208 protein-coding genes, 1 tRNA gene and 5 pseudogenes (2 of these 214 only partly in view) are annotated in these 230686 nt (G+C 65.0%); 99 read left to right on the forward strand and 115 right to left on the reverse strand.

Annotated elements, in window-relative coordinates; translation table 11 throughout:
* A protein-coding gene (locus AC3IT0_RS11005; protein WP_489319850.1) for a hypothetical protein crosses the window boundary here: on the reverse strand, positions 1–5 show its start. It extends 172 nt beyond the left edge of the window; 5 of the gene's 177 nt are visible here — the first part of the coding sequence; the start codon lies at positions 3–5; the stop codon falls past the left edge of the window.
* A gap of 195 nt (positions 6–200) precedes the next feature.
* On the opposite strand from AC3IT0_RS11005, the gene AC3IT0_RS11010 reads away from it, so the two are divergent.
* Both AC3IT0_RS11010 and AC3IT0_RS11015 read left to right on the forward strand, forming a co-directional pair.
* The gene (locus AC3IT0_RS11010) at positions 201–1046 is read left to right on the forward strand and encodes an alpha/beta fold hydrolase (protein ID WP_489319851.1); all 846 of its coding nucleotides are present in this window, start codon (positions 201–203) and stop codon (positions 1044–1046) included.
* Between the two features lie 230 nt (positions 1047–1276).
* Positions 1277–2029, forward strand: coding sequence for an SDR family oxidoreductase (locus AC3IT0_RS11015; protein WP_489319852.1), 753 nt, complete (start codon positions 1277–1279; stop codon positions 2027–2029).
* Positions 2030–2358: 329 nt separating this feature from the next.
* Here the strand turns inward: AC3IT0_RS11015 and AC3IT0_RS11020 are convergent, their stop codons facing one another.
* Positions 2359–3933 (reverse strand): IS1182 family transposase, encoded by a 1575-nt coding sequence (locus tag AC3IT0_RS11020; protein ID WP_489319853.1) that lies wholly within the window; start codon positions 3931–3933, stop codon positions 2359–2361.
* An 88-nt stretch (positions 3934–4021) separates the two neighbouring features.
* Here AC3IT0_RS11020 and AC3IT0_RS11025 point away from each other — a divergent pair, with 88 nt between their 5' ends.
* Positions 4022–4867 carry a VOC family protein gene (locus AC3IT0_RS11025; RefSeq protein ID WP_489319854.1) on the forward strand — a complete coding sequence of 282 codons (846 nt, stop codon included), beginning with the start codon at positions 4022–4024 and terminating at the stop codon, positions 4865–4867.
* A gap of 49 nt (positions 4868–4916) precedes the next feature.
* On the opposite strand, the gene serB is transcribed toward AC3IT0_RS11025, so the two are convergent.
* Positions 4917–5810, reverse strand: coding sequence for a phosphoserine phosphatase SerB (serB, locus tag AC3IT0_RS11030; RefSeq protein WP_489319855.1), 894 nt, complete (start codon positions 5808–5810; stop codon positions 4917–4919).
* A 164-nt stretch (positions 5811–5974) separates the two neighbouring features.
* Here serB and AC3IT0_RS11035 point away from each other — a divergent pair, with 164 nt between their 5' ends.
* The 9 genes and pseudogenes from AC3IT0_RS11035 to lplAB all read left to right on the forward strand — a co-directional run bounded on the left by AC3IT0_RS11035 (position 5975) and on the right by lplAB (position 16103).
* Complete coding sequence (locus AC3IT0_RS11035) at positions 5975–6760, forward strand: ABC transporter ATP-binding protein (protein WP_489319856.1); 786 nt, start codon at positions 5975–5977, stop codon at positions 6758–6760.
* Positions 6761–6775: 15 nt separating this feature from the next.
* The gene (locus AC3IT0_RS11040) at positions 6776–7561 is read left to right on the forward strand and encodes a sulfite exporter TauE/SafE family protein (RefSeq protein WP_489319857.1); all 786 of its coding nucleotides are present in this window, start codon (positions 6776–6778) and stop codon (positions 7559–7561) included.
* Between the two features lie 7 nt (positions 7562–7568).
* Positions 7569–8468, forward strand: coding sequence for a TrmH family RNA methyltransferase (locus tag AC3IT0_RS11045; protein WP_489319858.1), 900 nt, complete (start codon positions 7569–7571; stop codon positions 8466–8468).
* A gap of 258 nt (positions 8469–8726) precedes the next feature.
* Positions 8727–9062 carry a hypothetical protein gene (locus AC3IT0_RS11050; protein ID WP_489319859.1) on the forward strand — a complete coding sequence of 112 codons (336 nt, stop codon included), beginning with the start codon at positions 8727–8729 and terminating at the stop codon, positions 9060–9062.
* A 330-nt stretch (positions 9063–9392) separates the two neighbouring features.
* A complete protein-coding gene (locus tag AC3IT0_RS11055) occupies positions 9393–9872 on the forward strand; it encodes a hypothetical protein (protein WP_489319860.1) in 480 nt (159 codons plus the stop codon).
* Between the two features lie 342 nt (positions 9873–10214).
* Complete coding sequence (locus AC3IT0_RS11060; RefSeq protein WP_489319861.1) at positions 10215–13865, forward strand: DEAD/DEAH box helicase; 3651 nt, start codon at positions 10215–10217, stop codon at positions 13863–13865.
* 341 nt (positions 13866–14206) lie between these two features.
* Positions 14207–14524 (forward strand): annotated as a pseudogene (locus tag AC3IT0_RS11065) (TrmH family RNA methyltransferase); the annotation flags it as partial.
* A gap of 120 nt (positions 14525–14644) precedes the next feature.
* Complete coding sequence (locus AC3IT0_RS11070) at positions 14645–14902, forward strand: type B 50S ribosomal protein L31 (protein WP_489319862.1); 258 nt, start codon at positions 14645–14647, stop codon at positions 14900–14902.
* Positions 14903–15011: 109 nt separating this feature from the next.
* Positions 15012–16103, forward strand: a complete 1092-nt coding sequence (gene lplAB, locus AC3IT0_RS11075; RefSeq protein ID WP_489319863.1) for a lipoate-protein ligase LplAB — start codon at positions 15012–15014, stop codon at positions 16101–16103.
* A gap of 64 nt (positions 16104–16167) precedes the next feature.
* On the opposite strand, the gene pepN is transcribed toward lplAB, so the two are convergent.
* A complete protein-coding gene (gene pepN / locus AC3IT0_RS11080) occupies positions 16168–18774 on the reverse strand; it encodes an aminopeptidase N (protein WP_489319864.1) in 2607 nt (868 codons plus the stop codon).
* Between the two features lie 64 nt (positions 18775–18838).
* Positions 18839–19828: a YeiH family protein gene (locus AC3IT0_RS11085; RefSeq protein ID WP_489323774.1), complete on the reverse strand. Its 990-nt coding sequence runs from the start codon at positions 19826–19828 to the stop codon at positions 18839–18841.
* A 204-nt stretch (positions 19829–20032) separates the two neighbouring features.
* Between AC3IT0_RS11085 and AC3IT0_RS11090 the strand changes: the two genes are divergently transcribed.
* From AC3IT0_RS11090 to AC3IT0_RS11100, 3 genes are all read left to right on the forward strand, one after another.
* Positions 20033–21589: a circularly permuted type 2 ATP-grasp protein gene (locus tag AC3IT0_RS11090; RefSeq protein WP_489319865.1), complete on the forward strand. Its 1557-nt coding sequence runs from the start codon at positions 20033–20035 to the stop codon at positions 21587–21589.
* Between the two features lie 75 nt (positions 21590–21664).
* Positions 21665–22591: an alpha-E domain-containing protein gene (locus tag AC3IT0_RS11095; RefSeq protein ID WP_489319866.1), complete on the forward strand. Its 927-nt coding sequence runs from the start codon at positions 21665–21667 to the stop codon at positions 22589–22591.
* A complete protein-coding gene (locus AC3IT0_RS11100) occupies positions 22588–23439 on the forward strand; it encodes a transglutaminase family protein (protein WP_489319867.1) in 852 nt (283 codons plus the stop codon). Before AC3IT0_RS11095 ends, AC3IT0_RS11100 begins: the two co-directional genes overlap by 4 nt.
* Positions 23440–23475: 36 nt before the next feature.
* On the opposite strand, the gene AC3IT0_RS11105 is transcribed toward AC3IT0_RS11100, so the two are convergent.
* From AC3IT0_RS11105 to glgC, 3 genes are all read right to left on the reverse strand, one after another.
* Entirely contained in the window at positions 23476–23988 is a 513-nt protein-coding gene (locus tag AC3IT0_RS11105; protein ID WP_489319868.1) for a pyridoxamine 5'-phosphate oxidase family protein, read from the reverse strand.
* Positions 23989–24033: 45 nt separating this feature from the next.
* Positions 24034–25485, reverse strand: a complete 1452-nt coding sequence (locus tag AC3IT0_RS11110) for an SDR family NAD(P)-dependent oxidoreductase (RefSeq protein WP_489319869.1) — start codon at positions 25483–25485, stop codon at positions 24034–24036.
* A gap of 80 nt (positions 25486–25565) precedes the next feature.
* Positions 25566–26975 (reverse strand): glucose-1-phosphate adenylyltransferase, encoded by a 1410-nt coding sequence (gene glgC / locus AC3IT0_RS11115; RefSeq protein WP_489319870.1) that lies wholly within the window; start codon positions 26973–26975, stop codon positions 25566–25568.
* Positions 26976–27077: 102 nt separating this feature from the next.
* Between glgC and glgA the strand changes: the two genes are divergently transcribed.
* On the forward strand, positions 27078–28274 hold the full coding sequence (glgA, locus tag AC3IT0_RS11120) for a glycogen synthase (RefSeq protein ID WP_489319871.1): 1197 nt from the start codon (positions 27078–27080) through the stop codon (positions 28272–28274).
* Positions 28275–28388: 114 nt separating this feature from the next.
* Here the strand turns inward: glgA and AC3IT0_RS11125 are convergent, their stop codons facing one another.
* Both AC3IT0_RS11125 and AC3IT0_RS11130 read right to left on the reverse strand, forming a co-directional pair.
* Positions 28389–30485 carry an acyl-CoA dehydrogenase family protein gene (locus AC3IT0_RS11125; RefSeq protein WP_489319872.1) on the reverse strand — a complete coding sequence of 699 codons (2097 nt, stop codon included), beginning with the start codon at positions 30483–30485 and terminating at the stop codon, positions 28389–28391.
* A 53-nt stretch (positions 30486–30538) separates the two neighbouring features.
* The gene (locus tag AC3IT0_RS11130) at positions 30539–31231 is read right to left on the reverse strand and encodes a TetR/AcrR family transcriptional regulator (protein WP_489319873.1); all 693 of its coding nucleotides are present in this window, start codon (positions 31229–31231) and stop codon (positions 30539–30541) included.
* A gap of 61 nt (positions 31232–31292) precedes the next feature.
* Between AC3IT0_RS11130 and AC3IT0_RS11135 the strand changes: the two genes are divergently transcribed.
* From AC3IT0_RS11135 to AC3IT0_RS11145, 3 genes are read left to right on the forward strand one after another with little or no spacing between them, the layout of a single operon-like run.
* Positions 31293–32660, forward strand: coding sequence for an acetyl-CoA C-acetyltransferase (locus tag AC3IT0_RS11135; RefSeq protein WP_489319874.1), 1368 nt, complete (start codon positions 31293–31295; stop codon positions 32658–32660).
* Positions 32661–32669: 9 nt separating this feature from the next.
* Positions 32670–34010 (forward strand): 3-oxoacyl-ACP reductase, encoded by a 1341-nt coding sequence (locus AC3IT0_RS11140; RefSeq protein WP_489319875.1) that lies wholly within the window; start codon positions 32670–32672, stop codon positions 34008–34010.
* Positions 34007–34918 (forward strand): MaoC/PaaZ C-terminal domain-containing protein, encoded by a 912-nt coding sequence (locus AC3IT0_RS11145; RefSeq protein WP_489319876.1) that lies wholly within the window; start codon positions 34007–34009, stop codon positions 34916–34918. Before AC3IT0_RS11140 ends, AC3IT0_RS11145 begins: the two co-directional genes overlap by 4 nt.
* 395 nt (positions 34919–35313) lie before the next feature.
* Here the strand turns inward: AC3IT0_RS11145 and AC3IT0_RS11150 are convergent, their stop codons facing one another.
* From AC3IT0_RS11150 to AC3IT0_RS11165, 4 genes are all read right to left on the reverse strand, one after another.
* Positions 35314–36888: an IS1182 family transposase gene (locus AC3IT0_RS11150; protein ID WP_489319877.1), complete on the reverse strand. Its 1575-nt coding sequence runs from the start codon at positions 36886–36888 to the stop codon at positions 35314–35316.
* A gap of 91 nt (positions 36889–36979) precedes the next feature.
* Positions 36980–38089, reverse strand: coding sequence for a serine hydrolase domain-containing protein (locus AC3IT0_RS11155; protein ID WP_489319878.1), 1110 nt, complete (start codon positions 38087–38089; stop codon positions 36980–36982).
* A 60-nt stretch (positions 38090–38149) separates the two neighbouring features.
* Positions 38150–38893: a M50 family metallopeptidase gene (locus AC3IT0_RS11160; protein ID WP_489319879.1), complete on the reverse strand. Its 744-nt coding sequence runs from the start codon at positions 38891–38893 to the stop codon at positions 38150–38152.
* 94 nt (positions 38894–38987) lie between these two features.
* Entirely contained in the window at positions 38988–40730 is a 1743-nt protein-coding gene (locus AC3IT0_RS11165; RefSeq protein ID WP_489319880.1) for a hypothetical protein, read from the reverse strand.
* Between the two features lie 49 nt (positions 40731–40779).
* Here AC3IT0_RS11165 and AC3IT0_RS11170 point away from each other — a divergent pair, with 49 nt between their 5' ends.
* Positions 40780–41244 (forward strand): GatB/YqeY domain-containing protein, encoded by a 465-nt coding sequence (locus AC3IT0_RS11170; protein ID WP_489319881.1) that lies wholly within the window; start codon positions 40780–40782, stop codon positions 41242–41244.
* Between the two features lie 110 nt (positions 41245–41354).
* On the opposite strand, the gene AC3IT0_RS11175 is transcribed toward AC3IT0_RS11170, so the two are convergent.
* The 3 genes from AC3IT0_RS11175 to AC3IT0_RS11185 all read right to left on the reverse strand — a co-directional run bounded on the left by AC3IT0_RS11175 (position 41355) and on the right by AC3IT0_RS11185 (position 43152).
* Positions 41355–41657 carry a DUF4193 domain-containing protein gene (locus tag AC3IT0_RS11175; RefSeq protein WP_489319882.1) on the reverse strand — a complete coding sequence of 101 codons (303 nt, stop codon included), beginning with the start codon at positions 41655–41657 and terminating at the stop codon, positions 41355–41357.
* Positions 41658–42048: 391 nt separating this feature from the next.
* Positions 42049–42969 (reverse strand): Rid family hydrolase, encoded by a 921-nt coding sequence (locus AC3IT0_RS11180; protein ID WP_489319883.1) that lies wholly within the window; start codon positions 42967–42969, stop codon positions 42049–42051.
* Positions 42970–43069: 100 nt separating this feature from the next.
* A tRNA-Leu gene (locus AC3IT0_RS11185) sits at positions 43070–43152 on the reverse strand.
* A 173-nt stretch (positions 43153–43325) separates the two neighbouring features.
* Here AC3IT0_RS11185 and AC3IT0_RS11190 point away from each other — a divergent pair.
* Both AC3IT0_RS11190 and AC3IT0_RS11195 read left to right on the forward strand, forming a co-directional pair.
* Entirely contained in the window at positions 43326–44630 is a 1305-nt protein-coding gene (locus AC3IT0_RS11190; RefSeq protein ID WP_489319884.1) for a M20/M25/M40 family metallo-hydrolase, read from the forward strand.
* Positions 44631–44642: 12 nt separating this feature from the next.
* Complete coding sequence (locus AC3IT0_RS11195; protein WP_489319885.1) at positions 44643–45803, forward strand: acyl-CoA dehydrogenase family protein; 1161 nt, start codon at positions 44643–44645, stop codon at positions 45801–45803.
* Between the two features lie 23 nt (positions 45804–45826).
* On the opposite strand, the gene AC3IT0_RS11200 is transcribed toward AC3IT0_RS11195, so the two are convergent.
* Positions 45827–46060, reverse strand: a complete 234-nt coding sequence (locus AC3IT0_RS11200; RefSeq protein WP_056339951.1) for a DUF5703 family protein — start codon at positions 46058–46060, stop codon at positions 45827–45829.
* 39 nt (positions 46061–46099) lie between these two features.
* Between AC3IT0_RS11200 and AC3IT0_RS11205 the strand changes: the two genes are divergently transcribed.
* The gene (locus tag AC3IT0_RS11205) at positions 46100–46366 is read left to right on the forward strand and encodes a hypothetical protein (RefSeq protein ID WP_489319886.1); all 267 of its coding nucleotides are present in this window, start codon (positions 46100–46102) and stop codon (positions 46364–46366) included.
* A 57-nt stretch (positions 46367–46423) separates the two neighbouring features.
* Here AC3IT0_RS11205 and AC3IT0_RS11210 read toward each other — a convergent pair whose 3' ends face one another.
* Complete coding sequence (locus AC3IT0_RS11210; protein WP_489319887.1) at positions 46424–47359, reverse strand: aldo/keto reductase; 936 nt, start codon at positions 47357–47359, stop codon at positions 46424–46426.
* A 50-nt stretch (positions 47360–47409) separates the two neighbouring features.
* Between AC3IT0_RS11210 and AC3IT0_RS11215 the strand changes: the two genes are divergently transcribed.
* Both AC3IT0_RS11215 and mshC read left to right on the forward strand, forming a co-directional pair.
* A complete protein-coding gene (locus tag AC3IT0_RS11215) occupies positions 47410–48243 on the forward strand; it encodes an undecaprenyl-diphosphate phosphatase (RefSeq protein WP_489319888.1) in 834 nt (277 codons plus the stop codon).
* A 15-nt stretch (positions 48244–48258) separates the two neighbouring features.
* On the forward strand, positions 48259–49551 hold the full coding sequence (mshC, locus tag AC3IT0_RS11220; RefSeq protein ID WP_489319889.1) for a cysteine--1-D-myo-inosityl 2-amino-2-deoxy-alpha-D-glucopyranoside ligase: 1293 nt from the start codon (positions 48259–48261) through the stop codon (positions 49549–49551).
* Here mshC and AC3IT0_RS11225 read toward each other — a convergent pair.
* Positions 49548–50453 carry a PAC2 family protein gene (locus AC3IT0_RS11225; protein ID WP_160670956.1) on the reverse strand — a complete coding sequence of 302 codons (906 nt, stop codon included), beginning with the start codon at positions 50451–50453 and terminating at the stop codon, positions 49548–49550. The two genes, mshC and AC3IT0_RS11225, sit on opposite strands and share 4 nt — an antisense overlap.
* Positions 50454–50651: 198 nt before the next feature.
* On the opposite strand from AC3IT0_RS11225, the gene AC3IT0_RS11230 reads away from it, so the two are divergent.
* From AC3IT0_RS11230 to AC3IT0_RS11315, 18 genes are all read left to right on the forward strand, one after another.
* Complete coding sequence (locus AC3IT0_RS11230; RefSeq protein ID WP_489323775.1) at positions 50652–51341, forward strand: HAD family hydrolase; 690 nt, start codon at positions 50652–50654, stop codon at positions 51339–51341.
* A complete protein-coding gene (locus AC3IT0_RS11235) occupies positions 51338–52504 on the forward strand; it encodes a site-2 protease family protein (protein WP_489319890.1) in 1167 nt (388 codons plus the stop codon). The genes AC3IT0_RS11230 and AC3IT0_RS11235 overlap by 4 nt, the downstream gene beginning before the upstream one ends.
* A 113-nt stretch (positions 52505–52617) precedes the next feature.
* Positions 52618–53679 carry a tRNA (adenine-N1)-methyltransferase gene (locus tag AC3IT0_RS11240; protein ID WP_489319891.1) on the forward strand — a complete coding sequence of 354 codons (1062 nt, stop codon included), beginning with the start codon at positions 52618–52620 and terminating at the stop codon, positions 53677–53679.
* An 83-nt stretch (positions 53680–53762) separates the two neighbouring features.
* Positions 53763–55514 carry a proteasome ATPase gene (arc, locus tag AC3IT0_RS11245; RefSeq protein WP_489319892.1) on the forward strand — a complete coding sequence of 584 codons (1752 nt, stop codon included), beginning with the start codon at positions 53763–53765 and terminating at the stop codon, positions 55512–55514.
* Between the two features lie 50 nt (positions 55515–55564).
* The gene (dop, locus tag AC3IT0_RS11250) at positions 55565–57184 is read left to right on the forward strand and encodes a depupylase/deamidase Dop (RefSeq protein WP_489323776.1); all 1620 of its coding nucleotides are present in this window, start codon (positions 55565–55567) and stop codon (positions 57182–57184) included.
* Positions 57185–57266: 82 nt separating this feature from the next.
* Positions 57267–57470, forward strand: coding sequence for a ubiquitin-like protein Pup (locus AC3IT0_RS11255; protein ID WP_056339984.1), 204 nt, complete (start codon positions 57267–57269; stop codon positions 57468–57470).
* A gap of 83 nt (positions 57471–57553) precedes the next feature.
* Positions 57554–58372 (forward strand): proteasome subunit beta, encoded by an 819-nt coding sequence (gene prcB / locus AC3IT0_RS11260; RefSeq protein ID WP_489319893.1) that lies wholly within the window; start codon positions 57554–57556, stop codon positions 58370–58372.
* A gap of 1 nt (position 58373) precedes the next feature.
* The gene (prcA, locus tag AC3IT0_RS11265; protein WP_489319894.1) at positions 58374–59105 is read left to right on the forward strand and encodes a proteasome subunit alpha; all 732 of its coding nucleotides are present in this window, start codon (positions 58374–58376) and stop codon (positions 59103–59105) included.
* 1 nt (position 59106) lies between these two features.
* On the forward strand, positions 59107–60471 hold the full coding sequence (pafA, locus tag AC3IT0_RS11270; protein WP_489319895.1) for a Pup--protein ligase: 1365 nt from the start codon (positions 59107–59109) through the stop codon (positions 60469–60471).
* A gap of 110 nt (positions 60472–60581) precedes the next feature.
* Positions 60582–61514: an FKBP-type peptidyl-prolyl cis-trans isomerase gene (locus AC3IT0_RS11275; protein ID WP_489319896.1), complete on the forward strand. Its 933-nt coding sequence runs from the start codon at positions 60582–60584 to the stop codon at positions 61512–61514.
* A 41-nt stretch (positions 61515–61555) separates the two neighbouring features.
* Entirely contained in the window at positions 61556–61951 is a 396-nt protein-coding gene (locus AC3IT0_RS11280; protein ID WP_056340002.1) for an FKBP-type peptidyl-prolyl cis-trans isomerase, read from the forward strand.
* Positions 61952–62057: 106 nt separating this feature from the next.
* A complete protein-coding gene (locus AC3IT0_RS11285; protein WP_489319897.1) occupies positions 62058–64043 on the forward strand; it encodes a helix-turn-helix transcriptional regulator in 1986 nt (661 codons plus the stop codon).
* A 10-nt stretch (positions 64044–64053) separates the two neighbouring features.
* Positions 64054–64407: a hypothetical protein gene (locus AC3IT0_RS11290; RefSeq protein ID WP_489319898.1), complete on the forward strand. Its 354-nt coding sequence runs from the start codon at positions 64054–64056 to the stop codon at positions 64405–64407.
* Positions 64408–64439: 32 nt separating this feature from the next.
* Positions 64440–64715 (forward strand): Sec-independent protein translocase subunit TatA, encoded by a 276-nt coding sequence (gene tatA / locus AC3IT0_RS11295; protein ID WP_489319899.1) that lies wholly within the window; start codon positions 64440–64442, stop codon positions 64713–64715.
* A gap of 48 nt (positions 64716–64763) precedes the next feature.
* A complete protein-coding gene (gene tatC, locus AC3IT0_RS11300) occupies positions 64764–65558 on the forward strand; it encodes a twin-arginine translocase subunit TatC (protein WP_489319900.1) in 795 nt (264 codons plus the stop codon).
* 24 nt (positions 65559–65582) lie between these two features.
* Entirely contained in the window at positions 65583–68492 is a 2910-nt protein-coding gene (locus tag AC3IT0_RS11305; RefSeq protein ID WP_489319901.1) for a DEAD/DEAH box helicase, read from the forward strand.
* 63 nt (positions 68493–68555) lie between these two features.
* Entirely contained in the window at positions 68556–70223 is a 1668-nt protein-coding gene (locus tag AC3IT0_RS11310) for an amidohydrolase (protein WP_489319902.1), read from the forward strand.
* A gap of 117 nt (positions 70224–70340) precedes the next feature.
* Entirely contained in the window at positions 70341–71084 is a 744-nt protein-coding gene (locus tag AC3IT0_RS11315) for a polyprenol monophosphomannose synthase (protein ID WP_489319903.1), read from the forward strand.
* 142 nt (positions 71085–71226) lie between these two features.
* On the opposite strand, the gene AC3IT0_RS11320 is transcribed toward AC3IT0_RS11315, so the two are convergent.
* From AC3IT0_RS11320 to AC3IT0_RS11335, 4 genes are all read right to left on the reverse strand, one after another.
* On the reverse strand, positions 71227–71574 hold the full coding sequence (locus AC3IT0_RS11320) for an RNA polymerase-binding protein RbpA (protein WP_056627246.1): 348 nt from the start codon (positions 71572–71574) through the stop codon (positions 71227–71229).
* A gap of 248 nt (positions 71575–71822) precedes the next feature.
* Positions 71823–72773, reverse strand: a complete 951-nt coding sequence (locus AC3IT0_RS11325) for an SPFH domain-containing protein (RefSeq protein ID WP_489319904.1) — start codon at positions 72771–72773, stop codon at positions 71823–71825.
* A gap of 32 nt (positions 72774–72805) precedes the next feature.
* Positions 72806–73270: an NfeD family protein gene (locus AC3IT0_RS11330; protein ID WP_489319905.1), complete on the reverse strand. Its 465-nt coding sequence runs from the start codon at positions 73268–73270 to the stop codon at positions 72806–72808.
* Positions 73271–73372: 102 nt separating this feature from the next.
* Positions 73373–74260: a putative RNA methyltransferase gene (locus AC3IT0_RS11335; RefSeq protein WP_489319906.1), complete on the reverse strand. Its 888-nt coding sequence runs from the start codon at positions 74258–74260 to the stop codon at positions 73373–73375.
* 100 nt (positions 74261–74360) lie between these two features.
* On the opposite strand from AC3IT0_RS11335, the gene AC3IT0_RS11340 reads away from it, so the two are divergent.
* Entirely contained in the window at positions 74361–76358 is a 1998-nt protein-coding gene (locus AC3IT0_RS11340) for a S9 family peptidase (RefSeq protein WP_489319907.1), read from the forward strand.
* Between the two features lie 11 nt (positions 76359–76369).
* Here AC3IT0_RS11340 and AC3IT0_RS11345 read toward each other — a convergent pair whose 3' ends face one another.
* Positions 76370–77035 carry a peptide deformylase gene (locus AC3IT0_RS11345; protein WP_489319908.1) on the reverse strand — a complete coding sequence of 222 codons (666 nt, stop codon included), beginning with the start codon at positions 77033–77035 and terminating at the stop codon, positions 76370–76372.
* Positions 77036–77094: 59 nt separating this feature from the next.
* Here AC3IT0_RS11345 and AC3IT0_RS11350 point away from each other — a divergent pair, with 59 nt between their 5' ends.
* The gene (locus AC3IT0_RS11350; RefSeq protein WP_489319909.1) at positions 77095–77514 is read left to right on the forward strand and encodes a nuclear transport factor 2 family protein; all 420 of its coding nucleotides are present in this window, start codon (positions 77095–77097) and stop codon (positions 77512–77514) included.
* Between the two features lie 22 nt (positions 77515–77536).
* Here AC3IT0_RS11350 and AC3IT0_RS11355 read toward each other — a convergent pair whose 3' ends face one another.
* Genes AC3IT0_RS11355 through AC3IT0_RS11365 form a run of 3 tightly spaced genes read right to left on the reverse strand, consistent with a single transcriptional unit; the run spans position 77537 to position 80558 of the window.
* Complete coding sequence (locus AC3IT0_RS11355; RefSeq protein ID WP_489319910.1) at positions 77537–78679, reverse strand: FAD-dependent oxidoreductase; 1143 nt, start codon at positions 78677–78679, stop codon at positions 77537–77539.
* A complete protein-coding gene (locus AC3IT0_RS11360; RefSeq protein WP_489319911.1) occupies positions 78672–79349 on the reverse strand; it encodes a class I SAM-dependent methyltransferase in 678 nt (225 codons plus the stop codon). The genes AC3IT0_RS11355 and AC3IT0_RS11360 overlap by 8 nt, the downstream gene beginning before the upstream one ends.
* 27 nt (positions 79350–79376) lie before the next feature.
* A complete protein-coding gene (locus AC3IT0_RS11365; protein WP_489319912.1) occupies positions 79377–80558 on the reverse strand; it encodes a type III polyketide synthase in 1182 nt (393 codons plus the stop codon).
* Between the two features lie 806 nt (positions 80559–81364).
* On the opposite strand from AC3IT0_RS11365, the gene AC3IT0_RS11370 reads away from it, so the two are divergent.
* From AC3IT0_RS11370 to AC3IT0_RS11390, 5 genes are all read left to right on the forward strand, one after another.
* Positions 81365–82462, forward strand: coding sequence for a tyrosine-type recombinase/integrase (locus AC3IT0_RS11370; protein ID WP_489319913.1), 1098 nt, complete (start codon positions 81365–81367; stop codon positions 82460–82462).
* Between the two features lie 5 nt (positions 82463–82467).
* Positions 82468–82800 carry a helix-turn-helix domain-containing protein gene (locus AC3IT0_RS11375; RefSeq protein ID WP_489319914.1) on the forward strand — a complete coding sequence of 111 codons (333 nt, stop codon included), beginning with the start codon at positions 82468–82470 and terminating at the stop codon, positions 82798–82800.
* A 181-nt stretch (positions 82801–82981) separates the two neighbouring features.
* A complete protein-coding gene (locus AC3IT0_RS11380) occupies positions 82982–84325 on the forward strand; it encodes a hypothetical protein (RefSeq protein WP_489319915.1) in 1344 nt (447 codons plus the stop codon).
* A 570-nt stretch (positions 84326–84895) separates the two neighbouring features.
* A complete protein-coding gene (locus AC3IT0_RS11385) occupies positions 84896–85666 on the forward strand; it encodes a TnsA-like heteromeric transposase endonuclease subunit (protein WP_489319916.1) in 771 nt (256 codons plus the stop codon).
* Positions 85663–86949 (forward strand): transposase family protein, encoded by a 1287-nt coding sequence (locus tag AC3IT0_RS11390; protein WP_489319917.1) that lies wholly within the window; start codon positions 85663–85665, stop codon positions 86947–86949. The genes AC3IT0_RS11385 and AC3IT0_RS11390 overlap by 4 nt, the downstream gene beginning before the upstream one ends.
* On the opposite strand, the gene AC3IT0_RS11395 is transcribed toward AC3IT0_RS11390, so the two are convergent.
* Genes AC3IT0_RS11395 through AC3IT0_RS11405 form a run of 3 tightly spaced genes read right to left on the reverse strand, consistent with a single transcriptional unit; the run spans position 86950 to position 90171 of the window.
* Positions 86950–87969 carry a tyrosine-type recombinase/integrase gene (locus AC3IT0_RS11395; RefSeq protein WP_489319918.1) on the reverse strand — a complete coding sequence of 340 codons (1020 nt, stop codon included), beginning with the start codon at positions 87967–87969 and terminating at the stop codon, positions 86950–86952.
* Positions 87959–88930 carry a tyrosine-type recombinase/integrase gene (locus tag AC3IT0_RS11400; protein WP_489319919.1) on the reverse strand — a complete coding sequence of 324 codons (972 nt, stop codon included), beginning with the start codon at positions 88928–88930 and terminating at the stop codon, positions 87959–87961. The genes AC3IT0_RS11395 and AC3IT0_RS11400 overlap by 11 nt, the downstream gene beginning before the upstream one ends.
* The gene (locus AC3IT0_RS11405; protein ID WP_489319920.1) at positions 88927–90171 is read right to left on the reverse strand and encodes a tyrosine-type recombinase/integrase; all 1245 of its coding nucleotides are present in this window, start codon (positions 90169–90171) and stop codon (positions 88927–88929) included. Before AC3IT0_RS11405 ends, AC3IT0_RS11400 begins: the two co-directional genes overlap by 4 nt.
* Before the next feature lie 332 nt (positions 90172–90503).
* Here AC3IT0_RS11405 and AC3IT0_RS11410 point away from each other — a divergent pair, with 332 nt between their 5' ends.
* The 9 genes and pseudogenes from AC3IT0_RS11410 to AC3IT0_RS11450 all read left to right on the forward strand — a co-directional run bounded on the left by AC3IT0_RS11410 (position 90504) and on the right by AC3IT0_RS11450 (position 100827).
* Complete coding sequence (locus AC3IT0_RS11410; protein ID WP_489319921.1) at positions 90504–91235, forward strand: Mu transposase C-terminal domain-containing protein; 732 nt, start codon at positions 90504–90506, stop codon at positions 91233–91235.
* Entirely contained in the window at positions 91226–92257 is a 1032-nt protein-coding gene (locus AC3IT0_RS11415) for a TniB family NTP-binding protein (RefSeq protein WP_489319922.1), read from the forward strand. Before AC3IT0_RS11410 ends, AC3IT0_RS11415 begins: the two co-directional genes overlap by 10 nt.
* Positions 92258–92316: 59 nt before the next feature.
* The gene (locus AC3IT0_RS11420; protein ID WP_489319923.1) at positions 92317–93159 is read left to right on the forward strand and encodes a hypothetical protein; all 843 of its coding nucleotides are present in this window, start codon (positions 92317–92319) and stop codon (positions 93157–93159) included.
* Between the two features lie 86 nt (positions 93160–93245).
* Positions 93246–95000 (forward strand): IS30 family transposase, encoded by a 1755-nt coding sequence (locus AC3IT0_RS11425; protein ID WP_489319924.1) that lies wholly within the window; start codon positions 93246–93248, stop codon positions 94998–95000.
* Between the two features lie 957 nt (positions 95001–95957).
* Complete coding sequence (locus AC3IT0_RS11430) at positions 95958–96614, forward strand: GNAT family N-acetyltransferase (RefSeq protein ID WP_489319925.1); 657 nt, start codon at positions 95958–95960, stop codon at positions 96612–96614.
* Positions 96615–97379: 765 nt separating this feature from the next.
* Positions 97380–97724 (forward strand): annotated as a pseudogene (locus AC3IT0_RS11435) (universal stress protein); the annotation flags it as partial.
* A 123-nt stretch (positions 97725–97847) separates the two neighbouring features.
* On the forward strand, positions 97848–98219 hold the full coding sequence (locus AC3IT0_RS11440; protein WP_489323777.1) for a universal stress protein: 372 nt from the start codon (positions 97848–97850) through the stop codon (positions 98217–98219).
* Positions 98220–98432: 213 nt separating this feature from the next.
* Positions 98433–99794 (forward strand): hemolysin family protein, encoded by a 1362-nt coding sequence (locus AC3IT0_RS11445; protein WP_489319926.1) that lies wholly within the window; start codon positions 98433–98435, stop codon positions 99792–99794.
* Positions 99787–100827: a hemolysin family protein gene (locus AC3IT0_RS11450; protein WP_489319927.1), complete on the forward strand. Its 1041-nt coding sequence runs from the start codon at positions 99787–99789 to the stop codon at positions 100825–100827. Before AC3IT0_RS11445 ends, AC3IT0_RS11450 begins: the two co-directional genes overlap by 8 nt.
* Positions 100828–100916: 89 nt before the next feature.
* Here AC3IT0_RS11450 and AC3IT0_RS11455 read toward each other — a convergent pair whose 3' ends face one another.
* Positions 100917–101096 carry a CsbD family protein gene (locus AC3IT0_RS11455; protein WP_489323778.1) on the reverse strand — a complete coding sequence of 60 codons (180 nt, stop codon included), beginning with the start codon at positions 101094–101096 and terminating at the stop codon, positions 100917–100919.
* 137 nt (positions 101097–101233) lie between these two features.
* Here AC3IT0_RS11455 and AC3IT0_RS11460 point away from each other — a divergent pair, with 137 nt between their 5' ends.
* Positions 101234–101629 carry a hypothetical protein gene (locus tag AC3IT0_RS11460; protein WP_489319928.1) on the forward strand — a complete coding sequence of 132 codons (396 nt, stop codon included), beginning with the start codon at positions 101234–101236 and terminating at the stop codon, positions 101627–101629.
* A gap of 43 nt (positions 101630–101672) precedes the next feature.
* Here the strand turns inward: AC3IT0_RS11460 and AC3IT0_RS11465 are convergent, their stop codons facing one another.
* Positions 101673–102965, reverse strand: coding sequence for a hemolysin family protein (locus tag AC3IT0_RS11465; RefSeq protein WP_489319929.1), 1293 nt, complete (start codon positions 102963–102965; stop codon positions 101673–101675).
* A 352-nt stretch (positions 102966–103317) separates the two neighbouring features.
* Between AC3IT0_RS11465 and AC3IT0_RS11470 the strand changes: the two genes are divergently transcribed.
* The 3 genes from AC3IT0_RS11470 (at position 103318) to AC3IT0_RS11480 (ending at position 106025) form a co-directional block, all read left to right on the forward strand.
* The gene (locus tag AC3IT0_RS11470; RefSeq protein ID WP_489319930.1) at positions 103318–103473 is read left to right on the forward strand and encodes a pentapeptide repeat-containing protein; all 156 of its coding nucleotides are present in this window, start codon (positions 103318–103320) and stop codon (positions 103471–103473) included.
* A 30-nt stretch (positions 103474–103503) separates the two neighbouring features.
* A complete protein-coding gene (locus tag AC3IT0_RS11475; protein WP_489319931.1) occupies positions 103504–104658 on the forward strand; it encodes an epoxide hydrolase family protein in 1155 nt (384 codons plus the stop codon).
* A gap of 122 nt (positions 104659–104780) precedes the next feature.
* On the forward strand, positions 104781–106025 hold the full coding sequence (locus AC3IT0_RS11480) for a styrene monooxygenase/indole monooxygenase family protein (protein WP_489319932.1): 1245 nt from the start codon (positions 104781–104783) through the stop codon (positions 106023–106025).
* 345 nt (positions 106026–106370) lie between these two features.
* Here AC3IT0_RS11480 and AC3IT0_RS11485 read toward each other — a convergent pair whose 3' ends face one another.
* Entirely contained in the window at positions 106371–107015 is a 645-nt protein-coding gene (locus AC3IT0_RS11485) for a GNAT family N-acetyltransferase (RefSeq protein WP_489323779.1), read from the reverse strand.
* A gap of 135 nt (positions 107016–107150) precedes the next feature.
* Here AC3IT0_RS11485 and AC3IT0_RS11490 point away from each other — a divergent pair, with 135 nt between their 5' ends.
* Entirely contained in the window at positions 107151–107972 is an 822-nt protein-coding gene (locus AC3IT0_RS11490) for an MBL fold metallo-hydrolase (RefSeq protein WP_489319933.1), read from the forward strand.
* 77 nt (positions 107973–108049) lie between these two features.
* Here the strand turns inward: AC3IT0_RS11490 and AC3IT0_RS11495 are convergent, their stop codons facing one another.
* Positions 108050–108520 (reverse strand): VOC family protein, encoded by a 471-nt coding sequence (locus AC3IT0_RS11495; RefSeq protein WP_489319934.1) that lies wholly within the window; start codon positions 108518–108520, stop codon positions 108050–108052.
* Between the two features lie 23 nt (positions 108521–108543).
* Positions 108544–108756, reverse strand: a complete 213-nt coding sequence (locus AC3IT0_RS11500) for a hypothetical protein (RefSeq protein WP_489319935.1) — start codon at positions 108754–108756, stop codon at positions 108544–108546.
* 98 nt (positions 108757–108854) lie between these two features.
* Between AC3IT0_RS11500 and AC3IT0_RS11505 the strand changes: the two genes are divergently transcribed.
* The gene (locus AC3IT0_RS11505) at positions 108855–109250 is read left to right on the forward strand and encodes a DUF3054 domain-containing protein (protein ID WP_489319936.1); all 396 of its coding nucleotides are present in this window, start codon (positions 108855–108857) and stop codon (positions 109248–109250) included.
* A 122-nt stretch (positions 109251–109372) separates the two neighbouring features.
* A complete protein-coding gene (locus AC3IT0_RS11510; RefSeq protein ID WP_056340053.1) occupies positions 109373–109654 on the forward strand; it encodes an Lrp/AsnC family transcriptional regulator in 282 nt (93 codons plus the stop codon).
* 65 nt (positions 109655–109719) lie between these two features.
* Here AC3IT0_RS11510 and trpD read toward each other — a convergent pair whose 3' ends face one another.
* Complete coding sequence (trpD, locus tag AC3IT0_RS11515) at positions 109720–110778, reverse strand: anthranilate phosphoribosyltransferase (RefSeq protein ID WP_489319937.1); 1059 nt, start codon at positions 110776–110778, stop codon at positions 109720–109722.
* A gap of 111 nt (positions 110779–110889) precedes the next feature.
* Between trpD and ctaE the strand changes: the two genes are divergently transcribed.
* The 4 genes from ctaE (at position 110890) to qcrB (ending at position 115257) form a co-directional block, all read left to right on the forward strand.
* Positions 110890–111564: an aa3-type cytochrome oxidase subunit III gene (ctaE, locus tag AC3IT0_RS11520; RefSeq protein ID WP_489319938.1), complete on the forward strand. Its 675-nt coding sequence runs from the start codon at positions 110890–110892 to the stop codon at positions 111562–111564.
* Between the two features lie 87 nt (positions 111565–111651).
* Positions 111652–112440 (forward strand): cytochrome bc1 complex diheme cytochrome c subunit, encoded by a 789-nt coding sequence (gene qcrC, locus AC3IT0_RS11525; RefSeq protein WP_489319939.1) that lies wholly within the window; start codon positions 111652–111654, stop codon positions 112438–112440.
* 98 nt (positions 112441–112538) lie between these two features.
* Positions 112539–113609 carry a cytochrome bc1 complex Rieske iron-sulfur subunit gene (gene qcrA / locus AC3IT0_RS11530; protein WP_489319940.1) on the forward strand — a complete coding sequence of 357 codons (1071 nt, stop codon included), beginning with the start codon at positions 112539–112541 and terminating at the stop codon, positions 113607–113609.
* Positions 113587–115257: a cytochrome bc1 complex cytochrome b subunit gene (qcrB, locus tag AC3IT0_RS11535; protein WP_489319941.1), complete on the forward strand. Its 1671-nt coding sequence runs from the start codon at positions 113587–113589 to the stop codon at positions 115255–115257. Before qcrA ends, qcrB begins: the two co-directional genes overlap by 23 nt.
* 100 nt (positions 115258–115357) lie before the next feature.
* Here qcrB and AC3IT0_RS11540 read toward each other — a convergent pair whose 3' ends face one another.
* Positions 115358–116149 (reverse strand): GntR family transcriptional regulator, encoded by a 792-nt coding sequence (locus AC3IT0_RS11540; protein WP_489319942.1) that lies wholly within the window; start codon positions 116147–116149, stop codon positions 115358–115360.
* A gap of 188 nt (positions 116150–116337) precedes the next feature.
* Here AC3IT0_RS11540 and AC3IT0_RS11545 point away from each other — a divergent pair, with 188 nt between their 5' ends.
* Positions 116338–116631 (forward strand): HPr family phosphocarrier protein, encoded by a 294-nt coding sequence (locus tag AC3IT0_RS11545; RefSeq protein WP_489319943.1) that lies wholly within the window; start codon positions 116338–116340, stop codon positions 116629–116631.
* Positions 116632–116771: 140 nt separating this feature from the next.
* Here AC3IT0_RS11545 and AC3IT0_RS11550 read toward each other — a convergent pair whose 3' ends face one another.
* The 5 genes from AC3IT0_RS11550 to AC3IT0_RS11570 form a co-directional block, all read right to left on the reverse strand.
* On the reverse strand, positions 116772–117173 hold the full coding sequence (locus AC3IT0_RS11550; RefSeq protein ID WP_489319944.1) for a cytochrome c oxidase subunit 4: 402 nt from the start codon (positions 117171–117173) through the stop codon (positions 116772–116774).
* Positions 117170–118897 (reverse strand): aa3-type cytochrome oxidase subunit I, encoded by a 1728-nt coding sequence (gene ctaD, locus AC3IT0_RS11555; protein WP_489319945.1) that lies wholly within the window; start codon positions 118895–118897, stop codon positions 117170–117172. The genes AC3IT0_RS11550 and ctaD overlap by 4 nt, the downstream gene beginning before the upstream one ends.
* 10 nt (positions 118898–118907) lie before the next feature.
* Positions 118908–119780 (reverse strand): aa3-type cytochrome oxidase subunit II, encoded by an 873-nt coding sequence (gene ctaC, locus AC3IT0_RS11560; protein WP_489319946.1) that lies wholly within the window; start codon positions 119778–119780, stop codon positions 118908–118910.
* Positions 119781–119967: 187 nt separating this feature from the next.
* A complete protein-coding gene (locus AC3IT0_RS11565; protein WP_489319947.1) occupies positions 119968–120357 on the reverse strand; it encodes a HesB/IscA family protein in 390 nt (129 codons plus the stop codon).
* A gap of 184 nt (positions 120358–120541) precedes the next feature.
* The gene (locus AC3IT0_RS11570; protein WP_489319948.1) at positions 120542–121987 is read right to left on the reverse strand and encodes a dipeptidase; all 1446 of its coding nucleotides are present in this window, start codon (positions 121985–121987) and stop codon (positions 120542–120544) included.
* A gap of 55 nt (positions 121988–122042) precedes the next feature.
* Between AC3IT0_RS11570 and AC3IT0_RS11575 the strand changes: the two genes are divergently transcribed.
* Positions 122043–122645, forward strand: coding sequence for a DUF3043 domain-containing protein (locus AC3IT0_RS11575; protein ID WP_489319949.1), 603 nt, complete (start codon positions 122043–122045; stop codon positions 122643–122645).
* An 86-nt stretch (positions 122646–122731) separates the two neighbouring features.
* On the opposite strand, the gene AC3IT0_RS11580 is transcribed toward AC3IT0_RS11575, so the two are convergent.
* Complete coding sequence (locus tag AC3IT0_RS11580) at positions 122732–123805, reverse strand: quinone-dependent dihydroorotate dehydrogenase (RefSeq protein ID WP_489319950.1); 1074 nt, start codon at positions 123803–123805, stop codon at positions 122732–122734.
* 75 nt (positions 123806–123880) lie between these two features.
* On the opposite strand from AC3IT0_RS11580, the gene AC3IT0_RS11585 reads away from it, so the two are divergent.
* Entirely contained in the window at positions 123881–124891 is a 1011-nt protein-coding gene (locus AC3IT0_RS11585) for an alpha/beta hydrolase (protein ID WP_489319951.1), read from the forward strand.
* On the opposite strand, the gene AC3IT0_RS11590 is transcribed toward AC3IT0_RS11585, so the two are convergent.
* From AC3IT0_RS11590 to leuA, 3 genes are all read right to left on the reverse strand, one after another.
* Positions 124846–125676: an isoprenyl transferase gene (locus tag AC3IT0_RS11590; protein WP_489319952.1), complete on the reverse strand. Its 831-nt coding sequence runs from the start codon at positions 125674–125676 to the stop codon at positions 124846–124848. The genes AC3IT0_RS11585 and AC3IT0_RS11590 overlap by 46 nt on opposite strands.
* Before the next feature lie 2 nt (positions 125677–125678).
* Positions 125679–126431 carry a DNA repair protein RecO gene (gene recO / locus AC3IT0_RS11595; RefSeq protein ID WP_489319953.1) on the reverse strand — a complete coding sequence of 251 codons (753 nt, stop codon included), beginning with the start codon at positions 126429–126431 and terminating at the stop codon, positions 125679–125681.
* A gap of 85 nt (positions 126432–126516) precedes the next feature.
* Complete coding sequence (gene leuA / locus AC3IT0_RS11600) at positions 126517–128256, reverse strand: 2-isopropylmalate synthase (RefSeq protein ID WP_489319954.1); 1740 nt, start codon at positions 128254–128256, stop codon at positions 126517–126519.
* 252 nt (positions 128257–128508) lie between these two features.
* Between leuA and AC3IT0_RS11605 the strand changes: the two genes are divergently transcribed.
* Entirely contained in the window at positions 128509–130461 is a 1953-nt protein-coding gene (locus AC3IT0_RS11605) for a M13 family metallopeptidase (RefSeq protein ID WP_489319955.1), read from the forward strand.
* Between the two features lie 71 nt (positions 130462–130532).
* On the opposite strand, the gene AC3IT0_RS11610 is transcribed toward AC3IT0_RS11605, so the two are convergent.
* The 5 genes from AC3IT0_RS11610 to AC3IT0_RS11630 form a co-directional block, all read right to left on the reverse strand.
* Complete coding sequence (locus AC3IT0_RS11610; RefSeq protein ID WP_489319956.1) at positions 130533–132116, reverse strand: LCP family protein; 1584 nt, start codon at positions 132114–132116, stop codon at positions 130533–130535.
* Between the two features lie 101 nt (positions 132117–132217).
* The gene (gene era / locus AC3IT0_RS11615) at positions 132218–133192 is read right to left on the reverse strand and encodes a GTPase Era (RefSeq protein WP_489319957.1); all 975 of its coding nucleotides are present in this window, start codon (positions 133190–133192) and stop codon (positions 132218–132220) included.
* Positions 133176–134507 carry a hemolysin family protein gene (locus AC3IT0_RS11620; protein WP_489319958.1) on the reverse strand — a complete coding sequence of 444 codons (1332 nt, stop codon included), beginning with the start codon at positions 134505–134507 and terminating at the stop codon, positions 133176–133178. Before AC3IT0_RS11620 ends, era begins: the two co-directional genes overlap by 17 nt.
* Entirely contained in the window at positions 134504–134977 is a 474-nt protein-coding gene (gene ybeY / locus AC3IT0_RS11625; RefSeq protein ID WP_056340121.1) for an rRNA maturation RNase YbeY, read from the reverse strand. Before ybeY ends, AC3IT0_RS11620 begins: the two co-directional genes overlap by 4 nt.
* Positions 134974–136059 carry a PhoH family protein gene (locus tag AC3IT0_RS11630; protein WP_489319959.1) on the reverse strand — a complete coding sequence of 362 codons (1086 nt, stop codon included), beginning with the start codon at positions 136057–136059 and terminating at the stop codon, positions 134974–134976. Before AC3IT0_RS11630 ends, ybeY begins: the two co-directional genes overlap by 4 nt.
* Positions 136060–136605: 546 nt before the next feature.
* Between AC3IT0_RS11630 and AC3IT0_RS11635 the strand changes: the two genes are divergently transcribed.
* Positions 136606–137391 (forward strand): GerMN domain-containing protein, encoded by a 786-nt coding sequence (locus tag AC3IT0_RS11635; RefSeq protein ID WP_489319960.1) that lies wholly within the window; start codon positions 136606–136608, stop codon positions 137389–137391.
* A gap of 21 nt (positions 137392–137412) precedes the next feature.
* On the opposite strand, the gene AC3IT0_RS11640 is transcribed toward AC3IT0_RS11635, so the two are convergent.
* The 3 genes from AC3IT0_RS11640 to hrcA form a co-directional block, all read right to left on the reverse strand.
* Positions 137413–138195 (reverse strand): 16S rRNA (uracil(1498)-N(3))-methyltransferase, encoded by a 783-nt coding sequence (locus AC3IT0_RS11640; RefSeq protein WP_489319961.1) that lies wholly within the window; start codon positions 138193–138195, stop codon positions 137413–137415.
* Positions 138196–138197: 2 nt separating this feature from the next.
* A complete protein-coding gene (gene dnaJ / locus AC3IT0_RS11645) occupies positions 138198–139325 on the reverse strand; it encodes a molecular chaperone DnaJ (RefSeq protein WP_489319962.1) in 1128 nt (375 codons plus the stop codon).
* A 78-nt stretch (positions 139326–139403) separates the two neighbouring features.
* Positions 139404–140417: a heat-inducible transcriptional repressor HrcA gene (gene hrcA / locus AC3IT0_RS11650; protein WP_489319963.1), complete on the reverse strand. Its 1014-nt coding sequence runs from the start codon at positions 140415–140417 to the stop codon at positions 139404–139406.
* Positions 140418–140564: 147 nt separating this feature from the next.
* Here hrcA and AC3IT0_RS11655 point away from each other — a divergent pair, with 147 nt between their 5' ends.
* Both AC3IT0_RS11655 and AC3IT0_RS11660 read left to right on the forward strand, forming a co-directional pair.
* A complete protein-coding gene (locus AC3IT0_RS11655; protein WP_489319964.1) occupies positions 140565–141413 on the forward strand; it encodes a DUF3097 domain-containing protein in 849 nt (282 codons plus the stop codon).
* A gap of 127 nt (positions 141414–141540) precedes the next feature.
* Positions 141541–141960, forward strand: coding sequence for a DUF4870 domain-containing protein (locus tag AC3IT0_RS11660; protein ID WP_252575353.1), 420 nt, complete (start codon positions 141541–141543; stop codon positions 141958–141960).
* 14 nt (positions 141961–141974) lie between these two features.
* Here AC3IT0_RS11660 and hemW read toward each other — a convergent pair whose 3' ends face one another.
* Both hemW and lepA read right to left on the reverse strand, forming a co-directional pair.
* A complete protein-coding gene (gene hemW, locus AC3IT0_RS11665; RefSeq protein ID WP_489319965.1) occupies positions 141975–143204 on the reverse strand; it encodes a radical SAM family heme chaperone HemW in 1230 nt (409 codons plus the stop codon).
* Positions 143205–143240: 36 nt separating this feature from the next.
* A complete protein-coding gene (gene lepA / locus AC3IT0_RS11670) occupies positions 143241–145094 on the reverse strand; it encodes a translation elongation factor 4 (protein WP_489319966.1) in 1854 nt (617 codons plus the stop codon).
* A gap of 161 nt (positions 145095–145255) precedes the next feature.
* Between lepA and AC3IT0_RS11675 the strand changes: the two genes are divergently transcribed.
* Together AC3IT0_RS11675 and rpsT are read left to right on the forward strand one after the other, a co-directional pair.
* Positions 145256–145804, forward strand: coding sequence for a type II toxin-antitoxin system PemK/MazF family toxin (locus tag AC3IT0_RS11675; protein WP_489319967.1), 549 nt, complete (start codon positions 145256–145258; stop codon positions 145802–145804).
* Between the two features lie 169 nt (positions 145805–145973).
* Positions 145974–146234 (forward strand): 30S ribosomal protein S20, encoded by a 261-nt coding sequence (gene rpsT / locus AC3IT0_RS11680; RefSeq protein WP_489319968.1) that lies wholly within the window; start codon positions 145974–145976, stop codon positions 146232–146234.
* Between the two features lie 121 nt (positions 146235–146355).
* Here rpsT and holA read toward each other — a convergent pair whose 3' ends face one another.
* Complete coding sequence (gene holA, locus AC3IT0_RS11685) at positions 146356–147372, reverse strand: DNA polymerase III subunit delta (RefSeq protein WP_489319969.1); 1017 nt, start codon at positions 147370–147372, stop codon at positions 146356–146358.
* Between the two features lie 298 nt (positions 147373–147670).
* Here holA and AC3IT0_RS11690 point away from each other — a divergent pair, with 298 nt between their 5' ends.
* The gene (locus tag AC3IT0_RS11690) at positions 147671–147889 is read left to right on the forward strand and encodes a hypothetical protein (protein WP_489319970.1); all 219 of its coding nucleotides are present in this window, start codon (positions 147671–147673) and stop codon (positions 147887–147889) included.
* A gap of 159 nt (positions 147890–148048) precedes the next feature.
* Positions 148049–150157, forward strand: a complete 2109-nt coding sequence (locus AC3IT0_RS11695; protein ID WP_489319971.1) for an exonuclease domain-containing protein — start codon at positions 148049–148051, stop codon at positions 150155–150157.
* A 683-nt stretch (positions 150158–150840) separates the two neighbouring features.
* Here AC3IT0_RS11695 and AC3IT0_RS11700 read toward each other — a convergent pair.
* The 7 genes and pseudogenes from AC3IT0_RS11700 to AC3IT0_RS11730 all read right to left on the reverse strand — a co-directional run bounded on the left by AC3IT0_RS11700 (position 150841) and on the right by AC3IT0_RS11730 (position 157443).
* Entirely contained in the window at positions 150841–151071 is a 231-nt protein-coding gene (locus AC3IT0_RS11700) for a DUF4113 domain-containing protein (RefSeq protein WP_489319972.1), read from the reverse strand.
* A 68-nt stretch (positions 151072–151139) separates the two neighbouring features.
* Positions 151140–151457 carry a hypothetical protein gene (locus AC3IT0_RS11705; protein WP_489319973.1) on the reverse strand — a complete coding sequence of 106 codons (318 nt, stop codon included), beginning with the start codon at positions 151455–151457 and terminating at the stop codon, positions 151140–151142.
* Entirely contained in the window at positions 151444–153276 is a 1833-nt protein-coding gene (locus AC3IT0_RS11710; RefSeq protein ID WP_489319974.1) for a S8 family peptidase, read from the reverse strand. Before AC3IT0_RS11710 ends, AC3IT0_RS11705 begins: the two co-directional genes overlap by 14 nt.
* Positions 153277–153740: 464 nt before the next feature.
* On the reverse strand, positions 153741–154784 hold the full coding sequence (locus tag AC3IT0_RS11715; protein ID WP_489319975.1) for a spherulation-specific family 4 protein: 1044 nt from the start codon (positions 154782–154784) through the stop codon (positions 153741–153743).
* Between the two features lie 121 nt (positions 154785–154905).
* Positions 154906–156015 (reverse strand): glycosyltransferase, encoded by a 1110-nt coding sequence (locus AC3IT0_RS11720; protein ID WP_489319976.1) that lies wholly within the window; start codon positions 156013–156015, stop codon positions 154906–154908.
* Positions 156016–156634: 619 nt separating this feature from the next.
* Positions 156635–156769: pseudogene (locus AC3IT0_RS11725) on the reverse strand (Y-family DNA polymerase); the annotation flags it as partial.
* 332 nt (positions 156770–157101) lie between these two features.
* The gene (locus AC3IT0_RS11730) at positions 157102–157443 is read right to left on the reverse strand and encodes a hypothetical protein (RefSeq protein ID WP_489319977.1); all 342 of its coding nucleotides are present in this window, start codon (positions 157441–157443) and stop codon (positions 157102–157104) included.
* Positions 157444–157542: 99 nt separating this feature from the next.
* Between AC3IT0_RS11730 and AC3IT0_RS11735 the strand changes: the two genes are divergently transcribed.
* The 4 genes and pseudogenes from AC3IT0_RS11735 to AC3IT0_RS11750 form a co-directional block, all read left to right on the forward strand.
* The gene (locus tag AC3IT0_RS11735) at positions 157543–157776 is read left to right on the forward strand and encodes a hypothetical protein (protein WP_489319978.1); all 234 of its coding nucleotides are present in this window, start codon (positions 157543–157545) and stop codon (positions 157774–157776) included.
* Between the two features lies 1 nt (position 157777).
* Positions 157778–158679 (forward strand): annotated as a pseudogene (locus AC3IT0_RS11740) (amidohydrolase family protein).
* A gap of 43 nt (positions 158680–158722) precedes the next feature.
* Entirely contained in the window at positions 158723–159178 is a 456-nt protein-coding gene (locus tag AC3IT0_RS11745) for a MaoC family dehydratase (protein ID WP_489319979.1), read from the forward strand.
* Between the two features lie 33 nt (positions 159179–159211).
* Positions 159212–159526: pseudogene (locus tag AC3IT0_RS11750) on the forward strand (AMP-binding protein); the annotation flags it as partial.
* Here AC3IT0_RS11750 and AC3IT0_RS11755 read toward each other — a convergent pair.
* Both AC3IT0_RS11755 and AC3IT0_RS11760 read right to left on the reverse strand, forming a co-directional pair.
* The gene (locus tag AC3IT0_RS11755) at positions 159462–161381 is read right to left on the reverse strand and encodes a ComEC/Rec2 family competence protein (RefSeq protein ID WP_489319980.1); all 1920 of its coding nucleotides are present in this window, start codon (positions 161379–161381) and stop codon (positions 159462–159464) included. The pseudogene AC3IT0_RS11750 and the gene AC3IT0_RS11755 overlap by 65 nt on opposite strands.
* Before the next feature lies 1 nt (position 161382).
* Entirely contained in the window at positions 161383–162273 is an 891-nt protein-coding gene (locus AC3IT0_RS11760) for a ComEA family DNA-binding protein (RefSeq protein WP_489319981.1), read from the reverse strand.
* Positions 162274–162436: 163 nt separating this feature from the next.
* Between AC3IT0_RS11760 and AC3IT0_RS11765 the strand changes: the two genes are divergently transcribed.
* Positions 162437–162859 carry a YybH family protein gene (locus tag AC3IT0_RS11765; protein ID WP_489319982.1) on the forward strand — a complete coding sequence of 141 codons (423 nt, stop codon included), beginning with the start codon at positions 162437–162439 and terminating at the stop codon, positions 162857–162859.
* A 16-nt stretch (positions 162860–162875) separates the two neighbouring features.
* Here AC3IT0_RS11765 and AC3IT0_RS11770 read toward each other — a convergent pair whose 3' ends face one another.
* Both AC3IT0_RS11770 and leuS read right to left on the reverse strand, forming a co-directional pair.
* Positions 162876–163889 (reverse strand): DegV family protein, encoded by a 1014-nt coding sequence (locus tag AC3IT0_RS11770; RefSeq protein ID WP_489319983.1) that lies wholly within the window; start codon positions 163887–163889, stop codon positions 162876–162878.
* Positions 163890–163946: 57 nt separating this feature from the next.
* Positions 163947–166472: a leucine--tRNA ligase gene (gene leuS, locus AC3IT0_RS11775; protein ID WP_489319984.1), complete on the reverse strand. Its 2526-nt coding sequence runs from the start codon at positions 166470–166472 to the stop codon at positions 163947–163949.
* Between the two features lie 530 nt (positions 166473–167002).
* Here leuS and AC3IT0_RS11780 point away from each other — a divergent pair.
* From AC3IT0_RS11780 to AC3IT0_RS11790, 3 genes are read left to right on the forward strand one after another with little or no spacing between them, the layout of a single operon-like run.
* Positions 167003–170152: an efflux RND transporter permease subunit gene (locus AC3IT0_RS11780; RefSeq protein WP_489319985.1), complete on the forward strand. Its 3150-nt coding sequence runs from the start codon at positions 167003–167005 to the stop codon at positions 170150–170152.
* Positions 170149–170604, forward strand: coding sequence for a hypothetical protein (locus tag AC3IT0_RS11785; protein ID WP_489319986.1), 456 nt, complete (start codon positions 170149–170151; stop codon positions 170602–170604). The genes AC3IT0_RS11780 and AC3IT0_RS11785 overlap by 4 nt, the downstream gene beginning before the upstream one ends.
* Before the next feature lie 52 nt (positions 170605–170656).
* Entirely contained in the window at positions 170657–173746 is a 3090-nt protein-coding gene (locus AC3IT0_RS11790) for an efflux RND transporter permease subunit (RefSeq protein WP_489319987.1), read from the forward strand.
* A 117-nt stretch (positions 173747–173863) separates the two neighbouring features.
* Here the strand turns inward: AC3IT0_RS11790 and glpK are convergent, their stop codons facing one another.
* From glpK to AC3IT0_RS11805, 3 genes are all read right to left on the reverse strand, one after another.
* Positions 173864–175378, reverse strand: coding sequence for a glycerol kinase GlpK (gene glpK, locus AC3IT0_RS11795; RefSeq protein ID WP_489319988.1), 1515 nt, complete (start codon positions 175376–175378; stop codon positions 173864–173866).
* 45 nt (positions 175379–175423) lie between these two features.
* A complete protein-coding gene (locus AC3IT0_RS11800) occupies positions 175424–176176 on the reverse strand; it encodes an MIP/aquaporin family protein (RefSeq protein ID WP_489319989.1) in 753 nt (250 codons plus the stop codon).
* A gap of 94 nt (positions 176177–176270) precedes the next feature.
* The gene (locus AC3IT0_RS11805) at positions 176271–178082 is read right to left on the reverse strand and encodes a glycerol-3-phosphate dehydrogenase/oxidase (RefSeq protein ID WP_489319990.1); all 1812 of its coding nucleotides are present in this window, start codon (positions 178080–178082) and stop codon (positions 176271–176273) included.
* 123 nt (positions 178083–178205) lie between these two features.
* Here AC3IT0_RS11805 and AC3IT0_RS11810 point away from each other — a divergent pair, with 123 nt between their 5' ends.
* From AC3IT0_RS11810 to AC3IT0_RS11825, 4 genes are read left to right on the forward strand one after another with little or no spacing between them, the layout of a single operon-like run.
* Positions 178206–179180, forward strand: a complete 975-nt coding sequence (locus AC3IT0_RS11810) for a sugar-binding transcriptional regulator (RefSeq protein ID WP_489319991.1) — start codon at positions 178206–178208, stop codon at positions 179178–179180.
* Positions 179181–179190: 10 nt separating this feature from the next.
* On the forward strand, positions 179191–180060 hold the full coding sequence (locus AC3IT0_RS11815; protein ID WP_489319992.1) for an aldo/keto reductase: 870 nt from the start codon (positions 179191–179193) through the stop codon (positions 180058–180060).
* 11 nt (positions 180061–180071) lie between these two features.
* On the forward strand, positions 180072–181001 hold the full coding sequence (locus AC3IT0_RS11820; RefSeq protein WP_489319993.1) for an alpha/beta fold hydrolase: 930 nt from the start codon (positions 180072–180074) through the stop codon (positions 180999–181001).
* Positions 180998–182074 carry a glycosyltransferase family 4 protein gene (locus tag AC3IT0_RS11825; RefSeq protein WP_489319994.1) on the forward strand — a complete coding sequence of 359 codons (1077 nt, stop codon included), beginning with the start codon at positions 180998–181000 and terminating at the stop codon, positions 182072–182074. Before AC3IT0_RS11820 ends, AC3IT0_RS11825 begins: the two co-directional genes overlap by 4 nt.
* Before the next feature lie 22 nt (positions 182075–182096).
* Here the strand turns inward: AC3IT0_RS11825 and AC3IT0_RS11830 are convergent, their stop codons facing one another.
* The 13 genes from AC3IT0_RS11830 to pyrR all read right to left on the reverse strand — a co-directional run bounded on the left by AC3IT0_RS11830 (position 182097) and on the right by pyrR (position 197122).
* A complete protein-coding gene (locus tag AC3IT0_RS11830) occupies positions 182097–184232 on the reverse strand; it encodes a primosomal protein N' (RefSeq protein WP_489319995.1) in 2136 nt (711 codons plus the stop codon).
* Between the two features lie 11 nt (positions 184233–184243).
* Positions 184244–185479, reverse strand: a complete 1236-nt coding sequence (gene metK, locus AC3IT0_RS11835; RefSeq protein WP_489319996.1) for a methionine adenosyltransferase — start codon at positions 185477–185479, stop codon at positions 184244–184246.
* Positions 185480–185557: 78 nt separating this feature from the next.
* Positions 185558–186808 carry a bifunctional phosphopantothenoylcysteine decarboxylase/phosphopantothenate--cysteine ligase CoaBC gene (gene coaBC, locus AC3IT0_RS11840; protein WP_489319997.1) on the reverse strand — a complete coding sequence of 417 codons (1251 nt, stop codon included), beginning with the start codon at positions 186806–186808 and terminating at the stop codon, positions 185558–185560.
* 29 nt (positions 186809–186837) lie between these two features.
* Positions 186838–187098 carry a DNA-directed RNA polymerase subunit omega gene (gene rpoZ / locus AC3IT0_RS11845; protein WP_489319998.1) on the reverse strand — a complete coding sequence of 87 codons (261 nt, stop codon included), beginning with the start codon at positions 187096–187098 and terminating at the stop codon, positions 186838–186840.
* A gap of 36 nt (positions 187099–187134) precedes the next feature.
* On the reverse strand, positions 187135–187710 hold the full coding sequence (gene gmk, locus AC3IT0_RS11850) for a guanylate kinase (protein ID WP_489319999.1): 576 nt from the start codon (positions 187708–187710) through the stop codon (positions 187135–187137).
* Positions 187711–187757: 47 nt separating this feature from the next.
* Positions 187758–188075 carry an integration host factor, actinobacterial type gene (gene mihF, locus AC3IT0_RS11855; protein WP_489320000.1) on the reverse strand — a complete coding sequence of 106 codons (318 nt, stop codon included), beginning with the start codon at positions 188073–188075 and terminating at the stop codon, positions 187758–187760.
* 109 nt (positions 188076–188184) lie between these two features.
* Complete coding sequence (pyrF, locus tag AC3IT0_RS11860; protein ID WP_489320001.1) at positions 188185–189054, reverse strand: orotidine-5'-phosphate decarboxylase; 870 nt, start codon at positions 189052–189054, stop codon at positions 188185–188187.
* Positions 189047–192391, reverse strand: coding sequence for a carbamoyl-phosphate synthase large subunit (carB, locus tag AC3IT0_RS11865; RefSeq protein ID WP_489320002.1), 3345 nt, complete (start codon positions 192389–192391; stop codon positions 189047–189049). The genes pyrF and carB overlap by 8 nt, the downstream gene beginning before the upstream one ends.
* Entirely contained in the window at positions 192391–193662 is a 1272-nt protein-coding gene (gene carA, locus AC3IT0_RS11870) for a glutamine-hydrolyzing carbamoyl-phosphate synthase small subunit (protein ID WP_489323780.1), read from the reverse strand. Before carA ends, carB begins: the two co-directional genes overlap by 1 nt.
* Positions 193643–194173, reverse strand: coding sequence for a PH-like domain-containing protein (locus AC3IT0_RS11875; RefSeq protein WP_489320003.1), 531 nt, complete (start codon positions 194171–194173; stop codon positions 193643–193645). Before AC3IT0_RS11875 ends, carA begins: the two co-directional genes overlap by 20 nt.
* The gene (locus AC3IT0_RS11880; RefSeq protein ID WP_489320004.1) at positions 194173–195519 is read right to left on the reverse strand and encodes a dihydroorotase; all 1347 of its coding nucleotides are present in this window, start codon (positions 195517–195519) and stop codon (positions 194173–194175) included. The genes AC3IT0_RS11875 and AC3IT0_RS11880 overlap by 1 nt, the downstream gene beginning before the upstream one ends.
* Positions 195519–196538: an aspartate carbamoyltransferase catalytic subunit gene (locus tag AC3IT0_RS11885; RefSeq protein WP_489320005.1), complete on the reverse strand. Its 1020-nt coding sequence runs from the start codon at positions 196536–196538 to the stop codon at positions 195519–195521. The genes AC3IT0_RS11880 and AC3IT0_RS11885 overlap by 1 nt, the downstream gene beginning before the upstream one ends.
* Positions 196535–197122 (reverse strand): bifunctional pyr operon transcriptional regulator/uracil phosphoribosyltransferase PyrR, encoded by a 588-nt coding sequence (pyrR, locus tag AC3IT0_RS11890; RefSeq protein ID WP_489320006.1) that lies wholly within the window; start codon positions 197120–197122, stop codon positions 196535–196537. The genes AC3IT0_RS11885 and pyrR overlap by 4 nt, the downstream gene beginning before the upstream one ends.
* A 100-nt stretch (positions 197123–197222) precedes the next feature.
* Between pyrR and AC3IT0_RS11895 the strand changes: the two genes are divergently transcribed.
* Positions 197223–198485 carry a PrsW family intramembrane metalloprotease gene (locus AC3IT0_RS11895; protein ID WP_489320007.1) on the forward strand — a complete coding sequence of 421 codons (1263 nt, stop codon included), beginning with the start codon at positions 197223–197225 and terminating at the stop codon, positions 198483–198485.
* A gap of 26 nt (positions 198486–198511) precedes the next feature.
* Here the strand turns inward: AC3IT0_RS11895 and AC3IT0_RS11900 are convergent, their stop codons facing one another.
* The 22 genes from AC3IT0_RS11900 to AC3IT0_RS12005 form a co-directional block, all read right to left on the reverse strand.
* Entirely contained in the window at positions 198512–199357 is an 846-nt protein-coding gene (locus AC3IT0_RS11900; RefSeq protein ID WP_489320008.1) for a triose-phosphate isomerase family protein, read from the reverse strand.
* Positions 199358–199366: 9 nt separating this feature from the next.
* A complete protein-coding gene (locus tag AC3IT0_RS11905; protein ID WP_489320009.1) occupies positions 199367–200725 on the reverse strand; it encodes an MFS transporter in 1359 nt (452 codons plus the stop codon).
* Between the two features lie 159 nt (positions 200726–200884).
* Positions 200885–201652, reverse strand: coding sequence for an SDR family NAD(P)-dependent oxidoreductase (locus AC3IT0_RS11910; protein ID WP_489320010.1), 768 nt, complete (start codon positions 201650–201652; stop codon positions 200885–200887).
* An 11-nt stretch (positions 201653–201663) separates the two neighbouring features.
* Positions 201664–202632, reverse strand: a complete 969-nt coding sequence (locus tag AC3IT0_RS11915) for a 3-hydroxyacyl-CoA dehydrogenase family protein (RefSeq protein ID WP_489320011.1) — start codon at positions 202630–202632, stop codon at positions 201664–201666.
* A 2-nt stretch (positions 202633–202634) separates the two neighbouring features.
* Entirely contained in the window at positions 202635–203117 is a 483-nt protein-coding gene (locus AC3IT0_RS11920) for a ribose-5-phosphate isomerase (RefSeq protein WP_489320012.1), read from the reverse strand.
* Positions 203114–204868 carry a dihydroxyacetone kinase subunit DhaL gene (dhaL, locus tag AC3IT0_RS11925; protein ID WP_489320013.1) on the reverse strand — a complete coding sequence of 585 codons (1755 nt, stop codon included), beginning with the start codon at positions 204866–204868 and terminating at the stop codon, positions 203114–203116. The genes AC3IT0_RS11920 and dhaL overlap by 4 nt, the downstream gene beginning before the upstream one ends.
* Positions 204869–204877: 9 nt before the next feature.
* A complete protein-coding gene (locus AC3IT0_RS11930) occupies positions 204878–205879 on the reverse strand; it encodes a sugar phosphate isomerase/epimerase family protein (RefSeq protein WP_489320014.1) in 1002 nt (333 codons plus the stop codon).
* Between the two features lie 158 nt (positions 205880–206037).
* Positions 206038–206772 (reverse strand): GntR family transcriptional regulator, encoded by a 735-nt coding sequence (locus AC3IT0_RS11935; RefSeq protein ID WP_489320015.1) that lies wholly within the window; start codon positions 206770–206772, stop codon positions 206038–206040.
* A 126-nt stretch (positions 206773–206898) separates the two neighbouring features.
* A complete protein-coding gene (gene nusB, locus AC3IT0_RS11940; protein ID WP_489320016.1) occupies positions 206899–207309 on the reverse strand; it encodes a transcription antitermination factor NusB in 411 nt (136 codons plus the stop codon).
* Complete coding sequence (efp, locus tag AC3IT0_RS11945) at positions 207309–207872, reverse strand: elongation factor P (RefSeq protein WP_056340266.1); 564 nt, start codon at positions 207870–207872, stop codon at positions 207309–207311. The genes nusB and efp overlap by 1 nt, the downstream gene beginning before the upstream one ends.
* 176 nt (positions 207873–208048) lie before the next feature.
* A complete protein-coding gene (locus AC3IT0_RS11950) occupies positions 208049–208567 on the reverse strand; it encodes a tetratricopeptide repeat protein (RefSeq protein WP_489320017.1) in 519 nt (172 codons plus the stop codon).
* A complete protein-coding gene (gene aroB, locus AC3IT0_RS11955) occupies positions 208567–209658 on the reverse strand; it encodes a 3-dehydroquinate synthase (RefSeq protein ID WP_489320018.1) in 1092 nt (363 codons plus the stop codon). Before aroB ends, AC3IT0_RS11950 begins: the two co-directional genes overlap by 1 nt.
* Positions 209655–210164 carry a shikimate kinase gene (locus tag AC3IT0_RS11960; RefSeq protein WP_489323781.1) on the reverse strand — a complete coding sequence of 170 codons (510 nt, stop codon included), beginning with the start codon at positions 210162–210164 and terminating at the stop codon, positions 209655–209657. Before AC3IT0_RS11960 ends, aroB begins: the two co-directional genes overlap by 4 nt.
* A gap of 59 nt (positions 210165–210223) precedes the next feature.
* Complete coding sequence (gene aroC / locus AC3IT0_RS11965) at positions 210224–211423, reverse strand: chorismate synthase (protein WP_489320019.1); 1200 nt, start codon at positions 211421–211423, stop codon at positions 210224–210226.
* Between the two features lie 26 nt (positions 211424–211449).
* Entirely contained in the window at positions 211450–212310 is an 861-nt protein-coding gene (locus tag AC3IT0_RS11970) for a shikimate dehydrogenase (protein ID WP_489320020.1), read from the reverse strand.
* Positions 212307–213995: an endolytic transglycosylase MltG gene (mltG, locus tag AC3IT0_RS11975; protein ID WP_489320021.1), complete on the reverse strand. Its 1689-nt coding sequence runs from the start codon at positions 213993–213995 to the stop codon at positions 212307–212309. The genes AC3IT0_RS11970 and mltG overlap by 4 nt, the downstream gene beginning before the upstream one ends.
* Complete coding sequence (gene ruvX, locus AC3IT0_RS11980) at positions 213979–214590, reverse strand: Holliday junction resolvase RuvX (protein ID WP_489320022.1); 612 nt, start codon at positions 214588–214590, stop codon at positions 213979–213981. Before ruvX ends, mltG begins: the two co-directional genes overlap by 17 nt.
* A gap of 7 nt (positions 214591–214597) precedes the next feature.
* A complete protein-coding gene (alaS, locus tag AC3IT0_RS11985) occupies positions 214598–217276 on the reverse strand; it encodes an alanine--tRNA ligase (RefSeq protein ID WP_489320023.1) in 2679 nt (892 codons plus the stop codon).
* Positions 217277–217393: 117 nt separating this feature from the next.
* Positions 217394–217624, reverse strand: coding sequence for a DUF6167 family protein (locus AC3IT0_RS11990; RefSeq protein ID WP_489320024.1), 231 nt, complete (start codon positions 217622–217624; stop codon positions 217394–217396).
* Between the two features lie 17 nt (positions 217625–217641).
* Entirely contained in the window at positions 217642–218016 is a 375-nt protein-coding gene (locus AC3IT0_RS11995) for a DUF948 domain-containing protein (RefSeq protein WP_489320025.1), read from the reverse strand.
* Positions 218017–218161: 145 nt separating this feature from the next.
* On the reverse strand, positions 218162–218788 hold the full coding sequence (gene rpsD, locus AC3IT0_RS12000) for a 30S ribosomal protein S4 (RefSeq protein ID WP_056340296.1): 627 nt from the start codon (positions 218786–218788) through the stop codon (positions 218162–218164).
* A gap of 203 nt (positions 218789–218991) precedes the next feature.
* On the reverse strand, positions 218992–220404 hold the full coding sequence (locus tag AC3IT0_RS12005; protein ID WP_489320026.1) for a replication-associated recombination protein A: 1413 nt from the start codon (positions 220402–220404) through the stop codon (positions 218992–218994).
* Between the two features lie 60 nt (positions 220405–220464).
* Here AC3IT0_RS12005 and AC3IT0_RS12010 point away from each other — a divergent pair, with 60 nt between their 5' ends.
* Both AC3IT0_RS12010 and AC3IT0_RS12015 read left to right on the forward strand, forming a co-directional pair.
* A complete protein-coding gene (locus AC3IT0_RS12010; RefSeq protein WP_489320027.1) occupies positions 220465–221175 on the forward strand; it encodes an acVLRF1 family peptidyl-tRNA hydrolase in 711 nt (236 codons plus the stop codon).
* A gap of 199 nt (positions 221176–221374) precedes the next feature.
* Entirely contained in the window at positions 221375–221506 is a 132-nt protein-coding gene (locus AC3IT0_RS12015; RefSeq protein ID WP_489320028.1) for a hypothetical protein, read from the forward strand.
* A 55-nt stretch (positions 221507–221561) separates the two neighbouring features.
* Here AC3IT0_RS12015 and AC3IT0_RS12020 read toward each other — a convergent pair whose 3' ends face one another.
* The 8 genes from AC3IT0_RS12020 to fadE16 form a co-directional block, all read right to left on the reverse strand.
* Positions 221562–222266, reverse strand: a complete 705-nt coding sequence (locus tag AC3IT0_RS12020; protein WP_489320029.1) for a TIGR04282 family arsenosugar biosynthesis glycosyltransferase — start codon at positions 222264–222266, stop codon at positions 221562–221564.
* The gene (locus AC3IT0_RS12025) at positions 222263–222979 is read right to left on the reverse strand and encodes a glycosyltransferase family 2 protein (RefSeq protein ID WP_489320030.1); all 717 of its coding nucleotides are present in this window, start codon (positions 222977–222979) and stop codon (positions 222263–222265) included. The genes AC3IT0_RS12020 and AC3IT0_RS12025 overlap by 4 nt, the downstream gene beginning before the upstream one ends.
* Before the next feature lie 115 nt (positions 222980–223094).
* Positions 223095–223508 (reverse strand): Rv1678 family membrane protein, encoded by a 414-nt coding sequence (locus AC3IT0_RS12030; protein WP_489320031.1) that lies wholly within the window; start codon positions 223506–223508, stop codon positions 223095–223097.
* Entirely contained in the window at positions 223505–224062 is a 558-nt protein-coding gene (locus AC3IT0_RS12035) for a TQO small subunit DoxD (RefSeq protein ID WP_489320032.1), read from the reverse strand. Before AC3IT0_RS12035 ends, AC3IT0_RS12030 begins: the two co-directional genes overlap by 4 nt.
* Positions 224055–224180 (reverse strand): hypothetical protein, encoded by a 126-nt coding sequence (locus tag AC3IT0_RS12040; protein ID WP_489320033.1) that lies wholly within the window; start codon positions 224178–224180, stop codon positions 224055–224057. Before AC3IT0_RS12040 ends, AC3IT0_RS12035 begins: the two co-directional genes overlap by 8 nt.
* Positions 224181–224322: 142 nt before the next feature.
* Positions 224323–225324, reverse strand: coding sequence for an Rv1681 family radical SAM protein (locus tag AC3IT0_RS12045; protein ID WP_489320034.1), 1002 nt, complete (start codon positions 225322–225324; stop codon positions 224323–224325).
* Positions 225315–226127, reverse strand: a complete 813-nt coding sequence (locus tag AC3IT0_RS12050; protein WP_489320035.1) for an Rv1680 family SBP-like protein — start codon at positions 226125–226127, stop codon at positions 225315–225317. The genes AC3IT0_RS12045 and AC3IT0_RS12050 overlap by 10 nt, the downstream gene beginning before the upstream one ends.
* Positions 226128–226139: 12 nt before the next feature.
* On the reverse strand, positions 226140–227270 hold the full coding sequence (gene fadE16 / locus AC3IT0_RS12055) for an Rv1679 family acyl-CoA dehydrogenase (RefSeq protein WP_489320036.1): 1131 nt from the start codon (positions 227268–227270) through the stop codon (positions 226140–226142).
* Between the two features lie 328 nt (positions 227271–227598).
* Between fadE16 and AC3IT0_RS12060 the strand changes: the two genes are divergently transcribed.
* From AC3IT0_RS12060 to AC3IT0_RS12070, 3 genes are all read left to right on the forward strand, one after another.
* The gene (locus AC3IT0_RS12060; RefSeq protein ID WP_489323782.1) at positions 227599–228087 is read left to right on the forward strand and encodes a thioredoxin domain-containing protein; all 489 of its coding nucleotides are present in this window, start codon (positions 227599–227601) and stop codon (positions 228085–228087) included.
* A 17-nt stretch (positions 228088–228104) separates the two neighbouring features.
* Positions 228105–229748, forward strand: coding sequence for a DUF3179 domain-containing (seleno)protein (locus tag AC3IT0_RS12065; protein WP_489320037.1), 1644 nt, complete (start codon positions 228105–228107; stop codon positions 229746–229748).
* 137 nt (positions 229749–229885) lie between these two features.
* Positions 229886–230686 carry the 5' portion of an MTAP family purine nucleoside phosphorylase gene (locus tag AC3IT0_RS12070; RefSeq protein ID WP_489320038.1) on the forward strand. It continues 120 nt past the right edge of the window, so the window shows 801 of its 921 coding nt (coding positions 1–801); it begins with the start codon at positions 229886–229888; its stop codon lies beyond the right edge, outside the window.

The raw sequence follows: 230686 nt of genomic DNA on the forward strand, positions 1-230686 counted from the left end.
GGCACAGGTCCAGCCCTTCAGGTGAATTACGGAAAACGTCCTGCGGTGTGGATGGCGTGCCTCCTGTCATGGTGTGAGCCTATGCCCTCCCCAAGCTGAAGGACTCAAGATATCGATAGCTTCCAAGCACTGGCCGGCGCACCGTGTGCAGTGTCAGGATTGAGGACTCGACACAAGCGAAGGCAAGAGGAGGCTCGTGGATGACCGATGAGACGACAGCCGCACCCGAAACCGGATACGCGTCGGTCAACGGACTCCAGATGTACTACGAGCTTCACGGCGACGACGGCGGCGGTGGCACTCCGCTGTTGCTCCTGCACGGCGGGCTCTTCGACATCGAGCAGCAGTTCGGCGCGCTGATCCCGGGCCTGTCGTCCGGGCGCCGGGTGATCGCCACGGACTTCCAAGGGCACGGACGCACCAACGACACCGATCGGCCGCTGGGCACTTCCGACCTGGCGTCCGATGTCATCGGGCTTCTTGAGTACCTCGGTGTCGACAACGTCGACGTGTTCGGGTTCAGCGTCGGCGGTGCGGTCGCGCTGGACCTCGCGATCCACCACCCAGAACTCGTGCGCAAGCTCATCGTTTCGTCGGTGTCGTTCCGTCCAGAGGGCGACCGTGGCGGCAACGTCGAAGCGGTCGCGGAGATGACGGTGGACATGATCGCGGGTACCCCGATGGAGGAACGCTACCTCGCCGTGTCGCCGCATCCCGATCGCGAGCACCTGCAGGGACTACTCGACAAGCTTGCACGCTACGGCACGGGCGAGATCGGATGGAGCGACGACGAGATCCGCGGAATCGCCGCCCCGACGCTCTTGACGGTCGGTGACTGCGACATGGTCAGGCTCGACCACGCGGTGAAGTTCCTCCAACTGCGCGGAGGAGACGTGAACGGCGACTTCGAGGGTGTGCCCGCGTCGCAGCTCGCGGTGTTCCCCGGCACGACGCATTTCTTCGGGCTCGCCCGGACCGACCTCGTGCGCGACGTTGTGATCACGTTCCTCGATACACCCGAGCCCAAGGGCTGGGCCGATCGTTGAGAGGTGCACCGACGTCGAATCGCAGTGTCACCCCAGCACGCCTGATTGTCTGACGCGAGGCGCCATGGTCCAATGACCCCCGAGGACCCGACGGAGACACCAGAAGGCCTGTGCGAAACTAGCGCGACCGGGCTTCTTTGTGGGGGTCGTACAAGCGAATGTGCGGCTGGCGCTGGCATGATGGACTCCAGACCTCAAGCGATTTAGACGTTTCAAACAAAGGAGCCCATATGGGACTGCTGGACAACAAGACCGCCATCGTGACCGGATCCTCACGGGGAATCGGCGCTGAAGTGGCCAAGAACCTCGCTGCCGAGGGCGCCGCCGTCGTGGTTAACTACCGCCAGAAGGCGCCGCGCGCCAACAAAGTCGTCGCAGGAATTGAAGCTGCCGGCGGCCGTGCCACGGCTGTGGGCGCGGACCTCACCACCCAGGAAGGTGTGCAGGCACTGGCCAGCGCGGCGATGGAGAACTTCGGTTCGCTGGACGTCCTGGTGCTCAACGCTTCCGGTGGCATGGAGTCCGGTATGGAGGACGACTACGCCCTGAAGCTGAACCGTGATGCCCAGGTCAACATGCTCAACGCCGCCGTGCCCCTGATGAAGGAAGGCTCACGCGTGGTCTTCGTGACCAGCCACCAGGCCCACTTCATCAACTCGGTGCCCACCATGCCCGAATACGAGCCCGTGGCCCGCAGCAAGCGTGCCGGCGAGGACGCCCTGCGTGAGCTCCTCCCGAACCTGGCGGAAAAGGGCATCTCGCTCGTGGTTGTGTCCGGCGACATGATCGAAGGCACCGTCACGGCGACGCTGCTGGACCGCTCGAATCCGGGCGCCATCGAAGCCCGCCGCGCCGAGGCCGGAAAGCTCTACTCCGTCGAGGAGTTCGCTGAAGTTGTGGCCAGCATGGCTACGGCCGACGTCGAATCCGGCCACACGGAGTACGCCGGCGGGTCCGACTACTTCGGCAAGGGCGCGGAATAGCGGAACCAGACGCACCCTAAAGTCCCGGTTGTCCACGCGACGACCCATCACCATGACGAGCCCCGGGCAGTACTCCTGCCCGGGGCTCGTGTCTGTGGAGGGCGTTGTCTCCGGCGGCAAGGCGGCCTAGGACGGCGCTGAACAAGGGACAATTCGGAGCGGCAGGTTTCGCTTTTGGACTCGTTCCGGGGCCTTGGGCGGCTCGTTGGGGGCATCGATTCCGGGCGCCGGAATTCCGGTCATGAATTTTGCGGGCCTTGCCGGGCCGTCCATAGCTCCCGTCGGCGCGGATCGGGGCCGGGGGCCGGGGCGGCCCCCCATTTTGGGTGCTATCCCAGGGCCCAGGCCCCGTTTTCGCCGGTGAGGCCTAGTTTCAGCAGTCGCCGAAGGTTCAGTGCGGCTGTGCGGACCTGCAGCCAGGCGTTGTTCTTTTCCACGCCCCGGTATCGCAGGCGCCGGTTGCCTCCGGCGACCAGCCAGCCGATGGATCTTTCCACCAGGGGCCGGTAGGCCCGGTAGTCGTGCCTGAATGCTTCCTGGCGGGCGGCGGCGCGGTGGGCGCGCTGGCGGGCGTGGTGGACGGTGATAACGACTTTCCGCCCGCCCTTGGCCTTCGTGCATTGATCCCGCAGCGGGCACGCCTTGCAGGCGGTGCCGAAGTTCACGTTGCCCCGGGGGCTGATCGTGCGGACCTCCCCGGCCGGGCAGCTGAGCGTGTTCTTTGCTTCGTCGTGGGTGAAGTCGTCCAGGTCGTACCCGCCTGGCACGGCCGGGCGCAACGGCTTGGGCTTGACCAGGCCCTGGTGCCCGGCCGTATCGAGGGTCTCGAGCATGGGACCGGAACCGTAGGCCGAGTCCCCGAGCACCTGGTAGTCCACGGCGTCGTCTTTCATGGTCGGGTCCGTGCCGAGCAGGACGATTCCGGCGTCCGCGTCACTGGAGCCGGGCCCGGCGGCCCGGGTCATCACCGCGGAGGTGTACAGCCCGGTCTCCGGCTCCGCGACGATGTGGCCCTTGAAGCCGTCCATCATCACCGAGCGGGACTTGTGCGCGTGCCGGGCCTCGGTGTCCACCGTGGAAACGATCCGGTCCGGGGCGACCTTCCGGGCGATCCGCCACCTCCCGTCGGTGCCGTCGGAGCCCTCGGCCGGCTCCACGTCCTGCCCCGCCACCAGCGCCAGCAGCACGTACGCCTGATACTCCGGGGACCTGTCATCCAGGGTGGCGGGGTCCACCGCGGCCAGCAGCGCCAGCGCGTCAGTGACCAGCCCGGAAATCAGTTCGTCTTTTGCTTCCTTGTCATCCCAGGCGATATCCGGCTTCCCCACCCGCGTGTAGTCATAGGAGGTCGCGTGGACGGCCATGAGTGTCGCGCCGTGCTCCATGGCCTTGCCGAAGCGCCGGATCACGGCAATGAGCTGGGTGATGGTGTCCTGGCGGGCCACCGCGTCCTGGAAGACCGTCGAGTCCACCGCCCGGCGGTGCCGCCCGGCCAGGACCCCGGTGGCGGTAATGACCTGGGCGACAGCCTCCATGATCCGGTGCGGGTTCTCGCTGGTCCGCAGCCGGTTGCGCCAATGGACCAGGGCGGTGGGGTGGAACGCGGCCTCCGTCAGCCCGTACCCGCAGGCGGCCTTCCAGCGCAGGTCATACGTCAACGCCTCCGCGGCCGCCCGGTCCGACAAGCCTTCCAGGGCCTGCAGGACCAGGACCGTGCCGATCACCGAGGCCGGGATCGAGGGCCGGCCCCGCCGGGAGGGAAACAGGTCCTCCATCATCGAATCCGGAAACAGCCGGCCCCGATGCTCCGCCAAAAAAGCGTAGGCACCGCCCGGAGCCAACAACTCCCCGGCCAGTGCCTCCACATCCAAATACCCGCGCTGGGCCGCCTCAATACCTTGCATGTACCCAGTCTTAACGACCACGACCCGAAGTCCAGCAGGCGCGCCTCAACCCACCCACATTGTTCAGCGCCGTCCTAGGGTTTTAGGCATGGCACAGCAGCGAGAGGTGACGGGCCGTAGCTATCCGGCAGGTGTTCCCTGTTGGGTGGACACCCAGCAGCCCGACGTGGAGGCCGCCATGCAGTTCTACGGCGGAATTTTCGGGTGGGAGTTCGAGGACACCAACCCGCCCGGCAGCACTGGCAGGTACGTAATAGCCACGCTTGGCGGCCAGGAGGCAGCAGCGATCACGGGCCCCGGAACCGGCGCCGCCGTGTGGAACACGTACGTCTCCGTCGACGATGCGGCGGCTGCCACGAGCCACCTGGTCTCGGTCGGCGCAACACTGAAATCGGCTCCTGCCCGTGCGGGTTCAGGCGGCGTGCAGGCGGTGCTGGCGGACCCCGAAGGCGCCGAATTCCGTATCTGGCAGGCCCGCGAGCGACTCGGTGCCCAGGCGGTCAACCTTCCCGGCGGATGGAACTTCAGTGACCTGCACACACCAGACACCGAGGCAGCAGTCGCTTTCTACACGAAGGCCTTCGGCTGGCAGTTCGACAACCTCGGCTTCGGCACGATGATCCGCCGCCCCGGATACGGTGATCACCTCGAGGCCACTGTCGACCCCAACATCAGGGCTCGCCAGTCGGGCGACCTCGTTCCCAGCGGCTTCGAGGACGCTGTCGCCTGGCTTGCCTCCGCGGCGCCGGGTGAACGTCCGCAGTGGCACGTGACGTTTACTGTCGCCGACCGGGACGGTACGGCCGAGGATGCGGAACGCCTCGGCGCCGTCATCCTGGGACAGGATGATAACGAGTGGACGCGCACCGTCCTGATCCGGGATCCCGGCGGCGCCGTTTTCACCGCGAGCCAGTACACGCCGCCGGCGGGCTGAGCGGGCCCTGTTGAGTCGCGCCCGCGGGCGGGAGTGAGCCTTCGGAGATTCAGACCCCGGCGATGTGGCGCACCGCGTCCAGGTACGGCATGTTGATCGCGGAATCCGCAACGGCCCGGACCGCAGGCTTGGCGTTGAACGCCACTCCGATCCCGGCGGCCCCGAGCATGTCCAGGTCGTTGGCGCCATCGCCCACGGCAATCGTGTGTTCCATGGCGATGCCTTCAGCGGCCGCCCACTCGCGCAGGTACTTTTCCTTCGCCGCACGGTCGATGACGGCACCGAGCACCTTGCCGGTCAGGGCGCCGTCCACAATCTCAAGTTCGTTCGCCAGCCAGTAGTCCAGGCCCAGATCCTCCGCGATGGGTCGCAGGATCTGGTTGAACCCGCCGGACACCACGGCCACCACGTGGCCGGCGGCTTTGAACGCCGCAACCAGCTCAGCGGCACCTTCGCTCAGCTTCACTTCCGCCCGGACGGATTCGACGACGGCGGCGGGCAGCCCTGCGAGTACGGCCACCCGTGCGTGGAGGCTCTGCGCAAAGTCCAGCTCACCGCGCATGGCGGCCTCGGTGACAGCCGTCACCTCTTCCCGTTTGCCCGCATACGCCGCCAGGAGTTCAATAACTTCCTGCTGGATCAGCGTCGAATCAACGTCCATGATGAGCAGCTTCCGCGGAGCCGCACGCAAACCTGCGGGAACGATCGCCGTGTCCAGGCCGTCCTGCGCCGTCGCGGCCACCGCCGTGCGGAGGGCGGAAATACCCGCGTCCGTTCCATCAGCGATGGCGAGCTCGGCCGTGTGGACCTCAAACCGGCTGTCCCCGCCCGTTGATTCGGATTGGAATGTGGCGCCGCTGCCCGTCAGGGCGGAGCGCAGCGTGTCGAGCCCGGAGGCAGTCAGTTTTGGGCCATAGCTGACCGCAGTCACGTTCGGAGTCATGGCTGCAATCTTAGCCAGCGGGGGAGAGCCACCCGAATTGATTGCGCCAGGTTGTTGCGATCCCCGTGGGCCAGCAGGCGGGGCGTTGACCGTGACTGTGACGAGTGTCGCTGTCCAGGTACCAGTTATCAGTCCGCCCCTGTTTTGTCCTAGTGTCTATTCCTATGAGTGATGTTCTTGAATTGGCCGCCGTCAGCGTTGTCCGTGGGGCTAAAACGCTTCTGAACAAGGTGGACTGGCAGGTCAAGGAGGGCGAGCGCTGGGTCATCCTCGGACCCAACGGCGCGGGCAAGACCACGCTCCTGCAGATTGCTGCAGCCCGTCTTCACCCCACCAGCGGCATGGCCGGCATCCTCGAGGAAATCCTTGGCTCCGTGGACGTGTTTGAACTCCGTCCGCGCATCGGGCTGTCCTCCGCCGCCTTGGCCAACCAGATCCCCGAGGATGAGACCGTCCTGAACGTTGTGGTCACGGCCGCCTACGGCGTAACGGGCCGCTGGCGTGAAGGCTACGAGAGGGCCGACGAACGCCGCGCCTTCAGGCTGCTCAATGACTGGGGCATGGGGCCTCTGCTCAATCGTAAGTTCGCATCACTGTCCGAAGGGGAGCGCAAACGGGCCCAGATCGCCCGCGCCCTCATGACGGATCCCGAACTCCTCCTCCTGGACGAGCCGGGCGCCGGCCTGGACCTGGGTGGACGCGAGGACCTGGTGCACCGCCTCAGCGAGCTGGCCCGCGACGAATCGGCGCCGGCCATCGTCCTGGTCACCCACCACCTTGAAGAAGTCCCGCCGGGATTCACCCACGCCATGCTGCTCCGGGACGCAAACGTGGTTGCGGCCGGTCCCATTACCGAGGTGCTGACGGCTGAGAACCTGAGCCGGACGTTCGGACTTGAGCTTGACGTGAATGCCAGCGCGGGCAGGTACACCGCCGCCGCACGCCGCTAGCGCGGTCCTGTCCCGGTGGAGCTTCTCAGCAGCATCCTTGTGTTTTTTGCCGGCCTGTGGGCCGGCACCATCAACGCCGTTGTAGGTTCCGGCACCCTGGTCACATTTCCTGTCCTGATCGCCCTCGGCATCACGCCGGTAACAGCTTCCATCAGTAATGCCATGGGGCTGGTGGCAGGCAATGCCGCCGGCGCGTGGGGATATCGGAAGGAACTCAAAGGCCGGGGCCGGCAGTTGCTCAGGTTGCTTCCGGCCTCCCTGCTGGGGGGCATCAGCGGCGCGTGGCTGCTGCTGCACCTTCCGGAAAGGGTGTTCCACTACGCGGCTCCGGCCCTGATTGTCCTCGCCCTGCTGATGGTGGTCTTCCAGCCCCGGCTTCAGCAGTGGGTGCGGACCAGGGAGGAAAACCCCGAGCACGCCCTCAAAGACAAAAACCACGGCCTGCTGTTGATCGTGCTGGTGTATCTGGCCGGCGTCTACGGGGGCTACTTCGTGGCCGCCCAGGGCATCCTGCTGGTGGGCATCCTTGGCGTGTTCATGACCGGAACCATCCAGAACGCCAACGCCATGAAGAACATCCTGGTCCTGGGTGTCAACATCGTGGCGGCGGCCTCCTACCTGTTGTTCGCCTTCGGCCGCATCAACTGGGCAGTGGTGGCCCTTATCGCGGTCAGTTCCCTCATCGGCGGCGTCATCGGTTCCAAGGTGGGGCGCCGGCTTTCCCCGCCGGTCCTTCGCGGCGTGATCTTCGCCCTCGGCCTGGTGGCCCTGGGCTTTATGGTCGCCAACCTGCTGAAATAATCAGCCGGTGACAATCCACTATCTTGAATCCGCCGGGGACCCCCGCGTCTCCGACTACACGCAGCTGACGGATGTACACCTGCGGAAGCTCCGTGAACCGGCTGAAGGAATGTACATCGCCGAATCCTCCCGGGTCCTCCGCCGGGCGCTGGCGGCCGGCCACCGGCCAAGGTCATTTTTCCTGGCGGAGAAATGGCTGACTGACCTGGAGGACGTCCTCAGCGCCCACCCGGACGTACCCGCCTTCATCGGCAGCGCCGCGCTGCTGGAGGAGATCACAGGGTTCCACCTCCACCGCGGCGCCATGGCAGCCATGCAGCGGCCCGAACCGGTACCTCTCCACGAACTGCTGGCCGGCGCGCGCCGCGTCGCCGTCCTGGAGGACATCGTGGACCACACCAATGTGCGGTGTTCCAAAATGCGCGACGAATCTACGTCGCTGGAGAGTGCTCCACATCGGTCGAGAATCGCTGTCCTGGAGGACTTGACCGATCATACAAATGTCGGAGCCGTGTTTAGATCGGCAGCGGCGATCGGTGTCGATGCTGTGTTGGTGACGCCGCAATGTGCCGATCCGTTGTACCGTCGCTCGATCAGGGTCAGTATGGGCACCGTTTTCCAGGTTCCGTGGACGAGGATCGACCCGTGGCCGGCCAGTATCGAACAGCTGAAAGAGGCGGGCTACTTCGTGGCAGGCATGTCTCTGGGGGAGGGGACTATCACTCTTGATGAGCTCGTGGCCCAGGATCATCAAAACCTGGTGCTGGTATTCGGAACCGAAGGCGATGGGCTGAAGCCGGAGACCGATCAATTGCTCGACGCGCGCGTAACGATTCCGATGATGAACGGCGTGGATTCGCTGAATGTCGCTGCGTCGTCGGCTGTGGCGTTCTATGCGACTAGGTAACGAATGGCAGGAAGTCGAATGATTCGATTCGGGTCGGAACGTCTCGACGAGAGGACTCGTCACCCGGCTAGGCCCTCCGATATGACGAGCAGCGGGTTTGGCATCTTTCTCAGCGGCTCCTATGGCGTGGGGAAATCTTAGACACTTGCCCATCTAGCGAACTGCTTCGAGGCGGCCGCGCTTCCATTCAGCCTTTTCGATGTGGATTGGTTCCATCGTTCCTGGCCCCATGCCTCGAGCGACCCTCGAAATGTCTTGATGGAAGCCGAGAACATCCGTGCGGTATGGCGCAACTACTCCAAGCTCGGCCCGCGGACGCCGATCATTGCCGGTGTCATCAGCAACGAAGAGGACCAGGTTCGTTATGAAGATTGCTTTGGGCTACCTCTACGGATTGTGCACCTGACAGCCACGCCGGCGGTGGCTGAAGAACGATTACAGGGACGTTACACGGCGGGTCAAGAGGCTGCCTTGGCGTGGCATCTCAGCGACTGCCGTTGTCTTGCGCATGAGCTTAGCGAGTTTTCGCAATATGACCTCGTCATAGACACTGATTACAGCACCCCGGCTGCGATTGCCAAAGGGCACGAGTGACGCGGGTGTCACTGTCGTCGGGGCCGAGGATCCACAATGCCGTGGTTGCAGCCTCAATAAGAGCGCGGATTATGACGTACTCCGCAGTTAGGTGGAGCGTAATTCGCATAAACAGGAGGGTTGACTTGCTGGTCACAGGCGATGACTTACAGGTAGCCTCCAAAGATGAACTGCACTGCTCCGATCAGAGGACACAGGAGTCGCCGCGCCTTTTCGCGCTGCCCGGAACATCGAGATGGCGTATGGGTTTCGGCTTCAGCAAAAGGCGGACGAGGGGGAGTGGCCCGAGCCTCGCGAGCTACCCGTTTCCCCGGTGCCGGTAGCTCGAGTGTGTCTTCGATTGGCCAACAACGCCCCCGCAGGAGTCGGGTCGCCGAGACGGAGCGCGCGCTGATCAGCGCGGGCCTTGATGCCGCCACGTCTCACGACTTCACGGCAGCACTGACCGACGTCGCTACGGCTCTGGAAGAGGAGGCCTCGAAGCGTTTCAACGGCTCGCATTTCCTGTGCACTCTGTTGGCCGCCGCGGCCGATGCCGTTGACCCCGCGGTGATTGCGGCGGCGACGGGTGACGCGTTCGCTGACGCGCTGGTTGAAACCGGCGTACCCAAATGGGCGTCCTGGGTCATAGGATGGGGAGTGGCGAAAGCAGCCGAGAGCGCGCTCTCCTCGTTGCTGCCTGGAACGCAGCTGTGCCTCGGGCTGCGTGTCCTCTGTCTGCTGGTGTGTCGGTCGCCGTCGGGATGCCCGGCGCAATCTAGGCTCTCGGTTCCGTTGCTCAAAGCCGGCCTCGCGGGTTCGCCGTCTTAGGCCGCGCCTCTCAACATCGCGCGGCCATCGCATCGCGTCCTTCCGAATGCGCATCCAAGACGCCATCTATGTCCCTTTCCCCAACGCTGGCGACGCGGTAACTGTACCGGGTGGTGTTAGCGCGCGGCCGCAACCTCGCGGGAGTTGGTATCCCGCGCGGCTATTGCTGCCCCGGTGCGGCTCCGTGTCGTTGGTATTGACAGGACGCATCAGGCCAACAGGGTAAGTTCGTGCCATTGGCGTTCCGTGACGCCCTGCGCGTGCCCGCCACGACTGTCCAGACGGCAGGGCATCACGGAACGTCGCGTCAGTCGTCAGTAGGCAAGGAAGGAAAAATGATTCATGGGGGTTGCAGGAAAAGAACTGTCCGACATCGGGGGAGCTCCGGAGGGTAAGGGCACTCCGTTGGACTTCTGGCTGGGAGTGGAGGCCTTCTCCCCTCAGAACGTCCCGAAGCCGTCAAGGTCGCGGGGTGCAGATCCATACGTCGCGGACTATCCGCAGGGAGCCCGGCTTCCCTGGGAGGACCCTGGTTGGCGTCCGAGCAGCCCAGGGAAGATCTGGCGGCACACTGTGTTCCTGGGTGTCTACGACCTGGAGTCAGCGTGGGCTGTCCTGAGAGCAGAAACGGCGGAGGAGTACGCCGGCGGCACTGCAGGACAGAGTGCAGCCGTGATGGTCACGGTCGGGGAAGACGGGCTGCTGGACCTTGACAGCGCTGCCCTGTCCCAGTGCGTTTGGGCTGCCGGGCGCTTTCGTACACGGACGCGGTTGGACGATGTCATGGCAAGCTTCACCGCTGACGAGGCGAGGTGGAGCCAGCGCCTTGGCGACCTTGTCGTGGCCCGGGGGATCAAGGTCGGCGACGAGTCGCCGTCCGGGTTCCAGACCCGTCGTTTGGCCTACGCCGACCTGCAATCGATCCTTGCTCTGGCCCTGCAGGAAACCGGCGCTGGCGGGCTGCTGACCTACCGGGGCGGGGACCTGGCCGCCGTGAGGATTGAGAGCCGGGAGATCCGGACCCGACGCGACGGGGAGGAGCCCGAAGCGCACTTCTTCAACAGCGCTTTCTTCCCCGATCTCCTCTCGATTTCCCGGAAACCCGGACGCGGTGGGGCTGTGAGCCAGTATCTGGGCCCTCACACGGCAGGGCGCAGAATCGATGTCCGACAGGACCTCGTGGCAATGTACGATTCGGTCGCCCCGGACATGCTGCCGGACGGCCGCTGGCCGAGTGATGTCAAGCATCCGCTGGCCCTGTCGCAGCAGTTCGCTGTCAACCGGGCCTTGTCCGATCTGGAAGACTCAGAAGGGCTTTTCGCCGTCAACGGCCCGCCAGGTACCGGGAAGACGACCATGCTCCGGGACATGATCGCTGCCTTGGTGACCAAGCGCGCCACCGCACTTGCCTCGTTCGCTCGAGCGTCGGACGCATTCGTCGGAACCCGGCAGATGAGCACCAAATCCGGATATCGTCGCAGCGTGCACCGGCTGCATGAGAGCCTTTGCGGATTCGAGATGGTGATCGCGTCTTCCAATAACGGTGCGGTTGAGAATATCAGCCTGGAGATCCCGGAGTTGTCAAACGAAGTCATCGCCCCCGCTTTCGGCGACGCCGCCAGGTACTTCCCCGAGATCGCAACCCGCCTGCTGAACGACAACAACAGCGGCAGCAGCACTGACCAGGAGCCTGGAAAGCAGGCCTGGGGTCTGGTGTCGGCCAAGCTCGGCAACTCCTCCAACGTCGGTTCGTTCATCAGCGCGGCGTTCTTCGGAGACAAAGGGTGGCCCGAGGCCGAGGATGCCGTGCCGGGACTGTTCCAGTTGCTGGGCCAACCACCTGGCACCGATGTCCCTTCATGGCGGGAAGCGCGGCAATCCTTCCTGAAGGCAAAAGCGGACGTGGACCGGCTCAGGGCAGACCGGCAGCGTCTCCACAAGGCATTTCAAGACCTGCCACGCCTTCTCCTGGAGACCGGGGAGCTCGAACGCGTCCTTGAATCCGACACCGCGCGCCTGGGAGAACAAGAACAAATCGTGGCCGGACAGGAAACAGCTCTGGCCGGGCTGGTCCAGGCCGGGACGCAGCACCGCGCCGACTTGGCCGCCCATCTCGCGGCAAAACCCGGGGCGCTGGAACAGATCTTCACCTTCGGGCGGGTCATGGCAACCTGGAGGGAACGTCAGGTCAGTCTCGCCGAGCGGATGGAAGGTGCCCGGGCCGAAGCCGAAAGCCTGGGGGCGGTCATCCACCGGTCCCGGGAAACGGCGTCCTCTCTTCGCAACCGCCGGGACCATTCAGGTGCCCGCCTGCGGCACTGCAAGCAAGAGTGCTGGGCGCTGGAGTCCGCGCTGACTGCCTACACCCACGACAGGCCCTCATCGGACTGGTTCATGCCAGGAAGCGTCGAGCGGGAGAATGCCGCGCCCTGGTTGGACACCGTGTTCAACGAAGCCCGATCCCGACTGTTCCTCGCAGCCCTCTGGCTGCATCGGGCATTCGTGTTCGACCAGCGCGAGAAGATGCGCGAAAACCTCTCCGCAGTTTGCGATGTGCTGAAGAAGTCCATCGCGGCCGACGCGGAGCCCGGCACCGTGAGGGAGGCTTGGGAGTCCCTGTTCGTGGTCGTGCCGACTGTCACCACCACGTTCGCCTCCATGCCACGGCTCTTCGCCTCCCTCAAGGACGAGCAGCTTGGATGGTTGTTCATCGACGAGGCGGGCCAGGCAACTCCGCAGGCAGCTCTCTGCGGGATCTGGCGGGCGCGCCGTGCCGTGCTCGTCGGGGACCCGCTCCAGCTCACACCGGTGGTGACCCTCCCTGCCGAATTCCAGAACCGGCTCCTGGAGATCACAGGCGCTGACCCTCGATGGCTGCCGGAGGCGAATCCTGCCCAGGTCTTGGCCGACCGGACCTCCCGGTACGGCACGCACATCCAGCCTCCCGGACGGGACAAGGCCTGGGTCGGGGCCCCGCTGCGTGTCCACCGCCGGTGCGACAATCCGATGTTCGACGCCGTCAACAACGCGGTCTACGACGGCCTCATGGTCCATGGCGGAAAGACCTTGTCCAGAAGATTCCCGCAAGCCGGGGTCCGGCCGGAGTCCCCGGGATCATCGTGGCTCGACGTCGCCACCACGGAGTGGAACGGCCATGCCTCCTCGCAGGAACTCTCCCGTTTCGACGAGCTACTGGGTGCACTGGACGAGGCCGGACACGACATGTCTAAAATCCTGGCCATCGCCCCGTTCCGGCAAACTGCATACGAGATCGAACGCCTGGCAAAATGCCACCTGCCCGACCCGAAGGCCCAGTCCGGGACCGTCCACCGCGCCCAGGGCAAGGAAGCAGACATTGTGGTCCTTGTCCTTGGAGGCAGGACTACAGGGGCGAGGAACTGGGCCGTGGACACCCCGAACCTCTTCAACGTCGCCGTCAGCCGGGCGAAACACCGTCTTTACATCATCGGCGACCGCAGCCATTGGGCCGGGCTCCCGTACTTCAGCGCCATAGCCCCAAAGCTGGAAGTCCGCGGATCAGGGGTATCGCTCCGCGAGCTGTTTGCACCAGCATCATCGCCTGTCTCAGAAGCGCACTCCACAGGTCTGGCCCAGGACCCCGCGCTGCCTGAACCGGGAACGTGGCCACAAGACGGTACGGGGAAGGATGGCGAGCGGGCAGAGAAGCAGCTGCCGCAGATCTTCGACGACGACGGGACACCAGTCAGCCGCGCCGACTACTGGGGGCAAAGGGAACTCGGCGTGGAACTCGGAACAACCGCACCCCGCATAGGCGACCTCCTCAGGGCGGAAGGCCTGCTGCTTCCGGGGCCGGACAAGGAGCCCTCTCCCGAGGCGCTGCGCGAAGGCCTGGCTCTCTGGGTGACTGTGATGACCGCCGACGGTCCGCGACGATATGCGCGGTGGCATCGTGCAAGGACCGTAGGAATCCTGGGACCAGCAGTCGATCCGGAGCAGCCCGCGGACCTGTAACCCCTTCCCCATGCTTCGCCGCTCTTGCTGCCGTGCGCCGCTAAGTTGGGCGTCCCCGAGGATTCCTTCCGAATCGTCTCCCTCAGACCCTGACACGCTTAGGGATCTGGACATGATGGCACACCAAGCAGCCGCGGTTGTCCTCGTCCCGGGACACACGGATTTCGCGGCAGTCCAGCTCGTAGAAGCACTCATGGTGCACGGAGCGTGCCTACGAGGAGGTCGCATGCGTCCAGCCCTGAGTTCGTGAGCTCGACGGGGTGCCCGAACGGGCTACCACATGACTCAGGTTGAAAGTTATTGCCGAGATGCTCCTCTCGATCCATCGGAATTGGGTGCAGCTGTTCCATGCTCCTTGGGCGCGGCTGGAGTCCTGGCCGCACGACCTCTCGGTTCTCAAACAGAATGGCTTCACGGTGGCCGCGCTGGAACTGACGGAGGACGCCGTCGACGTCGACCACCTCGCCGCCCGCAATCCGGAGCGGCTGGCCCTGGTGCTTGGCACCGAAGGTGCCGGCATGAGCGCGGAGACGCTGGCCGCCGTCGACCTCGCCGTCAAGATCCCCATGCGCCGCGGCGTGGACTCCCTCAACGTGGCGGCGGCGTCCGCGGTGGCGTTCTGGGAACTCCGGCCGCGCGGTTCGCAGGGTCCGCGTTGATCCGCTATTATTAACAGCTGGCTGTACTGCGTTTTCTGCCGCGGCAGCGAACCAAGCACCAGCCATCCCATTCATACCTGGCAGCTGGCAAAATCCAGTTGTGCGAACAAAGGCCCCATTATGAAGTCTGATATCCACCCGAAGTACGAAGCTGTTGTTTTCAACGACCTGGCTTCCGGCGTCAGTTTCCTGACCAAGTCCACCGTGTCTTCCAAGAAGACCATCGAGTGGGAAGACGGAAACACCTACCCGGTCATCGACGTCGAAATCTCCTCCGAGTCCCACCCGTTCTACACGGGCAAGCAGCGCATCATGGACTCTGCAGGCCGCGTCGAGCGCTTCAACGCTCGCTTCAAGGGCTTCGGCGGCAAGAAGTAATTCACCCCCCAAGGTTCTTTGGAAAGCCCGCACCGGCAACGGTGCGGGCTTTTTGCGTCCGGGGTTGTGTCGTTTCGGGGAGCCCTGCTCGTGGGGCAGGATGGATGGCATGACTGCCGCACCATTTGCCGCCGAAGACCGCCCCCGCAGCCACCACGGTGAGTACAAAGTCCCGGGCGGCAAACTTGTGGTGGTGGACTTCGACGTCGTCGACGGTGTCCTCGCCGACGTCTCCCTCAGCGGCGACTTCTTCCTCGAACCCGATGAGGCGCTGCCGGCCATCAACCGGGCGCTCACCGGCTTCCCGGAAACCACGACGGCGGCGGAGCTTTCCGCGGCCGTCACCGGTTCGCTGCCGCCCGGCGCTGTCCTGTTCGGCTTTTCTGCCGACGCCGTGGCCGTCACCGTCCGCCGCGCGTTGGCAAAGGCAACGTCCTGGACTGATCACCACTGGAACATCATCGCTCCCACCGTGCTGCCCACGCACATCAACGTCGCCCTGGACGAAGTGCTCGCCGAGGAAGTGGGCGCAGGCCGGCGCAACCCCACCCTGCGGTTCTGGGACTGGGAGGAGCCGTCCGTGGTGATCGGCAGCTTCCAGTCCTTCCGGAACGAGCTGGATCCCGACGGCGTGGCCCGGCACGGCATCACCGTGGTCCGCCGGATCAGCGGCGGCGGAGCCATGTTCATGGAGGCCGGCAACTGCATCACGTACTCCCTGTACCTGCCGCAGACGCTCGTGGACGGAATCAGTTTCGCGGACTCCTACGCGTTCCTCGACGCCTGGGTGCTGGCCGCACTCGAGAAAATCGGGGTAACGGCGTTTTACGTGCCCCTGAACGACATCGCCACCGACCAGGGAAAGATCGGCGGTGCTGCCCAGAAGCGCCTGGCCAACGGCGGCATGCTGCACCACGTCACCATGAGCTACGACATCGACGCCGACAAGATGGTGGACGTGCTGCGCATCGGCAAGGAGAAACTCTCGGACAAGGGAACGCGCAGCGCCAAGAAGCGCGTTGACCCGCTGCGCCGGCAGACCGGGCTGGCCCGCACGGAGATCATCGCGGCCATGATGGACGTGTTCAGCGAGCGGTATGCGGCCTCCCCGTCCGAACTCACGGACGCCGAACTCAGCGCCGCCCGCGAACGGGTGGCCACCAAGTTCGGCACGGAGGAGTGGCTGCACCGCGTCCCCTAGATCGACTGCTCCGTAGGGGCCCTTATGAGCGCTCTAAAGGGCGGTTACGGAGCAATCGATGGGTTTAAGACGTGGCCTGGGCGGTGAGCGCCCGGAGCAGGTGGCTTCGCTGCTCCACAATGATCCTGCGCAGCGCCCGGGGCGCGTCAGTGTTGGCCGTCAGCCAGGCATCCGTGCGGAGCACCACCGGGTGTTCGGCAGGCAGGGTCCCCGTCGGCAGATCCTGCGCCAGGGGGTACAGTCCCCGGACGATCCGGCTCGCGATTTCAATGCTCCGGTTGTCCCAGACACCGCGGAGGCACTCGAAGTACGGCTCCACATAAGGTTCCAGGAGGGCCGCGGGAGCGGTAGTAAATCCAAGGATCGTGGCGCTGAGGAGTTGGTTGGACAGCTCTGTTCCCTCCACTGCGTCCTGCCAGGCGGCGGCCTTCACCTCAGGATCCGGACGGGCGGCGAGTGCGGTCGCGTGGCCGGCCCGGCCCGAGGCAGTAGTGTCTCGTTCGAGTTCTGCGTCGAGCTCTCCGGGGGTGGCCTGCCCGTTGGCCGCCAGGGCGTGCCAGAGACTCCAGCGCAGCTCGGCGTCCACGGCCAGGCCGTCCACCACCACCGTGCCGTCCAGGAGGCCCCTGAGCCGGGGGAGGAGGGCGGCGTCGTGACGGCTGACGGCAGCGAGCGTCCGCGCCCACGCCAGCTGGTGGTCCGAGCCCGGCGCTGCCTTGTCCAGCTGGGCGTCGGCCGCCGCCAGGAAAGTGCCGCGTACCGCGTCGCGTCGGTCCAGTGGTGTATAGCGTTCGACGGCGGTGGAAGCGTTCTCGAGGACGTTCAGCAGCACGCCGACCCCCGTTTCGGACGGCCCGAACGACGTCACGGCCTCCACATAGCGGGAAGCCGGGCTTTCCCCGTCGCGGGCGGAGTTCCACAGCGCGGTCCAGCAGAGGGCGCGGGCCATGGGATCGGCGATCCGGTCCAGCGATGCCAAAACTGTCGCCTCGGACACCGCATCCAGCCGTACTTTGGCGTAGGTGAGGTCGTCGTCGTTCACCAGCAGGAGGGCGGGCTGTGGCTGGCCGGTGAGTTCGGGAACGAAGGTCCGTTCCCCGACAACGTCCGTTTCGACGCTCCCGGTACGGACCAGGGCGCCGTCGGCATCGAAGTTGTACGAGCCCACGCGCAGCCGGTGCGGCCGCAGTTCCTCCCGTCCGGTGACGGGGTCCATAGCTGCCTGGACGATCCTTACGGCGCCGAAGACGCCGTCGTGCGTGTCCGTCTCCACCGACAGCGTGGAGATGCCCGAGGTCTGCAGCCACGCGGCAGCCCAGCCGGCCAGGTCGCGGCCGGAAGCAGCGCTGAGGGCCTTCAGGAGGTCCGCCAAGGTGGTGTTTCCGTAGGCGTGGTCGCGGAAGTACTGCCGTGAGCCGGCGATGAACGCGTCAAAGCCCACGTACGCCACCAGCTGCTTGAGTACGGACGCACCCTTGGCGTAGGTGATGCCGTCAAAGTTCTGCTTGGCCGCCTCAAGGTCCGGGATGTCGGCAACGATCGGGTGGGTTGTGGGCAGCTGGTCCTGGACGTAGGCCCACGCCTTGCGCTTGTTGGCGAAATTCACCCAGGCTGTCTCCCAGTCGGTGGCGCGGTCCACGCCGAGGGTGCCCATGTAGTCCGCAAAGGACTCCTTCAGCCACAGGTCGTCCCACCACAGCATCGTGACCAGGTCGCCGAACCACATGTGCGCCATCTCGTGCATCAGCGTGTTCGCGCGGGCCTGGTACTGCGCGTCGGTGGCGCGGGAGGTGAACACGTAGCTTTCGGTGAATGTGACCAGCCCCGGGTTTTCCATCGCGCCCAAGTTGTATTCGGGCACGAAGGCCTGGTCGTATTTTCCCCAGGGGTAGGGAAAATCGAAAAGCCGGTTGAAGAAATCCAGCCCGTTTTTGGTCAGGCGGAACAGCTCCGCGGCATCGAACGATTCCGCCATGGACGCCCGGCAGTACAGGGCCAGCGGCACCTCTAGCGTCGTGCCGTCGTCGAGCGTGGCGCTCCAGTGGTCCTGGGCTTTGAAGTACGGCCCGGCGAGCACTGTGGTGATGTACGTGGACATGGGGCGGGTGGCGGCGAAGTCCCAGCGGCTGGTGGCCGGATCGCTGGTCAGCTGCGTGCGGGCCGCCTCAGCGCCGTTGGAGGCGACCTCCCAGCCGGACGGTGCCATCACATGGAACGTGTACTCGGCCTTCAGGTCAGGCTGTTCAAAGTTAGCGAAAACGCGCCGGGCGTCGGCGGGTTCGTACTGCGTATACAGGTAGCACTGGCCGTCGGCCGGATCCACAAAGCGGTGCATGCCCTCACCGGAACGGCTGTACAGGGCGGTGCCGGTGACGGTGACCTGGTTCTCTGCCTGCAGGTTGTCCAGGCGGATCCGGGAACCGTCCACAACGTCGGCCACGGGCAGTCCCTTGCCGTTGAGGAACACACTGTGGACCTCACCGGCGATGAAATCCAGAAACGTAGACTGGCCCGGTTCAGTGGCGGAGAAGTTGATAACGCTGCGGCTGGCGTAGCTCGCCACGTCCGGGTCCGCTGCCTGCCGCACATCCAGGGAGACGTCATAGCTGTGGGTGGTGATCAGGGCTGACCGTTGAGCGGCTTCATTGCGCTGCAGATTCTCATGTGACACTCAGCTATCTAATCACGGGATCCGCGCGTGCAGGTCACCATCCGGCCGTACCGCCCACGCATGCCTAGGCGGTCATCAGCAGCGCCGCTGCCAGTCCCAGCAGCGCGATCAGCAGCCAGGCCGCCAGCGCCGCGAACAGTGCCCTCGCTCCGGTGTGCAGGAGCGTGCGGATCCGCACGGCCGAGCCGAGCCCGAACAACGCCGCCCCCAGGAGAATGTCCTGCAGCCCCGCACCGGCGTCGAGCCAACCGTCGGAGAGCCAGCCCGTGGACCGGAGCGCCACCATGGCCACAAACCCCACCACGAACAGGGGCACCAGCGGCGGCAGTGCGTGTTGTCCTGACGTGCTTATGCGGTGGTGCACGCCCGCCACGGCCACCACCGGTGCCAGGAGCAGCACACGGGTGAGCTTGACGACGACGGCGATGCCCAGTGCCGCCGTGCCGGCAGTTTGCGCCGTGGCCACCACCTGGCCGACGTCGTGCACCGACGCGCCTGTCCAGGCGCCGAAAGCGAGGGGGCTCAGCTGCAGGGGATGCATCAGCAGCGGCAGGATGCCGATCGCCAGCGTGCCGCACAGTGTCACCAGGGCCACCGGCAGGACGGTGTCCGCATGCCGGATCCGGCGCACGGCCGCCATCGCACCGATGGCCGACGCCCCGCAGATCGAAAAGCCGGTTGCCACCAGCAATGCGGTCTCACGCGGCAGCCGGAACAGCCGCACCAGCAGGTAGGTGCCGCCGAAACTCAGCAGCACCACGCCAGCGATCAGGACCATGGCCAGCCAGCCGAGGCCCAGGATGTCCATGATGCTCACTTTGAGGCCCAGCAGGACGATGCCGGCCCGCATCAGGTGCTTGCCCGCGAAGTCCAGGCCGGGCCTTGCCCGTCCTGCGATCCACACGGCCGTACCGGGCAGGTTCGCGGCGAGCAGGCCCAGCGCCACCGCGATGGTCATGGCCGGCAGGGCCGGCACCGCGGCGTGGACAGCGAAGGCAACGGCCAGCGCGGGGGTGGCCGTCAGCAGGCCGGGCAGGAGCCGGCGGGAACGCATCGTCACGTCGCGAACGCGGGCCCTCAGACCGCTGCGGCGGACGCTGTCCCCGCCGTCTTCGAAGCTCTCGCGATTACTTGTCTCTGGCACCCACTAACCTTGCCGGATAAGACACGGATCCAACGAACCGGCGCTGCCCCCGGCAACACGCCACAATGGATGGCAGTAATGATTTCGAAACAAAAAGATGGTTGGCTAAAGGACATGTCAGACCTATTCCAGGATTACTCCGAGGCTGCCGGGCGCACCGGCGCCTACGACGAGATGTTCGCCCCCGGCCAGGAGGCCCGCGACTCGTACGCGGAGGTGGCGGATGCGCTCCGCAAGCTCTCCCTCGCCGACGTCAGTGCCCGGGCCGACTCCATGGCAAGGACGTTCCTGGACCGCGGCGTGACCTTTGACTTCGCGGGGGAGGAGCGGCCGTTTCCGCTCGACATCGTCCCCCGCGTTATCCCCGCTGATGAGTGGACCGTGCTGGAAAAGGGTGTGGCGCAGCGCGTCCGCGCCCTGGAAGCCTTCCTCAACGATGTCTACGACAAAATGAACGTCGTGGCCGACGGCGTCATCCCGCGCCAGCTCGTCACCACCAGCGCCCACTTCCACCGCCAGGTGCACGGCTTCGAACCCGCCGGCGGAGTCCGCGTCCACATCTCCGGTATCGATGTGGTGCGCGATGCAGCGGGCACTTTCCGTGTCCTGGAAGACAATGTGCGGGTGCCGTCCGGCGTCAGCTACGTCCTGGAAAACCGGCGGGCCATGGCCAAGGGCCTGCCCGAAGCATTTGGCCAGCAGCTCATCCGGCCCGTGGAAGAGTACCCCCGCCGGCTGCTGTCCGCCCTGCGCAAAACGGCGCCCGCCGGCGTCGACGATCCCACGGTAGTGGTGCTGACCCCCGGCGTCTTCAATAGCGCCTACTTTGAGCACACCCTGCTGGCCGGCCTGATGGGCGTGGAACTTGTGGAAGGCCGCGACCTCATCTGCCGCGGCAACCGTGTCTACATGCGCACTACCGCCGGTGAGCAGCGCGTGGACGTGATCTACAAACGCATCGACGACGAGTTCCTGGACCCGCTGCAGTTCCGTTCCGATTCCATGCTCGGCTGCCCCGGGCTGGTCAACGCGGCCAGGGCCGGCGGCGTGACCATCGCGAACGCCGTGGGCAACGGCGTGGCCGACGACAAACTTGTCTACAGTTACGTTCCTGACCTCATCCGCTACTACCTCAGCGAGGAACCCGTCATCGCGAACGTAGACACGTTCCGGCTGGAGGAGAAGGAAGCCCGGGCGTATGTCCTGGACAACCTGGCTGAGCTCGTGGTGAAGCCCGTGGACGGTTCCGGCGGCAAGGGCCTGGTCATCGGGCCGGACGCCTCCAACGATGAACTCGAGGCCCTGCGCAAGCGGGTCGTCGCTGACCCGCGCGGCTGGATCGCCCAGCCGGTCCTGCAGCTTTCCACGGTGCCCACCCTCGGCGGGGACAAATTCGGCCCGCGGCACGTGGACCTGCGCCCCTTTGCTGTCAACGACGGCGACGACGTGTGGGTACTCCCCGGCGGGCTCACCCGGGTGGCGCTCAAGGAAGGTTCCCTCATTGTGAACTCCAGCCAGGGCGGCGGCTCGAAGGACACGTGGGTGCTGGCAGATTCACCGCAGGTGCCGGTGGAAACCGCTCCGCGGCCTACTATTTCCATCCGCGAGCGGGTGTCCGTCTGGCCAGTGGAGAGCAACTGGCGCGACCGCCAGTCGGAGCAGCAGCAGTGAGCCGGGCCATCGCACCGGCACAAATGTTCACGGGTTCATCCCCACAGATTTCGCACGCGCAGGAGGTCACCGCGAATGCTTAGCCGTATTGCTGAGTCCCTATTTTGGATCGGACGCTACGTGGAGCGGGCCGACGGCACCGCCCGCATCCTGGACGTCCACCTGGAACGCCTGAACCACCTTCCCATGGACGAGCGCCGCAGGGTGGCCCAGGAACTGCTCGCGGTGATGGGAGCCCGGCCGCAGAGCGAAGACTTCGGCCTGCCCGAACTCCTCCACGCCCTGGCGTACGACAAAACCAGCGCAACCTCCATTGCGGGATCGCTGGGCGCCGCCCGCGAAAACGCACGGCGTGCCCGCGAGACCGTGTCCTCCGGGCTGTGGGAAAGCCTCAACACCACGTACTACGGGCTGAGCCAGCACCGCAAGGACGTGGTGGGGACGTACCGCTTCTGCAACTGGACGCTGGAACGGACCGCCATGGTCAGTGGCCTGGCCGACACCACCGTGAGCCATGACGAAAGCTGGCTGTTCCTGGTATTGGGCCGGTCCCTGGAGCGTGCCGACATGACCGCGCGGATGCTCTCCACCCGGGATGTCCTCTCTGCTGGCATGTCCTGGGTCAATATGCTGCGCTGCGCGGGGGCTTATGAGTCGTTCCTGCGGACCCGTCGCGCCGCGTTCGGGGACCAGCACGCCGCCGAGTTCCTCCTGCTCGACCGATTGTTCCCGCGGTCCATCGTCTACGCCCTGCGGGACGCCGATGAGTGCCTCTCCAAGCTGGACCCTTCGGCACAGCGCGTGGGCTTCATCAACGATGCCCGCAGGATCGTGGGCCAAGCACGCACATTCCTCGAGTTCCACCGGACGGACGATCTGATGTCCGAACTGCCCGAGCACATGGAACGCGTGCAGAAGGCCGTCTCGCAGGCCTCGGACGCCATTTCCCGTAAATACTTCAATCAGGCAGACGAACTGGCCTGGGTGGGAGAAGTTTCATGACCCGGCTGAGTATCCTCCACACGACGGCCTACAAGTACAACAAGCGCGTCACGCTGTCCTACAACGAGGCCCGCATGACGCCCCTGACCGATCCGCAGCAGGTGGTCCTTGAATCCGTGCTCAAGGTCTCGCCATCGCAGGCCGCTGTCAGCAACTACCGGGACTACTGGGGCACGCGGGTCACAGCCTTTGACATGCAGATGCCGCACGACCACCTTGAGGTCGTTTCCAACATCACCGTCGAAGTGCACCGGGCCGAAAAGATCCCGGCGGACGCTGACATCGCCGGCTGGGATGTGCTTGCTTCTGCGGAGACACTGAACACGTTCAGCGACTGGCTCCCGCAGTCCCAGCTGAGCGGTCCCGGCGCCGAGGTACTGGGCATCATTCCAGGCGTGGTCGACGGCAAAAACCCGCACGAAGCCGCCATGGCCATCTTCGAATGGATGCGCGGCGAGATGACGTACATGTCCGGTTCCACCGCGGTCACCACCAACGCCGAGGAAGCCTGGGGCCAGCGGCAGGGCGTCTGCCAGGACCTCGCGCACCTCGCCATCGGCGCGCTGCGCAGCTGCGGCATTCCCGCCCGCTACGTGTCCGGTTACCTGCACCCGCGGTCGACGGCGGCCATCGGCGAGACAGTCGCCGGCCAGTCTCATGCGTGGCTGGAGTTCTGGGACGGCGAGTGGCGCAGCTGGGACCCGACGAACCACAAGCCGGCGGGGGATTACCACGTCACGGTCGCCAGGGGACGGGACTACCGGGATGTTCCGCCGCTGAAGGGCATCCTGTCCGGCGGTGGCGGATCGGCGCTGAGCGTAAGCGTGGAAATCACCCGCCTCGCCTGAGGCGGGAGGGGACGGTTCCTTTGGCCTGCCCAGGGGCTACTCCGGGGCTGTCCTGGCCACCCCGCTGAGCTGGGTCCACCAGGTCATGGGCGCGGTGACTTTGAACCGGCGCCCGGTCACAGTGCCCGGGCTCACCCGGACAAACGTGTCCTTCTTCCCGGCCTGCCATGGAAAGAGGTACAGGGCCGCGGAGTCCAGGATGCCCTCGGTTCCTGTAATGGCCTTTGCGGGTCCCTTGACCACAACACTCCAGGCAAGCCCGGTGGTGGCATCCACGCCGTCGGCCTCCAACGCCACCGGTGCACCTCCCGAGGCGCCGGCCAGCTTGGTTCCTTCGCCGGTGCGGAACACCAATGTCCCGCCGTCCACCGTGTAGTTGATGGGGAAGATGTCCGGGTGGCCGTCCGTCAGGACCGCCAGCCTGCCTACGGAGACCGTCCGCAACAGTGCCCAGCATTCGTGGTGTTCCAGGTTCTGAACCTGGGCCGTTGACTCGCTGGAGTTGGACTCGGTGGATATTTGGTCGCTGGACGTTTGCTCGCTGCTCATGCCGCCGAGCCTACGCCCAACACCCCGGCCACGACAGTGGCGGACTTACCAGGGGCTGGGCTTGTAGTCCTTCAGGAAGACGCCGTACTGGTCCTCGCCCTGTTCGCCCATCACGATCGGATCGTAGACCCGGGCGGCCCCGTCCACCAGGTCCAGGGGCGCGTGGAAGCCCTCCTCCATGAGGCGGACCTTAGTGAAGTGCGGGCGTTCGTCGGTGATCCAGCCGGTGTCCACCGCGGTCATCAGGATCCCGTCAGCGTCGAGCATTTCCTGGGCACTGGTCCGGGTCATCATGTTGAGGGCGGCCTTGGCCATGTTGGTGTGCGGGTGCCCGGGGCCCTTGTAGGCGCGGGAGAACTGGCCTTCCATGGCGGAGACGTTCACAATGTACTTCCGGTGCGCCGTGGAGCGCTTCATGGCGTCCCGGAGCCTGCTGACCAGCAGGAAGGGAGCCGTGACGTTGCAGAGCTGGACTTCCAGCATTTCCAGGGGGTCCACCTCGTCCACCACCTGGGTCCAGCTGTTGATGGCGGCCAGGTCCGGGACCAGTCCGCCGGCGTCAATCGCCGTGCCGGAGGCGATACGCTCCAGCGAGGCTGAACCCGTGGACAGCGCCAGCGAGGTGATCGCGTCGCCGGCCAGGACGGGGTGCTCGGTGACACTGCTCGCCAGTGCGAGGGGGTGCTTGTCGTGGGCATGGCCGAACGTTACCAGCTCCGGACCGCCGTTGGCCGGCTCCAGCGCGGCCGGCAACGGTTCATCCTCGGAGTCCACCAGCGGTTTGTAGGCGTTGCCGGAACGTCGCACGGTCTGGGCGGCATTGTTGATGATGATGTCCAGCGGCCCGGCTGCGTTCAGGGAATCCGTCAGGGCCATCACCTGTGACGGGTCGCGGAGGTCGATGCCCACAATCCGGAGCCGGTGCAGCCACTCGCCGCTGTCCTCCATGGCTGCGAAACGGCGCGCCGCGTCCTTCGGAAACCTGGTGGTGATGGTGGTGTGGGCGCCGTCCCGGAGGAGGCGCAAGGCGATGTACATGCCGATTTTAGCGCGCCCGCCGGTGAGCAGCGCACGCCGGCCTGTGAGGTCGGTGCGGGCATCCCGCTTGCTGTGGCTGAAGGCGGCGCACTCGGGGCAGAGCTGATGGTAGAAGGCGTCCACCTGTGTGTAGTGCTTCTTGCAGATATAGCAGGGGCGGGAACGGATCAGGTGCCCGGCCACCTTGCCCGTCGCCGAGGTCTCCAGCTTGTTGCCGCGGGTCTCGTCGTCGATCCGGTCCGGTGCAGCCGTGGCTGTCTGCGCGATGACCGCACGGTCGGCTTCGGAGATCAGATCCCGTTTGGTCACGCGGCGGTGACGCTTCACGGCCTTGAACATCTTCCCGGTGGCACGGCGGACCGAGACATAGTCCGGGTGTTCCTCGTCGTAGACGTGGATGGTGTTCAAAACCTTGAGGCAGGCCTGGATTTCGTCAGGCGTCAGATCGGGGGAGCTCATTGTACCGATTTTACAGCCTGGCGATGATCCGGCCTGACCGGGCCGCGGATGCCCGCTGCCCGGCCAGGCCTGCGCCTCGCTTACGCGCGGCGGCCGCCCAGAACGGCCTGTGCTGCCGCATCCGCGTGGACCGCGGCGGCCTGCTCCACAGATTCACGGATTTCGGGGTAGTTGGCCGTGGCCGCCTTCACGGCATCGGGCACCAGGTGCAGGTTCCTGGCGGCGAGTGCCCGTTCCTCGTTCCCGGGCTCTGGCACGTGCTGGCCTTTTGCCAGCACAGTGATGCCCGACTCGGTCACCTTGAACCCGCGGGCGCGGTCCAGGTCATGGTCCAGGCCGATCGCGGCGCCGGCGGGGACCTTCACGTTCTTGTCGAGAATGGCCCGTTTCACCACAGCACCTTCGCCGATGTTCACCTTGTCCATCAGTACCGAGTCGATGACCCTGCTGGCGGTGCCCACGAAGACGTCGTTGGACAGGACGGAACCCTCCACCACGCCCCCGGAGATGACCACACCGCTGGACACAATGGAGTCCAGGGCGGTTCCGACGGTGCCGTTTTCTCCGCGGACGAACTTGGCTGGCGGCGAAATGCTCTGGCGTGTGTAGATGGGCCACTCGGAGTTGTAGAGGTTGAAGACAGGCAGCGGGGAAATGAGGTCTATGTGCGCGTCATAGAACGAATCGATGGTGCCGACGTCGCGCCAGTAGGTCCTGTCGCGTTCGGTGGAGCCGGGGATGTCATTGAGGGTGAAGTCATAGACTCCGGCCTCACCCTGGTTGACGAAGTAGGGGATGATATCCCCGCCCATGTCGTGCTTGGTATCAAGCCGTTCGGCGTCGACGTGCAGGGCATCCACCAAGGCGTCGGCGTCGAAGACGTAGTTGCCCATGGAGGCCAGGAACTGGGTGGGGTCCGCTGCGAGGCCGGGAGTGGTGGCGGGCTTCTCCACAAACGCGGCGATCTTCTGGGGGTTCTTCTGGTCCACTTCGATCACACCGAACTGGTTGGCCATGTTCAACGGTTGGCGCACGGCGGCCACAGTGGCCTTGGCGCCGCTCTGCACATGCTGCTCCACCATCTGGGCGAAGTCCATGCGATACACGTGGTCCGCCCCGACCACCACCACGATGTCCGGGTTGGCGTCACGGATCAGGTTCAGGGACTGGTAGATCGCGTTGGCGCTGCCGAGGAACCAACTCTTGCCGACGCGCTGCTGTGCCGGCACGGACGCCACGTAATTGCCCAGCTGGGTGGACATTCGCCAGGTCTCGGAGATGTGGCGGTCAAGGCTGTGGGACTTGTATTGCGTCAGGACCACGATCTGCAGGTAGCGCGAGTTCACGAGGTTGGACAGCGCAAAGTCGATGAGCCGGTAGCTGCCGGCAAAAGGCACGGCAGGTTTCGCCCGGTCTGCCGTCAGCGGCATCAGTCGGTTTCCCTCACCGCCTGCGAGGACGATAGCCAGGACTCTCTTGTTCAACGGCATGGTGGTCGCTCCTGTACGCCTTCGTAACTCCCCAAAACAGTCCGGCACGCCCGGACTCCTTCACACTAGAACAGATAGTGCGGAACGACTACCTTGGGTAACGTGCGAATAGACATTGTGACTAAAGAGTTCCCGCCGGAGATTTACGGAGGCGCCGGTGTCCACGTGGCCGAATTGAGCAGGGTGCTCAGTAAGCACGTTGACCTGCAGGTTCGTGCCTTCGGCGCTCCCCGCGACGCCCACTATCACGGTGCCGGGGTGACCTCCTACTCCGTGCCCGAAGACCTGGGATCAGCCAACGCCGCCGTCCAGACGCTCGGCGTGGACTTGCGGATCGTGCCTGACGTCGCTGGCGCCGATCTGGTCCATTCGCACACCTGGTACGCGAACATGGCAGGGCACCTGGCGTCCCTGCTCCACGGCATCCCGCACGTGTTGAGCGCCCACAGCCTGGAGCCCCTGAGGCCGTGGAAGGCCGAGCAGCTCGGCGGCGGGTACGCCCTGTCCTCCTGGGTTGAGAAAACCGCCTACGAGGCGGCGGCAGCGATCATCGCCGTTTCGGAAGGCATGCGCCAGGACATCCTGCGCAGCTACCCGGACGTTGACCCGGCCAAGGTCAGAGTGGTCCACAACGGCATCGACGTCGAACTGTGGCAGCGCGATGAAAACCAGGACGCCGTCCGCGCCCTGGGCATCGACCCGGGCAAGCCCAGCGTGGTTTTCGTGGGACGCAACACGCGCCAGAAGGGTGTGCCGTACCTGCTGCGTGCCGCCGCGAAGCTTCCGGCCGATGTGCAGCTGGTGCTGTGCCTCGGGGCGGCGGATACCCCCGAGCTCGCAGCAGAAACTGCACGCCTGATCGAGGAGCTGCAGACCCAGCGGACCGGCGTTGTCCTGATCGAACGGATGCTGCCGCGCAACGAACTCATCCAGGTCCTCAGCCACGCCACAGCGTTCGCCTGCCCGTCCATCTATGAACCGCTGGGCATCGTAAACCTCGAGGCGATGGCCTGCGGTGCTGCCGTGGTGGCCAGCGCTACCGGAGGCATTCCTGAGGTAGTCCAGCACGGCGAGACGGGCCTCCTGGTGGATCTTGAGCAGGTCACCGACGGTACTGGCACACCGCTTGATCCGGAGAAGTTCGTGACGGAATTTGCCGCCGCCCTGACGGAAGTGGTGTCCGATCCCGAACGGGCGCGTGCCATGGGCCAGGCCGGCCGCCGCCGCGCGGAGGAGCACTTCTCCTGGGAATCCATCACCGAGACCACCCTTGAGGTCTACCGCTCAGTACTTTCCTGACGGACGGCAGGAACGGCAGCACAACTGACCAAACAACGCACGACGGCGCCCCTCCCCACCGAGGGGAGCGGCGCCGTCGTGCGTTGGTCCGCCAGTTGAACGCGGGGCGGGCGGTCAGTTCCGCTGGGTGCGGCTGCCACCGGAGGTGCGCGCCAGCAGCACCTTTTCGTCGACGGGTGCGTTGCCACTGGCCCGCTGTGCCCTGACGTACGCGCGGGCCTCGTCCTGGCGGGCCTTCTCGGCACCGGTGGCGATCGCCGCCCGCACGTGCTCATCCCCGTACCCGAAGGCTTCCACAAGGTCCAGGGCGTGTGGCCTGATCTTGACCAGGAGCCGGTTGATGTACTCGCCCACGGTGCGGGCCCGCTGCATGGAGAGCCTGCCGTTCATCAGGTACCAGGACAGGTTCTTTTCGATCAGCGACAGGCCGAAGAGGTCGCGCAGCCAGGTCAGGACCCGTTTGGTGCCGGGGTCCGTGACGTCGTCCAGGGCTTCCGTGAACGCCTCCCATTGCAGAAGCTCGGCGTGGGCCTGGGCGGCATCGATCAGCTCGTTCTGGTGCTGGTTGAAGAGGGCTGCTCCCTTTTCGACGGGCAGCTTGTTGGCGCCCTTGAGGGCAGCCCCGACGTCGGCCACCATGGTCTGGACGCGGTCCGTCAGGAGGGCGCGCTGGCCTTCCTCGTCCCGGAGCGCAATGGCAGCTTTCTGGACAGATCCCGTGTCTGCAACAAACTGCGCCACCTGCCGCAGGCCGGTGCGATGGATCGCCACACCCGTTGCCTGGGCCACCACGTAGCGGGCCAGGACGCCGAAATCGACGTTCCTGAACTCCTTCGCGTAGTCGGCCAGGAGGCGCTTGGCCACAAGCTGGAGCAGGACCGTGTTGTCGCCCTCGAACGTGACGTAGACGTCAAGGTCCGCCCGCAGCGAAGCGAAGCGGTTTTCGATCAGGAAGCCGGCCCCGCCGCATGCCTCGCGGCATTCCTGCAGGGTGTCCAATGCGTGCCAGGTGCTCAGCGGCTTCAGGGCTGCGGCGAGGGTCTCCAGGTCCTGCCGGTCCTCGTCGGTGTCGTGGGCACCGGAAAAGACGTCGTCGAACTTCTGGAGGAGCTGCTCGTGCGCAAAGCCCGCGGCATAGGTCGTGGCCAGCCGGGTGAACAGGCGCCGCTGGTGGCGCTGGTAGTCCAGGAGCACCTCCTCGTCCGTATGCGAGGACGCGTTGAACTGGCGGCGTTCGGTGGCATACCGGATGGCTGCTGTCAGGGCGATCTTCGACGCCGCCACCGCCGCGCCGTCCAGTGACACGCGGCCCTGGACGAGGGTTCCCAGCATGGTGAAAAAGCGGCGGCCGGGGCTGGCGATGGACGACGTGTAGGTTCCGTCGGGCGCCACGTCGCCGTAGCGGTTCAGGAGGTTCGTGCGGGGGATGCGGACGTTGTCGAAATGCAGCCGGCCGTTGTCGATCCCGTTGAGGCCGCCCTTGACGCCGTCGTCCTCGCCGCCGATCCCGGGCATGAACTCCTTGGTCAGGGGGTCCCTGAGGTCAACGTAGAACGCGTGCACGCCGTGGTTGACGCCTTTGGTCACGAGTTGGGCGAAGACGACGGCGCCGAGGCCGTCGATGGCTGCGTTGCCGATGTAGTCCTTCCACGCGGCGCGGAACGGTGTGTGGACCACAAATTCCTGGGATTGGACGTCGTAGGTCGCGGTGGTGGCGATGCTGGCCACATCGGAGCCGTGGCCGGTCTCCGTCATAGCGAAGCATCCGGGGATCTTCAGGCTCATGATGCCTGGCAGCCACTTGGTGTGGTGCTCCTGCGTGCCCAGGTGCATCACGGCCGAGCCGAACAGGCCCCACTGGACACCGGCCTTGATCTGCAGGGACGGATCGGCCGTGACCAGTTCCTCGAACGCCGCGATGTTACCGCCGTGATCATCGGACCCGCCCAGTGCCGCCGGGAAGGCCCGGTGCACGGCTCTGTTGTCCACAAGGTACTTCAACTGGCCGAAGGTCCGCGTCCGGTGTTCGGTGTGTGTGAGTCCTTCGATCTTGTGCACCGCAGGGTCGCTGGCCAGCGCGCGGGATTGGCGACGGGAGTCCGCCCATTTGCCCAGGAGTTGCTGGCCGAGGGCGGCAACGTCGACGGCGGGCTCCGCTGCCAGCCGCTGGTTGGCGTCCTGGCCGGTGGGGCGGTCCACTACTTCGGTCATGTCAATGTCCTTCGTTGGTTCTGACAGGAGGGTTGGGTGGTGTTTCGGCAGATTCATGGAGTGTTGGAAGGGTTAAGCTCGGAGGCTATTCCCACGCATAACCAGGCCGTGATCTGGCGGGCCATCGCTTCCTGGTCCGGCTTCGAGGCTGATGCCGGCGTGCCGAGCCATTGCTCGCCGGCATTCCGGACCAGGCCGATGGCCGCTGTGGGCCAGTAGCCGATCACCGCTTCCTTGCCATCGCCGAGGTGGGTCCGCATTGGCGCGGCGATCATCTCTGCGATGGAATCGAAGAAATGGCCCAGCGCTCCGGAGATGGCCGCCGATCCCTGCGGGCCGTCCGCATCCACTGGCGCGTAACGGGTGACAAAGCTGTAGACGTTGGGGCTGGTTTCCGCCATCTGGAGATACGCCGAGATCATGGCCAGCAGCCCCTCCCGGGGCGTCTGGGCACTCTGCGCCGCTTCGCGGATCTTGCGCTGCATCTGGCTCAGGACAACTTCTCCGACGGCGTGCTGCAGCCCCGCCTTATCGCCGAAATAACGGTAGAAGACCGACTTTGAGGTGCCGGCGGCCGTTGCAATTTCCTCCATGGAGGCATCGCTTCCCAGGGCGTGGACGGCCCGGCGTGCGGACTTGATGAGCTCCCGGCGTCGTTCCTCCCGGTGGGTCTGCCAGCGGGCCGAACGGCCGTCGGCATTTGCGCCGGCAGCCGGCGTCGGGACTTCTGAGGGGAGGTTATTCACGATACTCAGCGTATCAGGTACGCTGGGTATCGGTAACCGTCGTAGATCAGAGGAGTCACCCATGTCCGCCAATGGACAGTCCGGCACCGGACCCCACGAATTCGCCAGCTCCACGATTTCCGGCACGGCGCGTCCAGTCCGCCGGGCCGTGATTGTGGGTGGTAACCGGATCCCCTTTGCCCGCTCCGGCGGCGCGTACACGAAGTCTTCCAACCAGGACATGCTCACCGCAGCACTGGACGGTCTTATCGCCAGGTTTGGCCTCCAGGATGAACGGATCGGCGAGGTTGCGGCGGGAGCTGTGCTCAAGCACTCCCGTGACTTCAACCTCACCCGCGAGGCAGTCCTGGGTTCAGCGTTGTCGGCGGAGACCCCCGCCTACGACCTGCAGCAGGCGTGCGCCACCGGCCTGGAGACCGTTTTGGGCCTGGCCAACAAGATCAAGCTGGGCCAGATCGATTCCGCCATCGCGGGTGGCGTGGACTCGGCGTCGGATGCCCCCATTGCCGTAAGTGAAGGCCTCCGCGAGGTACTCCTGGATCTCAACCGCGCCAAGACCCTGCCCCAGCGCCTGCAAGTGCTCAGCCGGCTGCGGCCCAAGGACCTGGCCCCCGACGCTCCGAGCACGGGGGAGCCACGTACGGGCCTGTCCATGGGCGAGCACCAGGCGTTGACCACCGCGCAGTGGAACATTTCCCGCGAGGCACAGGATGAGCTCGCCTTCAACAGCCACCGCAACCTTTCCGCCGCGTATGACACAGGATTCTTCGATGACCTCCTGACCCCCTACCGCGGCCTCGCCAAGGACTCCAATCTGAGGGCGGACACCACCCTGGAGAAGCTGGCTACACTCAAACCCGTCTTCGGGAAGAGCCTGGGCGCCGCGGCCACCATGACGGCGGGAAACTCCACGCCGCTGACCGACGGGGCATCCACGGTCCTGCTCGCATCCGAAGACTGGGCCGATGCCCATGACCTGCCGAAGCTCGCCACCGTCGTTGATGGCGAAGCTGGCGCCGTGGACTTCGTCCACGGCAAGGACGGCCTGCTCATGGCCCCCGCGTTCGCGGTCCCCAGGCTGCTGGCCCGCAACGGACTGACGCTGGATGACTTCGACTTTTTTGAGATCCACGAAGCCTTCGCCGGGACTGTCCTGAGCACCCTGGCCGCCTGGGAAGATGAGGAGTTCGGCCGCACCCGGCTCGGACTCGAGGGTGCCTTCGGCAGCATCGACCGCACCAAGCTGAACGTCAACGGCTCCTCCCTGGCCGCGGGCCACCCGTTCGCAGCCACCGGCGGACGTATCGTGGCCTCGCTGGCCAAGATGCTGCAGGCCAAAGGCGCCGTCGACGGAAGGCCTGCGCGCGGACTTATTTCCATCTGCGCCGCCGGCGGCCAGGGCGTCGTCGCAATTCTCGAAGCACTCTAGGGGCACCGGATGACGGACAAATACACCACCCTGGTCAACCAGGGCCTGGGCAAGAACATCGCCAAGCGGCTGGGTCTGCCCCAGCCAGCGCTGCTGCGCCGCTACAAGCCGGGCCAGCCGCTGGCCACCGGTCCTGTCCTGGTCCAGGGCAGCACCGCCGGAGCCGACGAACTGGCCGCCAAGCTGCTTTCCTGGGACCTGGACGTCCGGCGCCACGCGGTGCCCCGCGAAAAGCTTGGCGCGATCATTCTGGTCCTGGATGAGCTGACAAGGCCCGAGGACCTTGAAAAGCCTGTGCTCTCAGCGGCGGCCTCACTGCGTGATCTGGGCCCCAGTGCCCGCGTCATCACCGTCTCCCGGCCAGCCACCGAAACCGCGTCCCCGGCACAGTCGGCAGCTCGGCAAGGCGTGGATGGCTTCCTGCGGTCCCTGGCCAAGGAACTCCGGGCCGGCGCAACGGCGAACGGCATCGTCCTGGCCGAGGGCGTCCGGAGCACTAGCCCCAGCGCTCTTGCCGCCCTGCGGTTCTTTCTGTCCGGCCGGTCGGCATTTGTGGACGGTCAGTTCCTGACTGTCGCAACCGAGCAGGGCCACCTGCCTGCTGACTTCGAGCAGCCGCTCGCCGGCAAGGTTGCCGTAGTCACCGGCGCCGCCCGCGGCATCGGTGCGGCTATCGCCCGGACCCTCCACCGGGACGGGGCCACCCTGGTCCTCGTTGACATCCCGGCAGCCGGCGACCATCTGGCTGCCGTTGCCAACGAAGTCCGCGGTACGGCGCTTCAACTGGACATCAGCGGCGCAGATGCCGGCCAGCGGATCATCGACCACGCCGTTCAGCGTCACGGCCGCCTGGACATCGTCATCCACAACGCCGGGATCACGCGGGACAAGCTGCTGGCCAATATGGACCACGGCCGCTGGAGCTCCGTCCTGAACATCAACATCGCCGCCCAGCTCAGAATCAACGAAGCGCTCCTCGCTTCGGAACACTTCCGAGATTCACCACGGATTGTCGCAGTGGCATCCACCAGCGGCATCGCGGGCAACCGCGGCCAGACCAACTACGCGGCGTCCAAGGGCGGCGTGATGGGTATGGTGCGTTCGTCTGCGCCCCTTTTGGCGGCGAACGGCGGGACCATCAACGCGGTGGCGCCCGGCTTCATCGAAACCGACATGACAGCCCGGATCCCGTTTGCCGTCCGCGAAGTGGGACGGCGGTTGAACTCCCTGCAGCAGGGCGGCCAACCGTCGGACGTCGCGGAGGCCATTGCCTTCCTGGCGAGCGACGCCGCGGGGGGCATCAATGGTGACGTGCTGCGGATCTGCGGACAGAACCTGGTGGGTGCATGAGTTCGGTCCAGCCGGTCATCCTGGGGGAGATGCCGCCCCTGTCCAAGCTGTACGTCAACGCCGCCGCACAGGCGGCGCGGCGCCGCGTGCTGGGCACGCACAACAGTGCCAGCCTGCCGGCCACGGGCCACGAAGTGCGTGGGGTGACGGCCGACGTCGGCAACCTCACCGCGTACCAGCACCTCATCGGGCTGACTGCGAGGGACACCCTGCCGGCCGGCTACCTCCACGCACTGGCATTCCCGCTGGCAATGAGTGTGATGAACCGCGACGATTTCCCGCTGCCGCTTCTGGGCATGGTCCACCTCAGCAACCACGTGGAGCAGCGGTCGCCGGTGCACTTCACCGAAGCCCTGGATATCCAGGCTGGGGTTGAAAACCTCCGCGGCCACCGGGCCGGCACACAACTTGACGTGGTCGCCGAGATCCGTGGCGCCGGTACGCCGGACATCAAGTGGACCGGTCGCTCCACGTACCTGGCCAAGGGTGTCTTCCTCCCCGGCATCGACAAGCCGACGCCCCACAACGGCCAGCCCGACTTCACGCCTCCGGACCCCACCGCGATTTGGCAATTGGGGGTCGATACGGGAAGGGCGTATGCCGCCGTTTCAGGCGACTTCAACCCGATCCACCTGAGCGTTCTTTCGGCCAAGGCACTGGGCATGCGACGCTCCATCGCGCACGGGATGTACCTGGCTGCGAGGGCCCTCGCGGACGTCGGGCCGGCCAAGGGCGAAACGTTCACGTGGGATGTCACGTTCGAGGCGCCGGTGTTCCTGCCGGCCCGCGTTGCCTTGGATATCACCACCGTGCAGACACCTGGCGAAGGCTGGCAGCGGGCCGAATTTGTGGCCTGGAACCCCCGCTCCAGCCGCCGCCACTTCAGCGGCTCCGTGGCACCGCTCTAGGCCGCAGCGGATCCCGGCATCAGGGGAGCAACGGCAAAAGCGAGGCCGGCCGCCAACGCTGCCTTCGCCGCCAGCTGCAAGAGCTGTACCGTGAAAGCCGACGAGAGACCGGACACCGAATTCCTCAGGAGGCGGGATCCAGCGGCAGGCCGACGCTGCGGCTGCACTTGATTGTCACCCATCCGCCCCGCCCTAGGACGGCGCTGAACAAGGGACAATTCGGAGCGGCAGGTTTCGCTTTTGGACTCGTTCCGGGGCCTTGGGCGGCTCGCTGGGGGCATCGATTCCGGGCGCCGGAATTCCGGTCATGAATTTTGCGGGCCTTGCCGGGCCGTCCATAGCTCCCGTCGGCGCGGATCGGGGCCGGGGGCCGGGGCGGCCCCCCATTTTGGGTGCTATCCCAGGGCCCAGACCCCGTTTTCGCCGGTGAGGCCTAGTTTCAGCAGTCGCCGAAGGTTCAGTGCGGCCGTGCGGACCTGCAGCCAGGCGTTGTTCTTTTCCACGCCCCGGTATCGCAGGCGCCGGTTGCCTCCGGCGACCAGCCAGCCGATGGATCTTTCCACCAGGGGCCGGTAGGCCCGGTAGTCGTGCCTGAATGCTTCCTGGCGGGCGGCGGCGCGGTGGGCGCGCTGGCGGGCGTGGTGGACGGTGATAACGACTTTCCGCCCGCCCTTGGCCTTCGTGCATTGATCCCGCAGCGGGCACGCCTTGCAGGCGGTGCCGAAGTTCACGTTGCCCCGGGGGCTGATCGTGCGGACCTCCCCGGCCGGGCAGCTGAGCGTGTTCTTTGCTTCGTCGTGGGTGAAGTCGTCCAGGTCGTACCCGCCTGGCACGGCCGGGCGCAACGGCTTGGGCTTGACCAGGCCCTGGTGCCCGGCCGTATCGAGGGTCTCGAGCATGGGACCGGAACCGTAGGCCGAGTCCCCGAGCACCTGGTAGTCCACGGCGTCGTCTTTCATGGTCGGGTCCGTGCCGAGCAGGACGATTCCGGCGTCCGCGTCACTGGAGCCGGGCCCGGCGGCCCGGGTCATCACCGCGGAGGTGTACAGCCCGGTCTCCGGCTCCGCGACGATGTGGCCCTTGAAGCCGTCCATCATCACCGAGCGGGACTTGTGCGCGTGCCGGGCCTCGGTGTCCACCGTGGAAACGATCCGGTCCGGGGCGACCTTCCGGGCGATCCGCCACCTCCCGTCGGTGCCGTCGGAGCCCTCGGCCGGCTCCACGTCCTGCCCCGCCACCAGCGCCAGCAGCACGTACGCCTGATACTCCGGGGACCTGTCATCCAGGGTGGCGGGGTCCACCGCGGCCAGCAGCGCCAGCGCGTCAGTGACCAGCCCGGAAATCAGTTCGTCTTTTGCTTCCTTGTCATCCCAGGCGATATCCGGCTTCCCCACCCGCGTGTAGTCATAGGAGGTCGCGTGGACGGCCATGAGTGTCGCGCCGTGCTCCATGGCCTTGCCGAAGCGCCGGATCACGGCAATGAGCTGGGTGATGGTGTCCTGGCGGGCCACCGCGTCCTGGAAGACCGTCGAGTCCACCGCCCGGCGGTGCCGCCCGGCCAGGACCCCGGTGGCGGTAATGACCTGGGCGACAGCCTCCATGATCCGGTGCGGGTTCTCGCTGGTCCGCAGCCGGTTGCGCCAATGGACCAGGGCGGTGGGGTGGAACGCGGCCTCCGTCAGCCCGTACCCGCAGGCGGCCTTCCAGCGCAGGTCATACGTCAACGCCTCCGCGGCCGCCCGGTCCGACAAGCCTTCCAGGGCCTGCAGGACCAGGACCGTGCCGATCACCGAGGCCGGGATCGAGGGCCGGCCCCGCCGGGAGGGAAACAGGTCCTCCATCATCGAATCCGGAAACAGCCGGCCCCGATGCTCCGCCAAAAAAGCGTAGGCACCGCCCGGAGCCAACAACTCCCCGGCCAGTGCCTCCACATCCAAATACCCGCGCTGGGCCGCCTCAATACCTTGCATGTACCCAGTCTTAACGACCACGACCCGAAGTCCAGCAGGCGCGCCTCAACCCACCCACATTGTTCAGCGCCGTCCTAGGTGCAGCCGCTTGCTACGACAAGGCAGACGCAGCCCGCCGGACTTCCGCAGCGAGCCGATGCGCTTTGCCCTGCGTGCGTCCCTCCTCCGCGCGCTGCGGGATATATCCGAAACCGAGACCGTAGGCGGGATCGGCGAATCCTAGCGCAGCGTTGGCTCCTTCGTGGCCGAAGGCGCGATGGCTGCCGAAGCTCCGCGCCGGGTGCGGCTTCATAAAGACAACGGCAAAGGCGTTGTCCAGACCGGACATGCGGTCCAGGCCCCACACCTGCTCCTGGGACATCACGCGGACAGTCTCAGGGGACAACAAGGCGGCCCCGCCGTCCACACCCGTTATTGCCGCGGCGTACAACCTGGCCAGGCCCGCCGCCGTACCCACACCGCCGGCGGCACTCATCCCCGCGGCGCGCACAGCCCGCTGATTGGGAAGTTCCATGATGGAACTGACTGCCGCGTTGCTATTAAGCCCGTCCAGGCTCAGTGGATCCAGCCATGGTTGAAGGGGATCGACGTCGTAGAGGACGTCACGGTAGCGCGGTTCCAGCTCTTCGGGCAGTCCCAGGAAGAAGTCGATGCCGTAGGCCGTGCGGATGCGCTGGTCATAGAGGCTCTGCAGGCTGGTTCCCGTGACCCGCCGGCAGAGTTCCTCCATGATGATTCCGATAGTGAGGGCGTGGTAACCAAAGCAACTGCCGGGACGCCAGGCCGGGTTCACCGCTGCCAACCTTGCCGCGGCGTTGGATGTGGTGAATTCGTCCAAGGCGAATCCTCCCGCGACACCCACCAGGCCGGCCTGATGGGACAGGGCTTCACGCACCAGCAGCCGGTCCTTGCCGTGGCAACCGAACTCGGGCCAGTAGTGCGCCACCGTCCGGTCAAGATCCAGCAGCCCGTCCTGGACAAGCAGCGAAATCACCAGGGCCGCCACGCCCTTGGAGACTGAATACGCCCCGGTGATGGAATCGGCTGTGATGTGGGGCCCGCCATACAGATCCACCACTTTCACACCGTCCCGGTAGGCGGCCAGTTGGGCGCTGTACTGCGGATCCGCGGCGAGAAGGGCCCCAAACAGATCCACAACGCCTTCATAACCGGGCGCTGCAAAGCCGAAAGTTTTCTGCATAGGCCTAGCCTAGCCGGTTAGAAAGCGCTTTCCTGGGATTCCTGGCTCATTCTGACCAGCCTAGGCTCCGACGGTCAGGATTGCCGAGATGGGCTGCCAGGCGACGAACCAGGAGCCGGCAATAACGGCGACAAAGAGCGCGATCCAGATGCCGGAGGGTATGGACGTTGCCCGGTACAGCAGGTAGGCGTCGGAACTGGCCAGCTTGTCACGGCGCCTCAGGTGCACATTAGTGAGCTTCGCGAGGTCCCGGACGGCGGCCACGAGCAGCGCCACGCCAAGCACGATTGCGACGTGGCCGGTGAAGCTGCTCGGCACAACGAGGACCAGCACCCCGCCCCCTGCGACGGCAAGGCCTGTGATCAGCAGCCCCGCGAAGTTCCTGATGAATACCAGCGAAGCCAGGAGGATAAGGCTGCCCGTGGCCAAGGCCGCCGGACCCCAGCCGGCAAAGCCGGAGGTGACCAGGGCAGCGCCAGTCAGGGCGGGAACGGGATAGCCCCAGAATCCAGACCAGACGGCGGCGGCCCGGCCACGGCTGTAGCTCGTGGTGGTGCCTGAATGGTCCAACCGGAGCCGGATCCCGCTCAGTCTCTGGCCGCTCATGACGGCGGCGAAAGCATGACCGAGTTCGTGCGTGGCTGTGGCCAGCAGTCCAAAGTACTTCCAGGTGGCACGGGGGATGGATAGTGCGGTTGCCAGCGCCAGCACGACAGCCAGTTCGGCCACCGTGACCTGGGGGATGGGGGCACGGCCGAAGGCTTCAATGATCCGTTGCCACAATTGCTCGGGAATCAACGTCATTCCCCGCCGGGCCGGGAGTAGTGATTGTCAGCCATAGCCCTATACGGTACTAGCGTTCCTTGGGTGTCAGAATTTTGAGGTTTGTCTCGAGTTTTTAGGCAGCGTTTTTCATCCGGGCGTCGTCGATGTAGCCGTTGTCGTGGCGGTCGATGGTGGCCAGGGCCTGACGTAGTGGTGCTGGTGCCGGTGGTTTGTCGGCTGCCAGCAGTGGTCGCAGGAGCCGGTTGTGGACCTTGGTGTAGAACAAGGCGACGCGAAGCCCCTCGGCGGTGAGAATGTAGGTGTTGCTGTGTGGCCGGCGTTCGATGAGTCCGTTGCGGCGGAGCCGGGCGAGGTCGTAGCTCATTTGGTTGGCGCTGTAGCCGCTGCCCAGCAGATGGTTCACCCGGGCACGCAGGCTCCGATGGGTGAATCCGAGGGCGGTGAGGCTGATACATAAGGCGCCGAGCAGGGCCATGACCCGTGGATCGCCGAACCGCAAGGCCGCGGCCCTCCTGCCATCCTCGGTGAGGGTGGACTGTGCGACCCGCTCAAAGGCTGGGCTCGCAAGGACACAGCCCTGCCCGACACGTTCAGTATCGAGCAGGCGGGCGTTGATGTCACGGGCTTTTGTCTGCAGCTCGTCCAGATGTTCCAGGCGGCGGTGGCAGCGTAGGTCATCGGGCGAATTCACGACGGTTTCGATCCGAAGCGCACGGCCGTCTTTGAGGTATTGCTTGACGCGGGAGTGTTTGTAGAACGCGTTGACGGTGACGTCGGTATCCCGGGTGACAATTTTTGTCTTGCAGAGTCCGGGGTCGGGCGGGCGTCCGGGGCGGCTGTGGGGCGCATGCCCGGTGAAGATCAGCTCGACGCTGTCGGGTCGGCCGATATCGAGGTTGTCCGCGACGAGTGCCTCGAAGAAAGCGCGGGCTCGGCGGGGCGCGTCAAAGACCAGGGTCCTGGAGATCTCGATCTGGCGCATGGACAGTTCCCACCAGTACCCGGCGTCCGCGTCGTGATCGGTCAACGGCAGGGGCAGCACGGCGAGCCAGCGCTGGAAGAAGACCTCGATGGTGCCCGGGCCGAGCCGGTCGCAGATCTCCTGCAGCGCCTGCGGATCCTCGCAGGTTGCGAACCCGTTGGACAGGGCGGTAAAGGCGATCCCGGCCTTCACGGCTTGGCGTTTGGCCCACTCGTGCCCGTTGACCCAGACCTTGATCGGATACGGGAAGTAGGCGCACACCTTGATGAATGCCGGACCGAAGTCGGTATCCCAGAGATAGAAGTAGAAGCACGTGACCCGCCGGTCTGCCTTGTGGAAGCCGAAGCACGGGATTCCGTTGGTGCCCTGGCGTTGGGTCGAGGCGAAGACGTTCTGGTACTCCTGCGCCACGCCGATCGCGGCGACCCCGGACCGGCCGGTCCTCTCCTGGGCGGCCAGGTGCCGGCGCATCACGTCTATCTTCCGGTCTTCCTTGGCGAAGCGGATCAGCGGGATGTGGTTGTCCTCGGCGAACGAATTCACTGAGCGGCGAAAGGCGGTGCCGATCTTTTCCAGGATCGCAGGGGAAGGGATCCGATAGCCCAGATGCCTGGTCATGAACGAAACGACCTGGCCGCCGACCTGCAGGGTCGGGACATAGCCGTTGAGATAGATCCGGTCCAAGCACTGAATATCCAGGGCCACGTGGCCCTCGAGGACCTCATTGACACCAACCACCACAATCACCGCATCCCCTAAGCGCGCCTCCAATACCACCAGAATGCACCGCAGCAGACCGGGCGTCATCAGCGACAGCCAGCCACCCACCTCGGCGGTCAGAGGCGTAGCCTCACTGGAGGGATGGTTAACCATTGTCCTGCTGCCCTGCTGCCCAGGGGCGCTCAACGAATCGAGGAATGCCGTGACCACTTTGAAGGAACGCCTGCACGCTGATGTTGTGGTGCACATGAAGGAGCGGAACAAAACCGCCCTGACGACGGTGCGCAATGTCCTGGGTGAGATCGAAACACGGGAGAAGTCGGGAAAGATGCCCATCGTCCTGGACGACGCCCAGGTAACCTCGTTGTTGCAGAAAGAGGCTGCAAAACGACGCGACACCGCAAGGATCTATACGGAAGCCGGCGAATCCGAGCGAGCGGCGGCTGAGATCGCCGAGGCCGAGATCATTGAGGCGTACTTGCCGCAGCCGCTCACAGCCGCTGAAGTCGAAGCGATTGTTGACGAGACCATCGCGGGGCTGAGGGACGAAGGCGTGGAGCCCGGTATGCGTCAGCTGGGCGCCGTGATGAAGCCTGTCACGGCCAAAGTCGCCGGACGCTTCGACGGCAAGGCGGTCAGCGAGATTGTCCGCAGCCGTCTCGCCTGAGCCGTCAGCCCGGCCCTTAACAGGAAAGGCACGCCTACTGAACGTGGGCGTGCCTTAACTTCCTGTTGGCGGGACTGGGCCGCCACGGAAAAGTATCCGGGTTTCTTGAATCAGCCTTCGCAGTCAATGCAGTAGCTGCGTCCGTCTTTCTGCCGCGCAATCTGGGAGCGGTGCCGGACCAGGAAGCAGGAGTAGCACGTGAACTCGTCCTCAGCCTGCGGGATAACCTGCACGACCAATTCCTCGGCAACGAATTCGCCTCCCGGAACGCCGGCGCCATCCAGCCCGTCGGCCTCATCGAGCTCGAGGACGACGCTGCGGGCGTCCGGTGCATTGGCGGACTGCAGTGCCTCAAGTGAGTTGTCCTGCGACTCCTTGACGTCGGAGCGAAGTTCGTCGTAATCGGTTGCCACTTAGGTGTATCTCTTTTCTTTGGTTCGTCTGTCGCGTATGCAACGTACAGCATCCGGCGGGTATTCCCCAATAGTCTGGCAAGAAAATTTCTCTGTGGAGCCTATATTTCCGTGCAGACACCAGTCGGGACCGGCGTCGGGTGACATTGGGCACCATGGTGTCCAGGAATGAAAAGTCAGCGCACGGCGGACGAACGGCAAGGCTTACGTGGGTTCTTTGGCCAAGGCCGTGGTCTGAGGCGGGGTAACCCGCCCAAGGCGCCCGTCGAGCGTCACGCGCAGCCTGGCGGCAGCCACCTGTACCCGGTGCTCGGCAGGGGTGTCCAGCCACGTTCTCCCAAGCCGTGTCGAACAGTTCGAGCTCTTCGGTACGGGCCAGCTCAACGCAGTCTTATCGGCCGAAGTTCGCTGGGCCCGGCGCCGGGTCGTCAGTCCTGAAGCATGAGCCCGCGGCCACGACAGCGTCGATCTGCACGCGCGCTCCGAGTGGAAGTCCGGCCACGTGGAGGGTTGTACGCGCAGGGAATGGCTTAGGAAAGTGACGGGCATAGGCAGCGTTGATGATATGGAAGTCGTCGTAGTCGGTCAGGTAAATGGTGGTGCGCAGGACGTGGGCCAGAGAAAGATGCACATCCGTCAGCAGCGTCTCCAGGTTGCTGAGCATGGACTCGCACTGCTCTTCAATCCCCGGGCCGACAAGTCTGCCGTCGTCGGGGCTCTGGCCAATGATCCCGGCTGTGTAGGCGGTGTCTCCGAGGCGTACGAGATGCGAAAACGGGGCAGGCGACTGATGAAGGTTGGGACTGAAGTGATGGGCAGGCATGATCTCCTCAGCGTTCGGGACAGTGCATAGGGGCTCAGGGTTTTTTGAAGACTGGCTTGTTTGCCGATCCGCTATCGGTTCGAGCTCCTGGAACAGCGTCACTTGAAGGCCTGCCGGCGCTGCAAGCCGGGAGTTCAAGGACTGCCAGGGAGTTATCCGCGGGGTGGCGATCAGTTCTGCTCCTGCGTTCACAAGGTCCGCCGTTACGGCCGCCGTGTCGTCCACTTCGAAGGCCACCCGGAGTCTGGCGCTGGGCTGCCCGTCCGATTCCACCCGGTCGATGAGTTTCACCTGGGCGGGGTTGGACAGCTCAAGCGTCGCCCGCCCGGCATCAAGAATTGTGACGCGCGCGTCCCCCTCTCCCTCGTAGGCCTCTTGCTCGGGGAGGCCGAGGACGTCTCGGTAGAAGGTGAGTGCCGCCTCGTAGTCCTCGGCTTCGACAACGAGGCGGAGCTGGCGGACGAGTGCCTTGGCGTTTTCCGTAGTCATATTTGTACCGTAGTGCTTTGCTTCCCCCGGAACCGGGCCTCGCGTGCGTGGGAACAGAAAAACCCCTGAAATCCGTGGATTCCAGGGGTTTTCCCATATGTGCGCGGAGGGGGACTTGAACCCCCACCCCCTTTCGAGGACTAGCACCTCAAGCTAGCGCGTCTGCCATTCCGCCACCCGCGCAGGTGGTAATTCGGAGGTCGTTTCCGCCTTTCAGCGTTTCGCTTTTCTCCGAAGCAGCGAGAAAGACTCTAACACGAACTTTCCAGAAACATCCAATCGGGGCTGATGGGTAGGCTGAAGGCACACAAAAACGCAGGGTTGTTTGCAGCCTTCCCATCGCCCAAGGAGTTTCTATGTCTGACATCCGTGCCGAGGATGAAGTTGTCCGGATCTGCCAGGAACTCATCCGGATCGATACCTCGAACTACGGTGACGGCTCGGGGCCGGGGGAGCGGGTGGCCGCCGAGTACACAGCCGGGCTGATAGAGGAAGTGGGCCTCGCTGCCGAGATCTTCGAGTCGGCGCCAGGCCGGGCAAGTGTTGTTACCCGGATGGCCGGTGAAGATCCGTCCGCCAGCGCGTTGGTGGTGCACGGGCACCTCGATGTTGTTCCCGCCCTGCGTGAACAGTGGTCGGTGGATCCCTTTGGTGCAGAACTCAAGGACGGACTCATCTGGGGCCGCGGAGCCGTGGACATGAAGGACATGGACGCCATGATCCTTTCTGTGATGCGGGATTTGGCCAGATCAGGGCGCAAGCCCAAGCGCGACATTATCTTTGCCTTCTTCGCCGATGAGGAAGCCGGCGGTGAGTACGGGGCCCGCTACGCCGTCGACAAGCGGCCCGAACTCTTCGAAGGCGCAACCGAGGCCATCTCGGAGGTTGGCGGCTTCTCGGCAACCATCGGCGGGCAGCGCACGTACCTCCTGCAGACGGCCGAGAAGGGCATCTCCTGGCTCCGTCTGGTGGCGCACGGCCGGGCGGGCCACGGCTCCCAGATCAACACGGACAACGCCGTCACCCGGCTGGCTGCTGCGGTAACCCGGATCGGCGAATACAAGTGGCCCATTGAGCTCACGCCCACCACGCGGCAGTTCCTGGACGGCGTGACCGAACTCACGGGCGTGGAATTCGATCCGGACAATCCAAACCGGCTGCTGGACCAGCTCGGCACCGTGGCGCGCTTTGTGGGGGCAACCCTGCAGAACACCACCAACCCCACGCTGCTCAAGGGCGGCTACAAGCACAACGTCATCCCCGAATCGGCTGAGGCCCTGGTGGACTGCCGGACGCTGCCGGGCCAGCAGGACCACGTGCTGGAGGTCGTGCGGGAGCTTGCAGGTTCCGGTGTCGAGGTCAGCTACGTTCACAACGACGTCTCGCTCGAGGTCCCGTTCGCCGGAAACCTCGTGGATTCCATGATTGACGCCCTGCACGCCGAGGACCCGGGGGCGAAAGTGCTTCCCTATACGCTCTCCGGCGGCACGGACAACAAATCACTGAGCCGGCTGGGTATCACCGGCTACGGCTTCGCCCCCCTCCAGCTGCCCGACGACCTCGATTTCACCGGCATGTTCCATGGCGTGGACGAACGCGTCCCGGTGGATTCGCTGAAATTCGGCGCGCGGGTGCTCAACACGCTCCTCACCAACTACTGAGCCGGCCCGGACGTGACGCCCGAGGAAATCCTCCCGGAGCCGCTGCTCGAGGCAATCCGTGGCCGTGCTGCGGGCTATGACCGGGACAACACCTTCTTCGTTGAAGACCTTGAGGAGCTGGCCGCCGCCGGCTACCTCAAGCTCTTTGTCCCGGCGTCCGACGGCGGCCTGGGGCTTGGGCTCGAAGCGGCGGCGCAGTGCCAGCGGCGGCTGGCAACGGCAGCCCCGGCCACCGCCTTGGCCATCAACATGCATCTGGTTTGGACCGGCGTCGCCCACGTCCTGGCCGCAAGGGGCGACCAATCCCTTGACTTTGTCCTGCAGGAAGCCACCAAGGGCGAGATCTTTGCCTTCGGCAATTCCGAGGCCGGAAACGATTCGGTCCTTTTTGATTCAAAGACGGCAGCCGTGCCCCTGCCAGGTGGAGGGTACAGCTTCACGGGTACCAAGATTTTCACGAGTCTTTCGCCCGCCTGGACCCGGCTGGGTATCTTCGGCAAGGACGCACAGGCCAGGGGAGGCGAAGGGGAACTGGTGCACGGGTTCATCACCCGCGAGGCCGCGGGCTACTCCGTTCTGGATGACTGGAACACCCTGGGCATGCGGGCCAGCCAGTCAAACACCACCGTCCTGGAGGGCGTCGAGGTCCCGCCGGAGCGGATCTTCCGCAAGCTCCCGGTGGGACCGAACGCCGATCCGCTGATTTTCGCCATCTTCGCCTGCTTCGAGACATTGCTGGCTGCCGTGTACACAGGCATCGGCGAGCGTGCCATGAACCTGGGTGTTGAGGCCGTCAAGCGCCGGACGTCGTTCAAGAATGCCGGCCGCAGCTATGCGCAGGATCCGGATATCCGCTGGAAAGTCGCGGAGGCCGCCATGGCCATGGATAACCTATACCCCCAACTCCTGACCGTCACCCGCGATGTTGATGCGCTCGTTGAGCACGGGCCGCAGTGGTTTCCCAAACTTGTGGGGCTGAAGGTCAATGCGACAGAAACGGCCCGCCGCGTCGTGGATCTGGCCATCAGGGTGAGCGGTGGCTCCAGCTACTTTCGCGGGTCGGAGCTTGAACGCCTGTACCGTGACGTGCTGGCGGGGATGTTCCACCCGTCGGACGATGAGGCGGCGCACAACACCGTGGCGAACGCCTGGCTGGGTCCTTTGGAAGGCTGAACGGACCGCTGGCCGGCGAATCCCTACACTGTCCGCTGGACCTGCATCACCCGGCGGCGGAGCCAGAAGCGCCTGCCGCCGCCCAAATACAGCTTGCTGCGTTCCAGCTCCCACTTGCCGTACTCGGAATGCTCCACGAGCCGGCGCCTGGCGTCAGGCAGCGAATCATCAGGGCTGACCGTCAGAACGAGGTACTCGTACTGCCTCAGAATGTCCCGTTCCCGCTGGACCGAGCTGGTGAGAAAATGTTCCTTCATTGCTCTCCATTTTCGTCCTTTTCCGGCTAACGTGAAGTCATGAGCATCGATCCGCGTGTCGCGCTTCAGTCCTTGACAACCGCCTTGGAAGAACACCTTATAGCAGCATCCAACCGGCGTGGCGATGGCGATCCCGCGGTGGAAGCGGCTTTTTTTGCGGTCTCGGATGCGTTCGAGGTTTATGAAGACGCACTCTACGAGGCTTACAGCGAAGTTACACCCCTTCAGGTCTTCGATGATGAAGAAGACGAGGACGATGAAGCCGGCATCGACGATGACGAGGACCTGGAAATCGTCCAGGAGTGAGAACTCCGCGCCACCAACGCCGGGGAACGCCCTAACGCGGCGGCCCTGAACGGCGTATCAGCGGGGGAGGGAAACGTCCTCGAGCGCGCGGGCAATTTCAGGCGGCAGCCGGGTCAGTTGGGCGGCCATGATTTCTTTCGCCTGCACGGGAGTCCTGGGCCCGATGATGGCGGTGGCCACGCCATGCTGGGACAACAGCCAGCTCAGCGAAACATCCAGCGGTGTCCGGCCCAGGCCCTTGGCAGCCATGGCCACGGCTTCCACAACGCTGGACGGCTGCGCTTCCAGGTACGGCTCAACGTAGGGTGCGGATTCTGTTCTTGCCGCCCGGGAATCGGCGGGAATGGCGCCGCGGTACTTGCCTGTCAGGACGCCGCGTCCCAGCGGCGCCCAGGCCATCAACCCCAGGCCGGCATCTTCGACGGCCGGAACCAGTTCCGCTTCCGCCTTTCGCTGCAGGAGCGAATATTCAGCCTGCGCGGCTACGAGCGGAAACCCGGCCAGCGCCGCGGCTTTGGCACTTTGCCACCCGTTGAAGTTGGAGATGCCCGCGTAGCGGGCGCGGCCGCTCCGGAGTGCGAATTCAAGCGCGGACAAAGTCTCGTCCAGCGGGACGTTGCCATCCCATGCCTGGGCAAACCAGATATCCACGTAGTCAGTCCCCAGCCTCGCCAGGCTGGCGTCCAGGCCGGTGAGCATCGCGTTGCGCGACGTGTCCACCGTGCGCCGGCCGTCCGACGTCGACATCCCCGCTTTCGTGGCGATGCAGACCTCGGTGCGGGAGACAACGTCACCCAGGAGGGACCCGATCATCGCCTCTGCGCCGCCGTCGGCGTATGACGCCGCGGTATCGACGAGTTTTCCGCCGCCGTCGACAAATGTGCGCAATATCTCAGAGGCGTCCTGTTCGTCGGTAGCGCCGGACCAGGACATGGTGCCGAGGGAAAGGGCGGAGACTCGCAATCCACTGTTGCCGACGTAACGCTGCTGCATAGCTGCAAGCTTACGGGGAATCGACAGGGTCAATGACGTAGTGTCTTAGCGTGAACTGGATTGAGGCGGCCCTGCTGGGCCTAGTGCAGGGACTGACCGAATTTCTACCGATTTCATCGAGCGCTCACCTGCGGATTGTGGGACAGTTCCTGCCCAACGCATCCGATCCCGGCGCGGCGTTTACCGCCATCACGCAGCTTGGTACTGAAACGGCGGTAGTGATCTACTTCTGGCGCGACATCGTCCGGATCGTCAGGGCGTGGGCCGGATCGCTGACCGGAAAGGTCTCCAGGCAGGACCCGGATGCCCGCATGGGCTGGCTGGTGATCCTGGGCAGCCTCCCCATCATCGTGCTGGGACTGCTGTTCCAGGACCAGATTGAGTCGGTGCTGAGGAGCCTGTGGCTCGTAGCCACCATGCTGATCGTCTTTGGACTCATTCTGGCCGTGGCCGACGCCATCGGAAAGCAGGACCGGGACCTCTCCCAGCTCACCTACAAGCACGGTGTCTTGTACGGCTTCGCCCAGGCGCTGGCTCTTATTCCCGGCGTGTCGCGATCCGGCGGCACCATCACCGCGGGTCTCCTCATGGGCTACACCCGCGAAGCCGCCGCGCGCTATTCGTTCCTCCTGGCTATCCCGGCAGTCTTTGGCAGCGGCCTTTACCAGCTGTACAAGGTGGTTTCCAAGGAAGGTATTACCGGCCCCTATGGCCTTCCGGAGACGGCGCTGGCCACGGTCATCGCCCTGGTGGTGGGTTACGTGATCATCGGTTGGTTCCTCAAGTTCATTTCCACCCGGAGCTACCGGCTCTTCGTCTGGTACCGGATCCTCCTTGGCTTGGCCCTGTATCTTTTGCTCGGTTTCAATGTCATCAGCGCCTAGCCGTAGGCTTAGGCTGTGAAATCCTGGACCTCCCGCCCTGTCCCTGCGCTGCCCGGCGCCATGCCTGCCATCCGGCTGTTCGATACCGCCAAGGGGAGTGAGGTCACGCTCCGGGCCGGGGGAGAGCAATCCATGTATGTCTGCGGGATCACCCCGTATGACGCGACCCACATGGGTCATGCGGCCAGTTACGTGGCCTTTGACCTCCTGAATAGGGCGTGGCGGGACGCCGGCCAGCACGTTTCGTACGTCCAGAACGTCACCGACGTCGACGACCCCCTGCTGGAGCGCGCCACTGCCACCGGTGTGGACTGGCGGGACCTGGCCGCGAGCCAGATTGAACTCTTCCAGACCGACATGGAGGCCCTGAACGTCCTCTCGCCGGACCACTATGTGGGTGCCGTTGAGTCGGTTGACATCATTGTTCCGGCCATCGAACGGCTTCTCCGCCTGGGCCTGGCCTACCGCGTGCCTGGTTCGGCCGGAGAGCCCGACGGCGACGTCTACTACGACGTCGAGGCTGCCGGCAAGCAGACGGTCGCCCCAGACGCCTGGACCCTGGGTTCGATCTCCCGCCTCGGTGAAGCCGAAATGCTTGAACTGTTCGCCGAACGGGGCGGCGACCCTGGCCGGGCCGGTAAGCGGCAGGCGCTGGACCCCCTGCTCTGGCGGGTTGCCCGCGACGGCGAGCCCAGCTGGCCGGGCGGCGAGCTGGGACAGGGCAGGCCTGGCTGGCACATCGAGTGCACGGTCATCGCCCAGCGGTACCTGCCGGCCCCCTTCACTGTGCAGGGCGGCGGCACGGACCTCATTTTCCCGCACCACGAGATGGGCGCCGGTCACGCCTATTCCCTCACCGAGGTGCCGCTGGCCCACCACTATGCCCACGCCGGCATGGTGGGCCTGGACGGGGAAAAGATGAGCAAGTCCAAGGGCAACCTGGTCCTGGTGTCCAAGCTTCGGGCCGCGGGAGAAGATCCAGCAGCCATCCGGTTGGCCATCCTGGCCCACCACTACCGTTCAGACTGGTCCTGGACCGCGGACGGCTTTGAGGCTGCGAAGGACCGGCTCGCCGCGTGGCGCCGCGCAGTCGCCGCCGCGCCGGAGGGATCGGCGTCCGGCCTGATCGCAGAGATGCGGTCCGCCCTTGCAGCTGACCTGAACGCACCGGCCGCCCTGGTAGCTGTTGACCGTTGGGCTGCCGCGGCGGATTCCACTGTGGCGGACTCCGCCGCGGCAGCGGGCAGCCAGCATGATCAGGCCCTGGTCAGTGACGCGCTGGACGCCCTGCTCGGCGTCGTTCTTTAGGGCTTGTCCCGGCCGCGACGCTTGAGGTAGCGCTCAAACTCCCGTGCGATGGATTCCCCGCTCGCCTCCGGGAGGTCGGCGGTGTCTTTTGCCTCTTCCAGCTGCCGGACGTACGCGGCGATCTCCGGATCCTCGGTAGCCAACTCATCGACGCCGCGCTCCCACGCGGCTGCCTCCTCCGCCAGTTCGTGGGTGTCCAGCGGGACCTGGATCAATTCCTCGACCCGATGCAGGAGAGCCAGCTGCGCCTTGGGTGACGGGGCCTGGGCCACGTAATGCGGGACGGCTGCCCAGAGGGAAACAGTGGGAAGCCCCGCCAGCAGGGACACTTCGGACAGCACTCCGACGATGCCGACAGGACCCTCATACTGGGAGGCTTCGAGGTTGAGGCGCTCCCGCAACACGGCATCGTCCGAGGAGGTGCTGACCGGAATCGGCCTGCTGTGCGGAACGTCTGCCAGAAGTGCCCCCACCAGGACCACGTAGTCCACCTTCAGCGCTTCGGCGTGGACCAGCAGCTCCGCCGTATAGGCCCGCCACTTGTAGGACGGCTCAATGCCCTGCACGAAAATGACGTCCACGTTCGAATCCGGCGCACTGGCCTTGTAGATCCGTGTGGACGGCCACTTGATCTTGCGTTCCCCCGAGGCGTTCCTGCGGACCGTGGGACGGGTGAACTGGAAATCGTAGTATTCGTCGGCGTCAATGGACGCGACCTTCTTGCCGCCCCAGACCCTGTTCAGGTAGCGCAGCGAATCACTCGCGGCTTCGCCGGCATCGTTCCAGCCTTCAAAGGCGGCCAGCATCACTGTGATGCGCTCCCCGTCCGCCACTGGCAGCAGGAACTGCTCCGGTTCAGGTGCGGCACCCGGTTCCGTGGTGTCTCCGTCGAAGCTATTCATCTCATCACCCTACGTCCAAGAACCGGCGGGACGCATTGAATGGAGGGCCAAAAAGTGCGCCGGGGCGCGTGGGCGCCTGAAGGCGATGCTGGTATTCGCCGACGGCGTATCGCACGGCTTGCGTTCAGGTGGGCCCCGTAGACTGGGACCATGCGATCCTCACCCCCCGTTTCCCCGCTCCGAGCCGTTCTTTGGGATATGGATGGCACCATTGTGGACACCGAACGCTACTGGATTGCCGCGGAGCATGCCCTCGTCGAAGCCCATGGCGGAACGTGGTCGCACGGGCAGGCCATGCAGCTGGTGGGGCAGTCGCTGACGTTTTCGGCCGGAATCCTGCAGGAGGCCGGCGTCCGGCTGGAGCGCCGGGAGATCATCGACCACCTGACCGCGGAGGTCATCAGGAGCGTCCGGCGGTCTGTGCCCTGGCGTCCCGGCGCGAGGGAGCTGCTGGATGAGCTGCATCAGGCGGGTGTGCGGTGTGCGCTGGTGACAATGTCGGAGGAGCCGTTGGCCCGTGAGATTGTGGCGAGCCTACCCAAGCCGTACTTCGAATTCCTGGTCACGGGGGACACTGTTACCCAGGGTAAGCCGCACCCGGAAGCGTACCTGACAGCGGTGGAGCTGCTTCAGGAAGCGGACCCGGAGCTGACCGTGGATCATTGTGTTGCCCTCGAGGATTCGGCACCGGGAGTAGCTGCGGCCGTGGCGTCCGGCGTCGCCACTGTGGCCATTCCGCACATTGTCGCCATCCCGGAGGATCCCCGGCACGCCATCTGGGACTCCCTGGCTGGCCGCACCGTTTCCGAGTTGGAGGCCATCGCAGCGGACAGCCTGGCTGCCGCTGCGGCTGGACCTGCCGTGGCCGTACGGGGGAGCCTGTCATGAGTTCCGCGCCGGCCCCCGCCCGCCGCGAAGGTATACCGCTCGGTCGGATCGCCGGAATCCCGGTCATTCTGGCGTATTCGTGGTTTGTGATTGCCGCCTTTACCGTCATTGTCTACGGTCCCCTGCTGTTGGAGCAGAATCCGGCATTGGGCATCTCCGCGTACTACGTGGCGTTCGCGTACGCCTTGCTGCTCCTGATCTCCGTCCTGGTCCACGAACTGGCGCACGCCCTCACGGCCAAGATCTATGGCTGGCCCACGCAGAAGATCGTGTTGAATCTTTGGGGCGGCCACACCCAGTTTGAGAATTTCACGGCGACGCCGGCGCGCTCGGTCATCGTGGCGCTGGCAGGGCCGGCGGCCAACCTGGTCCTCGCCGGCGGTGCCTGGATGGTCCTCTCGAGCACCAGCATGGGCACCGTGGCCGGGATCCTCACGAACATCTTTATGTGGGCCAACTTCGTCATCGGCATCTTCAATGTCCTGCCCGGACTGCCGCTGGACGGCGGCAGGATCGTTGAGTCGGCCGTATGGAAAGCAACCGGGAGCCAGGCCAAAGGCACCGTCGCCGCCGGCTGGGCCGGGCGCGTCATCGTGGTGGCGCTGGCCTTCTGGTTCATTGCCCGGCCGCTGCTAGCCGGTCAGACGCCTGATTTCAGCCTCCTCATGATCACCATCCTCGTCAGTGGCTTCCTCTGGATGGGTGCCAGCGCGTCAATCCAGCAGGGCACGCTGCGCGGACGGATGCACCTGGTCAGCGCCGCTGCCCTGGCGGCTCCCGCCATCGGAATTCCAGCCACCGCCATGGTGGCGGACATCCGCAGGCTGTCACCGGACGGCTCACGGGCCGTTGTGGTCTGCGGGCCGGATGGACGCCCGCAGGGTGTTGTGGACCCTGGCGCCCTCGCCGCGGTTCCTGACTATGCGGCCGGTTCCACCCCTGCCACTGCAGTGTCCTATGCCCTCGCGGCAGGAGCCTACGTGCCTGAGTCGTCCCAGGGGCAGGAGCTGATCCAGTACCTTTCCCAGCTTGACGGTCACGAATATGCCGTGGTGGACCATCACGGAACGGTCACCGGCCTTCTGGCGCAGAACGTGGTGGTGGCCGCCATCACCGGCAAGGCTGACCGGTCGAATAGGCATCCGCAGGGTCAAAGCCGGTAGAGTTACGTGCCGGCCGTGCATTGCCGCCGCGTGGCCGCCCGGAGGCCTGCGCCGCACCGGGCGGACCCATGTCGATGCGTGGCCCCACAGTTTTACAGGAGCGAGGAAAATCCATGAGCAGCGAATCTGTCGCCGAAGCCGCAGCACCATCCACCACCGGTGTTGCCGCCAATAGCACCCCGCCGGTGGGAGCTGCCCGCCGCCGCGGACCTTTCCGTGAAGGGGAGCGGGTCCAGCTGACGGACGAGCGCGGCCGCATGAACACCGTGACCCTTGAAAGCGGCGGCGCCTTCCACACGCACCGCGGCTTCCTGAACCATGACGAGATTATCGGAAAAGCTGATGGCTCGGTTGTTGTGAACAACGTCGGCCAGCAGTACCAGACGCTGCGCCCGCTCCTCTCGGATTTTGTCCTCTCCATGCCGCGTGGCGCCGCAGTGGTCTACCCGAAGGACGCCGGCCAGATCGTCACTATGGCCGATATTTTCCCCGGCGCCAGGGTTGTTGAAGCCGGCGTTGGCTCGGGAGCGCTGTCCATCTCCCTGCTCCGTGCTGTTGGCGACAACGGCTACCTGCACTCCTTCGAGCGCCGTGAGGAATTTGCGGACATTGCCCGCGGGAATGTGGAAACCATCTTTGGCGGCCCGCACCCTGCGTGGAAGATTTCACTGGGCGATTTCCAGGAGGAAGTAGTCCGCAGCGAGGAGCCCGGATCCGTGGACCGTGTTGTGTTGGACATGCTGGCACCCTGGGAGTGCCTCGACGCCGTCGCCACTGTTCTCGCACCCGGCGGCGTCTGGATCAACTACGTGGCCACGGTCACGCAGCTGTCCCGGACCGCGGAGGCCATCAGGGCTGACGGCCGTTTCACCGAACCTGACGCCTGGGAGTCCATGGTCCGCGGCTGGCACCTGGAGGGCCTGGCCGTCCGTCCGGACCACCGCATGGTGGCCCATACCGGCTTCCTGCTGGTCACCCGCCGGCTTGCCGACGGTGTCACCGGCATCTCCGTCAAGCGCCGTCCCTCGAAGACGGGCTTCAACGAAGAAGACGTCAACGCCTGGACTCCCGGTGCCGTCGGCGAACGCCTGGTTTCGGACAAGAAGCTCCGCCGTGCCGCGCGCGATGCCATCGCCGGCACCAACGTCAAGGACGAACCGGAGATCACGAACTAGTCCACATTTCGGGAGTCTCCAGCAGTACCTGCCAACTTGGGGCTAAGGTCTTAAGAAGAAGAGCAGGAAGGGGCTGATGCACCATGGAGACGCCGAATCAGGACTCCGGACGTACACCGGCGGAGCAGTCGGCCGCCAACGAACTGTCGGCTGCGGAGCGGCAGGCCAATGTCCTCCGCGACAAACTCAGGCACATTGACCGTCAACTTGCGGCCGCCACGCAGAACAACGCGAAGCTGGTCAGCATGCTGGAAGCTGCCAAGGCCGAGATCCTGAGGCTGAAAAATGCCCTGGACCAGGAGGGCCAGCCCCCGTACAGCTTCGGCACCGTCCTCCAGCTCAACCCCAGGCGGCTGCCGTCGCCGGGCAGCAGCGGCCAGGCCGCCACCGAGGAATCGGTGGACATTTTCAACGCCGGCCGGAAGATGCGGGTTGGCATCAGCCCCCTGGTCAACATCAACCAGCTGGCGGTCGGCCAGGAGGTTCTCCTCAACGAGGCACTGCTGGTTGTGGCCGGCCTCGGCTATGAACGCGCCGGTGAACTCGCGACCCTCAAGGAAATGCTTGGAACGGACCGCGCACTGGTGGTGGGGCGAGCGGACGAGGAACGTGTCATCAGGCTCTCCGGAGCCCTGCTCACCGAAAAACTCAGGGTGGGGGACGCGCTCTCCATCGATTCGCGTACCGGTTACGCACTCGAAAAAGTTCCCCGCTCCGAAGTGGAGAACCTGGTCCTCGAAGAAGTCCCCGACATCACGTACGAGGACATCGGCGGCCTCGGTCCGCAGATCGAGCAGATCCGGGATGCTGTCGAACTGCCGTTCCTGCACCCGGACCTCTATCGCGAACATGGGCTGAAAGCCCCGAAAGGCATTCTGCTCTACGGCCCGCCAGGGTGTGGCAAAACCCTGATTGCGAAGGCTGTTGCCAACTCCCTCGCCGCCCGCGCGGCGGAGCGGTCCGGCAATGTGGACCTGAAGAGCTATTTCCTCAACATCAAGGGTCCGGAGCTTCTGGACAAGTACGTGGGCGAGACAGAGCGCCATATCCGCCTGATCTTCTCCCGGGCCCGCGAAAAGGCGTCGGACGGCAGCCCTGTAGTGGTTTTCTTTGATGAAATGGATTCCCTGTTCCGTACACGCGGAACCGGGATCTCCTCCGACGTCGAGACCACCATCGTCCCGCAGCTGCTGAGTGAGATCGACGGCGTGGAGCGGCTCGACAACGTCATTGTGATCGGTGCATCCAACCGAGAGGACATGATCGACCCCGCCATCCTCCGTCCCGGCCGCCTGGACGTGAAAGTCAAGATCCAGCGCCCCGATGCAGAGGCCGCGGCGGACATCTTCAACAAATACATCACCACCGACCTGCCGTTCCACGAGTCCGATCTCGCCGAGCACAGCGGCGACGTCCAGGCGACGGTGGACGCCATGGTCCAGCGCACGGTCGAAGCCATGTATTCCACGGAGAAGTCCAACGAGTACCTGGAAGTCACCTACGCCAACGGCGACACCGAAATGCTCTACTTCAAGGACTTCAATTCAGGCGCCGTGGTCCAGAACGTTGTGGACCGGGCCAAGAAGTACGCCATCAAGGATCTGTTGACGCTGCACCAGAAGGGTCTCCGGATCGAGCACCTGCTGCGTGCCGTGGTGGATGAATTCCGCGAGCACGAGGACATGCCCAACACCACCAACCCGGACGACTGGGCCCGGATCTCAGGCAAGAAGGGCGAACGGATCACCTACATCCGCACCATCGTGCAGGGTAAGGCAGGCCAGGAGCCCGGCAAGTCCATCGAAACGATGCCGAACACGGGACAGTACCTGTGACGGCAGCCCCGGAACGCCCCGGCGGGGGAGGGCTCCCGGCCGGCGGGGCCATGCGCGTCATGGGTGCGGAAACGGAATACGGCATACACGCCCCGTCTGCGCCCGGAGCCAACGCCACCATGATGTCCGCCCGCGTTGTCCAGGCTTACGCCCAGGTAACGCGGCAAAGGGCAGCCGGAGGAGCCGAGACCCGGTGGGACTACACGGACGAGGAGCCGCTCCACGACGCCCGCGGCTGGACCCTGGAACGGGCCTCGGCCCACCCCAGCCAGCTGACGGACCAGCCGCCGGTACTCGACGCCGAAGCGGTGGCGCTTGCCTACGGCCGCGAGGAATTGGAACTGGACGGCGAGGACGAGTCCGGCAGTCTCCTGATGAACATGGTCCTGGGCAACGGAGCCCGCCTTTACGTGGACCATGCACACCCGGAGTATTCCAGTGCCGAGGTGACCAACCCACGCGATGCGGTGATCTGGGATGCAGCCGGGGACCTCGTCGCGCTGGCGGCCGTCCGTCGCCTGGCCGCGGATCCCGAACTGCCCCCGGTCAACCTGTACAAGAACAACACGGACAACAAGTCCGTCTCCTACGGCTCCCACGAGAACTACCTGATGCCACGCTCGGTGCCCTTCGGGGACATCGTTCGCGGGCTAACGCCGTTCTTCGTCACTCGCCAGATCATCTGCGGCGCCGGGCGGGTGGGCCTGGGGCAGGACAGCTCCACGCCCGGGTACCAGATCAGCCAGCGCGCAGATTTCTTCGAGGCCGAGGTGGGCCTGGAAACCACCATCCGGCGTCCCATCATCAACACCCGGGATGAGCCGCATGCCACCGCCGACAAATACCGGCGCCTGCACGTGATCATCGGTGACGCCAACCTGAGCCAATCCTCGAACTACCTCAAGTTCGGCACCACTGCCATGGTCTTGAGTCTGATCGAGGCCGGGCTGGCGCCCAAGGTGGAGGTCCACGAACCCGTTGCAGCCCTCCAGGCAGTCAGCCACGATACGTCGCTGACAGCCAAACTCAGGCTGCTGGACGGGCGCCGCGTGACGGCCCTGGACCTGCAGTGGATCTACTACGAGGCGGCAGCAAAACTGGCCCAGGACTCCGGCGTTGCCGATGCCGTGGACGGGGACGGCCATACGCATGACGTGCTGGAACGCTGGGCGGCCACGCTGACCCAGCTCGATTCCGACCGGAACGCGGCGGCCACCTCCGTGGAATGGCTGGCCAAGCTCTCCCTCCTCGACGGCTACCGGAACCGCGACAACCTTGCCTGGGGTGACGCGAGGCTCGGCCTTGTTGACCTCCAGTGGGCAGACATCAGGCCAGAGAAGGGACTGTACTACCGGTTCCTGGCGAGGAACCGCATGCAGCGAATCGTCGACGACGGTGCCATCGCCGCAGCGATGACCGAACCGCCATCGGACACGCGTGCCTTCTTCCGCGGGCGGTGCATCAGCAGCTTCGGCAAAGACGTGGTGGGCGCCAGCTGGGACTCGGTCATCTTCGATGTACCGGGCTACGGACGGCTCCAGCGCGTGCCAACCCGGGAACCCCTGCGCGGTACCAAGTCCCTCACGGGAGGGCTCTTTGCCCGCCACCGGACGGCAGGTCCGTTCCTCGCCGAACTTTTGGGGCAGAATACCGCTCCGCCTGCGGCGTAAACCGCGCCGTCGGGCGGACAGCGTGGCAATATGGGCGTATCAGCAGATCCGCCCGGATCCGAGGATTAGAGGAGAGATCACCATGGCAGGCCAGGAGCAGCAGAAGCCACAATCACACGACAGCCAGGTCGAGGACGAGATCCCGGAGGCACCCCCGGCAGCCCCCGAGGCCCAGGCATCGGCTGCCACTCAGGGCGTCGACGACCTCCTTGATGAAATCGACGGCGTCCTGGAGTCCAACGCCGAAGAGTTCGTCCGCGCGTTCGTCCAAAAGGGCGGCCAGTAACCCGGATCCGGATGGGTGGCGGAAGCCGCGTCCGGCCGGAAATCTGTACCGACGTTGAAGGACCACGTACAAGGAGTGCATCAGTGCAGGAAACAACCGCCAACCAGGTAGCCGGCAACGCGACATCCTCATTCACCGAGCATCTGCAGCGCGACCGGCCGGACCTGCTTCCGTACAACCGTGCCGCGCCTGCTGCAGCGTCGGCTGCTCCGCTGCAGGTGCCCCATGCCACCACGATCGTGGCGATGAGTTTTGGCGGCGGCGTCCTGATGGCCGGTGACCGGCGGGCCACCATGGGCAACGTCATTGCCAGCCGGCATATCGAAAAGGTGTTTCCGGCTGACAGGTATTCGGTGCTGGGGATTGCCGGCACCGCCGGCATCGCGATTGACCTGACGCGGCTCTTCCAGGTGGAGCTGGAGCACTACGAAAAAATCGAGGGCACCCTGCTGAGCCTGGACGGCAAAGCCAACCGGCTGGGGGCCATGATCCGCGGGAACCTCCCGATGGCCCTGCAGGGACTCGCCGTCGTGCCGCTGTTCGCCGGCTTCGACACAACCGCCGGCGTGGGCCGGCTCTTCTCCTACGACGTCACCGGCGGCAGGTACGAGGAACGCGAGCACCATACCGTCGGCTCCGGTGCCGTGTTTGCCCGCGGCGCGCTGAAGAAGCTTTGGCGGCCCAACCTGGCCGAAGCCGAGGCAGTCTCCGTGGCGGTCGAATCCCTTTACGACGCTGCCGACGACGACTCCGCCACGGGCGGTCCGGATCCCGTCCGCCAGTTGTGGCCGGTGGTGTACACCGTGAACAGGGATGGTGCCCGGCGCATCCCCGAATCCGAGCTCGCCGCTGTGGCGGGCCGGATTATCGAAACCAGGTCCGCCGAGCGGCGGGAGGCCTGAGATGACGCAGCAGTTCTATGTCTCGCCTGAACAACTGATGAAGGACCGTGCGGACTTCGCACGGAAGGGCATCGCCCGCGGCAGGTCCGTGGTGGTCATCAGCTGCCAGGACGGCATTGCCCTGGTCGCTGAGAACCCCTCACCCTCACTGCACAAAATCGGCGAGATCTACGACAAAATCGCCTTTGCCGCCGTCGGCAAGTACAACGAATTCGAAAGCCTGCGCCAGGCCGGGGTGCGGTACGCGGACGTCCGTGGTTACTCCTACGACCGTGAGGATGTCACCGCACGGGGGCTCGCGAGCGTCTACGCGCAAAGCCTCGGTGCCGTGTTCACCGCCGAACAGAAGCCCTTCGAAGTGGAACTGGCCGTTGCCGAAGTTGGCCCCACGCCGGAACTGGACCACCTCTACCGGCTCACGTTCGACGGGTCCATCGCCGACGAGAACGGCTTCATCGTGATGGGCGGCCAGGCGGAGCGTGTCGCTGCGGTCATCGCCGAGGGCTGGCGACCGTCACTGCGGTTCGCAGGCGCTGTCCGCCTGGCTACCGGCGGCCTGGCCAGCGGCCCGGACCAGGCCGCTGAACAGGGCGAAGCGGGAGGAACCCTTCCCGCCAAAGCCGTGGAGGTTGCCGTCCTGGACAGGCAGTCGGAAACCTCCCGGGGTTTCCGCCGGGCCTTCCGGCGGCTCAATGATGCTGATATCACGGCGCTGCTTGCTGAGGAGGACTGAGATGGACAAGAGGATCTTCGGTATCGAGACCGAGTTCGGAATCTCGTATTCGAGCCCCGATTCGAGGCCGTTGGCCCCGGAAGAAGTGGCCCGGTACCTGTTCCGGAAGGTGGTCAGCTGGGGACGGTCATCCAACGTGTTCCTGACCAACGGTTCCCGGCTGTACCTCGACGTCGGCTCACACCCTGAGTACGCCACGGCCGAGTGCGATGACCTGGCCCAGCTCATTGCGCACGACCGCGCGGGCGAGCTGATCCTGGACGACCTCGTTGACGAGGCACAGGCAAGGCTGGCCGCCGAAGGTTTCAACGGCACTGTCTACCTGTTCAAAAACAACACCGATTCGGCCGGCAACTCCTACGGCAGCCATGAAAACTACCTCATCCCGCGCCGCGGCGAATTCTCCCGGCTCGCGGAGATCCTGATCCCGTTTCTGGTGACCCGCCAGCTGATCGCCGGCGCAGGAAAAATCCTGAAGACTCCGCACGGGGCCACCTACGCATTTTCCCAGCGGGCAGACCACATCTGGGAGGGCGTTTCCTCCGCCACTACCCGGTCACGGCCCATCATCAACACCCGCGATGAACCGCACGCCGACGCCGAATTCTTCCGCCGGCTCCATGTCATTGTGGGCGACTCCAACATGTCCGAAACCACGGCCCTGCTCAAGGTGGGAACCGTGGACCTCATCCTGCGCATGATCGAGGCGGGGGTGATCATGCGCGACATGAGGATGGAAAATCCCATCCGCAGCATCCGCGAGATTTCCCACGACCTCAGCGGAAGGGCGCTGGTCCGTCTGGCCAACGGCCGCCAGCTCACAGCCCTGGAGATCCAGCAGGAGTACCTCACCAAGGTCACGGCCTTTGTGCAGGAGCACGGGGCCCACAACGCCCACGTTCCGTTCATCCTTGATCTTTGGCAACGGACCCTGAACGCGATCGAGAGCGGTGACACCAGCACCATCGACACGGAAATCGACTGGGCCATCAAGAAAAAACTGATGGACAACTACCGGGAGCGGCACGGTCTGGGACTGGACGCGCCCAGGATTGCGCAGCTGGATCTTACGTACCATGACATTTCGCGGAGCCGAGGACTGTACTACATCCTGCAGTCCAGGGGAGCGGTTCGGCGGGTTGTGGACGACACCGTGATCAAGGACGCCGTGGACGTGCCGCCGCAATCCACGCGGGCCAAGCTGAGGGGCGATTTCGTCCGGCGCGCCCAGGAACTCGGCAGGGACTACACCGTGGACTGGGTGCACCTGAAGCTGAACGACCGCGCACACCAGACCATCCTGTGCAAGGATCCCTTCCGGAGCGTCGATGAGCGGGTGGATGCCCTGCTGGGCTCTATGGGCTGACGCTCAGGTTCACGGGCTATCCTTGATGGGGCCGTTCCTTGGCCTTGCAGCGGTACCGGGCGCCTGATTCCGGTTCCGCATCCACCCTGCCCCGACGAAAGTTCTCTTACGTGCGCCGACTCCTAGCAATCCTGATCCCCGGCCTGCTGCTGCTCACCGCTTGTGGCGGTTCGCCCGCAGCACCGGAACCCACCAGCCAGTCTGCCGGTGACACTGCCAAGTTCGACTCCCTGAAACTGACGGAGAACGGGGACAAGAAGGCTCCCGGTGTCGAGTTCTCCAAGCCCCTCGAAGTCACCGAACCCACCATCAAGGTGGTCACCGAAGGTGACGGCGACCGGGTTAAAGAGAACCAGATCGCCAACATCTCTATCCTCGCGCTCAGCGGTGCGGACGGATCCACGCTGGAGGACACCTTCCCCGGCGAGCCCGAACCGCTGGAGCTGAACGAGGAACTGAAGACCGGCAGCCCGGTCATCTACAGTGCGTTTGTTGGCGCCAAGGTCGGCTCCAGCCTTGCCCTGGCCATCCCGGGCCAGGCCGCAACGGCTGAAGGCGCCCCCGCCCAGCCCACGCAGCTGCTCCTGATTAAGGTGCTCTCCACCAAAGACGTCCAGCCGGCCCTCGAAAAGCCCGAAGGCGAGACTGTCACCCCGCCGGCCGGCCTGCCGACCGTGAAGGACAACGACCAGGGCATACCGGAGATCTCCGTTGACGGAATCGCTGCGCCCACAGCCCTCGTGGCTCAGGACCTGATCAAGGGCACCGGCGCCGAGGTTAAGGAATCCGACACGTTGACCGTCAACTATGTTGGCGTGAACCTCGTGGGCGGCACTAAATTTGATTCAAGCTTTGACCGCGGCGAGCCGGCCAGCTTCCCGTTGACCGGCGTCATTCCGGGCTGGACCCAGGGACTGGCGGGCAAGACGGTGGGCTCCCGGGTCCTCCTGGTGGTCCCCAAGGACCTGGCGTACGGTGATGCCGGCCAGGGCGAAGCCAAGGGTGACCTTGTCTTCGTTGTGGACATCCTCGGCGTCAAATAAACAGCAACACATCACCCACCCAAACAAACAAAGGAGCAACCATGTCATTTGGTCAGCGCGATTTCGACCGCCAGAAGCCGGAAATTGACTTCCCGCAAGGCGATGTCCCCACCGAACTGGTCATCACCGACCTCATCGAGGGAGACGGTGCCGAGGCCAAAAAGGGCGACACCGTCTCCACCCACTACGTCGGCGTGGCCTGGTCCACCGGCGAAGAGTTCGACGCTTCCTGGGGCCGCGGCGCGCCCCTGGACTTCCGTGTGGGCGTGGGCCAGGTCATCCAGGGCTGGGACCAGGGCCTGCTGGGCATGAAGGTGGGCGGCCGCCGTCGCCTGGAGATTCCTTCCGAACTGGCGTACGGCTCCCGCGGGGCCGGCGGAGCGATCGGCCCCAACGAAGCGCTGATCTTCGTGGTGGACCTCGTGGGCGTCCGCTGACCGAAGCATGGTAACGCCGGAAGGCGCGGTAACAATCAGGGTTTTTGTATTCCTGTTGTTGCCGCGCTTTCTGCTTTCCGCGGCGGAGTTTAGTAACGTAGCCAGCGTGTCCGTCTCCCGTACTGAACGCCTGCTGAACCTCCTGATAGCCCTGCTGAACACCAAATACGGCCTGCGCCGTGCAGAGTTGCGGGCGAAGGTCTACCACGACACGTCCGGCAACGACGTGGCCTTCGGCAGGATGTTTGAGCGGGATAAAAATGACCTCCGCCACTTCGGGTTCGAGGTGGAAACCGTGACGGACCTCGGCTGGAGCGAAGATGATCCGGCCACCACCCGCTACCGCATCGGCAAGGAATCGAACCGCCTCCCCGATGTCCAGCTGAGCCCGGGGGAGTGGACGGTCCTCCTCCTGGCGTCCCAGTTGTGGGAGCGTGCCGCCCTGGGAACCGCCGCTGCCAGCGCCCTCCGCAAGCTCCAGGCCTCCGGTACCCTGTCCGACGTCGAACTCCCGCTTGGTGTGCAGCCGCGGATCCGGCCGGCGGGCCAGGCCTTTGATGATGTTGTGGCTGCCATGCACGCCCAGCACCCCGTCAGCTTCCCCTACCTGGCAGGCACCACCGGCAACGAAGCGCAACGGACGGTGGAGCCGTGGGGCCTCGGCAGCCGCTTTGGCCAGTGGTACCTGACCGGCTACGACCGCTCGCGCAAGGCTCCGCGCCACTTCCGGCTATCCCGGTTCACGGGCCCCGTTACGGTGTTGGAGAAGGAAACCTACTCGGCGCCGCCGAACTTCAATGTCCGCGCAGAACTGGACCGGCTTCCGGAACTTCCGCTCCGGACCGCCGTCGTGGACGTCCGGGAGGGCCGCCTCCTAGGGCTGCGCCGGCGCACCACGCCGGTTCCCGCCGGGAGTACGGGAACGCCCGACGCCGGCTACGAACGGCTGCAGATCAGGTTCAGGGACGCTGAGGTGCTGGCCGAGGAGCTGGCGTCCTATGGCCCGGACGCGGTGGCACATGCTCCCGACGAACTGGTCGCGGCCGTGCGGCACCGGCTGCGCAACGCCGCCGGTTTCTGCGCCGCTCCCAGCCCTGCCTATCTGTTTGCGGACGCACCGCGGGGCCGCGCCGTCCGGAAACGCACCTCCGAGGACCAGCTCAAGCGCATGCTGCAGCTGGTTCCGTTCCTGGTCCACAACCAAGGCCTGCACATCCAGGACGTCGCAGCACGGTTCGGCGTCACGCCCGCGGAGTTGGAAAGCGACCTGCGGATCCTTATCTGCTCCGGCCTTCCCGAGGGATACCCTGACGACCTCCTGGACATCCATTGGGAGGAAGGCCACGTCTACATCACCCAGGACCTGGATCTCAAGAGGCCGGTCCGGTTTACTGTCGACGAGGCCTGCGCGCTGCTGACCGGGCTCGAGACACTCAACGGGCTTCCCGAACTTGCCGAAGGAGGCGCCCTGGAGTCAGTGACCCTCAAACTGATGGCAGCGGCCGGCGAAGAAGGGCTGCGGGCCGGGTCACTCGCCGGTCCGGAGGTGGGCCCCACGGATTCGGCCGTCCTTGATGTTGTCCGTGCCGCCATCCAGGAACGGTCGCAGCTGCGGCTTGTGTATTTTTCCGCCCAGCGGGACCAGGTCTCCGAACGTGACGTGGACCCGCTCCGCCTGTATTCCCTGGACAACACCTGGTACTTCGAGGCCTACTGCCATTCGGCCCAAGGGCTGCGGAACTTCAGGCTGGACAGGGTCCAGGAGGTCCACCCGAACGGAAAGCCAGCTTCCACGCAGATCCGGCTCGGTGAAGGCTTCCCGGCGAAGCTGTTCACCCCCAACGACGACGACACCACGGTCCTCGTCCAACTCACCAGGCAGGGCGCCGGCTTGGCGGACGACTATTACGCCGAACGTGTGGCGCCCCTTCCCGACGGCGGCCTCGTAGCCGAGATCCGGTTCGGCAGTACGGCCTGGCTGCCCATGTTTGTGGCCCAGCACGGCGGGGCCGCCCGGATCCTCGAACCTTCCGAGCTGGGGACCGCAGCGCTGGACTGGATCGAGGCGGCCCTGGCCCGGTACGGCGGCTAGACTCGTCAGCATGCCTTGGTGGTCCTGGATCCTGATCTGGATTGCGCTCATTGCGCTCTCCCTGCTCTTTTATGTCCTCCTGGGCATCCGGCTGTACCGCCAGTTCATGGCGGTAGTGAAGGACCTGGGCGCCGCTGGAGCCAAGGTGGCACACCTGGCTCCTGCAGCGGCCAACGTCGATGACGGCCTGCAGGAGCCAGGGCCAGCCCAACCCGGTGCGGCTGTTTTTGCCTCACCGGCCCGGATGCGTCATGATTACGACGCATCCAAGTCATCCCGCCGGGAGGGCCGCCGCCAGAGGCGCGTCCAGCGCAGGCACGATCGGGGACAGCCCCAGTCACTTCGCGATCTCAATCTCAGTTAGACGTAGGATGTTGTAAGAGGAAAGGAATTCCCGTGGGAAGACTCTTTGAAGGCCCGTGGCCAATTGTCATTATCATCGTCGTTGCGCTGCTGCTTTTCGCCGCGCCCAAACTCCCGGCCATGGCGCGCAGCCTTGGCCAGTCCATGCGGATCATCAAGTCCGAGGTCAAGGAAATGAAGAACGACGGCAAAACCGACTCCACCGACACGGCATCCGGCCCGGTGGAAGGCAAGATCGTCAACCACCCGCAGGCGAAGCCCGGTGAGCCGACCGACGGCACTGACGTTCCGCCGTCGACCCGCGCTTAACCCGAAGTGGCACTCACGCGGGGCCGTAAGTCCAACCCTGAGGGGCGGATGGCTCTTTGGGACCACCTCAAGGAGCTCAAGAACCGGCTGATCAAAGCGGCAATTGCCGTGCTGGTTGCCGGCGTGGGCGGCTGGTTCCTTTACGACCCCGTCGTCTCGAGCCTTTCGGCTCCGCTGATTTCCATTGCCGAGGAAACCGGCCGGACTGCGGTCCTGAATTTTGCGACCATCGCTGATCCTTTTGCGTTCAAGATCCAGATTGCCATCCAGATAGGGCTGGTGATCTCCAGTCCTGTCTGGATCTACCAGGTGTGGGCGTTTATCACCCCGGGGCTGACCAAGAAGGAACGCGGGTACACCCTCGGCTTTATGGCAGCTGCCGTGCCCCTGTTCCTGGCCGGCGTTTTTGTAGCCTGGCTCGTGTTCCCCACCGTGGTCAGGGCGCTGCTGCAGTTCACACCCGCCACCGGCGCCAACAACATCTCGGCCACCGATTACCTTACGTTCGCCACCCAGATGTTGCTCATCCTCGGGATCTCGTTCCTGGTCCCCGTAATCCTGGTGGGGATCAACATGGCTGGTGTGGTCCGGGGCCGGACCATCCTCAAAGCCTGGCGGATTATCGTCTTCCTGGTCTTTGTCCTGGCTGCACTGGCCGCACCCGGTACGGACGCGTTGTCCATGTTCCTGCTCGCTGCGCCTTTGCTGATTCTGTTCTTCGCTGCGATCGGGCTGTGTATCTTCAACGACAAGCGCCGTGACAAGCGGGTTGCCAAACAGGCTGCTGAGACGGACGCGACAGCCGACATCGCTACGCCCGGCACCGAACTGAAGAACCTGTAGCGCGCGGCGCATTAGGCTTGAGGCATGTCCTCTATTTCCGGGCCACTCTCGCCCTCTGAAAGCTACCGGGCCAGCGTGGAACGCACGGCCGAAGCGGGCACCTACCTCGGCGGGTTTGTCCGCACCCTTGATTTTGAACTTGACGAGTTCCAGCACCTCGCCTGCCGGTCCCTCCAGGAGGGCAAGGGAGTGCTGGTGGCTGCCCCCACCGGGGCCGGCAAGACCATCGTGGGCGAATTTGCCATCTACCTCGCCTTGGAACGAAACCTCAAAGCCTTCTACACCACCCCGATCAAGGCCCTGAGCAACCAGAAATTCACGGAACTTTCCGAAAAGTACGGGGCAGAAAACGTCGGTCTCCTGACAGGGGACACGAGCATCAATGGCGACGCCCCCGTAGTGGTCATGACCACGGAAGTCCTCCGGAACATGCTCTACGCGGACTCGGACACCCTGGATGACCTCGGCTTTGTGGTTATGGACGAAGTACATTACCTCGCGGACCGCTTCCGTGGCGCCGTCTGGGAGGAAGTCATCATCCACCTCCCCAGTGAAGTCAAGGTGGCTTCACTCAGCGCCACAGTTTCCAACGCCGAAGAATTCGGCGCCTGGCTGGATACCGTGCGCGGCGACACCGACATCATCGTCTCGGAGCACCGTCCGGTTCCCCTGTGGCAGCACGTTATGGTGGGCCGGGACATCGTGGACCTGTTCGCCGGAGAAACCACTTTTGACGAAATCGCGCCGCCTGCGGATGCGGAGACCGGAGTTCCGGTACCGGTCCAGGAGCGGCTCACCGCGGCCACCAGTGACGCTGACCGCCCGGGGTTCGAGGTCAATCCGGACCTGCTCCAGATGGCACGCAGCGAAGGCCAGCAAAGTTTCGCTGGGCGCTTCGGCCACGGCGGACGAAGCCAACGCCGCCAGCACCGGCAACGGACAGAGGACCGCGCCAGCCAGGGAGCCCAGCCCGGCGCCGTCCGGAAAGCCAGTCGGCCCCAGGTGATCGCGAGCCTGGACCGGCAGGACCTCCTGCCGGCCATCACGTTTATCTTCTCGCGGGCAGGCTGCGATGCCGCCGTTGCCCAGTGCGTCTCCTCCGGCCTCTGGCTGACCACGGAGAAAGAGCAGCGGATCATTGCCCAGCGCGTCGACGAGGCCGGGCAGGACATCCCGTCCGACGACCTGGACGTCCTCGGCTTCTGGACGTGGCGGGACGGCTTGCTGCGCGGTTTCGCGGCCCATCATGCGGGCATGCTTCCCACGTTCAAGGAAGTGGTGGAGAAGCTTTTCGTTGAGGGCCTGGTCAAGGCTGTGTTCGCCACCGAAACACTGGCCCTGGGTGTCAACATGCCAGCCCGGTCCGTGGTCCTGGAAAAGCTCGACAAGTTTAATGGCGAAGCCCATGTGGACATCACCGCGGGGGAGTACACGCAGCTGACCGGCCGCGCGGGCCGCCGCGGCATCGACGTCGAAGGCCACGCGGTGGTCCTCTGGCAGCCGGGAACGGACCCTGCTGCCGTTGCCGGCCTCGCTTCACGGCGTACGTATCCGCTGAACTCCAGCTTCCGGCCGACGTACAACATGAGCATCAACCTGTTGGCGCAGTTTGGCCGCCCCCGTGCGCGGGAAATCCTGGAATCCTCCTTCGCGCAGTTCCAGGCTGACCGGTCCGTTGTTGGTCTTGCCAAGCAGGTGCGCAGCCGCGAAGAGTCCCTCGCGGGATACGCGAAATCCATGACCTGCCACCTCGGAGACTTCACCGAGTATGCCCGGTTGCGCCGCGAACTGTCCGACGCCGAAAATGTCACCTCGCGCAGCAAGTCCCGGGCCCACAAGTCCCTGAACGAAGACTCCCTGGCGCGGCTGATGCCAGGGGACGTAGTGGACGTCCCGGGCGGGCGGTCGCCCGGGCCGGCGATTGTGCTGAGCTCGGACCACAGCGGCAGGGAGCCACGGCCTGCCATCCTGACGCTCGACAACCAGCTCAGGCGAATCGGCACAGAAGACCTTGAAGGCCCCATCGCGCCCCTGACTCGGATCCGGATCCCGAAGTCGTTCAACGCAAAGGTCCCGAAGTCCCGGCGCGACCTCGCGTCGTCGGCCCGGAACGCACTGCGGGAGAACCGGCCGCCGGCCCCCGGCCGCAGCACCGATTTTGGCCTGGGATCCGTCCTGCCGCATCAGGAGAAGCGCATCACGGAACTTCGCCGGGCGCTGCGGGCCCACCCCTGCCACGGCTGCAGCGAGCGTGAGGACCACGCCCGGTGGTCCGAGCGCTGGTGGAAACTACGCCGAGAGACGGACGCCCTGGTCCGGCAGATTCAGGGCCGGACCAACACCATCGCCAAGACCTTCGATCGGGTCTGCGACGTCCTTTCCGCCTACGGCTACCTGGAAGCTGGAGCTGACGGGCGCCTGGCCATCAGCTCTGACGGCCAGCGGCTCCGCCGGATCTACGGCGAGAAGGACCTGCTGATTTCGCAATCACTGCGGCTGGGCGCGCTAAACGACCTGGACGCCGTCGAAGTAGCAGCCCTGGCCAGCGTCCTGGTCTACCAGGCCAAACGCGAGGACAGGGGCCTCCGCCCCCGGATGCCGAGCGTCTCCCTTGAATCGTCTGTGGATGTGGTGGTCCGGGAGTGGTCGGCGCTGGAGGACGTGGAAGAGGCCAACAAACTTCCACTGACCGCCGAACCGGAGCTGGGTCTCGTCTGGCCGATGTACAAATGGGCCAAGGGACGGCACCTCCAGGAAGTGCTCAGCGGCACGGACCTGGCGGCGGGCGACTTTGTCCGCTGGGTGAAACAGGTGATCGATCTCCTGGACCAGCTCGCCAAGATTCCCGGCCTGGAGCCGCGCCTGTCCAGGCTTTGCGCGGAAGCCATTTCGCTCATCCGCCGCGGCGTCGTGGCCTACTCTTCCGTACTTTGACGTGCCGGCTCTGACGTACCGGCAGGCTGCCATCTTTCCCCTAGTCCCAGGAGCTTCGCCCGCATGACCATTGAACGTTCCACCACACCCGCGCCGCACGAGCGGAAGGTGGTCCTGTACCGCAACGGCTCGGTCTACACAGCAGCGGACCCCTTTGCCACCGCCATGTTGGTTGACGGCGACACCGTTGCCTGGGTCGGCTCCGAGCAGGCCGCATCCTCCATCGCCGACAGCTCCATGGAGATCATCGACCTCCACGGAGCCCTGGTAGCACCGGGGTTTGTTGACTCCCACGTCCACCTCACGGAAACCGGCATCGCGCTGGGTTCCCTCCAGTTGGGCGGGATCCGTTCCGCCCGCCAGCTGCTCGATGCCGTGGCCACGGCCACAGGCGTCGGCCCCCTGCTGGGCCATGGCTGGGATGAATCCACGTGGGAGGACCCGGCACTGCCGGCGGCCGAGGAACTTGAGCAGGCGTCCGGTGGCAGGCCCGTGTTCCTGGCCAGGGTAGATGCACATTCGGCGTTGGTCTCTTCTTCCTTGGCTGCCGCCGCAGGGCTTGGCGGGCTCGACGGCTACACCGCGGGGTCACAGGTGAAGCGGGCCGCCCATACAGCCGCCCGTCAGGAAGCACGGCGGCTCCCGGAGGCCAGCCTCATGGCGTACCAGCGGCGGGCCCTGACCGAAGCGGCCGAAAACGGCTACGTGGCACTGGCGGAGATGGCCGCGCCGCATATCGGGGGAGTTTCCGACCTTCGCCTTGCCGCCGCGTGGAACACGTCTGCCGACGAGGCAATGACAGCGGCCATGCCGGAGGTCCTGCCGTACTGGGGCGAGCTGGCCACTTCGGAGGAGCAGGCCCGGGCGCTGCTGGACGAACTGGGCGTATCCGTGCGCGGCCTGGCAGGGGACCTGAACATTGACGGTTCCATCGGCTCCAGGACAGCGGCCCTGAGGTCCGGCTACAGCGACGCGGCAGGGGAGCGGGGCAGCCTCTACCTCTCGGCAGAGCAGGCCGGCGCCCACCTGGCAGCCTGCTCGCTGCTGGGCATCCAGGGCGGCTTCCACGTCATCGGCGACGCGGGACTTGATGCCGCGCTGAGGGCACTCGAACTCGCGGCCGCCGAAGTGGGTGAGCAACGGATCCGCGCGGCCGGCCACCGCTTCGAGCATGTGGAAGTAGCAGACGCCAACGCAGTGCAACAGCTGGCCCGCTTCTCCGTCACCGTCAGCGCCCAGCCACGCTTCGACGCTGCATGGGGGAACGAAGGTGGAATGTATGAGCAGCGCCTGGGGCACCGGAGCCGCTCGATGAATCCGTTTGCGTCGTTCTACGCGGCCGGTGTTCCCATCTGCTTCGGCAGCGACAGCCCCGTGACACCGCTGCGCCCGTGGTCCAGCGTGCGTGCCTGCCTGGAACACCACAACCAGGCTGAACGGATCTCGGCCCGCGCAGCGTTCCTCGGCCACACCCGCGCAGGCTGGCGGGCAGCCAACTACCACAACCCGATGGCCGGGCAACTGGTTCCCGGCGCACCCGCCAGTTTCGCCGTCTGGGATGTTGAGGAGCTCATGGTCCAGGTGGCGGATGGACGTGTCCAGTCCTGGAGCACGGATCCGCGTGCCCGCACGCCCCTTCTCCCGGCACTGGACACCGGTGTGGACCCGGTGTGCCTGCAGACGGTGAAGGACGGCGTGGAACTGTATTCCAGCCCGGCACTGCGCTCCTGACCGGACACACCGGCCGGTGCCTCGGTAAAGCGCCCTATAATAGGTAGTTGCGCCTGACCGTCAGCTACTCCGGTACCGTTCAGCCGCTCCGACCGCTCCCGTCCAGGAAGGCCCTTTGTGCGCGTCCTCACCATCATTCCTACTTACAACGAGCTGGAATCGCTGCCCAAGACTCTTCAACGCCTCCGCGCAGCCGTACCGGCCTCGGATGTACTGGTGGTGGACGACAACAGCCCGGACGGCACAGGGCAGCTTGCGGACGGCTTTGCCGCCGAGGATACGCAGGTCCACGTGCTGCACCGCAAAGGCAAGGCAGGCCTGGGAGCCGCGTACATTGCCGGGTTCAAATGGGGACTCGAGGCAGGCTACGACGTTCTGGTGGAAATGGATGCGGACGGCTCACACCAGCCCGAACAGCTTCCCCAGCTGCTGGAAGCCGTTGAACAGGGCGCGGACCTTGCCATGGGATCCCGCTGGGTTCCCGGTGGCAGCGTAGTCAACTGGCCGCTGTACCGGCAGGCAATTTCGCGTATTGGCAGCACGTACGCCCGGCTGATGCTGGGCCTGAAGATCAAGGACGTCACCGGCGGCTACCGTGCCTTCCGGCGGACGACGCTGGAGAAACTGAACCTCGACCAGGTCGATTCGGTGGGCTACGGCTTCCAGGTTGACTTGGCGTGGCGCGTTGCCAAGCTGGGACTCAGGATCGAGGAACGCCCCATTACGTTCGTGGAGCGCGAGCTCGGGGCGTCGAAGATGAGCGGCAACATCGTTGTTGAGGCCATGGTCAACGTCACCAGGTGGGGCCTGCAGGCACGCTGGAACAGGCTCACAGGCAAGAAGGATCCGGCACAGGGCTGACCCTGCAACGGCCGCTGCCACACAAGATAAGGGCCGGCCCGGCAACGTGATCACGTTGCCGGGCCGGCCCTTTCTCAATTGTTCAGCTCGCGTCAATCCCTGACGCTATGGCCTCCGTGGGAGGCCGTCACCGCCGCTGGGATCAGGCAGTGCGCCGTTCGCCACGGCGTTCGCGCAGGATGGTCAGCCGGTCCTCGAGGATCTGCTCCAGCTCGGGAAGGGAACGGCGCTCCAGGAGCATGTCCCAGTGTGTACGGACAGCCTTTTCGTTGCTGGTGTCCGGACGTTCGCCATCAACGAGGAGAGCTTCCTTGCCGGTCTTGGAAACCCACACAGGAGGAATTTCAGCTTCTGAAGAGAACGTCACGAAGACCTGCTCGCCGTCCTCGCACCGGTATTCGACACGCTGGCGCGGAGCCGGCTCGACGCCGGACTCGGTCTCCATGCTCTGCGCGCCAAGGCGCATACCCCGCAGGCTGCGATCGCTCATGTTTTCTCCCTCTGGTCGGTTCGCGGAGCAGGACTCCACGCAAGCCGGTACGGCATAACCGCCCCGGACTACTGTGTGCACTGTGCTGCATCATAAGATTCAACGCATTGCGAAGCATTCTTGTTCCAGCGGATCTGGTCCGACCGGACAAATACTCAATTATACCGGCATGGGGTCTGGCTGCAAAACGGGAGGGGACCCGCGCCGAAGCGCGAATCCCCTCCCTGCCCGTATGAGGCGGATCCGGGTCAGGAACCAGGCTGTTTAGCGGGTTCCTCGTCGAACAGCCCGCGGCCAGCCGCGTTCGGGTCAGGGTTGGTGCCGCCAAGTGCCTGGCCGATGCCCTTGAGTGCCTCGCCGATTTCGCTGGGAACGATCCACAGCTTGTTCGATGAGCCCTCTGCGATCTTCGGAAGCGTCTGCAGGTACTGGTACGCCAGCAGCTTCTGGTCGGGGTTTCCCTTGTGGATGGCGTCAAAGACCTTCTGGATGGCCTGTGCCTCACCGTCTGCACGGAGGATGGCTGCCTTGGCGTCGCCCTCTGCCGCAAGGATGGATGCCTGCCGCTGGCCTTCTGCCGTCAGGATGGCGGACTGCTTGGTGCCTTCCGCCGTGAGGATCGCAGCGCGGCGGTCGCGCTCGGCCCGCATCTGCTTCTCCATCGAGTCCTGGATGGAGTGGGGCGGGTCAATGGCCTTGAGCTCCACGCGCGAGACGCGGATGCCCCAGCGGCCGGTTGCCTCGTCCAATACACCGCGCAGCTGGCCGTTGATCTGGTCGCGGGATGTGAGCGCCTCTTCCAGGTTCAGGCCGCCCACAACGTTACGCAGGGTGGTAGTGGTGAGCTGCTCCACGGCCTGGATGTAATTGGCAATTTCATAGGTGGCGGCGCGTGGATCAGTGACCTGGAAATACACCACAGTGTCGATGGACACCACCAGGTTGTCTTCGGTGATGACCGGCTGCGGTGGAAAGGACACCACCTGCTCCCTCAGGTCCAGGAGCGGCAGGAGCCGGTCCACAAACGGGATCAGGATGGTGAGTCCAGGGTTGAGGGTCCGCTGGTACTTGCCGAGCCGTTCAACGACGCCGGCCCTCGCCTGCGGGATGATCCGCACTGAGCGGACCAAAACAATAATCACGAACACGATCAGGACCACCAGCACAATGGCCAAGGCGGCTCCTCCTGCGTTATCCATACGTCTCCTATTCCCCAATTGTTAGGCTGTACTTAGGACTGAGTGGCCTGCTCCGGCGGGGCGGAGACAACGGCCGTGGCCCCGTCGATGGCGGAGACCACTGCCTTCTGGCCGGCAGGCAGGACGCCGCCGGAGGACCGGGCGCTCCAGACATCGCCGCCGATCTTGACGAGGCCGCCGGTGGAGCTGACTGCTTCCATAACAAGGGCCTGCTCGCCGATTAGCCGGTCGATGTTGGTGCGTTGTTCGGCGGGTCCTTTTTTCAGGTGGCTTAGTGCCACCGGGCGGACAAAGGCGATCATCAGCAGTGAGACGACGCAGAAGATCACAATCTGCAGCCACAGGTCAGCGCCGGCAAAATCCGCGACGAGCGCGGCAAGTGTTCCGCCGCCGAGCATGATGAAGAAGAGGTCAAGGGTGATCATTTCGATCACTGCGAACGCGAGGAAGGCTGTGAGCCACAGGGCCCACCAGTTTTCGCCGAGCCATTCAAACATCCCGTCCCCCTTGACCTTCCGGTAGCTGTCTATTTATCCTAGTCCGCCGGAAAGCAGGACGGCAGGTTGCGTGCAGGGCAGTGGTTGAACGTGGCCAAGTCGTTACGGTGCGGACAGTGTCAGGCGGAAGACGGTGATCCGGAACCGGGCCTCCACCTGGGTGGACACCTCGCCGCTTCCGATTTTGGCCGCAATGGCCGTGCGGTCCAGGTGGTGTCCGGCCGGACCCATGAAGGCCAGGTCAGCGAGCTCGCTGGGCGTCAGCATCATCCGGATATCCAAGTCCCGGGTGGACTCGGCGACGAAGTGCGACGAGAGGGATTCTGTCAGCCGCGCGTCCTTGTCGTCCTCGATGGACAGCATTCCCGCCTGGGCGGCGACGGCGGCCAGGTGTCCGGCGCGCGGCGTCACCACCACCAGTCTCCCGCCGGGGCGGAGGACCCTGGCGAATTCGGCTGCGTTGCGGGGGGCGAAGATCACCGTGATGGCGTCAACGGCGGCATCGGCCACCGGGAGCGGCTTCCACACATCGCAGGCGAGGCTGACGGCCTCGGGGTTGAGGCGCGCGGCGCGGCGGAGCGCGAACTTGGAGATGTCGAGCGCGACGGCGGCGCAGCTGTCGGTAGCCCGCTGCACCTCATCCAGCACTGCCCTGAGATAGTGCCCGGTGCCCGTACCCGAATCGAGGACAGTGAATGGTTCGCCGGGGGTTACCCCGGGCACGACGGCGGCCGCGACGGCGTCTGCCAGGGGCCGGTAATGCCCGCCGTCGAGGAAAGCGGAGCGGGCCGCCACCATCTCGGCGGTGTCGGCTTCAAAGACGGTCCCCTTGCCCACCAGCAGGTTGAAGTAGCCCTGCTTCGCCGCATCGAAGCTGTGCCCGGAACCGCAGACCAGGGCCTTGGGGGCCGCGTCAGGCGCACCGCCCTGGGCATTCAGGGCGGCGCCGCACAACGGGCAGCGCAGCGGAGGGCGAAGGCGTGATGGCATACGGACCATCTTAGGGGCGGGGAGTACGCCGGTGCGGCGCCTGGGCCCGCGTTCTGGCCGGTGTTCGCCTGGGGGAAAGGCGCACGTTAGGCTCACGTGGGTGAAGCCCGAACACCTCCCGCTGCTCAATTCCGTCTCCGCGCCTGCCGTTCACCCGGACGGCAGCCGTGCTGTTGCCTCGGTGACCAGGCCGGATTTCGATGCTGATTCCTACGTGGGCCAGTTGTGGAACATTCCGTTGAACCAGGAGCAGCTGCCGCGGCGGATAACCAGGGGCTTCCGGGACACCGACCCTGCCTTCTCTCCCGATGGACTGGTCCTGGCCTTCCTCCGGACGGGCGGGCCGTCGTCGAAAGCGCAGCTCGTTCTGGTGGAGGCCGGCGGCGGTGAACCCCAGGTCATTACCGACAGGCTGCTCGGAGTGGAGTCCTTCGCCTGGTCCCCTGATTCGCGCCGGATAGTTTTCAGCTCCCGCGAGCCCGAGCCCGGACGGTACGGCAGCAGCGAAGCCGTCACTGCGGAGGCGGAGGAACCACGGCTGATTTCCTGGTTCCAGTACCGGCTGAACGGCGTTGGCTACACGCGTGACAAGCCACAGCAGCTGTTCATCGTGGACGTCCCGGAACTTGGCAGCGAGCCGCTGACACGGCCGGCGGCGCCGTCAATGCCGGCAGTCCGGCAGCTGACGTACCTCACCACGGACGCCGGCTCGGGGGTTTTCAGTGCAGACGGATCGTCCGTCTACTTTGTGGCGGCACCGCCGGAGAACGACGACGGCCTGGCCACGTTGATCTACAAGGTGGCAGTCTCTGGCGGCGACGCCGTCCCCGTGGAACAGGGCGTAGCCGCACCTCAAAGCGTCACGGAGGTCCGGCAGTCCCGGGACGGCAGATGGCTGTTCTACATTGCCCGGGACCTGGGCGGCTCCGGCCGGGACTTCGTGGCACGTAACGCCGTGCTGTACTGCGTCCCGGCCGACGGCGGCGTGCCGGTTGCGCTGACCGACCCTGAGCTGATGGACGTCGCCGCCCCGGGTGCCCGGATTGAGCTCCGCGGCCCGGACCGGGCCCTGGTCCTGAACAATGCGCAGGGCTCCGTTGAGCTCCTTGAACTGGGGGCGACGGGCGGGCATGCGCTGCTGGTGCACGGTGACAAGGTGGTGACAGGGGCTGCCTGGGCGGGTGGCTCGCTGCTCGTCGTCTTCGGTGATCCGTCCACCCACGGGGATGTCGCTGTGCTCGACGACGGGCAGTTGCGGCTGCTGACGGACTTTTCGGCCGTGCTGCGGACCCAGACGGACATCAGGGTTCCGCAGGAACTGACGTTTGAGGCGCCCGATGGATACCCTGTCCATGGCTGGCTGGTCAGGCCTGCAGGCAAGGGTCCGCACCCTGTCCTGGCGAACATCCATGGCGGGCCGTTTGCCCAGTTCACCATTGCCCTGTTCGACGAAGCCCAGGTCTACGCGGCTGCCGGGTACGCCGTGCTGATGTGCAATCCACGCGGCTCTGCAGGCTACGGCAGGGACCACGGGCTGGCCATCAAGGGCCGCTTTGGCACCGACGACATGGCGGATGTCCTTGCATTCCTGGACGGCGCGCTGGCCAAATTTCCGGCGCTGGACGCGGGCCGGCTGGGCATCATGGGCGGCTCGTACGGCGGATATCTGACCGCCTGGACCATAGCGCACCAGCACCGGTTCAAGGGCGCCATTGTGGAGCGTGGATTCCTGGACCCGGTCAGTTTCGAGGGCTCGGCTGACATTGGCTGGTACTTCGGCAGCGAATACCTCGGTGGCTCGGCGGTGGAGGTCGCCGCCCAAAGCCCGTTCGAGCACGTGGGCAATGTACGGACTCCGACGCTGGTCATCCACAGCGAAAACGATCTCAGGTGTCCGCTGGAGCAGGGCCAGCGGTATTTCACGGCCCTGAAGCGGCGGGGCGTGGAGGCCCGGCTGCTGGTGTTCCCGGGGGAGGACCATGAACTTTCCCGGTCAGGCAGGCCGCTGCACCGGCGGCAGAGATTCGAGCACATCCTGCGATGGTGGGCCAATCTCCTCCCGACCGACGCGAATCCGGCAGACGTGCCGCCGGAGTGATGCGCGGGTGTTCAGGGATTCTCGGGCAGGAATCCCAAGGCGGCACGGGCCTTTCCGATCCCCGGTTCGGCCCAGTTGGCGGCGTACTCGGCGTTGGAGCTCAAGGACCTCAATTCGGCGCGGTCAACGTACAGGGTGCCGTGGAGGTGATCTGTCTCGTGCTGCACAATCCTTGCCTGCCACCCCTCGAATTCCCGTTCCGATGCCACGCCTCCGGGGGTGTCGAACCGGAGCAGCACCCGTTCCGGGCGTACCACCACGGCCTGCAGGCCGCTCAGCGAGAGGCACCCCTCAAAGAACGCCGCGCTTTCCGTTCCGACGGCGGCGTAGCGCGGGTTGATGATGGTGAGGAACTCCAGCGGGCTACGGTGCCGCACGGCAGCGGCTTCCGGGTCGACGTCGTACTGGTCCTCAAGGACTGCCAGCTGCAGCGGGATACCGATCTGCGGCGCCGCCAGCCCCACACCAGGGGCCTCATGCATCACGTCGCGCATGAGGGCAATCAGCTGCTCCAGCTCGCCGGCGGTGATCTGTCCATCGAAGGCCGCTGCCCGCTGGCGGAGGACGGGATTCCCGGCCTGGACGATGGGCGGCGGCGATCCTGCGGACAGGATTTCCTGCACCCGTTCCCTCAGGTGCGCAGGAGTGAATGAAATGGGCGGTGTTACGGCGGTCATGCGGAAAGCCTAGCCGCGGAGGCCGCACGGCGGCTGCCGCGTCGGCTAGTGTCGATGCCATGGCTGAACTGATTGCGTCCGAACCCAACGCACTGGAACTTGTCCTGGACTTTATCCGGACCCTGGAAGCCGGTGGCGACGGCAAGGCCATCGAACCTTTCCTTGCTCCGGACTTTGTGCTGGTCGAGGCGCCGCATTTGCTCGCGGCTGAAGGCTCCACACGGACACGGGACCAGGCGATGGCGGGCCTCGATCAAAGCGGCGAAGTCGTGGCGGACCAGAAGTTTGAGATCCGCCGCACTACCTGCGAAGGCGGTCGCGTTGTGGTGGAGGCCGACTGGTCGGCGAGGACGCTGATGGACCTGCGGTACTGGGATGCCGGGGAGACGATCCGCGCCCGGACGTCGTCGGTCTTTGAAGTCCGGGACGGCCTGATCATCAGCCAGGACAGTTACGACTGTTACTTCGTGAACTCCTGACCCGGCACCTTCCGGCGCGGGGTCACTGCATGGTGAACCGGCGGGCCACCAGCGTGTTGGCCGCCGGAAAGCCGGACACCGCGCTGACTGCCCGGTTCCTCAAGGCCAGGACCGGCGGCGCCAGCGGGCGCCCCAGCGTCATATTCACTTCGGACTGCCACCGTGCCGCGGAGGCGGCCCTCCGACGCCGGGTGGAGTAGGCGTGTAGGCGCTGGCCAACCGGTTTCCCGGCCAGGGCATCACAGATGATCGGCGCGAGTTCCGCCGCGTCCAGCCAGCCAAGGTTCATGCCCTGGCCGCCGATGGGGCTTACTTCATGGGCGGCGTCACCGATCAGGACCGCCCGCCCCGCGACTGATCGGCACGCCATGGTGGACCGGGGACTGAAGCTACTGAGCATGCTGTTGGTGGCCGGGTCGGGCCGGATCCCCGTGCGCTGGTGGACCATCCGCGCCAGTTCGACGGCGTCCGGGACCGGTTCGGGCCGTCGAATCCTCACCACCCAGCGGCGGAGACCGCCCGGCAGCGGAAAGGATTCCACTATCCCTTCGGCCTCGAGGTATAGGACGGCTTCGTGCAGGTCTTCGCCGGAACCTGCGAAATCGCCCATCACATAGTGGTCCGGATAGGTTCGGGACGTGACCTGGATGCCCAGCAGGCTGCGCATCAGGGACCGCGAGCCGTCGGCGGCGACCGCAAGGCGCGAGGTGATCCGGGTGCCGGCACCGCCGGCCTTGGTGGCCTCAGCGCGGACGGTGACCAGTCCGCCGTCGTCCGCTATGTCCGTCACCCTGGCGCCCCTGACGAGTGCCGCGCCATCGAGTTCGTGTACGCGCTGCTCGAGCAGCGATTCCGTTGTGAACTGGGGGAGCGACAGGATGAACGGGAAGCGCTCCGAGACCGAACCGAAAGACATTGACCCCACGGTCTTCCCGCCGCTGACGGCAATGCCGCCGCGGATCTGTACGCCGGCACCAACCATGGCACTGGCCACGCCTACTCTGTCCAGGGCCGCGAGGGCGGGGGGATGGATGCCGATGGCCCGCGAGTGAGGTTCCCGGTGGAGACGCTGTTCAAGGAGGCGGACCGTGACACCTTCCTGCAGCAGCAGGGCCGCGAGATAGAGGCCCACGGGTCCGCCGCCGACGATCACCACGTCAGCCATCGGGATGCTCCGGGCGGTGGATGAGGACCTGGTGGAACGGGGCGTGGCGCGCCACCTGCCAGCCCGGGGGAGCGGCGCTGGTGAGTTCTGCCGGGGTGTAGCTGCGCCTGATCGAGGTCAGGCCGTCCGCTCGGATGAACGAGCCGCGGAAGGGGAGGGCCGCCAGGGAGAAAAGCGCATAGGCTGCGATGTTCCGGCGCAGATCGTTGTGCAGGGAAAGCCGGCGCGCCAGGGCTTGCGAATCTGCCAGGAGCTGCGTCAGGTCCGCCGGTTGGAGGTGGTGGATGACGTGGTTCGAGATGACGACGTCGAACCGGCGGCCTTCGCGGACCAGGCCGGCGCTGTCCGCCTGGCGGAAGCGGACTGAGTCATGGTGGGGGATGCGTGACGAGTAGCTGTATGCCCTGGCGTCGGGGTCAATGCCGGTGACGTCGAGCAGCAGTTTGTCCCGGGCGGACCAGAGGGCGAGCTGCCGTGCCAGGTCACCTCCGCCGCATCCTATGTCGAGGAGGGTGGTCACCGACGTTTCGGAGAGCAGAGGGCGAAGCTGGCGGCAGTACAGCTGCCGCCAGCCGGAGAAGAGCTGGTTCACCCGTCCGAACTGCCGGTACGTGAGCTCCAGTTTTGTGGGATCACAGTCCGGCATGTCCATCATTTCCACGGCGTCCACAGCCCGTTGCCGCAACAGGGACACCGGTCAGGCCAGGGACGAGGCCGCCTCGGGCAGCACCGGCCGTTTCCCGGAAGCGGCCTGGCGGAGTTTGGTGAAGAGCCCCGTTTCAACCGTGAGTCCGGGGCCGAACGCCATGGAGCAGATGCGTTCCTCACCCTCCACGGGCGGCTGCTCCAGGATGTGCCTGAGGACAAACAGCACGGTGGCGCTGCTCATATTGCCGTAGTCGCGCAGCGTATCCCGCGCCGGAACGAGTTGCTCCTCGGTGAGTTCAAGGCGCGTCTGGACCTTGTCCAGGATGCTCCGGCCGCCGGGATGGATGGCCCAATGGCGGATGTCCCGGTAGGGGAGTCCACACAATGAGGGATCCCGCGCCAGCAGCGGTGCCAGGGCGCCGATGATGTGATCGTCGATGATGTGGGGCACGTAGTTGCCCAGCACCATTTCGAAGCCGTGGTCGCCGATGTTCCAGGCCATGGACTCCTCGCCCACGGGTGTGAGGACTGTTTCGAAGTGGTCCAGCTGCATCAGGGCAGATGCTTCCGGATGGTCGCGGGCAGTAACAATGGCAGCTGCGGCGCCGTCGGCGAACAGCGCCGAACCCATGATGGTGTCGGGATCGTTCGAGGTCCGCACGTGCAGGGAGCACAGCTCGGCACAGACCACCAGGACAACGGCCTGGGGGTCTGCTTCGCAAAACGACTTGGCGGCCCGCAGTGCTGGAAAGGCGGCATAGCAGCCCATGAATCCGAGGTGATAGCGCTGGACGGCCGGGTCCAAGCCCAACGCACGGACGATCTTATAGTCAGGACCGGGGTTGAAGAACCCTGTGCAGGAGACGGTAATGACGTGGGTTATGTCAAGTAGATTGAGATCCGGGCAGGCATCCACGGCAGCCCGGGCGGACTCGATGAAAAGTTTGGTGACTTCGCGGGCGAAGATCTCGTTGCGCACCTTGGTGGTGGGGTTCAGGAGCAGGCCAGTGGATGGATCAAAGAACTGAGGATCGTCCGAACGGAACGCCATGGTCATTTCTTCGACAGCGGTATGGCGCGTGTCTATGGCGGCTGAATCGAAGCAGGTATTCACGAGCCGCGAACCCAGCCTGGTCAGGCCGGGCTGAGCTGCGAAAACATCCCGGGCTTCGGCCTGGACAAGTACAGTCGGCGGAACAGCAGTTTCAAGTGAACGCAGGTAGACCGTCATTGGTTCATTCTTGGCGAGCACGCCGGATTAGACAATGGCCGGGCTGGTGGGCCGTCGATTCCTGGTGGCACGGGCCATCCTGACGATCGTTTGCCGTCGCCACACGAAGCCCGGGGTGCGCGGCTTAACTGTGGCTTGCCAGCTTAGTTGGCGAGACTGACAACCAGTTGGCGAGCCGAGGAGCGTGGCCGAAGCGGGAATTCGGGTGGCCCTTGTTGGCCGACGGTGCGGGCAGCTGACCCAGAAGAACGAACCTGTATGAGCAGGTCTGGAGCGGCCCGCGTTGCCACTAGAATTGGCGAAAAGTTCGTTCCAGTGGAGTTCAGGGTCGGTCTGCGTCGCCGAGGCCAAGCGGCGACCCGGTCCAACGCGCACCATTCGCGGCTCGAGTGACCGATCGGCACCGGCGATTCGCTAACTCGCTGGCAAAATTCGCCAGATCGTTTGGCAATTCGCCAACAAGGCTGGCAATCCACATTAACGTCGGCTAAACGTAGACCTCTCTCCACTGTCAGATACGCCGATAATCCACATTATGTAAAGTAGTACCGTGATTATTGCATCTGATGCACGATCACCCTCCTCCGCCCATGGGCACCCGGTATCGCGTCACTTGAAGCAGAAAAATGCTTGTGACCTGCGGAAACATCGTGCGAATGGTCGGCCGGGGCTATTAGTAAGTCCACCATGCAGCCCTCAAGAGCTGGAGTGCATCAAGCTGGAATGGCCTTCTGATCCGCGGATTTGCGCGCGTTCTGCATTAATTGCATGATTCTTGCATCCAATGCAAGGTATCAGGAGGGTTCGTGGCGGTCGATTCAGCGGGACGGGTGCTCGACTTCGGCGCTGTGCGTTTCCTTCACCCGGAGGACCACGTGTTCACCCAGATGCTTACCGGCTGGCGCAACCAGCAGTTGAGCCGGAACCTGGCGTTTGGCACGATCGAGGGCCGGGAACGGCTGGTGACGCGGTTCCAGGAGTCCACGAACGAGTATCCATGGCAGTGGACGCCGGCCCATGTGGATGAGTTCTTCGGGGATCTGCGCAGCGTGAAGCATGCCGCCCAGTCCACAATCCGGAGCTACCAGGCAGCGCTTAGGGCGTTCTGCGCCTACGCAGCGTCGCCTGAGTATGGCTGGGACAGGGTCTGCGAACAGCACTTCGGAACGCACCCTGCTCAGGTCTGCTTTGACTGGAACACCGCGGTCCATGCGCAGGCGACAGAGTCAGCTCCTGTCCGGCGCCCGTTCACCAGGCAGGAGTTACAGGCCTTCTTTGACCGAACCGATGACGAGGTGGACCGGATCGCGACTCTGGGTCGCAAGGGCTGGCTGCCGGCCTACCGCGACTCTGTCCTGTTCAAGGTGGCCTACTGCTGGGGGCTGCGACGCAATGAGGTCAGACACCTCCAGACCGTGGATTTCTCCCGGAACCCGCACGCTCGGGAGTTCGGCAAGTACGGGGTGCTGCAGGTCCGCTATGGCAAGGCCATGCGGGGTTCTCCCCCGAAACGCCGCAGCGTCCTGACGGTGTTTGACTGGTCGGCGGAGATCATCGCCGACTGGCTGGAACGCGGCCACCCGCACATGACCGACGGGCTGGACCTGTTCCCGTCCGAACGCGGCACCCTTGTTTCGGAGACGGCACTGAACCGCAGGTTCAACCGCTACTGCGAAGACCTAGGCCTCTCCCCCGGCCTGGACATCCACTCGCTGCGCCGCTCCTACGTCACCCACCTGATCGAAGCCGGCATGGACCCCCTGTTCGTCCAGCACCAGGCTGGACACGAGCACGCCTCGACCACGGCTCTCTATACCTCCGTCTCCAGCGACTACCGGGTCAAAACGCTGCGCCGGGCCCTGGACTCCACCGTCCGGGACGCACTTGCCGGAATGGAAGACTGAACCTCATGAAACGAGAGATCGACTACCGGTGGCGGCTCGCCGAACTTATGGCAGCCCGCGGAATGCACAACAGCACCGACCTGGGCCCACTGCTAAAAGAACGCGGCATCGAGCTTTCGGCCTCCCAGGTATACCGCCTTGTTACGCAACGCCCGGAACGTGTCTCGCTCATGATGGTCGCAGCCCTCTGCGACATCTTCTCCTGCGGACCCGAGGACCTGGTCACCGTCACGGCAACAGACGCCAAGGTCCGCAAGGTCGCCTCAGACGCCAATGTCGCGGACCTGAACAAGACCATCCGCCCCAAACGTGCCCGCGTGATCCGCGATGACGGCTGAGATCACACCGCGGCTTGCCGTCCGCGGCCGACCCCGCACCGCAGGAGATTTCACCTGCGACAGATGCTCACGGACAGCCGGCAGGCACCGCGCCAGCTGGCCTGAAGGCAGGATCCGCGGGACCTGCTTCACCGTCGCAGTGCGCACGCACGGGACCTGTCCTGGCTGCCGGACAGAGCGCATGCTTCCCGGGCGGGCTGCTGGCCACGGCGATCAACCGGTCTGTGTCGATTGCGCAGGTATCACCCAGGACTACCACTGCTCACGCTGCGGCACGGAAACCGAGCACTACCGCCAGAACACCTGCGCCCGCTGCTCGCTTCGGGATGACCTCACCGTCCTGTTGAGCGTCGACGACGAGGCCCGGGGATCGAAAGCGACGGCGACGAAACTGCTTGGCGCGCTCTGCGGAGCCCAGCGCCCCGAAAGCATCCTCACCTGGCTCCGCAAAACCGGCGTCCGCGACCTGCTCCAACGACTTGCCACCGGCGAGATCGCCCTCAGCCACGAGGCACTGGATCAGGAACCAAACAGCCTGCGGGTGGAACACATGCGCAGCCTGCTAACCCACCACAAGCTACTCCCGAACAGAGACCACTACCTCGCTCTCTTTCAACGCTGGCTCACCAGCAAGCTCGAGGACATTGACGACGCCGACATCCGACGGCCCGTCGAGTCTTTCGCCCGGTGGCACCACCTGCGACGCATCAGGAGCCTCTCCGCAGACGGGAAACCCACCCGCGGCCCCGTCCACAGCGCGAAGCAGGAAATTACCGAAACCATCAAATTCCTCACCTGGCTCAAACTCACCCACGGACGGACCGTCGCCTCCTGCGTCCAAGCTGACGTCGACACTTGGCTGGCCGACGGCCCAACCACCAGGCACGCCATCAGAACCTTCTTCGTCTGGGCGGTCAAGAACCGGACCTCCACCAACATCACCATCGGATTCCGGCAGGCCAAGACCGTGCCACTGCTCACCCAGGGCCAGCGGCTCGCCATGCTCAAAGCCTGCCTCACCGACAACATCGACACCCTCCACTACCGGGTCGCCGTCACTCTCCTGCTGCTCTACGCCCAGCCAGTCGTGAAGATCGCCGCGATGAAAAGCACCGACGTGATCCTCACGCCCGAGGGACTGCGCCTGTCCCTCGGTGAAGGCGACCCTGCACCAGTACCGGAGCCGTTCGCGTCGCTGCTCACAGAACACCTGGCCGCACGCCCCAACATGCGCACAGGCAGCAGCTCGGGCAGCGAATGGCTGTTCCCCGGCTACCGGCCCGGGCAACACATCCACCCAAACACGCTCATGGAGCGTCTCCGGGAAATTGGCATCAACCTCCTCGGTGCACGCAACGCGTCCCTCCGCGCGCTCGTCACCGAAGCGCCCGCGCCTCTCGTCGCTGAAATGCTCGGCTACAGCTATCAAGTGACCCAGAAGCACGCAGCCGCCGAGCCCTGGTCCCGCTATCCAAGAATCCAGGCGACGCGGATAATGACTGACACCATCGGAATCGATCGATAGCCACTCCCTAGAGATCTGGGACGGGCCTCACGGATGGCAGCCCGACTACTGGAGACAATGGTGGCAACAAAGGAAGAACTGCAACGGAGACTTCAACGCATCCTCCGCTGGTCCCTTCCAGTAATGGTCATCATGCTGATCTCCACCGTCCTAAGCCTCGTTGGTGTCGACTCGGAGCCATGGCTCTGGACTCGGACCATTCTCTTCGGCATCGCCGTCCTCGTAATGGGCGTCCAAATAACCAGATTCTCGCTTTGGCAGAGGGACGAGTACTGGCGAGAACGAGGAAGAGATCCTAAGCATCCGGAGCGGTTTCCGTCGGCCGACGCTGAATAGTTCCAAAGTGAATATGCACGGTTACCAGTAGTACTCTGCGTATCTCATCAGATGAATCATTCAGGCCTGTCCGTTGTCCTTTCTCAATTTAGTTGTCCTGTCTCATCTAAGTTGAGGCAATCTCACTACAGATGAGGCATTGCCTGTTTTTGTCTCATTGCAGTTAAGGCATTCGCGCGGCGTGTCTCACTTCACTTAAGGCATTGGCCGCTTTTGTCTCATTACAGTTGAGGCATGGGACTCGCTGCGGCGGCGTCCGAGGCCTATGCCGGACGCAACATCGCTCCAGGCGCCCTGACGTACAGGGAGCAGTTTTCCTCTGCACCCAGGACTGGCCATCTCGCCGATTGCTGGATGATCCCGTTTGAGAACTCAGTGCCGATTCGGCGTCTTACGGCATTCAAGGGACAGCGCAATTTCGCCGGTCTCTGGTGGTGTGCCACGAACCATCGGCACGTCGGCTTTGAATCCTGGTGCGAACGCGACAATCTGATGCTTCTGGATTTCGACCCCGACGTCGTCGGGTTCTCATCCCAACCCTTCCGCATCGTCTTGCCCGACTCACTCCCCCAGATTTCACACGTACCGGACTACTTCGTCCGGCTGGCGGACGGTTCGGCCACCGTGATCGATGTCCGGCCCGACAACAGGGTGACTCCGGCGGATCAAGACATTTTTCAGGCGACGCAGGACTTGTGCGCGACCGTCGGCTGGGCCTACAGGCGCCTCGGCGGGTTGCCGGCTGTTCTTCAGGCAAATCTGCGGTGGCTGTCCGGCTACCGGCACCCGAGGTGTTTTCGGGCATCGACAGCAGTCAAACTCCTGGACAAACTCGCCGTCGATGGCCCGATGTCAATACGTAGCCTCACTGCTGCAACCGGTGACCCCGTCACGATCCTTGCACCGCTTTTCCACCTACTCTGGACGCACCGGATCGGCACTGACCTGAAACGCCGGGTCCTCCATCAGGACACGATGGTCTGGCTGAACGGCGAAGCACCGTGACGGGCGGGCGCGCCGTATTGACCCTCGGTGATGACGTTGAGCTCCGAGGGGTCCTCTACCGGCTGACCGCCCTTGACGGCGATGTCGCCATGCTTGCCGTTGCCGGCGAGGCACCTGTCGCGATCAAGGTCGGATCACTCCTTGCCGATAAGACCTTCAGGATCGTGGGAACTCGGCCAACACGGCGGCGGATAGTCGGCCCGTCACCGCTCTTCGAATCGCTGCCTGCCAACGTGCAAGAAAGAGCGCGGTGGATCGAAAGCCACATGACCGAAGTCCTGGACGGCGTCCCCTGCAACGCCGAGCCGGGTCAGACCGCCAGGAGGAGCTTTGACGTCGAGCTCACATCCTTGCGCCAACGTGAGCAGGCCAAATTGGCGGAACTTCACGAACTGGGCGAAACCATGAGCATCGGCTCGCTGCAGAGGCTGCGCCATGCCTATGAGAAAAAGGGCATCCTGGGGCTGGTTGACCGGCGACTCATCCGCCAAACGCCCTTGGCAGGCCGGACTGACCAGCGGGTGGTCGACGCCATTCTCTCAGTGCTGGAAGCCAACACCCATCAGTCCTCCGGAACCACAGACCGCCTGGTGCGCCAAGTACGCAAGCAACTCGAAGCCGATCACGGGCCGGACGTTGTTCCGTTGCCGTCGAGGGCCACCTTCCACCGCCTCATCGGCAGGCTTGCCGAGGGGCGCCACGCCACCGGCTCTGCCCGCACCCGTCGGACCCTTGCCCAGCAGCCGGAGGGGCCGTTTGGTGCCGTCCATCCGGTCAGGCCCGGGGAACTTATGCAGATTGATTCCACTCCCCTGGACATCGCCGTCGAACTCGCCGACGGCGTCATCGGGCGGGTCGAACTAACCGCCATGGTCGACATCGCCACCCGAAGCATCCCCGCAGCGGTGATCCGTCCCACGACCAAGGCAGTCGACGCGGCCCTGCTGCTCGCCCGCTGCCTGACCCCGGAACTCATGCGCCCCGGCTGGGCGGCCGCAGCGTCGATGGCCGCCTCCGCCTTGCCCTATCGGTCGATGAAATCCATCGACGAACGACTCGAAAATGCCGCGGCGAAACCGGTCATCGTGCCCGAAACGATCGTCTGCGACCACGGCAAGGCCTACCTCTCCAACACCTTCAAAAGCGCCTGCCGCAGCCAGGGCATCAGCCTCCAACCAGCCCACCCCGACACTCCCACCGAATATCCCGAGGATTCTGTTATCCCGAGTTGTTGCCGCGCTGTGCCTGTGGGAGCGGCCTTGGGGCGGTATTCCTCGGGATAACTATTTGAGTCCGGCGAGGCGGAGGATCAGGTCGTCAGGTCCTTTCCAGATGGGGGCGAGGTCGGGTGTGGTGCTGGCGGCTTTCTGGATTGCCTCGCGCACCATCTGGTTATCGGCCGAGGCGTAGATGCTGGTGGTGGCAATGTTGGCGTGACCGAGGAATTCTTTGATGTGGGGAAGGGGCACGCCGGCGCGCAGCATCTGCATGGCGCGGGCGTGCCGCAGCTGGTGGGCATGGATCCGCCCGGGAATCTCCGGACAATGCTCTCGCGCGGCTGTGGCGTGCTTGTTCAGCAGGTAGGTGATGTTGTCCTGGCTCATCGGTTGGTGTTGGCCTGCCCGGATCGTGTAGAAGAAGGGCGCTTCCGGTTCGGGCGTGCCGGAGTGGAACACGTTCAGGTATTGGTTCAGGTGGCGGCCGGTTTTGTCCATGATGGGGATCGTTCTGGTCTTCTGGCCTTTCCCTGTGAGCGTCACGCGCCCGCTTCCGGGGGTGGTGTCGATGTCGGAAGGCGTCAGGTCGAGGACTTCCTGGATTCGGGCGGCGGTATCGAAGATGAGCAGGATGATGGTGGTGTCCCTGAGTCCATGGCTGGTGTGTTGTCCTGGTGCTCGGATCAGCGCCTCGACGGCGGGCATGGTCAGCGCGTCGGGTGCATGGGCCGGTGCTCGGGCTGGCCGGATTTGTTTGATATCCAGCCAGATCGCGACGAGTGCCGGGTCCTCGCCGGCGCAGTAGGAGAGGAAGGACTTGATCGCGGCTACCCGTTGGTTCGCTGAGGAGGCTGCCATGTGTTTGGTATCGAGCAGCCAGGTGGTGAACCCGGTGATGGTGGCGTGGTTGATGGCGCCGAAGGTGATGTCGGCCAGCTCCAGGTGCCGTGTTTCGCGAAGATAGGCGAGCAGCGTGTTCAGTGCGGTCTTGTAGGAGCGGATGGTGTGCGGGCTGAGCCTGCGTGCCCTGGGAAGGTGGATGGTCAGCCAGGTGCGGACGAGGCGGAAGAAATCATCAGATCCCATGGGATGCCTCCGGGAGAGTGGATTCGATGCCGGTGTTGGCGAGCCTGCGCAGCTCGGGATGGAAATCGGCTGCAAGGTGGAAGTAGTACCAGGTGTCTTCGGTGCTGCTGTGCCCAAGATGAAGACTCAGATAGGCCACCAGCACTTCCGGGTCACGGCCGGCGCGCACCCACCTGTTGATGCTCTCGATCACGTGGGCGTGGCGAAGGTCGTAGGGGCGCGGCGGTGAGCCGGGGCTGGACACGACTGCCGGGCCGGCGGTGGTCAAGAGCTCGTGAAACCAATAGTCGATGCTTGATGCGTGGTAGAAACCGCCCGATCGGTTGGGGAAGAACGGCATCCGGTCTGGGTGGTACGCGCTGATCGCAGCGTCATAACTGCGGCAGTAATCATGCAGGTCCGGCGACATGAACACGAGCCGGTCCTTGTGCCCTTTGGACTCGCGGATACTGACCGTGCCCCGGGCCAGATCAACATCATTTCGATACAGCCGCCGGGCCTCTCCCGGCCGCAGGCCCAGGCAATAGATCATCCGGAATATCACCGGGATGATCAGATGCCGTTGCCAGCCGAACCCGGAGGCCCGAACCTGGTCGGCCGCGTCAAAGATCGCCCGCAGCTGCTCGCGCGAGAAGATGTGTGGGCGGTAACGGACCTGTCTGCCCGGAATGCCCGACGGGATGACATACGCGGCGACACCGAGACCGGCCATGTGCTTGGCGAGCTGCCTGACCGGGGTGATCCGTCGCATCTGCCCGTTCACGTGCTCATCGGGGCGGCCAACGGCCCATGCCATCGCCATGTCGCGGGTCAGTGTGTGCTGTCCGGGAAAGTCCCGGGCACACATCGCATCGAAATGGTGCAGGTGCCGCTCGGACCCCTCGTAGGGCAGCCCCAACGCGTGTTTGAGCGCCAACAGGCTCTGGATATGAGGGGCCAGGCTGCTGGCGAAACCGTTCACGGCCGCGCCGTCCTCGGCTCAATGCCAGCGAAATCGAGACAGCATTCCCGCATGCGCCTTTCATCGGCCGCGAGATAGTGCTTTGCCGAGTCGATGCCCCGGTGACCGAGCGCGCCGGAGATTACCGGCAACGGAGTGCTGCCTTCGAGCATCCTGGTCGCGAAGGATGCCCGCAGCACGCGGAAACCGCGGCCAGTGCCGTTCGGTGCAGCTGTCTCGGTGCGGGCAAACGCATGCGAGGCCACGTTATACAAACCGGACGAAGGTGACAGGCCAACGTACGGGGCATGGGCTCGCAGAAACACGTGATCGTCGGCAACACCGGCGGGCCTGCTGTGGAGAAGATAGTCAGCGATCGCCTCCCCGACATCGGCCAGCAGCGGCAACGTCAGCACAGTCCCCGTCTTATGCTGGGTGAGCGCGATCTGTCCCTGCTTCCAGTCGATGTCGCTCAAACGCAAGCCCACCATGTCAACAGGGCGCAGGCCTGTTCTGGCCGCCAGCAGCAGCAAGGCCCGGTCCCGGCGGCCGGACGGTTTGGCCACGTCCGGCGAGTTCGTCAGTTCCTCAATACGGTCGGGCGGGAGCGCAACGGCAGAATTGACCCGCCTCGAGAACCGCGTCGGGACCGCCCGTGACAGCCCTGCGCAATAGCCCGAGTCCTCAAGAAAGCGGCACAACACCCGCACCACCGTCACCGCAGTCCTCATGCTCCCGGGCCGATAACGTCCGCCGAGAAAGACCACCGCCGCAGACACATCCGCACCAGAGAGCGCCCGAACATCGGCCACACCACGTTCGGGCAGCCACGCCAGCACCGCGCGGGACACCACTGAATACAAATTCCTGGTAGCCAACGCCAGCCCTTGATCGCCAAGCCAGGCCTCGAATTGCTCTTGAACCGGACGGAACGCCGCACTGAGTGCATCATTCGGATGAATCCGGCGAGACAACCCCCACCGGTACGTGCCTGTCCTCGCTACCTCGGACAGGACCAGGACCGATTTACGCCGCAGCTTTCGCTTCCACTCCTTGATCCGGCCCTCCCGGTGCTCTGCAGCGACGGCCTGCAGATACAAGGCAACGACGTCCTCCGTGAACTCGTCAACGCCCTCCCGGGAACAGAACTTCTCGAACTGGGACCATGCCCACCGATACTGCATGTGCGTCGATGGCGCATGCCCAAGGCCACTCATTGCAGCATCCGCCTGCACGATCAGCCCGGCGATAGAAACATTCATCTCCTGCTCACCTCCAAGTGAAAATCAATAGAGATGAGTCAACGAAAACACGCGATGGTTATCCCGAGGAATACCGCCCCAAGGCCGCTCCCACAGGCACAGCGCGGCAACAACTCGGGATAACAGAATCCTCGGGATATTCCGTGTAATCCCGAATTCGGGATTAGAAAGACAAGCCCGTCATCGAGCGGACCCTGCAGTCCATCGGCACACTCTTCGCCCAGTACGTTACCGGCTACCTCGGTTCCTCCGTCGAGCGGCGCGGCAAGAACGCCGAACACCAGGCCGTTTTCTCACTGCTGGAAATCCAGGACCTCCTCGACGAGTGGATCGTGACCGGCTGGCAAAACCGCCCTCACGACGGACTGCGGGACCCCTTCACCCCCTCCCGCGTGCTGACACCTAACGAAAAGTACGCGGCCCTGCTGGCCGTCAGCGGCTACGTCCCGGTCCCCCTCGGGGCAGAGGACTACCTCGAACTGATGCCGGCTGAAACCCGGGTCATCAACAGCTACGGCGTGAAAAACCGCCACCGCGTCTACGACACCGCCGACCTGAACCCCTACCGCGGACAGAAATCCGGAATGAAAGCCCTCAAGGACCTGTGGGAGGTCAGGTACGACCCCTACGATGCCGGTTGCGTCTGGATCCGCAACCACCACGACGGCGGATGGATCACCGCCTTCTTGCGCCAACTCTCCGCCTCTCCCCAACCCTTCGGGGACGACATCTGGAACTACGGACGCCAAATCGTCGCCCAACGCGGCATCACCAGCCCCTCCGAGGAAACCATCAAGGCCGCCGTCGACAAGCTGCTCGACAAAGCCTCGCCGCCAGCGCCGCAACGGAAGAGAACACGGAAGGACCAACGAGCAGCCGCCCGCAACACCGCCGCAGCGACTGCCCAACGCCCGCGCACCGATCAACCACCAATAAAACCGGCCCCGCAACCCGAAACAGCTGCCGGATCATCGGCGGCACAAGTCGCTGAAGCCCCGAAGCTGGCGAAGATCATCCCGCTGAAGATCTATGACCCACAGAAGAAGGCCGACGAATGGTGGTAGAAGCAGCAGAGCTCCCCAGCACCAGCCGCGCGCCGACCACCACCCTGCAGGGATGGCGGAGCTTCGTCACTTCCGTCGCGCCCACAATCGAGATGCCCGGGACCGCGGCGCTGGCGGCAATGAGCTCCTCACAGCGGGAACGATACGACGAGCAGCGCATCAGCTACCACTCCGAACTCGTCATCGTGGAAACCTCCACCGTCCGCTCCATCACCAACCAGGGCCGGCTGTTGATGATGCTCAACCAACGCGAAATCAGCGCCCGCCGCGGCCTCGTAATCTCCGGCCCCTGGGCCTCCGGCAAAACCACCGCCATCAAACTCCTCGGCAAAACCCACGAACTCCTCATCCGGCGCAAGTACCCCACACAGCGGGACCGTATTCCCGTCGTCTACATCACCACCCCGCCGAAAGGCTCCCCGCGGAAACTGGCCAGCGAATTCGCGAACTTCCTCGGCCTTCCCCAACGCCCGCGACAAAACGTCACCGACATCGCCGACGCCGTCTGCCAGGTCCTCAGCAACGCCAAAACCGACCTCGTGATCGTCGACGAGATCCACAACTTGAACCTGGCCACCAGCGCAGGCGAAGACATGTCCGACCACCTCAAATACTTCACCGAACACATGCCCGCCACCTTCGTCTACGCGGGCATCAACGTCGAAAACTCCGGCCTGTTCACCGGGCTCAGAGGCCGGCAGATCTCCGCCTGCTCCGTACTGAAAACCACCGGCCCGTTCCCGCCCACGGAGGAATGGGACGCCCTCGTGGCAACCCTCGAAAACGGCCTGCGCCTGCACCAACACGACCCCGGCACACTCACCGCCCAGGCACAGCATCTGCACTACCGCACCGGCGGCAGCATCAGCAGCCTCTCCCACCTGATACGCCAAGCCGCCATCATGGCAATCCTCACCGGCACCGAGAAAATCGACCGCGAACTGCTCAATGAGACCAGCATCGACCACGCCGCGGAATCCCTCGCACCACGCCCACCCGCCGCCACCGCATCCCCACGATGAAATCCGCGGCTGCCTTCAAGAGCCCCGCCAGGCCGCTGCCCCGCCCTATCCGCCCGTTCATGGACGAGACCACTCCCTCCTTCATCCGGCGGCTCGAAACCGCCAACGCTCTCCAGCGGGGGCAGCTCAGAACGCTCCTGAAGAGCAGCCGCCGACCATGGATCGACAGCCTGGCGGTTTGGACGGGCTGCGACCCCGCAGTGATCGTGCTGGCGATGCCACAACTCGGCCTGCACGACCCTGATCCAGCACTGCGGCAAAAACTGGCAGGACGCCCCACCCGCACAACCCACACCGTGGCCTGCCACCGTTGCACGCTCGCCCGTGGCGCAGGACCGTACATCGAGATCTACAGCACCCACGAAAACGTCATCTGCCCGCGCCATGATCTCTGGATCGGAGAAGGGGTCACCGGCCCCACCGACCAGTTCGCCATCCGTGCCAGCCCGGAAATCATCTCGGCATGGCACCACCACAGGAACCTCATCACCCGGCACGGACGCTCCGGAGTGCGCAAGGCCTTCCACATCGCCAACGTCATCAACTGGCGCTGGTACGACCAGTTCCAACACTTCACCGCCGCCACGGACATCTACGACGCCTTGGCAGCCGACCAGCGCGGGCATGACACCAGCCACGCCGTCGTGGCGGCCTCGCTATGCCCCTCCATCGTCAACCTCACCGCCGCCATGGGATCGCCCCACTGGGCCCAGATAGCGCATTCAAGAAGGCCTGACGCATTCCTGGTCAGAGTCAGCGAAGAAGTCACCGAAGGTTGGATCCCTAAGGGATCCTTCGACCCGCTCCGCCAGTGGATGACCGAAGACTGGCTCCCAGGATTCCGCGGATCCGACACGTTTCTCCCGCCCAAACCCCAACGATTGACGCCCATTACGAAATGAGCCTGAACCGGCTCCAAATTCTGTCCCACATAAGGCCCCCCGGATTCTGTCGGTCGAAGCAACACCTTCTTTCAAGGTGGTTCGCCATGTATCTCAGTTCCTCGTCAGCAGCCGGTATCCGGTTTCTTGCCTCGGTGAAGCAGGGGCATGGTCTCAAACCGTCCGCCCGACATGCTGGCATTGATAAAGAGGTCGGTTACCGCTGGCTGCGCGAGGAATACTTGCGCCTGCGTCGCGAAGGCAAGACTCCTGCGGAGACGACGGCGGAGCTTGGGTTCACCACGTCCCGGCTGCAGGCGTGGGAAGCGGACGTCGGCCAGGTCAAAGACCGCCATCACCTTCGGGTTGGCGTCGACGAGGAGGCCAGCTTTTGGGCGGCGTTTGATCATGGGAAGAGCCTTGGGGAGGCAGCTAAGACGGCGGGAGTGAGCCGTTCAACGGCGTATCGGTGGATGCAAAGTCGCTTCGACCGGCTGCGTCAGTCCAAGGTGACCGTTAGTCGGTGCCAGGGCCAGTTGCGCCTGACGGATCGCCTCTGTCTGAACTTCGAACGCGAACGATTATCGCGACAAGCGAAAGAGCGGAATGCGGCGACGGCGGCGCAGCATGCCGCGGTTCTCTCCTCCGGCCGGTATGCAGACCAGATGCTCGGTGCGGTGCCCTCGGAGGCGCTGCAGCACCGTGCTGCACGGGCCGAGAAGTATTGGCAGCTGATGCGCAACGGGGTGAGCAACGCAGAAGCCTGCAGACTTCTTGGTATGCACAGAAGAACAGGGACGCAGTTACGGCGAGCCAGCAATTTCAAGATTCCATCCATCACAGTGCCGGCCTTAACCGTGGGCCGCTACCTGGATGCGCGGGAGCGGTTGCGGATCGCGGACCTGCTGCGGCTGGGGCACTCGATGCGGCGCATCGCAGTGGAACTTGGCCGTCACGCCTCCACGATCAAACGGGAACTGGACCGTCATCGGGACGCTCAGGGCCTCTACCTGCCCCGTACTGCCGACCATGACGCCCGGCTGCAACGGGCCCGACCGAAGGTGCACAAGCTCGTTGCCAACGCCCGGCTGCGCACTCTCGTGCAACGCAAGCTCAACCGTTTCTGGTCGCCGGACGAAATCTGCGGGTGGATGAAGAAGACCTACCCCGATGACCAGGCGATGCGGTTGTGCCCGGAAACAATCTACCGGGCATTGCTGCTGCGTGAGGACCACGGCCTGCATCAGCGATATGCCATGAAGCTGCGCACCGGTCGACGGATCCGCAAGACCCGCTGGCGTACCCGCACCGGGCAGGGATCGAGGATCCGCAACATGACCATGATCAGCCAACGGCCTGCCGAGGTCGAAACCCGTCTCGAAGCTGGCCATTGGGAAGGAGATCTCATCGTCGGTCTCGGGTCAGTTTCGGCGATGATGACACTCAGGGAAAGGAAAACCCAATACGGCATCATTGTGAATCTGCCCCAGGACCACACTGCCGCGAGCGTCAACGCGGCCGCAATCAGCGCGTTTGCGACGCTGCCAACACACCTGAAACGAACACTTACTTGGGATCAGGGCGTCGAAATGGCCAGCCACGAGGAACTAACAACGAAGACCGGGGTTCCTGTCTACTTCGCCGAACGCTCCAGCCCCTGGCAGCGCGGGGCAAACGAGAACTTCAATGGGCTGGCCCGCCAATATTTCCCAAAGGGCACCAACCTCGCCGTTCACAGCGCTGAGCATGTCTCCCACGTAATGCGGGAACTCAACGAACGGCCACGAAAGACACTCGCCTACGACACCCCGGCGGCACGATTCAAAGCCGAACGTACCGCGCCGTCAGCCGCATTGCGATAACCTCAAAACACCGGGGAAAACGCCCCCGTATCACGCATCTGTTGCGTCGACCCTCAGAAACCGCCGCCCGCTCACCGGGCATTTTCTCGGGCCGGTTCTACGGGAATCGGACGGCCGCGGAAACGCGGCGACCGTGATCCGGAAATTTTGGGTGGCGCTTGCGCCGGTGAAGGACCGGTCTACGGGACGGTTTGAGCTGCCCATACGGGATGTCCCTTATGGGACGGTGCGGCGCAACAACTCGGTAGCGGAGGGCCGGTGGAGGCGAGCGGGGCGGTGTCTGGTAGCGTCGGGCAACGAACATTTGGGGGAAATATTGAACAACGAATTTACGAGGGTAACCCCTGACCGACCACGCCTAGCCGTGGTCTTGGCTACGATCTTCTGCTCGCTGGCAATTCTGCCCGCGATTCCAACCACCCTTCTTGCTGGGGCCACCATCGTTTCCGTGCTCACCAGGACCGGGGCTACGTTGAACCAGGCGCTGCAAGTCAGCGCCGTCCTGGCAGCCTTCATAGCTGGCCTAGTGGCATTCGTGATGATGCGACGAAGTGTCACCGCCCGTAGGACCTGGGTATGGGCATGCTTGGCCATCATCCTCGGCGGAGCGGCATCCGCCCCGGTCGTTTGGAGCGTCGCACAGAGCTTCGTCGAGGAGTGGTGCGAGTATCAGCCGGGTGGCAGAGGCAATGCCGACATTGGCTCGCTTGATGAAATACCGGCTGTGTGCCGCTAGGCCCCGCGAGGGTGCGTTTACCTGCCTCCTATCAAAGGAAGTGAGCGCCCCGGCGTACGACTAGAAAGCAGCGGAGCCTATTCCATTGGGGAACTGCCCGTTACGCGTTCGATTAACGGGGCTGCCGCAGCTTACTCACCAGTGGCCGCCAACGCTCGTCGAAATCGATGCTCGCAGTGTCCATTCAGATAACTGTGCCGGAAATAGTAAATGATTGACCTATGACTGATAACTGGAGCATTGAGGATGCCACGTTCTACGGTGCCGACATACTTTGCGGAGATGAAGTACGCTTTCGCGCTCTCTCGGAAAACGATCTGCCGATGCTGGACAAGTGGTGGGCCCTGCCAGAATGGGCAATCCTTCAACAGGCCACCATCAAACCGCGTCCCGAGGGCTCGACGGCGGACATGTTCCGGCAGTGGAGTACGAACACCACTGCCGGAAGCGCCGGATTCAGCATTGAGACACTCGGCTCGGGAAACTTCATCGGACACGTAACGCTCTACGGGGCTTCGATGCCCGAAAGAGCCGCAACCCTTGCGATTATCATCGCCCCCGAAGAAACGGGAAAAGGCTACGGCACGGACGCCGTGAAAACGGCGATCAACTATGGGTTCCTCCAGATGGGTCTCAACCGAATCGAACTACGCACATGGGCCTTCAATAAGAGAGCCCGGAACGCATACTCCAATGCCGGATTCACCGAAGAGGGACGACTCCGTGAAGTGGTTTTCTTCAACGGCGCCCACCACGATGCCATCGTCATGAGCATCTTGCGGAGCGAGTGGGAGACACTTCGTCAACCTGATGCATTGGCGGCTTCGAATTCAGAATCACCGCAGTTGGTTCCTTACTTAGGAAAAGCGTCCCAGTAGACGTTCCCCTTACGGGACACCATCCGGGGACCGGCACGCGGGCACACCCAATGTTGAGGTCGTCAACTGAGGCTTGGAGCGCAACCAACGCAGGTTTCTGCGATTTAGGTCAACTGTAGTGAGACAAGGGCATTCATTTTGTCTCACTACAGTTGACCCAACCGCCCAAATTCAGGCCCTGTTGGTTCAAGTTAGATGAGCCAGGACAGCACTGGCTGCGGACCAGCCGCGCCACAGCCAAAGCCGGGCCGTGGTCGCCGCATCGCTCTACCCGTCCATCGTTTCGCTGACCGCCGCCATAGCATCCCCGTTCTGGGCCCGAATCGCGCACTCACAGCACCCAAACGCGTTTCTGGAGAGAATCAGCGCCGAAGTGACCGACGGCTGGCAGCCACGAGGTGCTTTCGACCCCCTGCGCTACTGGATGGACACGGATTGGCAACCAACTTCAAAGGTGCGGATGTCATTCTCCCACCAGGTTCGACCCGGCATGGCCGGCGCCCACGGCCGAACGACGCGATGCAACGGGGCCTGAACCGCGGCAAGAGCCGCTAACGACGGTCCAGTTCCAACCAACGAGGACCGCTGCTCCGGTTAGGGGCGGTTGAGAAATGTGCGGGGAATGAGTTTGCGACGATTTCCGCTGAGCGGGCGTTTTGCCTCGGGTCGTTCACCGTCCAGGCACTCGACCGGAGCAAACCCCGCGATCGTCTCCGGTCTCGGATCTTCATGTACGGGGCGGGTGTTTGCCACTACCGTGGGGGCATGGCGAACGTGGTTCTCGTAGGGGTTGACGGTTCCCCCGGAAGCCAGGCGTGTGTGGATTGGGCATTGTATGAGGCCATGGCACGTGGCTGGAGGATCTGGTTCGTCCACGTCGTTCCGTTATCTCCGGTCGTTGACCCGAGGGTTGAGTCGGCCTATCTCCGGGGGGCCGGTCGCCAAGCGGAGCAGTTCTTTGAACCGCTCCTGGCCGACGCCGGGGACAGGGGCGTGCAGGCAGAAAGCCAGGTTATCCGGGGAAGTGCCGGTGACGTCCTGATCAGGCTCTCGTCCCGGGCCGGTTTGGGCGTGGTCGGGCGGCGGAACAAAACCGGGCTTGGCTTTCGGTTGGGCAGTGTTTCATCGGCTCTGGCAGCACATTCCCACTGCCCCACAGCTGTCGTTCCTGACCGGAATTTGATTCCTGGGGTCACCGGTCCGGGCGCGGGTAGATTTGCAGGGCAGGTTGTAGTGGCCGTGGAGCACGGTCCCGAGGCCGTCGCGACGGTATCGGCCGCCGCCGACGTGGCCTGGCGGCACGCAGTGCCTCTGAACATCGTCACAGTCGGTCCGGCCGGCTCTGACGATGCCGGTGAGCCCCGGTTCTCGGACCTGTTTTCCCGCGTCCGGCGGAAGTATCCGGAACTGGCGTGCAACACCCACATCCTGACAGGGAGCCCAGTGCGTGAAATCACGAAAGCTGCCCGGGATGCACACCTGCTGGTGATCGGTACGCGCGGCATCAGCGGCCTGCCCGGTCTGATCCGCGGTTCGGTTAGCCAGGCACTGTTGGAAAGCGCCTCAGCTCCGGTTCTGGTCGTCCCCACGGTGCAGCATGGATAGGGTTGCCCGGCCTGGTTCTGTTCCTGCAGCGTCCGGGTCGGCCAGGCGCGACGGTCTCCCGATACGCCCCCTGCAGAAACCCAGCCGCCGTGCGGCGCCCCCTCCTGGGTGACGGTAGGATTGGCTGCACTATGGATGACCCTCCCTCACATATGCCCTTGCCCCTCAACCTTCTGACCGGTTTACCGGCCAACGCGGGAGAGGGGCGCCCGAATGTATGAATGGATCATGATCGGGATCGGTCTCATCCTCACCGTCGGCACGGGGCTGTTCGTCGCCTCCGAGTTCGCACTGGTGAACCTGGACCGTAACGATCTGGAAGCCCGCCAGGCCCGTGGCGAGAAGCGCCTCGGCCCTACAATCAAGGCCCTGAAAATCACCTCGACGCACCTTTCGAGTGCGCAACTGGGCATCACCCTCACCACACTGCTCACCGGCTACACTTTCGAACCGGCCATCAGCTCGCTGCTGCGCGGCCCATTGATCGCCGCAGGGCTCCCCGAAGGTGTTGTGCCCGGGGTCGGGGCTGTGGTGGGTATTTTCATTGCCACCGTCTTCTCCATGGTGATCGGTGAGCTGGTGCCCAAGAACTTTGCCTTGGCTCTCCCGTTGGCGACCGCCAAGGTTGTTATTCCGTTCCAGGCCCTCTTCACGGCGGTGTTCAAGCCTGTCATCCTGCTGTTCAACAACACCGCCAACAAGATCATCCGGTCCTTCGGGATCGAGCCGAAGGAAGAGCTCTCCGGGGCCCGCAGCGCAGAGGAACTCAGTTCCCTGGTCCGCCGCTCCGCACTCGAAGGGGTCCTGGACCTTGACCATGCTGCCCTGCTGCACCGCACGCTCCGGTTCTCGGACCACAGCGCAGCGGACGTCATGACCCCGCGGGTGCGGATGACCGCCGTCGGTTCCGACGATACGGCCGAACAGATCGTCAGCCTTGCGACCTCGACAGGTTTCTCACGGTTCCCGGTCATCGGCCGCGACCGCGACGAGGTCCTCGGAGTGGTGCACGTCAAGCAGGCTTTCGCTGTGCCGTTGGAAGAGCGCGGAAACGTGCTTGCTTCCGCGCTGATGATCGACCCTCTCCGCGTGCCCGAATCCATGGGCGTCGACTCTCTCCTCGCCCTGCTGCGTAAGCAGGGCCTCCAGGTGGCCATCGTCTCGGACGAGCACGGCGGAACCGCCGGCATCGTCACCCTGGAGGACCTCGTGGAGGAAATCGTCGGTGAGCTCGAGGACGAACACGACCGGGCCCGCGCGGGCGTCGTCCGGACCGGCCACTCCATCACCTTCGACGCGTCCCTCCGGCCGGACGAGCTCCTGGACCGGACGGGCATCACCGTTCCCGACGGCGAGGAATACGACACCGTGGCCGGGTTCGTGACCGACCAGCTCGACCGCATTCCCGAACTCGGTGATGAAGTCCCTGTCGACGGCGGAAGCCTCAGGGTCGAACGCGTGGCCGGCACGCACGTTGAGCGCCTCAGATTCACCCCGGACGGTACCGCGGAGGCGCCCCAGAGTGCCCATGACCGGATCATTGACAACCTCACGCAGGAGCTGACCCATGAGTGAATACCTTCCCGGCATCATCTGGCTCGTCGTCCTCCTGGTCGTGAACGCCTTCTTCGTCGGCGCCGAGTTCGCCGTCATTTCCGCCCGGCGCTCCCAGATCGAACCCAAAGCCGAGGCCGGCAGCAAAGCCGCGAAGACCACCCTCTGGGCCATGGAACACGCCACGCTCATGCTGGCGACCAGCCAGCTGGGCATCACGGTGTGTTCGCTGGTGATCCTGAACGTCTCCGAACCTGCCATCCACCACCTGCTGGAAATCCCGCTCGGCCTGACCTCCCTCTCCGGGGAGGCCATCGGCATCATCGCCTTCGTCACCGCCTTGCTGCTCGTGACCTTCCTGCACGTGGTCATCGGCGAGATGGTCCCCAAGAACATCTCCTTCTCCGTCCCGACGCGCGCAGCGCTGATCCTGGCCCCGCCCCTGGTCATGGTCGCCCGCATATTCAAGCCCGTGATCTGGACGCTGAACGGGATCGCCAACTCCATCCTGCGCCTCTTCAAGGTGGAGCCCAAGGATGAAGCCACCAGCGCCTACACCCTGGACGAGGTCGCCAACATCGTCGAGCAATCCACCAGGGACGGCATGCTCACTGACACCAGCGGAACGTTGACTGCCGCGTTTGAGTTCACCACCAAGACAGTGGCCGACGTGGAGGTTCCCATCAGCGAGATGGTCCTCCTTCCTGCGTCCTCAACGCCGGCGGACATCCAGCGCGCCGTGGCCGAGCACGGCTACTCCCGCTACATCCTTACCGACGAGGCCGGCGTACCATCGGGCTACCTGCACCTGAAGGACGTGATGGACCTGACGACACCGAAGAATTTCAGCCAGCCCGTGCCGGCCAAACGGATCCGCCGCCTCGCCTCGGCCTTCAGCGGCAGCGAACTCGAGGACGCCCTGGCGACCATGCGCCGCACCGGCGCCCACGTCGCCCGGGTCTTCGACGCCCACGGAAACACCACCGGAGTGCTCTTCCTCGAGGACATCATCGAAGAACTCGTCGGCGAAGTCCAGGACGCCACGAGCACCTAACCAAGTCCGGCCGACTTCACTGTCGGCGATAAGAAGTACAAAGGGTGCGGCTCCCTCGGAGCCGCACCCTTTCTCTATTAATCCGGGAGTCAGTCTTTCTTTTTGAAAGCGTCCTTGATTTTCTCGCCGGCCTGCTTCAAATCCGACTTGGCCTGGTCGCCCTGGCCTTCGGCCTTGAGGCGCTCATCTCCGGTTGCTTGGCCGGTGGCCTCTTTGCCCTTACCGCCAAGTTTCTCGGCAGTGTGCCTGATCTTGTCACCCAAACCCATGGTGTCGCTCCCTACGGTCTGCTCCCGTCGGCGCAGACCGCCGGCGGCTAACCATTCCATCGTATCCACACCGGGACCGGATTGACCCCGCGCCGTCTGGCCCATCGAAGGCACCGGGCAGCGGATAAGATCAGAGTATGCCCGGACCCGCAGACGTTCTTGGCCCCATTCTGGAACTGATGACCTGGGTAGGGTTCGTTCCCGGCATTCCGATGCTCATCACGGGTTGGGTCTTGGCGCGGCGCCGCTGCCTGTGGACCAGCACCACCGCCGAAGTCTTCGAAGCCGGCAGATACAAAGGTTTCCGCTGGTCCGACAGCACAAACACTCTGCACCTGTCCCTGTACGCCCCTGCAGAGGGCCGAGGTCTGGAGGCCGGTAACCGAATCGAGCTACATTACGATCAGTGCCACCCTGCCCGGTGGAGCGTGGACTCGCCCCGCCGAGATAACCCCGTCCTGATCGTCGGCTGGATCCTGACCGCGGTGGGAATCATATGCACCGTGGCAGGCTTCTTCCTGCTGATGCTCTGACCCGGGACCGGTCCGTCCCTGCGCCCGGAGACACTCAAGGTGCTCAAGCCGTCCCATTCACGGGCGTCACCCGGATCCGTGCAATGCGCAGCCGGTCCATCGCGGTCACAGTCAGAACATAACCGGCTACCTCCACCCGGTCCCCGACGTGGGGCAACCGGCCCACGCGGTCCATGACGAACCCGGCGACTGTCTCGTAGTGGCCCTCCGGCAGCGTTATGCCAGACGCTGACGCGAACTCCTGCAGGATCAGGCCGCCGTCGACGTCAACCGATCCGTCGCGCACGTCGATCCGGTCCTCGTGGTCAGCCCCGGTGTCGTACTCGTCATAGATTTCACCGACCAGTTCCTCCACCAGGTCTTCCAGGGTGACGATGCCGTCCGTGCCCCCGTATTCGTCCACGACCAGCGCGATGTGCTGACCCAGCCTGCGCATCCGGGACAGCGAAGGCAGCACTTTGTTCGTCCCCGGCAGCGGAAGAATCTCACGGGCAATATCCTTCACCATCCTCTGGTCATACTTTTCGTCCCGGGGCATCAGGTCACGGATGTGGACGAAACCAATGACATCATCCGGGGTCCTGTCAATCACCGGATACCGCGAGTACGGGCCGTCCCGGGCTATGGTGCGTGCGGCCGCTATGCTCAGGGTCCCATCGATGAAGGTCACCTCGGTGCGGGGGCGCATGACCTCCTGCAGCGAGCGGTTCCTGGCACCGAAGACATCGGTCAGGATGTCTTGGCTGTGTTCTTCGAGCTCGTCGCTCTCGGCAACCATGTTCCACAGTTCCTCGGAGCTGATGCTCTCCCGTTTTGCGTTGGGGTCACCGCCAAACAGCCTGACCAGGGCATTGGTTGAGACGGACAGCAGCCAGATCGCGGGCCGCATCATTGTCGAAAGGGTAATCAGCGGCGGGGCCAGGACCTTCGTGAAGCCGACCGCGGACTGCATGGCCAGCCTCTTGGGCACCAGCTCACCCAGCACCAGGGAAAGGTAAGCCACCAGCAACGTCATGCCGATAAAGGACACAGGTTCAGCCGCGGAACCCAGCCCCGCGCTTTCCAGCAAGGGTTCTACATCGGGGGCAATCGTGGACGCACCATAGGCTGCCGAGAAGAAACCCGAAAGCGTCACGCCGATCTGAACAGTTGAGAGGAAACGATTGGGATTCCGGGCCAACGCGGCAATCCTGTCGCCGCCCTTCCCAACCTTTTCGATCCCGCGGACCTGGCTCTCCCGAAGGGACACCAGCGCCATTTCCGTACCGGCAAAGACTCCCCCCAGCAGCACAAAAAAGAGAACCAACAGGAAATTGACCAACGTGCCGCTGTCCATGACCCGACACTACCGAACCAACCGAAGGTTGAGGCTCGGCGGTAATGGTGCCGACTGGGGATAATCGGTGCCGGACAAGATAGCGAGGGAGCGCGAGACAGCTCCGGCGATGACGGGGTCCGCTGCCCGTGGTGCCCGAATCGATCATGTCCGGAGACCTAGATCCAGCCGATTTGCGTCAACTGTAATGAACATTTCTCGACAGACTCGTTTCACTACAGTTGACGCACCGGCTGCCAAAGGCTGGGATATGCGCCAACTTAGCTGACACCGGACATCATCATCTAAAGTGACGCAATCTCAACTTAGTTCGAGGATTGCAGCGGATCTGCGCGACAGTGACCTCTCGGGCGTGGACCTGCTCGGCGCAGACTTCAGGGATGCACGGCTCGAAGGCACCGATCTGTCCCAGACCTTGTTTCTGACTCAGCCGCAGCTCAACTCCGCCATAGGCAGCCGCACAACTCTTCTGCCGGTGGATCTGGAAATGCCCGCGCATTGGCAGTAATTGTCGGCCATAGTCGGTATCGTCGAGCCCATGGACACCGACGGCGCTGACATCCGACCCTTCCGCATCCAGATCCCGCAAGCCGACCTGACCGCCCTGAATGACCGGCTGGCCAACACCCGCTGGCCCGACGAACTGCCCGACGTCGGCTGGACCTACGGCGTTCCCGTCAGCTACCTGAAGGGGCTGGCCGAGTACTGGCGAACCTCCTACGACTGGCGCACCTATGAGGCGAAACTCAACGGCTTCCCGCAGTTCACCACCACCATCGACGGGCAGAACATTCATTTCCTGCACGTCCGCTCCCCCGAGCCGGACGCGCTGCCGTTGATCATCACGCACGGGTGGCCCGGCTCCATCGTTGAGTTCATGGACATCATCGGGCCGCTCACGGATCCCCGAGCCCATGGCGGCAACCCGGCCGACGCGTTCCACGTCGTCGCCCCGTCCATGCCCGGGTTCGGATTCTCCGGGCCGACGCGGGAGGCAGGGTGGGAGATGTCGCGGATCGCCCGCGCGTGGGCGGAGCTGATGAACCGGCTCGGCTATGAGAGGTACGGCGCCCAAGGCGGCGACACCGGCTCGGTGATCTCACCCATACTGGGCCGGATCGACTCCGGCCACGTTGTGGGCGTCCATGTCAACGGCGGCCTCGGGTTCCCCACAGGAGATCCGGCCGAGCTGGCCGGCCTGAGCGAAGCCGAGCAGGCACGCCTCGCAGGCATGCAACGTCAGATGCAGGACGGCGCGGGCTACGCGATCATCCAATCCACGCGGCCTCAGACGCTGGGAGTCGGGCTCGCCGACTCGCCCGCCGGGCAGCTCGCCTGGATAGTGGAAAAGTTCAAGGAATGGACCGATCCCGCCGCCGAACTGCCCGAGGACGCCGTTGACAAGGATCTGATGCTCACCAATGTCAGCGTGTACTGGCTCACCGGCACGGCCACGTCTGCGGCGCGGCTCTACAAGGAGGCCCAGGCCAGCTGGGGGCAACGGGAAGAACGATCCGAGGTGCCCTCCGGGGTGGCGGTGTTCCCCGGCGACTTCGGGATCCGTGCGATCGCCGAGCGGGACAACAACGTCATCCACTGGTCGGAGTTCGAGCGCGGCGGCCACTTCCCGGCCATGGAAGTCCCCGATCTCCTTGTCGATGACGTGCGCACCTTCTTCCGCGGACTCCGCTGACCCCTGCAAGCTGTGACGCCGGGTAGGGCCCGGCGTCACAGCCATCCAGCTGCGCGGTCCTGACGACGAGTAAGCACTTGACCTGTAGGCATAGCAGACGTAATTAGCAGGGAGCAATTGCAATGACTTCACGCACCATCACCATTGTGGGAGCCGGCCATTCCGGGCTGCAGCTGGGTATCGGCCTGCTCGCGCAGGGCTATGACGTAACCATCGTCTCCAACCGGACCCCGGAGGAGATCCACGGCGGCCGGGTCAGTTCAAGCCAGTGCATGTTCGGCCAGGCACTGTCCCACGAACGTGCGCTTGATCTAGACCTGTGGTCCAATGCCCCTAGCGTTGACGGCATATCCTTCACCATCCCTCATCCGGAGCAGGCCGGGGCAAAGGCGTTTAGCTGGGCCCATCGGTTGGATGCGCCAGCGCAGTCCATCGACCAGCGGGTCAAGATGCCGGAGTTCATGGAGGTTTTCGAGTACCGGGGCGGCCACCTCCGTTTTGAGGACGCGGGGATCGAGGATCTGGAACGCTATGCGGCGGCAAGCGATCTGGTCCTGGTGGCCGCCGGCAAGGGCGAAATCTCACGAATGTTCGAACGCGATGCGGACCGAAGCGTCTACGACGCGCCGCAGCGCGCACTGGCCCTGACGTACGTCAATGGCTTGGCGCCACGTCGGGAGTACTCCGCTGTGTGCTTCAATCTGATTCCGGGCGTCGGCGAGTACTTCGTTTTCCCTGCCCTGACGACCACCGGGTCCTGCGAAATCATGGTCTTCGAAGGCGTGCCCGGCGGCCCCATGGACCGGTGGCAGGGCCTGAGCCCGCAGGAGCACCTGGCCCGCTCCAGGCACATCCTCGAGACCTTCCTGCCGTGGGAGGCCGAACGCGCCACCCACGTGGAGCTGACTGACGAACTGGGTGTACTGCAGGGACGCTTCGCCCCCACAGTGCGCAAGCCGGTGGCCACGCTTCCCTCCGGCAAGGCCATCCTGGGGTTGGGCGACGTCGTCGTGCTGAACGATCCAATCACCGGGCAGGGTTCGAACAATGCCAGCAAGTGCGCGGCGTCGTACCTGCAGAGCATCATCGGACACGGGGACCGGGCATTCAACGAAGGGTTCATGCAGCAGACGTTCGAGACATACTGGGACTACGCCCGGCATGTCACGCGGTGGACGAATGCAATGCTGGCCCCGCCGCCGGAGCACGCCGTCCAACTCCTGGCCGCTGCGAGCACCCATCCGGAAATCGCCAAGCGCTTCACCAACGGCTTCGACTTTCCGCCGGACTTCCAGGACTGGTTCATGGACGGCTCCAAAGCGCAGCAGTACCTGGACGACGTCCAAGGCCCCGTCCCCGCCGGCTGACCGGATCTGCCCGCCCGTCAACCCCTGATGGCCTGCCTGCCCGTGGGCTGATCGACGGTGCCAGCCCAGGCCGACCACCGGTACCGCGGCGAGCACCAGCACCGCGCCCGTGGTGTTGGCGATCTTCGCAATGCTGGCCACACTGGCCGTGCTCTCAGCCTTTCGGCTGCACAAGTAGTCCCGGCACTCGTCGCCGCTCCCTTGGCCCCACCGTTCCAAACAGGGTTCCGCCACCGTTGAACGACGGGTCCGCCATCGTGCCCGACGCCCGGGCGAAACCAGCCGACGCGGACCTGTTCCAAGCAACCAAGGACGTGTCAGCAGTGTCGTCTAAGCGGCGGCCGGTCAGACGGCTCCGGGTGATCGCGCGGCAGCAGGCTGCGGCGCGGGGTCCTGCACGAGCTTCATCGACACGAGCTCGGTGAAGCCGGCGCGTCGGGCGACGCGCACCTTCCGACGCTTGTACACCGTGAAACCGAGCTTGGCATAGAGGCCGAGGGCGGGTGCGTTCGTGTCCTTGATGTCCTCGAGCACGTACTCGCGATACTCGGGCTGCGCCAGCAGGTGACGCAGCAACGCGGTCGCCACACCGCGACCCTGATGGGCCGGTTCGGTGGCGACAAACCCGATCTCGGCCAGCCCGTGCCGGGCGCCGTCGAAGGCGCGCATGAACCAGCTCCGGATCACCACGTAGCAGAGCAGCCCGCGCGCCAGCCCGAGGTGATGCCGGATCTCCCGCCAGCGCGGCGCGAACAGAGTCTGTTCTCCCTCGGTGAGCGAGGCGAGGCCGGCGGGCTCCCCGTCCACCAGCGCGATGTAGAACCGTTCGAGCAGAAGCATGTGCTCGAACGCGTCGGCCAACTTGCCGGTGTCGCGCGAGAACGCGACGAAGTCCTCCGCGAAGCTGCGCACGTAGACCTCGGTGATGCGGCGCCGGTATTCCTCGCCGAGCTCGTCTCCGCGCTTGACCACGACCATCGTCTCGACCATCCCGTCCACTCGGCTTGTTATGCACCCGTATGCATTCGACCATATGGCGCCCGTCAGCGGAAAGTGCTTGCCATCTACTACCGCCAGGTAATACCGTCTCGACAAGCGGTTGCAAACCACAATCGGAGGGGCTTCATGCTGAAGCAAGTCGCTGAGGGCGTTCTAGTTCACGCGAGCGAGTTCATCCAAAGTAATTCCGTTGTCGTACAGGGCCGGAACGGTGTGTTGCTCATCGACCCCGGCATCACGGGCGACGAAATGGCAGCACTCGCGAACGACCTTCGCGAGCTGGGCCAGTCCGTCGTGGCAGGCTTCTCGACGCATCCCGATTGGGACCACGTGCTCTGGCACGCGAACTTCGGCGACGCGCCCCGTTACGGTACAGCCCGCTGCGCGGCCACTATCCAAGATCTGCTGTCGAACGCGGACTGGAAGGCCCGCATAGCCGTGGGGCTCCCGCCAGAGTACGCCGAGGAGATCCCGATGGATCTGCTCGGTCTCATTACCGGTCTGCCCTCCGAAGCTGCGCAGATTCCGTGGGATGGCCCCAAAGTCCGCATCATCGAGCATCAGGCCCATGCCCCAGGCCATGCGGCGCTGTTGATCGAGGAACGCGGCGTCCTCGTCGCGGGCGACATGCTTTCTGACATCCTGATGCCGTTCCTCGACCTAGAGGCCGCGAATCCGATCGAGGACTACCTCGCCGCGCTGCGGCTGTTCGAGAGCGTGGCCGACGACGTTGGTGCCGTCATCCCCGGTCACGGCTCAGTCGGCGGAGCTGAGCAGCTACGAGAACGAATCGAACAGGATCGCGCGTACGTGCAGGACCTGCGCGACGGCGGTGTTCCCGACGACCCGCGTGTCGGTCCGTCGGCCACGTTGGATTGGCTGCCCGACGTGCATAGATGGCAACTCCAGCGGCTCGCCCAGAGAGCGCAGAACGAGACACCCGAATAGCGGTCGCACACCGGGCACTGCGGTGAGTCAATGGCCGACGGCGGCACTCAAGCCAGGTGCCGCCGTCGTCCGCCAACCTACCCGTCGTAGGCACTTTGCAGTGCGCCGATGTCCAGCTTCCGCATCCCCAGCATGGCCTGCATGGCGCGCTGGGCACCTTCAGGATCGGGCCCGCCGATCAGTGATCCCAGCACTGCGGGAACGATCTGCCAGGACACGCCGTAGCGGTCCTTCAGCCAGCCGCACATGCTCTCCGCGCCGCCGTCGGTCAGCGCTGACCAGTAGCGGTCCACTTCCGCCTGGTCCGCGCAGTCGACCACAAACGAGACGGCTTCTGTGAAGGTGGCTGCCGCTCCCCCGTTGAGTGCCATGAACTTTCGGCCCTCGATCTCAAACTCAACGGTGATGACCTGCCCGGCCTGGCCGGGTCCGCCCTCGCCGAACCGCGAGACGTCCAGAATCCTGGAATCGCCGAAGACGGACACGTAAAACTTGGCGGCCTCTTCGGCCTGGTTCTCGAACCACAGGCAAGTCGAAATCTTCTGCATGGCTGCTCCCTTCCGGCTAGAGCCTAGACCGGGGCCGTTCCCTGCACAACGGCCGGAGGATGCCGGCTGACCAGTCCCACGGTGTTCCCTTCCGAGTCACGGATGAAGGCCATCCACTCATCGGTTCCCGCCGGACCCAGGTTGGCGTCGGCATGGTGAAACATCACCTGCGGCAGCGCCACCACTTCCACTCCCGTGCCCTGCAGGACGCTGATGCTGGTCCGGACGTCCGCCACCCCATCTTCCATAATCCCCCACAGCCGGGCAAGCATCAGGACCGGGCCCTCAGTGTTCCGTTCGGCGTCGCCGATGCCACGGCGCTAGGCTCGAAGCCATGACCTGGACCCAGCAGCAATCCGTAACCGGCGGCAGGCGCGCCATCACCGTCGCGGCACTCTCCGACGCCGTCCTCATCCTCGTTTTCGCGGCGATCGGCAGGGACGCCCACCAGCGCGGCGACATCGTCACCGGCGTGTTCCTTACCGCCTGGCCGTTCCTGGCCGGGGCTGCCATCGCCTGGTTCGCGGGGCGGGCGTGGCGGCGTCCGCTATCGATGGCAACCGGCGTCGTGATCTGGCTCGGCACCGTTGCCGGCGGCATGATCCTGAGGGCGGTGACGGGACAGACCGTGGTCGTTGCCTTCGTGGTTGTTGCGCTGTTGAGCCTGGGGCTGTTCCTGGTGGGCTACCGGGCACTTCTGGCGCTGGTACGCAGGCTTAAAAAGTCCTGAAAGCGCCGCCGGCCACGCGTCCGGGCCACGCCTGATGACCCACCGCCCATGTAATAGGCTGGGGATCACCACAGAGTATTGCCGGGCACAGCTACGGCCAACAGATCCGGAAGGATTGAACAGTGATCACCGCATTCGTTCTGATCAAGACCGACGCCGCGCGTATCCCGGAAACCGCCGAGGAAATTTCCGCGATCCCGGGCATCAGCGAGGTCTATTCCGTCACAGGCGAATGGGACCTCATCGCCGTCGCCCGCGTCGCCCGGCACGAGGATCTGGCTGACGTCATTGCCGACAAGCTGTCAAAGGTACCCGCGGTGGTCCACACCACCACACACATCGCGTTCCGCGCCTACTCGCAGCACGATCTCGATGCGGCCTTTGCGCTCGGCTTCGAACAGTAGGACCGCCCCGTAAAAAAGTTGGGCCCGGCTGAAAAGCCGGGCCCGCGTCTTTTCCTGCGCTAACGTCACGGCCGGGTCAGTGATACCCACTTGTCGAGGACAGCAGCGGCGGCACCGCTATCAATCGACTCTGCCGCCCGGGCAAGCGCCGAACGCATACGCTCCAGGAACGGGCCCTGGGAGGCCACATCAAAGGCCACCAGTCCGGCGGCGGCGTTGAGCAGCACCGCATCACGTGCGGCGCCGGTCTTGCCGGCAAGGACATCACGGACGACGGCGGCATTCGCCTGGGCGTCCCCGCCACGGAGTTCCTCTACGGTCGCGGGACGGATGCCCAGCTCGGCTGGCTCAAAATCCAGCTCAGAGACGGCACCGTCGCGGATTTCCCAGACGGTGGAGGGGCCGGTGGTGGTCAGTTCATCCAATCCGTCGTTGCCACGGAAAACCAAGCCACGGCTCCCCCGCTTCGCCAGGACGCCTGCAACCAGCGGAGCCATCCGGGCATTCGCCACTCCTACTGCCGAGGCTTGCACCCGGGCAGGATTGGTCAGCGGGCCCAGGAAGTTGAAAGCGGTGGGGATGGCGAGCTCCCGGCGGGGTACGGCTGTGTGACGGAAAGACGGGTGGAATACCTGGGCGAAGCAGAATGTGATTCCGGCCTCCCCCGCGTTGCGCGCCACCTGGGCCACGGGGAGGTCGAGCCTGACCCCGAGGGCTTCAAGCACGTCAGCCGATCCGGAGGACGATGACGCTGCACGGTTGCCGTGCTTTACGACTTTCGCTCCTGCGCCTGCTGCAACGAGGGCGGACATGGTGGAGATGTTGACGGTGTTGAGCTGGTCACCGCCGGTGCCAACGATGTCCAGCTTTTCGCCGGGGATATCGATGGGTGTGGCATGGCGCAGCATCGCGTCCACCAGGCCCGAGATTTCGTCGACAGTCTCGCCCTTGGCCCTGAGGGCAACCAGGAATCCGGCTATCTGGGCCGGAGTCGCCTCCCCGGACATGATGCTGTCCATCGCCCAAGCGGTACTGTCCGCTGCGAGGTCAGTACCGTTGATAAGTGCCGATATGAGCCGCGGCCAGGTGTTGCTGTCCGCCGGCGCGGTTGCCTGAGAAGTCACCTCCTGATGCTATCGAGCCACCCCGGACCTGACCAATGTGAACGTCGCCGGGAACTTTTCGCAGTGATTTCGCGTCTTTGTAGAAAAAGTCCCCCGAAAAGGCGGTTCGCGTTGGGAACTACGGACTTTTATAGACATAATGTCTATGTGACATCTGCGACCCATGCCCCCAGTACCCCGGCGCACCCCACGCTGAACCGCCCCAATATGGTTTCTGTCGGAACCGTAGTTTGGCTGTCCAGTGAGTTGATGTTCTTCGCCGGTCTCTTCGCCATGTACTTCACGCTGCGTTCCACGAGCGGCCAGATGTGGGCAGAAGAGACAGCCAAGCTCAACTTCCCCTTTGCGCTCGTCAACACGATCGTCCTCGTGGCCAGTTCCTTTACTTGCCAGATGGGCGTCTTCGCCGCCGAACGGCTGCAGCCCCGCAAGACAGGCGGCCCGTTCCAGTTCTCCCGCTGGGGCATGAACGAATGGTTCACGCTGACCTTCGTCATGGGCGCGTTCTTCGTCGCCGGCCAGGCAACGGAATACGCGATGCTTGTTTCAGAGCACGTTTCGCTCTCATCCAACGCTTACGGCTCAGCGTTCTACATAACCACCGGCTTCCACGGCCTGCACGTCATCGGCGGCCTCGTAGCGTTCCTCTTCATCATCGGACGCTCGTTCGCAGCCAAGAAGTTCGGCCACTTCGAAGCAACCTCCGCGATTGTCACGTCTTACTACTGGCACTTTGTGGACGTTGTCTGGATCGGCCTCTTCCTGGTCATCTACGTACTGAAGTAGTCAAGCTTTGATTCCTTTTCTACAAGAGGCAGAATTTCAAGAAGCGGCTCACGGAGCCGGCGCACGATCGAATAAAGGAACCACCACGTGAAGGCTCTCTCGCAAAAGCGGCGTCACCCACTCGCAGTAATCGCGCTGCTACTGATGGGACTCCTCGTCACTGGTGGGCTCTACGCCGTTGCCACCACCGCCAACGAGGCCAAGGCATCCACCACCAGCTACAGCTCCACTGACACCGCCGAGGGCGAAAAGCTCTTTGAAGCCAACTGCGCCACCTGCCACGGCATGGGCGCAAGCGGCACTCAGGATGGCCCTTCACTGGTTGGCGTCGGTGCTGCGTCGGTTGACTTCCAGGTCGGTACGGGCCGGATGCCCATGCAGATGAACGGCCCACAGGCCTACAAGAAGCCGGCCCAGTTCAACGATACGCAGACCCACCAGCTTTCAGGCTACGTGGCTTCCCTGGGAGCCGGCCCGGCAATTCCTGAAGAGCACCTGCTTGATGAGCAGGGTGACGCTGCCAAGGGTGGAGAACTCTTCCGCGTCAACTGCGCGATGTGCCACAACGCGGCAGCCGCCGGCGGTGCACTCACCCGTGGCAAGTTCGCTCCCGCCCTTGCCGACGTCTCCGGCAAGCACATCTACGAAGCAATGGTCTCCGGGCCGCAGAACATGCCCGTATTCAGTGACACCAACGTCACGCCTGAGGGCAAGCGCGACATCATCACGTTCCTGAAGCAGATCGAGGCCAACGGGTCACCCGGCGGCGCTGACCTCGGCTCCCTCGGCCCGGTCGCTGAAGGCCTCTTCGTCTGGATTGCAGGCCTGGGTGTCATCATCGCCTTCACCATCTGGCTTACGTCCCGGACGTCTTAGGCGTAACGGAATATTAAGAACTTCTGCTGCCCAGTCAGCAGTTTGAAATTGAAAACTAACCCGGCAGACGCCGGGACGAGAGAAGGATGAGGCGAATTATGGGCAACCATAGTGACGGCAGTCCGAACCACTCGGGCACCGTAGCTACGGCTGGTCAGAATGAGGTGGAGAAGTTCCAGGATCCTGGAATTCCCCCGCACCGTTTGCGCCTGGCCGACACGGACCCGAAGGCCGCAAAGCGTGCAGAACGGCAGGTCGCCGTTCTTTTCGGCGCGTCAGTTGTCGGCACCCTGATCTTCCTGGTGGCGTACTTCGCAATCGACCTGGGTGAAGGCGCAAGCATCGCCGACATCCGGCTGCAGAACGCCCTGCTGGGCCTTGGCACCGCTTTTGCGATGCTCGGTATCGGCACCGGTATTGTGCACTGGGCTAAGGCCCTGATGCCGGACCATGAAGTCTCCGAAGAACGCCATCCCATCCGCACCGAAGAAGACCGCCTGGCGGCAGTCCGGATCGTGGATGACATCGTGGAAGAGACCGGCATCAAGCGCCGTCCGCTCATCCGCAACACGCTGCTCGGTGCAATGGCCCTGGCCCCGCTTCCCGCAATTGCGGTTTTCGGTGACCTTGGCCCCCGCCCCGACCGTGCGCTGGCCCACACCATGTGGGCACCGCAGGAGGGCAAGCTCAAGCGCCTCACCCGCGACCCCGACGGCACGCCGATCAAGGCCTCTGACGTCACCATCGGCTCGGCTTTCCACGTAATTCCTGAGGGCCTGAACGGATTGCATGAAGGCAAGCTCAACGAGAAAGCCAAGGCAGTTGTGCTGCTGATGCGTCTGGACCCCGCCTCGCTGAACCCCTCCGAGGGCCGCGAAGACTGGAGCTACAACGGAATCGTTGCCTACTCCAAGATCTGCACCCACGTCGGTTGCCCCGTTGCCCTGTATGAGCAGCAGACGCACCACCTGCTGTGCCCGTGCCACCAGTCCACCTTTGACCTCACGAACGAGTGCAAAGTGATCTTTGGCCCGGCCAGCCGGCCCCTCCCCCAGCTGCCGATCGCAGTGGACGCCGAGGGCTACCTGGTCGCAACCAGCGACTTCAATGAACCTGTAGGACCGAGTTACTGGGAGCGTGATGAGCATGAGCGCAGCATCAAGAGCTGAAGCCCCCGCCTTCGTCGCCAAGACTAAAGCCGGACGCATCACCGATTTTGTTGACGCCCGAGTTGGCGGATCAGGAATCCTGCGCGAGTTCGGACGCAAGGTATTCCCCGATCACTGGTCATTCATGTTCGGTGAAGTCGCCCTCTACTCGTTCGTCATCCTGCTGCTCTCGGGCACGTTCCTGACGTTCTTCTTTGATCCGTCCATGGCGGAGACCCACTACGACGGTTCGTACCTGCCGTTGAAGAACGTCGAGATGTCCGTGGCGTACAGCTCCTCGCTGGACATTTCCTTCGACATCCGTGGCGGCATGTTCATGCGCCAGGTACACCACTGGGCCGCACTGCTGTTCGTCGCCTCGATCGCGGTGCACATGCTGCGCGTTTTCTTCACGGGCGCTTTCCGCAAACCGCGTGAAATGAACTGGGTTGTTGGCAGCGTCCTGCTGATCCTCGCCATGGCAGCGGGCTTCACTGGCTACTCCCTCCCCGATGACCTGCTCTCCGGCAACGGCCTGCGGATCATCGACGGCGTTATCAAGTCCATCCCCGTGGTTGGAACGTACACTTCCTTCTTCCTCTTCGGCGGCGAGTTCCCGGGAACGGCTGTTATTGGCCGCCTGTACATGCTGCACATCCTGCTGGTGCCCGCGCTCATCCTGTTGATGATCGTCCTGCACCTGTTCATGGTGGTTGTGCACAAGCACACGCAGTACCCCGGCCCGGGCCGCAACGACGGTAACGTTGTTGGCTACCCGCTCGGCCCTGTATACGCAGCCAAGGCAGGCGGCTTCTTCTTCATCGTCTTCGGTGTCATTGCCCTGATGGCGGCCTTCTTCACGATCAACCCGATCTGGAACTACGGCCCCTACGACCCGTCGCCGGTTTCTGCCGGCACCCAGCCTGACTGGTACATCGGGTTTGTTGATGGTGCCCTGCGCCTGATGCCCGGCATCATTGGCGACTTCCAGTTTGAGTACGTCATCTTTGGCTACACGCTGACTCTGAACGTCCTCCTGCCGGCCCTGGTGCCGGCCGGAATCCTGTTCACGGTGATGTTCATGTACCCGTGGATCGAAAGCTGGATCACCAAGGATACCCGCGAACACCACGTCCTGGACCGTCCGCGGAACGCCCCCACCCGCACCGCCATCGGCGTGGCCGGCTTCGTCTGGTACTGCGTGATGTGGGCAGCCGCTGGTTCGGACCTCATCGCCACACACTTCCAGGTGTCCCTGAACGATGTGACGTACTGGCTCCGCGCCTTGTTCTTCATTGGCCCGGTCATCGCGTTTATGGTTGCCAAGCGGGTAGCCCTCGCCCTCCAGCGCAAGGACCGCGAAATCGCACTCCATGGCCGGGAGACTGGACGCATTGTCCGCCTTCCGCATGGCGAATTCATCGAAGTGCACGCACCGCTGGATGAGTACAAGCGCTACAAGCTCGTCGGATTCGAATCCCCCTCACCGCTGCCTGCGGTCCCCAACGACCACGGCATTGTGACGCGCAAGGAAAAGCAGCGTGCTTTCCTGTCCAAGTGGTTCTTCGAGGACCGTGTTGCGCCGGCGACGCCGGCAGAGCTGGAGGCCGCACACGGCCACGCACCGGCAGTAGAAGCCGGCGAGGAAACCAAGAGCCTCAGCCACTAACTCACAGCAGCTAGGCTCCAACAGGAAAGGCCCGGTCCACATGGACCGGGCCTTTCCTGTTACGGGAAGCCGCCGCTGCAGCGGCAGCTGCCGCCCGCTGTTAGTGGTTGCGGTAGCCCAGCGATTGGTTCCGGGCCGGTCTCGCACCAGGCCGCTGGAGCGGTACCCACAGCTTGTAGCGGTCGGCCCGGTAGTACGAAACGGAGTAGTCCACCATCGCCCGGGCAACAAAGGCATGCCTCTGGATTTTGAGCAAGGGGGCGCCGACGTCGACGTTGAGCAGCCGCGCCGTAGAGGGGGAAGCGGCCGTCGCTTCGATCATGTCTTCCCCCCACTCCATCACGAGGCCGAACTGCTCACTCAGCACGTTGTAGAGCGATGTTGGGGGCTCGCCGTCCAGGAGACCCGGAACCCGCTGCGCCGGGATGAAGTTCTCGTCCACGCTCATGGGCTCTCCGTCCGCCAGCAGCAGCCGGCGGAAACGCACCAGCGGCGTCCCCTCCTCCACCTGAAGTTCACGGGCCAGGAAGGCGCTGGCGCCGATCTGTTCAAAGCTCAGGACCTTGGCGGCCGGGACCATTCCGCGGCGTTGCATCTCTTCGCTGTACGAGGTGAGTTTCACCTGAAGATCCAGTTTGGGCTTCCGCACAAAGGTGCCGAGGCCGATAACCCGTTCGAGGACTTCCTCGCCGACGAGGGCATCGATGGCCTGCCGGACAGTCATCCGGGCCAGCCCGAACCGCAGGGCAAGATCCCGCTCCGAGGGCAAGGCAGATCCAGGCGGACAGGAATCGCTGATGTAGGCCCGGAGAATCTCCCTGAGCTGGATGTAGATGGCTGTCCCGCTGCTGCGGTCAATCTCACCGGCAACGCCGCGGGCATCAGCAGCCACGGAGATGCGTCCTTGCTTCAGTTTTCACTGTCCAAGCTTAGGGCAAGCAGCGCCCGCTGGACTAGACCAGTTCAGGCAACGGACCGGCCCTGCACCCCCGTTTGGTCGCGCAGCCATCCAGCCCGATATATTGGACAGGAACTTTAGCGATGACGGTGTGGGGGCCGTCAGGAAAAATGGGAGACCCCTTGCCAGTGCATAAGGCCGTTGTGTCAGCGTCAGTCGGCTTGCATGCCCGTCCCGCCGCGATGTTCGTCAGGGCAGTGACCGAAACGGGACTTCCCGTCACCATCCGCAAGGCCGGCATCCAGGGTGTCGACGCCCGTTCCCTGCTTGAAGTCATGACTGCCGATTTTCACTTCGGCTGCGAAGTAGAGCTTTCAGTCCCCGAAGCCGCCGTCAGCGGCCCTGTCAGTCACCGCGACGCCGAGGATGCCCTCCGCAGGCTGGCCGACCTCCTGGAGTCACAGGGAGCCGGCTAGCCCCTCCCAGGGGCCATTGTCCCGTCACTCCCCCGCCCCAAATCGACGCGAACCGAACTGACAAGAACGACGTCGGGCCCCACGAAAAGGTGGGGCCCGCCGTCGTAATTTGGAAAATCTCTGCTGAAGCTCAGCGGCTCCTAGTGGGCGTGGTCCCCACGGCTGTACTCAAACACCCAGCCCACGAGGGCTACGAGTGCGAGGCCAGCTGCGATGAACACAATCCACCAGCCCACTGCGAGGCCCAGGAATCCAGCAGCGCACGATATGCCCAGGACCAGCGGCCACCAGCTCCAGGGACTGAAGTGCCCCTGCTCGCCGGCGCCCTCGTGGATCTCGGCGTCATGGCGGTCCTCGGGACGCATCCCGATTCGCTTGCCGGTGAAGCCCAGGTAGCCGCCGATCATACCGGAGAGCCCACCTACGAGGAGGATCCCAAGCGTTCCGACCCATTCACTCCAATTGGTCAGGAACCCGTAGACCAGGGAAACCGGCACGAAGAAGAAAACTCCGGCTCCAAATATCCATGATTCGATTTTCACTTGGCGGTGTCCTTCTGGTCGGCGTTACCGAGCACCGCTGCCGCGGCTGCAGGCGATTCAACGGTATGTACCTGCGAGAGCTCCGGGTGGTGGAGGTCCAGGGCGGGACGCTCTGAACGGATCCGGGGCAGCGAGGTGAAGTTGTGGCGCGGCGGCGGGCAGGACGTAGCCCACTCAAGCGACGCTCCAAAGCCCCAGGGATCGTCCACCTCGACGCGCTCGGAGCTGCGCCAGGTGATGTAGACGTTCCAGAAGAAGGGGATCAGGGAAGCGCCCAACACAAACGAGGCGATCGTGGAGAACTGGTTCATCCACGTGAAGTTGTCCTCCACCAGGTAATCGGCGTAGCGGCGGGGCATGCCTTCAACGCCCAGCCAGTGCTGGATGAGGAACGTGCCGTGGAAGCCGAGGAACAGCAGCCAGAAGTGGATCTTTCCGAGGCGTTCGTTGAGCATTTTCCCGGTCCACTTGGGCCACCAGAAGTAGAAGCCTGCGAACATCGCGAACACCACGGTGCCGAACACCACGTAGTGGAAGTGCGCCACCACAAAGTAGGAATCAGACACGTGGAAGTCCAGCGGCGGCGAAGCCAGGATGATGCCCGTCAGACCGCCGAAGAGGAACGTGATCAGGAAGCCGATGCTCCACAGCATCGGAGTCTCGAACGTGATCGATCCCCGCCACATGGTGCCGATCCAGTTGAAGAACTTCACACCTGTGGGGACCGCGATGAGCATGGTCATGAAGGCGAAGAACGGCAGCAGGACCGAGCCGGTGACGTACATGTGGTGTGCCCACACGGTGACGGACAGGGCTGCGATGGCAATCGTGGCGTAGACAAGGCCCTTGTAGCCGAAGATCGGTTTGCGGCTGAAGACCGGGAAGATCTCGGACACAATGCCGAAGAACGGCAGGGCGATGATGTAAACCTCGGGGTGGCCGAAGAACCAGAACAGGTGCTGCCAGAGTACGGCGCCACCGTTTTCCGGGTCGAAGATGTGTGCACCGAAGCGGCGGTCGGCGCCAAGCGCGAACAGGGCGGCAGCCAGCGGCGGGAAGGCCATCAGCACGAGGATGGACGTCACCAGGGCGTTCCAGGTGAAGATGGGCATCCGCCACATGGTCATGCCCGGGGCGCGCATGCAGATGATGGTGGTGATGAAGTTGACCGCGCCCAGGATGGTGCCGAAGCCGGACAGCGCCAGGCCGAAGACCCACAGGTCACCGCCGATACCGGGGCTGAACGTGGTGTTGGACAGCGGCGCGTAGGCGAACCAGCCGAACGACGCCGCGCCCTGAGGGGTAATGAAGCCGGACACCGCAATGGTTGAGCCAAAGAGGAAGAACCAGAAGGCCAGTGCGTTCAGTCGCGGGAACGCGACGTCGGGGGCGCCGATCTGCAGGGGCATGATGACGTTGGTGAAGCCGGCGAACAGCGGCGTCGCGAACATCAGGAGCATCACGGTGCCGTGCATCGTGAACAGCTGGTTGTACTGCTCCTTGGTCTGCAGGATCTGCATACCGGGCTCGAACAGTTCGGCCCGGATGAGCAGAGCCATAACGCCGCCGAGGCAGAAGAACACAAACGACGCGATCAGGTACATGTACCCGATGGTCTTGTGGTCGGTGGAGGTGATCCAGTTGACGACGATGCGTCCCTTGGACCTAGGAACTACGGGAGCCTCAAGGGTTCCGGCAGGTGCGGTTTGGGTGTAAGTAGCCACGTCGCTCCCCTTACTTAATTTCGTTCAGGTTCGGGTTGCGGTCATACTCTTCGCCGAGGAGTCCCGTGTTGCCATCTGCCTTGAGCTTGTCCATGTGAGCCTGGAATTCGGATTCAGAAACAACCTTCACGCGGAACAGCATTTCGGAGTGGTACTCTCCGCAGAGCTCGGCGCACTTGCCGTCGTAGGTTCCCTCTTTAGTGGGGGTGAACCTGATGTAGTTGGTCTTGCCGGGGATCATGTCGCGCTTCTGCAGGAAGGCGGGAACCCAGAAAGAGTGGATGACATCGCGGGAGTTCAGTTCGAGTTCCACTGACTTTCCAACCGGCAGGTAAAGCGTCGGAAGCGCTTCCTTGTCGATGGTGTTGCCCGTCAGGTGTGCCTGCACGCCTGCTTCGTGGACATCCTCGGAGATGACCTCGCCGGACTTGTAGTTGAAGTCCCAGGCCCACTGCTTGCCGCGGGCGTCAATAACGACGTCGGCCGGCTGGGAGCGGTCATCGATGGCCTGCTGGTCGCGGTCGGTGAAGTAGAAGAACACCAGGACCATGAACAGCGGGATGGTCAGGTAGAAGACCTCCAGCGGGAGGTTAAAGCTGGTCTGCCGCGGGAAACCCACGGTGCCCTTGCGGCGGCGGTAGGCGACAAGGCACCAAACGATCAAACCCCACGTGATGATGCCCACAACCAGGGCTGCAATCCATGAGTTGACCCAGAGGTCCATGATCCGGTCAGTGTGATTGGTGGTGCCACGCTCGGTGGGCAGCCACCCCTTCTCTACCTCTGGCGAACATCCAGTCAAAACCAACGCGCCGGCAACTGCCAAGCCTGAGATCGTAGTGATCGTTTTGCGTCGGCTGCCGGTTCGGTTCTGCGAACTCACAGACGGCCCTTCCTACTTGTTGCTGTTGCCCGGCCACCCAAGGGGCCTTCCGGGCACACTAAAAGTTTTACTACTCGATGTAGAGCTTACCGCTCTGCCGGGCGTTTCGCCCACATGTCGGCGCCGTGCCTCCGTGCCGTTTTTGGCAGACCGAAAGCAGGCGCCGGCATCGGGCGAAAGAACCGGGTCAGTGGAACGAATCACCACAGGCGCAAGAGCCACCGGCATTGGGGTTGTCGATGGTGAAGCCCTGCTTGGAGATGGTGTCCTCGAAGTCGATGCTGGCACCGCTGAGGTACGGCACACTCATCTTGTCCACCACAACTTCAACGCCGTCGTAGTCACGGACGGCGTCACCGTCGAGGAGGCGCTCGTCGAAGTACAGCTGGTAGATGAGGCCGGAGCAGCCGCCGGGCTGGACGGCAACGCGGAGGCGGAGATCGGTCCGGCCTTCCTGCTCCAGGAGGCTGCGCACCTTGCCGGCTGCGACGTCGGTCAGTTTGACCTCGTGTGCAGCCAGTTCATCGCTGGCAGCGCTGGCGGTCTCGGTGGTGTTCTCGTTGGTTGCGGTGCTCATTTGGCCTACCTTTGGACGGTCCTGGCGGCCCCGCTTCAGCGGCGCCTGCCCCTACGGATACGGTACGGGCTATAGCTACATGCTACTTCGGTCAGACGTGTAGCTCTAACTCCTGACGTAACCATGCTTGAACGATGCTTGTTCCCAACAGTGGAATAGTGCCGGCATCAGAGCTGCATCGGATTTAGGCCAGGCCTTCGGCGTTCAGCCGGGCGAGGAGCAGCGCCTCGGCCACCACTGCGTTCTTGAAATCGCCAATGTGAAGGGACTCGTTGGCACTGTGGGCACGCGAATCTGGGTCCTCAACACCGGTCACGAGGATCTGGACGTCCGGATAGACGTCCATCAGGTCCGCGATAAACGGTATCGACCCGCCGATCCCCATCTCCACCGCCGGAACACCCCAGGCCTCCCCCAGCGCCCACATTGCGAACTTCGCGGCCGTTGAGGATGTATCGGCAAGGAACGACTTTCCGCTTTCCCCGGGAGTGAACACCACCCTCGCCCCAAAGGGCGCATTGGCCTGTACGTGCCGTTGAACGGCTTCCATCGCGGCCGCCGGGTCCTGGCCAGGCGCCAGGCGCAGGCTGAACTTGGCACGCGCCCGCGGCAGAAGCGTATTTGACGCCACGTCCACGGCGGGAGCATCGAAGCCGATGATGGACAGCGCAGGCTTGGTCCACAACCGGGCAGCAATGCTTCCCGTACCGGCGAGCCGGACGCCGTCGAGCACGGACGCATCGGTACGGTACTCCGCTTCCGTGAGCTCCACGCCGACGTTGTCATTCGAGACCAGGCCTTCTATGGCCACGTTGCCGTCTGCGTCGTGCAGGGTGGCAATCAATCGGGACAGCAGGGTTGGCGCGTCCAGCACGGGTCCGCCGAACATGCCCGAGTGGACAGCATGCTCCAGCACCTGGACTTCAATGGTTCCGTCCACCAGGCCGCGCAGGCTGGTGGTCAGGGCGGGGATGCCCACCTTCCAGTTGCTGGAGTCGGCCACCACGATCACATCGGCCCGCAGCAGTTCCCGGTGCGTTTCCAGGAAGGAACGGAAAGTGGGAGAACCAGCTTCCTCTTCCCCTTCAAAGAAGAACGTCACACCAAGGCCGAATTCCGCGCCCAGAACCTCGGTCGCTGCAGCATAGGCGGCCACATGCGCCATGATCCCGGCCTTGTCGTCGGCAGCTCCACGGCCGTACAGTCTGCCGTCCCGTTCGACGGCGGCGAACGGCTCCGTTTCCCACAGCGCCGGGCCTCCGGGCGGCTGGACGTCGTGGTGGGCGTACAGGAGCATGGTCGGCTTACCTTCTGCCGCTTGGCGGCGTGCGACAACGGCGGGGCCGCCGGGCGTGCCGTCGTCCTTGTTACTGCGCAGGACCTGGACGTCCTCCACTCCGGCGGCCCGCAAAAGTTCAGCGACAGCCTGCGCGCTGGCTTCCAAGGGGGCAGGATCGAAACTCGGCCAGGCGATGCCGGGAATGGCCACAAGTTCCTTGAGCCGGTCGAGGGTGGTGTCGAAGGAACCTGTTACGGACAGCCTGAGTGCGTCCGCGTCGATGGCACGTGCAAAGTGACCGGAGCCGGGGGTGTTGGCGTCGGACAGATTGGCTGCTGGGGTGGGAGTCATGGCGAACACAATACCCGCGCCGGATCTCTTTGGGCCCGCAAGGTATTCTGTTCACGTGTTCGGACGTAAAAAGGAAGCGCCAACGGCGCAGCAATCAATAGACCAGCAGGCCGCTGAAGCGGCAGCCCGGCAGGATGCCGCGTTGGGCAAGGGTACGCCCACGCCCAAGCGCAAGGCCCAGGAAGCTGCCCGCAAACGGCCCCTGGTGCCGGAGGACCGGAAGGCTTCCAAAGCGGCTGAGCGCCAGGCTATCCAGGACCAGCGCACGAAAATGCGCCAGGCGCTCGATACAGGTGATGAGAAGTTCCTGCCCTTGCGCGACAAGGGTCCGCAGAAGCGTTATGCCCGCGACTACGTGGATGCGCGCTTCAGCCTGGGCGAATACCTGATGTTCGGCGCCCTGGTGTTTGTCATCATTTCCCTCATTGTTCCGGCTTCCAGTGAGCAGATGGTTTATGTCCTGGGCGGTTTCTGGGTGATGTTCCTGGCCGTTTTTGTGGACGTGTTCATTCTGTCCAGGCAGCTCCGCAAGAAGCTGACCGCGAAGTTCGGCGAGGTTGAGCGCGGCACCGTCTGGTACGGCTCCATGCGATCCCTGCAGTTCCGCAAACTGCGCCTGCCCAAGCCGCTTGTTAAGCGCGGCCAATACCCCTCCTGATGTGCACACCGGGCCAGGCCCGGCAGCACTCCCCTCTTAGACAACAAAACCCCGGCGGTCCTACCGCCGGGGTTTTGTTGTCTCAGTCAGCGGTTGCGCCGCGCTTTCGCCAGGTCGCGGTTGATCCGCGCCGCCCAGAACGGCCCCTCGTACAGGAAGGCCGTGTAGCCCTGGACAAGCGTGGCCCCGGCATCCAAACGGTCCTGGACGTCCTTCGCCGTCTCGACGCCGCCGACGGCCACCAGCGTGATCGCGCCCCCGGTGGCCTCCTTGAGGCGGCGAAGTACTTCCAGTGAACGCTGCTTCAGCGGAGCCCCGGACAGGCCCCCGGCGCCGCATTCGTCCACTTTCGCAGCCGACGACGCCAGCCCCTCACGCCCGATCGTGGTGTTGGTGGCAATAATGCCGTCCAGCTTGAGGTCCAGGGCCAGCTTGGCGACGTCGTCGATGTCCTCATCGCTGAGGTCCGGTGCGATCTTCACGAGCAGCGGGACGTGCCGGCCGGCCGCCTTGTCCGCCTCGGCCCCCACCGCGGCCAGCAGCGGGCGCAGCGTCTGGACATCCTGCAGGAGGCGCAGCCCGGGCGTGTTGGGTGAGCTGACATTGACCACCAGGTAGTCCGCGGCCGGCGCCAGGCTCCGGGCGCTGATGAGGTAATCACCCACAGCGTCGTCGAGTTTCACCACTTTGCTTTTGCCGATGTTCACCCCGATCACGGGGCGGACGTTGGGGTGCCTGCGCTGCAGGGCGGCGCGTGCGGCTTTAAGGCGCGGTTCGACGGCGGCCGCGCCATCGTTGTTGAACCCCATCCGGTTAATGACCGCCCGGTCCTCGATCAGCCTGAAAAGGCGCGGCTTCTCGTTGCCCGGCTGTGCCTGCCCGGTGATGGTCCCTACTTCGACATGGCCAAAGCCAAGTTCGGTGAGGGCCTCAATGCCGAACCCCTCCTTGTCGAATCCGGCGGCGAGGCCGAACGGGGACGGGAAGGTCAGCCCAAAGGCAGAAGTCTGCAGTGAGGCCGCTGGCGCCGTGAACCGGTGCAGCAGCCGTCCCGCGCCGGAAGTGTGGGCGAGCTTGATTCCCTTGAATCCGATCTTATGGGCGCGTTCCGCGTCCATCCACGAAAAGGCCAGCCTGAAGAATGTCGGATATACGCGCATGGTTCTAGTTTTCCGTCTCGGACGGTCCAGACCAAACCGGGCCGCCATACACGCCACCACGGCTAGCATAAAGCCATGAGGTGGCAGCCAGATATCCTCGGTGCTGGTTTCGAGGCCTGCACATTCGAGGCCGCGGGCGACGACGGCGTCCACCGCACCGCCACGCTGGTGCGCTTCCGTCCGGCGGGGAAACCGGCGGCCACCGGCCGGCGCCGGACGGTGCTGTTCCTCCATGGTTGGAGCGACTACTTCTTCAATGTGGATCTCGCGCAGTTCTGGAGAGGCAGCGGCTATGACTTCTACGCGCTGGACATGCACAACCACGGCCGCAGCCTGCGCCCGGAAACGCCCGGCGGCTATGTGGCGAACCTGGCGGACTACGACGCCGAGATCGAAGCGGCCACCGCCATCATTCGGGCCGACACGGCCTCCCCGGAGCTGGAAGCCGAGGCCTCCCTCACGCTGATGGGACACTCCACCGGCGGCCTGATTGCCGCCCTCTGGGTCAGCAACCACCCCGGAGCAGCCTCGCAGCTGGTGCTGAACAGTCCGTGGCTGGAGATGCACGGCAGCTCGCTGGTGCGCCGTGCTGCGTCCACCATGGTGGGACCCGTGGCGCGGTTCCGGCCGGAGGCTGTCCTGCGCCTGCCCGAGCGGGGGTTCTATTGGCGGACCATCAGCAGTTCAGCCGACGGCGAGTGGCCGCTTGACGACAGGTTCCGTCCGCCCATGGCATTTCCGCTCCGCGCAGGCTGGCTCAATGCCATCCTGGCCGGCCACACCAGGGTGGCCCGGGGCCTGGACATCGACATCCCCATCCTGGTGCTGCTGTCCCGGGGCAGCGCCACCGGGCCATTCTGGTCCGAGGAAATGCGGCGCACCGACGCGGTACTGGACGTCAACATCATCGCCCTCCGCGCGCTGACGCTCGGGCGCAGCGTCACGGTGGAACGGATCGACGGCGCGCTCCACGACGTCTTCCTTTCCCCTGCCAAAGTTCGGGCCGATGCCTATGCGAGGCTGGCCCGCTGGCTCCGGGGTTACGGTACGGCTGAACCGGGCGCGGCGTCGACGGCGCCGCCGTAGCGCCGGTCCCGCTGGGCGTAGATTTCGACGGCGTCCCACAGGGTCCGCCGGTCGACGTCCGGCCAGAGGGTGTCCATAAAGACGAACTCGGCGTAGGCGGACTGCCACAGCAGGAAGTTGGAGAGCCGCTGCTCCCCCGAGCTCCGCAGGAACAGGTCCACGTCCGGCAGGTCCGGTTCGTCCAGGTACTTCTGGATGGTTTTCTCCGTGATGGCCCCGGGTTTGAGCCGGCCTGCGGCAACCTCGGCGGCGATCGCCGATACGGCATCCGTGATTTCCGCCCGGCCGCCGTAATTAACACACATGTTCAACGTGCAGGTGCTGTTGCCCGCAGTGAATTCCTCAGCCTCTTCCAGCTCGCGGATCACCGAGCCCCACAGCCTGGGACGCCGGCCGGACCAGCGTACGCGGACACCCCACTCGTCCAGCTGGTTCCGCTGCCTTCGTAGCACGTCCTTGTTAAAACCCATCAGGAAGCGGACTTCCTCGGGTGACCGGCGCCAGTTTTCGGTGGAGAACGCGTAGACACTCACGTATTCAATGCCTAGTTCGATAGCACCCGCCATTACGTCCAGCAGCGCAGGCTCGCCTGCCTTGTGGCCCTCAATCCGCGGCAGGCCACGCTGGTTGGCCCAACGGCCGTTGCCGTCCATCACAATGGCGACATGACGCGGGATGAATTCGGCGGGGATCGCCGGGGCAACCGCACCGGACGGGTGCGGGTACGGTGCCACCACAGGGGTGGTCCGTTGCCGCGAAGGGCTCTTCTTTTTTCCCAGGGCCACAGTCAGCCACGCTCCACATGTTTGAGGGATTTCAGGACACGTTCCAGGTGCCATTGCAGGTAGACGGCCACCAGCCCCGCGGCTTCCCGGCGGTGCGGCACCTGCGAACCATCCGCCGTCGTCCAGTCCCCGGTCAGCAGGGCGCCGAGGAGAACGACGGTTTCCGCCGCCGGCGCAGGCGAACCGGGTGGCCTGCAGTCAGCGCAGACCATGCCGCCGAGCGGAGCGGCAAAGGCCGTATGGGGGCCGGGCCGGCCGCAGCGGGCACAGACGGTAAAACTCGGCGCCCAGCCGCCGGTGGCGAGGGCCCGCAGGAGATACGAATCAAGGATCAGTCCGGGTGCGTGTTCGGCCCGGCTCAGCGAGGCCAGCGCCCCCACCAGCAGGTTGTACTGGGCGGTGCCGGCTTCGCCGTCGACGTCGGTCAGTTTTTCCGCAGTTTCGGTCATGGCAGCGGCAACGGTGTAGCGGCCATAGTCTGCGGCGATGTTGCTGCCGTAGGCGCCTTTGGCAACTGCCTGGGTGACGATGTCCAGCGTCTTTCCGGAGACCAGCTGCAGGTCGGCAACCATAAAGGGCTCCAGCCGCGCCCCAAACTTGCTGCTGGTCCGCCGCACTCCCTTGGCGACGGCGCGGATCTGTCCGTGGTGCTTGGTCAGCAGGGTGATGATGCGGTCGGCCTCGCCCAGCTTGTGGGTACGCAGCACCACGGCGTCATCCCGGTAGGACCGGGTAGCAAAGGATGGTTGGACCACGGTTAATCTTCGCACTCAGTTCCGGAAAGCCGGCAATGCCGGTGCGTTGCGCGCCGGCATTGCCCGGCGCGCAACGTCTTCCGAATCAGGCGCGGGAATCCCGGATGGCCCGGTTGACTGCGGAAATGACGGCCTTGAGCGAGGACATGCTGGTGTTGGCATCAATACCGACGCCCCACAGGACCCGCTCCCCCACGGCACACTCCACGTAGGCTGCGGCCATGGCGCTGCCGCCTTCCGACAGGGCGTGCTCGCTGTAGTCCAGTACGCGGACATCCATGCCGTCCTCGCGCAGGATGCTCAACAGCGCGGCGATGGGACCGTTTCCGGTGCCCGTGCGACGGGCCTGGACACCGTCAACGGTGAGCGAGGCGTGCAGGGTCATCCCGCCGTCGTCATCCGTTTCGGTGCTGACGGAACCGAGGGAGTAGCGGCCCCACTGGCCGTCCGCCTGGCTGGAGGGCAGGTACTCGTCCTGGAAGTGCTGCCACAGCTGGGCGCCGCTGACTTCGCCGCCAACGGTGTCGGTATTCTTCTGGATCACGCCGGAGAATTCCATCTGGGCACGGCGGGGCAGGTCCAGGCTGTGTTCGTTCTTGAGCAGGTAGGCCACGCCACCCTTGCCGGACTGCGAGTTGACGCGGATGACGGCCTCGTAGCTGCGGCCCAGGTCCTTGGGGTCAACGGGCAGGTAAGGGACCTGCCAGGTGAAGTCCGCGACGTCCTTGCCGGCTGCGGCCGCATCCTTCTCGAGCGCCTCGAAGCCCTTCTTGATGGCGTCCTGGTGCGAGCCTGAAAAGGCGGTGAAGACGAGGTCGCCGCCGTAGGGGGAACGCTCGGCGACGGGGAGCTGGTTGCAGTACTCCACGGTGCGCCGGACGTCGTCGATGTCGGAGAAGTCGATCATGGGATCGATGCCCTGGACGAACATGTTCAGGCCCAGGGTGACGAGGTCCACGTTGCCGGTCCGCTCGCCGTTGCCGAACAGGCAGCCCTCGATCCGGTCCGCGCCGGCCAGGTACCCCAGCTCGGCGGCGGCCACGCCGGTGCCGCGGTCATTGTGCGGGTGCAGGGACAGGATGATGCCTTCACGCGGGTGCAGGTTTCGGCTCATCCACTCAATGGAATCGGCGTAAACGTTCGGTGTGGCCATTTCCACCGTGGCGGGCAGGTTGATGATGACCTGGCTGTCGGCGGATGCTTCGAAAACGTCGGCGATGGCGTTACAGACCCGGACGGCGTAGTCCAGTTCGGTTCCTGTGAAGGACTCCGGAGAATATTCATAGGTGATGTGCGTGTCAACGAGGGTTTCCTCGTACTTCTTGCACAGCCGGGCGCCCTGGAGCGCGATGTCCAGGATGCCGTCCTGGTCCTGGTTGAACACCACGCGGCGCTGCAGGACGGACGTGGAGTTGTACAGGTGGACAATCGCCTGCTTGGCGCCGACCAGGGACTCATATGTCCGCTCGATCAGGTGCTCGCGGGCCTGGGTGAGGACCTGGATGGTGACGTCGTCCGGGATGTGGTTGCCAACGATGAGCTGGCGGACGAAATCGAAATCGGTCTGCGAAGCGGAAGGGAAGCCGACTTCAATTTCCTTGTAGCCCATGCGGACCAGCAGATCGAACATCTTCATCTTGCGGGCCGGGCTCATGGGATCGATCAGTGCCTGGTTGCCGTCGCGCAGGTCCACCGCGCACCAGCGCGGGGCCTTGGTGATGACCTTGTCCGGCCACGTGCGGTCAGGCAGTTCAACGGTGATCTGATCCTGGAACGAACGGTAGCGGTGGGCTGGCATTCCGGAGGGCTTCTGTGCGTTTCGCATTACTATCGGGGCCTTTTCTGTGGTTTATCTGAAAGGTGGCCGGGCAACACAAACTCCGCGACGAGGATGGGCCTTGCGCTAAATCGCGTCTGAGGCCTCGCCGCGGCAGCTAAGAAGAAGGAGCTCTGCGCGCACCTTTTGAGGGTAGCACGCGTGCGTAAGATGAGAGGGCACCACCGTCCTTATCGTCCAACATGCAGACGCCGCGCCGGTGCCAGCGCCGGCCGCGGCACGTCACACGAAGGAGCTTCTGTGCCCATCTCGGGGATCGATCTGTCCAACATTGACCACACGGTCAGGCCGCAGGATGACCTGTACCAGCACGTGAACGGGTCCTGGCTCAAGGCCACGGAAATCCCGGATGACCGGCCACTCGAGGGAACTTTCACCGCACTGCGCGACGGAGCGGAGATCGCGGTCCGGGACATCATCGAGGAGGCAGCCGCGAAGGGCGAAGCCGCCAGCGGGATAGAACGGAAGGTGGGCGAGCTCTACAGCAGCTTCATGGACGAAGCCACTGTGGAAGCCAAGGGCATGGAGCCCATCCGCGGTCGCCTGGCCGAGGTTTTTGGCACCACGACCGTTGCCGACCTCGTGGCCCTGGCGGGGCGGCTGTTCCGGGCCGACGTTTCCGGGCTGTTCTACATCTACCCGGCCCCGGACGCGGGCAACCCGGACCGTATCCTGCTCTACACCGGCCAGGGCGGCCTGGGCCTGCCGGACGAGTCCTACTACCGGGAAGAGAAGTTCGCCCCGATGGTCAAGGCCTATGGCGAGCATGTCCGGACCATGTTTACCCTGGCGGGAGTGGCCGATCCGGAGCCTGCCGCCGCGCGTGTTGTTGCGCTCGAAACCAGCCTGGCTTCCCACCACTGGGACAACGTCACCCTGCGGGACCCGCAGAAGACCTACAACCTCAAGTCCGCTGAGGAAGCGGCCACCCTGTTCCCGCTCCTTAACACCTGGTTCGAAGCCGCCGGGATCGACGCCGACAAGCGCAGCGAGATCGTCGTCAGCACGCCGGACTTCTTCGGTGGGGCTGCCGGCCTGCTGGAGTCCGAACCGCTCTCGGTGTGGCAGGAGTGGCTGGCCCTGCGCGTCGTCAACAGCGCTGCGCCCTACCTGTCCTCCGAGTTCGTGGATGCCAACTTTGCCTTCTACGGAACAACCATCAGCGGCACCCCCCGGAACAAGGACCGCTGGAAGCGGGCGGTCGCCGTCGTGGAAGCCGCACTCGGTGAGGCCGTTGGGCAGATCTACGTCTCCAAGCACTTCCCCGAAACCCACAAAGCCCGCATGCAGACCTTGGTGGGCAACCTGATCGAGGCCTACCGGCAGTCCATCACCGGTCTTGCCTGGATGGGTGAGGAAACAAAGGCCGAGGCGCTGCGGAAGCTGGAGGCGTTCCGGGCCAAGATCGGCTACCCGGACAAGTGGATCGATTACTCCGCGGTGGAAATCGACCCCCTGGACCTCCTGGGGAACGTCGAGCGGGCCCACAACGCCGACGTCGACCGCCACCTGGACGAGGTGGGCAAACCGGTGGACCTCAACAAGTGGCTCATGACACCGCAGACGGTGAACGCGTACTACCACCCGATGCTCAACGAGATCGTCTTCCCGGCCGCCATCCTGCAGCCGCCGTTCTTCACGGCCGACGCCGACGACGCCGTCAACTACGGCGGCATCGGAGCGGTGATCGGCCACGAGATCGGCCACGGTTTTGATGACCAGGGGTCGCAGTTCGACGGCGGCGGCGCCCTGCGGAACTGGTGGACCGAGGATGACCGGACGGCCTTTGAGGAGCTCACGGCCAAGCTGGTGGCACAGTACGACGCCTTGTCCCCGTATGCCGCGCCAGGGCACACCGTCAACGGCAAGCTGACGCTCGGGGAGAACATCGGCGACCTTGGTGGCCTGACCATCGCCTACAAGGCCTACCTCCTCAGCCTTGACGGCAAGGAACCGGAAGTGCTGGACGGGCTGACTGGGCAGCAGCGGTTCTTCGCGTCCTGGGCGGCGGGCTGGCGGCAGGTGATCCGGTCCGAAGAGGCCATCAGGAGGCTCGCCACGGATCCCCACTCCCCCAACGAGTTCAGGACCAACGCCATCGCCAAGAACCTGGACGCCTTCCACGAGGCCTTTGGTGTGACCGACCAGGACGGCATGTGGATGCCGCAGGAGGCTCGCGTCAGCATCTGGTAGTCACCTCCAGCAGACGCACAGAGAGGCGGGGCCGTCTGGCCTCGCCTCTCTGCGTCTAACGGGTGATGCTGTCAGTCCTGGACGATCAGCACCGGGTTGGCCTGCTGGCAAACCGTATCGCCGGCCGTCTGGTTGACGATGTCCTCGGGCAGGGCGGCGCCCGCACCGGCACCGGCGCCGTAGGTCGCCCCGGTGGTGAAGTCGGTCCCAACGTAGACCTGCACTCCGGCGACGCGAGGTGCCAGCTGGACCTGGGCGGCCGGGATTCCCAGCAGCGCAGCCACGTCCGCTGCGACGTCGGCGAACTCAGTCCCGTAATAGACAACACTCTGTTCCACCGGGGTGGCTGCAAACTGCCCGGATTGAGTGAACCCGCCGGTGATCAGGGCCTGCACGATTTCCTGGGCGCGTCCCGGGACACCGCTGCCGTTGGCCACGGTGACTGGCTGCAGGGCCTTGTCATACGCTGGCACAGCCGGGGCTGTTTCTGTTGGCGGGGCGGTGGTTTCCGTCGGCGCCGGGGACGGCGTAGTAGGTGCTGTTGGATCCGTGAGGTCCACGTCCTCGCGGAGGGCCGCAAAGAGCTGGGATCCTGCGGGTTCGGCAATCTGCAGGCGGTTGATGTCCGTGACTGCGGGCGTGGTGGGCGCGGCCACAAACGCCACCTTGCTGATGTCGATGTCCTTCAACCGGCTACCGATACTCACGAGCGACGGCACGGAGGCCAGCCCCTCATCCACTGTGAGGTTCTTGGTCACAACATCGGCAATGCTCAGCATTTTGGCGGGGTCGGACAGTGTGCCGTCGTCCTTGATCTTGCGTGTGAGGGAGGACAGGAATCCCTGCTGGGCCCTGATCCGGCCAAGGTCGCCGCCGTCGGCGAAGGCGTGCCGCGTCCGCAGGAAGGCAAGGGCCATTTCGCCCTGAACGGCGGACGTGCCCTTCGGCAGGCGCAGCCGGGAGTCAGGATCATAGACGGCGTCACTGATGCACACGTCAACGCCGCCCACCGTGTTGGAGAGTTCCTTCACAGCGGTGAAGTCCGCCATCATGAAGTGATCGATCTCCAGGCCGGTCAGTTTGTTGACCGTGTCTACGGCGCAGCCGATGCCGGCTTCATTCATGGCCTCGTTGATCATGACACCGCTGCGGGCAGGATACGTCCGCTTGGTCTTCTGGTCGGTGCACTCCGGAATATCGACCAGCAGGTCCCGGGGGAAGCTGATGACGCTGACGCGCTTGTTGTCGGCCGATACGTCCATCAGCATCATGACGTCGGATTTGCCGTAGCCTGTTGAGTCCTCCACAGCGCCGTACTCCGCGTTTTTTCCGTCCCTGGTATCGGAGCCAAGGATCAGGATCTGCATCCGGTCCGTGGAGTCATTAACCTCGCTTCCGGTCCCGTCGCCGGCGTTCAGCGCCGCCGTGGTGATGTTCGACTGAAACCGCAAGTACCAGTAGCCTGCGAAGCCTAGACCGCCGACCACCAGGATGGTGACCACCGCAGTGGTCACTTTCAGCCAGGCCGGCATCCGGCTCCGGGATCCGAGATGCCGGGCAACGCCGACGGCGGTGGCATCAGCGTGGCGGGACACCGGACCGGTCCCGGCTGACGCGTCAGCTCCGTACTCGCGATTGTCGCGGCCTCGCCCCATGTGTGGTGTACCTTCCTCGAAAAAATTGAATCCGGCCTAATTTAGTTGCCCAGTCTGGGAACTTCCCGACGACCGGCCGGGGTAAAGCGAAAAGGGCAGCGTCAGAAGCCCAGCTTGACCAGCTGCTTCGGGTCGCGCTGCCAGTCCTTGGCCACCTTCACGTGCAGGTCAAGATAGATGCGTGCGCCGAGCAGCGCCTCGATCCCCTTGCGTGCGTTGGTGCCGACTTCGCGGAGCCGTGCGCCGCCCTTGCCGATGATGATGGCCTTCTGGGACGGACGTTCCACATAGAGATTAACCCGGACGTCGAGGAACGGCCGGTCTTCGGGCCGGCCTTCACGCGGAACAATTTCATCAACGACGACGGCCAGGGAGTGCGGCAGTTCGTCGCGGACGCCTTCGAGGGCAGCTTCGCGGATGAGTTCGGCGATCATCACCGCTTCGGGTTCGTCCGTCAGGTGGCCGTCCGGGTACAGGGGCGGCGACGCCGGCATGTGGCTGATCAGGACGTCTGCGAGGGTGTCCACCTGGAACCCGTCGGTGGCGGAGACGGGGACGATGTCCTTCCAGCCGTCCTCGCCGATGACATCCCGGCCCAAGGCGGCGACGGCGAGCAGCTGCTCGGTGAGCGCCTGCCGGTCCACGGTGTCCGCCTTGGTGACGATCGCGATGACCGGCTTGTTGCCCAGTGCGGCGAGCTGGGCGGCAATGTATTTGTCGCCCGGGCCGATCTTCTCGTTGGCGGGAAGGCAGAAGCCGATCGCGTCGACCTCGGCGAGTGTGTCGGCAACGAGTTCGTTCAGCCGCTTTCCCAGCAGGGTGCGGGGGCGGTGCAGGCCCGGGGTATCCACCAGGATCAGCTGGGCGTCATCGCGGTGCACGATCCCCCGGATGGTGTGGCGCGTGGTCTGCGGCTTGGCGGAGGTGATCGCCACCTTCTGGCCCACCAGGGCGTTCGTCAGGGTTGATTTGCCCGCGTTCGGCCGCCCCACGAGGACCGCAAAGCCTGCCCTGTAGCCGCCGAAATCCTTGGCGGCTGACTCCGGGTTGGCCGGACGGTTATTTTTCTTGCTCACGTGGAACTCCCTGCTGGGTTGCTTCCGCCTCGTCGAGGAGGTCTTCAAGGTCAGTGTCTACTTTTGGTACTGCTGAGGCAATGATGTGGCTGACGCGGTTGCGGCGGCCCTCCAGCCGTTCGGCGAGCAGCGAGATGCCGCCCACCTCCACGCGGCTGCCCACAATGGGAACGCGGCCCAGGGCCTTGGCCAGCAGCCCGCCCACAGTGTCAACCTCGTCGTCGTCGAGCTCTATGTCGAACAGTTCTCCGAGGTCGTCGATGCTCATCCGGGCGCTGACCCGGTAGGACCCGCCGCCCAGGGCCACTGCCTCGGCGCTTTCGGTGTCATACTCGTCCACGATTTCGCCGACGATTTCCTCGATGAGGTCCTCGAGGGTGACCAGGCCGGCCGTGCCGCCGTATTCGTCGATCACGATGGCAACGTGTGTTGACTCCTTCTGCAGCTCCCGCAGCAGGTCACTCACCGGCTTGGACTCCGGGACGTACCGGACCTCGCGGGCCAGGGCTTCGACCGGGGGCTGTTCGTCGTCCGGTCCCAGCTCATGAAGCGTCGCCGCAACGTCCTTGAGGTAGACGATTCCGAGGATCTGGTCCGTGTTGTCGCCGATCACGGGGATCCGTGAATAGCCCGACCGCAGGAACATCGACATGGCCCGCCTGAGGCTGGAGCCGGCGTCGATGCTGAGGATATCTGTCCGGGGCACCATCACGGCGCGCACCAGGGTGTCGCCGAAGTCAAAGACTGAATGGATCATTTCCGCTTCGGTGTCTTCAATCATGTCCGATTCAGAGGCGCGGTCCACGAGTTCGCGGAATTCCTGTTCGCTGAAGAACGCGTCATCACCCGCCGGAGCGCCGGGAGCGGCGGCACTGCCCACCGCCACGAGCCACCCCGGGATGGGACCAAGGACCCACGTCAGGAACCTGATCAGCGGTGCCGTGGACCGGACCACTGCGGCCGAATGCAGCCTGCCGAGCTGGCGCGGGGAAACGCCGACGATCACGAAGCCGAGCAGGGCCATGATTCCTGTAGCGGCCAGCCCTGCGAGCCAGACGTTGTCCAGCAGGCTGTGGAGCAGGACCGCCACCGCCACGGCTGAAGCCATCTCGAACCAGACCCGCCAGAACCGCAAGGCCCGGATGTGGGCCACCGGCTGGGCCAGGATGCGCTTCATGGCGTTTCCGCGGTCTTTGAGCAGGGCGTCTTCGGCGTCATGCCGGGGAAGGAACGTGAACGCGGCCTCGGCTGCGGTCAGGAGTGCTGCGGTGCTGAGGAACGCCAGGGCCATGCCGACAAGGATCAGGGGCGTCACTGCGTGGTCTCGGCGGGTGCTTCTTTGCCCGTGAAGCCGGAAAGCAGCTGGCGCTGGAGGCCGAACATCTCTTCCTTTTCCTCGGGCTCTGCGTGGTCATAGCCGAGCAGGTGGAGGATCCCGTGGGTGGTCAGCAGCAGCATCTCATCCTGCAGGGAGTGCCCGGCGTTCACGGCCTGCACCTGCGCCACCTGGGGGCACACGGCGATATCACCCAGCATCCCTTGCGGAGTGGGCCGGTCCGGCGTGCCGGGAGTCAGTTCGTCCATGGGGACCGAGAGCACGTCTGTGGATCCTGGCTCGTCCATAAGCTCGATGTGGAGCTTTTCCATGGCGGGTTCATCCACCAGGAGAATGGAGAGTTCCGCCTGCGGGTGGATGTACAGCTGCTCGAAAACGTACCGGGACAGCGCCACGAGCTCCGCTTCATCCACCTGGATGCCGGATTCGTTGTTGACCTCTATGCTCACGCGTTTTCCCCCCGCTTTTCCCGGCTTACCGAGTGTTTTACTTTGTTCCGCTGGGCATCATCCCAGAGACTGTAGGCACGCACGATGTCACCCACAAGCCGGTGGCGGACCACGTCCGTGTCGTCCAGGATGGTGAAGTTCACGTCCTCGATTCCCTGCAGGATCTCTTCCACGATCCGCAGCCCTGACCGGGTGCCGAAGGGCAGGTCCACCTGGGTGACGTCTCCGGTGACCACCATTTTGGACCCGAAGCCCAAACGCGTGAGGAACATCTTCATCTGTTCCGGTGTGGTGTTCTGCGCTTCGTCCAGGATGATGAAGGCGTCATTGAGCGTGCGCCCACGCATGTAAGCCAGCGGCGCCACTTCAATGGTCCCCGCAGCCATCAGGCGCGGGATGGACTCGGGGTCCATCATGTCGTGCAGCGCGTCGTACAGCGGGCGCAGGTAGGGATCGATCTTGTCGCTCAGGGTGCCCGGCAGGAATCCCAGCCGTTCGCCGGCCTCGACTGCCGGCCTGGTCAGGATGATGCGGCTGACTTCCTTCTGCTGCAGCGCCTGGACAGCCTTGGCCATCGCGAGGAACGTCTTACCCGTGCCTGCAGGGCCAATCCCGAAGATCACCGTGTTCGCGTCAATCGCGTCCACGTAGTTCTTCTGGTTCAGGGTCTTGGGCCGGATGGTCTTCCCCCGGCTGGAGAGGATGTCATGGGTGAGGACGTCCACAGGGTTCTGCAATGACTGGCTGCGAAGCAAGGAGACGAGCTGCCGCAACACCGCGGGGCTGATGACTGTTCCACGGGCAACGAGGCCGCGCACTTCATGCAGCAGCCGCATGATGCGGGGAACTTCGGTGGCAGGGCCGCTGATGGACAGTTCGTTTCCGCGCACGTGGAAGTTAACGGACGGGAACTGATCTTCGATGTAACGCAGGGCCTCATCATGGCTGCCGAGCGATTGGACCATCTGATCGGAGTTGTCAAAGAGAACCACCTCCGTCCGGACACCGGGAAGGGAATGTGGGAATTCTCCGGCGGCGCGGTCAGTATTGAGCCGGCGCTTTCCGTTCGCTGATTCAGTCATGGTGCTGGCCCGCAGGCCCGTGGTCTCCTCCAGTTCGAAATTTAAGTGCCGCCGGCTGCTGCGTGACCGGGGCTATTGCCGAGCACGATGGAGCCAGCGGAGTCCTTCCATCTTACGCCAGGAGGCACCTTCCGGCAGCGCCCGGCGGTCTCCGGCAAGGCCGTCCGTCGCCGGCTTGCTGCGGGACGGTTGGCGTCATTAGGTATCAACTTCATATCGGGCTCATATCGTTCCCGTTGCAGTTGGGCCGCCGGCCCGGATTCGGTCCATTTGGCGGAGGTGGCTATGCGATGCTGGAAATCAAAGCCGTCCGGGGACCGGCTCACGAGGCCCAAGCCTCACTATTTCACAGCCAGGAAGGACAGGGCCACGAGAGTGCCGGAAACAGCGACCCCCCTCACTTCCAAACGCGCCGCGCCGCGTTTCCGTCCACAACGTCTCCTGGGTCTACTGCCAGCATTCCTTCTTCTCACCGGTTGTATCGCGGGCCCTAGCCCTGAGCCCAACCTGACGGCAAACGCCGGCCCGGCCGCCACGGGCTCCCCCATGGCGCCCTCCACCAGCGCGCCCCTGGAAACCACACAGTCTTCGAATAAGGCACCGGTGTACTGGATCGGACGAAGCAACAACAACGCGTTCCTGTACCGGGAATTCCGGGACGTGCCGGAGCAGGAGAATCCCGTGACGCGCGCCCTGCGGGCCATGATGTCCGAGAAGCCGCTGGACCCGGACTTCTTCACGCCCTGGCAGAATCCCGAGAAACTCGCCTCGTCCATCTCCGGCAAGAACGTCATCACCGTCGACGTCTCGGAGGATGCCTTTAACAGCAATCTCGATGCCGACATGGCCGGCCGTGCCATTCAGCAGCTGGTCTTTACCGCTACTGCAGCGGCTGCGAGTTCCGGCCTGATCGATTCCGGCCAGCAGATCCAGGTGAGGATCTTGGTGGACAGCCACACCGATTACGTCGCCTTCGACCACGTGCAGCTTGGCGACCCCATGTCCCGGGCTGCCGGCATGGTGGCGCCCGTGTGGATCATCGATCCGCAGGAAGGCACGGACCTGGCCGGCGGAAGCGTCAAGATCACCGGCCGCAGCACCGTTCCGGGCGGAAAGCTCCGCTGGCAGATCCTCCGGGCCGAAGCCAACGGGAACAAGACGCCCTATTTGACCGGGGAGACCACTGCAGCTGCCGAAGCGGCCCAGTCCGGGGTGTTCACGCTTGCCCTCAGCCTGTCCTCGGGAGATTACGAGCTCCGCGTTTCGCAGGTGGATGCGGCCGGCAGCGGCCAGGAGCTGAATGTCGACACGCGGAACTTCAACGTCCGGTAGCAGCCTTCGCAGCAGGCCTCCTCAGGATACCGGGGCTGTCCAGCGTCCCAGTACGTCGCTCGCCAGAACAACAGCTGCCGGTCCGGCCGTGGATGACCTCAGGACGTGGTGTCCCAGGAGCGCCGTCACGGCGCCGGCGTCGCAAAGCCGGGTGACTTCGCGGGGACTGATTCCGCCTTCCGGGCCAACGATGAGCAGAATCTCCAGGGGCCCGGCGTCCACCTGGGTGGCCTGCCATGATTCCAGGACAGACCGGAGCGGCCGGACCGCGTCTTCGTGCAGGATTACGGCCAGATCCGCCGCCGCCACGGCTGCCGCAAGGCCCGGCGTTTCGACGGCGGCGCGCACCTCGGGGATCCAGGCGCGGCGTGCCTGCTTGGCGGCGGCAGTGACCACGGACTGCCATTTTGCGTGGGCCTTGGCCGCGCGCTCACCCTTCCAGCGGACAATTGATCGCTCGGACTGCCAGGGAACAACAGCGTCGATCCCCAGCTCGGTTGCCGTTTCCACGGCCAGTTCATCGCGGTCCCCCTTGGCCAGTGCCTGCACCAGGACCAGCCGGATGCCGGGCTGGTGCTCCACAACGAGGGCGGAGCATTCCACGGTGAGCTCCGCAGGCGACGCCGAGACAACAGTTCCGCTCAGCCGCTTTCCGGCGCCGTCGGCAATGTCCACCGCCTCTCCGGGAGCGAGCCGTTTCACGGTCACTGCGTGGCGTGCCTCCGGTCCCCGAAGGACAAAACGGGCACCGGGCACCAGCTCGTCCAGCGACCCGGCACCGCTGAAGAAAACGGGATTGCTCACTGCTATAGGTTACCGAACCGGTCCCGCAGCTTGGCAAAGACGCCGCCGCTGGCAGCCAGCTTGCCTTCCGTGAACTGCTCGCCCCGCAGCTTCGCCAACTGCCGCAGGAGATCCTCCTGCGCGGCATCGAGTTTGGCAGGCGTGTCCACCTGCAGATGGACCATCAGGTCCCCACGGCCGTAACCGCGCAGGTGCGTCACGCCGAGACCACGGAGCGTGATGATCTCCCCGGACTGCGTCCCCGCCTTGACGTCGATCTCCTGCAGCCCGTCAAACGTTTCCAGCGACAGCTCGGTGCCCAGGGCGGCGGCAGTCATCGGGATGTGCAGCGTTGCGTGCAGGTCGTCACCGTCGCGGGCGTAGGTGGCGTCGTTGTTGACCCGGAGTTCCACGTAGAGGTCCCCGGACGGTCCTCCGGCCAGGCCTGCTTCGCCCTGCCCGGAGAGCTGGATCCGGGTGCCTGTGGCAACACCGGCCGGCACTTTGATGGTCAGCGACCGCCGGCTGCGGATGCGGCCTTGTCCGCTGCATTCGTTGCAGGGGTCCTTGATGACCGTTCCGAAGCCTTCGCAGCTGCCACACGGGGCCGCCGTCATGACCTGGCCCAGGATGGAGCGCACCGCGCGCTGGATCTGGCCGCTGCCGCCGCAGATATCGCAACGCACAGGGTGGCTGCCTTCCCGGCAGCATGAGCCGTTGCAAGTGGGGCAGGTTACGGCGGTGTCCACTTCGAGTTTACGGTTGACGCCAAACACGGCATCGCGGAGTTCGATCCGGACACTAATCAGCGCGTCCTGGCCGCGGCGGACGCGGGACGCGGGGCCCGAGGAGCCGCCGGCACCGAAGAACGTGTCGAAAATGTCCTGGAACGCGAAGCCCTGGCCGGAGTACCCGCCACCGCCGAACCCGTTGTCGGTGCCGTTCTCGTTACCGGTGGTGTCATAGATCCGGCGCTTCTGCGGGTCCGAAAGTACCTCATAGGCGTGCGTCACGGCCTTGAAGCGGTCCGATGCATCGTCCCCGGGGTTTACGTCCGGGTGAAGAGTGCGGGCAAGCTTGCGGTAGGCCTTCTTGATCTCTTCCCCGGTGGCTTCCGGCGAGACTCCGAGGACGTCGTAGTGGCTGCTCAAAGTTCGTATCTCTTCCTTGTTGTACTGCCGGCCAGCCGGGCTGCCGGGACTGCTCTTCGTGCCTGGACCGTGGTGCTGTTACGGGCCCAGAATTCTTGAAAGGTAACGGGCTACTGCCCTGACGGCGGCCATGGTGGTGGGATAGTCCATCCGGGTGGGGCCCAGCACACCGATCTTGGCAGTGCTGTCAGGTCCGTAGCCCGTGGCCACCACGGAGGCCTCCGCGAGCCCGTCGTAAGGGTTTTCACGCCCGATACTGACTGCCACGCCCCTCGGATCCTGCGCCATGTCGCTCAGGAGGCGCAACAGGACAACCTGCTCCTCGAGGGCTTCCAGGACCGGTCCGATACTGAGCGGAAAATCCACATTGGAACGGGCGAGGTTCGCCGTTCCGGCCATGACCATGCGTTCCTCGCGGCTGTTGTGCGCGAGCGTTTCCAGCCCGTGGGCCAAAGCCTGGGCAGCTGCCCGCTGGCCCGGACTGACGGACGAAACAACTCCCGGCAGCGAGGGGGTCAGCCGGCTCAGCGACGTGCCCGCAAGGGAACCGAGGAAATGCGTCCGCAAGGCCGCGATGGCGTCGTCGCCGAGGTCCTGGCCGACGTCGATCACGCGCTGTTCGACTTTGCCGGTGGTGGCGATGAGGACCACCAGGACCTGCCGGGGCGCGAGCAGGACAAATTCGATGTGGCGGATAGTGGCGCGGCTCAGGTGAGGATACTGCACGACGGCGACCTGGTTGGTCAGCTGTGACAGCATCCTGACGGTCCTGTCCAGGACGTCGTCCAAATCGTCTGCGCCCTCCAGCAGCAACTGGATTGCACGCCGTTCCGCGTGGGAAAGCGGCTTTACCGCTGAAATCTGGTCCACAAACAGCCGATAGCCTTTGTCTGTGGGGATCCGACCGGCGCTGGTGTGCGGGGCCGTGATCAGGCCTTCGTCTTCGAGGGCCGCCATATCATTGCGGATGGTGGCACTGGACACGCCGAGGTGATGGCGTTCCACGAGTGCTTTGGAACCCACTGGCTCGCGGGAGTGGACATAGTCCTCCACGATGGCGCGCAGTACTTCGAGTTTGCGCGGCTCGCTCATACTCCACCTCCATCCGTGGTCACTGCAGGGTTAGCACTCGACATGCCTAAGTGCTAACAGTCTAATATGAGTCACCCCGTTGTTAGCATTGGTACCGCTCCGGGCGAAATTCCGGGCCAGGAACTAGCGGCAAGGCGGAATCAATCCATGCAGTACCAGAACTGGGGTCCGCAGGAGATCACCGCGCCCGTCAGAAGCGAACTCCCTGAGGTTCCCGTGGAACGCGGCATGGTGCTCGAAGACGCCCAGTCAGGCTGGGTGGGGGCGGTGACCCTGGTGGAGAAGTCAGGCGGCATGCATGTAGTGGCCCTCGAAGACCGGCGCGGCAAGTCCCGGTCCTTCCGGCTCGGCTTCGGGTTCCTCCTGGAGGGACAGCCCATCCGGCTCGTTGCCCCGGCGCCCCGGCAGGCTGCCCCCGTGGTTGCCGGCCGGACCGCGTCCGGCTCAGTCCGCGTGGCCGGCCAGCGTGCCCAGGTGGCCAAGGCCAGCAGAATCTGGGTGGAGGGAAAGCACGACGCCGAACTGGTGGAAAAAGTCTGGGGTGACGATCTCCGCGTGGAGGGCATCGTCGTCGAGCCTTTGCATGGCATTGATGACCTGGCGGGGGCGGTGGCCGCGTTCGGTCCCGGCCCGGGCCGCCGGCTGGGGGTCCTGGTGGACCACCTGGTGCCGGACTCGAAAGAGTCGCGCATCGCGGCGGCCGTGATGGCCTCCCCCGGCGCGGCCGGGAATGTCCTGATCGTCGGGCACCCTTACGTTGACGTGTGGCAGGCGATCCGCCCCGCTGTCCTGGGCATCGAACAATGGCCGTTGGTGCCCCGCGGGCAGGACTGGAAGACCGGCATCCTGGCAGCGTTCGGCTGGCCGCACTCCACCAAGGAAGACATCGGGCTGGGCTGGCAGAAGCTGCTGGGCGCTGTCCGCAGCTACGCGGACCTGGAAGCATCACTGCTCGGCAGGGTGGAGGAGGTCATCGACTTCCTGACGGTGCCGTAAGGCGGGTCCGGCTGCTGGCGGCGGCATTTGGTGGCAGAACCAGTATTCTTGGTACTGCGGAGGCTGCAGTTGCTTCAGTCCGGCATTCTCCAACCCAGCACCATTGCACTTTCGAAGGAAGAAAACCGTGGCACAAAACGCACGCGAGCACCGGGACGACCACGGTGGCCAGGGCCGTTCCGAGTACCAGGGCGTTCCGGCAAATGCGCTGCCGCTGACGGCCAGCGAAGACCGCCAGTGGGCCACGCTGGCACACTTCGGCGGGATCCTCGGCTGTGTTCCGTCACTGCTGATCTACCTGATTTTCCGTGAGCGCGGGCCGTTTACCGCCCAGGAATCGAAGGAAGCGCTGAACTTCAGCCTGCCGCCCACCATTGCTGCGCTGGTGGCCAACCTCCTGGTGTTCATTCCGGTGGTGGGAAACATCTTCGCCGTCATCGCCACCCTGATCTGGATTGCCCTGACCTGCTTCTCCGTGGCCGCAGGCATCCACGTCAACAAGGGCCAGCCCCACCGATACCAGTACAACCTGCGCTGGATCAAGTAGTCCCCACCCGCGAGTCAGTCCGGCAGGATCCTGCGGACCACTGCGTCGGCCAGCAGGCGGCCCTTGAGGGTCAATATCAGCTTGCCGTGGAAGGCAGCCGGCGCCTCCACCAGGCCGTCGGCAATGAGCCCGGCCACCGCGTGACGGCCGTATTCGCCCAGCGTTGACGTTGCCAGCCCCGACACGAGCCGGGCCTCAAGCATCACGCGCTCAACCTCGCGGGTGTCGGCGTCGAGCGTTTCCCGCCCGGCGGCCGGCGACAGGCCCTGCGCGAGCCGTCCCGCGTAGGCCGTTGGGTGCTTGACGTTCCACCACCGCACTCCGCCGACGTGAGAGTGTGCACCGGGTCCGATGCCCCACCAGTCGTCCCCGCGCCAGTACGCGAGGTTGTGCCGGCATGCCTGCTCCGGCGTCCGGGACCAGTTGCTGACCTCATACCAGCTGAGGCCCGCAGCACCGATCAGCTGGTCGGCGAGTTCGTACTTGTCGGCGTGGTCGTCGTCGTCGATTCCCGGGACCTCGCCACGGCGGATCTGGGCGGCCAGTTTGGTGCCGTCCTCCACGATCAGCGCGTAGGCACTGATGTGGTCCGGCTCGTAGGAAAGTGCGGTTTCGAGGGAGTAGCGCCAGTCCGCCAGTGACTCCCCCGGCGTCCCGTAGATAAGATCCAGGCTCACGGCCAGTCCGGCATCCCGCGCCCATTGCACCACCTGCGGCACGCGGCTGGGCGTGTGCGTGCGGTCCAGGACCTTCAGGACATGGGGAACGGCAGACTGCATGCCAAAGGAAACCCGGGTGAAACCGGCATCGGCCAGCACCTGCAGGGATGCAGGGGTGACCGAGTCCGGGTTTGCTTCCGTGGTCACTTCGGCGCCGGGTTCCAGGCCCCAGTGCCCGACGGCGGCCGTCAGGATCCGGGCGAGGTCTTCCGCGGGGAGCAGCGTGGGGGTGCCGCCGCCGAAGAAGACCGTGCTCAGGGGTCGGTCCGGAAGACCCGAGTCCCGCAGGGCCGTGGCCGCGAAGTCCACTTCGGACACGGCCGTGGTGGCGTAGGCGTCCTGGGACGCTCCGCCGCCCAGCTCGGTGGCCGTGTAGGTGTTGAAGTCGCAGTATCCGCAGCGCACCGCGCAGAACGGGATGTGCACGTACAGCCCGAAGGCCCGGTCCGCCGCACCGTCCACTGCCTGGGCGGGCAGCAGGCCGTCCGACGGCGCCGGGTCGCCGAGGGGAAGAACGCTAGGCATTGCAGGGGCGTCCGGTGTTGCCGGCCACTGTCATCACTACTTCTTGGCCTTGTCCTTGGACTCTTCGGTGGTCAGCGCGGCGATGAAGGCTTCCTGGGGGACCTCGACCCGGCCCACCATCTTCATGCGCTTTTTGCCTTCCTTCTGCTTCTCCAGCAGTTTGCGCTTACGGGAAATGTCGCCGCCGTAGCACTTGGCCAGAACGTCCTTGCGGATGGCGCGGATGCTTTCCCGGGCGATGATCCTGGAGCCGATGGCAGCCTGGATGGGCACTTCGAACTGCTGGCGGGGAATGAGCTCACGCAGTTTGCCGGTCATCATCACACCGTAGGCATAGGCCTTTTCGCGGTGCGTGATGGCGGAGAAGGCATCCACCTGTTCGCCCTGGAGCATTATGTCCACCTTGACCAGGTCGGCCACCTGCTCGCCGTCGGCCTTCCAGTCCAGCGAGCCGTAGCCGCGTGTTTTGGATTTGAGGATGTCAAAGAAATCAAACACGATCTCAGCGAGCGGCAGCCGGTAGCGGATTTCAACCCTGTCCTCGGACAGGTAGTCCATGCCGCCTATGACACCGCGGCGGCTCTGGCAGAGCTCCATGATGGCGCCCACGAACTCGTTCGGCGCCAGGATGGTGGCAGCGACCATCGGCTCGCGGACCTCTGCGATCTTGCCGGACGGGTATTCGCTGGGGTTGGTCACGTGGACCACTTTCTTGTCCTCCAGCGTTACCTCGTACTCCACGTTGGGGGCAGTGGAGATCAGGTCAAGGTTGTATTCGCGTTCGAGCCGCTCCCTGGTGATTTCCAGGTGGAGCAGGCCGAGGAAGCCGACGCGGAAGCCGAAGCCGAGCGCCGCCGAGGTTTCAGGCTCGTACACCAGCGCGGCGTCGTTGAGCATCAGTTTCTCCAGCGCGTCGCGCAGGACCGGATAGTCTGTGCCGTCCAGCGGGTACAGTCCCGAGAAGACCATGGGCTTGGCATCGGCGTAGCCGGGAAGGGACTCAGTGGCAGGCTTGGCAAGGTTGGTGACGGTGTCGCCCACCTTGGACAGGCGGACGTCCTTCACACCGGTGATGAGGTAGCCCACTTCGCCAACGCCGAGGCCTTTAGAGGGGGTGGGCTCCGGGGAGCTCACTCCGATCTCGAGGAGTTCGTGGGTGGCCCGGGTGGACATCATCTGGATGCGCTCACGCGGGTGAAGCATGCCGTCAACCACACGGACGTAGGTGACCACGCCGCGGTAGGTGTCGTAGACCGAGTCGAAGATCATGGCGCGTGCGGGGGCGTTCGGGTCGCCCACGGGGGCCGGCAGGTCGCGGACGATCTTGTCCAGCAGGACCTCGACGCCCATGCCGGTCTTGCCGGAGACGCGGAGCACGTCGTCGGGGTCGCCTCCGATCAGGCTGGCGAGTTCGGCCGCGTACTTCTCAGGCTGGGCTGCGGGGAGGTCGATCTTGTTCAGCACCGGGATGATGGTGAGGTTGTTTTCCATCGCCAGGTACAGGTTGGCCAGGGTTTGGGCCTCGATGCCCTGCGCCGCGTCAACGAGCAGTACTGCGCCTTCGCAGGCGGCCAGCGAACGGGACACCTCGTAGGTGAAGTCCACGTGGCCGGGGGTGTCGATCATGTTCAGCGCGTAGCTGGTCCCGTCAAGTTCCCAGGGCATGCGGACCGCCTGGGACTTAATGGTGATGCCGCGTTCGCGCTCGATGTCCATGCGATCCAGGTACTGGGCCTTCATATCGCGGGACTTAACCACCCCGGTGAACTGCAGCATGCGGTCAGCCAGGGTGGATTTACCGTGGTCAATGTGCGCGATGATGCAGAAATTCCGAATGATGGCCGGATCAGTCGCGGCGGGCACCGGGGCGGTGCGGGCCATGGGAGACACGCAGGGTCCTTACTGTTGACATTCGTGCGACCGCCGCCAGGACGCACCGAAGGCACCCTGCGGCTGGACCGCACATTTGGAACCTTTAGTCTCCCACGTCCGGGCGCATCGTATTGCATTCACGTCAAACCCGGCACTGGGCCCGGCGATAGTCTTGGCCCATGCCTATCAACCTCCGCTCCTTGGCCAGCGCCGTCCGGATGTCCCTCAGGGTCCTGCAGAAGTTCCGTACCGGCCCAACCCGGCCTGCGGGACCGGACACCTCCAAACCGGCCCGCCAGGCACCGCCGGTCAGGCCGTCCCCGCCCGGGGCCTATCCTGGCGACTTTGGCGGCGCGGCGGCCATCCGGTATGCCCCGCAGCCCGACGGCAGTCCCGACCCCGGCGAGATTGTGTGGACCTGGGTGCCCTATGAAGAGGACCACAGCCAGGGCAAAGACCGTCCGGTTCTGCTGGTGGGCAAGAGCGGGCGGTATCTGCTGGGGGTCATGCTCACCAGCAAGGACCACGACCAGGCAGGCGACAGATCCGGAGAGTATGTGGACATCGGGACCGGCAGTTGGGACCGCCAGCAGCGGCCCAGCGAGGCGAACCTCAGGCGGATCCTGCAGATCAGCCCGGACGCCATCCGGCGCGAAGGGGCTGTTCTGGACCGGAAACGCTTCGATCTGGTGGCTGCAGGTATCCGGCGGCGACACGGCTGGAAATAGCCCGCCAAAATGGCCAGTCTCCGGGGGGTCTGCTATTCTTTATAGCTGTGTGTCCGTGCAGGTCGACGGCCACTCATGGTTGGTCGCCATAGGTATCCCCACGCCGCTCAGTCAATGGCCAATCTGAAAGCCCTCTAGACCATTTCCGCATTAAAAAGAGAGTTCACACGTGGCTAATATCAAGTCCCAGAAGAAGCGCATCCTCACCAACGAGAAGGCCCGCCTGCGCAACAACGCAGTCAAGTCTGAGCTGAAGACGGCCATCCGCGCCGTCAACACCGCCGTTGAGTCCACCGACAAGGATGCAGCTACTGCTGCCCTGCTTGTTGCCGGCCGCAAGCTGGACAAGGCTGTCAGCAAGGGTGTTCTGCACAAGAACAACGCAGCAAACCGCAAGTCGGCCATTTCCAAGAAGGTCAACGCGCTGTAAGGTTTCCAGTTCACCTGAACTGATGATTGTGGTCGGCACCCGTTGGGTGCCGGCCACACATCTTTAAGCCGCCAGTGCCCCTGCGCCAGAGCCACCAAACGCAGCGGCAACCAGCCCGGCCTCAGTGCCCGCGGACCGAGGTTGCAATGACGGTCACCGCGTGTTCAACGGCATAGACCGGATCCCGCGACAGGCCTTTGACCTGGGCATCGGCCTCGGCGGTGGCCTGGATGGAGCGGACCAGGCCCTCCGGGGTCCAGCGGCGCACGTCGCGCTGCGCCTGCTCCACGAGCCAGAGCTGCATGCCCAGGTCCCGTGCGATCTGTGCAGGCGACCCGTGGGCGCCGGCAACTTTGGCCACCGTCCGCAGCTTGGCTGCCAGCGCTGCTACCAGCAGAACAGGATCGGCTCCCGTGGCCAGCGCGTGGCGAAGGGTGGACAGCGCCGCCGGCCCGTTTCCGGCCATGGCAGCGTCCGCGACCTTGAAGGCAGTGGCCTCAATCCGGCCGCCGTAGTAGCGGTCCACCATCTCCGGGGTCACTGCCCCGCTGGCATCCGCGATCAACTGGCTGCACGCGGCCGCGAGTTCCGAAAGGTTGGCGCCGACGGCATTGACCAATGCCTGGACGGCATCCGAGCTGATCTGCCGGCCGGCCGCCCTGAATTCAGTGGCCACGAAGGTGGCCTTGTCCGCATCCTTCTTCAGGGGCTGGCAGTCCACAACCGGCCAGCCGCCCGCTTTGACGGCATCGAGCAGTTTCTTGCCACGGACTCCCCCAGCATGGCGCAGGACCAGCACCGCGTCCGGTTCCGGGCGGGCCAGATAGGCGAGGGCATCGGCCAGGAAGGCGTCGTTCATGCCTTCAACGCCTTCGACTTCGATCAGTTTGCGCTCCCCGAAGAGTGAGGGGCTGACGTTCATGGCGAGGGTCCCGGCCTCGTAGCTGCCGGCCGCGAGGCGGCTGACTTCGACGTCCGGGAACGCCGTGCGCACCTGGGTGCGGATATGGTCCATCGCACGGATGCCGAGGTATTCCTCCGGGCCGCCCACCAGGACGATTTCGGCAGGCGTCACGTCCCGCCAGGTGGCCGTGTTGGATGCCGGAGTCTTGGTTCGTGTGGTCTGGGCTGCGGCCATGGTGGATTCCTCCCGGAAATTCTGGTGCAGTGTCTAAGCCTGCCACGGTGGGCCGCCGCCACCAAGCCGGGGCCACCAAGCCGGGGCCACGGTGGCCCGGCCCGCTTCGGTCCGGCCAGCGCCGGGCCAACATGGCACCCAGGTGCCGTTCCAAGTGGTCCAACACCGATTCCGTCCGGGCGTGCAGTTCCAGGACCCCCCGGAACACCTGACGCGGCCGGACAATGACGCAGCCGCCCTGGCGTGTCTTCTCTGCAGGTGGTTGCGTTTGAAATGCAGCCTTGCCCACTATGGAAACATGGCAATGAAGGACAAAAGGCGCTTGATCCGGCTTGCCCTGATCCCTCTGACCGGAACGGCGGCGTGCGTCTATGAATACCCTGAGCCTGCGCGGGCACCAACAACTGATCCCGAAGCCGTGCAACCCCAACCTCTGGCCAAACAACAGGGTTTCCCAAGCCCTACAGTGGTCTGCATGATGTTCGTGCTGTTCAGCTCCATACGGGTCAACTACTGATCTCTCGCGCAGCGCGCGAATCACCCGGCGGGCTGGCCACGTCACACAGAGTGGGCCCTCAAAACCGCCTCAAGATTGACGCAGGATCGCTCTCAACCTCGATCCCTCCAGCTACTCTGAAGAATCCGAGGAACTGGGGGCCAGGTGTTTTGCAGGAGCATGCTCATCGAAGAGGTTGCTGCCATGCTTCACGGAAAACGCGAATTCGTCTGCGTCGATCTTGAAACGACCGGGGTCAGCACCCGTCACAACCGGGTCATTGAGATCGGCGCTGTCCGATTCAACAGCAGCGGAAAACTGACCCGCGAGTTCTCCAGCCTCGCCTTCCCTGGACACGGCTATCTTCATGGTGCGGAGTTCATTCACGGCATCAGCCAGCGTGAGGTGGAATCGGCAGCACCCATCGGCGCCGTCCTCCATCAGCTGATGGATTTCGTTGGCGACCGGGTCGTCGTGGCACACAATCTCCCGTTTGAGAACAGGTTCCTTGGGTCCGAGCTTGAATGGGCGCTGATGGAGCCCGGTGACAACATTGGCTTCTGTACCTACTCCGCTGCCCGCAGGTTCGTCAGCACCGGAACGAATCACAAGCTGGCAACACTGGCTGAACACTTCGGCATCAGAGAGCGCTCATCCCACCGCGCCCTACCGGATGCCAGGGTCGGTGCGCACCTGGCATTCAAGCTCCTGCAGATGGTCGCCGCGGGTGCTCCCAAACTCCGGCCCTCGTCGTCGAAAAAGACCACGACCGCCAGCGCCTCCATGCCGACACGGCTCGCCGCGGTCCGGCAGGGTTACCGTCCACGGTGGAAGCCGAGCGATGAGCAGGATGCCATCTTGGAGGCGTTCTTCGGTCAAGGCGACATCAAGATTCTTGCCGGCGCGGGAACAGGTAAAACCACGACTCTGCAGTTGCTCGCCAACTCCACGAAATCAAAGATCATCTACCTCACGTTCAATAAGGCAAACTCGGTTGAAGCCCAAGGAAAATTCACCAAGAACGTGTCTGCTACGACGATCCACGCTTTCGCCCACGCGGAACTCATCGGCCAAGGCAAGGCAGTCTGGCTCAGCCGGCTGCGCATGGGCATTGAACCCATCCAAGCTACCGCTGTCCGTCTCGGCGCGCTGGAGCCCGGATTCATCGAAGCTTTCAGCAGCCCGGAAGTTGCCCGCCAGTTTACGCCATACGAAATCACCAAGATGGCCGTCGACACTGTTATCAAGTTCTGCCACAGCCCCAACCGGAAACTCCTCCCCCGCCATGTCAGCACCGGTAAGGCAGCCGCCAGCCTTCGTCCCGCCCTGGCTCCCGTGGTCTTGCTGATGGCCGAAGAGCACTGGGCCAACATCCTGGACGATGGCGTCAGCGACATGCCCATCCTGCACGACCACTATCTGAAGAGGTGGCTGCTGAGCGATCCGCTCCTGGGAGCCAAAGGTGGGATCCTCTTTGTTGATGAAGCCCAGGACCTGAGCCCTGCTGTAGCGGCAATTATCCAGGCGCAGCGGCATCTGAAGAAGGTCTTCGTGGGGGACCCCAATCAGTCCATCTACGGTTTTGCCGGCGGCAAGGACGCGCTGGCTACCATCTTGGCTACGCACACTCTGCCTCTGACCACGTCATGGCGGTTCGGTGAGGGCGCTGCGGTAATCGCCAACGGCTGGCTACGTGCATTGAACGCACGCCACTTGGTCAGATCAAATCCCATCCAGAGTACAACCATCGGTCCGTGCGAATTGCCTGACGCAGTGCTCACCCGAACAAACGCCATGGCTGTATGGGAACTCATGGAGCTACAGAGGCGAGGCACCCGGGCAACACTTCGATGCGATCTCACCGCCACATTCGCCCTTCTGGAGGGCGCCGACGACCTAATGAAAGGACGGCGTCCCGGCCACGGAACGCTGAGGCGGTTCAGTTCCTGGGATGATGTCCTCAAGCATGTCCGTCACGATTCCAGCGCGCACGAGCTGGTGACGTGGACAAGGCTGATCGAGGGGTTCGGGATCCCTGCGCTCAAGGCTGCCGTCATCTCGGCAACGGCTGCTTCTGACGGATCCGTTGTAGTTTCCACCGGACATAAAGCCAAGGGACTCGAATGGGACAACGTCCGCATCGCAGACGACTTCGGCGACAGGCTCGTACGAGTCACCTTGGGTGGCGACAAGGACCAACTGTCTGAGGAGATGCGGCTGGCGTACGTCGCTGTCACACGTGCGCGTAAACACCTGGACCCAGGCCCGCTGGCCGACTTCGTCCGTTAAGCAGGCCACTTGCAGGAATTTGGTCCAATCCATGGCCTTTGCCTTTTAGCGGAAGACTGAGGGTATTTTCTGTTGATGTATCAGCGGAAAGTAGCGCCTACCACATCGTTCCTACCCGACCCTTTATGGTTCCTACTCGTAGGAGGGAGGGGTGGAGTGGCGCTGCTTTCCGGTGGTTGAAGGCTTTTTGGTTCCTACCCGTCTTATTGGTGCATGGCACCGCGTAGGAACCTGCTGCAACGCAGCGTCACGGGCCTGCGACGAAGGGAGTAGGAACGGGTTTGGGCCTTCATCTGATCTCACATCAGGACACTGTGACGCAGGAGCAGTGATCCCATACGAGGTGCCGCTGGGGTGATGGCTGAGGAACGAAGACGGCACCACGGCGGTGGCGAGGGGGCCGCGTAGCAGTCCTACCCAGGTCTTTGGCTTTGGTGGTTTACCGGCCCGCAGGGGTTGCTGCGCACGCCTTCATGGAACTGCGTCGGCGGCTGTGACACTGCCGCAGCACAGCTTCCTCCGAGGGGCAGAGATCCCGCTTCAGACCCTTCCATGAACAGCTGCGGCACTCCCCACGGTCTGCTCCAGTGTCGCCGGCGGCGCTGCCACACTGTTCTCCAGGAGGCCGCCGGCGGTCCCATCAACTTTGTGCCACAGTCCTTTGGACTTTTCATAGATAGTTTTCAGGCTGCTTTTACCACGAGGAGTTCGTCCCACTCCGTGGTGTAGCGCGGGGACAGGGCCTGGCGCTTCATGCCCCAGTCAGGCGCCTCAACCATCCCGGCACCTATTGAGCTTGTCCCGAACCGGTCCATGATGTCCCCGAGCAGCGCCCCGATGTACTGCTCCTCGTGGGCGGTGGCGAACGCGGGCAATTGTGGTGCGGCGCCGGCCGGTGACAGGTCTGTCAGCATGACCCCTGCCCTGGCGTACGGCACAGGGCCGCGACGTGGACCACTGCTCGGAGCATTATCGTTACGGGTTACCCTCCGCCGCCAGCCTCCGGTCCGGTCGCAGTGATGGCGCCCGGGGCGTCGACCCAAAGCTCGACGCCGAAGCCCTCGGCGCTAAGATCCACCAGCTTGCCCTTGAGCTCCGTCGAATGGCCGATCAGCGGATGTAGGTTCTCATGCGCCGTGGGCCCGTACACCGGCATCGTCTTACCGTCGGCCAGTTCCAGCTCGTAAGCCAGCCCGGGCCGGTTTGCCGGCCCTGTGCCGCTGACCCGGCGGCGGAGGGTTCCGTTGAGAGTCACTTCCGGCTCCGGCCGCTCCGAATACCAGGCGCTAGAAGCGGACATGCGCAGCCCAGTACACCGTCGGTCTGAACAGAGGCACGCGGTAGCCCCTGATCCGCAGTTTCCAGGTGCCAGCCTCTACCCGTTCCGCGACCGAAGCCCGCTCAAAGACGCTTGGGATGGAGATGCTCAACGCTCGCATGGCCCCGCCTGGGTCGAGCAGGTACAGGTCCACGTCGCTGTGCCAGTCCAGCTCGAAGCCGAAGATGCGTCTACCACCCTCCGGCCACCAGAGCGCCGCGTCCAGGGTTCGGGCGCCCCGCCCGATGGATAGCGGAATGTCGATGTCCTGCTGATCTCCCACGCTTACTTTGCCCCACCACGCGGTTCCGTCCGTCGGCAGCCGGAGACGGCCCGCCCCGCTGGTATTGTCGAAGGGGTAGGGGTCCTGTCCGGAAAGAATCAGCTGGGCGTAAACCTGCCCGGGGTCGATGCTCCCGGTATGGCGCCGCAGCCAGTTCCGCAGCAAGGTCGCCGCCCCGGCTGCGTACGGGGTGGCACCGCTGGTGCCGGTGAAGACCCGGCGCGCCGTATCAGAGGCATTGCTGGCGGTCTCTGTGTTCGTCGAAGCCTGGATGTCCGGTTTGAACCGGTTGTCCTCTGCCGGGCCGCGGCTCTGGCTGGCGACCTGGTTACCGGATGCGACGTCGAAATTCCCGACGCCGATCACCTTGTGCGCGATGGCGGGCACGTTGACCGTGCTCGCCCCCGGACCGTTGTTTCCGTTCGCCGCGATGATGACCGCTCCGGCGTCGAACGCGTTGTCCGCTGCCAGGGAAATCGCATCCCTGGACCCGCCCGAGCCCTGCATCTCCGCCACGATAACCCGGTCCAGCACCCGTACGGCGTTCTCGAAGGCTCGCACCGAGGCCGTGGTACTCAGGAAGCCGGAGCAGGCCCCGCTGGCGTCCGTCGTCGAAGGGTAGACCTTCCAGCTGTCCAGCGTGACTGCCGTAACACCACGGAAGGCGTTGCCCTGGCGCGAGTTTGCGCTGATGATGGCGGCACTGGAAGTGCCGTGGTTCCAGCAATCATCATTAGGGTTGAGGTTGTTGCCGGTGTTGCAGTTCGCGCCGCCGTTCACGCAGTCGCGCATAAAATCGATGTGTGATGGGTTATTGAACAGATCATGTGTGCGGCGGATCCCCGTGTCGAGCAGTCCGATCCAGCCAGAGGTCAGGCCCAGGTTGAAGTAGGGGTCGGTGTCCATCGCAGCTCGACCGTCCACCACATCGTCCTGTGGCGGCGCGTCCTCCGATTCCTCAGGCTGCAGGTACAGGACCTCCTCGTCCTCCGCCAACGCTGCCACCGCTTTGAGCGGCATCTCAACGGACACCGCCCGGATCAGCCAGAAGGTTTCCCTGATTCTGGCATCGTGCTGGTCCAGTCGGTCGGTGAGGCGCAGGTAGTCCTCGGCCCGCGCCCTTTCGATCTCTCCAGCCAAGGCGTCCGCCCGCTCGAGTATAAGCACATTTTCCCCGTGCTCGCGAGGCTCCTCCACATCCGGCTCAGGGAACCGAGGAATCACCAGATCGTCCCGGAAGGACACGACGACGACGGCCCTTTCGTCCGACCGCTCATCCAGCCAGCGCTGAAGCAACGGATGAATCTTTTGCCGCGGATCAAGAGGGACGGGGATCTCCGGTAACTCTTCGTCGGTCTTCTTGTCCTCACGCGGCGCCTCACGGCGAGCATCCCCCGGCAAGGCCATGGCCTCATAGCTGCCCATCACTCCGTCTTCAAGGGTCGCCGAATGGATAACGTCCGGCTCATCCTCGTGGCCGGTGAGTTCCTCCGAGAACCCCTCATCGCCTGCAACCATGACCGTGCTCCTGTCCTTCTCCTCGGTTCCGCCACCTGCGGCAGAGCGCTCCTAGCGTAGGGAGCGCTCCGTTACAGCTTCGTTACTGGGCTCATCCACGCATCCGCTAACGGCCGACGTTGTCCTAAAGCTGGAACTGCTTGGTGAGCCACTCAGCTAAACCAGCGAAGACGAGGCCGAGTGGAACGAGCAAGAGCGCATCGGCGCCCCCCATGTCACGGATCATGTTCAGGCTGTACGTCCATGATCCCGGAAGTGCGCTAGTCCAGAGCGCGAAAGCAACGAGCGAGAGCAGGACTCGTACAAAGAGGCCTAGTACTGAAATCTGTTTGTCGGGCTCACGAGGTTCGGTGAAGGCGCCGGTTCCTTGCTGCAGCCTCCAAGGAGAAGTCCTTAGGGCTTTTTGCGAGAGTTGAGGCGCCTCACATGTGTGCGGCAAGCCCGGGAAACGGCGGATCTGCGGTTTAGTGGACCGGCGGGTGAGGTAGTGGCCCAAATCTGGAGAACCAGGACGGCGCCAGCTCGTCCCACAGGATGGGGTCCCGATGAGGATCCGTGGGGTGTGTCCCTTCTGCCTCCGTGGTCACGTAAACATACCCGGCATGGCGTTGGCGGCTAAGTTCCGCCATCGCATCCTCTTCCAACACCGGGAGCTCCTTTACTGAATGCACTATGTGCGCGAACTTGTACGCACGGGCACTGGCGTTGCCCGGATACACCCAGCTGGGCTGAGGCCAGATTTTATAGTCGACTGCTTTCTTCTCAACGACCACGAGGACGTCCAGGACTGGGTATTTCCTGAACGTCCACCACGGTGGGGGTCGTAGGACCCAGTCCCCCTGTTCCTCGTTCACGTTTCCGGGATTTCCGATGACCATCTTGACTGATCCGTCACGGTTGCGCGGGCCAGACCGGATAATGTTGCTGATCCTGGTGTAGTACTTCCTGGCTGTGACCTTGTCGGCCGTTTCCGTTTCCCCGGCAGCCGGTCTTTCGCTGAAGTACAGCATCTCGTCCAGGAAGATGTCGTCGGGGTTGTACCAGGACATCTGATTATGGACCTGTTCATCCAGGGCGGTCCAAGGCTTCCCCCCGTACGTCGTCGCAACATAGCTCACGACCTTGTAGCCCTTGTCTTGGCAGTGCATAACCGCCCCTACGTAGTTCAGGTCCTTAACGTGCCCCGCTCCGCTGTCGTGGTTCGCGATGATGATAGACCCCGGCTTTGCGATGTCGCACATTTTCTTCCACTCGCCAGCAGCTGGGTTGTCAGGATCGGAGCCAAGGTCCGGATAGAAGTACGCGGGGACGAGCTCCCGCTGTTCGGCTGAAGTAAGTGGGGGCGCCGGGTCGGGAACTGCGGGGAGCATTGTACTCATACCGACCGCTTTGGATGCCAGGAGCGCGGTACGACGATTGGGGACGCGGAACATGGCGTCCTCCCATCCCATTGTGAAGATGATGTCTGCCGGGGCTCTGTCACCGGCACTCACGGCCGAGACATACAAAGGTTCGATCCTTCTGAGGAACGAACCACACTGGGTGTGGGTCTCACATGCACCGCGTCCGGGGCGGCACCACCCTCGGTTCTCCAATGATGGCCCGGGCCGTACTCGAAGGGAATATTTCTCAGAAAACCATTTCCGCCAAAACTCGCGCCCCGGTCCCGGCACCGTCGGCCTCCCGGATCCGGCGGCCCACCCCGGATGCGGCATCGCGGAAGATCGCCGAGTCCACCACAGTCTTCACAGCCCGGGCGATCTCCTCCGGGGACGACGACGCCTTGATCAGCAGCCCCGCCCCGGCGTCCTGCACCGCCTTGCCCACCATCCGCTGGTCCAGCAAAGGATGCATCGGCGCGATCACCAGCGGGAGTCCGTGGGCCAGCGCCAGCATGGTGGTGGCATGCCCGCCGTGGCCGATCACCGCGCTGCACTCCGGCATCACGTTCCGGTGCGGAAGATAGCGGTGCACAATCGTGTTCGGCGGCGCCGTCAAGCTCCCCGGATCAATGGCGGGACCGGTGGTCACCACCACCTCGAGCGGCAGATCGGCCACCGCCTCCAGCGCCTTGTGAAGGAATGCCTCCTGCCCGGGGAACGCCGTGGTGCTCAGGCTCACCAGCACGCGGGGCCATGACCCCGGCGGGGCAGGAGTTGCCGGATGCTCCACGTCCGCCACCGCACCGGTCCACACCACCTTGCCGTTGCCGTTCATGCCACCGGCCGGATCCAAAAGCGGATCGGAGCACACCAGGATCCGGTCGGCACGCTTCATCACGCGTCGCGGTCCGAGGCCCCGCGCTGCGATCACGGCCGTGATGGGCGTCCGCCGGAACGGGCCGTCGAAAAATGCGTAGAAGGAATGGACCAGCACCACGGTGCGGAGCCCTGCCCGGGCGGCGGCGTCGATGGCGCCGAGCAGCAGGCAGTCCAGGATGACCACGTCCGGCGGATCGCGCCGCGCCTCCTCCACGACGTCCCGCGCGATGCCGGCGTCGGTGAACACAGACACCATCATGGAGATCTGCTGCAGCGCGGACATGTGGTCCGCCGCAGCCATCGGGAACGAATGGTCGTAAGCGCGGAATTCGGCACCCGCGGCCTCTATCGGGCCCGCCTGCTGCGGCTCCCCCAGGAAGCGGACGCGGTGACCGCCCCGGACCAGTTCACGGGCGATGCCGAGGGCCGGCGGCAGGTTCCCGCCGGCGTCGAGCGTTGCGAAGAGAAAATCCGTCACTGGAACCTCCCGGCGGTCAGGTAAGCCGGCGGTGAACACCGGTGGGCAGAAGCCTAGTCCCGATGCCGTGTCCCGAACAGAGGCCGACGAGACTCACCAATACTGCTCGCGAAACGGGGTGCATGCCTCATTTGAGAAACGCTCGCGAAATCAGGGCCGCTACGGGCACGACGGTGACGATGAGGGATGGACCTGTCGGTGGCAACGCGTAGGGAAATCACGAAGAAATACGCAAGCGATTATGCGAAGTCGTCGAAGAATGCCAAGGGTTTGATTCTGGACTAGCTGGTCGCCATCACGGGGTGGTCCAGGGCCAACGCCCGTCGGGCACTGTCCACGGCGCGTAAGCGGAAGGGCCCGGCGAAGGCGCCAGCCGATCGCTTTGCGGAACTGATGGACATCACCAACCCGGCCGACCTCACCCGAGGCATCACCGCCATTCATACCGAACTGATCACCCTCTCAGCAGCCAAAACACAGGCACTGGAAGCCTCATCCACGCGAGCACAAATAGCTGAGGCACGCACAACACTTTCGCGAGCATCTTGACATGAGGCGCTACGGAGTGTGGTGGACTCGGCGATCTTCCGCACTGCCTGGTCCAGCAAAGGATGCATCGGCGCAGGTCGGTGACCATGATGCCGGCCCTGGCGTACCTCACACCCTCGTGGATGAGGGGGAGGAGTGCGTGGGAGGCCTTGGTGATGAGCAGGACCGGATCCGCGGTGGGCATCGGCAGCGGGACGCATACCGCGACCCGAGCCTCTGCGCCGGGCATCACTGGAACCCCAAGCAACAGCCGATCCCGGGGCCGCCTGACGTCCCCTGTTGCATCCTCGGCGCAACGAAGCGACGACAAGTGGTCGAAATTTTCCGAGCCTCGAAAAGCTTGGAGCGGGACTCAACTTGGTCTGGTCGACCAACGTCCACGAAGACGAAACTCAAGCCTGTCGGTTCACAAAGCGTCTTCGACTCTGAAATTTCCTTCGACCGGAGCAAATATTGGCTGCAGAAAGAGAAGTGCCTCGGCACATGCCTGCTGGTCTGGCGCGGGGGCGCCCGGAGCACCCCCGTGGGCAGTTTTGATCAGGTCGCCGGTCTCGCCATTGTCCTGGACCGCACGTAGGCGTGTTCTCCAGTACGGGTTGGCCCGCCAACAATGGCGGTCTTGCCGGTCACGATCATGCACGAAACCGTGGCTCGATCGTCTGTGAATGCGGGATCATCGAAGTCCACCACAATGATTCCGCGGGGATTCTCTCCATGGGGTCCGCTGGTCGCTTCCACAAGAGCCTTGAAGCTGAACGTGGAGGCCGACCCGTGGCCGGATGCCTTGTCGCGTTGTGGCGCTGCACTTGCGAGCTGTGGCGTTGCGAGCGTTGCGGCTACCATCGCGGTGGCAAAAATGACGGTGAATGCTCTGCGCATCTCAGGGTTCCCTTCTCGGTTAGCGTTGTCCTTGCGTCACCACGGCTAGAAGGTGCGGCTGTATTCGCCGCCGGAAGTCCCGCGGGCGGCAAAGGTGCCTTGTCCGCTGCAACGGCCTACGACTTCCTCCACGACCGGGTTCGCGTGAACACCGTTGTACCCGGTGGCGGCGCCATCATCTCCGGCATGACTCTGGGACGGGTGGGCGGCTGGGGCTACCAGGACCTCCTGGATAACTTTGATGCCGTCTTTGGCGGCAAGCTGCAGAACGTCGGCGAGGAATTCCTTCCCCTGCCCGAGGAGCTCAAGCCCGAGCCCGCCCAGGCACGCTGACATGGGCGCCTCCCGTTACGAATTGGGCATCGACGTCGCGGCGCTGGACGCGATTGACATGCACGTCCACCTCGAAGTTGATGGTCACGGTCACCAGTTCCTGCCGCCGGTCCTGACAGAGGCCTCCGCGAAGTACTTCAAGTCCGAGGACCGCACGCCGTCGCTGGACCGGATCGCGGACGTGTGCCGGGAACTGAACACGGCCGCCGTCGTGTTCACCGTGGACGCCCGCACACAGCTCAAGCAAGAACCGAACAGCATCGAGGACCTGATCGCCGGCGCGGCCAGGAACAACGACGTGCTGATCCCTTCGGCAGCGTGGACCCCCGCACCGGCGCCGAAGCCATCCAGGGCGCGAAGCACCAGGCCATCGACCTGGGTGCCCGCGGTTTCAAGTTCCACCCCTCCCTGCAGGGCTTCGACCCCTCCAGCGAGCAGTTCTACCCACTCTGGGAGACCCTGCAGGAACTCGGGCTGCCCGCGATCTTCCACACGGGCCAGAACGGCATGGGCGCAGGGCTTCCCGGCGGGTACGGCATCAAGCTGGGGTACTCCAACCCGCTGTTGCTCGATGCGGTGGCCGCAGACTTCCCGGAGCTGCAGGTCATCATGGCGCACCCGTCGGTGCCGTGGCAGGATGAGGCCAACTCGATCGCCACGCACAAGGCCAATGTTTTCATCGACCTCTCCGGTTGGTCCCCGAAGTACTTCCCGGAGTCCCTGGTCCGCATGTCCAACTCGGTGCTCCAGGACAAGGTGCTGTTCGGCACGGACTTCCCGCTCATCACGCCGCAAAAGTGGCTCGGAGCGTTTGCGGACCTCCCGCTCAAGGACGAGGTCAGGCCCAAGATCCTCAAGCACAACGCCGTCCGCCTGCTCGGACTGGACAGCACCACCCCTTAACGGCACGTTTACCCCAACCCAAGAACCAAATCAGGAGCCCAAGATGCCCAATCTCGTCGTCGATTTCGACAAACTTCTCACACTCGCCGGCACCGACCTCGGCGCCACCGAATACCGCGAAATCACGCAGGAACAGATCAACAAATTCGCCGACGCCACCGGCGATGACCAGTGGATCCACGTGGATCCCGAACGCGCCAAGGACGGCCCGTTCGGCGCTCCGATTGCCCACGGCTTCCTCACCCTCTCGCTCATCATCCCGTTCTGGGGCGAGCTGTTCGACGTGGACGGCGTCACCACCAAGGTCAACTACGGCCTGGACAAAGTCCGCTTCACCTCCCCCGTGAAGGTGGGTTCGCGCATCCGCATGCAGGCCACCATCGCCGAAGTCACCGAGGTCAAGGGCGGCGCCCAGATCAAGGTCGCCAACACCATCGAAACCGAAGGCCAGGAGCGCCCCGCCGTTGTGGCCGAGGTCCTGGCACGGTTCTACAAGTAATCCGCCATTTTCCCTACTCAAAGAAAGGACCGCGTGGAGAACTTCGGCATCGGCTCCTGGCTGCTGCGTCGCCGCCCCAAATCCGGTAACAAGACCGCGCTGATTAGCGGCAACCGGGAACTGAGCTATGTGGAGTTCGCGGACCGAAGCGTCCGCATGGCCAACGCCCTCCGTAATCGCGGAGTGGCCAAGGGCGACAGGGTGGCCTATCTGGGCGAAAACCACCCTGCCTTCCTCGAAACCCTCTTAGCGGCAGGCGTGCTCGGGGCCATCTTCGTACCCCTCAATACGCGCCTGGCGCCCCCTGAGATCCAGTTCCAGCTCCAGGACTGCGGGCCGCGGATCGTCGCCTGCCACGGCGCAACGGCTGCACCAAGCCGCGGCCGGGCCGCATGGACTTTCCTTCCAGTGTCCGGTCAAGCACACAGGCAGTCTTGAAGTGGGCGGCCAGCACGAGACGGATGGTTCCGGCGGGATGGGCCACCGCCCAGACTGCCAGCGCGGTCAGGACGGAGAACAGCACCATGGTGAGCAATCCGAACGGGCCCTCGGGCCAGGGCGGGGCCGCGCCCGGCAGGCCGGCCATGAACCTGGCGATGCCGGCCACCCCGGCCGCGAAAAGGCCTGCCACGCCGATCAGCGCGGTGGCCAGCCACGGCAGGAGCGGCACCAACGGCACGGCAGCCGTCCCCAAGATGGTGACCGGTGCCACCAGCGGGGCCACGAGCATGTTGGCCAGCAACGAGTAAGTGGCGAACTGAGGCTCCAGCACCACGATGACGGGTCCGCACAGCAACTGCGCGGAGAGCGGGACGGCCCAGGCTGCGGCTGCCCAGCGTGGAACAACTGCCGGGGTCCAGTCAATCATCCGTCGGCCCAGGACGATGATTCCCAGGGTGGCCAGGACGGAAAGCAGGAACCCGAAGCTGGTGCCCAGGCCCGGATCGAAAAGCAGGAGGCCTACCACCGCCAGGCACAGGAAGCTGAGCCCCCGGCCGGCCCGCCCACCCGCCAGGGACCCGAGGGCGATGGAGCCCATGAGGGCAGCACGCAGTACACTGGCATCCGGCCCCACCAGCACCACAAACAGCCCAAGTCCCGCCAGTGCCAGCGCCGCCGCGGGCAGCCTCGGCAACCGCAGGCTCCGGGCCCCGAGCAACAGCGCGCCCAGGACCAGGCTGCAGTTGGCTCCGCTGACCGCGGTCAGGTGGGTCATGCCCACCGTTTTCATCGCCGCATTGAGCCCTTCGTCCAGTGCGCTGGTATCTCCGGTAACCATGCCCGGGAGGAGACCGGCCGGATCGGCGGCAAGGAAGGACGCAGCGGAAACATAACGGACGCGCAGGTCCTTCGCTACGAGCTGCCAGCCCGGGGCGTCGGCATCATCGACTCCGGCGCTGCTGCCCGTCCCGGATCCGGCACGGGGTGGGAGGGAGGCCGACAGGACAGCGGCCTCCTGCTGGCCCGGGTCCGGTGGCTTCAGCTTCCCGGCGGTCCGGACCACCTGGCCGGGAACCAGGTCTCCCCAACCCTTGCCGCCCATGACCACCACCCGTGCACGCGTGCGGATGACCCGGCTGCTGACGGTGACCTCCTCCGTCTGCGCACTTACCGACCACCGTGCGGGCGGCCCCGAAGTTCCCGGAACTGTCATGGCCCGCGGGGATCCTGTGACTTCCAGGATGGCCACCACAGAGTTCCCGGTGGCGACAGCCTCGGCAAGCGGCCCATCGTGGCGTTGCGACGAGGAGACGGCCGAATGGGCAGCGGCGGTCGCAGCAAGCACGAGGGCAACCGCGGTGGTCATAAGAAGGCTCCGCCGGCCTGCCAGCAGCCCCCTGCCGCGGGCGGCCCGGATCAACAGGAACGTGGCCAACAGCACCAAGCCGCAGCACAGCCCTACCAGCGCCACAGGGGTAAGCCAGACGCCGGCGACGGCGGCACTCCAGACGAGAAAGGCGGGCAGCGCCAGCCTGACGTCGGTACGGCGGCGCGGCGCATTCGTTGGTGAGTTCGCACGCTCCATGCCCCGGAGCTTCGCCCCGACGCGTTCACCCAGTCTGCGGGCCGTCAGCCCACCGGCCTGGACCCCGGCGCGTGTAGCCCCGGCGGGCGTGTCCACGGGAGCCGGGAGGGCTGCGGGAGCCCTTTGGCCCTGCACGGCTGAGTCAACAAAGCGGCTCCACGGGCTGCGCCTGGCCATCTCAGACGTCTACCAGGGGAAGGAGTGTTTCGAGCATCTTCGGACCCACGCCGTCCACGGCGTCGAGCTCCTCAACGGATTTGAAGGGGCCGTGTTCCTTGCGCCAGTCCACGATCCGCTGCGCCAGCACGGGCCCAACCTTCGGCAGGGCATCCAGTTCCTCGATGCCTGCTGTGTTGAGGTTGACCTTTCCTCCTGCTGACGCAGTCCCACCGCGGCCAGTCCCCTCCCCCGATTCCCCGGGTGGGCCTGACGAACCGGCGGGGATTTCTTCGCCGGCCTGGGGAACGTAGAGCTTCTGTCCGTCCGTCAGCACGGCAGCAAGGTTGAGACGGTTCAGGTCGGCGGAGGGTGTGCCGCCGCCTGCCGCGGCGACTGCCTGGTGAACCCGGCTGCCGGCGGGCAACGGCACAACCCCGGGCACGGCGACAGCCCCGGCCACGTGGATGATGACGGTGCCGGCCTGTGGACTTTCCGACGGCAGTTCCGGCGGCCCGGCCCCGTGAAGCTCCTTGCCTTGGGCACCTTCCCCCGCAGGCACGCTGCCCTGGGCGGAGATGTCACTCAGTGGCATGACCTCGGGCTGGCCGGCGGCTACCTGTGACCAGAACCAGGCCCCGCCCAGCACCGCGAGTGCGGCGATGAGCAAGGCGACCCGCAGGCCCACCCGCCATCTCAGTACGGGTCCCGTCCTGCCTGTCCCGCCAGGGGACTCATCAGCAGCCGCCGGAGCGGTGTCGTCGGCGGAAAGGTGAGCACCGCCGTCGTACTCAAAGACCTTCTCGCCGCCGTCAGTAAGCAGAAGCCCCGGGCCGGCACCCAGCGTGGACTGCAGCCGGTCGCGGGCATGCCGGGCCCCCTGGCGTGCTGCTCCAGCGTCCCGGCGTGACATGCACCCAACGCTAGGGAAGGACGGCCGCCGTTGACAGTGCCCGCCACACCTATGTGGAAACCGCGTCCGTCGGGTAGATTCAGGAAGCCGGTGACGGGTTGGGCATGGAGCCGCTACGATTCGCTTACCTTAGACAACCCCTATCAGTCAGAAGGTGGGACCAATGCAGCTTCACGAGGTCATCGACCAGTTTCATCTAGCGGTAAATCAGTTTGCTAAGGGCAACCCGGCACCCGCCAAGGCCATTTTCTCCCACAGCAAAGATGTCTCCCTTGCTAATCCCTGGGGCCCTCCGGTGGTGGGCTGGGAGCGAGTCTCAGAGGCCCTCGACTCAGCGGCTGCACGATTCAAATCTGGACGTGTCACGGGTTTTGATGCCCTCACCAAGCACGTCACCACCGATCTCGCGTGCTTCCTCGACATAGAACACTGGCAGGCCAAGGTCGGAGGCGGCGACAAGATACTGCCCTTTGACCTACGGGTAACGAGCATTTATCGCCTCGAAGGCGACACCTGGGCACTCGTGCACCGGCACGCGGACCCGATCACCACACTGCGGGCCCCGGACGCCGTCTTAGGAAAATGACGCCCGGGAGTCACGTCTATGCGGAAACCGCGGGGAGCTCCGGCTCCACCGGAGGCGGGGCGTCCTCCCCCACGATCACAGCGAGCACGCCAAGCCCGGCGTGGGCTGCCAGGACGGCGGGCAGGGAGCTGATCTGGGCTGGCGGACAGCTTGGCAGGGCCGCGGTCAGCCTGGCTGCCAATGCTTCTGCCTCGGCCGGATTCCCGAAGTGGTGGACGGCGAGGCGGGCCTGGCCGTGAGGGCGGGACGCGGCGTCCGCGGCGGCAATCTCCTCGAGCCTGGCGACAGCCTTTGCAGCCGATCTGACCTTCTCCAACGGAACGATCTTTCCGTTGTCGACGGCCAGGATGGGTTTGATGGCGAACATCGTCCCCAACAGTGACGCGGCCGCGCCGATCCGCCCGCCCCGGCGGAGCTGTTCAAGGCTGGGAACGTAGAAATAGACCTTGGTTCGCGCGAATTGCGCCGCCGCCGCGGCGGCTACGGCTGTGGTGTCGCTCCCTGCCGCGGCTGCTGCTACCGCGGCCTGCACACCCATGCCCAGGGCCATGCCCACAGTCCCGGAGTCGAGGACCTCCACGGGGATGGCCACCCGGCTGGCTGCCAGCCGCGCCGCATCCGCCGTTCCGGACAAGCCGCCGGAAATGTGGATGGAGACCACGCCTTCGTAGCCCAGGCGTTCGGCGGCCAGGAAGGCCTGTTCAAACTGTCCGGGTGACGGGCGGGATGTTTTGACCGACGTGCCACTGGCGAGTGCCAGCGCAATGGTTTCGGTGATGTCGTCTTCGCCCTCACCATAGATTTCCGCGCCCACCATCACAGGCATCGGGATGACAGCCACGCGTCCGTCACCGGCACAGGAATGCACCCAGTCGGCCGGCAGTGCAGAGGCTGAATCAGTCACCACCGCGGTACGGACGACGACGGCGGGCGGGGTGGAGGATGTTGCCGCACCGGGCCGCGGCGCAGGACGGAGGGCAGCCAGACGCTCCCGGAGCCAGAGCCATGCGGCGGCGTCACGGTCGGGCAAGAGCGCCTCCTGGTTTAGGGCCGGCCGCCGGTTGGGCCCGGCGGCCGGTGCCCCGGACTATGCCGGGACGATGTTGACCAGTTTAGGCGCTCGCACGATCACCGTGCGGATGCCGCGGCCGTCGAGCGCGCGCTGGACGTTTTCGCTGGCCAGCGCCAGTTCGCGCAGTTCGTCTTCGCCGATCCCGGGCGAGACTTCGAGACGGTCACGGACCTTCCCCTGGACCTGGACCACCGCGGTGACGGTCTCCTGGACCAGCAGCGATTCATCGTGCACCGGCCAGCCGGCGTTCGCCACGGACGCCGGGTGGCCCAGGACGTTCCACATGTCCTCGGCCGTGTACGGCGCGAAGAGGCTCAGGATGACGGCAACGGCTTCCGCCGCCTCGCGGACGGCGGGATCGGCCCCGCCGGCGCCGGCATCTATGGTCTTGCGGGTCGCGTTGACCAGCTCCATCAGCTTGGCCACCACTACGTTGAACTTGTTGGAGTCCAGCAGCGCTGCGGCGTCGGCGATGGTGCGGTGCGTGACGGAGCGCAGGGCACGGTCACCAGCACTCACATCGGCACCAGGCTCGCTGGTGACGTCCTGCGCCAGGCGCCAGGCACGGGCCAGGAACTTCGCGGAGCCCGACGGCGAAACGTCCGCCCAGTCGACGTCGTCCTCCGGCGGGGACGCGAAGATCATTGTCAAGCGAACGGCGTCCACGCCAAACTTGTCCAGCTGCTCACTGAGGTCAACGCCGTTGCCCAGCGACTTGCTCATGGCCTTGCCTCCGTTGAGGACCTGGCCCTGGTTCAGCAGCGCACTGAAGGGTTCGTCGGCTTCGATCATGCCGAGGTCGTGAATGACCTTGGTGAAGAACCGGGCGTACAGCAGGTGCAGGATGGCGTGCTCCACGCCACCCACATACTGACCCACGGGCATCCACTCGTTGATCTTCGACGGGTCGAACGGGCCCTCCGTGTACTGCGGCGAGACGAACCGCAGGAAGTACCAGGACGAATCCACAAACGTGTCCATGGTGTCCGTATCGCGCTTCGCCGGCCCGTGGCAGTTGGGGCAGTCAACGTTGACCCACGCCTCGGCGGCGGCCAGGGGGGACGTGCCCTTCGGGGACAGGTCCTCGCCGCGCAGGTCTGCCGGCAGCCTGACGGGCAGCTCCTCGTCAGGGACAGGAACCTCGCCGCAGGCAGGGCAGTGGATGATCGGGATAGGGGTGCCCCAGAAGCGCTGGCGGCTCAGCAGCCAGTCACGCAGGCGGAAGTTGACGAACTTCTCGCCGGTGCCCTGCTTCTCCAGGATGTTGATGGCAGCCGGGATGGCCTCCGCCTTCGGCAACCCATCGAGGACGCCCGAGTTGATCAGGGTGCCCTCGCCCGAGGTGGCCTTGCCGGACACAGCCGGATCCTCTTCACCGGTATCCAGCACGGCGCGGACGGGCAGGTCGAACGTCTTGGCGAAGTCGAGGTCGCGCTGGTCGTGCGCCGGGACGGCCATGATTGCGCCGGTGCCGTAGTCGGCCAGGACGTAGTCGGCTGCCCAGACCGGCAGTTTTTCGCCGTTCAGCGGGTTGACGGCATAGCGGCCGGTAAAGACACCGGTCTTTTCGCGTTCCGTGGACTGGCGTTCGATTTCAGTGAGCGCCTTCACCTGTTCGCGGTAGGAGTCCAGGGCGGCGGCATGTTCGTCGGTGACGAGTTCGACGGCGATCGGCGCGTCGGCTGCGACCACAAAGAATGTTGCACCGTACAGGGTGTCCGGGCGGGTGGTGAAGACGGTGACGTCCTTGGCGGGATTGCCGCCGTCGGCTTCGATCACAAAGTTGACGTGGGCACCTTCGGAGCGGCCGATCCAGTTTTTCTGCATCGCCAGCACACGCTCGGGCCAGTGGCCGCGCAGCTCGTCCATGTCATCGAGCAGCCGGTCAGCGTACTCGGTGATCTTGAAGTACCACTGGTTCAGCGACTTCTTGGTGACGGGGGTGCCGCAGCGTTCGCAGGCACCGTTGACCACCTGTTCATTGGCCAGCACGGTTTGGTCCTTGGGGCACCAGTTAACCGGGGAGTCCTTACGGTAGGCCAGGCCCCGCTCGTAGAAGCGCTTGAACAGCCACTGGGTCCAGCGGTAGTACTCGGGGTCCGAGGTGTGCACCCGCCGGGACCAGTCCGCGGAGATCGCGTACCGCTTGAACGACGCCGCCTGGGTTTCGATGTTGGCGTAGGTCCACTCGCTCGGGTGGGCGTTGCGCTTGATGGCGGCGTTCTCCGCCGGCAGGCCGAAGGAGTCCCAGCCGATCGGGTGCAGGACGTCGAAGCCCTTCTGCCGCAGGTACCTGGCAACAACATCGCCCATGGCAAAAGCCTCGGCGTGGCCCATGTGCAGGTCACCCGAGGGGTACGGGAACATGTCCAGGACATAGCGGCGCTCGCGGGAACCATCATCTACAGGGGTGAAAACCTTGAGGTCTTCCCACACCTGCGGCCACTTGGCCTCCATCGCCGCGAAGCTGTAGGCACCCTCCTCGGGTGTTTCCGCCGACACTGCTGCTGTTCCGGTCTCTGTCTCCGGCTGAACGCTCACTGCTGCCCTCTTCTGTTCTGTTGTGGCATCGGTGCTGCCACAACGGTCTGATCCCCTGTGCTGCCGGCACGGCAAACTTGCCCGGACACACAAAAGCCCCTCGCCATGGAGGGGCAGCCGCGCGGCATTCCGGTTGATTCCGGACACCGGGCGGCTAGCTAAGCAGAAGGATCGCACGCATAGGACTACTTTAGCCTACCCACTGCGGTCACGGTCGACGGCGGTGCCGGAACCATCGAGGTGGAGGGTGCCGACGCGCCCATTAGGTAGCCCCGATCCCTTCGCCACAGAGAACCCTAGAACGGGGTGGTTCGATTAGGTAGATTCCACCCTTGCCAATAGGGGGAGAAACGGTCCACAGTATTGTCAAGTCTGTGGGGAAACTAGACGGTCTCAGGTCGAGGAGCCTGAAATGTATTCTTGGCGTTTATGTCCCGCACACCGTAGTGATGGACTGAAAATTCCATCCTTCCCGCCTGCGAAGAGCTAGCGAGGGACTGACCGTGTTTGGCTGGGTCACCCGGTTTAGCATGCAGTTCCGTATTCTGGTTCTCGCTCTCGCGGGGGGCCTCATTGCATTTGGCGTCGTGAACGTTCCACATATCGCTGTGGACACCATGCCGGAGTTCGCCCCCGCACAGGTAGAGATCCAGACTGAAGCCCTCGGGCTCTCCGCTGTTGAAGTTGAGCAGCTCATTACCGCACCGATGGAAGCAGACCTCCTCAATGGGGTTGCCTGGCTTGACGAGATCCGCTCGAAATCCGTCCCGGGGATGTCGTCCATCGAACTGGTCTTCGAGCCTGGCACGGACCTCCTGCGGGCCCGCCAGTTGGTCGCGGAACGGATGACGCAGGCACACGCGCTGCCTAACGTCTCTGCGCCGCCACTTCTCATGCAGCCGTTGTCCTCCACCAGCAGGGTGCTGATGGTCAGGCTGAACTCCAAGGAACTCTCCGGCATTGACATGTCGGTCCTGGCCCGGTGGAAGATCAAGCCGCGGCTGATCGGCATCCCTGGTGTGGCGAATGTGTCCATCTGGGGCCAGCGCGAACAACAGCTTCAGGTGGAGGTCACTCCGACGCAGCTGCGTGACAAGGGCATTACCCTTGAGCAGTTGGTCAAGACCACGGGTAACGCCGTCTGGGTTTCGCCGTTGAGCTTCCTCGAAGCCTCGACGCCGGGGACCGGCGGTTTCGTTGAGTCGCCCAGCCAGCGCCTTGGCATCCAGCACGTCCTTCCCATCCGCACCCCGGCCGACCTGGCCAAGGTGAGTGTGGAGGATACGGACCCGCCGTTGCTCCTGGGCGACATTGCCCAGGTCAAGGAAGACCACCAGCCGCTGATCGGCGACGCGGTTGTCGGGGCGGACGCCGGCCTGATGCTGGTGGTCGAAAAGTTCCCTGGCACCAGCGCCGTCGAGGTCACCCGGAATGTTGAGGCGGCCCTCCAGGACATGGCGCCCGGCCTCACGGGGGTCGAGATCGATACTTCGGTCTTCCGGCCTGCGACCGGTGTTCAGGACTCCGTCAACAGCCTCGGCCTGGCACTCCTGATCAGCCTGCTGATCGCCGTAGCGCTGTTCTGGCTGCTGTTCCGGTCCTGGCGGGTGGCCGTGATCGCGCTCGTAGCCATCGCCGCCACGGTCATGACGGCGGCGGTGGTGCTGTTCGCCCAAAACGCAACGCTTAACATCACCGTCCTGATGGGCGTGCTGCTCGGCACGTCCGTGATCGTGGGCGACATCGTGGAAGACGTCCAGGCCCACCGCCGGCAGCGCGCCGTCCGCGACGCGTCGGACGCCGAGGCTACCGCGGGGACGCACAGCAGCTACATCCTCCGGGGCATCCGCACACCGCTGTTCCACGCATCGCTGATCATGGTGGTAGTCCTCATTCCGACGCTCTTCGTGACCGGAGTCGGCGGCTCGTTCTTTTCGCCGCTTTTCTGGTCGCTGGCGCTGACGCTGGCCGCCGCCCTGATCGTGGGCCTGTCCGTCACGCCGGTGTTGGCGTATTTCCTCCTTCCGTCAACGACGGCCCCCGACACGGAGCTTCCCGCCGTCGGGCGTGGGAAGGCGTACTACGACCGCACACTGGGCGGGGTCAACTCCCGGAAACCTCTGGCGATTGTGGCCGTCGTGGTCGTGGGGATCCTTGGCATCGCTGCCGGTTCGCAGTTGGCAGGAAACCGGCCGCTCGTTCCCACCATGCCCGACCGGACCCTGTTGGTTCAGTGGGACACCATGGACGGTACGTCCACTGACGAAGTCCGGCGGATCGCTGGCCTGGCCTCCGATGAGCTGAAGGCGCTCCCGGGCGTTTCCGGAGTCGGCGGGCATGTCGGCCGCGCCATCTCCGCGGACCAGGTGGTCGGCAACAGCTCGGCGGAGCTGTGGGTGTCGATCGCACCGGACGCGGACTTCCGCGCGACGGAGCAGGCAGTACGGGACGTGGTGCAGGGCTACCCCGGCATCGCGCACAATGTGCTGAACTACTCGCAACAGACCATCGGCGACATGCGCTCCAGCATGGAACCGGGCTTCGCGGTCCGGGTCTACGGAACGGAAATGCCGGTGCTGCGCGAAAAGGCCGAAGAGGTCCGCCAGGTCCTTCAGAAGATTGACGGTGTGAACAACCCGGCCGTCTCTGCCACGCCCATGACCCCGATCGTAGAGGTCCAGGTCAATCTCGAAGCTGCCGAAAAGTTCGGCATCAAGCCCGGTGACGCCAGGCGCGCCGCGGCGACACTCATGCAGGGCATCGTCGTCGGCAACCTCTTTGAAGAGCAGAAGGTGTTCGAAGTGGTTGTGCGCGGTGCGGTTGGTGTCCGGGACGATCTGACGAGCATCCGTGAACTGCTCTTGGATGCTCCCAACGGCGGCCACGTCCAGCTGGGCCAGATCGCCGACGTCAGGATGGTTCCCAACGAAGTTGTCATCCAGCACGATGCCACCTCGCGGCGGATCGACGTGGTGGCGGACGTCAGCGGACGCCCCCTGGCGGACATCCAGCGCGATATCGAGGCGGCAATCCAGCAGATCCAGTTCCCGCTCGAGTACCACGCCGAGATCCCGACCAAGTACAGCCAGCTGCAGGCCGCAGACACCCTGGTGCATGGGCTCGGAGTCGCGGCAGCGTTGGCTGTGCTGCTCCTGCTCCAGACTGCAGTGCGAAGCTGGAAGCTGGCCCTGGCCGTCTTCCTGGCACTTCCCGCCGCGCTGGCCGGAGCGGCGATCGCCGGATGGCTCGGGGCTGCGTCGCTGTCCTGGCTGTCGCTGACGGCGTTTGCGGCTGTCCTCGCCATCGCTGCACGCAACGCGGCGTTGCTGTCCGCGCGCGTCGACGAGCTCTGGCGGGAGTCCGCCCAGATGTCACGCTCAGACGTGGTCATGACGGCGGCCCGGGACCGGATTTCGCCGATCCTGAAATCTGCCCTCATTACGCTCCTCGTGCTGATACCGCCCGCCTTGCTCGGCGGCACGGTAGGCGAGACGTTGATGGTGCCGATGCTGCTGATCATTGCCGGCGGCCTCGTGACCACCACGCTCGTGGGGCTCTTTGTACTCCCGCTGCTCACACTCTGGTTCGGTCCCCGCACCGTGCCGGAAGAGTGGTCGGAGGTCTACGAATCGGAAGCACCAGTCAACCCCGTTACGCCGGAAAAGGTGGAAGTATCATGACCAGCAAAAGGCCCCTGCGGCGCCTGCCAGTGGCGGCCGCTGTCTGTGCAGCACTGCTGTTTTCACTGCCCGCCTGCGCTCAACCCGCAGCGTTGGCGGAATCCGCAGTTGAAGCGCCTGCCACGGTGGAAAAGAATGCCAGCACCGGCATTGCACGCATCACGCTGAGCCAACGGGCCATTGAACGGCTGGAACTGCAAACCGACACGGTCAAAGCGGCTCCGGGGGGCGCAGGCCTCCTGTTCTCTTACGCAGCGCTGCTGTACGACGCGCAGGGGAAGACCTGGGTCTACATCAACCCGGCGCCACGGGTGTACGAGCGCCAGGCCGTCACCGTCACCAAAGTGGAAGCCGGAACCGTCACGGCCAGCGCCGGCCCCACCGTGGGGACTGCAGTGGTAACCGTAGCCGCGGCTGAATTGTTCGGCGCAGAGTTCGTTACGGGCAAATGACATGCGCCGGATAGTCGCGGCAAGCCTAAGGTTCAGATCGATCGTCATTGCGATGGCCGCTGCCCTGATGGTCGTGGGCGGCGCCCAGCTCAGCAGCGCATCGGTGGACGTGTTCCCTGAATTTGCGCCGCCGAAAGTGGAGGTCCAGACAGCCTGCCTGGGACTTACCGCCGCTGAGGTGGAAGAACTGGTTTCGGTTCCCTTGGAAGAGGCCTTCAACGGCATCGACGGCCTCCACCACATGCGGTCCAAGTCGGTACCGCAGCTGTCCTCGATCGTGATGGAATTCGAGAACGGCACGGATCTGCTCACTGCCCGGCAACTCGTGTCCGAGCGGATGGCGACGGTCATTCCGACGCTGCCCACCTGGGCGGCGCCGCCGATCATGCTGCAGCCCCTGTCCTCGACCAGCCGGGTCATGAAGATCGGGCTGTCCTCCGACACCCGGTCCCTGATCGAGATGTCAATGATTTCCTACTGGAACATCAGGGCCCATCTGCTCCGCGTTCCCGGCGTGGCAAACGTCGCCATCTGGGGCGAACGCCTCCAGATGCTCCAGGTCCAGGCTGACCCGGCCAGGCTGGCGGCAAACAACGTCAGCCTGGAAACGGTCATGAGTACCACCGCCAACGCCCTCGACGCCGGCCTGCTCCAGTATTCCTCCGGTGCCATGATCGGCACCGGCGGTTCCATGGACACACCCAGCCAGTCAATCGGGGTCAGGCATGTCCAGCCCATCACCACCCCTGCGGACCTCGCGAAGGTGGCGCTGGAGGATCGTGAGGGACAGACCCCGCTCCGGCTGGGCGACGTGGCAAACGTGGTGGAGGACCATCAGCAGCTGATCGGTGACGCCGTGATTAACGGCGGACCGGGTCTGATGCTGATCGTGGAGAAACTGCCCTGGGGCAACACCCTCGAAGTGACGCGGGGGGTGGAGGAGGCAATGAAGCAGCTCGAACCCGGCCTGACCGGAATCGCTGTGGACACGGCCATCTTCCGGCCGGCAACGTTCATCGAGGAATCCCTCGACAACCTGGGCGTAGCCCTGCTGCTCGGATGCCTGCTGGTCATCCTGGTGTTGAGTGTCTTCCTCTTCCAGTGGCGGACGGCACTGGTCAGCGTGCTGGCCATCCCGTTGTCACTGGTGGCGGCGGCCCTTATGTTGTATTGGACCGGCGGCACGATCAATACCATGGTGCTTGCGGGGTTGGTGATTGCCGTCGGGGTGGTGGTGGATGATGCCATCATCGACGTCGAGAACATCGTCAGACGGCTCCGGCACCACCGGGCCAGTGGCGCCACCGGAAGCACCGCCAGGGTAGTGGTGAACGCCTCGCTTGAGGTCCGCGGACCGATTGTGTACGCCACGCTGATCATCGTCGCCGCCACGGTTCCGATCTTCTTCCTGGACGGGCTGACAGGGGCGTTTTTCCGGCCGCTGGCCACCTCCTACACGCTCGCGGTCATCGCGTCCATGGTCGTGGCGCTTACGGTCACGCCGGCATTGGCGTACATCGTCCTGCGAAATGCCAAGCTGGAGGACCGGGATCCGCCCGTGGTCAGGGTCCTGAAGCGCTGGTACGCCAACGCACTCCGGCCCCTTGTCCGCCGTCCCGTCCCCGGCTACCTGACACTGGCCGCCGTCGGGGTGGTCGGCATCGTGGCGGCGCCGCTGTTGGGCCAATCGTTGCTCCCGGAATTCAAGGAGCGAGATTTCCTGATGCACTGGCTCACGCAGCCGGGCACGTCCAACGCCGAGGAAGTCCGCGTCAGCGAGCTGGCCTGCAGGGAACTCATGACGATCCCCGGCGTGAACAATTGTGGCGCCCACACAGGACAGGCGTTCAACGCCGATGAGGTGGTGGGCGTCTACTTCGGTGAGAACTGGATCAGCGTCGACCCCGGGGTGGACTATGACCAAACCCTGGCAGCAGTCACGGCGGTTGTGGACGGGTACCCCGGAATCCAACGGGACGTGCAGACGTACCTCAAGGAGCGCATCCGCGAGGTACTCACCGGAACCGGTTATGCCGTCGTCGTCCGTGTGTACGGGGACGACCTGGTGACCCTGCGCCAGGAGGCAGAAAAGATCAAGGCGATTCTGGGCGGCATTGAGGGAGCCGTCGGGGCGAAGGTTGCTCTCCAGGCCAGCGTTCCGCAAATCGATGTGGAAGTGAATCTGGACGCGGCGTCCCGCTACGGGCTGAAGCCGGGCGATGTGCGGCGTGCCGCGGCGACCTTCGTTGCCGGTGAAGAGGTCGGCGACATCTACCGGGACGGGAAGGCCTACGACGTCCAGGTGTGGAGCCCGCCGGGGGAACGGACGAGTGTCACGAGCATTGAGAACCTTCCCCTCGATACGCCGAGCGGGCAAAAGATCCGGATGGCTGATGTCGCCAAGATTTCGGTCCAGCCCACGCCCAATGTCATTGAGCGTTCGGAGGGATCCAGGCGCATCGACGTCAGTGCCAACGTCAAGGAAGGTGATCTGGCGAAGGTCGTGGAGCAGCTCAAGACCGAAATGGAATCCGTTCAGTTCCCGGTGGGCTACAGCACGGCTGTCCTCGGCGAGTACGCCGAACGCCAGGCCGCATCCCAACGGTTGCTGCTCTACGCCATTGGCGCGGTCATCGTCGTGTTCCTTCTCCTGCAGGCTGCTTTCAAGAGTTGGCGGCTGGCCACCCTGGCCATCCTGACGTTGCCGGTGGCGCTCGTGGGCGGGGTGATCGCCGCCCACCTCAGCGGCGGAATCCTGTCCCTCGGTTCGCTGGTTGGCTTCCTGACGCTCATGGGGCTCGCGGCACGCAACGGCATCCTGCTCATCAACCACTGCCAGCACCTGGAGCAGTACGAGGGCATGGCCTTCGGACCCGCGCTGGTGCTTCGGGGGGCTGCAGAGCGGTTGTCGCCGATCCTGATGACCACGCTGGCCACTGCCCTGGCCCTGGTTCCGCTCGTGGTGATGGGGAACATTCCGGGCCACGAGATCGAACATCCCATGGCCGTGGTCATCCTGGGCGGGCTGGTGACGTCGACGATGGTCAACCTGTTCATCGTCCCGTCGCTGTACCTGCGTTTCGCTAAAGGCGGCGGCCGCCGGCACGGAGCACACGAGCTGGAACCCGCGCCTGCGGTCTAGCAGATCCTCACCGTGCTGGCGGAGGGTTGGTGACTGAAAGTTCCCGACCCGCAGAAGAAGAGGGAGGGCGGCACTCCTCGGCCACCCTCCCTCTTCTCTGCTGTCAGCCGCGGGCGCCTAGCGCACGTCCTCGTCCACCCAATCCATGGACTTGGTGACTGCCTTCCTCCACAAGCGCAGCTGCCGGTCCTGCTCGGCCTGGTCCAGCTTCGGTTCCCACCGCTTGTCCTCGGACCAGTTGGACGAGAGCTCGCCTAGGTCCTTCCAGAAGCCGACGGCGAGGCCCGCAGCGTAGGCGGCGCCTAGTGCGGTGGTTTCCACTACCTTCGGCCGGATCACCGGAACGCCCAGGATGTCGGCCTGGAACTGCATCAGAGCGTCGTTGGCCACCATGCCGCCGTCGACCTTCAGCTCAGTGAGCGGAACGCCGGAGTCAGCATTGACTGCGTCCAGTACCTCGCGGGTCTGGAAAGCCGTGGCCTCCAGCGCCGCCCGGGCGATGTGGTTCTTGTTGACGAACCGGGTCAGGCCCACCATGGCTCCGCGGGCATCCGAACGCCAGTACGGGGCAAAGAGCCCCGAGAACGCCGGAACAATGTAAACGCCGCCGTTGTCCTCAACGGCCGCGGCCAGCGTTTCCACTTCCGGCGCACTGCTGATCATGCCGAGGTTGTCCCGGAGCCACTGGATCAGGGAACCGGTGACCGCGATGGAGCCTTCCAGCGCATAGTGCGTTGGGGCATCGCCGAGCTTGTACCCGACCGTGGTGAGCAGTCCGTTCTTCGAGTGAACGATCTCCTCGCCGGTGTTGAAGATCAGGAAGCAGCCGGTGCCGTACGTGTTTTTGGCTTCACCGGCCTCGAACGCCGCCTGGCCGAACGTGGCGGCCTGCTGGTCACCCAGGATGCCTGACACGGGAACTTCGCGCAGCAGCTGGGAGGTGTGCACGGTGCCGTAGACCTCGGAGGATGACTTGATGGCCGGCATCATGCTCACCGGCACGCCGAAGATGCCCAGGATCTCCTCGTCCCAGCTCAGCGTGTCCAGGTCCATGAACAGCGTGCGGGAGGCGTTGGTGACGTCGGTGACGTGCACACCGCCGTCCACGCCGCCGGTCAGGTTCCAGAGGACCCAGGCGTCGGTGTTGCCGAAGATCAGGTCACCGGCTTCCGCTTTGGCCCGGGCGCCGTCGACGTTGTCCAGGACCCACTTGATCTTCGTGCCGGAGAAATACGTGGCCAGGGGCAGCCCTACCTTTTGCTTGAACCGCTCCGGGCCGCCGTCCTTGGACAGCTCATCCACGATGTCCTGGGTCCGTGTGTCCTGCCAGACAATCGCGTTATAGACGGCCTCGCCGGTGGTTTTGTCCCAGACGACGGATGTCTCGCGCTGGTTGGTAATTCCGACGGCGGCGATATCGTGCCGGGTCAGGTTCGCCTTGGAGAGGGCGGAGCCAATAACCTCCCGTGTGTTGTTCCAGATCTCGGCAGGGTTGTGCTCTACCCAGCCCGGCTGGGGAAAGATCTGCTCGTGCTCCATCTGGCCCGAGGAAACGATGTTGCCACTGTGGTCGAAGATGATGGCGCGGGAACTGGTGGTGCCCTGGTCGATGGCGATTACGTACTGGCTCATGTTGACGTCCTTGTCTGTATTTTGTGTGTGTTTGAAAATTGGTTACTAGCCGGCGACGGCAGGCATGATCGCGGGAACCCAGAAAGCCACCAGACCGGCAAGGCTACCGCCGACCAACGGCCCTACGACGGGGATCCAGGAGTAGGCCCAGTCACTGGAACCCTTGCCCTTGATGGGCAGGATTGCGTGGGCGATGCGGGGCCCGAGGTCGCGGGCCGGATTAATGGCATAACCCGTGGGTCCACCCAGGGATACACCGATGCCCACCACGAGCAGGGCCACCGCCAACGGCCCAAGGCCCGAGGGCGTCCCGCCGAACGTCAGAATGACGAATACCAGGACAAACGTGCCGATGATCTCCGTGAGCAGGTTCCAGGGCGTGGAGCGGATGGCCGGACCGGTCGAAAACGTCGCCAGCTTGTTGGCTTCCACGGGTTCGGCATCGAAGTGCTGCTTGTATGCGACCCAGCAAAGGACAGCACCCAGGAAAGCGCCGAGCATCTCACCGCCGAAGTAGGTGAAAGTTGAGGCCACATCTACCGGGACGCCGGGGGCATACTCCTTGCTCTGCTTGACGAGCAGGCCCAGCGTGACGGCGGGATTGATGTGGGCACCGGATTTGGCGGCAACATATACACCCGCGAAGACGGCGATCCCCCACCCCCAGGTCACCATCAGGAACCCGCCGCTGTTGCCCTTTGTGCCCTTCAGGGCAACGTTGGCCACGACGCCGCAACCCAGCAGGGTGAGCATCGCCGTTCCGAAGACTTCGGAAAGAAAAACAATTCCAAGAGACATCATTGACTCCTCTATTTTCTATTTTGCGGTCCTTCGCGGGTTGAAGGACCGTTGAACCGGAGCGCGTTAACGCCCCGGCTGCAGCCTGGCCTGCCTAGGCCACCAGGCTGTGGATCTGCACGCCGTGGAAGCGCTCCAGCACCTCCCGTGCACGTTGGATCTCGTCAGCCTTGGCTGCCGTGTCCCAGCCGAGCGGTGCGGAAAGGACATCGGCCACCTCGACGAGGAGTTCACCGGTCACCAGCCCCCGGAAGGCAAGCGACGTGCGCCGGACCAGGACATCGATGAGGTGCCCGATCTGCTCATTCCGGGCCATGAACTCCAGCTCACGGACGCTGAGTTCACGGGTGGAACGGAGCAATCTGTCCGGGCCGGCATCAAGGTACCGGATCACGTCGCCAGCCCTTGTGCCGTAGCGGGTCAGCAGGACGGCGGAGCGGTCAGCATCCCGGCCGGCACCCATATGCGCCTTGATCCATTTCTGGATCCCGGCGTCATCCGCAGGGAAGCCGGCCCCGCCGCCGATGGCGAGTTTCGCCGTCGAGACTTTCCGTTCCATCCCCAGCTCGGCGAGCACATCATTTGCCATGTGCTCGGCCAGGGCCCGGAAAGTGGTCCACTTGCCGCCCACCAGGCTGAGTACGACGGCGGCTCCCGCGCCGGGTGCCCCGGCAGCCGGCGTGCGCCGTTCAATCCGGTAGTCACGCGATACAAAGCCCGGCTGGGTGGCGTCGTGGCGTGGCAGCGGGCGGACACCCGAGAACGTGTACACGATCTGGTCACGCTGCACGGTGATGTCCGGGAAGACGTGTCCGATCAGGTCAAAGAAGTACTCGATCTCCTCCTCCGTGCACACCGCGTCCTTCGACATGTCGGCATCGATATCAGTGGTTCCCACCAGGACCCTGTCGCCCATGGGATAGATGAGGACAATCCGGCCGTCCGTGTGCTCAAAGAAGATCTCCCGGCCTTTGCAGGCCTCGAGCAGGATCGGGTGGTCCAGCACAATGTGCGATCCCTTCGTGCCGCCCATAAAGGCCGACGCCGCCCCCATGGCTTCGTTGGTCAGGTCCACCCAGGCCCCGGTGGTGTTGACGATGACGTCCGCGGTGAAATCAAACAGCTCGCCGGTCAGTTCGTCGCGGAGCTGGACCGTGGTGCCCGACTCTGTGGCGGCCCCGCCGAGTGAATGGAGTGCGAGGTAGTTGCTTGCCCGAGCTGTTGGGCTTCCCGGTCCGCCGCTGCCTTGCCCGGCCTTCTCGCCGTCCTGGAGCACATCGAGCGTGAGCCGCTCGGGGTTGTGGACCGAGGCGTCGAAGTAGGTGGCAGTGTACTTGATGCCCGGGTGCAGCTGCGGCAGCTCGGCGAGGGCCCGTTTGCGTCCGCGGAACTGGTGGCGCGGCACGGAGCCGCCGTCCCGGGAGAACGAATCGTACATACTCAGGCCAAGTTTGATCAGGAAGGCGCCGCGCTCCTTGGGCTTGCCCTGCTGTTTGTGCGTGAGGAAACGCAACGGTGCGGACAGGACGCCGGAAAAGGTGCTGAAGATCGGGATGGTGGTCTGGAGGGGCTTCACATAATGCGGTGCGATCCGCAGGAGGCGGTTGCGTTCCACCACGGATTCCCGGACGAGGCGGAATTCCCCGTTTTCGAGGTAACGGATGCCGCCATGAATCATGTGGGAGGACGCGCCGCTGGCACCCTGGCAGTAATCGCCACGCTCCACCAGGGCCACGTCCACTCCCTGCAGTGCGAGGTCCCGGAAGGTTCCCACGCCGTTGATGCCTCCGCCGATGATTAATACCTTGGCGTGCGGACGATTCCGCAGACCCTGCACCGATGCGCGCGGCACGGTGCTGTGGGCGGGCGTGGCTCCGCTATGGCCGAATGAATCTTTGAGTCCCAATACTGCTCCCTGGGTTATTGGCGTGCCGGCATCCGCCGGACGCACCGTCGTTCTTCAACTATTGTTTGGACTAATGGAAAATGGAGTCAAGCACTATGCACAAACGTGCAGAATGGAGTCCGAATGACGCCCTCCCGGCACTCAGATGCGCTCCGGGCTGCACAGATGTATTACCTCCAGGACCTGACCATGGACGCGATCGCCCGCGAATTGCGGACGTCCCGGTCCACTGTTTCTAGGCTTCTCTCGGCCGCGAGGGACACGGGCCTGGTCCAGATCCAGATCCGCAACCCGCTGGACACCGGCCCCGAACTCGAAAGCATGATCCGGCGCGAGTACAGCGTGGACGTGCACGTTGTTCCGGTGCTGGAGTCTTTGAACGAGGCGGAAACCCTGGACCGCGTGGCAATTCAGGCAGCACGCACCATCGGCCCACTGGTGGACTCCAATGCGATCATCGGCGTCGCATGGGGATCAACGCTCAGTGCCGTCAGCAGGCACCTCACCCGCAAAATCACGCACGACACCGTGGTGGTCCAGTTGAACGGCGCAGGCAACATGCACACCACCGGCATCACCTACGCGAGTGACATCATGCGCCGCTTCGGAAGTGCCTACGGCGCCCGCGTGGAGCAGTTCCCCGTTCCTGCATTCTTTGACCATGCGGCCACCAAAACCGCCATGTGGAATGAGCGCAGCGTGCAGCGCATCCTGGACCTGCAGGCCCGGATGAGCATCGCCATCTTCGGAGTTGGCTCCGTGCACGCCGATTACCCGAGCCACGTCTACGCGGGTGGCTACCTGGATGAAAGCGACCTGAAGATGCTGGCCCGTTCAGATGTGGTGGGTGACGTTGCCACGGTCTTTTTCCGGCGTGACGGATCCTCTGACGGCATCGTCCTGAACGAACGCTCCACGGGTCCGGCGCTGTCCCAGCTGCGCCAGGTCCGGCGTCGGATCTGCGTGGTCTCCGGGGCGTCCAAGATCAACGGTCTGCGGGGCGCCCTCTCCGCCGGCCTCGCGACCGACCTGATCGTGGATGAAGCCACCGCGCGCCGCCTGGTGGGCTTTGGCGGTGTCGCCTGGCCCAATGGGTAAAGTCAATGCTATGAAAACCTCACCCCGGCTCAGCCTCAACAACGGCGTGCTGATCGACCAGTTGGGATTCGGGCTGTACAAAGTTCCGGCGGCGGATGCATCCGGCCTGGTGGCCACCGCCCTGGGCACCGGATACCGCCACTTTGATACGGCAGCCATGTACGGCAACGAAACCGGCGTGGCGCGCGGACTCGGGCCCGCCATGGATTCCGAAGGCAGAAGTGGCGGCTCCGGGGAATCCTCGCCTGGCCTGCGGCGCGATGACGTATTCATCACCACGAAGGTCTGGAACGACGACCATGGGTACGACTCAACCCTGCGTGCCTTCGATACCTCCATGGTCAACCTCGGCCTGGAGTATGTGGACATGTACCTGATCCACTGGCCCTGCGCCAAGCGGGACCTGTTCACCGACACCTATCGCGCCCTCGAAACGCTGTACCGCGAAGGCAAAGTCCGGGCCATCGGTGTCTGCAACTTCCAGCCCGCGCACCTGGACCGTCTGCTCGATAGTGCCGAAGTGGTGCCCGCCGTGAACCAGATTGAACTGCACCCGTGGCTCCAGCAGGCCGAGCTCAGGGATAAGCACCACGCCCTGGGCATCCGGACGGAAGCCTGGAGCCCCCTGGGGCGCGGACAAGTGCTGTCGGATCCGGTGGTCCTGGCCCTGGCCGCCGAACACGGCAGGACAGCGGCCCAGATCATTCTGCGGTGGCACATCCAGCTGGGGAACATCGCCATTCCGAAGGCAAGCTCCGAGTCCCGGATCAGGGAAAACCTGGACGTCTTCGGCTTTGAACTTTCAGACCGCGACATGGCAGCCTTTGCCGAGCTTGACCGCGGGCAGCGCACCGGGTCCCACCCCGACAACGTCAACTAGGACCGAGGGTCATGCAAACCGCCGATCAACAGCCATCCCCTGCGCCCTCCTTCTTCAGCGCCGGGCTGACGGCCCGCACCCGGGCCTCCAACACGGTGATCAACGGCAGCGCCGTAGCGTACTGGACCTACGAGCCCGTCCAGCCCTCACCTGATACGCGCACCATCCTGGTCATCCACGGTTTCCGCGGCGATCACCACGGCCTGCTCCGGGTGGCGGACCAGTTGCCGGAAATGCGCATCATCATGCCTGACCTGCCAGGGTTCGGCAACTCCGCCGCGTTCGCCTCCGGGAAACATTCGGTGGAGCAGTACGGCACGTTTGTCACCGACTTTATGGCAGCGCTCGGCCTTGGCCCGGACACCGTGCTGCTGGGACACTCCTTCGGCTCGATCGTCGCCGCCCATTTTGTCGCGACCCACCCGGGGACCGTCACACCGCTGATCCTGGTCAATCCCATCGCCGCGCCAGCCCTGGAAGGCCCCAAGGGGATCATGACCAAGCTGGCCGTCCTCTACTACCGGCTGGCGGCCAGGCTCCCCCGCCCGCTGGGGCTGGCACTGCTGCGGAGTCCGCTGATTGTCAGGGTCATGAGCGAGGCCATGGCCAAGACGTCCGACAAAGAACTGCGCCGCTTCATCCACGGCCAGCACCATGCCTACTTCAGCGCGTTCGCGGACCGGGAAAGCCTCCTCGAATCGTTCACGGCGTCGGTCAACGGCCATGTGGCCGAGGTTGCCGGGAAGCTGAACCTGCCGGTGCTCCTGGTCGCGGGCGAAGAGGACGAGATTGCCACCCTCCCGGACCAGCACCGCCTCGCCGCTCTCCTGCCCGACGGCGTCCTCAAAGTCATTCCCGGCGTCGGCCATCTGATCCACTACGAAACGCCCGGCCCCGCCGCCGGCTTCATCCGCAGCTTCCTTAAGGACCACCCCGCGTGAAGATTGTCATCGATGCACGATTCACCCGGACGGACCACCACGACGGCATCAGCCGTTACGGTGCCAGCCTCATCGCCGCCACGGCGGAAGTGGCCGACGTTTCCATGCTCATCAGCGACATGCGCCAGCTGGCGCTGCTCCCGGATGTTCCGTACACGTTGATCAACAGTCCGCTGTCCCCGCTGGAGCTGTTCGTGGCCCGCAGGATCAACCCGCTGGGGGCCGACGTTGTGGTGTGCCCCATGCAGACCATGGGCAGTTGGGGGCGCAAGTACGGCCTGGTCCTGACCCTGCACGACCTCATCTATTACGAGCACCCGGCTCCCCCGGGGTTCCTGCCGGCACCCGTTCGCCTGCTGTGGCGGCTTTACCACAAGGCGTTCTGGCCGCAGCGCGTCCTACTCAACCGGGCGGACACTGTGGCCACCATCAGCCGGACCACTGAGGCGCTGATGGCCAAGTACCGGCTGACCAAAAGGCCGGTGCGGATCATCAGCAACGCCCCGCAGCCCGCGCAGGAACCGCGTGACCCTGCCGCCGGGGCGGACCATTCGCTGGTGTACATGGGCTCGTTTATGCCCTATAAAAACGTCGAAACAATGGTGGCCGGCATGTCCGAGCTGCCTGATTTCACCCTCCACCTGCTGAGCAGGATCACCGCGGAGCGCCGGGCCGAGCTGGAGATCATGGTGCCGCCGGGTGCCAAGGTGGTCTTCCACAACGGGGTCACCGATGAGGAATACGCCGTCCTGCTCAGGCGCGCCACCGCACTGGTGAGCCTCTCCCGCGCCGAGGGTTACGGTCTCCCGCTGGTGGAGGCCATGGCCCTCGGCACTCCGGTCATCGCCAGCGACATACCGATTTTCCGCGAGGTGGGCGGCGACGCAGCAACCTACGTTGATCCCGCGTCCCCCGCAGACTTCGCCGCGGCAGTGCAGAACCTGCGCGACAACGCCCACTGGCAGCAGGTGTCCCGCCGTTCCGTGGCACGTGCCCAGGAGTTCAGCTGGGACGAATCCGCGCAGCAGTTGGTGGACGTGGCCCACGACATCATGGCGCGGCGCAGCCGCTGACTGACGCCGCCAGCGGAGACCGTTAGAGGACGTCCACGCCGTCCAGCCTGACCTGGACCGGTTCCGTGCTCCTCTTGGCGGCGGCCGCAGCCTTTGTTGCCCGCAACACGCGGGTGACAGCGGCCGCCTGCCCGTAGGCGAAGAACAGCAGGGTCCTGGCGTCGTCGCCGGCACCCCCGGCTCCCCCGGCGGCGGGACCGGTGAGGACCAGCGGCGCCGGTCCGGCGGTCCGCAGCGCGACGCCGGCGGCGGCCAGCTCTTTTTCCACGCTCCCGGAAAAATGTACGACGGCGGCCCGGGGGCCGGTGACCGAGGCAATCCTGACGGCCGGCGGCAGCTGGAGCTCCATCCGGAGTTCCAGCTCGCGCCGGGCGTACCCGGCCGGGTCCCACCGCAGCAGCGCGCCCACAGCAACACTTTCCGTCGCGGTGATGACCACCAGTCCGCCGTCGGACGCCGGGCGTACAAGGGCCGCGGCGTTGAACCAGCGGCGTACGGTGTCCTCGCCGGCGCGGAGGTTCTCGCGGCGGAGCAGGGAGTCGCCGTCGAGGAGCAGCGCCGCGGCGTAACCGCCCTCCGCTACGGGTTCGGCCCCGACCGTGGCCACCACCAAGGCCTTGGCGCTGCCCACGCCGGCCTTGACGTTGCCGCCCGAGGACGTAATCACGGCTTTTCCGGGAAACGCCCTGCCCAGCTCTTCGGCTGTGCGCAGGACACCGGTGGCGCCCTTCCGGAGTTTGTGGCCCGTGCAGTGGGCACACTGCCACGCCGGCGCCGGTGTGGAACACCACCGGCACTGCGGGATCGCAGGGCTGCCGCTGGCTCCGGACAGGGCGAGGGGACCCTGGCAGGCCTGGCACCGGGCAGGCTCGCGGCAGGTTTCACAAACGAGCGACGGAGCGTAGCCGGCGCGGGCCACCTGCACAAGGACGGGCCCGCGTTCCAGTCCTTCCTTGGCGGCGCGCCAGGCGGCACCGGGAAGCCGGGCAACCAGGGCAAGGGGGTCGCGTTCCTGTTCGAAGCTGTCCGCTGTGTTCAGGACTCGGGGCACGGTGCGTCGTGCAAACGCCCGATCGGCCTCGACGGGCATGGCCCACCCGGCCTCCACCAGCCGCTGGAGTTCCGTGCTCCTGGAATGGCCCGCCATCAGGCAGGCGGTGCCTTCCTGATCCGCGCGCAGCAGCAGCACGTCACGGGCATGGGCGTACGGGGCACGCTGTTCGATGTGGAGATCATCGCCGTCGTCCCAGCAGGCAACCAGGCCCAGATCCCGGACCGGGGCAAACGCTGCGGAACGCGTGCCGATGGCCACACGTGCGGACCCGGCCAGGAGACGCAGGAAATTCCGGTAGCGCGGCGTCGGCCCGTCATCGGCCGTCAGGCGGGCGATATCGTCGGCAGGCAGCACCTCCAGGAGGGCCTTTTCGAGCTGGTCCAGGTCCCGGTAGTCCGGCACCACCACCACGGCGCCGCGGCCGGAGTCCCTGACTGCTGCCACGGCCGTTGCCAGCAGGTGCGGCCATGCTGCCGGGCCGAATCCCTGGAGCGGATTGAAGACCGCCCGTGGAGATCCGCCGTCGCGCAGATGGCGGACAAATGCCGGGCCGTTGCGGTACCCGGCCCAGTCTGCTTCGGTCCCGGCAGGGGCGTCAGTGCCGGTCAAGGCGTCGACGTGCGGATCCGGTGCCGCAGGCTCTGCTGCGGGGGGCGAGAGGAAGTCCTTCTCGAGCCTGGCCATGCGCGGAGGCACCGCGACGCGAAGCACGTCACTGACCGTGCCCGCATACCTGGCCGCGACGGCGGACACCAGATCCCGGACAGCCGGTGTCAGGACAACGACCGGGGAGACCACTTTCTGCAGGGGCACCAGAGTGTGGCCGGCGTCGGACTCTGCAGTCCGTTCAATGATGAACCCGGACAGGTCCTGGCCGTTGAAGCTGACCTTGACCCGGACGCCGGCCTGTGCGGCCTCGTCCAGTTCGGCCGGCACGCTGTAGTCGAACGGCCGGTCCAGATGAGGCAGCGGCGTCTCCACGAGGACCCTGGCCACCGGAAGGTGCGCGGCCAGCGGAGGTCCGGACGGCCTGGCCTTCGCAGGGAAGCCGTGAAGCAGCGACAACTGGACAGCGCCGGGAGGGACAGACTCATCAGAGGCCATGGCGGACTGGCCTACGCGTTGAAGAAGGCCTTCAGGTCCTCCACCCGGTCCAGTCGCTCCCAGGTGAAGTCGGGATCGTCACGGCCGAAGTGCCCGTGCGCGGCGGTTTTGGCGTAGATGGGGCGCTTGAGGTCCAGGGCATCGATGATGGCACGCGGGCGGAGGTCGAAGATCTCCGCGATGGCGGCGCTGATCTTGGCCGGGTCCACCGTCTCCGTGCCGAAGGTTTCGACGTAGGTGCCCACGGGACGGGCCTGGCCGATGGCGTAGGCGATCTGGATCTCGGCCCGCTTTGCCAGCCCGGCCGCCACGACGTTCTTGGCAACCCAGCGCATCGCGTAGGCAGCGGAACGGTCCACCTTGGACGGGTCCTTGCCCGAGAAGGCGCCGCCGCCGTGGCGGGCCATGCCGCCGTAGGTGTCGACGATGATCTTGCGTCCGGTCAGGCCGGCGTCACCGACGGGTCCGCCGATGACAAACTCGCCGGCCGGGTTCAGGATGTTGGCAGCCCGGGAAATGTCCAGGTTGGCTGCAGCCAGGACGGGCTCAATGACAAAGGAGGCGAGGTCCGCGCGCAGGCGGTCCAGGCTGGTGCCTGCGGCGTGCTGGCTGGAGATGACGACGGTTTCGACCGAAACCGGGACGTCCTTGTCGTAGCCGATGGTGACCTGGGTCTTGCCGTCGGGGCGGAGGTAGGACAGCTCGCCGGACTTGCGCACCTCGGTGAGGCGTTCGGACAGGCGGTGTGCGATCCAGATCGGCGTCGGCATGTAGGACGGGGTTTCGTCGCTCGCGTACCCGAACATGAGGCCCTGGTCGCCGGCGCCCTGGAGGTCGTAGTCGTCCTCCTGGCGGCCTTCACGAGCTTCGAGGGAGTTGAAGACACCGCCGGCGATGTCGTTGGACTGCTGCCCAATGGAGACAGACACACCGCAACGGGCACCGTCAAAGCCATTGGCCGAGGAGTCGTAGCCGATGCCCAGGATGGTCTCCCGGACGATCTGCGGGATTTCGACGTAGGCGTCGGTGGTGACCTCACCGGCAACATGGACCAGGCCGGTAGTGGCCATGGTCTCCACGGCGACGCGGGACTCGGGATCCGCGGCGAGCAGTGCATCCAGGATGGCGTCACTGATCTGGTCGCAGATCTTGTCCGGGTGGCCTTCAGTGACCGACTCGGACGTGAAGAGCCGGAGGGCGGAGGGCGTGGCCCCGTGGGTGTGGGGAATGTGCAGCGGTAAAGTCACTCAACTACCTTACTGGTTGGGAATCGGACGTCCGGCGGCGTGTGTCCCCGTGCTAAGGAAACGGTGCGTGGCTTTCGGTCAGGCGCGTGGCGAAACGTGGTTCAGCTCATAGCCGACCCGCGTGATGACGGCGACCGAAACCTCTGTTTTGGTTCCGGCGGCCAGTTGTGGTTCGGTGCCCGAGCGGGCAAGGATGACTACCGAGTTGCTGTCCTGGCCAAAGACCTTGTCCGTTCCCACATGATTGACCACCAGGAGGTCGCAGCCCTTGCGCTTGAGCTTTGCCTCCGCGTAGGTCAGGACATCGCCCTGGCCGTCACCGGTTTCCGCCGCGAAGCCCACAATCAGCTGGCTGCGGCGGGCGGCCTGGTTTTCGGGAGCGTGGTCCCGGACCTCTACCAGTTCCTGGAGGATGTCCGGGTTCCGGACCAGGGAAATGACGGGGTCAGCGGTGTCATCACGTTTTTTGATCTTGGTGCCGGAGATCTCCGCGGGGCGGAAGTCCGCCACGGCCGCAGCCATGATCACGACGTCGGAATCCGCCGCGGCTGCCAGCATGGCCTCGCGCAACTCCAGGGCGGTCTCCACGGTCACGACGTCGACTCCGGCCGGCGCCGGGACCTCCATATGGGCGGCGACCAGCCGGACCGTGGCGCCCGCGTTGCGGGCAGCGACGGCCAGCGCCACGCCCTGCTTGCCGGAGGACCGGTTGCCCAGGAAGCGGATGGGGTCCAGCGGTTCCCGCGTGCCGCCTGCGCTGACGGTGACGGTCCGGCCTGCCAGCGGAAGCTGGTAGTCGGACTGACCCTGCGTCAGTCCAATGGCGGCGTCGAAGATGGCTTCCGGCTCAGGCAGGCGGCCGGGACCGGAGTCGGTGCCGGTGAGCCTGCCGCTGTCCGGTTCCAGGACGGCAGCTCCCCTGCTCCGCAGCGTTTCCACGTTGGTGCGGGTGGCGGCGTGCTGCCACATCTCCGTGTGCATGGCGGGGGCGAAGAGCACCGGGCCGCTGGCCATCAGCAGCGTGTTGGTGAGGAGGTCGTTGGCTTGTCCGGTGGCCGCGCGCGCCAGCAGGTCCGCGGTCGCCGGTGCCACCACAATGAGATCGGCCTCATGGCCAAGCCTGACGTGGTTGACCTGGTGGACGCCGTCGAAGACGCTGTTGCTGACCGGGTTCCCGGACAGTGCCTCCCACGTGGCGACCCCCACAAAGCGGGTGGCTGCCTCAGTGGGAATCACCGTGACGTTGTGGCCGGCTTCAGTAAAAAGCCGGAGGAGCGATGCGACCTTGTAGGCCGCAATCCCTCCCCCGACTCCGAGGACTATGCGCACGTGACCTCCGTCAACAGGGCAGTCTTAACTTATTCTGCGGGTTCGATCGGCGTGGAAACGAGCTTGCCTTCGTTGATTTCGCGCAAGGCGATGGACAGCGACTTCTCGTTCAGCTTGGTGTCGACCAGGGGGCCGACGTACTCGAACAGGCCCTCATGCAGCTGGGCGTAGTAAGCGTTGATCTGACGTGCACGCTTGGCACCGAAGATCACCAGGCCGTACTTGGAATCAGCTGCCTTAAGCAGTGAGTCGATCGGCGGGTTGATGATGCCTTCAAGGTTCGTGGACACGAATTCTCCAAATTCTAACGGGCTGGCTGGTACCGGCTAGTTGTGCGGGTGCGGGGTCAGCCCCATGAGTGAAACAAGCTCGTCCGCTGCCCGGCGAACGTCATCATTGATGACGGTGTGGTTAAACTCCGGTTCAGCGGCAAGTTCCAGTTTAGCTGTTTCCAGGCGCTGCTGCTGCTCCTGCTCGGTTTCCGTGCCGCGGCCCACCAGGCGGCGGACCATTTCGTCCCAGGTGGGCGGCGCCAGGAACACAAACTGGGCGTCCGGAACGGCCTGCTTGACCTGGCGGGCACCCTGCAGATCGATCTCCAGCAGGACGGACCTGCCGGCGGCGATGGCCTCGTCCACGGAACTCCGCAGCGTGCCGTAGGTGTTCTGGCCGTGGACCACTGCCCATTCCAGGAACTCGCCGGCCGCAACGAGGGACTCGAATTCTTCCTTGGACTTGAAGAAGTAGTGGACGCCATCCTGCTCACCGGGCCGCGGAGCGCGGGTGGTGGCCGATACGGAAAGCCAGACTTCGGGGTAGTTATCCCGGATGTAGGTGGACACGGTGCCTTTGCCAACAGCCGTCGGACCAGCGAGGACTGTCAGTCCCGGTTTCTTGCTCACGTATTCCTTTGCGGCGGAGTTTGGGTTCGGGCGCCGCTATGGACGCCCTATTTCTCGTCTATAAAATCTACCAGCGCCTGGCGCTGGTGAATGCCCAGCCCGCGGAGGCGGCGGGACGCCGCGATGCCCAGCTGCTCCATGATGGCGGCAGCCCGGACTTTTCCGATGCCCGGCAGCGCCTCCAGCAGTTCCACCACCCGCATCCGGGCCAGGGCGTCATCCGCGGCGGCGGCGCCAATAAGGTCCGCCGCCGACGTCTTGCCGTTTTTGAGGCGATCTTTCGCGGCCGCCCTGGCGGCCCGCGCGGCGGCCGCTTTGTGCAGGGCGTCCGCGCGTTCCGAAGCGGATAAGGGTCGCAGGCTCATGGAGGACACCCCCGGATTCATCGGCTGAGTCCAAGGCGACCGCCATTGGACTTGTCCTGAAACCTACCCCTTGGTGGGCGGCGAATCAATGGATGCCAGCATTGGGCACCTATTCGCCGCGGAGCCCCTCGAGCGTGCGCAACGCAGCTTCACGGAGACCCTGGGCCCCTGGACCGGCAGCGAGGATATCCCGGCTGGACGTGCCCAGGACCTGCGGGTATGCGGCCCCGAAGGTCCGGCGCAGGTCTGCCGGGGTGGCGCCCTGCGCGCCCAGTCCCGGGGCCAGGATGGGTCCGCGGACCGCCGGCAGGTCCAGGTTCAGGTCAGTCAGCGCTGACCCCACGGTGGCGCCGACGACGAGCCCAACGGACCCCAGGCTGCCGGCGTAACGGCTGTTTTCTGCCGCTGCCGCCTGGATGATCCGCCGGGCCACGGAGTCGGCTCCGCCCACATGCTGCACGGAAGCCCCCTCCGGATTGGACGTCAGCGCCAGGACAAAAACGCCGCGCCCGTTGTCCGCCGCCAGGTCAAGGGCCGGGCGGAGCGACTCAAACCCCAGGTACGGGCTGAGAGTCACGGAGTCGGCAGCCAGGGACGAGCCGTCCCGCAGCCAGGCGTCCGCGTAGGCAGCCATCGTGGAGCCGATATCCCCCCGCTTGGCATCAGCAATGGTGAGCACCTGGCCCTGGGCCGCAGCCAGCACTTCTTCCAGGACTGCCATCCCGGCCGAGCCGTGGCGCTCGTAAAGCGCCACCTGCGGCTTGACCGCGGCAGCGAGCGAACCGACAGCCTCCAGGACCGTCAGCGAAAACCGCCTCAGCCCGGCGGCGTCGTCGTCCAGTCCCCAGCTCTGCAACAGTGCCGGGTGCGGGTCAATGCCCACGCAGAGCGGCCCGCGGGCCGCCATGGCCGCCCCGAGCCGGGAGCCGAAGGACTCCCGGCTCGCGGGTGTTGATGATGTGGAACCGGACTCAGGCATGCTGCGAAACCGCAGATTCGTCCGCCGCGTTCTCCGCGGCGGCCTTCTGGGACGCCACCAGGGCGGCGGCGTGCTCCTGCAGGCTGGTCACTGACCACTCGTAGGTGCGCATCGCCTCGATGGCCTGCACCGCCGCGTTGAACTCGGCCACCGTGGTGATGCAGGGGATGCCGATGGACGTCGCGGCGGCACGCAGGGCGTAGCCGTCGCTGCGGGCTTCACCGCCGGAAGGCGTATTGAAGACCATGTCGATCTCGCCGGCGATGACGAGGTCCGCGATGGTGCCCTCACCTTCGGCGCTGCTGCCCTCGGCGACCTTGCGGACCGTGCTGGCCTGGATGCCGTTGCGGCGCAGGACATCGGCGGTGCCACCCGTGGAGACGATCTCAAAGCCGAGGTCCGAGAGGCGCTTGACGGCCATGATGACCGCACGCTTGTCCCGGTTGGCCACTGAGACGAAGATCTTGCCTTCGGTGGGCAGGGCGTTGTTGGCGGCTGCCTGGCTCTTGGCGAAGGCTGTGTCGAAGTGCTTGTCGATGCCCATGACTTCGCCGGTGGAGCGCATCTCCGGGCCGAGCAGCGAGTCCACTACTTTGCCTTCCGGGGTGCGGAAGCGGCTGAACGGAAGCACGGCTTCCTTGACCGAGACCGGAGCGTCGAGCGGCAGGGTGGAGCCGTCGCCGGTTTCGGGCAGCATCTTGTAGGCGGTCCGGAGCTGGTGGATGGTGACGCCCGTGCCGATCAGCGCGGCGGCCTTGGCCATCTGGACGCCCGTGGCCTTGGAGACGAACGGCACGGTACGGGAGGCACGCGGGTTCGCTTCGAGCACGTAGAGGACGTCTGAGGCCAGCGCGAACTGGATGTTGATCAGGCCGCGGACGCCCACGCCCTCGGCGATGGCGCGGGTTGCCGTGCGGACGCGCTCGATCACGTTGTTGCCCAGGGTGATGGGAGGCAGGACACACGCGGAGTCGCCGGAGTGGATGCCGGCTTCCTCGATGTGTTCCATGATGCCGCCCAGGTACATGTCGGTGCCGTCGAAGAGCGCGTCGACGTCGATTTCGACGGCGTCCTCCAGGAAGCGGTCGATCAGCACCGGGTGGTCCGGGGTGATTTCGGTCGCGTTGGCGATGTACCGGGACAGGTTGGCCTCGTCGTAGACGATTTCCATGCCGCGGCCGCCGAGTACGTAGGACGGGCGGACCAGGACGGGGTAGCCAATCTCGTCGGCGATCTTCTTGGCGTCGTCGAAGGACACCGCGGTGCCGTTCTTCGGCGCGATCAGCCCGGCGTTCTCAAGCACGCGGGAGAACTCGCCACGGTGCTCGGCGAGGTCGATCGCTTCCGGGGACGTGCCCAGGATGGGGACGCCGGCGTCGGCCAGCTGCTGCGCGAGCTTGAGCGGGGTCTGGCCACCGAGCTGCACGAAGACCCCCATGACGCCGCCGGTGCGTTCCTCCGCGGCGATGACCTCGAGGACGTCCTCAAGGGTCAGCGGCTCGAAGTACAGGCGGGTGGAGACGTCGTAGTCGGTGGAGACGGTCTCCGGGTTGCAGTTGACCATGACGGTCTCGTAGCCGGCCTTGCGCAGCGCCATGGAGGCGTGGACGCAGGAGTAGTCGAACTCGATGCCCTGGCCGATGCGGTTGGGGCCGGAGCCGAGGATCAGGATGGACGGCTTGGCGTGCAGCGCAATCTCGTCCTCCTCGTCGTAGGACGAGTAGTGGTACGGAGTGTAGGCGGCGAACTCTGCGGCGCACGTATCCACGGTCTTGTAGACCGGACGGATCCCGAGGGCCTGCCGGACACCGCGGACCACGGCTTCGGAGTTGTGCGTGAGGGAACCGATCTGCTCGTCCGAGAAGCCGTGGCGCTTGGCACGCTTGAGCATCTCCACGGTCAGGGCTCCGGCCTGGCGGATCTCGTGGGAGATCTCGTTGAGCAGCTGGAGCTGGTCCAGGTACCAGGGGTCGATCTTGGTGGCTTCGAACAGCTGTTCCACGGTGGCGCCGCCGAGCAGGGCACGTTGGACCTGGTGCAGCCGTTCGGTGGTGGGCCGCTTGGCCTTCTCGATCAGCTCCGGGACTTCCCATTCGGGGACGGAGGTGAAGTCCAGCTGCGAGCCCTTCTGCTCCAGGGAGCGGAGCGCCTTCTGCAGGGCCTCGGTGAAGTTGCGGCCCATGGCCATGGCTTCGCCCACGGACTTCATGGTGGTGGTGAGGGTGTCGTCTGCCGCCGGGAACTTCTCGAAAGCGAAGCGCGGAACCTTGACCACCACGTAGTCCAGGGTGGGTTCGAACGACGCCGGGGTCTTCTGGGTGATGTCGTTCGGGATCTCGTCCAGGGTGTAGCCGAGGGAGAGCTTGGTGGCGATCTTGGCGATGGCGAAGCCCGTGGCCTTGGACGCCAGGGCGGAGGACCGGGACACGCGCGGGTTCATCTCGATAACCACTACCCGGCCGGTGTCCGGCTCGATGGCGAACTGGATGTTGCAGCCGCCGGTGTCCACTCCCACCTCACGGATGACGGCGATGGAGATATCGCGCAGCCGCTGGTATTCGCGGTCCGTCAGGGTCAGCGCAGGTGCCACGGTGATGGAGTCGCCGGTGTGCACGCCCACGGGGTCGAAATTCTCGATGGAGCAGACCACCACGACGTTGTCGTTTTTGTCGCGCATCATCTCAAGCTCGTATTCCTTCCAGCCGAGGATGCTCTCTTCGAGCAGCACCTCGCTGGTGGGGCTGTACTGCAGGCCCTGGCCCACGATGCGGCGGAGGTCGTCTTCATTGTAGGCCAGGCCTGAGCCGAGGCCGCCCATGGTGAAGGAGGGCCGGACCACCATGGGGTAGCCGAGGTCCTCGGCGGCGGTGAAGGCCTCGTCCATGGTGTGGATGATGTGGCTGCGGGCCGATTCGGCGCCGCAGCGTTCCACCACGCCCTTGAACTTTTCGCGGTCCTCGCCGAGCTCGATCGCGGCAATGTTCGCACCGATGAGTTCCACGTTGTACTTTGCCAGCACGCCGTTTTTGTCCAGCGCGATGGCCGTGTTCAGCGCGGTCTGCCCTCCGAGGGTGGGCAGGATGGCGTCCGGACGCTCCTTGGCGATGATCTTCTCCACCACCTCGGGGGTGATGGGCTCGATGTAGGTGGCATCGGCGAACTCGGGGTCCGTCATGATGGTGGCCGGGTTCGAGTTCACCAGGATGACCCGCAGGCCCTCCTCCTTGAGGACACGCAGTGCCTGGGTGCCGGAGTAGTCGAACTCCGCGGCCTGGCCGATAACGATCGGGCCGGAACCGATGACCAGGACGCTCTTAAGGTCAGTTCTCTTGGGCATTACTTCTTGTCCTCAGTCTTGGAATCGGTGGTGTTCTCTGAGCCGGTTTTGGTGACGGCCATCAGGTCGATGAAACGGTCAAACAGGTAGGCGGCGTCGTGCGGGCCGGCCGCGGCTTCCGGGTGGTACTGCACCGAGAAAGCGGGGATGTCCAGGCACGCGAGGCCTTCGACGACGTCGTCGTTGAGGCTGATGTGGCTGACCTCAACGCGGCCGTAGCGCTCCTCGGGAGCCTGCGTGGCGCCGTCGAGCGGTGCGTCAACGGCGAAGCCGTGGTTCTGCGAGGTGATCTCCACCTTGCCGGTGCGGCGGTCCAGGACGGGCTGGTTGATGCCGCGGTGGCCGTAGCGGAGCTTGTACGTTCCAAAGCCCAGGGCGCGTCCCAGGATCTGGTTGCCGAAGCAGATGCCGAAGTACGGCAGTTTCTCGTCCAGGACGGAGCGCAGCAGCTTGACCTGGGCGTCAGCCGTGGCGGGGTCTCCGGGGCCGTTGGACATAAAAAAGCCGTCCGGGTTGACGGCCTTGACGTCCTCGAGGGTGGAGGTTGCCGGCAGGACATGGACCCGGACGCCGCGCTCGGCGAACCGGATGGGGGTCATGGCCTTGATGCCGAGGTCGATCGCGGCGATGCTGAAGCGCGGCTCGCCGTCCCAGCCGTGGTCCTTGGGGTCCACCACGTAGGCTTCGGTGACGCTGACTTCCTCGGCGAGGCGGGCGCCTTCCATGGGGGCGCTGGCCAGGACCGCGTCAAGGAGTTCCTTGTCCGAAACCTTGGCGGCGTCGCCCGAGAAGATGCCGGCGCGCATCGTCTTGTGCTCGCGCAGGTGGCGGGTAATGGCGCGGGTGTCCACGCCCTGGATCCCCACGATCCCCTGCTCGATGAGCTCTTCGTCCAAGGAGCGTTCGGAGCGCCAGTTGGAGGGGCGGCGGGCGGCGTCGCGGACGATGTAGCCGTCCACCCAGATGCGGCGGGACTCGGCGTCGTCGCTGTTCACACCCGTGTTGCCGATGTGCGGCGCCGTCTGCACCACCAGCTGGCGGGCGTAGGAAGGATCGGTGATGGTTTCCTGGTAGCCGGTCATGCCGGTGGCGAACACCGCCTCACCCAGGGCCGTGCCCTGCGCGCCGTAGCTGGTGCCGCGGAACATGCGGCCGTCCTCGAGGACCAGCACCGCCGGTGTGGGAACTGTGGTGGAAAGGGCTGCTGGTGCCGCAGTCTCTGCTTTTGCTGTCGCTGTTTCTGTCACTGTCTTACTTTCCACTCTGGGGATCCTGGGAATGTTCCTGGGGGGCTGCGGCGATCAATTGCTGAAGGGAGTCATAGAGGGTGTCTTTGTCGGCGGCCCGGCGGGTCCGGAAGCCCGTGTCGAGTTCGTGGGTCCCGAGGTCCCACGTGAGGACCAGGAGGCCGTCCTTTTCAACGAACTTGCCGGCCATTCCGCTTTCCTGCCGGACGGCGGAGAGGCTTCCGGCCGGGATGTAGAGCGCCGGCGCACCGGTCCTGTCGAAGAGGACGCCGTGCGGGTACACGCTGAGAACGGCGTTGGTGCGGATGCCGAGGCTGTGGACCGCGATCCGGTCCAGCCAGTCTCCGGCGGTGGTGGAGGCAACGTACTGGCCGTCGGCCCCGGCGAGCGGCGCCCCGGGCGCCTCTGGCACGTCGGGCAACCGGCCGACGTCGGCCTGCCGCCTGAGGCGGTTACGCCAGCCTGCCCAGATCATCAGCAGGACGACGGCGATGAGCGCGGCCGTGATGAGGCCGGTGAGTAGTTTGGTGTCCATCAGGAGGCGCCTGCCGCAGCCTGTTCGCGGTACGGCGTGTTGAGCTTGCCGTCCAGGACGGTGGGGTGGCCCTTGTAGAAGGTGGACACCACCTTGCCCGGCAGCTCCAGGCCGGCGAACGGGGAGTTGCGGCCCATCGTTGCCATCTTGGCCGGGTCAACGGTCCAGCGGGCCGCGGGGTCCACCAGGATGATGTTGGCGGGCTCGCCGGTTTCCAGGGGACGGCCCTGGTCCGCCACCCGGCCGATCTGCGCGGCGGCCGTTGAGGTCACGCGGGCGAAATCGGCCCACGTCATGAGGCCGGTTTCGATCATGGTGTGCTGGACCACGGACAGAGCGGTTTCCAGCCCGGTCATGCCCATGGCGGCCTGCGCCCACTCGCATTCCTTGTGCTCGCTCGGGTGCGGGGCGTGGTCGGTGCCCACCACGTCGATGGTCCCGTCGGCCAGTCCGGCGCGCAGGGCCTGCACATCGGCATCCGTCCGCAGCGGCGGGTTGACCTTGTAGACAGGGTTGTAGCTGCGGACCAGGTCGTCGGTGAGCAGGAGGTGGTGCGGGGTGACCTCGGCGGTGACGTTGATGCCGCGTTCCTTGGCCCAGCGGATGATCTCAACGGACCCGGCGGTGGAGACGTGGCAGACGTGCAGGCGGGAGTCCACGTGCTGCGCCAGCAGGACGTCACGGGCGATGATGCTCTCCTCGGCCACCGCCGGCCAGCCGGTGAGTCCGAGGACGGCGGAGACGGCGCCCTCGTTCATCTGGGCTCCGGCGGTAAGGCGGGGTTCCTGCGCGTGCTGGGCCACCACGCCGTCGAACGCTTTGACGTACTCCAGGGCGCGGCGCATCAGCACCGGATCGTGGACGCAGAGGCCGTCGTCAGAGAACATACGGACCTGGGCGCGGGAATCGGCCATTGCGCCGAGTTCGGCGAGCTGTTCGCCGGCCAGGCCGACGGTCACGGCGCCGACGGGGCGGACGTCCACCCAGCCGGCCGCGCGGCCCAGGCTGTGGACCTGTTCCACCACGCCGGCGGTGTCCGCCACCGGGTTGCTGTTGGCCATGGCGTGGACCGCGGTGAAGCCGCCCAAGGCGGCGGCGCGGGTGCCGGTCTCTACGGTTTCGGCATCTTCGCGGCCGGGTTCGCGCAGGTGCGTGTGCACGTCCACCATGCCGGGCAGGGCTACGAGGCCGGCGGCCTCGATGACGGTGGCGCCGGGTGCGTCTTTGTGGGCTGCAGCGGCTGCGCCCCGGGCGGCGATGACGCCGTCACTGATGAGCAGGTCCTCGGCCCCGGCGCCCAGGATCGACGCACCGCGGATCAGGTAGGTTCCGTTGTTCTCTGCCATCAGTTGCTCTCCTTGGTGGAATTGTTGCGGGCCGCGCCCGCCGTGGCGGCTGGTTCGCGGGTATCCCCGGAGAGCAGCAGATAGAGGGTGGCCATCCGGACCGAGACGCCGTTGCGCACCTGCGCAAGCACGGTGGAGCGGGGCGAGTCGGCGGCGGCGGAAGAAATCTCCAGGCCACGGTTCATGGGTCCGGGATGCAGGATGATGGTGTCCTTCAGCCCCAGGCTGTCCAGGGCACGGAGCCGGTTGTCATCGAAGCCCCAGCGGCGCGAGTATTCGCGGGTGGAAGGGAAGAACGAGGCGTTCATCCGCTCGCCCTGCACGCGCAGCATCATCACGGCGTCCACACCCTGCGCCAGAGTGTCATCCATGTTGTAGCTGACCTTGCACGGCCAGTGTTCGACGCCGATGGGCAGCAGGGTGGGTGGCGCCACGAGGGTGACGTCGGCGCCGAGCGTGCGGAGCAGCCAGACGTTGGAACGGGCCACGCGGGAGTGCAGGACGTCCCCGGCGATGGCTACGCGCATGCCTTTGAGGTCCGCCCCGGTCGAGGCGGAGCCCGCCAGCTTTGACCAGTGCCGGCGCATGGTGAAGGCGTCCAGTAGGGCCTGCGTGGGGTGTTCGTGGGTGCCGTCGCCGGCGTTGATGACGGCGGCGTCGATCCAGTCCGTCGCGGCGAGCCGGTGCGGCGCGCCCGAGGCCCAGTGGCGGATCACGACGGCGTCCGCGCCCATGGCTGCCAGCGTCTGGGCTGTGTCCTTGAGGGATTCGCCCTTGGAGACGGAGGAGCCTTTGGCGGCGAAGTTGATGACGTCGGCGGACAGCCTCTTGGCGGCTGCCTCGAAGGAGATCCGCGTGCGGGTTGAGTCCTCGAAGAAGAGGTTCACCACGGTGCGGCCGCGGAGGGCCGGGAGCTTCTTGACTTCGCGGTCCCCTACGGCAGCCATTTCTTCGGCGGTGTCGAGGATGCGGATGGCGTTGGCCAGGCTGAGGTCTTCTGTGGAGAGGAGGTGTTTCACGCGCCGCCCTCGATAACCACTTCGTTGACTACGGACCCGTCGGCGGCGGTGTCGGTTTCCTCGAGGCGGACCCGGACCTTCTCGGCGGACGAGGTGGGCAGGTTCTTGCCCACGTGGTCGGCCCGGATGGGCAGCTCACGGTGGCCGCGGTCGATCAGCACAGCGAGCCGGACGATCCGCGGGCGGCCGAGGTCGATAATGGCGTCAAGGGCGGCACGGATGGTGCGGCCGGAGTACAGGACATCATCAATGAGCACCACAACCTTGTTATCGATTCCCGTTCGCGGGAGCTGTGTGGGGTACGGCGGCCTGGTGGGCTGGTGGGAAAGGTCATCGCGGAACATGGTGACGTCCAACTGCCCGACGATGGCGGTGGCGTCCACGGTAGGATCCGCGGCTGCAATCTTGTGTGCGAGGCGGACGGCCAGCGGGTAGCCGCGGCGGGGGATGCCCAGCAGGACCAGGTCCTTGGACCCTTTGTTGGCCTCAAGGATCTCGTGGGCGATTCGAGTGAGTGCACGGTCAATGTCCGCCTGGTTGAGGACAACCCTGGCTGGAACCGGTGCGTTTGTGACAGCAGTCAAACTCTCGTCTCCCCTTTCCCCGCCTCACGGGACGGAATTAAAAAAGGATCATTTGCGTTTCAAAATTACCACACCGGCAGGGGCATCATAGGCTTCCAGTATGTCCATGCACCCTCAGCAGCCGGGTTCCGGCCAGCCCGGCGGGCCGGCCGGTCCGCCGGATCCCTTCCCCACGCAGGCCAACCCCAGCTGGATGGGCCGGATTGAACCGGAGTACTACCGCCCGGCGCCCGGAACCAACGCAGCCCAGCTGCCGCCGCTGGGGCCGCCACAGGCAACCCTGGCAGGCAGGCGGTCCACCGGCATCCTGGCACTCACGGTGGGAGGCGCCGCCCTTGTTTTCCTGAGCCTGTTCCTGGTGGTGCCGTTCCTGCTGGCCAACACCGGCGTGGGCGGGTTCCTGGTGGGCTTTGTGGTCTCATTGATCCCGCTGTCCGCGGTGCTCCTTGCCGTCTACCTGATCGACCGGTGGGAACCGGAACCGAAGCGGCTCCTGTTCTTCGCGTTTACCTGGGGCGCGGCGGTGTCCATCGCCGTCACACTGCTGGTCCAGCCGTTCTTTGCCCTGACCTTCCAGTTCAGTGACGTGGCTGACTTCCAGACGTTTATGGCCACCGTCCAGGCGCCCGTGGTGGAGGAGTTCGCCAAGTCCCTGGGCCTGCTGCTGATCCTGCTGCTGGCGCGCAAACACTTCGACGGTCCGGTGGACGGCATAGTCTTCGCCTTCACCATCGCCGGCGGCTTCGCGTTTACCGAAAACATCCTCTACTTCGGACGGGCCATCGCCGAATCCGCCAGCCCGGGAACGGATTTGGCCCAGATCTTCCTCCTCCGTGGGGTGATGTCGCCGTTCGCACATGCCATCTTCACGGGAACCACCGGCCTCATCATGGGTTTCGCGGCCCGCCGCTGGCACTCCGGGGCCTCGGTGCTGGCCTTTGTCATCGGGCTGATCCCGGCGATGCTGCTGCATAACCGGTGGAACAGCATGGGCGCGGGGTTCCTGGCGGAGTACATCCTGATCCAGGTGCCCATCTTTGTACTGGCCGTTGTGGGCATCATCCTGCTCCGCGTCGCTGAAAACCGGCTCACCCGCCAACGGCTGCTGGAGTATTCCGCGGCTGGCTGGTTCAGCCCTGCCGAGGTTGAACTGTTGGCCACTCCGCGCGGCCGGCGGACCGCCCTGCACTGGGCGGCCGGCTACCACCGCCGCCCGCAGATGAAGGCGTTCCTGCACTCTGCCACCCAGCTCGCCTTCATCCGGCAGCGCATCCTCAGCGGCCACGATGTCCGGCTTCACCAAATGGAGGAACAGCAGCAATTGCAGCGGATTCTGTCGTTGCGCGCCGCCGTCGCGGGCTGACTGGCACGCTGCCTGTGTTTCTGGGGTTACGTTCCCTGGAGAGCTTTCGGCCCGGCCGTCATTGACAGTGCCTCATCGAGGACTTTGCCGAAATTCGCCGCATCGTGGGCGAACCGGCCCAGAAAAAGTCCGGAGACGCCGTCGAGCGCGGGCAGCAGCCCTGGCTTGGCCGACCCCCCATAGATGACAGGCAGCTCCCCCAACGCACTGCCTGCCTCGTGCGAATGGGCAGCCAGCAGCCTCCGGAGTGAACGCACGACGGCGGCGACGTAGCCTGCGCCGGCGGGCTCCGCTGCGCCAATGGCCCAGACCGGTTCGTAGGCGATCACGAGCCGGGATGCCAGGGCCCAGTCACCGCCTACCGCCTCGTTGATCTGCTGGTGGACAAACGCGGCCGCGGCGCTGGCCCCGGTCCCACGCTTTTCATCGCGGGTTTCCTCGCCGACGCACAGCAATGGAGTGATGCCGGCGTCGTCGGCTGCCCGGACCTTCCGGGCGATCATGGTGCTGTCCTCGCCGAAGTGCCGCCGCCGTTCGGCGTGGCCGATCTCCACGAGGGCTACCCCCAGTTCGGCCAGGAGCGACGGCGACACCTCACCTGTCCACGGCCCGTCCGCCCAGCCGCAGTTCTGGGCCCCCAGCAGAAGCCGTGATCCTGCGAGGACACGGCCGGCGGCCGGAAGGACCGGGAAGGAAGGGATCACAAACGGGACCACCCGCCCGGCCGCAAGGGCCGGACGGGAGTCCGCTTCATGCTGGATGCGGGCGAGCCAGTCCAGGCAGTCCCGGTACCCCATGTACATCTTGGTGCTGACGCCGATGTAGAGGATCTCCGGGGTGCCGCTGTGCTCAGCGCTGCTGCATTCGGTCATGGCGTCCGGTCACTCGTTGTCGAGCAGATCGTCCGCTTTGTTGCGGAACCTCTTGGTGGCGTACATCATGATGGCCGCCACAAACGGAAGCACGCCCAGGGCGTAGACGCCCATGGTGCCCGTGTCCGATGCGGTGACCTGGTTGACCGTGGTCCGCAGGATGGGCGCCACGAAACCGCCCAGGTTGCCCAGCGAGTTGATGAGGCCGATACCCGCAGCGGCCGCCGTTCCGGTGAGGAACGCCGTCGGGTAGGACCACGCGATGGGACCGATCGAGAGGAAGCTGCACACCGCGAGGGTGATGAAGATGATGCCCAGCGCCGGGAGGTGGTTGGAGCCTGCCCAGGCGGAGCCGAAGATGCACAGGCCGGTGGAGACAAACAGGCCGGTGCCCCAGACGCGGCGGCGGACGATGGTGTTGGCCGCTTTGCCTATGAAGTAGCACGCGAAGATGCCGAAGAACCATGGGATGGCGGCCAGCAGGCCCACTTCGATGCCCACCTTCTGCCCGGTGAGCTGTGCCACCTGCTGCGGCAGGTAGAACGTCACGCCATAGACGGCAATCTGGAGGCAGAAATAGATGGCGGTGAAGTACCAGACCTTGCGGTTCTTCATGGCGGCGAGGACACCGCGGGGGCCGTCCTTTTCCTTGACCCCGTCTTCGAGGGCCATAACGTCCAGGAGTGCCTTCTTCTCGTCCTTGTCCAGGAATTTCGCGTCCTGCGGGGAGTTGATGAGGAAGAAGTAGGCGGCAATACCTGCGAGCACCGCCAGCATGCCCTCAACGAAGAACATAACCTGCCAGCCGGCAACGCCGGGAACCTGGTCGCCGATGTTGATGAGCCATCCCGACAGCGGGGCGCCCATCATCTGGGAGAACGGCTGGGCCAGGTAGAAGATGGCGAACATCTTCACGCGGACCTTGTTGGGGAACCAGGCGGCCAGGAACATGATGACGCCCGGGAACAGGCCGGCCTCAGTGACGCCCAGCAGGAAGCGGAGGATCACAAACGATGTCTCGCCCTGGACAAAAGCGAAGCAGGCGGAGACGATGCCCCACGTGATGGCGATGCGGGCCAGCCACATCTTGGCACCGTACTTGGTCAGCAGCAGGTTGGAGGGGATCTCGAACAACGCGTAGCCGATGAAGAAGATGCCCGCGCCGAGTGCGTACGCGCCGGCAGTGATGCCCCTGTCCACTTCCAGTGCTGCCTCGGCGAAGCCCACGTTGGTGCGGTCCAGGAATGCCACGACGTACAGGATGACGAGCATCGGCATCAGCCGGAAGGAGGCCTTGGAGATCGCCGATTTGAGGACCGGTGAATCCAGTAACTCCTTGGTGGCGTTTGTTCCAGTGGTGACAGTCATTCGAACTCCTCGTTGAGTAAGTACTTGAGCAAATCAGTGGAAGATGTTGGAGCGGTCAGAGCGAAAATGCGATGAGCGCTGCGCCGACCAGGCAGGCGAACACGCCCACGGCCAGGTAGATTCTGCGTTCCTTGGTCCAGGAGCCCATGGTGGTCCTTCCTAGTGCATGTAGAGTCCGCCATCCACGTTCAGCGTCTGGCCGGAGATGTATCCGGCGTCCTCGCTGATGAGGAAGGCGATGGCTGCTGCGATGTCGCGGCTGGAACCGACGCGGTTGACCACGAGGTCCTTGGTGAGTTCGTCTTTGCGTTCCTGGCTGAGGGTGCCGCCCATGATGTCCGTGTCGATGGGGCCTGGGGATATGGCGTTGACAGTGATGTCGTACTCCCCCAGTTCGCGGGCGGTGGCGCGGGTCAGGCCGATGACCCCTGCCTTGGCCGCAGAGTACGGCGTCTTGGAGAAGGTGCCGCCGCCGCGTTGCGCGGAGACCGAAGAGATGTTCACGATGCGTCCGATCCGGTTCTTCGCCATGGATTCGGCGACGCGGCGGGTGGCGTAGTGGACACCGTTGAGGTTGACGCTCATAACGCGGTCCCATTCCGCGGCGTCCAGTTCAAGGTAAGGAACAGGTGAGCTGACGCCGGCCACGTTGGCCAGGGCTACGACCTGCGGCAGCTCTGCCTCGATCGAGTCGATGGCTGCGCGGACGGAGGCTTCGTCTGCCACGTTGGCGCCTACACCGTGTGCCTGGACGCCATATTCGGCGGCGATTTCCTTGGCGGCGGCCTTGCACAGGGCGTCGTCGAGGTCGATGATGCCGATGTTCCAGCCCTGGGCGGCCAGGTAGTTGACGGTGGCGCGGCCGATACCGCGTTCGGAGACGGCTCCGGTGATGATTGCGGTGCGTTCAGTGGGGAAAGTGGTCACGGGAATGCTCCTTAGTTGATGGGGGCCGGGCCGAGCTCGTCGATGAGCTTCTGCATGGCCACGTAGGCCCTGTTGCGGTAGGCGATGAGTTCCGGGGTGCGTTCGGCCGGGACGTTGAGGAAGCCCGCGCCGGTCTTGGTGCCGAGTTTGCCTGCCTCCACCAGGTCACTCAGGATCTTGGGCGTGGCGAAGCGCTCCGGGAATTCGGTCTGCAGGGACTTGTAGCAGAAGTTGTAGACGTCCAGGCCGGCCATGTCTGCGATGGCGAACGGACCGAAGAACGGCAGGCGGAAGCCGAAGGTGGTGCGGACCAGGGTGTCCACGTCCTCAGCGGTCGCGATTCCCTGCTCCACGAGCTGCGCGGCCTCGTGGAAGAGGGCGTACTGCAGGCGGTTCAGGACGAATCCGGTGACGTCCTTGACCACCGCGGTCTGCTTGTTGGCGGCATGGACCAGGTCCCGGACGGCACCGACGGTGGCGGCCGACGTGCCTGCATGGGGGATGATCTCCACACCGGGGATAAACGGGGACGGGTTCGAGAAGTGCACACCCAGGAACCGCTCCGGGTTGGCGACCGGCTCGGACAGCTCCGCGATGGAGATGGTTGACGTGTTGGAACCGATGACAGCGTCGGCGCGGGCCGCGGCGCTGATCCGTGCCAGTGTCTGGTGCTTGATGGCGATGACTTCGGGCACGGCTTCTTCGATGAAGTCGGCCTCCGCCACGGCTTCTTCGATGTCCTTGGCCGCCCACAGGTTCTGCTTGAGGATTTCGGTGGATCCCTCGGGGAACAGGCCGTCGGCGACGAACTGGTCGGATTCGGCCAGCAGCCGTTCGTAGTTGTTCTGCGCCACCTCGGCGGAAACATCTGCCAGGGCAACGCGGGCTCCGCCCAGTGCCAGGACCTGGGCGATGCCGCCGCCCATGTAGCCCGACCCGACGACGGCGATCTTGCGTGAGCTGTTACGTGTTGTGGTCATAATCAGACTGCCTTCGTGTATTCGGGCTCGTAGGAGCAGATGGCGTCGACCTTCTCGGCGGACGCTGAACTTTCATCAAACCGGTACTCGAGCCACTCGCCCACGAGCTTCTTGGCGAGCTCCAGGCCGATGACCCGCTGGCCCATGGTGAGGACCTGGGCGTTGTTGCTGAGGACGGACCGCTCCACGGAGTAGCTGTCGTGGGCCGTTACCGCACGGATTCCGGGTACCTTGTTGGCCGCGATGGCCACGCCCAGTCCCGTGCCGCAGATGAGGAGGGCGCGGTCCGCTTCTCCGTCCGCCACTTTACGGGCGGCATTGACCGCGACGTGCGGGTAGGCGGTGGCATCGTTGGCGCCCACGCCGACGTCCAGCACCGAGGCAACGCGACTGTCTGCTGTGAGCAGCGCCTTCAGGGCTTCCTTGTATTCGACGCCGGCCTCATCGTTGCCGATGACGATGCGCCAACCTTGTGATGTGCTCATGCCTGTGCTCCGTTTCCTGCCGTGGTGGCCAGCTGGGTTTCAGCCAGTTGTTGATCGAGGTGTTGTGAGATCCGCGCCGTGATCAGCCCAAAGGAGACAGCCCCGGGGTCGGGGTGGCCCAGGCTCTTTTCGGCGAGCGGACGGGCGCGGCCCTTGAGAGGGCGCAGTTCTGCGGTGCGGGCGGCAGCGAGCTCGGCTGCCGCGGCGGCTGCCGCCAGCGCTCTGTCAACGGGCGCTCCGCCGTCGAACTCGGTGAGGAACGCGTTCCGGAACGGGAGCAGCGCGTCCACCATGGTCTTGTCGCCGGCTTCAGCCTTGCCGAGTTCCGTGATGGCCGAGACGAAGGCCGTGACGGCCGCGGCCGCGTCCTCTCCGGAGTAGCGGTCCTTGTTGCCGAGCGACTGTCCGGCCGCGATGACGGCGGACCCCCACAGTGCGCCTGAGGTTCCGCCGGCGCGTTCGCTCCAGGCCTCCCCCGCCGCGGCCAGGATCCGCCCCACGGAGGCGCCGGCGCTGGCTTCCGCCGCGGCAGCCGCAGCGTCCACGCCGCGGCGCATGCCGATGCCGTGGTCGCCGTCGCCGGCAATAGCGTCCAGTTTCCCCAGCTCGTCTTCGTGTTCGACGACGACGTCCCGCACCTGGGCGAGGACGGCCACGGCCTGCCGGCCGAGCTCCGCCGCCGCAGGGGTGGACTGTTCGACGTCGGCGGTTTCGGCGTCGTCGATTCCCGCTGTCTGGCGCAGTGCGCGCGGCGACATGCTGCCCTTGCGGAAGGCAGGGGTGTCTGCCGGTGCCGCCCAATACTGTTCGAGTTCCTCGTCCAGCCAGAGCAGCGTGAGGGAAAGCCCGGACATGTCCAGGCTGGTGACCAGTTCGCCGCATTCCGGTTCCACCACGGTGAGGCCGGCGTTGACGAGGAGTTTCTCCACCTTGCCGAAGAGGAGGAAAAGTTCGTCGTACTTGACGGTTCCCAGGCCGTTGACGATGGCCACGACCCGGTTGCCGGCGTCGTCTGGCTTGTCATTGAGGAGCTTGGTGACGAGGAGTTCGGCCAGCTCGGAGGCCGCGGGCATGGCATGTTCGGAGATGCCCGGCTCTCCGTGGATGCCCAGGCCCAGTGACATCTGGCCGGCCGGGACGTGGAACAGCGGGTCCTTGGCACCCGGGAGGGTGCAGCCGTCGAAGGCCACGCCCAGCGAACGCGTGCGGTAGTTGGTCTTGATGGCCAGGCGCTCGACCTCGCCGAGGTTCAGTCCGGCTTCGGCCGCGGCGCCCGCGATCTTGAAGACTGTCAGGTCGCCGGCGATGCCGCGCCGCTTCTCCAGCTGGTCCAGGGGTGCGCTGGCGATGTCGTCGGTCACCGTGACCGTGCGCGTCTCGATGCCCTCGGCGTTGAGCCGCAGCTGGGCCTGCCCGAAGTGCAGTACATCGCCGGCGTAGTTGCCGTAGCTGAGCAGCACGCCGCCGCCGGCGTTGGCCGCCTTGGCTACGCGGTAGACCTGGCCCGCCGACGGGGAGGCGAACATGTTGCCGCAGGCCGAGGCCGTGGCCAGCCCTGGGCCCACGAGTCCGGCGAAGGCGGGGTAGTGGCCGGAGCCGCCGCCCACTACCAGGGCCACCTGCCCGGCGGGGACTTCGGTGGACCGGACCACGCCGCCGTCCACGTGGGCAACGTAGCCGCGGTTCGCCGCCACAAAGCCGTCCAGCGCCTCATCCGCGAAATCAGCGGGATTGTCGAAGATCTGTGTCATGGCTGTTCCTTAGACTCCTGCCAGTTCCGCGGCGGGCTGTTGCCGCCCCTGGGACACCTGGCTCTGGCCGAGCGCATAGCCGTTGGCCTTGGGCAGGATCTGGCGGCGCAGGTAGTCCTGGTTGCTGGCTGTGACACTAAGTCCGTCGCCGCCGTAGTGCTCGGTGCAGAGGATGCCCTGGAAGCCGACGGACAGTGCGATCTTGAAGGCTTCGCGGTAGTTGATGAGGCCGCTTTCCATCGGCGCCGGCATGGTGATGTAGCTGTCCCGGGCCACGTCTTCGTCGCGGATGTAGTTCTTCATGTGCCAGTAGTTGGAGTACGGCAGGGTCTTGGCCACCATCTCGCGCCAGTCCTCGATGGGCCGGTGCAGGCGGATCAGGTTGCCGAGGTCCGGGTTGAGTCCCACGTTGTCCAGCCCGATGTCCTGCACCAGCTGGACTGAGGAATCGGCGGTGCCCAGGTAGGTGTCCTCGTACATCTCGAGCGAGAGCAGGATGCCGGCGTCTGCTGCGTGCCGGCCCAGTTCACGCAAACGCGCGACGGCGTTGCCCCAGGCTTCCTTATCCCCCACCGGGTCCTTGTGGCCCTCCACGGTCCAGAACCACAGCTGCTTCTGCTGCTCGGCGGTCAGTGCCTGGTGCAGGCCGAAGGACACAACTTCGCAGCCGAGTTCCGCGGCGGCGTCGATGGTCCGGTGGCTGTAGGCGAGGTTGTCTGCCCACTCCGTCTCGTGGATCACGCTGCGGCGGATGGCGGAGATGACCGGGATTCCGATGCCCACAGTCTCCGCGGTCTGCTTGAACTCGGCGAGCCGCTCCGTGCTCAGATCGCCGGGACGGACCCAGCTGTCGGTCAGGTCAGCGTTGGCAAAGCCGGCTTCCTTGACCTCGGTCAGGACTTCCGCCCAACTGGACGCATCGGCGTCGTTGATCTGCGTTCCCTTGCCGTCAGTTCCCGGAAACTGCAGCAGTGCTGCGGTGATGGGCCAATTCTCAGCTGTGTAAGCCACGATGCTTCACTCCTTCATAATCCTCTTTCCTATAGGATCTACTATCAAAAAAGAGTTGTCAAGATCACATCCTTGAGGTGCCCTTCCCAACTAGGTCGCATTTAATGTCGCCATGGGCGCTCATAACGACACTAAATGCGACCTACATGGGGTTGGGGTTAGCTTTCCGGGGCGTCGGCAATCGCCCGGGAACGGACCCTGCGGATGTGGTCCGCCATGGCTGCCGCCGCTTTGTCCGGATCGCCAGTGGTAACGGCTTCCAGAACTGCCTGGTGTTCCGCGATGGCATGCTCGGCGTCCGTGATGCCCACCCCGCCGAAGAGCCGGAACCGTTGGACCTGACCCCCGAGGGCTGAGTAAGCGGCCTCCATAAACTGGTTGCCGGTCTGCCGCGCAATCAGCTGGTGGAACCGCTCATCCGCCTCGAGATAGTCCTTGAACTCGGCAAACGAAGGCCCCCGCGGTGCGGATTTCAGGTCCTCGACGGCCTGCTCGAGCTCGGCCAGGCCATGCGGGTTCATGCGTTCACAGGCCAGCCGGGCGTTGACAGGCTCGATTGCCAGCCGCGCCTCCATCAGCTCCGCAAAATCCTCCTGCGTAAAAACGGGAGCCACACGATAGCCCTTCAGTGCCACCCTCCGGACCATTCCGGTGTGCTCAAGCCGCGCCAGGGCCTCACGGACAGGAGTGGGGGAAACGTCCAGCTCGCGGGCCGTGCCGTCAATGCTGACCACTGCTCCAGGGGCCAACCGGCCATCCATGAGGGAGGCCAGGAGCTCCGCATAAACGTGGTCCGCCAGCACCTCGCGGCTGACCGTGCGGCCGCTCCTGCGGGGGCCGGTCTGGTCATCTGGCCTGCTGCCGGCGCGGGGGCCTTTGGACGCGTTTTGCATATTCAGATCCTATAGGAAGCGCCGGTCAGCGATCGTTGCCGGGACGCAAAGAGCCCCGGCCAGGGTGAACTGGTCGGGGCTCTTCATGACGGCTGTGCGCGGACGGTTGGCCCGTGCGAAAACAGCTCAGGCGAGCAGCGAGGGCTTCAGCTGCTGCAGCCGGCCCAAGAGGCCGTTAATGAACGACGGCGATTCGTCCGTTGAGAGCGTCTTGGACAGTGCCACTGCCTCACTGACCGCGACGCCGTCGGGAACGTCGTCGTTGTACAGCAGTTCCCAGGTGCCGATCCGCAGGATGATGCGGTCCACCGCAGGCATACGTTCCAGGGTCCAGCCCTGGGAATAGGTCTCAAGGAATTCGTCGATGGCGGCCTGCTGCGAGACCACGCCCTCCACGATTTCCAAGGTGTACGGGTTCACGATCTGGTCGGTCAGTTCGCGCCGGGACCTGAGTACATCGAAAGCGGAAACCGAGCGCTGCTCAGCTTCGAAGAGGACCTCCAGTGCCCTGTTACGGGCCTTACCGCGTGCGCTCACTACTCGCTGACCCGGCCGAGGTAGCTGCCGTCGCGGGTGTCGACCTTGACCTTGGTGTTGTTCTCGACGAACAACGGAACCTGGATCTCGTAGCCGGTTTCCAGCGTTGCGGGCTTGGTGCCGGCGGAGGAGCGGTCGCCCTGCAGGCCAGGCTCGGTGTAGGTGATCTCCAGGACAACGCTGGGCGGAAGTTCGATGTACAGCGGGTTGCCTTCGTGGATGGCGATGTTCACCATCTGGTTCTCCAGCATGAAGTTGGTGGCGTCGCCAACAGTGGCGCCGGAGACCGTGAGCTGGTCGAAGTCCGAGGTGTCCATAAACACGAAGTCTGCACCGTCCTGGTACAGGTACTGGTAATCGCGGCGGTCAACCGTGGCGGTCTCGATCTTAAGGCCGGCGTTGAACGTCTTGTCTACAACTTTGCCGGACATCACGTTCCGCATCTTGGTCCGCACAAACGCGCCACCTTTGCCGGGCTTGACGTGCTGGAATTCAATGATGTTCCAGAGCTGGCCCTCGAGCTTCAGGACCGTTCCGTTCTTGATGTCGTTAGTGGTTGCCACTGGTATCCTCTGGTTTCTATCTGTCTGGTCAGTTGTCAGACGTTCTATGCCGGCCAGGCATGCCGAACGGCCCGCCAGCGCGTGTTTATCAAAAATCCAAGAACCATTCTACCGGTAAAACCCGGGCGCCTTGCGTCCGGCCTCCCGGCCACCCACCTCAGAACCGGATAGGCGTGTCAGCAGGCGAGATCAAGGACGTCGCGGGCCCGCTGAAGCGCCACGGTGGACGAGTAGATCTGCGCGGCATCAGCCGATTGCGCAACCCGAAGATCCAGCGCCCGGGCGAAGGCTTCTACGGCGGCGGACGTGTGTCCGGCGGCGTATTGCGTCTTACCCAGGTACTGCAGCACCAGGGCTTCACGGTCAGTCCCCTGGAACTCCGCGAGCAACTGCCGGAACAGATCAAGGGCGCGGTCCGTGCGGTGTGAGACACGCAGCACCTCAGCCTCGAACGTGCGAAGGCGGAAGGACTCAGGATCCTTGAAGCGGGCCTCGGCGAGCAATTCGGCCGCCTCTGGAGCATGCCCCTCCACGATCAGGACGAAGATCTGGTCTGCCGGGTCCGTGGACGCCGCCAAGGCTGCGCGGCAGGCATCCTCGTTGACGATCTCCGGCAGCAGGGAGACCGGGTTGATCCGGATTCCGGGGAAGCCGGCCTCGGGCCAGTCGCTGGTGCCCGCCACGTCGCCCTGCATCAGGACGCGATTTCCTGGTAGGCCGCGAAAAGCAGCGACGTGTCCGGGACATCCAGGATGCCCGGCTTGGCGATGCCGTCCAGAACCACAAAGCGCAGGAGGTCCCCGCGTGACTTCTTGTCCCGCCGCATGCCGTCCAGCAGACCCTGCCAGCGGTCCCGCCGGTACGTGACCGGGAGTCCCAGTGTTTCCAGGATGCTGCGGTGGCGATCGGCGTCGGCATCGCTGAGCCGGCCAACACTGCGGGCAAGTTCAGCGGCGAACATCATGCCCACCGAAACCGCCGCGCCATGTCGCCAGGAGTAGCGCTCCACCAGTTCAATGGCGTGGCCAAGGGTGTGGCCGTAGTTCAGGATTTCGCGCAGCCCGGATTCCTTGAGGTCCTCCGAGACCACCTTGGCCTTGACCGCGATGGCGCGTTCAATGAGTTCGCGCAGGGCGTCCGAGCCGGGGTCGGTGGCCGCCGCCGGGTCCCTTTCCACCAGGTCAAGGATGGCCGGATCTGCGATGAAGCCGCACTTGATGACTTCGGCCATGCCGGAAATGATTTCGTTCCTGGGCAACGTGGTCAGTGTGTCCAGGTCCACCAGTACACCGGCCGGCGGGTGGAAGGAGCCCACCAGGTTCTTGCCCTCAGCCGTGTTGATCCCGGTCTTTCCACCCACGGAAGCGTCCACCATGCCCAGCAGGCTGGTGGGCATGTGGATGACCTTCACGCCGCGGAGCCAGGTGGCCGCCACAAAACCGGCCAGGTCGGTGACGGCCCCGCCGCCCACTGCCACGATGGCGTCGGAGCGCGTGAAGTCGTTCTGGCCCAGGACCTGCCAACAGAAAGCGGCGACCTGGATGTGCTTGCCTTCTTCGGCGTCCGGGATTTCCGCGGTCAGCGACGTGAAACCCGCTGCAGCGAGCTCATCGCGGACGGTGTCACCGGTCAACCGCAGCGCCCGGGGATGGATGACCAGCACACGCCGGACCCGCTCCCCCAGCAACGCGGGCAGGTTCCCCAGCAGACCGCGGCCGACTACGACGTCGTAATTCTGCCCTGCGGATTCGCCGGTGACCTTGATGACTGTTGAATCGACGCTCACTTTTCAACTTCCTGTTTGGCGGCCGCGTAGTCACGCAGCGCAACTTCGAGCCGGTGTCCCAGCTCGCTGACAGAGCCATGGCGGACATCCACCACAAGGTCTGCCAGCCGTTCGTAAACGGGTTTCCTGGTAATAAACAGCGCGGACCATCGGGCCATCGCATCGCCTGCGAGCAGCGGCCGGCCCGAGTTCCGGGCGATGCGGACGGCCACGGTTTCCTCATCGCATTCGAGGTACACCACAGTGCAGCGTCCCAGGAGCTGCTGCGTTCCGGAATCAAGCACGGCTCCGCCGCCCAGGGAAATCACGCTGGTGGAGCCCTCCGCATGTTCCACCGCACTGGCTACGGTCCGGGCCTCGATCTCCCGGAATGCGTGCTCGCCGCGACCGGCAAAGATCGAAGCAATGCTGCCATGGGCGTCCACGATCAGATTGTCCGTATCGACGAACGGCACGTCCAGCAGCTTGGCCAGCTCGTGGCCGATGGCGGACTTTCCCACCGCCATGGGTCCGATGAGGACAATGGGCCGGTTGCCAGGCACACCGGCCTTATGGCTCCCGGACACTAGTGGCCGATCGAGTCCAGGGATGCCGGAATGTTGTCCAGGTAACCCTTGATGTTGCGGGCGGTCTCCGCCACGGAGTCACCGCCGAACTTTTCGGTGACGGCTTCCGCCAGAACCAGCGCCACCATAGCCTCGGCCACCACGCCGGCAGCCGGCACCGCACAGACGTCCGAGCGCTGGTGGTGCGCCTTCGCAGGCTCCCCCGTGCTGACGTCAACCGTGCGCAGGGCGCGGGGCACCGTGGCGATGGGCTTCATGGCCGCACGCACGCGCAGGACGTCGCCAATGCTCATGCCGCCCTCGATGCCGCCGGCCCGGTTGCTCGTCCGGATGATCTTGCCGTCCGCGTCCTTGACAATTTCGTCGTGGGCAGCGGAGCCGCGGCGTGCAGCTGTCAGGAACCCGTCGCCGACTTCCACGCCCTTGATGGCCTGGATGCCCATCAGGGCGGCGGCGAGCCGGGAGTCCAGCCGGCGGTCCCAGTGGACGTAGCTGCCCAGTCCCGGCGGCAGTCCGTACGCGAGGACCTCCACCACACCGCCCAGGGTTTCGCCTTCTTTGTGTGCGGCGTCAACCTCGGCCACCATGGCGTCAGAGGTCTCGCGGTCAAAGCAGCGCAAGGGATCGGCGTCGAGCGCAATCACGTTGGCCGGAACGGGCAGCGGACGGCCCTCCGGGACAGTCACGCTGGCAATGGAAACGGTGTGGCTGACCAGTTCAATGCCGAGCGCCTTGAGGAACTGGGACGCGACGGTGCCCATGGCAACACGGGTGGCGGTCTCCCGGGCGCTGGCACGTTCCAGGACGGGCCGGGCTTCGGAGAACCCGTACTTCTGCATCCCGGTGAAGTCTGCGTGTCCGGGACGGGGCCGGGTCAGGGGCGCGTTGCGGGCCTGGTCGGCCAGGATTTCCGGAGCCACCGGGTCGGCAGCCATGATCTGCTCCCACTTGGGCCATTCGGTGTTGGCGACCTGGATGGCCACCGGACCGCCCTGGGTCAGGCCGTGGCGGACGCCGCCGAGGATGGTCACGACGTCCTGTTCAAACTTCATACGTGCGCCCCGGCCGTAACCGAGGCGGCGGCGTGCCAATGAATCGGCGATCTGCCCGCTGGTGAGTTCAACACCGGCGGGGACGCCTTCAATAATTCCCATCAGGGCCGGACCATGGGATTCACCGGCAGTCAACCAACGCAACATAATTTCCATCCTGCCATGTATGGCGGTCAGAACGCCCGTCGGGGAAGGCCGACTGAGTCGCACATCACATCTATGACAGATGCATTAACGTCGTCACCGCGGCCGGTGAACAGGCGTACCTGCTCCACCGCCTGGTACATCAACATTTCGAGTCCGGGCACCACGGCGCCGCCGCCGGACTGCCACACCGAGGCGATCCGGCTGGGCCACGGATCATAGGCCACATCCAGGAGCACACCGGGTGTTCCGGTTCCCAACGCGGCGATTTCCTCGGCCATGCCGTCGGCCGCGCGCGGCGGGAGAGTGGAAATTACGACGTCGGCACTTGCGGTCGGAACGGCGGCTTCGGTCAGCGGCCGGACGGCGATGGACAGTCCAACGCCGGCCGCCGCGGCTCGCGCCTCGTCGGCTCGGGTGGTATCCCGCACGAAGATCTGGGCGTGCTTTGTGCCCAGATCCTTCAGTGCTGCCACAGCGGCCGCGGCCGTGCCGCCCCCGCCCAGCACCACGGCGTCCGGGCTCGCCGCCACTCCCGCGTTCAGGACAGCGTTGACGATGCCGGCGACGTCGGTGTTGTAGCCGATCCGCCTGACGGCGCCAAGGCCTTCTTCGAAAGCGACGGTGTTGACCACACCGAGTGTCCGTGCCACACCGCGGACCTCGTCCACCTCGGCAAACATCCCGGATTTCAGGGGCATGGTGACTGAGAGCCCACGCCAGCCCTGCTGCGTCCTCACTTGTTCCATAAAGGCCGGCAGCGCCTGCTCAGTCAGGTCCAGTGCCGTGTAGGCGATGTCCATCCCGAGCTTGCGGTAGGCCGCCAGATGCAGGGCCGGGGACTTGGAGTGGCTGATCGGATGGCCCAGGACGGCAGCCCGAAGACTCATGCGCAGCGGCCCACGTTGGCCTGGCACCAGGTGTTGTACTGGTTGACGTAGACGTTGTGCTCGTCGAGCGTCCTGGAGAACTTCGTTTCCTTCGTGTCCAGGTTGATGGTGACCCAGTACAGGTAATCGTTCGTTTTGGGCTTCGCCGCCGCATCGATGGCGGTCTTGCCCGGGGAACCGATGGGGCCCGGAGGCAGGCCCGGGTTGGCGTACGTGTTGTACGGGTTGGACTTGTCCTGGCGCTCTTCATCGGTGAAGTTGAAGCTCTTGGTTCCCAGTCCGTATGTCACGGCCGAATCCACCTGCAGGAAACCGGAAGTCTGGTCATTCGGCTTGAGCCGGTTGTAGATGGCTCCGGCAACGTCGCCGTATTCAGCCTGGCCGCCTTCAGCCTGCACAATGCTCGCCACGATCACGGCCTCATATTGCTTCGCCGGATCGGTGATGCCCTGTGCCACAAGTTCGTCGGTGGTGGTCTTCACCAGGGCCTGGAGGATCTCTTTGGCCGGTGTACCGAGCGGGAACCGGTACTCGCCGGGGTGCAGGAAGCCCTCAAGGTTGGTGGCGTTGGCCGGCAGGCCAAACTGTTGCGGGGAGTTACTTAGCTCTTTGAGCTGTTGCACCGAAACCCCGGATCCGGTGGAAATCGCCTGCAGGGACTCGCCGATCCTGAGACCCGCGCTCAATGCGAAGTAGATGACCTTGCTCTGGTCGGTGCCGAGCAGGACGCTGACGGCGTCGGCGTTTTTCATCTCCATCTTGAAGCTGTAGTCCCCTGGCGACAGTGTTCCGCCGGACGAAGCAAATGCCTGCAGGAAAGTGTCAGCGTTGGCCACTACTTTCCCGCTCTCCAGTTTGGTGGCCACGGAGCGGGTGCCTTCACCAGGCTGGACCGAAACCATGACCTCGCCTGTGCCGGGACCGGGGTAGTCGGCCGCTTTGTCGTTTCCAAGCAGGGGTTTGATGAACTGCGCACCCACGGCGATCGCTGCCACGAAGACCACAAGCGTCAGGAACAGGGCCAGGAGGCGGCGCCGGCGTCGGACCTTCTTGGAGGGCTTTGCCACTACGGAAGCCGCGGCCGCGCCGGCGAACAGGCCGGCGTCGGGGTGGTGGTCATCAAGGTGGTGATCATCAACGTAGTGGTCATTGTGGTGGTGATCATCGGCATGGTGATCATTATGGTGGCCTGCATCGTGCTGTTCTTCGTCCGGATAGTGGTACCCGGCCTCATGGAGCGCTTCGTCAGGGTAGTGGTGCCCGGCGTCGTACGCTTCATGAGCGTGCTGGTCTTCGGGGTGGAATTCCTGGACCTGGGCGTCATCCGGATGGTGGTCTGCGGCAGGACCATCGTCCTGGATGGAAGGCGGGGCGTCCGGGGCTGTCGGAATAACCGGCTCCGGATCGGGCGTCTGAAGCGGATCGTGCGTCTGGACCGGCTCGGGTGCAGGCGCAGGATCGGGGGCAGGCGCGGGATTCGGGGCAGGTGCCGTAGCAGGTGCAGCGTGGGGTTCAGGTGCCCTAGCAGGTGCAAGCGCATCCTGCCCCGTTTCGTAGGCCTGCTCGGGAACCACGTCGCTGCTCCCCGTGTGCTTCTCCAGGGCGCGGAGCTCTTTTCGGGTCAGCGGCCTGGCACCATCGTTGCTCATGGCGCCTGAGGCGTCGTCGTTATTGGACGGGCTCACTGTAGCCTTCCGTGTTCTGAGATCGGGCTGTGCCTTCCGGGGCTGCATGCTCGGGCTGAACTGCCGAACCTGCTCCGGATGGCCGCGTACGGGGCGGCGCGGTCACGCGGCTGCCAACGTCCGTTCCCCTGGCTTTTTGCATGTCGATGGCGTGCTGGAGGATGCCTGCCGCCGCGACCTGATCCACCACTTTACGGTGGTTCCGGCTGCTCATGCCAGCTTCGTGCAAGTTGCGGTGCGCTGTAACACTGCTCAGGCGCTCATCAACCAGGTTGACCGGAACATCCATTTCCCGGGCACCGAACTCCGCAGCCAGCAGTTCGGCGTAGTCGGTAGCCATCCTGGCGGAGGCGTGCTCTTCGCCCTTCATGGTGCGTGGCAGCCCCACAAAAACCTGGACGGCGCCACGTTCCGCAGCGAGCGACGCGATGACGCGTACGTCGGAATTCTTCTTGGCGTTGCGGTCCAGGGTCTTGTACGGAGTGGCCAGGATTTCGTCCCGGTCGCAGATGGCCACGCCCACGCGGACGGTGCCGACGTCTACCCCCAGTTTGATGCCCTGGGGGTAGGCGGCGGCGCCAGCGGATTCTGTCACGGGTTCCCTAGCGCCGGGAGATGGCGTCCACAACGGCGGCCAGCGCCGGTGCGACCTTGGCAGCGTCCGTGCCGCCACCTTGGGCGACGTCGTCCTTGCCGCCGCCGCCGCCGCCGAGGATTCCGGCCGCCAGCCGGACCAGGGCCCCGGCCTTCACGCCGGCTTCCCGGGCTGCCTCGTTGGTGGCCACGAGAATCATGGGCCGGTCATTGCTGACACCGGCCACTGCCACGGTGGATGCTCCCGAGCCGAGGCGGTTGCGCAGGTCCAGGGCAAGGTTGCGGATGTCGTCTGCGCCGCCGATCTGGCCGGCATCGTGCGCGATGACCTGGATGCCGGCTGCATCCCGGGCGGTGCTCACGAGGTTTCCTGCCGCTGCGGCGATCTGTTCCTTGCGCAGGCGGTCGAGTTCCTTCTCCGTGGCCTTGAGCTTGTTCAGCGTGCTGGCGATTCTGTCGGCGAGCTGACCGGAAGGCACTTTGAGCATCTCGGTCAGTTCGGTCACCAGGGCGCGTTCGGCGGCCAGATGGCGGAAGGCATCCATGCCTACAAAGGCCTCAACACGGCGGTTGCCTGAACCGACTGACTGTTCGCCGAGCAGGGACAGGCTGCCGATCAGGGACGTGTTTGCCACGTGTGTGCCGCCGCAGAGTTCACGGGACCACGCGCCGTCGATCTCTACAACACGGACTTCGCTGCCGTAGTTTTCGCCGAAGAGCGCCATGGCGCCCAGCGCCTTGGCCTCTGCCAGGCCCATAACCTTGGTGTCCACCCGGAAATTGTTGCGGATGGCGAGGTTGGAGACTTCCTCGATTTCGGAACGCGTGGCCGTGCTCAGGCCTTCGCCCCAGGCAAAGTCGAAACGCAGGTAGCCGGCCTTGTTGTAGGAACCGCGCTGGGTGGCTTCCGGGCCGAGGATCTGGTGCAGGGCGGCGTGCACGATGTGGGTGCCGGTGTGGGCCTGCTCGGCGGCATGGCGCCGCTCGCGGTCCACGGCTGCGCGGACCAATGAGTCGGAGCCGATCTCGCCTTCGCGGACGATTGCCTTGTGGACGCTGAGTCCCTTGATGGGGCGTTGGACGTCCAGGACTTCGACGACAAATCCGTCACCGGTGATGAGGCCGGTGTCAGCCGACTGGCCGCCTGCTTCAGCGTAGAACGGGGTCTCCGCCAGGACGAGTTCAATCTCATCGCCGGTGGCAGCGTGCCCCACGTGCTGTCCGCGGCTGAGGATGCCGCGGACCCGGGACTCACCATCCAGGTCGGTGTATCCGGTGAAGACAGTCTCGCCCTGGGCCAGCAGTTCCTGGAAGGCGCTGAGATCGGCGTGGCCGCCCTTCTTGCCCTTGGCGTCTGCCTGGGCCCGCTGGCGCTGTTCGAGCATCAGGCGGCGGAATTCCGGCTCATCGACCTTGAGCCCGGCTTCCTCCGCCATCTCCAGGGTGAGGTCGATGGGGAAGCCGTATGTGTCGTGCAGGGCGAAGGCATCCGCACCGGACAGCGGCGTGCCGGCGGCCTTGGAATCCGTGACGGCGTCTTCGAGGCGGGCGGTGCCTGAGGCGATGGTGCGCAGGAAGGCCCGCTCTTCGGCGTAGGCGATCCGGCTGATGCGGTCAAAGTCCGTCGCCACGATGGGGTAGACGCCCTTCATGGCATCGCGTGAGGCTGGGAGCAGGTCCGGCAGGCACGCCTTTTCGACGCCGAGCAGGCGCATGGAACGCACGGCGCGGCGGATCAGGCGGCGCAGGACGTAGCCGCGGCCCTCGTTCGACGGCGTCACTCCGTCGGCGATCAGCATCAGGGCCGAACGGATGTGGTCACCCACAACGCGCATGCGGACATCGTCCGTGTGGTGCGGATCCTCAGGTGTTTCGGCCGAGGTGTACTCCCGGCCCGACAGCTCAGCAGCCTTGTCGATCACGGGCCGGACCTGGTCGGTCTCGTACATGTTCTCGACGCCCTGCAGGATCATCGCGAGGCGCTCCATACCGAGGCCGGTATCGATGTTCTTTTTGGGCAGCTCGCCGACGACGTCGAAGTCGTCCTTGGAGCGGACGTTGTCGATCTGGTACTGCATAAACACCAGGTTCCAGATTTCAACGTACCGGTTTTCGTCGGCGATGGGACCGCCCTCTACGCCGTAGGCGGGGCCGCGGTCGTAGTAGATCTCCGAGCAGGGGCCTGCGGGGCCCGGCTGTCCGGTGTGCCAGTAGTTGTCGGCCTTGCCCATCCGCTGGATACGCTCGGCGGGAACGCCGGTGTTCTTGAGCCACAGCTCCTTGGCTTCATCGTCCTCTTCGTAAACCGTCACCCACAGCAGTTCCGGCGGAAGGCCGTAGCCGCCGTCGTCCACGCTGGTGGTGAGCAGCTCCCAGGCGTACTTGATGGCGTCTTCCTTGAAGTAATCACCGAAGGAGAAGTTGCCGCACATCTGGAAGAAGGTGCCGTGGCGGGCGGTCTTGCCCACTTCCTCGATGTCACCGGTGCGGATGCACTTCTGAACGCTGGTGGCCCGGTCGAAAGGGGCTTCTTCGCGGGCAGTCAGGTAAGGGATGAACGGGACCATGCCGGCCACGGTGAACAGGAGGGAGGGGTCGCTGGAGACCAGCGAGGCGGAGGGAACCGCGGTGTGTCCTTTGCTGACAAAAAAGTCCACCCAGCGCTTTGTGATCTCCTGCGACTTCATGAGCTGATTACATACCCTTCTCGGTTCACGCGTTGTGCCACGCATGACTTATTGATTCAGACGGCAGTGCCGGCAAGCGGCGGCTGCTGGTTTAATTCTCGCGCGTTTTTCCCGCGTTCAGCGGCGGGCTACGTCCTGGGAGTCGATCCCGAGGGCGGCCCGAAGGTCCGTCTCGCGCTCACTCATTCCGGCACGCACGGCATCGGCGAAGTCGTATACGCCGTCGGCCAGCCGGCCCACCGCGCGGTTCAGGCCTTCCGGCCCCAGATTGGCCTGGGCTTCGGTGACCTTGCGGAATGCGATGACACCGATGGCCACGCCGATTCCCATCCAGACAAATCGTTTCATTTCAGTTCTCCGGTGGCTTAGCGGCTGCGGCGGCCCGGTGCGGGCTTCTTGCGGTTGGCGAGGGCTGAGCGCACGCCGTAGCTGAAGGCTGCCACCTTGATCAGCGGTGAACCGACTGTCGCTGCCACGAGTGAGGACAGTGCGGAAAGGTTTGCCGACGCATCGGAAACGTTGGAGGCGATGCCGTCCACTTTCTTCAACTGCTGGTTGGTGGTGGAGACGGTCGCGGTGACTTCGTCCATCAGGGGCGTGGCGCCGTCGCTAAGGGAACGGATGGAGGTCCGAACTTCCTCCAGCACGCTGCCGAGCTTCAGGATGGGCACGGCGAGCAGCAGCACCAGCAGCGCGAACACCCCGGCTGCGATCAGGCCGGCAATATCGCCACCAGACATAGACGTTCATCTCCTTGAAACTGACGTGGATCTTTTACCTCCGCGCACGCTGCCTTGATGCGTTCCGCAGATGTCCCCCAAGTACCTTACATACAAAGAAGCCCGTGGCGCTTGCCACGGGCTTCTTTGGATACGCTGCTGGGATTTAGCGTGCGTAGAATTCGACGACGAGCTGCTCTTCGCAGGTTACGGGAACCTCGGAGCGCTTCGGGCGACGGACCAGGCGGGCCTGCAGGGCGTCAAGCTTGACGTCCAGGTAGGCCGGAACCTGGGGCAGCACGTCGCGGTGTGCGCCGGCTGCTGCAACCTGGAGCGGAACCATGGTTTCGCTGCGGGTGTGGACGTGAACGAGCTGGCCTTCGCCTACGCGGAAGGACGGGCGGTCAACGCGGATGCCGTCAACCATGATGTGGCGGTGCACAACGAGCTGGCGGGCCTGGGCGATGGTGCGGGCGAAGCCGGCACGCAGCACGAGGGCGTCGAGACGCATTTCGAGCAGTTCGATCAGGTTTTCGCCGGTCAGGCCCTTGGTGCGGCGGGCTTCTTCGAAGGCGCGGGTCATCTGGGCTTCGCGGATGCCGTACTGGGCGCGCAGACGCTGCTTTTCGCGCAGACGTACGGCGTAGTCGGAGTCTTGCTTCTTGCGGGCACGGCCATGCTCACCGGGGCCGTACGGGCGGCGCTCCATGTACTTGGCGGCCTTGGGGGTCAGAGCAATGCCGAGTGCACGCGAGAGGCGTGCTGTACGGCGAGCACGAGTGTTGTTAGCCACTTGTGTCCTTCCAATATCTGCGGTGTGTCAGTGTTACTGGCCTCCACGATGGAGAGCATCGGCCAACCGCTGCCTTTTGCTACTGGGCACAGGGCTACCCCAACGAAACAGCAAAAAAATACTGAAGGATGGGGAGATTGCGTCCGCGCCTTGCCAGACAACGAACAATCTTAGCAGGATTCGCCTGCATTCCCACACTCGCCTCAATTGCCGCGGATGATCTTGCGGAGGCGTTCGAGGCGCACGGCGATGTCCCGTTCCGCGCCATTGACGGTGGGCTCGTAGTAGTCCCTGCCCACCAGGTCATCCGGCGGGTACTGCTGGCTGGCCACGGAATGGGGGGCATCGTGGGCGTACTTGTAGCCGAGCCCGTGGCCCAGCTGCTTGGACCCCGGGTAGTGCGCGTCGCGCAGGTGCGCCGGGATCCCGTTGCCCAGGCCGGCACGCACATCCGCGACAGCTTTGTTGATTCCCATGTAGGCGGCATTGGATTTCGGCGCGGTGGCCAGGTGCACCACGGCCTCGGCCAGGACGATCCGCCCTTCGGGCATGCCGATCAGCTGCACTGCCTGGGCCGCGGCAACAGCTGTCTGCAGCGCTGTGGGGTCCGCCATCCCCACGTCTTCCGCTGCGGAAATCACGATGCGCCGGGCAATGAACCTCGGGTCCTCCCCCGCCTCCAGCATCCTGGCGAGGTAGTGCAGTGCAGCGTCCACGTCGGACCCACGGACTGATTTGATGAAGGCGCTGGCGACGTCGTAATGCTGGTCCCCGGCGCGGTCGTAGCGTACGGCGGCAACGTCCAGGGCACGTTCGGTGTGCTTGAGCTCCACGGTGACCAGCGAGTCGGCATCGGCGTCGTCCGCATCGCCGAATGCCACGCCTGCCGCGGCTTCGAGGGCCGTCAGGGCCCGCCGGGCGTCGCCGCCGGCGAGCCGGACGAGGTGCGCCAATGCCTCGGCGCTGAGCTCCACCTTCCCGTTCAGGCCGCGCTCGTCCGCCACAGCGCGCTGCAGGAGCCCTTCGATGTCCGCCTCCGTGAGCGGTTTCAGGGTGAGCAGGAGTGAGCGGGACAGCAGCGGTGAGACCACCGAAAAGGACGGGTTTTCGGTGGTTGCCGCCACGAGCACCACCCACCGGTTCTCGACGCCGGGCAGCAGGGCATCCTGCTGCGCCTTGTTGAAGCGGTGGATCTCGTCAAGGAAAAGCACCGTGGTGGTTTTGTACAGATCCCGCGCCGTGAGGGCTTCGTCCATGACCCGCCGAACGTCCTTGACGCCTGCCGTGATGGCGGACAGCTCCACGAACTTCCGCCCCTTGCCCTTGGCGATCACGTGCGCGAGCGTGGTTTTTCCGGTCCCGGGCGGCCCCCACAGGATCAGCGAACTGGGGCCTGCGGGACCTAGGGCGTCAGTGCCGGCCGCCAGCTGACGCAACGGCGACCCCTGGCCCAGCAGGTGCTGCTGGCCCACCACGTCATCCAGCGTGCGTGGCCGCATCCGGACGGCCAAGGGACTGCGGGGCAGGGCGGCACGGCCGGCTACGGTACGGCCGGACGACGACGGTTCGTCGCTGTCGTCGTCATTGCCATGCCCTTGGGCGAAGAGATCATCCACATAGATAGGCTACTCATTAGTTCACCGCCCCACTTCCGCCCTCCATGCAAGGGATCCTCCATGAGCGCACGCAGTACGCCCGGCACCGGCCGGCCGCGGTCCGTCAGGACCGCGTTTGTGTCCGGCGAACGCCTGGCCGGATGGGCGGAACGCTTCGGTGCCGCGCACGGCGGCTTCCGGATCAGCGATGACGACGACGGCGTGCGGCTGCTGGCAGCCGACGGCACCACTGCGCTGCTCCAGGCGCCCTGGCCACCGGACGGAAGGCCGGGACGGGGCGCCGATCCCTTGGAACGCCTGGCCTCAGTGGCGTCCCAGCCCCGGACGGCCGGCCTGGTGCTTGTCCGGCGCGGCGGCTATGCGGTGGCTGTAGCCAGGGAAGGCAACCTGCTCGCGTCCAAGGCGGGGTCCCGCTATGTGCAGTCCCGGACGGCGGCGGGCGGCCAGTCCCAGCAGCGGTTTGCCCGCCGCCGGGCCAACCAGGCCGATGAGCTGGTGGAGAAAGTGGCAGCGCACGCAGCAGCAGTCTTCGGCGGCCAGCCGATCGAGTACCTGGCGCCTGGCGGGGACCGGACCCTTGCGGGGCTGGTCATGGACCAACCTGCCATGAAGCTCTATGCGGCGGTTCCGCGGCTGGACTTCCTGGATGTGCCTGATCCCAACGGCTCGGTACTCAGGAAGGCCGCCGCCGATGTCTGCGCCGTCCGGATCCAGGTCGCGGACGCGCCGGACGTGCAGCCTTCGCGTGCAGTCCACCGGAGTGAAATGTAAGGATTCCACCCGCGACAGCCGGACACTGGCCGGAGCGCGCCGTGAGGATCTTGGTCACCGGCGGGGCCGGTTTCATCGGCGGCCACATCGCCGATGCCGCCCTGGCCCGTGGATGGAGGTCCGGATCCTGGGCTGCCGCCGCCCTGCGGTACCACAACGTCTATGGCCCCCGGATGCCCAAAAACACCCCTATGCGGGCGTGGCCAGCCTGTTCCGCTCGGCCCTGGCCCGTGGGGAGGCGCCGCAGGTGTTCGAGGACGGCGGCCAGCGCCGCAGCTTCATCCACCACAGCAGGAACGCAACTGCGCAGCCAGCAGCGCCTGCAGCCTGAAGCGGGTGTCCGCCGCCGCCGGCTCCGCCGTATCGGGTTCCACCCTTGATCCTCCCTAGGCCGTCTCTGAGACCACAACCCAGTCTTCAGGCTTGCCACCGCGGCCTCTGGTCTGCAATTGTTCGGTGGCGGCCGCCACCGCGGCTGCAAATTCGGTGCACGGGATTTCCGCGGCGATCTGCCGTGCGTCGTCCATGTGGTCCATGTCCCTCAGAACCGGCAACAGCCCCACTGAGAGTCCGCCCGCCGCCAGCCGGGTGAGCTGTTCGGCTCCGGTCGTGTCCGTGGACATCGGCACGCCACGGACCAGCGCGCCATCGGGCCGGCGGAGGGCCAGCGCCCAGAAGCCGCCGTCGGCGGCCGGTCCCATCCAGGCATCGTGCTGTGGCGTCGCCGCGGACCAGTCCATGAGCAGCATGGACAGATGCGCCGCTGAAATCTGGGGTGTGTCCATGCCGACGATCAGCAAGGGGCCGGTGGCGTCGTCGCAGAATGCGGCGAGCCGTTCATCCAGCGGGCCGCCGGCCTGGGCCACAACGGCGAATCCTGCCGCATCCCGGGCGCGTGGTGTCCCGTCCATCACCAACAGCCGTTCGCGTACCGGCAGGAGCCTGATGATGTCTAGGGTCCTGCTGAGGCTGAGTTGTGCCAGGTCAGCGGCCTGATCTGGCGTCAATGGCGGAGTCAGCCTGGTCTTAACCCGGCCCGGCAGGCACTCCTTGGCGAAGACCGCCACCTGCAGATCCGGCGTTGGCCTCATGGCTGTTCCTCGCTGCCGGGAAGGCTACGGACCGGCCCGGCGGCGGATGCGGCCGCTGCCGCCCGGAGCTGTGCCGACATATCGCGCACAGCCCTCACTGTGCCCAGGACTGTTCCGGTTACCTTGGACTTTCCCGTGCGCGGGGCATAAACCACCGGAAGTTCGGTGATTCTCCAACCCCGCAGGCTGGCTTTGAGAAACATCTCGAGAGGGTATCCGCTCCTGCGGTCCTCAAGCTGAAGGGACAGCAGACCCGCGCGGCGTGCGGCCCGCATGGGTCCGAGGTCGGTGACGGCTTCGCCGGTGCGGCGGCGCAGCAACCAGGCCAGGGCATGGTTGGCCATACGGGCATGAAAAGGCCATGAACCGCGCTGCGGCTGGCGGCTTCCCAACACGAGATCGGCGGTGCCGGCCATTACAGGCGCCAGAAGGGCAGGCAGCCCGGCCGGATCCAGGGAGCCATCGCAGTCACAGAACGCCACGAAGTCCGCCGTAGCGGCGAGCAGGCCGGCATGGGCTGCCGCCCCGAATCCTCGCCGGTTTTCCCGGATCACCGTCGCCCCAAGCTCCGCCGCAAGTTCCGCCGAGCCGTCGGTGGAGCCATTGTCCACCACGATGGCCCGGTACCCGTGAGGCATCCGGGCCAGGACCCATTGCAACGCCCCCAATTCATTCAGACACGGCAGAACAACATCCACAGTGGGCCCGGTCATGTTGTCCACCGCTCCACGTCATGGGTCCAGGCACGCGGATGCGGCCTTGTCCCTGGCCGGTTCACCGCCTCGTGGGACTCACCTCGGGGCTGGATAGGCTCGCCTGCCGCAGCCATTAGTCCGGCCCGATGGGCTTGGCTCGCCGTTCAGGGGTTGGTTTGTTACCGACGAGCATGATTCCGATCAAGGCCATGCCGAGTCCGGTCAGCAGCGCTGCCGTTCCGACGTCGCCGGCGATCAGCCCGAACTCCTGTCCGTAGGTCAGAAGGCGGAGGAGGCCCAGGACGATCATCACTGCCCCGACACCGAACAGTATCGGGCGCAATCCGAGCATGGTCCCGGCGAAGCCGATCAGGGCAAGAACGAGAAGAATCACGGCCTGTGCCGGACTGACCGGCACCAGCTTGAGCGGAGTATAGTCGATGAGTCCGAAGATCGCGGATGCACCTGTGGCGGCACTGAGCGTGAGCGCCCGGCGCCGGGTTCCCCGATCCAGCCCGGTACGAAGGGCGCCGCGGGGACCTGTCATGATGCCCTCAGCGCCAACCTGGCCAGGCGGGTCGAGGAGGTCCGCCAGCGGGGACGGAGCAGGCCGTCGAGCCCCGCGGACCTACCGGCGGCCGTCGCGATCAGCACCGCGTGCACGGCGAGCATGAGGAAGTAGGACCAGTGCCACTCGTGGGGTGCGTTCAGGACCGACATGGTGATGGCCAGGGTCTGGATGATGCCGATCGCGGCCCAGAACCGGGTGAGCAGGCCGGCGAGCAGGAACGCGCCGAGGCTGAACTCGACCAGCAGGGTGGCGTAGCCGAACAGTGTGAAGTTCGGTAATACGACGTTCTGGACCAGCCAGGAGAACGGCGGGACGACCGGATGATCAACAGCGTAACTGGTGAACTGGAAGAGTCCTGTGCCCTGGTCGCGGCCAAAGTTGGGAGGGAGCTTCCAGCCGACGTTCTGGATCCACATCAAGGCCACGACAATTCGCAGGCCGGCGATGACGGCTCGGGCGGTCCGACCGGAGTCGAGTTCTTCGTCGGCGGTCCTGCCGCCCGGCGTCGTGGTCGCGGCCAGATCAGACACGGTCGGAGACCTTGCCGGTGTCCTTCATGAACGCGTTGTCGCAGGGCACAGGGCCGGCCGGCAATTCCTTACGCCCGCCGTATGTTTGTACGGCATGCACCACGTCGTTGGGGGTCATGGCTTCATGTTAGCCCCCGGTCGTGTCCGTTGGGGACCCACTGAACCTTACGATTGGCGTACATCCGCTGCGTTGTGAGGTCAACGCCCCCACCGCGGAATCGGCCCGATCCGCTGAGCCGGTCCGGACCCTGTAAGCCCGGCTACGCGCAGGGGAAAAGTTTGGCGGCGGCGCCGGCTGCAGCCCATTGTTCGGCGAAGAGCCGGTAGACCTCGCTGAGCGCCGGTCCCAGGGGTTCGATTTGCGTGCTGACCAGGGCCTGGTCATCTGTCGCGGCTACGGGGTGCCAGTACACCCCTTCGGCGGTGACGGTGACTTCGGGGACCAGTGTTTCGCGGGTGAACTGGACTCCGGTGCTGGCGGCTCCCTGCTGCGCGACCGGGCGGATGACCTGATCGGCCCGGGGAATGCCCAGCCCGTCGAGAAAATCGTGAAGTGCGGCCAGATCGGTCGCGTGGGGTGAGGCGATCGTGGCAGCCACCCGGACACGGAAACCCTCGCCCAGTGCAACCTGGATCCCGGCCACCGCCCGGGCCCAGCTGCCAGCACCGCGGTGCCCGTCGTGGATCTCGGGAGTCGGGGAGTCCAGGCTGATCTGCAGGGCGAAGTCCTCGCGCGGCATCGCCTGCAAGGAACGAAGCCCGGGCCCCCGGAACAGCATGCCGTTGGTCAGCAGGGTGGTTGGCAGCAGCCGGACACAGTCTGTGACAATCCGGGCAATGTCGGGCAGCAGAAACGGCTCGCCGCCGGTGAGATATACCTCCTGGACGCCCCAGTCGGCGCCCGCCCGGACCAAGCGGGAAATCCGTTCGACGCCGAGTTCCCGGCGCTCGGCCCTGGGTGAAGAGGCGACACAGCAGTAGTCACAGGCCAGGTTGCAGTGGAAGTTCGTGTACAGCCAGAGCCGGGCCCCGGGCAGGCGGTCCGGTCCCAGCGTCACTGCCGGGTCGGGCAGGCGGCCGCGACGTACGACGACGGCGCCGGGACCGACGTCGGTCCATGACTTGGTGATGAGGGTGTTGCCCGTTCGTTCACACCAGCGTTGGACCAGGTCAAACTCGGTCGCGGAGCCAATAGTCACCGCCCCGGTGGCACCCTCGGCCAGGGTTCCCACCATGCGTACCAGGTCCAGGATCACCACCACTTGGACACCCCCTGTTCCTCGACGGCGGCGAACAGCCCGGCGTAGCCGTCGAGTTCGGGCCGGACCCAGCGCCGCAACCCCTCGAGCTCCAGGATCCTGCGGTGCTCAGGCCGTTCCCAGTCCATGGCCAGCAGCGTGCTGACCCACGGCTCGTAGCGTTCGGCGGGCAACGTGTCCAGTGCGGTGAACATGCAATGGCAGTACGGTTCGGTCTGCCACACTGGCTCCAGTGCCTCCGGCATCAGCTCTCCGCCGCCGATGCCTTCCCAGGTGGTGATTCCGATGGCCGCGACGTCGGCCTCGCCGGCGAGTACCGCGTCGATGGCGTCCAGCTCGCTGCGCCCGGTGTCACCGTGCTTGCCGATGTCACTATCGAACCGTGTCACCTCCAGCAAGGTGAGGTCCAGGCCGGCCCGGGCCAGGTAGTACAGCGGCAGGATGGCGGCCTGGGCTGAGTCCGCGGACCCCAGGGCCAGCCGCTGTCCGGCGAGGGCGCCCGGGCCGGAGAGCCCGCTACCGGTGCGGGCGACGAACACGGTCGCGAACCTTGTGTCGGTGTCGCGCATCGCCAGTGCCCGGGCCCGGCCCCCGGTCTGCATGACCGTGCGCACGTAGGCCAGGTTGGTGTTCCAGACGATGTCGACCTGTCCGGCCCGAAGAGCCTCGACCTGGCGTCCATAGTTGGAGAACAGGACAAAGTCCATCGGCGCCGGCGACTGCGCGAAGTATTCGCGGATGCCTTCCCAGATGGGCACCACATTTGGAGTGTAGGCCACGGCCCCGACCAGCAGCTGCTCGGACATGATCCGGCCTCCTCAGAACAGCGGCAGGCCGGTGATGGCCCGGCCGTAGAAGTCGTAGAGCGCATCCGCGGTCGGCGCCATTACCGAGCCCGCCCGCGCATCACGGAAGGCCCGCTCGATGGGCAGGTGCTTGGAGAAGGCCGCGCCACCGCAGACCCGCATGGCCGCATCCGTGATCTCAAGTGCCGCGTCATTGGCTGAGGCCTTTACCCCGAGCACATGAAGCATCGTGTCTTCCCCGGGAGCGGCGACGCTGCCCGCGGCATGGGCCAGGTAAGCACCCTGCGCTGCCAGGCTGATGCCCATCCGGGCGAGCTGGGCCCGGATCGTAGGCAACCCAGCCAGTGACTGGCCCAGGTGTTCGAGCCGGGCCGCTCCAACGTGTTCGACAGCGGCCCGGGTAGCGGCAGATGCCAGACCCAGCGAGACCGCCGCGTTGCCGAGGTTGAACCACGGCAACACCGTCTCCATCATCAGTGCGAAGCCCGCCGCCGGCCCACCCAGCCGGCACCCGACCGGAATGTCAGCGTCGACGGTCATCGGTGCGGAGTCGTTGCCGCGCAATCCGAGCCCCCGCCAGGGACCGGCAACGGTCAATCCCGGCGTACCGGCGGGAACCGCATACAGGTCCACCTCACCGGGCACCCCCGAGGGCGCACCGGTCGAGACCACATAGACATCGGCGTGAGCGGCCGACGTCACCCAACTCTTATCCGCGCGCAACCGGACAGAAGTCCCGCTGGCAGTCGCGATCGAGACGGGCGCCCAGAAATGCGACCGGGATCCCCGCTCACTGAAGGCCAGTGTGCCCAGCGTTGTCCCGCGCGCCATCCCTGCAAGCAGGTCCGGCAGATCCGGGGGCGGCGCGGCAGCAATCGTTACTGCGGCGGCGGCATGCATCAGATAGATCATCGCCGTTGAACCGCACGCCTCCGCCAGTGCACTGACCGTCTCGGTGAATACCTCCGGCCCGGCACCGGCACCGCCGGCCTCGACGGGCAGCACCAGCCCCAGGAGGCCGCCGGCCCGCAACTCCGCGACCGCCTCGAGAGGGTATACCCCGTCGGTGTCCACCCTCTCGGCGTGCTCCCGCGCGACCTTGACCACATCGTCCAGTGCCTGGCTCGTTGACAATCCACTCACCCGTCTGCCCACATCGCCCTCGCGTGCCTGCATCGCATGCTGACGAGGGTCACGGCCAGCACGTGACGATTATGCACTCCGCACGGCCTCCACGCCAGAGACCAAACCTTACCGTCCAGGAACGTTCGGGCAGGCAACACCCTTTTCTCGAGGGAAGTGGAGCGGTAGGGGCTGGCCGGCGTCGGGCGTTTGCCTCGGGCGGTAATGTTCGGCACAATCTGCGGGAGTTGTGTATGCGGGAACACAGAAGCCGGGCTGCATGCCTTGCTATGCTGAGTTTAGGAAACGGGTGGAACCTCCACCGTTGCCGACGAAGGTGCGACCTGTGATGAAGTCCCCCATGGCCGTGGTGATGACGGGATTCCTCGTCGCGTTGGGTGCCGCGTCCTGCGCCGCACCCTCCAGTATCGCGCCCGGCACCGGTGCCGGGTCCGGACCCGCCGCACCGCAGGCCAGTGCTTCCGCCAGCCCGGTGGGCGGCACCCCGCAGGAAGGCACCCCGCAGGAAGGCAGCTACAGCGCTTACACCCCCGAAGCAGTGTCCTCGGCGTCGGAGACGGAGAACGTGGTCCTGTTCTTCCACGCCACGTGGTGCTCCACCTGCAAACTGCTCGCCAGCGATATCGAGGCCAATGCCGCCAGGATCCCTGCCAATGTCAGGATCCTGCGGGTGGACTTCGATTCCGAAACGGCGCTCAAACAGAAATACGGTGTAACCCTGCAGCACACCCTGGTACAGGTGCGGCCCGACGGTACACAGCTGGCCAAGTGGAGCCTGAGCCGCAACCTCGATGACCTCGTCAGGGAAATCCGCTAGGCGCAGGCCCCCATCCCATGGAGCTCCTGCCGCTCGCCTTCCTTGCCGGTATCCTCACCGTCATCTCCCCGTGCGTGCTGCCCCTGCTCCCCGTGGTGCTCGCCGGCTCGGCCGCCGAACAGAACCGGCGGGCGCCGTACATCATCATCGCCAGCCTGGCGGTCTCGGTGGTCCTGTTCACCCTGCTGATCAAGGCAACCACCCTGCTGCTGGGCGTCCCGAGCCATGTTTGGCTGATCATTTCCGGGGCCCTCGTGGCCTTCATCGGCGCCACGCTCGCGTTCCCGCGGCTCTGGGAATGGATCTCGGAACGGCTCCGGCTGCAGGAAGCCGCCGGCCGGCTGTCGGCAGGTTCCACCAGACGCAGCGGCGCCTCCCGCAGCGTCCTGCTCGGCTTCTCGCTGGGGCCCGCGTTCACCAGCTGCAGCCCCACGTACGGGCTGATCCTCGCCGTCATCCTGCCGGCCAACTTCACCGAGGGGATCGGCAACATCGCCGCCTACACGCTGGGGCTCGCTTTCATCCTGCTGCTCGTGGCCCTCGGCGGCCGCAAGGCGACCCGGCGCCTGGGCTGGGCGAGCAATCCGGACGGGAGGTTCCGCCGCGGGCTCGGCATTTTCCTGGTGCTGGTGGGTCTATTGATCGCCTCCGGGCAGGTACGCACCGTCGAGTCCTGGCTGATCGAGCGCGGCCTCCTGGGCACTGTGGTGCTGGAGCAGGGAATCATCGACTCGGTCCATGGACAGCCGCGCGGCTCCGCTGCCGAGGTCCCGGGCGTTCCAGCGTTCCTGCGCCAGTCCTTCCCCGATACCGACTTCACCCGGGCCGACCCGGCCATTGCCGACGTCCTGAGCGGCGGCCCGGCCAAGGACGGAATACCGGCACTCGAGAACCCCGCTTTCGTGCCCATCGCCGCATTCACCGGGCCGGACAACGTCCAGGCGCTGCTGCTGGAAGGCGGCTCCGAGGTCAGGGCGTACCCCTACAACATTCTGGTGTGGCATGAGATCGTCAACGACACGATCGACGGCGAGCCCGTGGCCGTGACGTTCTGCCCGCTGTGCGGCAGCGCCATCGTGTTCGACCGCGTCCTCCCCGGCGGGAAGGCCACCACGTTCGGCGTCAGCGGCGGCCTGTTGGAGAGCAATCTGGTCATGTTCGACCGCAGCAGCGAGACGCTCTGGCAGCAAAGCACGGGCAAGGCCCTCGCCGGCAAGCACTTCGGCCACCAGCTGGCCCTGCACCAGTTCCAGCTGCTGACCGTCGGCGAGATCAAGGCCCAGCATCCGTCCGCGCGGATCCTGAGCGAAGACACCGGGTACCAGCGCGACTACTCGCGCAACCCGTACGCGGGCTACGAGCAAAGCGAGGGTTTCTACTTCCGGCCCAGCCACAACGATCCGCGGTATTTCGCGAAGGACATATTCGTCGCCTTCACCGTGAACGGCACCCCGGCCGCCGCGCCCTGGCTGGCACTGGAAAACGGCCGGAACTACAGCACCGAGGTCGCAGGGAAACCCGTCACGCTAAGCAAGGTCAAGGACAACCTGGACATCACCGGTCCGGACGGCACCAAAATCCCCTTCTACTTCGAAATGTGGTTCAGCTGGGCGGTCCAGCGCCAGGACGCCGGTGTAGTTTACGACCCCCGGGAAGGGTAGCCCTGCGTCATGTCTTTCTGCGAATAGAGACGTGGTGCCCGTTTCAAACGAATAGTAGGTCCATCCCAGCGCCCGCGTTCGAGTCGTGTAAGGATTCCACCCGCGACGGCTGCTGCCCGGGTTGGCATGATTGGGGCATGGCCTATCCCTCGGAACCCTTCGCACGCATCGGCATCATTGGCGGGACCGGCCTGTACCGGCTTCCGGGCGCCACAGTGCTGGACACGCTGGACGCCGCGACGCCGTTCGGCCCGCCCTCCAGCCCCGTCACCGTTGCCCGGCTGGCAGCACCGGACGGTCCCGGAGGCGCGGACGGGCCGGTGATCGCGTTCCTGAGCCGGCACGGCCGCGGACACAGCATTGCCCCGCAGCAGATCAACAATCGTGCCAACCTCTGGGCACTCAAGAGCATGGGTATTGAGGCTGTCATCTCCTCCGCAGCAGTGGGCGGACTGGTTCCCAGCCACGGAACCGGCACCTTTGCCGTCCCCGACCAGTTTCTGGACAGGACCTGGGGCCGGGCCGACACTTTCTACGATGGCTCGCTGCCCACCGGGGTGCAGCACCTGGCCGCCGCCGAGCCCTACAGCGCCCCGCTGCGCGCCGCGCTCATCGCCGCTCTGGAGCTGCAGGGCGAACACTTCGCACCGGCAGCCACCGTGGCAGTCATCAACGGGCCACGCTTTTCCACCAGGGCCGAGTCCGCGGCCCTGGTCCAGGCCGGTGCGCATCTGGTCAGCATGACCCAACACCCCGAGCCGGTGCTGGCGGCGGAGCTGAACATGCATTTCGCCGCGCTGGCGTTCATCACGGACGCCGACACCGGCCACGACGGTTCCGAACCCGTGACCGCGGAGCTGGTGCTCGGCCGTCTGGCGGCCGCGCAGCCGCGGATCCTGGCCGTGCTGTCCGCCGCGGTGCGGAGGGTGTCCGCGGGG

The organism is Pseudarthrobacter sp. KH_020_B, from assembly GCF_057840185.1.

Coding starts and splice junctions, on each gene's coding strand:
- AC3IT0_RS11385 (WP_489319916.1), top strand. CDS start 84,896: ATGGGACTCGCTGCGGCGGCGTCCGAGGCCTATGCCGGACGCAACATC.
- pafA (WP_489319895.1), top strand. CDS start 59,107: ATGGACAAGAGGATCTTCGGTATCGAGACCGAGTTCGGAATCTCGTAT.
- AC3IT0_RS11325 (WP_489319904.1), bottom strand. CDS start 72,773: ATGGATAACGCAGGAGGAGCCGCCTTGGCCATTGTGCTGGTGGTCCTG.
- AC3IT0_RS11900 (WP_489320008.1), bottom strand. CDS start 199,357: ATGACCGAATGCAGCAGCGCTGAGCACAGCGGCACCCCGGAGATCCTC.
- AC3IT0_RS11060 (WP_489319861.1), top strand. CDS start 10,215: ATGGGGGTTGCAGGAAAAGAACTGTCCGACATCGGGGGAGCTCCGGAG.
- AC3IT0_RS11125 (WP_489319872.1), bottom strand. CDS start 30,485: ATGACCGAAGTAGTGGACCGCCCCACCGGCCAGGACGCCAACCAGCGG.
- dhaL (WP_489320013.1), bottom strand. CDS start 204,868: ATGACACAGATCTTCGACAATCCCGCTGATTTCGCGGATGAGGCGCTG.
- AC3IT0_RS11490 (WP_489319933.1), top strand. CDS start 107,151: ATGCTGAAGCAAGTCGCTGAGGGCGTTCTAGTTCACGCGAGCGAGTTC.
- AC3IT0_RS11180 (WP_489319883.1), bottom strand. CDS start 42,969: ATGACTACGGAAAACGCCAAGGCACTCGTCCGCCAGCTCCGCCTCGTT.
- AC3IT0_RS11610 (WP_489319956.1), bottom strand. CDS start 132,116: ATGGGGCGAGGCCGCGACAATCGCGAGTACGGAGCTGACGCGTCAGCC.
- AC3IT0_RS11630 (WP_489319959.1), bottom strand. CDS start 136,059: ATGACTGAATCAGCGAACGGAAAGCGCCGGCTCAATACTGACCGCGCC.
- glpK (WP_489319988.1), bottom strand. CDS start 175,378: ATGAGCCAGTACGTAATCGCCATCGACCAGGGCACCACCAGTTCCCGC.
- tatC (WP_489319900.1), top strand. CDS start 64,764: ATGGCTCTTTGGGACCACCTCAAGGAGCTCAAGAACCGGCTGATCAAA.
- lplAB (WP_489319863.1), top strand. CDS start 15,012: ATGACTGCCGCACCATTTGCCGCCGAAGACCGCCCCCGCAGCCACCAC.
- AC3IT0_RS12010 (WP_489320027.1), top strand. CDS start 220,465: ATGAGCGCACGCAGTACGCCCGGCACCGGCCGGCCGCGGTCCGTCAGG.
- AC3IT0_RS11995 (WP_489320025.1), bottom strand. CDS start 218,016: ATGTCTGGTGGCGATATTGCCGGCCTGATCGCAGCCGGGGTGTTCGCG.
- AC3IT0_RS11710 (WP_489319974.1), bottom strand. CDS start 153,276: ATGGTTGCAGGCGATGAGGGGTTCTCGGAGGAACTCACCGGCCACGAG.
- AC3IT0_RS11015 (WP_489319852.1), top strand. CDS start 1,277: ATGGGACTGCTGGACAACAAGACCGCCATCGTGACCGGATCCTCACGG.
- AC3IT0_RS11135 (WP_489319874.1), top strand. CDS start 31,293: ATGTCCGCCAATGGACAGTCCGGCACCGGACCCCACGAATTCGCCAGC.
- AC3IT0_RS11405 (WP_489319920.1), bottom strand. CDS start 90,171: ATGAATGTTTCTATCGCCGGGCTGATCGTGCAGGCGGATGCTGCAATG.
- AC3IT0_RS11505 (WP_489319936.1), top strand. CDS start 108,855: ATGACCTGGACCCAGCAGCAATCCGTAACCGGCGGCAGGCGCGCCATC.
- AC3IT0_RS11050 (WP_489319859.1), top strand. CDS start 8,727: ATGGAAGCCGAGAACATCCGTGCGGTATGGCGCAACTACTCCAAGCTC.
- AC3IT0_RS11235 (WP_489319890.1), top strand. CDS start 51,338: ATGAGTTCCGCGCCGGCCCCCGCCCGCCGCGAAGGTATACCGCTCGGT.
- AC3IT0_RS11140 (WP_489319875.1), top strand. CDS start 32,670: ATGACGGACAAATACACCACCCTGGTCAACCAGGGCCTGGGCAAGAAC.
- carB (WP_489320002.1), bottom strand. CDS start 192,391: ATGCCCAAGAGAACTGACCTTAAGAGCGTCCTGGTCATCGGTTCCGGC.
- AC3IT0_RS11240 (WP_489319891.1), top strand. CDS start 52,618: ATGAGCAGCGAATCTGTCGCCGAAGCCGCAGCACCATCCACCACCGGT.
- AC3IT0_RS11950 (WP_489320017.1), bottom strand. CDS start 208,567: ATGCAGGGCGACGTGGCGGGCACCAGCGACTGGCCCGAGGCCGGCTTC.
- AC3IT0_RS11830 (WP_489319995.1), bottom strand. CDS start 184,232: ATGGCCTCTGATGAGTCTGTCCCTCCCGGCGCTGTCCAGTTGTCGCTG.
- AC3IT0_RS11355 (WP_489319910.1), bottom strand. CDS start 78,679: ATGGCTGACGTGGTGATCGTCGGCGGCGGACCCGTGGGCCTCTATCTC.
- AC3IT0_RS11970 (WP_489320020.1), bottom strand. CDS start 212,310: ATGAGTCTTCGGGCTGCCGTCCTGGGCCATCCGATCAGCCACTCCAAG.
- AC3IT0_RS11155 (WP_489319878.1), bottom strand. CDS start 38,089: ATGCAGAAAACTTTCGGCTTTGCAGCGCCCGGTTATGAAGGCGTTGTG.
- AC3IT0_RS11810 (WP_489319991.1), top strand. CDS start 178,206: ATGACGCCCTCCCGGCACTCAGATGCGCTCCGGGCTGCACAGATGTAT.
- AC3IT0_RS11460 (WP_489319928.1), top strand. CDS start 101,234: ATGCCCGGACCCGCAGACGTTCTTGGCCCCATTCTGGAACTGATGACC.
- AC3IT0_RS11480 (WP_489319932.1), top strand. CDS start 104,781: ATGACTTCACGCACCATCACCATTGTGGGAGCCGGCCATTCCGGGCTG.
- AC3IT0_RS11875 (WP_489320003.1), bottom strand. CDS start 194,173: ATGGACACCAAACTACTCACCGGCCTCATCACGGCCGCGCTCATCGCC.
- AC3IT0_RS11095 (WP_489319866.1), top strand. CDS start 21,665: ATGCTTAGCCGTATTGCTGAGTCCCTATTTTGGATCGGACGCTACGTG.
- AC3IT0_RS11205 (WP_489319886.1), top strand. CDS start 46,100: ATGAGCATCGATCCGCGTGTCGCGCTTCAGTCCTTGACAACCGCCTTG.
- AC3IT0_RS11675 (WP_489319967.1), top strand. CDS start 145,256: ATGCCTATCAACCTCCGCTCCTTGGCCAGCGCCGTCCGGATGTCCCTC.
- aroC (WP_489320019.1), bottom strand. CDS start 211,423: ATGTTGCGTTGGTTGACTGCCGGTGAATCCCATGGTCCGGCCCTGATG.
- AC3IT0_RS11635 (WP_489319960.1), top strand. CDS start 136,606: ATGGCGCCCTCCACCAGCGCGCCCCTGGAAACCACACAGTCTTCGAAT.
- AC3IT0_RS11415 (WP_489319922.1), top strand. CDS start 91,226: ATGGTGGTAGAAGCAGCAGAGCTCCCCAGCACCAGCCGCGCGCCGACC.
- AC3IT0_RS12020 (WP_489320029.1), bottom strand. CDS start 222,266: ATGAGGCCAACGCCGGATCTGCAGGTGGCGGTCTTCGCCAAGGAGTGC.
- AC3IT0_RS11020 (WP_489319853.1), bottom strand. CDS start 3,933: ATGCAAGGTATTGAGGCGGCCCAGCGCGGGTATTTGGATGTGGAGGCA.
- leuA (WP_489319954.1), bottom strand. CDS start 128,256: ATGCGAAACGCACAGAAGCCCTCCGGAATGCCAGCCCACCGCTACCGT.
- prcA (WP_489319894.1), top strand. CDS start 58,374: ATGACGCAGCAGTTCTATGTCTCGCCTGAACAACTGATGAAGGACCGT.
- arc (WP_489319892.1), top strand. CDS start 53,763: ATGGAGACGCCGAATCAGGACTCCGGACGTACACCGGCGGAGCAGTCG.
- dop (WP_489323776.1), top strand. CDS start 55,565: ATGCGCGTCATGGGTGCGGAAACGGAATACGGCATACACGCCCCGTCT.
- AC3IT0_RS11100 (WP_489319867.1), top strand. CDS start 22,588: ATGACCCGGCTGAGTATCCTCCACACGACGGCCTACAAGTACAACAAG.
- hemW (WP_489319965.1), bottom strand. CDS start 143,204: ATGCCTAGCGTTCTTCCCCTCGGCGACCCGGCGCCGTCGGACGGCCTG.
- AC3IT0_RS11960 (WP_489323781.1), bottom strand. CDS start 210,164: ATGGCGGTGGGAAAGTCCGCCATCGGCCACGAGCTGGCCAAGCTGCTG.
- AC3IT0_RS11025 (WP_489319854.1), top strand. CDS start 4,022: ATGGCACAGCAGCGAGAGGTGACGGGCCGTAGCTATCCGGCAGGTGTT.
- AC3IT0_RS11990 (WP_489320024.1), bottom strand. CDS start 217,624: ATGAAACGATTTGTCTGGATGGGAATCGGCGTGGCCATCGGTGTCATC.
- qcrB (WP_489319941.1), top strand. CDS start 113,587: ATGAGCGCAGCATCAAGAGCTGAAGCCCCCGCCTTCGTCGCCAAGACT.
- AC3IT0_RS11755 (WP_489319980.1), bottom strand. CDS start 161,381: ATGGCCAGGCGCAGCCCGTGGAGCCGCTTTGTTGACTCAGCCGTGCAG.
- AC3IT0_RS11585 (WP_489319951.1), top strand. CDS start 123,881: ATGAGGTGGCAGCCAGATATCCTCGGTGCTGGTTTCGAGGCCTGCACA.
- AC3IT0_RS11485 (WP_489323779.1), bottom strand. CDS start 107,015: ATGGTCGAGACGATGGTCGTGGTCAAGCGCGGAGACGAGCTCGGCGAG.
- hrcA (WP_489319963.1), bottom strand. CDS start 140,417: ATGAGCGAGCCGCGCAAACTCGAAGTACTGCGCGCCATCGTGGAGGAC.
- AC3IT0_RS11070 (WP_489319862.1), top strand. CDS start 14,645: ATGAAGTCTGATATCCACCCGAAGTACGAAGCTGTTGTTTTCAACGAC.
- AC3IT0_RS11760 (WP_489319981.1), bottom strand. CDS start 162,273: ATGTCACGCCGGGACGCTGGAGCAGCACGCCAGGGGGCCCGGCATGCC.
- AC3IT0_RS11210 (WP_489319887.1), bottom strand. CDS start 47,359: ATGCAGCAGCGTTACGTCGGCAACAGTGGATTGCGAGTCTCCGCCCTT.
- AC3IT0_RS11475 (WP_489319931.1), top strand. CDS start 103,504: ATGGACACCGACGGCGCTGACATCCGACCCTTCCGCATCCAGATCCCG.
- AC3IT0_RS11820 (WP_489319993.1), top strand. CDS start 180,072: ATGCAAACCGCCGATCAACAGCCATCCCCTGCGCCCTCCTTCTTCAGC.
- AC3IT0_RS12065 (WP_489320037.1), top strand. CDS start 228,105: ATGGAGCTCCTGCCGCTCGCCTTCCTTGCCGGTATCCTCACCGTCATC.
- qcrA (WP_489319940.1), top strand. CDS start 112,539: ATGGGCAACCATAGTGACGGCAGTCCGAACCACTCGGGCACCGTAGCT.
- AC3IT0_RS11035 (WP_489319856.1), top strand. CDS start 5,975: ATGAGTGATGTTCTTGAATTGGCCGCCGTCAGCGTTGTCCGTGGGGCT.
- AC3IT0_RS11455 (WP_489323778.1), bottom strand. CDS start 101,096: ATGGGTTTGGGTGACAAGATCAGGCACACTGCCGAGAAACTTGGCGGT.
- AC3IT0_RS11345 (WP_489319908.1), bottom strand. CDS start 77,035: ATGACCGCCGTAACACCGCCCATTTCATTCACTCCTGCGCACCTGAGG.
- AC3IT0_RS11420 (WP_489319923.1), top strand. CDS start 92,317: ATGGACGAGACCACTCCCTCCTTCATCCGGCGGCTCGAAACCGCCAAC.
- AC3IT0_RS11895 (WP_489320007.1), top strand. CDS start 197,223: ATGTCCATGCACCCTCAGCAGCCGGGTTCCGGCCAGCCCGGCGGGCCG.
- AC3IT0_RS11495 (WP_489319934.1), bottom strand. CDS start 108,520: ATGCAGAAGATTTCGACTTGCCTGTGGTTCGAGAACCAGGCCGAAGAG.
- AC3IT0_RS11350 (WP_489319909.1), top strand. CDS start 77,095: ATGGCTGAACTGATTGCGTCCGAACCCAACGCACTGGAACTTGTCCTG.
- AC3IT0_RS11165 (WP_489319880.1), bottom strand. CDS start 40,730: ATGGTTAACCATCCCTCCAGTGAGGCTACGCCTCTGACCGCCGAGGTG.
- AC3IT0_RS11380 (WP_489319915.1), top strand. CDS start 82,982: ATGCTTCCCGGGCGGGCTGCTGGCCACGGCGATCAACCGGTCTGTGTC.
- AC3IT0_RS11200 (WP_056339951.1), bottom strand. CDS start 46,060: ATGAAGGAACATTTTCTCACCAGCTCGGTCCAGCGGGAACGGGACATT.
- AC3IT0_RS11655 (WP_489319964.1), top strand. CDS start 140,565: ATGCAGTACCAGAACTGGGGTCCGCAGGAGATCACCGCGCCCGTCAGA.
- holA (WP_489319969.1), bottom strand. CDS start 147,372: ATGGCCGCAGCCCAGACCACACGAACCAAGACTCCGGCATCCAACACG.
- AC3IT0_RS12040 (WP_489320033.1), bottom strand. CDS start 224,180: ATGACCCCCAACGACGTGGTGCATGCCGTACAAACATACGGCGGGCGT.
- AC3IT0_RS11745 (WP_489319979.1), top strand. CDS start 158,723: ATGCCCAATCTCGTCGTCGATTTCGACAAACTTCTCACACTCGCCGGC.
- AC3IT0_RS11785 (WP_489319986.1), top strand. CDS start 170,149: ATGACCAGCAAAAGGCCCCTGCGGCGCCTGCCAGTGGCGGCCGCTGTC.
- AC3IT0_RS12030 (WP_489320031.1), bottom strand. CDS start 223,508: ATGACAGGTCCCCGCGGCGCCCTTCGTACCGGGCTGGATCGGGGAACC.
- AC3IT0_RS11330 (WP_489319905.1), bottom strand. CDS start 73,270: ATGTTTGAATGGCTCGGCGAAAACTGGTGGGCCCTGTGGCTCACAGCC.
- AC3IT0_RS12050 (WP_489320035.1), bottom strand. CDS start 226,127: ATGTCCGAGCAGCTGCTGGTCGGGGCCGTGGCCTACACTCCAAATGTG.
- AC3IT0_RS11280 (WP_056340002.1), top strand. CDS start 61,556: ATGTCATTTGGTCAGCGCGATTTCGACCGCCAGAAGCCGGAAATTGAC.
- AC3IT0_RS11705 (WP_489319973.1), bottom strand. CDS start 151,457: ATGTCCGCTTCTAGCGCCTGGTATTCGGAGCGGCCGGAGCCGGAAGTG.
- AC3IT0_RS11580 (WP_489319950.1), bottom strand. CDS start 123,805: ATGCGCGTATATCCGACATTCTTCAGGCTGGCCTTTTCGTGGATGGAC.
- AC3IT0_RS11160 (WP_489319879.1), bottom strand. CDS start 38,893: ATGACGTTGATTCCCGAGCAATTGTGGCAACGGATCATTGAAGCCTTC.
- pyrF (WP_489320001.1), bottom strand. CDS start 189,054: ATGCCTGAGTCCGGTTCCACATCATCAACACCCGCGAGCCGGGAGTCC.
- AC3IT0_RS11450 (WP_489319927.1), top strand. CDS start 99,787: ATGAGTGAATACCTTCCCGGCATCATCTGGCTCGTCGTCCTCCTGGTC.
- alaS (WP_489320023.1), bottom strand. CDS start 217,276: ATGAAGTCGCAGGAGATCACAAAGCGCTGGGTGGACTTTTTTGTCAGC.
- AC3IT0_RS11395 (WP_489319918.1), bottom strand. CDS start 87,969: ATGGGATCTGATGATTTCTTCCGCCTCGTCCGCACCTGGCTGACCATC.
- AC3IT0_RS11335 (WP_489319906.1), bottom strand. CDS start 74,260: ATGCCATCACGCCTTCGCCCTCCGCTGCGCTGCCCGTTGTGCGGCGCC.
- AC3IT0_RS11090 (WP_489319865.1), top strand. CDS start 20,033: ATGTCAGACCTATTCCAGGATTACTCCGAGGCTGCCGGGCGCACCGGC.
- AC3IT0_RS11730 (WP_489319977.1), bottom strand. CDS start 157,443: ATGCGCAGAGCATTCACCGTCATTTTTGCCACCGCGATGGTAGCCGCA.
- AC3IT0_RS11320 (WP_056627246.1), bottom strand. CDS start 71,574: ATGAGCGATCGCAGCCTGCGGGGTATGCGCCTTGGCGCGCAGAGCATG.
- AC3IT0_RS11915 (WP_489320011.1), bottom strand. CDS start 202,632: ATGACCACAACACGTAACAGCTCACGCAAGATCGCCGTCGTCGGGTCG.
- AC3IT0_RS11695 (WP_489319971.1), top strand. CDS start 148,049: ATGCTCATCGAAGAGGTTGCTGCCATGCTTCACGGAAAACGCGAATTC.
- AC3IT0_RS11085 (WP_489323774.1), bottom strand. CDS start 19,828: ATGCGTTCCCGCCGGCTCCTGCCCGGCCTGCTGACGGCCACCCCCGCG.
- AC3IT0_RS11110 (WP_489319869.1), bottom strand. CDS start 25,485: ATGAGCTCCCCCGATCTGACGCCTGACGAAATCCAGGCCTGCCTCAAG.
- AC3IT0_RS11150 (WP_489319877.1), bottom strand. CDS start 36,888: ATGCAAGGTATTGAGGCGGCCCAGCGCGGGTATTTGGATGTGGAGGCA.
- AC3IT0_RS11765 (WP_489319982.1), top strand. CDS start 162,437: ATGCAGCTTCACGAGGTCATCGACCAGTTTCATCTAGCGGTAAATCAG.
- mihF (WP_489320000.1), bottom strand. CDS start 188,075: ATGAGCCTGCGACCCTTATCCGCTTCGGAACGCGCGGACGCCCTGCAC.
- AC3IT0_RS11225 (WP_160670956.1), bottom strand. CDS start 50,453: ATGAATAGCTTCGACGGAGACACCACGGAACCGGGTGCCGCACCTGAA.
- AC3IT0_RS11425 (WP_489319924.1), top strand. CDS start 93,246: ATGTATCTCAGTTCCTCGTCAGCAGCCGGTATCCGGTTTCTTGCCTCG.
- AC3IT0_RS11145 (WP_489319876.1), top strand. CDS start 34,007: ATGAGTTCGGTCCAGCCGGTCATCCTGGGGGAGATGCCGCCCCTGTCC.
- AC3IT0_RS11255 (WP_056339984.1), top strand. CDS start 57,267: ATGGCAGGCCAGGAGCAGCAGAAGCCACAATCACACGACAGCCAGGTC.
- AC3IT0_RS11565 (WP_489319947.1), bottom strand. CDS start 120,357: ATGAGCACCGCAACCAACGAGAACACCACCGAGACCGCCAGCGCTGCC.
- AC3IT0_RS11690 (WP_489319970.1), top strand. CDS start 147,671: ATGGCAATGAAGGACAAAAGGCGCTTGATCCGGCTTGCCCTGATCCCT.
- AC3IT0_RS11465 (WP_489319929.1), bottom strand. CDS start 102,965: ATGGACAGCGGCACGTTGGTCAATTTCCTGTTGGTTCTCTTTTTTGTG.
- AC3IT0_RS11800 (WP_489319989.1), bottom strand. CDS start 176,176: ATGTCTCTTGGAATTGTTTTTCTTTCCGAAGTCTTCGGAACGGCGATG.
- AC3IT0_RS11375 (WP_489319914.1), top strand. CDS start 82,468: ATGAAACGAGAGATCGACTACCGGTGGCGGCTCGCCGAACTTATGGCA.
- AC3IT0_RS11010 (WP_489319851.1), top strand. CDS start 201: ATGACCGATGAGACGACAGCCGCACCCGAAACCGGATACGCGTCGGTC.
- AC3IT0_RS11430 (WP_489319925.1), top strand. CDS start 95,958: ATGACTGATAACTGGAGCATTGAGGATGCCACGTTCTACGGTGCCGAC.
- AC3IT0_RS12025 (WP_489320030.1), bottom strand. CDS start 222,979: ATGACCGGGCCCACTGTGGATGTTGTTCTGCCGTGTCTGAATGAATTG.
- AC3IT0_RS11570 (WP_489319948.1), bottom strand. CDS start 121,987: ATGACTCCCACCCCAGCAGCCAATCTGTCCGACGCCAACACCCCCGGC.
- AC3IT0_RS11790 (WP_489319987.1), top strand. CDS start 170,657: ATGGCCGCTGCCCTGATGGTCGTGGGCGGCGCCCAGCTCAGCAGCGCA.
- AC3IT0_RS11920 (WP_489320012.1), bottom strand. CDS start 203,117: ATGAGCACATCACAAGGTTGGCGCATCGTCATCGGCAACGATGAGGCC.
- AC3IT0_RS11190 (WP_489319884.1), top strand. CDS start 43,326: ATGTCTGACATCCGTGCCGAGGATGAAGTTGTCCGGATCTGCCAGGAA.
- AC3IT0_RS11365 (WP_489319912.1), bottom strand. CDS start 80,558: ATGACGGTCTACCTGCGTTCACTTGAAACTGCTGTTCCGCCGACTGTA.
- AC3IT0_RS11445 (WP_489319926.1), top strand. CDS start 98,433: ATGTATGAATGGATCATGATCGGGATCGGTCTCATCCTCACCGTCGGC.
- AC3IT0_RS11105 (WP_489319868.1), bottom strand. CDS start 23,988: ATGAGCAGCGAGCAAACGTCCAGCGACCAAATATCCACCGAGTCCAAC.
- AC3IT0_RS11230 (WP_489323775.1), top strand. CDS start 50,652: ATGGATGGCACCATTGTGGACACCGAACGCTACTGGATTGCCGCGGAG.
- AC3IT0_RS11290 (WP_489319898.1), top strand. CDS start 64,054: ATGCCTTGGTGGTCCTGGATCCTGATCTGGATTGCGCTCATTGCGCTC.
- glgC (WP_489319870.1), bottom strand. CDS start 26,975: ATGCCGTTGAACAAGAGAGTCCTGGCTATCGTCCTCGCAGGCGGTGAG.
- AC3IT0_RS11310 (WP_489319902.1), top strand. CDS start 68,556: ATGACCATTGAACGTTCCACCACACCCGCGCCGCACGAGCGGAAGGTG.
- AC3IT0_RS11815 (WP_489319992.1), top strand. CDS start 179,191: ATGAAAACCTCACCCCGGCTCAGCCTCAACAACGGCGTGCTGATCGAC.
- AC3IT0_RS11905 (WP_489320009.1), bottom strand. CDS start 200,725: ATGACTGTCACCACTGGAACAAACGCCACCAAGGAGTTACTGGATTCA.
- serB (WP_489319855.1), bottom strand. CDS start 5,810: ATGACTCCGAACGTGACTGCGGTCAGCTATGGCCCAAAACTGACTGCC.
- AC3IT0_RS11700 (WP_489319972.1), bottom strand. CDS start 151,071: ATGCTGACAGACCTGTCACCGGCCGGCGCCGCACCACAATTGCCCGCG.
- AC3IT0_RS12060 (WP_489323782.1), top strand. CDS start 227,599: ATGAAGTCCCCCATGGCCGTGGTGATGACGGGATTCCTCGTCGCGTTG.
- AC3IT0_RS11780 (WP_489319985.1), top strand. CDS start 167,003: ATGCAGTTCCGTATTCTGGTTCTCGCTCTCGCGGGGGGCCTCATTGCA.
- AC3IT0_RS11880 (WP_489320004.1), bottom strand. CDS start 195,519: ATGGCAGAGAACAACGGAACCTACCTGATCCGCGGTGCGTCGATCCTG.
- AC3IT0_RS11305 (WP_489319901.1), top strand. CDS start 65,583: ATGTCCTCTATTTCCGGGCCACTCTCGCCCTCTGAAAGCTACCGGGCC.
- AC3IT0_RS11935 (WP_489320015.1), bottom strand. CDS start 206,772: ATGCAAAACGCGTCCAAAGGCCCCCGCGCCGGCAGCAGGCCAGATGAC.